Origin of the sequence: Pseudomonas hunanensis, from assembly GCF_013393325.1 — a bacterium.
GTDB lineage: Bacteria > Pseudomonadota > Gammaproteobacteria > Pseudomonadales > Pseudomonadaceae > Aquipseudomonas > Aquipseudomonas putida_P.
The window spans coordinates 1-228296 of the sequence record NZ_QJRC01000098.1; the positions used below are offsets into that span (position 1 = coordinate 1).

The 228296-nt window shown below is 62.8% G+C and carries 207 protein-coding genes, 6 tRNA genes and 1 pseudogene (1 of these 214 running past the window's edge); 108 read left to right on the forward strand and 106 right to left on the reverse strand.

Features of this window, described 5'->3' with window-relative positions; all coding sequences use genetic code 11:
• Window positions 1–17 precede the first annotated feature (17 nt).
• The 7 genes from DM807_RS21725 to DM807_RS21755 form a co-directional block, all read right to left on the reverse strand.
• Window positions 18–917, reverse strand: a complete 900-nt coding sequence (locus tag DM807_RS21725) for a SphA family protein (RefSeq protein WP_012272926.1) — start codon at window positions 915–917, stop codon at window positions 18–20.
• A 76-nt stretch (window positions 918–993) separates the two neighbouring features.
• The gene (locus tag DM807_RS21730; RefSeq protein WP_060514698.1) at window positions 994–2055 is read right to left on the reverse strand and encodes an NADH:ubiquinone reductase (Na(+)-transporting) subunit F; all 1062 of its coding nucleotides are present in this window, start codon (window positions 2053–2055) and stop codon (window positions 994–996) included.
• Window positions 2056–2066: 11 nt separating this feature from the next.
• Complete coding sequence (locus tag DM807_RS21735; protein ID WP_060492904.1) at window positions 2067–2426, reverse strand: phenol hydroxylase subunit P4; 360 nt, start codon at window positions 2424–2426, stop codon at window positions 2067–2069.
• Window positions 2427–2491: 65 nt separating this feature from the next.
• On the reverse strand, window positions 2492–4006 hold the full coding sequence (locus tag DM807_RS21740) for an aromatic/alkene/methane monooxygenase hydroxylase/oxygenase subunit alpha (RefSeq protein WP_012272929.1): 1515 nt from the start codon (window positions 4004–4006) through the stop codon (window positions 2492–2494).
• 32 nt (window positions 4007–4038) lie between these two features.
• On the reverse strand, window positions 4039–4308 hold the full coding sequence (locus tag DM807_RS21745; RefSeq protein ID WP_012272930.1) for an MmoB/DmpM family protein: 270 nt from the start codon (window positions 4306–4308) through the stop codon (window positions 4039–4041).
• The gene (locus DM807_RS21750; protein WP_069942373.1) at window positions 4305–5300 is read right to left on the reverse strand and encodes an aromatic/alkene monooxygenase hydroxylase subunit beta; all 996 of its coding nucleotides are present in this window, start codon (window positions 5298–5300) and stop codon (window positions 4305–4307) included. The genes DM807_RS21745 and DM807_RS21750 overlap by 4 nt, the downstream gene beginning before the upstream one ends.
• Before the next feature lie 55 nt (window positions 5301–5355).
• Window positions 5356–5613: a phenol hydroxylase subunit gene (locus tag DM807_RS21755; protein WP_012272932.1), complete on the reverse strand. Its 258-nt coding sequence runs from the start codon at window positions 5611–5613 to the stop codon at window positions 5356–5358.
• Between the two features lie 375 nt (window positions 5614–5988).
• Here DM807_RS21755 and DM807_RS21760 point away from each other — a divergent pair, with 375 nt between their 5' ends.
• The 6 genes from DM807_RS21760 to DM807_RS21785 all read left to right on the forward strand — a co-directional run bounded on the left by DM807_RS21760 (window position 5989) and on the right by DM807_RS21785 (window position 15884).
• A complete protein-coding gene (locus DM807_RS21760) occupies window positions 5989–7677 on the forward strand; it encodes a sigma-54-dependent Fis family transcriptional regulator (protein WP_012272933.1) in 1689 nt (562 codons plus the stop codon).
• A gap of 167 nt (window positions 7678–7844) precedes the next feature.
• The gene (gene catA, locus DM807_RS21765; protein WP_179027905.1) at window positions 7845–8750 is read left to right on the forward strand and encodes a catechol 1,2-dioxygenase; all 906 of its coding nucleotides are present in this window, start codon (window positions 7845–7847) and stop codon (window positions 8748–8750) included.
• A gap of 249 nt (window positions 8751–8999) precedes the next feature.
• Window positions 9000–11771 (forward strand): amino acid adenylation domain-containing protein, encoded by a 2772-nt coding sequence (locus DM807_RS21770; protein WP_179027906.1) that lies wholly within the window; start codon window positions 9000–9002, stop codon window positions 11769–11771.
• A gap of 97 nt (window positions 11772–11868) precedes the next feature.
• Window positions 11869–12399: a sigma-70 family RNA polymerase sigma factor gene (locus DM807_RS21775; RefSeq protein WP_179027907.1), complete on the forward strand. Its 531-nt coding sequence runs from the start codon at window positions 11869–11871 to the stop codon at window positions 12397–12399.
• Entirely contained in the window at window positions 12396–13349 is a 954-nt protein-coding gene (locus DM807_RS21780) for a FecR domain-containing protein (RefSeq protein ID WP_256213749.1), read from the forward strand. Before DM807_RS21775 ends, DM807_RS21780 begins: the two co-directional genes overlap by 4 nt.
• Before the next feature lie 84 nt (window positions 13350–13433).
• Window positions 13434–15884 (forward strand): TonB-dependent siderophore receptor, encoded by a 2451-nt coding sequence (locus DM807_RS21785; RefSeq protein ID WP_179027908.1) that lies wholly within the window; start codon window positions 13434–13436, stop codon window positions 15882–15884.
• A 35-nt stretch (window positions 15885–15919) separates the two neighbouring features.
• Here DM807_RS21785 and DM807_RS21790 read toward each other — a convergent pair whose 3' ends face one another.
• On the reverse strand, window positions 15920–16939 hold the full coding sequence (locus tag DM807_RS21790; protein ID WP_244965084.1) for an LLM class oxidoreductase: 1020 nt from the start codon (window positions 16937–16939) through the stop codon (window positions 15920–15922).
• A gap of 150 nt (window positions 16940–17089) precedes the next feature.
• On the opposite strand from DM807_RS21790, the gene DM807_RS21795 reads away from it, so the two are divergent.
• Window positions 17090–17980 carry a LysR substrate-binding domain-containing protein gene (locus tag DM807_RS21795; RefSeq protein WP_012272940.1) on the forward strand — a complete coding sequence of 297 codons (891 nt, stop codon included), beginning with the start codon at window positions 17090–17092 and terminating at the stop codon, window positions 17978–17980.
• A 22-nt stretch (window positions 17981–18002) separates the two neighbouring features.
• Here DM807_RS21795 and DM807_RS21800 read toward each other — a convergent pair whose 3' ends face one another.
• The 5 genes from DM807_RS21800 to DM807_RS21820 form a co-directional block, all read right to left on the reverse strand.
• Complete coding sequence (locus DM807_RS21800) at window positions 18003–19853, reverse strand: DUF3857 domain-containing transglutaminase family protein (protein WP_179027910.1); 1851 nt, start codon at window positions 19851–19853, stop codon at window positions 18003–18005.
• Between the two features lie 79 nt (window positions 19854–19932).
• Window positions 19933–20418, reverse strand: coding sequence for a cysteine hydrolase family protein (locus DM807_RS21805; protein WP_012272942.1), 486 nt, complete (start codon window positions 20416–20418; stop codon window positions 19933–19935).
• Window positions 20419–20476: 58 nt separating this feature from the next.
• On the reverse strand, window positions 20477–22963 hold the full coding sequence (locus DM807_RS21810; RefSeq protein ID WP_179027911.1) for a TonB-dependent siderophore receptor: 2487 nt from the start codon (window positions 22961–22963) through the stop codon (window positions 20477–20479).
• Between the two features lie 114 nt (window positions 22964–23077).
• The gene (locus tag DM807_RS21815) at window positions 23078–24025 is read right to left on the reverse strand and encodes a FecR domain-containing protein (RefSeq protein WP_060492910.1); all 948 of its coding nucleotides are present in this window, start codon (window positions 24023–24025) and stop codon (window positions 23078–23080) included.
• A 3-nt stretch (window positions 24026–24028) separates the two neighbouring features.
• Window positions 24029–24538 carry a sigma-70 family RNA polymerase sigma factor gene (locus DM807_RS21820; protein ID WP_012272945.1) on the reverse strand — a complete coding sequence of 170 codons (510 nt, stop codon included), beginning with the start codon at window positions 24536–24538 and terminating at the stop codon, window positions 24029–24031.
• 171 nt (window positions 24539–24709) lie between these two features.
• Here DM807_RS21820 and DM807_RS21825 point away from each other — a divergent pair, with 171 nt between their 5' ends.
• From DM807_RS21825 to DM807_RS21835, 3 genes are all read left to right on the forward strand, one after another.
• A complete protein-coding gene (locus DM807_RS21825) occupies window positions 24710–25228 on the forward strand; it encodes a sigma-70 family RNA polymerase sigma factor (protein ID WP_060492911.1) in 519 nt (172 codons plus the stop codon).
• Window positions 25225–26196, forward strand: coding sequence for a FecR family protein (locus DM807_RS21830; RefSeq protein ID WP_179027912.1), 972 nt, complete (start codon window positions 25225–25227; stop codon window positions 26194–26196). Before DM807_RS21825 ends, DM807_RS21830 begins: the two co-directional genes overlap by 4 nt.
• A gap of 98 nt (window positions 26197–26294) precedes the next feature.
• Window positions 26295–28685, forward strand: a complete 2391-nt coding sequence (locus DM807_RS21835) for a TonB-dependent siderophore receptor (RefSeq protein ID WP_179027913.1) — start codon at window positions 26295–26297, stop codon at window positions 28683–28685.
• Between the two features lie 72 nt (window positions 28686–28757).
• Here the strand turns inward: DM807_RS21835 and DM807_RS21840 are convergent, their stop codons facing one another.
• Window positions 28758–29816, reverse strand: coding sequence for a sigma-54 interaction domain-containing protein (locus DM807_RS21840; protein ID WP_012272949.1), 1059 nt, complete (start codon window positions 29814–29816; stop codon window positions 28758–28760).
• A 294-nt stretch (window positions 29817–30110) separates the two neighbouring features.
• Between DM807_RS21840 and DM807_RS21845 the strand changes: the two genes are divergently transcribed.
• The 6 genes from DM807_RS21845 to DM807_RS21870 all read left to right on the forward strand — a co-directional run bounded on the left by DM807_RS21845 (window position 30111) and on the right by DM807_RS21870 (window position 39109).
• On the forward strand, window positions 30111–31184 hold the full coding sequence (locus tag DM807_RS21845; protein ID WP_179027914.1) for an ABC transporter substrate-binding protein: 1074 nt from the start codon (window positions 30111–30113) through the stop codon (window positions 31182–31184).
• An 11-nt stretch (window positions 31185–31195) separates the two neighbouring features.
• Window positions 31196–32419 carry a lipase family protein gene (locus tag DM807_RS21850; protein ID WP_012272951.1) on the forward strand — a complete coding sequence of 408 codons (1224 nt, stop codon included), beginning with the start codon at window positions 31196–31198 and terminating at the stop codon, window positions 32417–32419.
• A 12-nt stretch (window positions 32420–32431) separates the two neighbouring features.
• A complete protein-coding gene (locus DM807_RS21855; protein ID WP_060492915.1) occupies window positions 32432–33631 on the forward strand; it encodes an LLM class flavin-dependent oxidoreductase in 1200 nt (399 codons plus the stop codon).
• A 4-nt stretch (window positions 33632–33635) separates the two neighbouring features.
• Window positions 33636–35189: an ABC transporter substrate-binding protein gene (locus tag DM807_RS21860; protein WP_179027915.1), complete on the forward strand. Its 1554-nt coding sequence runs from the start codon at window positions 33636–33638 to the stop codon at window positions 35187–35189.
• Between the two features lie 227 nt (window positions 35190–35416).
• On the forward strand, window positions 35417–37993 hold the full coding sequence (locus DM807_RS21865) for a TonB-dependent receptor (RefSeq protein ID WP_012272954.1): 2577 nt from the start codon (window positions 35417–35419) through the stop codon (window positions 37991–37993).
• 27 nt (window positions 37994–38020) lie between these two features.
• Complete coding sequence (locus DM807_RS21870) at window positions 38021–39109, forward strand: LLM class flavin-dependent oxidoreductase (protein WP_012272955.1); 1089 nt, start codon at window positions 38021–38023, stop codon at window positions 39107–39109.
• Between the two features lie 132 nt (window positions 39110–39241).
• On the opposite strand, the gene DM807_RS21875 is transcribed toward DM807_RS21870, so the two are convergent.
• The 7 genes from DM807_RS21875 to DM807_RS21905 form a co-directional block, all read right to left on the reverse strand.
• On the reverse strand, window positions 39242–41026 hold the full coding sequence (locus tag DM807_RS21875) for a dipeptide ABC transporter ATP-binding protein (protein ID WP_179027916.1): 1785 nt from the start codon (window positions 41024–41026) through the stop codon (window positions 39242–39244).
• Window positions 41023–41850, reverse strand: a complete 828-nt coding sequence (locus DM807_RS21880; protein ID WP_179027917.1) for an ABC transporter permease — start codon at window positions 41848–41850, stop codon at window positions 41023–41025. The genes DM807_RS21875 and DM807_RS21880 overlap by 4 nt, the downstream gene beginning before the upstream one ends.
• Window positions 41843–42919 (reverse strand): ABC transporter permease, encoded by a 1077-nt coding sequence (locus DM807_RS21885; protein ID WP_012272958.1) that lies wholly within the window; start codon window positions 42917–42919, stop codon window positions 41843–41845. Before DM807_RS21885 ends, DM807_RS21880 begins: the two co-directional genes overlap by 8 nt.
• Window positions 42912–44486 carry an ABC transporter substrate-binding protein gene (locus DM807_RS21890; protein ID WP_012272959.1) on the reverse strand — a complete coding sequence of 525 codons (1575 nt, stop codon included), beginning with the start codon at window positions 44484–44486 and terminating at the stop codon, window positions 42912–42914. Before DM807_RS21890 ends, DM807_RS21885 begins: the two co-directional genes overlap by 8 nt.
• Before the next feature lie 10 nt (window positions 44487–44496).
• Window positions 44497–45684, reverse strand: coding sequence for an LLM class flavin-dependent oxidoreductase (locus DM807_RS21895; RefSeq protein WP_179027918.1), 1188 nt, complete (start codon window positions 45682–45684; stop codon window positions 44497–44499).
• 73 nt (window positions 45685–45757) lie between these two features.
• Window positions 45758–46489 carry a class II aldolase/adducin family protein gene (locus DM807_RS21900; protein WP_060492921.1) on the reverse strand — a complete coding sequence of 244 codons (732 nt, stop codon included), beginning with the start codon at window positions 46487–46489 and terminating at the stop codon, window positions 45758–45760.
• Between the two features lie 18 nt (window positions 46490–46507).
• Window positions 46508–47569: an ABC transporter substrate-binding protein gene (locus DM807_RS21905; protein ID WP_069942360.1), complete on the reverse strand. Its 1062-nt coding sequence runs from the start codon at window positions 47567–47569 to the stop codon at window positions 46508–46510.
• Between the two features lie 290 nt (window positions 47570–47859).
• On the opposite strand from DM807_RS21905, the gene DM807_RS21910 reads away from it, so the two are divergent.
• The 11 genes from DM807_RS21910 to DM807_RS21960 all read left to right on the forward strand — a co-directional run bounded on the left by DM807_RS21910 (window position 47860) and on the right by DM807_RS21960 (window position 63915).
• Window positions 47860–49092, forward strand: coding sequence for an acyl-CoA dehydrogenase family protein (locus tag DM807_RS21910; protein WP_012272963.1), 1233 nt, complete (start codon window positions 47860–47862; stop codon window positions 49090–49092).
• Window positions 49093–49184: 92 nt separating this feature from the next.
• Window positions 49185–50960: an ABC transporter ATP-binding protein gene (locus DM807_RS21915; RefSeq protein ID WP_218648028.1), complete on the forward strand. Its 1776-nt coding sequence runs from the start codon at window positions 49185–49187 to the stop codon at window positions 50958–50960.
• Entirely contained in the window at window positions 50953–52800 is a 1848-nt protein-coding gene (locus DM807_RS21920; protein WP_012272965.1) for an ABC transporter ATP-binding protein, read from the forward strand. The genes DM807_RS21915 and DM807_RS21920 overlap by 8 nt, the downstream gene beginning before the upstream one ends.
• Before the next feature lie 300 nt (window positions 52801–53100).
• Window positions 53101–54249 carry an LLM class flavin-dependent oxidoreductase gene (locus DM807_RS21925; protein ID WP_179027919.1) on the forward strand — a complete coding sequence of 383 codons (1149 nt, stop codon included), beginning with the start codon at window positions 53101–53103 and terminating at the stop codon, window positions 54247–54249.
• A gap of 19 nt (window positions 54250–54268) precedes the next feature.
• Window positions 54269–55333, forward strand: a complete 1065-nt coding sequence (locus tag DM807_RS21930; RefSeq protein ID WP_179027920.1) for an ABC transporter substrate-binding protein — start codon at window positions 54269–54271, stop codon at window positions 55331–55333.
• Window positions 55330–56388, forward strand: a complete 1059-nt coding sequence (locus tag DM807_RS21935; protein WP_069942356.1) for an ABC transporter substrate-binding protein — start codon at window positions 55330–55332, stop codon at window positions 56386–56388. Before DM807_RS21930 ends, DM807_RS21935 begins: the two co-directional genes overlap by 4 nt.
• A gap of 205 nt (window positions 56389–56593) precedes the next feature.
• Complete coding sequence (locus DM807_RS21940; RefSeq protein ID WP_179027921.1) at window positions 56594–58837, forward strand: TonB-dependent receptor; 2244 nt, start codon at window positions 56594–56596, stop codon at window positions 58835–58837.
• Window positions 58838–58954: 117 nt separating this feature from the next.
• Entirely contained in the window at window positions 58955–61402 is a 2448-nt protein-coding gene (locus tag DM807_RS21945) for a TonB-dependent receptor plug domain-containing protein (RefSeq protein WP_012272970.1), read from the forward strand.
• 197 nt (window positions 61403–61599) lie between these two features.
• Window positions 61600–62352, forward strand: coding sequence for an ABC transporter permease (locus DM807_RS21950; RefSeq protein WP_060492925.1), 753 nt, complete (start codon window positions 61600–61602; stop codon window positions 62350–62352).
• Window positions 62353–62362: 10 nt separating this feature from the next.
• Window positions 62363–63118: an ABC transporter permease gene (locus DM807_RS21955; protein WP_012272972.1), complete on the forward strand. Its 756-nt coding sequence runs from the start codon at window positions 62363–62365 to the stop codon at window positions 63116–63118.
• Between the two features lie 11 nt (window positions 63119–63129).
• A complete protein-coding gene (locus DM807_RS21960; protein ID WP_012272973.1) occupies window positions 63130–63915 on the forward strand; it encodes an ABC transporter ATP-binding protein in 786 nt (261 codons plus the stop codon).
• Window positions 63916–63973: 58 nt separating this feature from the next.
• Here the strand turns inward: DM807_RS21960 and DM807_RS21965 are convergent, their stop codons facing one another.
• Window positions 63974–74800: a peroxidase family protein gene (locus tag DM807_RS21965; protein ID WP_179027922.1), complete on the reverse strand. Its 10827-nt coding sequence runs from the start codon at window positions 74798–74800 to the stop codon at window positions 63974–63976.
• A 545-nt stretch (window positions 74801–75345) separates the two neighbouring features.
• Between DM807_RS21965 and DM807_RS21970 the strand changes: the two genes are divergently transcribed.
• From DM807_RS21970 to DM807_RS21985, 4 genes are all read left to right on the forward strand, one after another.
• Window positions 75346–77082, forward strand: coding sequence for a type I secretion system permease/ATPase (locus DM807_RS21970; protein WP_060492927.1), 1737 nt, complete (start codon window positions 75346–75348; stop codon window positions 77080–77082).
• Between the two features lie 6 nt (window positions 77083–77088).
• Window positions 77089–78429, forward strand: coding sequence for an HlyD family type I secretion periplasmic adaptor subunit (locus DM807_RS21975; protein ID WP_060514859.1), 1341 nt, complete (start codon window positions 77089–77091; stop codon window positions 78427–78429).
• A gap of 1 nt (window position 78430) precedes the next feature.
• Window positions 78431–79759: a TolC family outer membrane protein gene (locus tag DM807_RS21980; protein ID WP_012272977.1), complete on the forward strand. Its 1329-nt coding sequence runs from the start codon at window positions 78431–78433 to the stop codon at window positions 79757–79759.
• A gap of 73 nt (window positions 79760–79832) precedes the next feature.
• The gene (locus tag DM807_RS21985) at window positions 79833–80696 is read left to right on the forward strand and encodes a sensor domain-containing diguanylate cyclase (RefSeq protein WP_179027923.1); all 864 of its coding nucleotides are present in this window, start codon (window positions 79833–79835) and stop codon (window positions 80694–80696) included.
• Between the two features lie 33 nt (window positions 80697–80729).
• On the opposite strand, the gene DM807_RS21990 is transcribed toward DM807_RS21985, so the two are convergent.
• From DM807_RS21990 to DM807_RS22000, 3 genes are all read right to left on the reverse strand, one after another.
• A complete protein-coding gene (locus DM807_RS21990; protein ID WP_179027924.1) occupies window positions 80730–83156 on the reverse strand; it encodes a TonB-dependent receptor in 2427 nt (808 codons plus the stop codon).
• Between the two features lie 107 nt (window positions 83157–83263).
• Window positions 83264–84247, reverse strand: a complete 984-nt coding sequence (locus DM807_RS21995) for a FecR domain-containing protein (protein ID WP_179027925.1) — start codon at window positions 84245–84247, stop codon at window positions 83264–83266.
• Window positions 84248–84760 (reverse strand): sigma-70 family RNA polymerase sigma factor, encoded by a 513-nt coding sequence (locus DM807_RS22000; RefSeq protein WP_012272981.1) that lies wholly within the window; start codon window positions 84758–84760, stop codon window positions 84248–84250. It abuts the gene before it with no gap.
• 90 nt (window positions 84761–84850) lie between these two features.
• Between DM807_RS22000 and DM807_RS22005 the strand changes: the two genes are divergently transcribed.
• Window positions 84851–85519 carry a class I SAM-dependent methyltransferase gene (locus tag DM807_RS22005; protein WP_060493911.1) on the forward strand — a complete coding sequence of 223 codons (669 nt, stop codon included), beginning with the start codon at window positions 84851–84853 and terminating at the stop codon, window positions 85517–85519.
• 136 nt (window positions 85520–85655) lie between these two features.
• Here DM807_RS22005 and quiC read toward each other — a convergent pair whose 3' ends face one another.
• Window positions 85656–87563, reverse strand: coding sequence for a 3-dehydroshikimate dehydratase QuiC (gene quiC, locus DM807_RS22010; RefSeq protein WP_179027926.1), 1908 nt, complete (start codon window positions 87561–87563; stop codon window positions 85656–85658).
• A gap of 288 nt (window positions 87564–87851) precedes the next feature.
• Here quiC and DM807_RS22015 point away from each other — a divergent pair, with 288 nt between their 5' ends.
• A complete protein-coding gene (locus DM807_RS22015) occupies window positions 87852–89225 on the forward strand; it encodes an MFS transporter (RefSeq protein ID WP_012272984.1) in 1374 nt (457 codons plus the stop codon).
• 35 nt (window positions 89226–89260) lie between these two features.
• Here the strand turns inward: DM807_RS22015 and DM807_RS22020 are convergent, their stop codons facing one another.
• From DM807_RS22020 to DM807_RS22040, 5 genes are all read right to left on the reverse strand, one after another.
• A complete protein-coding gene (locus DM807_RS22020; protein ID WP_179027927.1) occupies window positions 89261–90673 on the reverse strand; it encodes a DOPA decarboxylase in 1413 nt (470 codons plus the stop codon).
• 82 nt (window positions 90674–90755) lie between these two features.
• Window positions 90756–91700, reverse strand: coding sequence for a LysR family transcriptional regulator (locus tag DM807_RS22025; RefSeq protein WP_179027928.1), 945 nt, complete (start codon window positions 91698–91700; stop codon window positions 90756–90758).
• 137 nt (window positions 91701–91837) lie between these two features.
• A complete protein-coding gene (locus DM807_RS22030; protein ID WP_012272987.1) occupies window positions 91838–92551 on the reverse strand; it encodes a YebC/PmpR family DNA-binding transcriptional regulator in 714 nt (237 codons plus the stop codon).
• Between the two features lie 97 nt (window positions 92552–92648).
• Window positions 92649–94040 (reverse strand): FAD-dependent oxidoreductase, encoded by a 1392-nt coding sequence (locus tag DM807_RS22035; protein WP_012272988.1) that lies wholly within the window; start codon window positions 94038–94040, stop codon window positions 92649–92651.
• A gap of 14 nt (window positions 94041–94054) precedes the next feature.
• Window positions 94055–95371: an MFS transporter gene (locus tag DM807_RS22040; protein ID WP_060493914.1), complete on the reverse strand. Its 1317-nt coding sequence runs from the start codon at window positions 95369–95371 to the stop codon at window positions 94055–94057.
• Window positions 95372–95614: 243 nt separating this feature from the next.
• On the opposite strand from DM807_RS22040, the gene DM807_RS22045 reads away from it, so the two are divergent.
• Window positions 95615–96511 carry a LysR substrate-binding domain-containing protein gene (locus DM807_RS22045; protein ID WP_012272990.1) on the forward strand — a complete coding sequence of 299 codons (897 nt, stop codon included), beginning with the start codon at window positions 95615–95617 and terminating at the stop codon, window positions 96509–96511.
• 23 nt (window positions 96512–96534) lie between these two features.
• On the forward strand, window positions 96535–96906 hold the full coding sequence (locus DM807_RS22050) for a DUF2784 domain-containing protein (protein ID WP_012272991.1): 372 nt from the start codon (window positions 96535–96537) through the stop codon (window positions 96904–96906).
• Here DM807_RS22050 and tam read toward each other — a convergent pair.
• The 3 genes from tam to DM807_RS22065 form a co-directional block, all read right to left on the reverse strand.
• Window positions 96896–97672, reverse strand: coding sequence for a trans-aconitate 2-methyltransferase (gene tam / locus DM807_RS22055; protein WP_012272992.1), 777 nt, complete (start codon window positions 97670–97672; stop codon window positions 96896–96898). The two genes, DM807_RS22050 and tam, sit on opposite strands and share 11 nt — an antisense overlap.
• A 136-nt stretch (window positions 97673–97808) precedes the next feature.
• Window positions 97809–99200: an amino acid permease gene (locus tag DM807_RS22060; protein ID WP_012272993.1), complete on the reverse strand. Its 1392-nt coding sequence runs from the start codon at window positions 99198–99200 to the stop codon at window positions 97809–97811.
• Between the two features lie 80 nt (window positions 99201–99280).
• Entirely contained in the window at window positions 99281–100105 is an 825-nt protein-coding gene (locus DM807_RS22065) for a phytanoyl-CoA dioxygenase family protein (RefSeq protein WP_012272994.1), read from the reverse strand.
• A 135-nt stretch (window positions 100106–100240) separates the two neighbouring features.
• Between DM807_RS22065 and DM807_RS22070 the strand changes: the two genes are divergently transcribed.
• Window positions 100241–101167, forward strand: a complete 927-nt coding sequence (locus tag DM807_RS22070; RefSeq protein WP_012272995.1) for a LysR family transcriptional regulator — start codon at window positions 100241–100243, stop codon at window positions 101165–101167.
• A gap of 25 nt (window positions 101168–101192) precedes the next feature.
• On the opposite strand, the gene DM807_RS22075 is transcribed toward DM807_RS22070, so the two are convergent.
• Both DM807_RS22075 and DM807_RS22080 read right to left on the reverse strand, forming a co-directional pair.
• A complete protein-coding gene (locus DM807_RS22075) occupies window positions 101193–101651 on the reverse strand; it encodes a GNAT family N-acetyltransferase (protein ID WP_071984781.1) in 459 nt (152 codons plus the stop codon).
• A gap of 138 nt (window positions 101652–101789) precedes the next feature.
• The gene (locus DM807_RS22080; RefSeq protein WP_218648029.1) at window positions 101790–102245 is read right to left on the reverse strand and encodes a DUF3224 domain-containing protein; all 456 of its coding nucleotides are present in this window, start codon (window positions 102243–102245) and stop codon (window positions 101790–101792) included.
• 429 nt (window positions 102246–102674) lie between these two features.
• Here DM807_RS22080 and DM807_RS22085 point away from each other — a divergent pair, with 429 nt between their 5' ends.
• Window positions 102675–103505, forward strand: coding sequence for a hypothetical protein (locus tag DM807_RS22085; RefSeq protein ID WP_179027929.1), 831 nt, complete (start codon window positions 102675–102677; stop codon window positions 103503–103505).
• A 111-nt stretch (window positions 103506–103616) separates the two neighbouring features.
• On the opposite strand, the gene DM807_RS22090 is transcribed toward DM807_RS22085, so the two are convergent.
• Window positions 103617–104225, reverse strand: coding sequence for a hypothetical protein (locus tag DM807_RS22090; RefSeq protein WP_179027930.1), 609 nt, complete (start codon window positions 104223–104225; stop codon window positions 103617–103619).
• A 178-nt stretch (window positions 104226–104403) separates the two neighbouring features.
• Between DM807_RS22090 and DM807_RS22095 the strand changes: the two genes are divergently transcribed.
• The gene (locus DM807_RS22095; protein ID WP_060493919.1) at window positions 104404–104943 is read left to right on the forward strand and encodes a hypothetical protein; all 540 of its coding nucleotides are present in this window, start codon (window positions 104404–104406) and stop codon (window positions 104941–104943) included.
• Window positions 104944–105201: 258 nt separating this feature from the next.
• A pseudogene (locus DM807_RS22100) lies at window positions 105202–105429 on the forward strand (integrase); the annotation flags it as partial.
• 83 nt (window positions 105430–105512) lie between these two features.
• Here DM807_RS22100 and DM807_RS22105 read toward each other — a convergent pair.
• The 9 genes from DM807_RS22105 to thrS all read right to left on the reverse strand — a co-directional run bounded on the left by DM807_RS22105 (window position 105513) and on the right by thrS (window position 112988).
• Window positions 105513–105589, reverse strand: a tRNA-Pro gene (locus tag DM807_RS22105).
• A gap of 101 nt (window positions 105590–105690) precedes the next feature.
• Entirely contained in the window at window positions 105691–106047 is a 357-nt protein-coding gene (locus tag DM807_RS22110) for a MerR family transcriptional regulator (protein ID WP_003250681.1), read from the reverse strand.
• Window positions 106028–106330, reverse strand: coding sequence for an integration host factor subunit alpha (gene ihfA, locus DM807_RS22115; protein WP_003250679.1), 303 nt, complete (start codon window positions 106328–106330; stop codon window positions 106028–106030). Before ihfA ends, DM807_RS22110 begins: the two co-directional genes overlap by 20 nt.
• Window positions 106331–106334: 4 nt before the next feature.
• Window positions 106335–108716 (reverse strand): phenylalanine--tRNA ligase subunit beta, encoded by a 2382-nt coding sequence (gene pheT / locus DM807_RS22120; RefSeq protein ID WP_012273092.1) that lies wholly within the window; start codon window positions 108714–108716, stop codon window positions 106335–106337.
• A gap of 33 nt (window positions 108717–108749) precedes the next feature.
• Window positions 108750–109766 carry a phenylalanine--tRNA ligase subunit alpha gene (pheS, locus tag DM807_RS22125; RefSeq protein WP_003250674.1) on the reverse strand — a complete coding sequence of 339 codons (1017 nt, stop codon included), beginning with the start codon at window positions 109764–109766 and terminating at the stop codon, window positions 108750–108752.
• Window positions 109767–109875: 109 nt separating this feature from the next.
• Window positions 109876–110232, reverse strand: a complete 357-nt coding sequence (rplT, locus tag DM807_RS22130) for a 50S ribosomal protein L20 (RefSeq protein WP_003250671.1) — start codon at window positions 110230–110232, stop codon at window positions 109876–109878.
• 27 nt (window positions 110233–110259) lie between these two features.
• The gene (gene rpmI / locus DM807_RS22135; protein ID WP_003250667.1) at window positions 110260–110454 is read right to left on the reverse strand and encodes a 50S ribosomal protein L35; all 195 of its coding nucleotides are present in this window, start codon (window positions 110452–110454) and stop codon (window positions 110260–110262) included.
• Window positions 110455–110514: 60 nt separating this feature from the next.
• Window positions 110515–111066, reverse strand: coding sequence for a translation initiation factor IF-3 (gene infC, locus DM807_RS22140; protein ID WP_012052879.1), 552 nt, complete (start codon window positions 111064–111066; stop codon window positions 110515–110517).
• A complete protein-coding gene (gene thrS / locus DM807_RS22145) occupies window positions 111066–112988 on the reverse strand; it encodes a threonine--tRNA ligase (protein ID WP_012273093.1) in 1923 nt (640 codons plus the stop codon). Before thrS ends, infC begins: the two co-directional genes overlap by 1 nt.
• Before the next feature lie 337 nt (window positions 112989–113325).
• Between thrS and DM807_RS22150 the strand changes: the two genes are divergently transcribed.
• Window positions 113326–113631 carry a hypothetical protein gene (locus DM807_RS22150; RefSeq protein WP_012273094.1) on the forward strand — a complete coding sequence of 102 codons (306 nt, stop codon included), beginning with the start codon at window positions 113326–113328 and terminating at the stop codon, window positions 113629–113631.
• 163 nt (window positions 113632–113794) lie between these two features.
• Window positions 113795–114007 (forward strand): cold-shock protein, encoded by a 213-nt coding sequence (locus DM807_RS22155; protein WP_012273095.1) that lies wholly within the window; start codon window positions 113795–113797, stop codon window positions 114005–114007.
• 124 nt (window positions 114008–114131) lie between these two features.
• On the opposite strand, the gene DM807_RS22160 is transcribed toward DM807_RS22155, so the two are convergent.
• Complete coding sequence (locus DM807_RS22160; RefSeq protein WP_060493920.1) at window positions 114132–114452, reverse strand: I78 family peptidase inhibitor; 321 nt, start codon at window positions 114450–114452, stop codon at window positions 114132–114134.
• A gap of 273 nt (window positions 114453–114725) precedes the next feature.
• Between DM807_RS22160 and DM807_RS22165 the strand changes: the two genes are divergently transcribed.
• On the forward strand, window positions 114726–114938 hold the full coding sequence (locus DM807_RS22165; RefSeq protein ID WP_179027931.1) for a hypothetical protein: 213 nt from the start codon (window positions 114726–114728) through the stop codon (window positions 114936–114938).
• On the opposite strand, the gene DM807_RS22170 is transcribed toward DM807_RS22165, so the two are convergent.
• The 7 genes from DM807_RS22170 to DM807_RS22200 are packed head-to-tail and all read right to left on the reverse strand — an operon-like array spanning window position 114910 to window position 121839.
• Window positions 114910–115911 (reverse strand): nucleoside hydrolase, encoded by a 1002-nt coding sequence (locus DM807_RS22170; RefSeq protein WP_060515098.1) that lies wholly within the window; start codon window positions 115909–115911, stop codon window positions 114910–114912. The genes DM807_RS22165 and DM807_RS22170 overlap by 29 nt on opposite strands.
• A 57-nt stretch (window positions 115912–115968) precedes the next feature.
• Window positions 115969–116367: a D-ribose pyranase gene (gene rbsD, locus DM807_RS22175; RefSeq protein WP_012273099.1), complete on the reverse strand. Its 399-nt coding sequence runs from the start codon at window positions 116365–116367 to the stop codon at window positions 115969–115971.
• Window positions 116364–117272: a ribokinase gene (rbsK, locus tag DM807_RS22180; protein ID WP_012273100.1), complete on the reverse strand. Its 909-nt coding sequence runs from the start codon at window positions 117270–117272 to the stop codon at window positions 116364–116366. Before rbsK ends, rbsD begins: the two co-directional genes overlap by 4 nt.
• A 15-nt stretch (window positions 117273–117287) precedes the next feature.
• Window positions 117288–118310, reverse strand: a complete 1023-nt coding sequence (locus DM807_RS22185; protein WP_012273101.1) for a LacI family DNA-binding transcriptional regulator — start codon at window positions 118308–118310, stop codon at window positions 117288–117290.
• 4 nt (window positions 118311–118314) lie between these two features.
• The gene (locus DM807_RS22190; protein ID WP_012273102.1) at window positions 118315–119310 is read right to left on the reverse strand and encodes an ABC transporter permease; all 996 of its coding nucleotides are present in this window, start codon (window positions 119308–119310) and stop codon (window positions 118315–118317) included.
• A complete protein-coding gene (locus DM807_RS22195) occupies window positions 119307–120860 on the reverse strand; it encodes a sugar ABC transporter ATP-binding protein (protein ID WP_179027932.1) in 1554 nt (517 codons plus the stop codon). The genes DM807_RS22190 and DM807_RS22195 overlap by 4 nt, the downstream gene beginning before the upstream one ends.
• 19 nt (window positions 120861–120879) lie before the next feature.
• Window positions 120880–121839: a sugar ABC transporter substrate-binding protein gene (locus tag DM807_RS22200; protein ID WP_069942345.1), complete on the reverse strand. Its 960-nt coding sequence runs from the start codon at window positions 121837–121839 to the stop codon at window positions 120880–120882.
• A 308-nt stretch (window positions 121840–122147) separates the two neighbouring features.
• Here DM807_RS22200 and DM807_RS22205 point away from each other — a divergent pair, with 308 nt between their 5' ends.
• Window positions 122148–123236, forward strand: coding sequence for an asparaginase (locus tag DM807_RS22205; RefSeq protein ID WP_060492717.1), 1089 nt, complete (start codon window positions 122148–122150; stop codon window positions 123234–123236).
• A gap of 180 nt (window positions 123237–123416) precedes the next feature.
• Here the strand turns inward: DM807_RS22205 and hpaR (DM807_RS22210) are convergent, their stop codons facing one another.
• Together hpaR (DM807_RS22210) and hpaA are read right to left on the reverse strand one after the other, a co-directional pair.
• Window positions 123417–123839 carry a homoprotocatechuate degradation operon regulator HpaR gene (hpaR, locus tag DM807_RS22210; protein ID WP_179027933.1) on the reverse strand — a complete coding sequence of 141 codons (423 nt, stop codon included), beginning with the start codon at window positions 123837–123839 and terminating at the stop codon, window positions 123417–123419.
• 155 nt (window positions 123840–123994) lie between these two features.
• The gene (gene hpaA, locus DM807_RS22215) at window positions 123995–124900 is read right to left on the reverse strand and encodes a 4-hydroxyphenylacetate catabolism regulatory protein HpaA (RefSeq protein ID WP_041166751.1); all 906 of its coding nucleotides are present in this window, start codon (window positions 124898–124900) and stop codon (window positions 123995–123997) included.
• Window positions 124901–125071: 171 nt separating this feature from the next.
• Here hpaA and DM807_RS22220 point away from each other — a divergent pair, with 171 nt between their 5' ends.
• The 8 genes from DM807_RS22220 (at window position 125072) to hpaI (ending at window position 132437) form a co-directional block, all read left to right on the forward strand.
• Window positions 125072–125731: a fumarylacetoacetate hydrolase family protein gene (locus DM807_RS22220; RefSeq protein ID WP_012273108.1), complete on the forward strand. Its 660-nt coding sequence runs from the start codon at window positions 125072–125074 to the stop codon at window positions 125729–125731.
• A 10-nt stretch (window positions 125732–125741) separates the two neighbouring features.
• A complete protein-coding gene (locus tag DM807_RS22225; protein WP_060492719.1) occupies window positions 125742–126506 on the forward strand; it encodes a fumarylacetoacetate hydrolase family protein in 765 nt (254 codons plus the stop codon).
• A gap of 5 nt (window positions 126507–126511) precedes the next feature.
• On the forward strand, window positions 126512–127972 hold the full coding sequence (gene hpaE, locus DM807_RS22230) for a 5-carboxymethyl-2-hydroxymuconate semialdehyde dehydrogenase (RefSeq protein ID WP_041166752.1): 1461 nt from the start codon (window positions 126512–126514) through the stop codon (window positions 127970–127972).
• Between the two features lie 77 nt (window positions 127973–128049).
• On the forward strand, window positions 128050–128973 hold the full coding sequence (gene hpaD, locus DM807_RS22235; protein ID WP_012273111.1) for a 3,4-dihydroxyphenylacetate 2,3-dioxygenase: 924 nt from the start codon (window positions 128050–128052) through the stop codon (window positions 128971–128973).
• A 63-nt stretch (window positions 128974–129036) separates the two neighbouring features.
• Entirely contained in the window at window positions 129037–129441 is a 405-nt protein-coding gene (locus tag DM807_RS22240) for a 5-carboxymethyl-2-hydroxymuconate Delta-isomerase (RefSeq protein WP_012273112.1), read from the forward strand.
• 53 nt (window positions 129442–129494) lie between these two features.
• Window positions 129495–130802, forward strand: coding sequence for an MFS transporter (locus DM807_RS22245; RefSeq protein WP_012273113.1), 1308 nt, complete (start codon window positions 129495–129497; stop codon window positions 130800–130802).
• A 17-nt stretch (window positions 130803–130819) separates the two neighbouring features.
• A complete protein-coding gene (gene hpaH, locus DM807_RS22250) occupies window positions 130820–131623 on the forward strand; it encodes a 2-oxo-hept-4-ene-1,7-dioate hydratase (protein ID WP_012273114.1) in 804 nt (267 codons plus the stop codon).
• A 10-nt stretch (window positions 131624–131633) separates the two neighbouring features.
• On the forward strand, window positions 131634–132437 hold the full coding sequence (gene hpaI, locus DM807_RS22255; RefSeq protein ID WP_179027934.1) for a 4-hydroxy-2-oxoheptanedioate aldolase: 804 nt from the start codon (window positions 131634–131636) through the stop codon (window positions 132435–132437).
• 49 nt (window positions 132438–132486) lie between these two features.
• Here the strand turns inward: hpaI and DM807_RS22260 are convergent, their stop codons facing one another.
• Together DM807_RS22260 and DM807_RS22265 are read right to left on the reverse strand one after the other, a co-directional pair.
• A complete protein-coding gene (locus tag DM807_RS22260) occupies window positions 132487–133416 on the reverse strand; it encodes a p-hydroxyphenylacetate 3-hydroxylase reductase component (protein ID WP_012273116.1) in 930 nt (309 codons plus the stop codon).
• 78 nt (window positions 133417–133494) lie between these two features.
• Window positions 133495–134664, reverse strand: coding sequence for a p-hydroxyphenylacetate 3-hydroxylase oxygenase component (locus DM807_RS22265; protein ID WP_012273117.1), 1170 nt, complete (start codon window positions 134662–134664; stop codon window positions 133495–133497).
• A gap of 202 nt (window positions 134665–134866) precedes the next feature.
• On the opposite strand from DM807_RS22265, the gene DM807_RS22270 reads away from it, so the two are divergent.
• A complete protein-coding gene (locus DM807_RS22270) occupies window positions 134867–135466 on the forward strand; it encodes a TetR/AcrR family transcriptional regulator (protein ID WP_060492724.1) in 600 nt (199 codons plus the stop codon).
• Between the two features lie 11 nt (window positions 135467–135477).
• On the opposite strand, the gene hpaR (DM807_RS22275) is transcribed toward DM807_RS22270, so the two are convergent.
• Entirely contained in the window at window positions 135478–135900 is a 423-nt protein-coding gene (hpaR, locus tag DM807_RS22275) for a homoprotocatechuate degradation operon regulator HpaR (RefSeq protein WP_012273119.1), read from the reverse strand.
• A gap of 245 nt (window positions 135901–136145) precedes the next feature.
• On the opposite strand from hpaR (DM807_RS22275), the gene DM807_RS22280 reads away from it, so the two are divergent.
• Together DM807_RS22280 and DM807_RS22285 are read left to right on the forward strand one after the other, a co-directional pair.
• Window positions 136146–137444 (forward strand): NAD(P)/FAD-dependent oxidoreductase, encoded by a 1299-nt coding sequence (locus DM807_RS22280; RefSeq protein WP_179027935.1) that lies wholly within the window; start codon window positions 136146–136148, stop codon window positions 137442–137444.
• A gap of 30 nt (window positions 137445–137474) precedes the next feature.
• Window positions 137475–137840, forward strand: coding sequence for a cupin domain-containing protein (locus tag DM807_RS22285; RefSeq protein ID WP_179027936.1), 366 nt, complete (start codon window positions 137475–137477; stop codon window positions 137838–137840).
• On the opposite strand, the gene feaR is transcribed toward DM807_RS22285, so the two are convergent.
• The 3 genes from feaR to DM807_RS22300 form a co-directional block, all read right to left on the reverse strand.
• Window positions 137822–138766 (reverse strand): transcriptional regulator FeaR, encoded by a 945-nt coding sequence (gene feaR, locus DM807_RS22290; RefSeq protein WP_012273122.1) that lies wholly within the window; start codon window positions 138764–138766, stop codon window positions 137822–137824. The genes DM807_RS22285 and feaR overlap by 19 nt on opposite strands.
• A 113-nt stretch (window positions 138767–138879) precedes the next feature.
• On the reverse strand, window positions 138880–139452 hold the full coding sequence (locus DM807_RS22295; protein WP_012273123.1) for a DUF3156 family protein: 573 nt from the start codon (window positions 139450–139452) through the stop codon (window positions 138880–138882).
• A complete protein-coding gene (locus tag DM807_RS22300; protein WP_012273124.1) occupies window positions 139433–140929 on the reverse strand; it encodes an APC family permease in 1497 nt (498 codons plus the stop codon). The genes DM807_RS22295 and DM807_RS22300 overlap by 20 nt, the downstream gene beginning before the upstream one ends.
• A gap of 376 nt (window positions 140930–141305) precedes the next feature.
• Between DM807_RS22300 and DM807_RS22305 the strand changes: the two genes are divergently transcribed.
• The 6 genes from DM807_RS22305 (at window position 141306) to DM807_RS22330 (ending at window position 148784) form a co-directional block, all read left to right on the forward strand.
• Window positions 141306–142793: an aldehyde dehydrogenase family protein gene (locus tag DM807_RS22305; protein WP_012273125.1), complete on the forward strand. Its 1488-nt coding sequence runs from the start codon at window positions 141306–141308 to the stop codon at window positions 142791–142793.
• A gap of 178 nt (window positions 142794–142971) precedes the next feature.
• A complete protein-coding gene (locus tag DM807_RS22310) occupies window positions 142972–144282 on the forward strand; it encodes an alginate export family protein (protein WP_012273126.1) in 1311 nt (436 codons plus the stop codon).
• 215 nt (window positions 144283–144497) lie between these two features.
• A complete protein-coding gene (locus DM807_RS22315) occupies window positions 144498–145715 on the forward strand; it encodes a multidrug effflux MFS transporter (protein ID WP_060492729.1) in 1218 nt (405 codons plus the stop codon).
• 125 nt (window positions 145716–145840) lie between these two features.
• The gene (locus tag DM807_RS22320; protein WP_012273128.1) at window positions 145841–146980 is read left to right on the forward strand and encodes an ornithine cyclodeaminase family protein; all 1140 of its coding nucleotides are present in this window, start codon (window positions 145841–145843) and stop codon (window positions 146978–146980) included.
• A 32-nt stretch (window positions 146981–147012) separates the two neighbouring features.
• Window positions 147013–147435, forward strand: coding sequence for a RidA family protein (locus tag DM807_RS22325; RefSeq protein WP_012273129.1), 423 nt, complete (start codon window positions 147013–147015; stop codon window positions 147433–147435).
• Window positions 147436–147488: 53 nt separating this feature from the next.
• Window positions 147489–148784 carry an NAD(P)/FAD-dependent oxidoreductase gene (locus DM807_RS22330; RefSeq protein WP_060515107.1) on the forward strand — a complete coding sequence of 432 codons (1296 nt, stop codon included), beginning with the start codon at window positions 147489–147491 and terminating at the stop codon, window positions 148782–148784.
• Between the two features lie 104 nt (window positions 148785–148888).
• Here the strand turns inward: DM807_RS22330 and DM807_RS22335 are convergent, their stop codons facing one another.
• On the reverse strand, window positions 148889–150934 hold the full coding sequence (locus DM807_RS22335; protein ID WP_179027937.1) for a TonB-dependent receptor family protein: 2046 nt from the start codon (window positions 150932–150934) through the stop codon (window positions 148889–148891).
• A 216-nt stretch (window positions 150935–151150) separates the two neighbouring features.
• Here DM807_RS22335 and DM807_RS22340 point away from each other — a divergent pair, with 216 nt between their 5' ends.
• Both DM807_RS22340 and DM807_RS22345 read left to right on the forward strand, forming a co-directional pair.
• Window positions 151151–151393, forward strand: a complete 243-nt coding sequence (locus DM807_RS22340) for a DUF1654 domain-containing protein (protein WP_012273132.1) — start codon at window positions 151151–151153, stop codon at window positions 151391–151393.
• A gap of 6 nt (window positions 151394–151399) precedes the next feature.
• Entirely contained in the window at window positions 151400–152092 is a 693-nt protein-coding gene (locus tag DM807_RS22345) for an endonuclease (protein ID WP_179027938.1), read from the forward strand.
• A gap of 3 nt (window positions 152093–152095) precedes the next feature.
• On the opposite strand, the gene DM807_RS22350 is transcribed toward DM807_RS22345, so the two are convergent.
• The 4 genes from DM807_RS22350 to DM807_RS22365 form a co-directional block, all read right to left on the reverse strand.
• Complete coding sequence (locus tag DM807_RS22350; protein ID WP_012273134.1) at window positions 152096–152521, reverse strand: hypothetical protein; 426 nt, start codon at window positions 152519–152521, stop codon at window positions 152096–152098.
• Between the two features lie 97 nt (window positions 152522–152618).
• Entirely contained in the window at window positions 152619–153188 is a 570-nt protein-coding gene (locus tag DM807_RS22355) for an SPOR domain-containing protein (RefSeq protein ID WP_003250559.1), read from the reverse strand.
• A gap of 131 nt (window positions 153189–153319) precedes the next feature.
• Window positions 153320–153396: transfer RNA gene (locus tag DM807_RS22360), tRNA-Val, on the reverse strand.
• A gap of 167 nt (window positions 153397–153563) precedes the next feature.
• Window positions 153564–153640: transfer RNA gene (locus DM807_RS22365), tRNA-Val, on the reverse strand.
• Window positions 153641–153842: 202 nt separating this feature from the next.
• On the opposite strand from DM807_RS22365, the gene DM807_RS22370 reads away from it, so the two are divergent.
• Entirely contained in the window at window positions 153843–155126 is a 1284-nt protein-coding gene (locus tag DM807_RS22370) for an NAD(P)/FAD-dependent oxidoreductase (RefSeq protein ID WP_012273135.1), read from the forward strand.
• 116 nt (window positions 155127–155242) lie between these two features.
• Here the strand turns inward: DM807_RS22370 and DM807_RS22375 are convergent, their stop codons facing one another.
• Window positions 155243–155977: a peptidase C39 family protein gene (locus DM807_RS22375; RefSeq protein ID WP_060492733.1), complete on the reverse strand. Its 735-nt coding sequence runs from the start codon at window positions 155975–155977 to the stop codon at window positions 155243–155245.
• Window positions 155978–156143: 166 nt separating this feature from the next.
• Here DM807_RS22375 and DM807_RS22380 point away from each other — a divergent pair, with 166 nt between their 5' ends.
• Window positions 156144–156323, forward strand: a complete 180-nt coding sequence (locus DM807_RS22380) for a hypothetical protein (RefSeq protein WP_012273137.1) — start codon at window positions 156144–156146, stop codon at window positions 156321–156323.
• Window positions 156324–156392: 69 nt separating this feature from the next.
• Here DM807_RS22380 and DM807_RS22385 read toward each other — a convergent pair whose 3' ends face one another.
• Both DM807_RS22385 and DM807_RS22390 read right to left on the reverse strand, forming a co-directional pair.
• Window positions 156393–157145 (reverse strand): TerC family protein, encoded by a 753-nt coding sequence (locus DM807_RS22385; protein ID WP_060492734.1) that lies wholly within the window; start codon window positions 157143–157145, stop codon window positions 156393–156395.
• Between the two features lie 28 nt (window positions 157146–157173).
• Entirely contained in the window at window positions 157174–157413 is a 240-nt protein-coding gene (locus DM807_RS22390) for a hypothetical protein (RefSeq protein WP_012273139.1), read from the reverse strand.
• A gap of 130 nt (window positions 157414–157543) precedes the next feature.
• Here DM807_RS22390 and nhaR point away from each other — a divergent pair, with 130 nt between their 5' ends.
• The 3 genes from nhaR to DM807_RS22405 all read left to right on the forward strand — a co-directional run bounded on the left by nhaR (window position 157544) and on the right by DM807_RS22405 (window position 160456).
• Entirely contained in the window at window positions 157544–158437 is an 894-nt protein-coding gene (gene nhaR / locus DM807_RS22395; RefSeq protein ID WP_012273140.1) for a transcriptional activator NhaR, read from the forward strand.
• A gap of 71 nt (window positions 158438–158508) precedes the next feature.
• Entirely contained in the window at window positions 158509–159720 is a 1212-nt protein-coding gene (gene sstT / locus DM807_RS22400; protein ID WP_060492735.1) for a serine/threonine transporter SstT, read from the forward strand.
• A gap of 88 nt (window positions 159721–159808) precedes the next feature.
• Window positions 159809–160456 (forward strand): YceH family protein, encoded by a 648-nt coding sequence (locus DM807_RS22405; protein WP_012273142.1) that lies wholly within the window; start codon window positions 159809–159811, stop codon window positions 160454–160456.
• Window positions 160457–160460: 4 nt separating this feature from the next.
• Here the strand turns inward: DM807_RS22405 and DM807_RS22410 are convergent, their stop codons facing one another.
• The 8 genes from DM807_RS22410 to DM807_RS22445 form a co-directional block, all read right to left on the reverse strand.
• Window positions 160461–160649, reverse strand: a complete 189-nt coding sequence (locus DM807_RS22410) for a hypothetical protein (protein WP_041166543.1) — start codon at window positions 160647–160649, stop codon at window positions 160461–160463.
• 167 nt (window positions 160650–160816) lie between these two features.
• Window positions 160817–162379: an alkyl hydroperoxide reductase subunit F gene (gene ahpF, locus DM807_RS22415; RefSeq protein WP_012273144.1), complete on the reverse strand. Its 1563-nt coding sequence runs from the start codon at window positions 162377–162379 to the stop codon at window positions 160817–160819.
• A gap of 124 nt (window positions 162380–162503) precedes the next feature.
• Window positions 162504–163067 carry an alkyl hydroperoxide reductase subunit C gene (gene ahpC, locus DM807_RS22420; protein ID WP_003250537.1) on the reverse strand — a complete coding sequence of 188 codons (564 nt, stop codon included), beginning with the start codon at window positions 163065–163067 and terminating at the stop codon, window positions 162504–162506.
• 231 nt (window positions 163068–163298) lie between these two features.
• Window positions 163299–164654 carry a glutathione-disulfide reductase gene (gene gorA, locus DM807_RS22425; RefSeq protein ID WP_060492737.1) on the reverse strand — a complete coding sequence of 452 codons (1356 nt, stop codon included), beginning with the start codon at window positions 164652–164654 and terminating at the stop codon, window positions 163299–163301.
• Between the two features lie 99 nt (window positions 164655–164753).
• Entirely contained in the window at window positions 164754–165593 is an 840-nt protein-coding gene (galU, locus tag DM807_RS22430; protein WP_012273146.1) for a UTP--glucose-1-phosphate uridylyltransferase GalU, read from the reverse strand.
• Between the two features lie 229 nt (window positions 165594–165822).
• Window positions 165823–166737: a c-type cytochrome gene (locus DM807_RS22435; RefSeq protein WP_012273147.1), complete on the reverse strand. Its 915-nt coding sequence runs from the start codon at window positions 166735–166737 to the stop codon at window positions 165823–165825.
• Window positions 166734–167384, reverse strand: a complete 651-nt coding sequence (locus DM807_RS22440; RefSeq protein ID WP_179027939.1) for a c-type cytochrome — start codon at window positions 167382–167384, stop codon at window positions 166734–166736. The genes DM807_RS22435 and DM807_RS22440 overlap by 4 nt, the downstream gene beginning before the upstream one ends.
• Window positions 167385–167461: 77 nt before the next feature.
• Window positions 167462–167821 carry a hypothetical protein gene (locus tag DM807_RS22445; RefSeq protein ID WP_060492762.1) on the reverse strand — a complete coding sequence of 120 codons (360 nt, stop codon included), beginning with the start codon at window positions 167819–167821 and terminating at the stop codon, window positions 167462–167464.
• Between the two features lie 159 nt (window positions 167822–167980).
• On the opposite strand from DM807_RS22445, the gene DM807_RS22450 reads away from it, so the two are divergent.
• The 8 genes from DM807_RS22450 (at window position 167981) to csrA (ending at window position 173743) form a co-directional block, all read left to right on the forward strand.
• Window positions 167981–168283 (forward strand): DUF1883 domain-containing protein, encoded by a 303-nt coding sequence (locus DM807_RS22450; RefSeq protein ID WP_003250918.1) that lies wholly within the window; start codon window positions 167981–167983, stop codon window positions 168281–168283.
• Between the two features lie 7 nt (window positions 168284–168290).
• Entirely contained in the window at window positions 168291–168461 is a 171-nt protein-coding gene (locus DM807_RS22455; RefSeq protein ID WP_012051910.1) for a hypothetical protein, read from the forward strand.
• Window positions 168462–168512: 51 nt separating this feature from the next.
• Window positions 168513–169598, forward strand: coding sequence for an NAD(P)H-dependent flavin oxidoreductase (locus DM807_RS22460; protein WP_179027940.1), 1086 nt, complete (start codon window positions 168513–168515; stop codon window positions 169596–169598).
• Between the two features lie 82 nt (window positions 169599–169680).
• The gene (gene modA / locus DM807_RS22465) at window positions 169681–170439 is read left to right on the forward strand and encodes a molybdate ABC transporter substrate-binding protein (protein ID WP_012273151.1); all 759 of its coding nucleotides are present in this window, start codon (window positions 169681–169683) and stop codon (window positions 170437–170439) included.
• Complete coding sequence (gene modB, locus DM807_RS22470; protein ID WP_179027941.1) at window positions 170439–171119, forward strand: molybdate ABC transporter permease subunit; 681 nt, start codon at window positions 170439–170441, stop codon at window positions 171117–171119. Before modA ends, modB begins: the two co-directional genes overlap by 1 nt.
• A gap of 1 nt (window position 171120) precedes the next feature.
• Window positions 171121–172212 (forward strand): molybdenum ABC transporter ATP-binding protein, encoded by a 1092-nt coding sequence (gene modC, locus DM807_RS22475; protein WP_060515113.1) that lies wholly within the window; start codon window positions 171121–171123, stop codon window positions 172210–172212.
• Window positions 172213–172269: 57 nt separating this feature from the next.
• The gene (locus tag DM807_RS22480; RefSeq protein ID WP_012273154.1) at window positions 172270–173292 is read left to right on the forward strand and encodes a DNA topoisomerase IB; all 1023 of its coding nucleotides are present in this window, start codon (window positions 172270–172272) and stop codon (window positions 173290–173292) included.
• Window positions 173293–173545: 253 nt separating this feature from the next.
• Complete coding sequence (gene csrA / locus DM807_RS22485; protein WP_004375914.1) at window positions 173546–173743, forward strand: carbon storage regulator CsrA; 198 nt, start codon at window positions 173546–173548, stop codon at window positions 173741–173743.
• A gap of 45 nt (window positions 173744–173788) precedes the next feature.
• On the opposite strand, the gene DM807_RS22490 is transcribed toward csrA, so the two are convergent.
• The 4 genes from DM807_RS22490 to DM807_RS22505 all read right to left on the reverse strand — a co-directional run bounded on the left by DM807_RS22490 (window position 173789) and on the right by DM807_RS22505 (window position 177124).
• Window positions 173789–174142 carry a response regulator gene (locus DM807_RS22490; RefSeq protein ID WP_012273155.1) on the reverse strand — a complete coding sequence of 118 codons (354 nt, stop codon included), beginning with the start codon at window positions 174140–174142 and terminating at the stop codon, window positions 173789–173791.
• An 11-nt stretch (window positions 174143–174153) separates the two neighbouring features.
• Complete coding sequence (locus DM807_RS22495; protein ID WP_060492742.1) at window positions 174154–175599, reverse strand: ATPase domain-containing protein; 1446 nt, start codon at window positions 175597–175599, stop codon at window positions 174154–174156.
• A gap of 5 nt (window positions 175600–175604) precedes the next feature.
• Window positions 175605–176765 (reverse strand): two-component system sensor histidine kinase NtrB, encoded by a 1161-nt coding sequence (locus DM807_RS22500; protein WP_012273157.1) that lies wholly within the window; start codon window positions 176763–176765, stop codon window positions 175605–175607.
• Window positions 176766–176848: 83 nt separating this feature from the next.
• Entirely contained in the window at window positions 176849–177124 is a 276-nt protein-coding gene (locus DM807_RS22505) for a hypothetical protein (protein ID WP_012273158.1), read from the reverse strand.
• A 201-nt stretch (window positions 177125–177325) separates the two neighbouring features.
• On the opposite strand from DM807_RS22505, the gene DM807_RS22510 reads away from it, so the two are divergent.
• Both DM807_RS22510 and DM807_RS22515 read left to right on the forward strand, forming a co-directional pair.
• Window positions 177326–177410, forward strand: a tRNA-Leu gene (locus DM807_RS22510).
• A gap of 103 nt (window positions 177411–177513) precedes the next feature.
• Complete coding sequence (locus DM807_RS22515) at window positions 177514–177927, forward strand: DoxX family protein (protein ID WP_012273159.1); 414 nt, start codon at window positions 177514–177516, stop codon at window positions 177925–177927.
• Between the two features lies 1 nt (window position 177928).
• On the opposite strand, the gene DM807_RS22520 is transcribed toward DM807_RS22515, so the two are convergent.
• On the reverse strand, window positions 177929–178126 hold the full coding sequence (locus DM807_RS22520; RefSeq protein WP_012273160.1) for a hypothetical protein: 198 nt from the start codon (window positions 178124–178126) through the stop codon (window positions 177929–177931).
• A gap of 440 nt (window positions 178127–178566) precedes the next feature.
• Here DM807_RS22520 and adhP point away from each other — a divergent pair, with 440 nt between their 5' ends.
• The 3 genes from adhP (at window position 178567) to DM807_RS27805 (ending at window position 180385) form a co-directional block, all read left to right on the forward strand.
• Complete coding sequence (adhP, locus tag DM807_RS22525) at window positions 178567–179577, forward strand: alcohol dehydrogenase AdhP (protein ID WP_012273161.1); 1011 nt, start codon at window positions 178567–178569, stop codon at window positions 179575–179577.
• 91 nt (window positions 179578–179668) lie between these two features.
• On the forward strand, window positions 179669–179875 hold the full coding sequence (locus tag DM807_RS22530) for a DUF6434 domain-containing protein (RefSeq protein ID WP_012273162.1): 207 nt from the start codon (window positions 179669–179671) through the stop codon (window positions 179873–179875).
• A 273-nt stretch (window positions 179876–180148) separates the two neighbouring features.
• Entirely contained in the window at window positions 180149–180385 is a 237-nt protein-coding gene (locus DM807_RS27805) for a hypothetical protein (RefSeq protein ID WP_071984784.1), read from the forward strand.
• 243 nt (window positions 180386–180628) lie between these two features.
• On the opposite strand, the gene DM807_RS22535 is transcribed toward DM807_RS27805, so the two are convergent.
• Both DM807_RS22535 and sohB read right to left on the reverse strand, forming a co-directional pair.
• Window positions 180629–180702 (reverse strand) — tRNA-Cys (locus tag DM807_RS22535).
• 154 nt (window positions 180703–180856) lie between these two features.
• The gene (gene sohB, locus DM807_RS22540) at window positions 180857–181876 is read right to left on the reverse strand and encodes a protease SohB (RefSeq protein ID WP_012273163.1); all 1020 of its coding nucleotides are present in this window, start codon (window positions 181874–181876) and stop codon (window positions 180857–180859) included.
• A gap of 197 nt (window positions 181877–182073) precedes the next feature.
• Here sohB and DM807_RS22545 point away from each other — a divergent pair, with 197 nt between their 5' ends.
• The 4 genes from DM807_RS22545 to DM807_RS22560 all read left to right on the forward strand — a co-directional run bounded on the left by DM807_RS22545 (window position 182074) and on the right by DM807_RS22560 (window position 185214).
• Complete coding sequence (locus DM807_RS22545; RefSeq protein ID WP_012273164.1) at window positions 182074–182784, forward strand: histidine phosphatase family protein; 711 nt, start codon at window positions 182074–182076, stop codon at window positions 182782–182784.
• Window positions 182785–182840: 56 nt separating this feature from the next.
• Window positions 182841–183158 carry an SCP2 sterol-binding domain-containing protein gene (locus DM807_RS22550; protein ID WP_012273165.1) on the forward strand — a complete coding sequence of 106 codons (318 nt, stop codon included), beginning with the start codon at window positions 182841–182843 and terminating at the stop codon, window positions 183156–183158.
• Between the two features lie 185 nt (window positions 183159–183343).
• Entirely contained in the window at window positions 183344–184411 is a 1068-nt protein-coding gene (locus DM807_RS22555; RefSeq protein ID WP_012273166.1) for a phosphotransferase family protein, read from the forward strand.
• Window positions 184412–184446: 35 nt separating this feature from the next.
• The gene (locus tag DM807_RS22560; RefSeq protein WP_012273167.1) at window positions 184447–185214 is read left to right on the forward strand and encodes an SDR family oxidoreductase; all 768 of its coding nucleotides are present in this window, start codon (window positions 184447–184449) and stop codon (window positions 185212–185214) included.
• Here DM807_RS22560 and DM807_RS22565 read toward each other — a convergent pair whose 3' ends face one another.
• From DM807_RS22565 to DM807_RS22575, 3 genes are all read right to left on the reverse strand, one after another.
• A complete protein-coding gene (locus DM807_RS22565) occupies window positions 185215–186036 on the reverse strand; it encodes a class I SAM-dependent methyltransferase (RefSeq protein ID WP_060515779.1) in 822 nt (273 codons plus the stop codon).
• Window positions 186037–186147: 111 nt separating this feature from the next.
• Window positions 186148–186498: a hypothetical protein gene (locus tag DM807_RS22570; RefSeq protein ID WP_016498900.1), complete on the reverse strand. Its 351-nt coding sequence runs from the start codon at window positions 186496–186498 to the stop codon at window positions 186148–186150.
• A 72-nt stretch (window positions 186499–186570) separates the two neighbouring features.
• A complete protein-coding gene (locus tag DM807_RS22575) occupies window positions 186571–187731 on the reverse strand; it encodes a GGDEF domain-containing protein (RefSeq protein ID WP_012273170.1) in 1161 nt (386 codons plus the stop codon).
• Between the two features lie 221 nt (window positions 187732–187952).
• On the opposite strand from DM807_RS22575, the gene DM807_RS22580 reads away from it, so the two are divergent.
• The 4 genes from DM807_RS22580 to DM807_RS22595 all read left to right on the forward strand — a co-directional run bounded on the left by DM807_RS22580 (window position 187953) and on the right by DM807_RS22595 (window position 192131).
• On the forward strand, window positions 187953–188147 hold the full coding sequence (locus DM807_RS22580; RefSeq protein ID WP_041166544.1) for a hypothetical protein: 195 nt from the start codon (window positions 187953–187955) through the stop codon (window positions 188145–188147).
• 73 nt (window positions 188148–188220) lie between these two features.
• Complete coding sequence (locus DM807_RS22585) at window positions 188221–188613, forward strand: glycine zipper domain-containing protein (RefSeq protein ID WP_012273171.1); 393 nt, start codon at window positions 188221–188223, stop codon at window positions 188611–188613.
• Window positions 188614–188739: 126 nt separating this feature from the next.
• Complete coding sequence (locus DM807_RS22590; RefSeq protein WP_012273172.1) at window positions 188740–190569, forward strand: SLC13 family permease; 1830 nt, start codon at window positions 188740–188742, stop codon at window positions 190567–190569.
• A gap of 137 nt (window positions 190570–190706) precedes the next feature.
• Complete coding sequence (locus tag DM807_RS22595; RefSeq protein WP_041166545.1) at window positions 190707–192131, forward strand: GGDEF domain-containing protein; 1425 nt, start codon at window positions 190707–190709, stop codon at window positions 192129–192131.
• Window position 192132: 1 nt separating this feature from the next.
• Here DM807_RS22595 and DM807_RS22600 read toward each other — a convergent pair whose 3' ends face one another.
• A complete protein-coding gene (locus DM807_RS22600) occupies window positions 192133–192894 on the reverse strand; it encodes a sulfite exporter TauE/SafE family protein (protein ID WP_069942336.1) in 762 nt (253 codons plus the stop codon).
• Window positions 192895–192992: 98 nt separating this feature from the next.
• Here DM807_RS22600 and DM807_RS22605 point away from each other — a divergent pair, with 98 nt between their 5' ends.
• Window positions 192993–193898, forward strand: a complete 906-nt coding sequence (locus tag DM807_RS22605) for a LysR family transcriptional regulator (RefSeq protein ID WP_012273175.1) — start codon at window positions 192993–192995, stop codon at window positions 193896–193898.
• A gap of 130 nt (window positions 193899–194028) precedes the next feature.
• On the opposite strand, the gene DM807_RS22610 is transcribed toward DM807_RS22605, so the two are convergent.
• Both DM807_RS22610 and DM807_RS22615 read right to left on the reverse strand, forming a co-directional pair.
• Window positions 194029–194223 (reverse strand): hypothetical protein, encoded by a 195-nt coding sequence (locus DM807_RS22610; protein WP_012273176.1) that lies wholly within the window; start codon window positions 194221–194223, stop codon window positions 194029–194031.
• A 368-nt stretch (window positions 194224–194591) separates the two neighbouring features.
• Window positions 194592–194948, reverse strand: a complete 357-nt coding sequence (locus tag DM807_RS22615; RefSeq protein WP_012273177.1) for an SH3 domain-containing protein — start codon at window positions 194946–194948, stop codon at window positions 194592–194594.
• Window positions 194949–195153: 205 nt separating this feature from the next.
• Between DM807_RS22615 and DM807_RS22620 the strand changes: the two genes are divergently transcribed.
• Both DM807_RS22620 and DM807_RS22625 read left to right on the forward strand, forming a co-directional pair.
• Window positions 195154–196194: an alpha/beta fold hydrolase gene (locus DM807_RS22620; RefSeq protein WP_179027942.1), complete on the forward strand. Its 1041-nt coding sequence runs from the start codon at window positions 195154–195156 to the stop codon at window positions 196192–196194.
• Window positions 196195–196486: 292 nt separating this feature from the next.
• Window positions 196487–196672: a hypothetical protein gene (locus DM807_RS22625; RefSeq protein ID WP_179027943.1), complete on the forward strand. Its 186-nt coding sequence runs from the start codon at window positions 196487–196489 to the stop codon at window positions 196670–196672.
• Window positions 196673–196755: 83 nt separating this feature from the next.
• Here the strand turns inward: DM807_RS22625 and DM807_RS22630 are convergent, their stop codons facing one another.
• The 6 genes from DM807_RS22630 to nicC form a co-directional block, all read right to left on the reverse strand.
• Window positions 196756–198048, reverse strand: coding sequence for an OprD family porin (locus tag DM807_RS22630; protein ID WP_060492746.1), 1293 nt, complete (start codon window positions 198046–198048; stop codon window positions 196756–196758).
• A 139-nt stretch (window positions 198049–198187) separates the two neighbouring features.
• Window positions 198188–199501, reverse strand: a complete 1314-nt coding sequence (locus tag DM807_RS22635) for an MFS transporter (RefSeq protein ID WP_012273181.1) — start codon at window positions 199499–199501, stop codon at window positions 198188–198190.
• A gap of 208 nt (window positions 199502–199709) precedes the next feature.
• Window positions 199710–200351 (reverse strand): N-carbamoylsarcosine amidohydrolase, encoded by a 642-nt coding sequence (locus DM807_RS22640; RefSeq protein ID WP_012273182.1) that lies wholly within the window; start codon window positions 200349–200351, stop codon window positions 199710–199712.
• Window positions 200352–200365: 14 nt separating this feature from the next.
• Window positions 200366–201118, reverse strand: a complete 753-nt coding sequence (locus DM807_RS22645; RefSeq protein ID WP_012273183.1) for a maleate cis-trans isomerase family protein — start codon at window positions 201116–201118, stop codon at window positions 200366–200368.
• Between the two features lie 13 nt (window positions 201119–201131).
• Entirely contained in the window at window positions 201132–201938 is an 807-nt protein-coding gene (gene nicD / locus DM807_RS22650) for an N-formylmaleamate deformylase (protein WP_012273184.1), read from the reverse strand.
• Window positions 201935–203083, reverse strand: a complete 1149-nt coding sequence (gene nicC / locus DM807_RS22655) for a 6-hydroxynicotinate 3-monooxygenase (protein ID WP_069942331.1) — start codon at window positions 203081–203083, stop codon at window positions 201935–201937. The genes nicD and nicC overlap by 4 nt, the downstream gene beginning before the upstream one ends.
• A gap of 320 nt (window positions 203084–203403) precedes the next feature.
• Here nicC and DM807_RS22660 point away from each other — a divergent pair, with 320 nt between their 5' ends.
• From DM807_RS22660 to DM807_RS22675, 4 genes are all read left to right on the forward strand, one after another.
• Complete coding sequence (locus DM807_RS22660) at window positions 203404–204456, forward strand: 2,5-dihydroxypyridine 5,6-dioxygenase (protein ID WP_179027944.1); 1053 nt, start codon at window positions 203404–203406, stop codon at window positions 204454–204456.
• Window positions 204457–204525: 69 nt separating this feature from the next.
• Window positions 204526–205002 (forward strand): MarR family winged helix-turn-helix transcriptional regulator, encoded by a 477-nt coding sequence (locus tag DM807_RS22665; protein WP_012273187.1) that lies wholly within the window; start codon window positions 204526–204528, stop codon window positions 205000–205002.
• Between the two features lie 200 nt (window positions 205003–205202).
• Window positions 205203–205676: a (2Fe-2S)-binding protein gene (locus tag DM807_RS22670; protein WP_012273188.1), complete on the forward strand. Its 474-nt coding sequence runs from the start codon at window positions 205203–205205 to the stop codon at window positions 205674–205676.
• Complete coding sequence (locus tag DM807_RS22675; protein WP_179027945.1) at window positions 205673–209236, forward strand: molybdopterin cofactor-binding domain-containing protein; 3564 nt, start codon at window positions 205673–205675, stop codon at window positions 209234–209236. The genes DM807_RS22670 and DM807_RS22675 overlap by 4 nt, the downstream gene beginning before the upstream one ends.
• 3 nt (window positions 209237–209239) lie before the next feature.
• Here the strand turns inward: DM807_RS22675 and DM807_RS22680 are convergent, their stop codons facing one another.
• Window positions 209240–209878 carry a TetR/AcrR family transcriptional regulator gene (locus tag DM807_RS22680; protein ID WP_012273190.1) on the reverse strand — a complete coding sequence of 213 codons (639 nt, stop codon included), beginning with the start codon at window positions 209876–209878 and terminating at the stop codon, window positions 209240–209242.
• A gap of 105 nt (window positions 209879–209983) precedes the next feature.
• On the opposite strand from DM807_RS22680, the gene DM807_RS22685 reads away from it, so the two are divergent.
• Window positions 209984–210946, forward strand: coding sequence for an XdhC family protein (locus tag DM807_RS22685; protein WP_179027946.1), 963 nt, complete (start codon window positions 209984–209986; stop codon window positions 210944–210946).
• Between the two features lie 26 nt (window positions 210947–210972).
• Here the strand turns inward: DM807_RS22685 and salA are convergent, their stop codons facing one another.
• Both salA and DM807_RS22695 read right to left on the reverse strand, forming a co-directional pair.
• Window positions 210973–212256 (reverse strand): salicylate 1-monooxygenase, encoded by a 1284-nt coding sequence (gene salA, locus DM807_RS22690; RefSeq protein ID WP_179027947.1) that lies wholly within the window; start codon window positions 212254–212256, stop codon window positions 210973–210975.
• Between the two features lie 111 nt (window positions 212257–212367).
• Window positions 212368–213705, reverse strand: a complete 1338-nt coding sequence (locus tag DM807_RS22695; protein WP_179027948.1) for an MFS transporter — start codon at window positions 213703–213705, stop codon at window positions 212368–212370.
• A 234-nt stretch (window positions 213706–213939) separates the two neighbouring features.
• Between DM807_RS22695 and DM807_RS22700 the strand changes: the two genes are divergently transcribed.
• Window positions 213940–214845, forward strand: a complete 906-nt coding sequence (locus tag DM807_RS22700) for a LysR family transcriptional regulator (RefSeq protein ID WP_012273194.1) — start codon at window positions 213940–213942, stop codon at window positions 214843–214845.
• Window positions 214846–214901: 56 nt separating this feature from the next.
• Here the strand turns inward: DM807_RS22700 and DM807_RS22705 are convergent, their stop codons facing one another.
• The gene (locus DM807_RS22705) at window positions 214902–216056 is read right to left on the reverse strand and encodes an MFS transporter (protein ID WP_060492756.1); all 1155 of its coding nucleotides are present in this window, start codon (window positions 216054–216056) and stop codon (window positions 214902–214904) included.
• Between the two features lie 281 nt (window positions 216057–216337).
• On the opposite strand from DM807_RS22705, the gene DM807_RS22710 reads away from it, so the two are divergent.
• On the forward strand, window positions 216338–217555 hold the full coding sequence (locus tag DM807_RS22710; RefSeq protein ID WP_179027949.1) for an amidohydrolase family protein: 1218 nt from the start codon (window positions 216338–216340) through the stop codon (window positions 217553–217555).
• A 72-nt stretch (window positions 217556–217627) separates the two neighbouring features.
• On the opposite strand, the gene DM807_RS22715 is transcribed toward DM807_RS22710, so the two are convergent.
• Both DM807_RS22715 and DM807_RS22720 read right to left on the reverse strand, forming a co-directional pair.
• Window positions 217628–218506, reverse strand: coding sequence for a LysR substrate-binding domain-containing protein (locus tag DM807_RS22715; protein ID WP_012273197.1), 879 nt, complete (start codon window positions 218504–218506; stop codon window positions 217628–217630).
• Between the two features lie 111 nt (window positions 218507–218617).
• Window positions 218618–219067 (reverse strand): GNAT family N-acetyltransferase, encoded by a 450-nt coding sequence (locus DM807_RS22720; protein WP_179027950.1) that lies wholly within the window; start codon window positions 219065–219067, stop codon window positions 218618–218620.
• Window positions 219068–219295: 228 nt separating this feature from the next.
• On the opposite strand from DM807_RS22720, the gene DM807_RS22725 reads away from it, so the two are divergent.
• The gene (locus DM807_RS22725; protein WP_010954768.1) at window positions 219296–219991 is read left to right on the forward strand and encodes a 3-oxoacid CoA-transferase subunit A; all 696 of its coding nucleotides are present in this window, start codon (window positions 219296–219298) and stop codon (window positions 219989–219991) included.
• An 8-nt stretch (window positions 219992–219999) separates the two neighbouring features.
• Window positions 220000–220641 (forward strand): 3-oxoacid CoA-transferase subunit B, encoded by a 642-nt coding sequence (locus DM807_RS22730; RefSeq protein ID WP_012273199.1) that lies wholly within the window; start codon window positions 220000–220002, stop codon window positions 220639–220641.
• Between the two features lie 243 nt (window positions 220642–220884).
• Here DM807_RS22730 and DM807_RS22735 read toward each other — a convergent pair whose 3' ends face one another.
• Together DM807_RS22735 and DM807_RS22740 are read right to left on the reverse strand one after the other, a co-directional pair.
• A complete protein-coding gene (locus DM807_RS22735) occupies window positions 220885–221058 on the reverse strand; it encodes a hypothetical protein (RefSeq protein ID WP_012273200.1) in 174 nt (57 codons plus the stop codon).
• Between the two features lie 163 nt (window positions 221059–221221).
• Window positions 221222–221309: transfer RNA gene (locus tag DM807_RS22740), tRNA-Ser, on the reverse strand.
• Window positions 221310–221442: 133 nt separating this feature from the next.
• Between DM807_RS22740 and DM807_RS22745 the strand changes: the two genes are divergently transcribed.
• The 8 genes from DM807_RS22745 to DM807_RS22780 all read left to right on the forward strand — a co-directional run bounded on the left by DM807_RS22745 (window position 221443) and on the right by DM807_RS22780 (window position 227286).
• Entirely contained in the window at window positions 221443–222114 is a 672-nt protein-coding gene (locus DM807_RS22745; RefSeq protein ID WP_003251184.1) for a Bax inhibitor-1/YccA family protein, read from the forward strand.
• Window positions 222115–222293: 179 nt separating this feature from the next.
• Complete coding sequence (locus DM807_RS22750) at window positions 222294–223673, forward strand: nucleobase:cation symporter-2 family protein (RefSeq protein ID WP_179027951.1); 1380 nt, start codon at window positions 222294–222296, stop codon at window positions 223671–223673.
• Between the two features lie 177 nt (window positions 223674–223850).
• Window positions 223851–224243, forward strand: a complete 393-nt coding sequence (gene tusD, locus DM807_RS22755; protein WP_012273202.1) for a sulfurtransferase complex subunit TusD — start codon at window positions 223851–223853, stop codon at window positions 224241–224243.
• Between the two features lies 1 nt (window position 224244).
• Window positions 224245–224604, forward strand: a complete 360-nt coding sequence (gene tusC, locus DM807_RS22760) for a sulfurtransferase complex subunit TusC (RefSeq protein WP_012273203.1) — start codon at window positions 224245–224247, stop codon at window positions 224602–224604.
• The gene (gene tusB / locus DM807_RS22765) at window positions 224604–224900 is read left to right on the forward strand and encodes a sulfurtransferase complex subunit TusB (RefSeq protein WP_012273204.1); all 297 of its coding nucleotides are present in this window, start codon (window positions 224604–224606) and stop codon (window positions 224898–224900) included. The genes tusC and tusB overlap by 1 nt, the downstream gene beginning before the upstream one ends.
• Window positions 224897–225232, forward strand: a complete 336-nt coding sequence (locus DM807_RS22770; protein ID WP_012273205.1) for a TusE/DsrC/DsvC family sulfur relay protein — start codon at window positions 224897–224899, stop codon at window positions 225230–225232. The genes tusB and DM807_RS22770 overlap by 4 nt, the downstream gene beginning before the upstream one ends.
• On the forward strand, window positions 225229–226230 hold the full coding sequence (locus DM807_RS22775) for a glycosyl transferase family protein (RefSeq protein WP_012273206.1): 1002 nt from the start codon (window positions 225229–225231) through the stop codon (window positions 226228–226230). Before DM807_RS22770 ends, DM807_RS22775 begins: the two co-directional genes overlap by 4 nt.
• Window positions 226231–226326: 96 nt before the next feature.
• Window positions 226327–227286 carry a glutathione S-transferase family protein gene (locus DM807_RS22780; RefSeq protein WP_012273207.1) on the forward strand — a complete coding sequence of 320 codons (960 nt, stop codon included), beginning with the start codon at window positions 226327–226329 and terminating at the stop codon, window positions 227284–227286.
• 33 nt (window positions 227287–227319) lie between these two features.
• Here the strand turns inward: DM807_RS22780 and cysG are convergent, their stop codons facing one another.
• Window positions 227320–228296 carry the 3' portion of a siroheme synthase CysG gene (gene cysG, locus DM807_RS22785; protein WP_012273208.1) on the reverse strand. Its footprint extends 415 nt past the window's final position, so only the last 977 of its 1392 coding nucleotides appear in the window; the start codon falls outside the window, past its right edge — the gene reads right to left on this strand; its stop codon occupies window positions 227320–227322.

Genomic DNA, 228296 nt, shown 5'->3' on the forward strand with positions numbered 1-228296 from the left:
ACAGGGACCGCGCAGGCTTAGAAGGGCAAGGTCAACTTCAACCAGTAGGCATCGCCTTGGGCGCGGTTGCGCACTTCGGTTTCCTTCGACCACTTGGCCGTCACGAACCAGCCATCCTTGCCGCTGTACTTGATCGACGGCCCGATGGCAAAGCTGCGGCCTTTGTTGTCTTCGATGCGCTCGCCATCCAGGTTGTCGTCAGTCGTCTGCCGGTAGTAGTACCCCCCTACCCCCAGCACCCAACCATTCCCAAGCCCCCACCCCACGGCATAATCCACATGAAATTCCTGCCCCGAGCGGTAATCGGTGGCTGGGTTGCGCCGGTTGAAGTCGTACATCACCTTGGCATCCAGGTTGAGCCCCGCCGGGTCGACATAGCTCATCGCATACACCGGCTCGAACACCCAGTAGTTGCGCCCTGGGTTGGCCAGGTCGTTTTTGTCGTAGCGGCCGGTGGGGGCAATCATGTCGAAGGCCAGGATGCTGTGGAACTTGTCGCTGTGGTGAAAGCCCAGTGCCGGGCCGAAGATCACGTCACCCAGGCCACTGTTGTGCTGTGACTGGCCATTGAGCGAGACCTTGACGTCCACCAGCGGCACGATGGCATGCAGCGCCAGGCTACCGCCCAGCAGGGTGTAGTCACTCACCCAGATCAGCCGGGGGACGATGGCGTTGGCCCGCACGCGAAAGTCCACCGGCAGTTTGCGCCCGTCGTTGCCACGCAGGTTGTCTGCTTCATAGTGGTTGACGAAAAGCTGGCCATAGAAGCCCGGTGGCGGCATGGCGCCGGACATGTAGTTCTCGGCCCCCAGTGGATACGAGGTGCCACCCCCTTCGGTGGCATGGGTCAAGTTGGCGGCGCCGAACAACGAGGCACACACGGCAAGGCGAAGCAGGTTCGCTAGGGTCGGGTTCATCGGGTCAACCTTTGTTGTTGTTATCGGTCGGGTGCACGCCGGCCCCCCGCGTTCGGGGCGCCGGGCTTGAAGGTGTTCAGATACGTTTGAACAGGGCCGAACGCTGGCCTTCGGCAGCACCATCGGCAGCGCTGTAGAAGCGCTCCATGAAGATGTCGCGTTCGAACAGGCGGCCTTGCATCAGGCAGGTGATGGCCGCATCGATCATGGGTGGCGGGCCGCACAGGTAGGCCTTGTGACCGTTGAAGCGGCCATCGAAATGCTGCCTGGCCGCGTCGTGCACATAGCCGCGCACACCTTGCCACTGCTCGTCCTCAGCAGCCTGGCTAAGAGCAGGCACGTAGCTGAAGTTGGCATGGCGCTCGGCCAGCGCCTCGAACAGCTCGCGGTTGTACAGTTCAGCTCGAGTACGGGCGCCCTGGAACAGTGTGATGCGCCGGGTATCGCCACGCGCCAGCAAGTCAAGAATCATCGACTGCGGGCTGGAAAGCCCCGAGCCGCCAGCGATGAAAATCAGGTCACCCGGCTGTGAGCCGCGCACGAAGAACTGCCCGTAAGGGCCCGACAGCGCCAGCGCATCGCCCACCTTGAGCTGCTGGTGGATGTACCCGGTGGCCACGCCGCCTTCTACCAGACGCACGTGCAGTTCCACCTCGTCGGCCTGCTGGGGCGGGTTGGCCAGGGAAAACGCACGGGAGCCTTCGATACCTGGCAGCTGCAAGTTCACGTACTGCCCGGCCTGGAAGGCCATCGGCCGGTCGAGCTTGAGGTGCACGCCGCGAATGGTCGGCGACAGTTCCACCAGCTGGGTGACCACCGCACGGTAGTCCTGCACCGGCAGGCCGGCGAAGTCCGGGTCGACATCGATGTCGGCCTCGATCACCAGGTCACTCTGCGGGATGGCGCAGCAGGCCAGCACCTTGCCCTCGTCGCGTTCCATGTCCATCAGGGCGAAGGACGATGCAGCGCCGAGGTCGACTTCGCCTTCCAGCACCTGGCATTTGCAGGTGGCACAAGTGCCGTGGCCACAGGCAAACGGCAGCCAGACACCCTGGCGCAGGGCGGCTTCCAGGATGGTCTGGCCCTCCTCCACTTCGATCTGCTCACCGGTAGGTTCGATGGTGACTTGATAGCTCATGGCGGCATTCCTCAGTTGTGGCTGCCGCCCAGGCCTTCGAGGCCGGGGGTGTGCAGGTGCAGCAGGCTTTTGTGGGCAACACCGTTGGCGGCCAGGCCACGGGCCAGGTCAGGCGTGAACGGCTGCTCGTCAAGGCGCCAGCGGGCGGCGGCAAAATCGACCTGTGCAGCATCCGGGTGCAGGGCAATGGCCGGCTTGACCACCTGCTCGATGAAAGCGGCAAAGGGCAGCGCCGGGTCTACCGGCAAGGTGAACGGTGCGCAGAACAGCAGGTGGTTTTCCCAGCACAGGTACACCAGCTGGGCGCCGTGGAAATTGGCCTGGCAGTCCAGGGGTTGGGCGGTGTAGCGGCCGATGGCGGTCACGGGCATGGCGTTGGTCCTCTTGTTCTTGTGAAAACCAGGGCGCAACAAGCGCGCCCTGGCAGATCGGCACTTCAGACAACCTTGCGTTCGGCACCCTGCAGCGCCTGCCAGCGCTGCTGTTCGGGCGAGCCCTGGTACTCGAAGTTGTCCTGGCCGGGGGTGATGTTGTAGTAGTCGCGCACCACCGACTCGACATCGCCGCCCCCGCAGTTGCCCTGCAGGATCTGGTGCACCGGCAACCAGGCCTGCACGTACTTGTCCGGCTCGAAGGCGAAGATGTCGCAGCAGCCATCGGAGCAGAAGTGGTAGCGCTCGCCCTCGTGCACCAGGCTACGGTGGCTCAATTGCGTCGGCGCATCCGGCTCGGTGAAGGCCAGCGGGATCTGGCAGATCTGGCACAGCATCGGCAGCGTCGGGTTGTAGAAGCGCTCACCGCGCGCCTGCAATTCGCGCCAATGCTCGTAGCGCGGGCGGTAGTAGCGGTCGAAGGTGTCCGGGTACTTGGCCGACAGCCAGTCCAGTTCTTCGTCGGTAGGGATCCAGGTGTGGAAGTTGGTGGCCTGGCTGTACTGGTAGAAGATCGACCAGGCCTGGTGGCTGATGTGCTCTTTGCCGATGGTGGTCTGCTCGACGTATTTCGGCGGGCGAATGCCATAGCGTTCCAGGTCCTTGAACAGCGCGCCACCGGCCTCCTCGAAATACACCTCCCAGGCTTCGGCCCAGGACATCACTTTGTTTGGCAGCATGTAGTCCATCATCATGCCGACCAAGGTCAGCAGCCGGTAGCCGCGCCAGAACCACTTGTCGATCCAGCGTTGCACGATAGGCACGTTGTCCTCGTGCTGCTCCAGCAGGAACTTGATCACCTCCAGGCCCAGGGTCATGTGCCGGGCTTCATCGGACTGCGCCGAGAAACCGAAGGTGACCGTGGCCATGTCGCCGTTGAATGCCGCACCCGACATGAATGGCACGAACAGCAGGTTGGTCAGCACGTACTCGAACGAGAACGAAATGGCGGTAAGGAACTCGAACGGGCCCGCCGTGCGGGCATCCTCGAAGAACGACTTGGGCACCGACAGGAACCACACCCGGTCGTGCATGTGGGCAAAGTCATGCAGGCCGTTGAAGTGCTTGTTGTAGTGGCTCATGGCGTGCACCTGGGTCTGCACGTGGCGCAGCTCGTCGATGGCCTGCATCTGGCAGGCCACCCGTGCGCCGGCACCGCCAAAGTGCCGGCCAACCCGGGCAAAGCCCTGATAGGCCTGGTACTCCAGGGGTGTGACACCACTCAGGAACAACTTCAGGGCGTTGACATAACGGGCGTCGGAAATGTTCTGGTGGCCGTTGTTCTGGGCAAAGGCATCGAAGATGGCGTACAGCTTCTTTTCTTTTTCGGCCTGGTACTTCCAGTAGGCGTCCATGGTCAGGCGGAACGGGTCTTCCCACTTGTCCCAGTCGGTGATCTTGATGCCTTCGAACCGCTCGTAGGGGTAGATGTCTTCCTTGCTCTGGTAGCTCGGCTCCCAGCCCAGGTCACGGGTCAGACAGCGGTACTTGTCTTTCTGGTTGAGGCGCTTGGCGGCCATGGTGGTCTCCCTTGTTCTTGTCGTTGTGCGGATCAGTTCCAGTGCAGGGCGAAGCAGTCTTCGTCTTCCTCGACGTTGCCGCCGAGGGTGATCACGTCGATCAGCATTTCCTGCACGTCCCATTCACGGCCAAGCTTGTCTTCCACCGTGGCGCGGTGAATTTCCAGGCGCCCTTCGGCCTGCACGCGGATCATCGCCGGCTGGTGCTGCACCTGGGCATGGGGGTTGTCCTGGGTGATGGCCTCGACGATGTAGCGGGCGCTGTCGTTGTCCTGGAAGGCGATATAAACGAGGGAAGTCATGCGGCATCTCCACTGAGGCCGAGTTTTTTCAGGCGTGCGCCGAAGGCACTGTCACAGGCATCCAGCGCGTCGCGGCCGGGGCCGGCCTCGGCCAGTGGCAGCAGCGCTTGCACGGCGCGGCCGCGCCATTGGCTGACCCAGCCCTCGATCAACTGACGGTTGTGCGGGCTTTCGGCAACCACGGTCTTGACCAGGGCATCGACCCAGCGCTGGCTCTCGGCGAACCACAGGCGCATGAACTCGGTGAGCATGCCCAGCTGCCCTGCCCCGGCGGCCACCAATTGCGCGTCGAAGTGCTCGAACAACAGCGGGTACAGCAGGCCATCGCTGACCAGGTTCTGCGCCAGGCTCAGCTCGAACCAATCGCGCAGCACCAGGCTGTCCTCCACGTAACGGCGCAGCCCTTGCCAGGCTGGCTCGTCCAGCCAGCGCTGCTTGGCTTCGGCCAGCAGTGCCAGGCCGTCGTCCTCCAGCAACAGCCCCATGCGCGACAGATATTGGGCAATGGCCAGGCGGTCCATGGCGTGGAACATGTGCATCTGGGTGACGCTGGTGCCGAACGCGTCGGCGGCAATGCCACTGTTGTTCATGTTGGCGCCCAGTTCGGCATGGCGCAGCGGTAGCAACAGGCGCGCGATCAGGGCGCGGGTTTCGGCAGGCAGGCTGGCCAGCAGTTCGCGTTTTTCGCAGAAGGCAAAACTGTGCTCGGCGTTTTCCTGCATGCGGGCCCGGGCCTGCACGTAGGTGCCGTAGTAATACTGGCGCGGGTCGCTGACGGCGTACCAGTCGGCCATTTGCACGGCAGTGCGGCTGGGGTCGTTGAGCAGCTTGTCGGGCTGCCACAGCGGGCGGTAGTGGAAGTTGCTGGCGGCTTCGATGTCGAAGCTGGCTTCCTGATAACGGCTGGCCGGCTTGTCACCGAAACGGCGGCGGGTGTGGCTGAAGGTCTGGCGGATCGGCTCGACCGTGGCCGTCTTGATCTCGATACTCATGCAAGGCGTCCTGTACTTGTTGTTGTGGGGATGCAATGCGCCGGCAAGCGGCGCTTCACTCGTCCGCGTCGCGGCTTTCGCCATAGCGCCACTTCTGCATGTCGGCATCGACGGCAGCGGCCATCGCGGCATCCATGTGGCGCACTCGGTTGCTGGCGCAGAAGCTGGCGAAGGCAGTGCGCGGCAGGACCAGTTCGACGAACAGGTCCGGGTAACCGATGGCGAAGTCGAACTCGACAAAGGCCGCATCCGGTTCGCTGCGTACGCGGACGTAGCGCGGCATCTGTTCGAAAGAAGGGGTGGCTGAGGTCATGCGCTGGTGCTCCGGCTGGACGTGCCAAGGGCTAGAGCAACGGCTGTGCCAGGCACTTTCAAATCAAATAAAAATTCATTCAACTCATTGTTTTTTATGAGTTTTAATTTCTACTGACGCTAACCGGACGTGGCCCTGCCCGCGCACAGAAGCCTGCCCGTTTGATCATTTGCTCAATCGGGCCAAGGCGGATGGAGCAAATGGCCAATGCGGCCAGCGATTGACTTTTGCGCGGCTTTCAGGCGGTTTAGAAAAGAGAGCGACCCGGGCCTTGCCTGCAACACCGAGGTCGTTTCGGCGTGACCGATAAACCCGCCCAGCCTGAGCGGGTGCACGCCAAATCCCCATACAACTACAAGCAAGGGGCGCAAGCGAATGATTACCCAGTACAGGGCGCCTGAACCTGCACCGGCGCTGAAAGACCTGACCGAGCGGGTACGGTTCGAAGGCACCGAAGGCAAGATCTGGCTGGACGAACAACGCATGCTGCTGGTGCAAGCTGCGACCATGGCCAGCATGCGTCGCGAGCTGATCGAAATGCTCGGCGAAGAACGGGCCAAAGGCTTCTTCCTACGCCTGGGCTACCAGTCAGGCCTGAAGGACGCCGAGCTTGCCCGCAAGCTGCGGCCCAACGGCAACCCGGTGGAAATGTTCTTCATCGGCCCGCAACTGCACTCGCTCAAAGGCATGGTCAAGGTGCGCCCGCAGCAACTGGAAATCGACCTGGACAACGGCCACTTCTACGCCGACATCGAGTGGCAGGATTCCTTCGAGGTGGAAAACTGCCAGTCAGAAGGCCTGCATTCCGAGCAGCCGGTGTGCTGGATGCTGCTCGGCTACGCCATCAGCTACAGCTCGTTCTTCCTTGGCCGTCAGGTGCTGTACAAGGAAGTCAGCTGCCGTGGCTGCGGTGGTAGCGAGTGCCGCATCATCGGCAAGCCGGTGGAGCAATGGGACGATGCCGAGACCTTCCTGCGCTACTTCCAGAGCGACCCGGTAATCGACGAGCTGCAATCGCTGCAGGTGCAGGTAGCCAACCTGCGCCAGCGCCTGCAATACGAGTCAGGGCAGTTCTACGGCATTGGCCAGTCGGCGGTTTACCGGCGCTGCTGCGCGCTCACCGACAAGGTCGCCCCAGGCAAGGCCTCGGTATTGCTGCTGGGTGAAACCGGGGTGGGCAAGGAAGTGATCGCCCGCAGCCTGCACCTGCGCAGTGAGCGTGCCGGCGCGGCATTCGTCGCGCTGAACTGCGCGACCATCCCGCCAGACCTGATCGAAGCCGAGCTGTTCGGCGTCGAGAAAGGCGCCTACACCGGCGCCCAGCAGGCTCGCATGGGGCGCTTCGAGCGGGCCAACGGCGGCACGCTGTTCCTGGACGAGATCGTCGAGTTAACCCCGCGAGCCCAGGCCAGCCTGCTGCGCGTGCTGCAGGAGGGCGAACTGGAGCGGGTGGGCGACAGCCGTACGCGGCCGGTGGACGTGCGGGTGATCGCTGCCACCCACGAGAACCTCGAACAAGCGGTCAAGGACGGGCGTTTCCGTGCCGACCTGTTCTACCGGCTTAACGTGTTCCCCGTGCACATTCCGGCGCTGCGTGAGCGCCGCGAAGACATCCCGCTGCTGATCGAGCACTTTCTCGGCCGCCTGCACCAAAGCTACGGCAAGAAAACCCGTGGCCTGAGCGACCGAGCGCTGCAGGTGTGCTTGCAATACGACTGGCCAGGCAACATCCGCGAGCTGGAAAACCTGATGGAGCGCGGCGTGATCATCACCGACGAGAACCAGAGCATCGGCCTGGACGCGCTGTTCCCGCATGAGCCGCCGGCTATCGACAGCATCGGCCTGGGTAGCGATGGCCGGCTGGTAGCGGCCAGTGACCAGGCTGCGCCTGGCTGGGTGGCGCAGATTCTCGACAGCGGTACTGGCCTGGATGCCGTCGAAGACGCGCTGATGCAGGAAGCCATGCAGCGCTGCGGGCAGAATGTTTCTGAAGCCGCGCGCCTGCTCGGCGTAACCCGCCCTGCCCTTGCCTATCGGCTGAAGAAAGCCCCCGACAAGCCTTGAGCATTTGCGCAATGACACTGGCGCAGGTTGATCAAATGATCGAGCCTGCGCCCGCTTTCACCCCCGCCTGAACAACAAAACTGCCTGATTTCAGCGTGTTACCAACCTGGCATTGCATTTGCTCAAGCCTTTGCACCGCAATAACAACAACGACCGGTGAGGCAACCATGACTGTAGCGATATCCCATTCCCCCGACGTGCAGGCCTTTTTCGCCAAGGCAGCAGGCATAGGCAACGACCAGGGCAACACACGCCTGAAGCAGGTCGTGCTGCGCATCCTGCAGGACAGCGCCAGGCTGATCGAAGACCTGGCGATCAGCGACGACGAATTCTGGCTAGCGGTGGACTACCTCAATCGCCTAGGCGGGCGCAACGAAGCGGGCCTGCTGATGGCGGGGCTTGGCCTGGAGCACTTCCTCGACCTGCTCAGCGATGCCCGCGATCGCCAGGCCGGCTATGCCGGCGGTACACCGCGCACCATCGAAGGCCCGTTGTACGTGGCTGGCGCGCCGCTGTGCGAAGGCGAAGCTCGGCTGGACGATGGCCACGACCTGGGCCAGCCAATGCTGCTCGAAGGCCAGGTGCTGGACGTGCACGGCAAACCGCTGGCCGGGGCCATCGTCGATGTGTGGCACGCCAATACCCAGGGGCTGTACTCCTACTTCGACACCAGCCAGGCCGAGTACAACCTGCGCCGGCGTATCCGCACGGATGCCCAGGGCCGCTATCGCGCCCGCAGCATCGTACCCAGCGGCTATGGCTGCCCGGCCGACGGACCGACCCAAGCCTGCCTGGACCAGTTGGGCCGCCATGGCCAGCGGCCCGCGCATATCCACTTTTTCATCAGCGCACCGGGGTATCGGCACCTGACCACACAGATCAACCTGGCGGGGGACGAATATTTGTGGGATGACTTTGCCCATGCCACCCGTGACGGGCTGGTGGGTGAGGTTGAACAGCTTGCGGACGGAGTGGCGCGGGTGGTGTTCGATTTTTGCCTGCAGGCGGCGGCCAGCGCCGATGATGAACAGCGCAGCCAGCGGCCTCGGGCTTTGCAAACAAGTACCGATTGATTTAGCAGGGGCAGTCCACTCTGTGGGAGCGGGTTTACCCGCGAACACCGGCACAGCCGGTGCCAGGCACCGCGTTGGATTCTTCGCGGGTAAACCCGCTCCCACAGGGCACTAGGACTGGCTGCGAAATCAGTGTCGTGCCAACCCGGCTATCGCAAGGCAGCCTCCAATCATTGGCGCCATCGGCCACCCTGCACTAGCGTTGTGCTACCAGCCAGCCCCAACGTTCATGCGGAGCCTTCACCCATCATGCCGGACCTGCGCCCGAACCCGACGCTGCGCCTGGAGTACCGTGCCGAGCAGCCGATTCATCAGGCTTTTCTCAAGCAAGCCAGCCGCTGCCCGGATGCCACTGCCATCATTGCCCAGCACACCACCTGCAGCTACACCCAACTGGAGCAGATCAGTCAGGGCATTGCCGCATTTTTGGTAGACAACGCTGCCAGCGGCGCCGATCGTGTGGTCATCGTCGCCAGCCGAAGCGCTGCGCTGGTGTACGCCATGCTCGGCTGCCTGCGCGCCGGCCTGGCCTTCACCGTGGCCGACGCCGCCTACCCCGCCGTGCGCATCAAGCAAATCGTCAGCACCCTGAAGCCTGCCGTGGTCCTGCGCTGCGGCGAGGCAACCGTGGACGCCGGCCAGTTCATTGTCGCTGCGGTGCCAGAAGCCCCCACTGCAGCACAGCAAGCCTTCCCTCGCCAACCTGTCGCGCTGCCCGCTGTCAGCCCCGAGCAACCGGCCTACATCACCTTCACCTCGGGCAGCACCGGCGAGCCCAAGGGCATCGTCACCCACCACGCGCCGTTGGTGCACTTCATCGACTGGCATGTGCAACAGCATGGCTTCACCCAAGCTGACACCTTCTCGCTGCTTTCCGGCCTGGGTCATGACCCGGTGTACCGCGACGTGTTCACGCCACTGTCGATCGGCGCGACCCTCGCCTGCCCGGCCCAGTCGACCTTGACCGACCCCTCACGGCTGGCCAGCTGGATTCACCAGCACGGCGTGAGCGTGATCCACCTCACCCCACCACTGGGCAAACTGATCGAAACCGGCGCACACATGAATAGCCAGGTGCTCGGCCAACTGCACTACCTGTTCTGGGGCGGTGATGCGCTCAGCCCGGCGCAGTACCAGCAGGTGCGCGCCATCGCACCGAATGCCGTCAATGTGAACTTCTACGGCACCACCGAAACCCCGCAAGCCATGGCTTTCCATACCCTCGAACCGGAGGCGGTCGATGCCCGCGTACCCTTGGGCAAAGGCATTGCCGATGCGCAGTTGCTGGTGGTCAACCCGGCCAACCAGTTGGTCAGCGAAGGTGAAACCGGCGAAATCCTGATCCGCAGCCCGTACCTGTCGCTGGGCTACTGGAACGACCCGGCATTGACCGAGGCCAAGTTCATCGCCAACCCGTTCACCGGCAGTGCAAGCGACCGCTGTTATCGCACCGGTGACCTGGGCACCTACCTGGCCGATGGCAGCGCCAGTTTTCTGGGGCGCGGTGACAGCCAGGTGAAAATCCGCGGCCATCGCATCGAGCTGGCGGAAATCGAGAACGCCATCACCCGTCAACCACACATCGGGCAATGCGTGCTGGTGGCCAACCAGGATGGCGGGGCGACCCGCCTGGTTGCCTATTGCGTCGCACAGCAGGCTACCCGGGCTGACGAGCTGCGCCAGGCGCTCGCCGGCCAGTTGCCGGACTATATGGTGCCGGCGCTGTTCGTGTTCCTGGATGCCCTGCCGCTCACGCCCAACGGCAAGGTCGACAAACGCGCCCTGCCTGCCCCCTTCGACGACAGTGCCAACCAAGTGTTGTCCCCTCTGGCCGAAAAGCTCAGCACGGCCTGGGCACGCATTCTCCAGGTGCCGCGCCTGGACGCCAGGTTGAGCTTTGTCGAGCTGGGTGGCGACTCGATATCTTTCGTGCAGGCCTCGCGGGTGTTGGAAGCGCTGATCGGCCACCTGCCAGAGCGCTGGGAAACCCTGCCAGTGTGCCAACTGGCCGAGCTGAGTGCGCCGCCCAAGGGCGCGTGGCGGGTGATGGAAATGCCGGTGTTCGTGCGCATGCTCGCCATCATCCTGATTGTGGTTGGCCACCTGAGCGAATTCGACCACTGGCTGATCGTCGGTGAAACCTCGGTATTGTTCCTGGTTTCCGGCATCAGCCTGGCACGCTTTCAGCTCAAGGCCATCGAAGCACGTGGTGATGCACGCACGCTGCTCAGGTCGTTGGCAGCCATCGTGGTGCCGACGCTGTTGTACACAGCACTGATCCAGCTGGTGTTCGACCGGTTGCACTGGCAATCGCTGCTGCTGGTGTCCAACTGGTTCCCGGCCAGCGAGGTCAGCCTGTTCAACTACTGGTACATCGAAGTGCTGGTGCAGATGATCGTGATCATTGGCCTGCTGCTGTCGATCAGGCGCGTGCGCCGGGTCGTCGTGGCCGACCCGTTCCGCTGCCTGATCATCGCGGCCTGTGCGCTGGTGGCGCTGGATGTGCTCATCAACCAGTTCGTATTCGACGCCAGTGCCCTGCTCCACCGGGTACCGCAGCACTTCCTGGCGGTGATGGTGCTGGGCATGGCCGTGCACCACGCCGACACCACCGCACGTAAATGGGTGGCCAGCGCAGTAGCCGTGCTGGTGGTCGGCGAGCTGGACCTGATGGCGGTGGCCGGTGTTGGCTGGGAAGCGTTCACGCGCTATGTCGACATCGCCCTGCCGGCGATGCTGGCGCTGATCTGGTTTCGCTCGGTGCCGGTCCCGGCCCTGGTTGCCCGGGCAGGCGCCGTGATCGCCTCTTCAACCTTGTTTATCTACCTGACGCATTTCCAGTTCCAGTCCGTGGCGGACCATGTGTCCAGGCACCCGCTGTTCGAGGTGGCCCTGGCACTCGCTGGTGGGGTGCTGGTGGCCTATTGCTGGAATACCCTGATACGTCTGCTGTTTACCCGCAGAAACAAGCACAACCCGGCACGCGGAGCAGACCCTGCCGAGCGCGCCACCTCAGCCTGAGCTGACTTGCCGGCACAGGAGCAGTGATTGCAAAGCCTGAAACACTCCGCCTAAAATGCGAACCATTAACATTTGCAAGCATTTTCAGGCGGCATGGATGAGCACCCCGGACGCAGCGTTCACTTCTCAAGTCAGCCAGCTATACCGGGCCCAGAGCAAATGGCTGCATAACTGGCTTAAACCGCGAGTCAACTGCAGCCACCTGGCCGCAGACCTCGTTCAGGATGTGTTCGTGCGCGTCATGTCTGCCGCCGACGCTGCGGTAAAACTCGAAGCCGTGCGCGAACCCAAAGGTTACCTGGCAACCATCGCACGCCGTCTGATGATCGACCACCTGCGCCGCGTGCACCTGGAACGGGCCTGGCTGCAGGTGCTCGCCGAGCAACCCGAAGCACTGGATATCTCCCCCGAGCAACGCCTGGCCCTGCTGCAAACCCTGTTCGAACTCGACGCCATGCTGGCCTCGCTCGGGCCCAAGGTGCGCGAGGCATTTCTGCTTTCGCAGATCGATGGCATGCCCTACAAGCAAATCGCCGCGCAGCTGGGCATTTCCGAAGTCAGTGTGCGCCGTTACGTTGCCAAAGCGGCCGAGCACTGCATGATCTACAGCCTTGGCCTAGGCCTGTGAGCGTGCACCTGGATGCCGAGCAGCGGGCTTCGTTGCGCCAGGCTGCGCACTGGTTCAGCCAGCTCAACAGCGGTGACGTGCAGGCCAGTGACTATTCAGCCTGGCAGCTGTGGCTGAATGCGACACCCGTCAATAGCTGGGCCTGGCAGCAGGCCGAGCGGCTGCAAACGCGCATGGCAGCAAGCGAAAACCCCGCTTCGGCACGCGTGCTGGCGCTGGCGGCACACGGCCGGCACGCCAGCCGGCGGCGGGTGGTCAAGGCCGGCTTGGTGCTTCTGGGCGGCGGTGCTCTGAGCCTGGGTGGCTACCGGGAGGTGAAGCAGTCTGCGTGGCTGGCAGACGTGCGTACCGGCGTAGGCGAACAGCGTTCGCTACTGCTGAACAATGGCACTGCGGTGGTCCTCAACACTGCCTCGGCAACGGATGTAGGTGACCTGCGCGAAGCGCCGTGGCTGCGCCTGCGCCAAGGTGAGTTGATGGTAACGGTGCCGGCACGCCAGACCTGTAAAGTCGTTACCCGTAACGGCACCATCGAGGCCGGCGAAAGCCGCTTTGCCGTGCGGCTGTTCGAAGACAGCAGCAGCCTTGAGGTGTTCGCCCAGCAGGCACAGGTGAAGCTGGCTTCGGGCCAAACCCTTCAGCTAGCGAGCGGCCAGCGTTGCCAGTTCAACGAACAGGGCTTCTCCTCGGTGGAAGCTGTCGCGCTGGCAGCTGATGCCTGGGGCCAGGGTTTGCTGATTGCCAACGATCAGCGCCTGGACACGTTCATCGCCAACCTTTCACGCTACCGCCCGGGCTGGCTGCGCTGCGCGCAGTCGGTGGCAGGCCTACGCATCAGCGGCACCTACAAGCTGAGTGATACCGACCAGATTCTGCGGGCACTGGCCACGTCCCTGCCGGTGCAGGTGCAAGCGCGCACACGCTACTGGGTAACGGTCACGGCGGTGTAAATAAACTCGCCCTACCTGATCACTTTGCTGCGGCTTATCCGACTCATAGGTAACCCGACACTTACCTACATGAGAAACGCAAACATGACCCGCCGCTTCAACCCCAGGCCTTTCACTGCGCCAGGCCTGCGCACCTGCCTGATGCTGGCTGCCCTGCTCGGTGGGCCCGGCGCCGCCTGTGCCAGCCAAGCCCATGATTACCACCTGCCGCAGGGTGACTTAGGCGAAACACTGACTCAGTTCGCTGCGCAGTCCGGCATCGTGCTGTCGTTCGACACGCACGTGACGCGCGGTAAACGTTCGCCGGCACTCGACGGGCGCTATGGCGTAGAGCAGGCCTTGCGAATGCTGCTGGGCGGTACCGGGTTGCAAGCCATACAGGAAAGTGACGGGCGCTATTCGCTGCTGTTGAACACCGGCGAGGGCGATGTGGTGGAGTTGGCACCCAGCCGCGTCGATGCCCTGGGGCTGGGTAACGTCACCGAGGGTACCGGTGCGTACACCACCGGTGGTTCTACCACTGCAACCAAGCTGCCACTGACCCTGCGTGAGACACCGCAGTCGGTCAGCGTGATCACTCGCCAGGTCATGGACGACCACGGCTCGCAAGACATCGGCGACGTGCTGCGCAACACGCCCGGGGTGTCAGTCCAGGCTTATGACAGCGAACGCATGGAGTACTCCGCACGCGGCTTTGCCATCACCAATTACCAGTACGATGGCATCAACACCATCTATGACGGGGTCTACGACGAGGGCGTAACCCATGTCGACATGGCCGCCTATGACCGTATCGAAGTCATCAAGGGCGCGACCGGCCTGATGACCGGCTCTGGCGACCCATCTGCCACGGTCAACCTGGTGCGCAAGAAGCCCACTCACGACTTCAAGGCGTCGATCACCGCCAGCGCCGGCTCCTGGGACAACTACCGCACCGAAGGTGACATTTCCGGTTCGCTCAACGACAGCGGTAGCGTGCGCGGCCGCCTGGTAGGTGCCTACCAGGACCGCAAGTCGTACCTGGACCACTACAAGCAGAAAAAGGACGTCTACTACGGCATTGTCGAAGCCGACCTGACACCCGACACGCTGCTGACATTCGGCATCGACAACCAGGCCACTACCCCGCGCGGGTCGTCCTGGACCGGCAACCCGACGTACTTCTCCGACGGCAGCCGCACCGGCTTTTCGCGCGCACACAACCCGGCAGCCGACTGGAGCCGTCGCGACTTCCAGTCCACCACCTACTTCAGCTCGCTGGAGCAGGCCCTGGTCAATGACTGGAAGGTCAAATTCAGCCTCAACCACATGATCAGCGATCACGACACACGCCTGGCTTCTGCCAGCGGCGGCAACCCGGACCCGGTCACCGGCGAAGGGATGTTCCTGTATTGGGGGCGCTGGGAAGGCCACCGCGTGCAAAACACCGCAGACTTGAATGTATCCGGGCCGTTCACCCTGTTCGGCCGCGAGCATGACCTGGTGGCAGGCTTCATGACCTCGCATTCGCGGCAGACCGGTGATACCTACGACGGCAGCGCATTCGAGAGGGTGCCCGGTTCCATCTTCGACTGGAACGGCAAACTGCCCGAGCAGCACTTCCCGAAAAACGGCGACTACACCACCACGCAAAGCCAGAACGGCGCCTATGTGGCCACCCGCCTGCGGCCGACCGACAAGCTTTCGGTCATCCTTGGCACCCGCGTCAGCACCTTCAAGTACAACGATGATGAAGACTATTACCCAACGTCTTCGCTGAGCGACACCCACGCGAGCTACAAGGAACACGGTGTGGTCACCCCCTACGCGGGCGTGGTCTACGACCTGGACGACACCTACTCGGCCTATGCCAGCTACACCTCCATTTACCAGCCGCAAGTGTACAAGGACATCAACGGCGCGACCTTGGCACCGGTGGAAGGCGATGGTTACGAAGCAGGTTTCAAGGCCGCCTGGTTCGATGGCCGGCTGAACGGCACCCTGGCGTTCTTCCGCATCGAGCAAGACAACGTCGCCTCCAACGTCGGCACCAACCCGGTAACCAATGAAGGCATCTACAAAGCTATCGACGGTGCAACCACCAAAGGTGTCGAACTGGAACTGGCCGGCGAACTGGCGCCCGGCTGGAACATCACCGCCGGCTATACCTATGCCCGTACCCGCGATGCCGACGACCAGCGGATATTCGGCTTCCCGTTGGCAACCACCAAGCCTGAACACGTAGTGCGGCTGTTCAATACCTACCGCCTGCCTGGTGTACTCGATCCGGTGACCGTAGGCGGCGGGCTGAGGTGGCAAAGCGGTTTCTATGGCAACATCTACAGCCCGGTCGCCAATGACTACACCCGCATCAAGCAAGGCGGCTACACCCTGGTCGACTTGATGGCCCGCTACCAGTACAACGAGCACCTGAGTTTTACGGTCAACGCCAACAACGTGTTCGACAAGGTCTACCTGACCGGGCTGGGCAACTTCGATACGACCTACTATGGCGAACCACGCAACCTGATGGTCACCACCCGCTGGGATTTCTGACCGGTCTGCGACTCAGCGCCCAGCCCGCCGGGCATCTACCAGTCCTGACACATTGGCTGCGGCCCCGGCAGGCTGGGGAATAGCGGTAGCACCTCTTGCGCCAGCTCCTGGAGGATGTCTGCCACAGGCCGTTGCGCCTTGTGAATGCCCAGCGCGGCATGGTTGACCCCTGCCGCCTGCCACTCGCCTAGCAAGTCGATCAGCCCCTGACGCCCGGTTTTCAACACGTAGCCGCCCTGCACGGGTGTGCGTGGAAAATGCGGGTCATCGACCAGGTCAATCCACTCGTTGGTCATGTGCGGGCGGAAGCCGCCGCCAGGGATTGCGGCACGCCAGGCGCGGACCTTCTCGGCCAGGCGCGTGCGCCCCATGGCATCGTGGGTGGCGTCCGGGTAGCTCAGCCAGCCGTCGGCATATTCGCCCAGCCACTCCAGGCTTTGTTGCGAACGGCCGGTAACCACCAACGGAATACGCCCACTCAGCGGCCTGGGCAACAGCTGGGCATCGCGCACCAACCCCAGAGGCGAGTCGATCGACGTGTGCCCCGCCAGCAATCGGCGCACATAGTCCACCGCCAGGGCAAAACGCTCGCCGCGCGCTTCATGGGCCAGGCCATAAGCGGGGAACTCAACGGCGCGGTCACCCGAGGCAATACCCAGCACCAGCCGCCCGCCCGACAGGCAGTCCAGTGTCGCCGCTGCTTTTGCCAGGTCGATGGGGTGACGCAAGGTGAAAATGGCACTACCGGTGGCCAGTGCTACGCGTTGGGTCTGAGCGGCCAGGAAGGCCAGGTAGGCGAATGGGTCGAACACCTGCCCAGCATCACCGAACGATGGGTCGAACAATGGCACGTCGCGCACCCACACGGCAGCGAAGCCCAGCCGGTCAATGGCCCGCACCTGTTCAGCCTGGCCCAGCAATACACGCATGTCGCCCTGGTAGGCGCGCAATGGCAGGAACACGCCCAGCGTCAGCCGCTGGGGGGCGAACATACGGCAGTAACCGGGGTGGTTGGCAAACGCGTTGGCATCGGCGCCGCGAGTAACAGCCGACAACGTCGGATCGTAAACGGACATTCTATCAATCCCTCAGAAAAACTAATGTTTGGCAGTTGATCCGAGCGTTATCCTATTCATCACTGGTTGGAATAAGAAACGATATGTTCTGCCATATAACTTTAGATTTTCTAAACACAGGAGCAGCCCATGGGCGCCGTCTTGCCCTTGCTTGCCTTGCGCGCGTTCACCGAAACAGCACGTCTTGGCACCTTGAAAGCCGCCGCCGAGCATATGGGGGTGACGCCGGGCGCGATTAGCCAGCAGATACGCCTGCTCGAGGAGCGCCTGGGCGTCACGCTGCTGGTACGCACCCGACAGGGCGTGCAACTGACCGACGCCGGCACCACGCTGTATCCGGGCTTGTCACGCGGCTTCGGGCAGATCGAAAGCGCCTTGGCCGAACTGCAAACCGTGGCCCGCACGCCCACCCTGACCGTCAGCACCGTGCCTGCCTTCGCCGCGACCTGGCTGGTACCGCGCCTGGGCGATTTCAATGCCCGCCACCCGGACATCGAGGTGCGGGTAGAGGCGTCAGCGAAGCTGGTGGACTTGCAACGCGACCGCGTCGATGTGGCGCTGCGTCATGGCCTGGGGCATTACCCTGGGCTGCAGAGCATCGCCCTGATGGCACCTGTGCTGTTGCCGGTGGCAAGCCCTGCGCTGCTGGCCAGCGGGCCAGCGATCGAAGCCCCCGCGGACTGCCTGTATTATCCGTTGCTGCAAGATGGCGAACGTGCCGACTGGCCCTTGTGGCTGCAGGCGCATGGTTGCACCGTGGATGGCCGCTGCAGCCGCGGCCCGAGCTTCGATGAAGACCTGCTGCTGTTGCGTGCGGCGCTGGCTGGGCAAGGTATTGCGCTGGTGCAGGACCACCACGCGCAAGAAGACCTGCGCAGCGGCAGGCTGGTGGTAGCGGTGGACAGGCCATGGCCGGCGCGGTTCGCCTACTATGCCGTGGCCCACCAGCAAGCACTGAAACGCCCGCAGGTGCGGGCGTTCATAGACTGGGTCACAGACCAGGCACTGGGCAAATGGTGAGGGCGAATTGCACCTCTTCCATTTACCCCGCCTGCACGATGATCTGGCTCTGCAGGTCGCGAATCATCGCCTCCAGGGCCGGTTTCATGGCCGTGAAGTCTTCTGGCGTGCAAACCACATCCGGTCGGCTGAACTTGAAATGCCGCTCCACCACCACCGCATTGCCATCCTGGGTGTAACGCGCGCTGTAGTCGACATTGCCATCGTGCACCTTCACAGGCTTGGGGATCGCCAGCACGTTGACCTGGGCCGGGAACTCGAAGCGCGACGTTTCCACCGTGTCGTTGGAAATGCACACAAAGCTCTGGCTGCGGTCCTTTTCCAGGGTGAAGCTGTACACATTCTGCGAGATACCGCCCGCCAGGCTGGTCAGGGTCGCCACGCCCACCGGCCCTGGCAGGTTGACCAGGTTTTCCGTGCGCCCGTCGACAGTGCTGACAAAATCGCCATTGCCCACGGGCGGCGCGACCTTGAACGAACCACTGCCGCGCTGGCCGTAGGCAGCCAGCACTTTTTCCACCAGCATGTCGCGGTCTGCCGGTTTCATCAGTTGCAAGCCAAAGCGGCTCATCTCGCTGGCCCAGCCCTTCACCGTGGAAACGTTGGTGAAGTCGGCGGCACCATCGGCCTTGACCTTGAACAGCAAATCACTGGAAACCTGGTTCAGCTGCATGGCCGGGGTTTTGCCGAACTCGCCGGTGGCCGTCAGCAGCACGCGCTTGTTCAGCACGGTCAACGGCAGGTAACCCGCCGCGATCGACGGGTCGGTCGAGTCCAGGTACAAGTCCAGGCTCGGCACATAGGTGATCACATGGTTCAGTACACCCAAGGTCGGCACTTTGGGGAACACATAGGCGTTGCCCTGGTTCACCAGCGCCGGTGTGCTCCTGATACCTGCCGCGCTCAGCAGCGCCTCCAGCAGCGCAACATGGTCCTTGCAGTCGCCGTAGCGGTTGTCCAGCACGGTTTGCGCGGCATGCGGCACCACCCCGCCAGCACCGACATACACCGCCACATAGCGGATATTCTGGCGCACCCAATCACTGAGGGTCAGGGCCTTTTCCCGGGCTGTGGGCACACCGGCGGTCAGGCGCTTCGCCAGCTCGCTGATCTGAGGGGTGACCTCGACCGTGGCCCTGGTCTGATAGGCCTGGGCGAAGTCCTTGAACCCTAAGAACGTCGACACTGCCAGGTAGTGGCCGTAATCCAGGTACGACACCGCCCCCGTCTCGATCCGCGCCCGCGCCCCCGGTACATAGTCCCAGCGATACACTGTACGGCCATCACTCGTGGCAGGCGGCGACGCCTTGAAACCACGGGCATCGGCCTGCAGCGGCATGCCCTGGGGCATCTCGTAGGTCAGCGAAAACTGCCCGACCGGGTAGAACTGCGGCACGGTGATGTCTTCGAACTGCCCAGGGAACAATGGCGTAGAGCGGTTACGTTGATAACGCAGCACCAGCCGGTCACCCACCGCAACCTCGGGGAAGATGACCACCTTGTTGACCGAGTCCTGGAACATCGGTGCCTGGGCAGACGCCTGCTCTTGCTGCTCCTTGATGTGCGCGGCATCCACCTGCACTTTGCGCCCGTCGGGCTTTTGCGTATAGGCCTCGACCACTTCCAGCGTTTCCAGTGACCGGTTGTAGCTCAACGGGTGCTGGGCATTGGTCTTGATGGCGCGGTCTTCGTTGATCAGCATGACGCTGTCGACATCCAGACGGAAGCTGCCGTCTTTCTGTACCACGAACGTCTGCGCGATCTTCTCCAGGGTGACGGAACGGTCGGTGCCGTCGGTGAAGGCGTGGGCATGGCTACACCAGGCCAGGGTTACAGGCAGCAGAACAGCTGCCAGACGGAGCATTTTCAGCATGGAGATCCTTCTCGATCAGCGGTTTACAATCGACAATGATACGCATTGTCACCGCATGATGGCAAAGTGACTGCATGCACTACCCTTGCATGGCCAGTTCGGCCAGTACTTCGGATGAGGTGGTGACCTGCCGAAAATGGTGCTTCCACAGGTCGATACCGAGCTTGCCCGAGCGGTCCAGCGAAGACCCTACCGTCATGTCTGTCACCAGCGTTGGCATCAACCCTGCGTCGAACAGGGCGAAGCCTGCGGCCAGCACACAGGTTTCGGTCTGCAACCCACACACCAGCACCCGTTCCACACCCAATTGCCGAATGTACTCAATCGCCTCGGCACGTTGCCCGTAGCCATGCTTGACGAATACCTGGTCGGCCTCGACCAGGCTTTCGTCCTCGGCGGCCGGGTGCCAGCCGAGCTGGCGCTCGAACGGCGTGACCTGTTCATCATGCAACTCGACCGAGGCAATGGTGGGGATGTTGGCCGACAAACGCCGCAGGCCATCGACCAGCCACTCGGGTGGGCTGAAGGTGGATTGGACATCGACGATGAGCAAAACCTGGCGCATAGCGTACTCCGGCCATAGGCAAATGGCGCGGAGTATAACGCGTGGCGCCGGGGCTTGATCACCAGTCGTAGGTCATCTCTACCGACGCTACCCGCTCCTGCCCGTAGTAGCAGCCAAATGCGTAGTTGCAGTCCGATACGTACTCGCGGTCGAAGATGTTCTGCACATTCACGCTGGCCTGCAGGCCACGCAGGCTTGGGTCGAGTTTGCCCAGGTCGTAGCTGACGGTAGCGTCATACACGGCATAAGCCGGCACATCGAAGGTATTGGCCGAGTTGCCCGGCTTGCGGCCGGTGTAACGGGCACCGGCGCCAAAGGTCAGGCCATTGAGCATGGCCTGGGTGAAGTGATAGTCCACCCACAGCGAGGCAGACACCGGGGCCTGCGACTCGTTGCGGTTGCCCTGGTCGCCATAGGTACTCTTGGTATAGAACGAGTCGATGTAGGTGGCAGCGGCCAGGACATCAACGTTCTCGATGCTGGATTTGAGCTCCAGCTCCACCCCACGCGAACGCACCTCGCCATTTTGCGACTCGTACTGCGGGTACTCGGTATCGCCGGTCAGCACGTTTTTCTGCTTCACCTGAAACACCGAGGCCGTGAACAAGGTGCCCTCGAACGGCTGATACTTCAGCCCCACTTCGTATTGCTCGCCCTCAGTGGGCTCGAACGCCTTGCCGCCACGCTCTGGGGCCGCCGTGCCCAAGGTTGGCAAGAACGACTGGGAATAGCTGACATAGGGTGCCAGGCCAAACTCGGTGACATAGGTGAGGCCGATGCGCCCGGTGAACTTGCTGTCACGCTGGGAAGCAATGCTGTGCGCCAACAAGTCTTTGTTGTCGATTTCGGCCCAGTCCTGGCGCCCGCCTACGGTCAGGATCCAGTTGTCCAGCTTGATCTGGTCCTGCAGGTAAACCCCGGTCTGGCGCACGGTATTGTCCCAACGGGTATCCAGTACCGGGGTGATGCTGCTGGTGTCGAAGTTGTTCTTGCCATAGAGATCGACGGGCAGCACGTTGTAGGCGTTATAGCCATCGTACTTGCGCGTGAAGTGACGGTAGTCCACGCCTGCCAGCGCGGTGTGCTGCAAGGCCCCTGTATTGAACTTGTATTCCAGGTTGTTATCGACGGTGTACGAAATATTGTGCTGGCGCCAGTCGAGCTTCACCCGGTTGGCGCGGGTGTAGTCCACCCCATCGCCCTCTGTCACGAAACTGCGCAGGTAAAAGCCTTTGTAGCGGTCACGGACATCGGTGTAGCGCGCGGTAGAGCGAAATGCCAGCTCGTCACTGAAACGGTGGTTGAAGTCGTAGCCGAAAATGTACTGGTTGCGTTTGTAATCGTTGTAATGCGAGTCGCCCGAGAAGAAGTCCCGGTCGATATGCTGGCCTGTCGGGCCACGCTTGAGCGAACCGATCATCGGCAGCGTCTGGTAGTCGGGCAAGCCATCGTCACGCTGAACCTGAGCGAGCAACGTCAGCGAGGTGTCTTCATTCGGCGCCCAGGTTAGGCTGGGTGCCAGTAGCAAGCGCTCGCTGTGGGCATGGGCGACCATTTCGTTGCCTTTGTCGGCAACGCCGACCAGGCGATAGGTGAAGACCTTCTGCTCGTCCAGCGGGCCGCTGGTATCGAAGGCACCGTTGACCCGGTTGTAGCTACCGGCGCCCAGCTTTACCTGGCTACGTTGCTCGCGGGTCGGGCGCTTGGAGACCATGTTGATCAGCCCGCCCGGCTGGTTTTGCCCGTACAGCACCGACGATGGGCCTTTGAGCACCTCGATACGCTCCAGCGTGTAGGGGTCGATCTGGGGGGCACCGCCCAGGCTGCCGGCGTACGGCAAGTAGGCGCCGTCCAGATACAACGGGGTCGGGGCAAAGCCACGGCTGGTGATTTCGTCGGCAATGCTGTTGCGGTCGGTGAAGCCGCCGGTGGCCAGGCCCGGGGTATAGCGCAGCGCCTGGGTCAGGTTGCGCGCCCCTTGCGCCTGCACCTGGTCGGCGGTGATCACGTTGATGGCCTGGGGGATTTCCAGAATCGGCGTGTCGGTCTTGGTGCCGGTCGCGCTGCGGCTGGCGACGTAGCCGCTTACCGGCCCATAGGCGGACTCAACGGCCGTGCCGGTAACGCTGGTGGTATCGAGCTGCAAGGTGGAATCATCACCCACCATGGGCAGCAGCGAGTAGCTGCCACTGCCCTGCTTCAGCACCTGCAATCGGCTGCCGGCCAGCAACTGGCGCAGGCCCGCATCGGCGCTGTAACGGCCGTGCAGCCCAGGCGAATGCAGCGCCTGCACCGATGACGGCTCGAACGACAGCGTCACAGCGGCGGCCGAGGCAAATTGCGTGAGTGCCGTGCCAAGCGTGCCAGCGGGTATGTCGAAGCGCATTTCAGCCTGGGTCTGGGCAACGGCAGGTTGAGCGATCATCGCCGTTGCCAGCGGGGTCGCCAACGCCACGCTGAACAGCGCGCGATGCACGGCCCGCGCCAGGCTGGCTTTGGTCGGGTTGATCGGGAGAGTACGGTTGCATTCGTTGACAGCGAGCATGCGGTTTCCTTTCGCCCTGCGGCAGTTTTTTCAGTGCGCTTGGTGCGCGTCTACCTACAAGTCGAACGAGAACGAAAATCGATAACCCCTCTGACAAAAAAACAAGGACAGGTTTCAGGCCGCCTCGACACGCGTCCAGTAGCGGCTGAAGCGACGAATACGCACAGGTAACGTGGTGGTGAGGTTTTCCAGGACACTGTCGATGTCGCTCAAATGAAACGCCCCGGACAACCGCAAATCACTGACGGCCGCATCACAGCCCAGGTACCCAGGGCGATACCGCTGCAGCTCGCTGACAACATCGGCAAGGCGCCAGTCATCCACGACCAACATTTCACGGGCCCAGGCGTCTGCCATGGCCGCAGCCGGTGTCAGGGCACCGATCTCTTCCAGGCGAAATGCCAATTGCTGGCCTGCGCCTACCCGCACCACCGCCGCGCCACGTGCGCTGCGAACTTCCACGGCATGTTCCAGCACGCAAACCCGGCTGGTCTCGCTGTCGCAGCGCACCGTAAAGCGTGTTCCTAGCGCGCGGACACTGCCCTGCCTGGTGTGCACGATGAACGGGCGAGACAATGCATCCGGCACGGTTTGCACCAGGATTTCACCCTTGAGCAATTCAAGTGCGCGAATGTCGGCGGTATAGCGAACGTTGACAGCCGTGTCGGTGTTCAACTGCAGTTGGCTGCCGTCGTCCAGTTGCAATGAACGGCGCTTGCCAACGCCAGTGCTCAAGTCAGCCATCAAGCTGGCAACGCCACCTTCGCGCAATGCCAGCCCACCTGCCGCGCCCGCCATCAGCAGCACCGACAGTACTTTGAGCACCTCACGCCGTTTGGCCCTGGCACTGTTCAACATGGGCCGCGCGATACCCGGCGCAACCTGCTGCAGCGTGCCCTGCAAACGCCCCAGGCGCTCCCAGGCCTGCTGGTGCCGCGGGTCACTCAGCAGCCAGCGCCGATGTGCCGCTCGCGTGGCCTCGTCAGCCTCGCAGCGCAGCTCGACGTACCAGCGTGCGGCAGCCTCCAGCGTGTTGCGATCCAAGGGGTCTGCACCTGTCACCGGTCACGCCTCAGCCAGCAGCAGGCAATGAGTCAGCGCCCGCACTGCATGCTTTTTGACGGTGGTAAGCGACACATTCAGGCGCCTTGCGATTTCCACATAGCTCAAGCCATCGAGCTGGGCCATCAGGAAGATTTCGCGAGTGCGTGTGCCCAGGCCGTCGAGCAGGCGATCGATCTCCATCAAGGTCTCGATGATCAGCAGGCGCGCCTCGGGCGAAACCTCTACCAGCTCGGGCCGTGTCGCCAGGGTTTCCAGGTAAGCCTGCTCCAGTGCCCGTCGCCGGAACATGTCAATCATCAGGCTGCGGGCCACGCTGCTCAAATAGGCCCGTGGCTGTCGCAGCTCAGCGGCCTTGCGCAGGGTCAGCACCCGGATGAAAGTGTCCTGGGCCAGGTCGGCGGCATGCTCCACACAACCGAGCTTGCCGCGCAGCCACCCGCACAGCCAGGAATGATGGTCCTCGTAAAGTGTGTGCACGGCTTTTTGCAGGGAAGGGTCAGCGCAGGGCATGGGTTGAACCGATCAGAACGTCTTTAATAATGACTCTCATTTAACCCGAGTCTTGCAGGGCTTAGCAATCGTATCTCGCCATCAGATAGTGTTGCCGTGTTCATCAGCCCTGGCCTACCATTGCGAAAAATTCTCATATGAGACCTTGTCGCATAGCGTAAGGATGCCCCGATGTCGCGTCTCGACCCCGCTTACAGCCAGCAGATTCACACCTATTACACCAACCACCACGGCTGGATACGCGGCTGGCTGCACAAGCGCCTGGGCAATGCCAGTGATGCCGCCGACCTGGCCCATGACGTGTTCGTGCGCCTGCTGAGCAAGCCGCAGCAATTCCAGACCGAGCAGCACGCGCGCGCCTACCTGAGCACCGTCACCCGCCATCTGTGCATCGATTTCTGGCGCCGTCAGCACCTGCAGCAGGCTTGGCTGGAGGCCTTGGCCGCCCTGCCCGAACCCTTGGCACCCAGCGAGGAAGAGCGTGCACTGGTGTTCGAGGCACTCGAGCAGGTGCAGCGAATGCTCGCGCGATTGCCGGACAAGGTCTGCCAGGCCTTTCTGCTGGCCCACGTACAGGGCCTGGGCTACCGGGAAATCGCCAGGCAGCTGCAGGTTTCCGAACGCAGCGTGACCAAGTACATGGCCCAGGCGATGTACCAGTGCCTGCTGCTGGAACTGGACCTGCCATGAACGCCAGCGAGCGCCCGGACCACGCCACCTTGCAGGCAGCCGCCAACTGGTATGCGCAGTTGCTTGCCGCCCCGCAAGACCTGCAATTGCAGTTGCGCTGGCAGAAATGGCTCGGGACTGCACACGCCAACCAGGTGGCATGGGACCATGTGCAACGCATCAGTCAGCGTTTCTCACCGCTGAAACTACAGGCCGACGCCTCACTGCAGGCACTGGGCAGCGTGCGCCGCACCGACCTCGACCGCCGTCGCGCGGTTGGACTGCTCGGTTTGCTGTGCGGCGGCAGCCTGCTGGCCTTGGCCGGCTGGCGCCTACCTGCCGCCAGGCGACAGCTGCAGGCACTCAGCGCCGACCAGCGCACCGGCACCGGCGAAGTGCGCAGCCTGCGCCTGCCGGACGGCGGCCAACTGTGGCTGAACAGTGCCACCGCATTGAACATCGACTACCGCGCCAACCTGCGCCGCCTGGAGCTGCTGGCCGGTGAAGCACTGGTAGAAACCGCCCATGACAGCCGGCCATTCGTGATCGACACCCGTCACGGCCGCCTGCAAGCGTTGGGCACCCGCTTCAGCGTCTGGCAACGCGACCAGGCCGCACGCCTGAGCGTGTTCGACGGTGCCGTGCGCCTTCACCCCGCAGATGGCGCAGGCAGCCTGGTGGTTGCGGCAGGATGGCAAGCGGATTTCGACCGCCATGGCGCACAACCGCCCCGTGCGGTGGACGAGTCGCGCCAGGCCTGGCGCGATGGCCGTCTGTTGGCCAACGACATCAGCCTTAGCGAGTTCAGCGAACAACTGCGTGCCTACCTGCCCGGTCATCTCGGTGTTGCTCCACAAGTGCAGGCGCTGCGGGTGATGGGCAACTTCCCAGCCAATGACCCGGAACGCACCCTGGCCATGCTCGAAAGCGCCCTGCCGATCAAGGTGCGCAAGACCTTGCCTTGGTGGTACAGCATCGAGCCACGCTGAACCCACCGTTTTTTTGCGCAGGGGTGTTCCGGTTTTACCCGGCTCGTTCGGATTAGCAGATGAACACCCAGCTTCATCTGCCCCCACAAGGAACACCCATGCCCCTGCTCCCGTTTACCTTGCGCCCTCTGCTGCTGGCTCTGCCGTTGCTGATCGCCACCCCGGTGATGGCCGACGACAGCCCGCGCCGCTACGACCTGCCATCCGGCCCGCTGGCCCAGCAGCTCAACCGCCTGGCCAGTGCGGCCGGTATCTACATTGTCGGCGATGGCGTGCTCAGCCAAGGCAAGGCCAGCGCCCCGCTGCAAGGCGAATTCACCCCCGAACAGGCCCTGGAACGCATGTTGCTGGGCAGTGGCCTGATCGCCGTGCCCAGCGGCGAACGCCAGTATCGGCTGCAACCTGCGGCACAAGGTGCGGGCCTGCAACTGGCACCCACCAGCGTCGATGCCTATCGCGACAGCGCCTACGGTGCCGTGAACGGCTACCTGGCCACCCGCGCCAGCAGCGCCAGCAAGACCGACAGCGCGCTGCTGGAAACCCCCGCCTCGGTGTCGGTGGTGACCCGTGACCGGATCAAGGCCCAAGGTGCACAGACCGTTACCGAAGCCTTGAGCTACACCGCTGGCGTGCACGCCAACGTCGCTGGCAACAACCCCACCGACAACACCTTGATGGTGCGTGGTTTCCAGCAGATCAACAGCGATGCCTACACCGACGGCCTGCGCAACAACAACATTGGCTATTACGCGCCGGAGCCGTTTGGCCTGGAGCGCATCGAGGTACTCAAAGGGCCGGCGTCGGTTATCTACGGCCAGGGCGAGCCTGGCGGCATGATCAACCTGGTCTCGAAAAAACCATTGTTTGCAGCCCACCGTGAAGTCGGTCTGTCGCTCGGCAATCACGACCGCCAGCAACTGAGCCTGGATGTCGGCGACCTGCTCGACAGCCAGGGCACCCTGGCCTACCGCCTGGTGATGCTCGGCCGTGATGCCGACAACGAGATCGACGGTATCAAGGACGACCGCCAGTACGTCGCGCCCAGCCTGACCTGGGCACCGAATGAAGACACCAGCCTGACCCTGCTGGCGTCGTACCAGAAAAACACCAACCTGTTCACCTCGAACATGGCCTACTCCCTGTTCGACGGCTCCAACCCCAACGGCCGCGTACCCCGCCACCGCTCGCTGAACGAGCCGGGCTTCGACCGCGAGCAGTCAGAGATGAACAACCTGGGCTATGAGCTGAGCCATCGCATCAACGACACCTTCAGCTTCCGCCAGAACTTACGCTACAGCCACATGCACGGCTATCAGGATCAACTGTTTCGCAACAGCGGTGTGATCAATGGCAACACCCTGGCCCGCTATTACGAGCTGCGCGATTACAACAGCGACAACTACACCCTGGACAACCAACTGCTGGCCAATTTCAACACCGGCCCATTGCGCCAGGACCTGTTGCTGGGTGCCGACTACCTGCGCGGCCACCGCAGCCAGGACGTGCAGCACGGCGACGCGCCATCGATCAACATCTACAACCCGGTGCGCGGTGTAACGATCGACACTTCCCGCTACACCTCACTGCTGTCCACCGCCCGCGACGACCGTCAGGTCGGGCTGTACCTGCAGGATCAATTGCACCTCGACAACTGGGTCGCCACCCTTGGCGTGCGTCACGACTGGGCGCGCCAGGACAGCACCAATCGCATCAATGGCAGCCACCAGGTGATCACCGACGAGGCCACCACTGCCCGCGCGTCGTTCGGCTACAGCTTCGACATGGGCCTGTTCCCCTACGTGAGCTACAGCGAGTCGTTCAAACTGGCCAGTGGCAACAGTTTCGACGGTTCCCCGTTCGAACCGGAAACAGCCAAGCAATACGAAGTGGGCATCAAGTACCAACCGCCAGGCAGCGAAAACTACATCACCGTGGCAGCCTTCGACCTGCGCCGGCAGAACGTGGCCACGACCGATGTCGAGCACCCGGGCTTCAGCGTGCAGCAGGGTGAAGTGACCTCGCGCGGGGTGGAGCTGGAAGGCGTAGCCAAACCGCTGCCGGGGCTGAACCTGATCACCGCGTATACCTACAACGATGTCGAGGTAACCAAGGACAACCCGAACGCGCTGGGCGTCAGCAACAAGGGAAATGCACCGGTGCGGGTCCCACGTCATCTGGCCTCGCTGTGGGTCGACTACACCCTGCAGGGCGGGCCATTGGCCGGGCTTAGCGGCGGCCTTGGCGTGCGCTACACCGGCGCCACCTCTGGCGATGCGCAGAACACTTTCGAAGTGCCTGGCTACACCTTGGTCGATGCCATGCTGTCTTACGACTTCGGCAAGGCCAACAACGGCCTGCAGGGCTTGTCGGCGCAGCTCAATGTGAAAAACCTGACCGACAAGTACTACGTGGCCGGCTGCTTCGCCACCGTAGCCTGCCTGTTGGGAACGGGGCGCACCGTAACCGCCGACCTGACCTATCGCTGGTAGCTGGGTACGCCGCCGAACTTGCGGGAGCGGGCTTGCCCGCGATAAGTGCGCGGCAGCCCCAACACAGGCACCTCATGCCTTCGACAGTTCGCCAATCTTTTCCAGCCGCGCCCGCACAATGTTACGGCTGATGTTCAGCAAGCGCCCCGTCTGCAACTGGTTGCCGTGACAGTATCGATACGCCGCCCTGAACACTGTCTCCTCGATATGCTCATACAGGTTCGGCACATTCTGCTCGAACAACGCCAGCAACGCACTTTCCAGGTCAGGTGGTGCCGCGCTGGCTGTCGGCAAGTAGGCATGTGCAACCGGCGCCGCTACCTGTGGCCGCATATCGACCAGGTGCAGGTCCGCCGGTGCCACCACCTGATACCGGCACACCAGCAACGCATGGTGAATGGCGTTTTCCAGCTCGCGGATGTTGCCCGGCCAGCTATGCGCCAGCAATTTGCGTTCGGCATCCGGGCTCAACGAGGCACGCTCGTAACCCAGGCGTCGGCAATGCTCCTCGATGAAGAATTCCGCGAGCGGCAGGATGTCCCCCGGTCGCTCTCGCAGCGGCGGCAAGCGAATCGTGGCGACATGCAGGCGGTAGAACAGGTCTTCACGAAAATGCCCCGCCACCACTGCATCAGCCAGGTTCACGTTGGTCGCTGCCACCAGCCGCACGTTGATCGGGATCGGCGTGCGTGAGCCCAGGCGCACCACTTCACGCTCCTGCAGCACCCGCAACAACTTCACCTGCATGTTCAGCGGCAAGTCGCCAATTTCATCGAGGAACAGCGTGCCGCCGTTGGCTGCTTCGAACCAGCCGGCCTTGTTGCTGGTGGCGCCGGTGAACGCGCCTTTTTCGTGGCCGAACAGCTCGCTTTCCACCAGGGTTTCGGCAAAGGCACCGCAGTTAACCGCCACGAATGGCTCACGCCCGCGGCGGCTTAGGTGGTGGATGTGACGGGCGACCAGCTCTTTGCCGGTGCCGGTTTCGCCGATGATCAGGGTGTTGGCCTCGCTGGGCGCCAGGCGCTCGATGCGGCTGAGCAGCTCCTGGGAGCGCGGGTCCTTGAACACGAGCACGGTGGCACGTACCGACTTGGTCAGCTCGCGGGCATTGGGGTGGGTGATCAGCGACATAGGGGCATTCCTGGCAGTTGACGCGCAGGCCAATAGTGCATGAAACAAATTAGATCAAAAAATTATTAATTAATATTTATATATTCGAATTGGAAATATTCGATTTTTCAGCAGCCCATTGCTGCCACAGCAGCAACCCGCCAGCACTCGCCTGCCCGCCGGCCAGCAGGCCCGGCCCGCCGCACGCAGCCTAACCCTGGCTGAAAGCCCCACCACGCATGGTCTGCAGCCAATTTTCGAAGGGCTGGCATGCATTTCGCTCCTGGCCTGTAGAACCTTTGCCTGGAGCTGCACATGAACAATCCCTGGCGTCATGCCCTTGCTCTGTTGGGCGGCCTGTTCCTCAGCCTGGCTGCGCTGGCAGCCGAGCCACCGGCGGCGGTGCGCATTGCCATCGTCGCCTTCACCCAGGGCGGGGCGCCGGTGTTCGGCGGCATCCCCGGCCGGGTGATCGAGGAAGGCTGGCTGGAACAGCAACTGGCCGCCCGCGGCGTGAAACTGCAATGGACCGCCCTGCCCCATGCCGGCGCCGGGCCACAGATCAACGAAGGCTTCAGCAACGACAGCCTGGACTTTGCCGTGCGTGGCGACCTGCCTTCGGTCATCGCCGGGGCTGGCCAGGTGCCGGGCAAGCTGGTGGTGCCGGGCGGTAGCGGCAACAACATCTACCTGGTGGTGCCGAGCAATTCCACTGTGCGCAGCATCCAGGACCTCAAGGGCAAACGCCTGGCCCTGCACCGTGGTCGCCCGTGGGAGTTCGCCTTCAGCAACTTCCTCGAAAGCCAAGGCCTGAAACTGAGTGATTTCAAGATCGCCAACCTCAACCCGCAAGTGGGCGCCGCTGCGGTTTCCGCCGGCAAGGTCGATGCCGCCGTGTTGCTCAACGAAGCCTATGCCCTGGAAGACAAAGGCGTGGCGCGCATTCTCTGGTCGACCAAGCAAGGCGCCAATGATTGGCGGCTGGTCTCGGACCTGTGGGGCACCGACCGCTTCGTGCAGCAGCACGCCGACCTGACGCAACTGGTGGCCACCGCCTGGGTGCGCGCGGCCTGGTGGATTTCCCAGGAACAGAACCGCGACGCCTACTACGCGCTGTCATCGCGCGCGGGGGTCAGTGAAAGCGTGCTACGCCGTGACGACCAGGACGACCCCGTGGCCTGGCAAGCGCGCTGGGCGCCAAAAAGCGATGCGCAGCTTAAAACCCATTACGACGCCCTGGGCCAGTACGCACTGGCCAACCGGCTGATTCGCACGCCCTACGACATTACCAGCGACCTGGCCACGGGCTTTACCCGCCAGGCCTTGATCGACTTGCAAATGACCCATTACTGGCCGTCCCTCGACGCCCAGATCAGCCAACAACCTTGAGAGCCTTTCCCATGAAACTGCCTGCTTCGCTCGTCTTCGGCCTCAGCGCCCTGGCCCTGTCCATCGGCGCCATGGCCGCCGAAACCTACGCGCCAAAACCTGACCCGCAACAGGGCGATGGCCGCGTGTCGGCCTTCTACACCTGGACCAAGGCCATCCCCGCCACGCCCGGCAAACTGCTGCGCAGCGAACCGCTCGAGCAGGCGCTGAGCCTGCCCAATGCGGCCAGCGCACAACGCATCCTGTACACCTCGCTGGACGGTATCGACGGCAAGACGCCAATCGTGGTTTCTGGTGCGCTGTTCATCCCCAAAGGCAAGGCACCCGCGGGCGGTTGGCCGGTCGCCAGCTGGGGCCATGGCACCGTCGGCGTGGCGGATATCTGCGCGCCGTCCTGGGCCGGGCGCAGCTACCGCGACGTGCAATACCTCAACCGCTGGCTGGATGAAGGCTATGCCATCGTCGCCACCGACTACCAGGGCCTGGGTGTACCGGGCGGCCACCCACTGCTGAACAACCGCATGGCCGCTTACGGCATTCTCGATGCGGCCAAGGCCGTGGTCGCCGGCGTACCGGGGCTGGCCGACAAGGTGTTGATCATTGGCCAGTCGCAAGGGGGGGCCGGGGCCTTTGCCGCCGGGGCCTATGCGGCAACCTATGCGCCCAAGCTGGGCGTCAAGGGCAGTATCGGCACAGGGGTGATCTACACCGTGGGTTCGAAAAATGTCGGCGAACAGGACCAGAACAAGGTCGACCCGGCCCTGGCCTACGGCTTCTACACGCTGCTTGCCGCGCAGCAGTATGACCCGAGCATCGACCCGCGCGACTTCTACACCGACAAGGCCCTGCCACTGTTCGAGCAGGCGCGCACCAGTTGCCTGTCAGCACTGGTCAGCGACGTGGTCGGCACCGGCCTGACCCCGGCCAATGCCAAGAAGGACTACCAGGGCGACAAGCTCAAGCCCTGGCTGGCGCAGGTGTCGTACCCGACCTTGAAGCTGGCCCAGCCGATCTTCATCGGCACCGGCGCCGAGGACAAGACCCCCGCCGCCGCCACCCAGGTAGCGCTGATGCAGGACGCCTGCAAGGCAGGCTCGGTGGTGCAGGGCCACCTGTACAAAGGCCTGGGCCACAGTGAAACGGTAAATGCCTCGTTGAAGGACTCCATCCCCTTCGCCCGCCAGGTCATCAGCGGCCAACCGGTCACCCCTAATTGCAGCCCAAGCGTCCAGTAAGGAGGCCAGCCCATGAGCATCGAATTCTTCACCCGCCTGCCCCTGCATGGCGAAACCCAGTTCCTTCCCGGCGACCCGCGCAACCGCGGCGACTGGCATGCGGGCGGGCCCAGCACCGGTGCGGTGTCGGGGTTTGCCGTGGGTGATCACTTCACCTACATCGACTACCTCGGCCAAATCGCCCGCGCCGCTGAAATAAACGGTTTTGGCGGCGCGCTGATGGTCAATGCCCCCACCGGCGAAGAGCCGTGGACGGTGTGCTCGCTGCTGGCCCGTGAAACCCGCACGCTGAAATTCGTCACCGCCTTCCAGCCCTATCACTACACCCCATGGGTGGCCGTGCAGCAGGCCGCGACCTACCAACGCGCCACTGGCAATCGCCTGGTTTGGAACATCATCAATGGCGGTTCGGATGCCATCCAGCGCCAGGTCGGTGACTTCGAAGACCATGACCAGCGCTACGCCCGCGCCACCGAGTTCATGGACGTGGTGCGCGGCTATTGGCACAACGAGCAGTTCCACTACCAAGGCACCTACTACCGCGCCGAGGGCGGTGGCCTGCGCGGCCCGCTGAAAAAAGCCGAGCTGCCGCTGATCTGCACGGCAGGTTCGTCGGTGGCAGCGCGCGAATTCGCGGCCAAGCACGCCGACTTCTACCTGATGCGCGCCGAGCACCCGGACGAGATTGCCGCGCTGATCGCCGATATCCGCGCCCGCGCGCTGAAGTGGGGCCGCACCGATATTCGCTTTGGCCTGTCCATCGACGTGATCGCTCGCGATACCGAAGAGGCGGCACTGGCCGAGGCCAAGCGCTTCTTCGACGAAGGCGTGGCCAAGGGCACGGTCAAGGCTCGCGCTGCCCATGCGGGCCTGCGCACGGCACGCAAACTGAGCTATGAGCACGACTACAACGACAAGGACGAGCAACAGGCCTTCGACGACTTCTTCATCCACCCCAATGTGTGGACCGGCTTCGGCTACATCGGCATCCCGCCCGGCTGCGCGCTGGTAGGCAGCTACGCCAACGTAGTGGCGCGCATCCGCGAGTACCACGGCATAGGCATCGATCTTTTCTTCCTGGCCGGCTACCCGCACCTGGAAGAAGCCTACCGCATCGGCGAGCACATCCTGCCGCACTTTCGTGACCAGCGCGCAGCCCTTGCCCGCCCTGTAGCCGAACCCGTGCAACTGCACGCCAGCAACGGAGCCTGACGCCATGGCCAGGGACGGTTACCCACTGAGCCGGCGCAGTTTCCTTGGCCACGCCGGCGTGCTGGCCGGCGGGTTGCTGGCCGGCTGCGGCCCCGCCGACGGCCCAACCTATGCCGTGGCCGACCAGCCACGCCATGGCGGGCGCCTGCGCCTGGGCATCATCGACGGCAACCAGAGCGGCAACCTCGACGCCCACAAGCCCATCGGCAGCGGCATCGTGCGTGGCTTTGCCCTGTACAGCAAGCTGTGGGAATGGGACGAGCAGATGCAGCCGCGCCTGGCCCTGGCCGAGTTCGCCGAGCCCAATGCCGATGCCAGCAGCTGGACCTTGCGCCTGAAGCCGGGGCTGGAGTTCCACCACGGCAAGACCATCGACGCCGACGACCTGATCTTCTCCATCCGCCGCCTCACCGACCCGCAGCTGGCCTCGCCCTACGCGGCGCTGCTGCACTGGGTGGACCGCGACAACCTGGTCAAGCTGGACGACCGTACCGTGCGCCTGGGCTTTCGCGAAGGGCGCAGCTACCTGCCGCTGCCGGAGACCTGGGTCAACTTCGGCGGCATCGTGCCGGTGGACTACCACCCAGTCACCAACCCGGTCGGCGCCGGGCCTTACAAACTGAAAAGCTTCACCCCAGGTCAGCGCTCACTGTTCACCCGCTTCGACAACTACTACAAACCCGGCAAGCCTTATGCCGATGAACTGGAGATCATCGACTTCAAGGACCAAACCGGCCGCCTGGCGGCATTGCGGGCCGGGCAGATCGACATGGCCAACGTCATGTCCACCGAACACCTGCAGGTGCTGCAAGCCGACCCACGGCTGCGCCTGCTGAAGTCGGTGAGCGGCAACTGGCTGTCGTTCGACATGAACACCGCCAAGGCGCCGTTCGACGACCCGCGCGTGCGCGAGGCATTCCGCCTGCTGGCCGACCGTGACGAGCTGGTGCGCCGTGCGCTCAATGGCCAAGGCCGGGTGGCCAACGACCTGTATGCACCGTTCGACCCCACCTTCGACCACAGCATCGGCCCACGCCCTCATGACCCGCAGCGCGCAGCCCAGTTGCTGCGCGAAGCCGGCCATGAACAGTTGCAGGTGGAGTTGGTGACCACGCCAGGGCCGGGGCTGGCTTCGGCCCTGGTGCTGGCCGAGCAGGCCCGGCGTATCGGTGTGACCCTCAATGTGCGCCAGGTCGACCTGGCCACCTTCCAAGGGCCGCAGCGCGATGACTGGACCTTGAGTACCGGTGGCAGCATCGGTGCGCCGTTCCTGGCCAGCGCGATTCACACCGATGCGCCATTCGCCGTGGCCAACAAGACCCACTTCAACGACCCCGAATTCAGTCAGGCCTTTCTCGCCGCCATGGCCCAGCCAGACCTGGAGAAGCGCAAGAACCTGGTGCACCAGGCGCAACGCATTCAATACGAACGCGGCGGCATGTTGATCTGGGGCTTTGCCGACCTGCTCGACAGTGTCAGCACCCGCGTGGGTGGCGCGCAGGCAGAGCAGTCGCTGTTCAGTACCTGGCGGTTCGAGAGCCTGTGGCTGAAAACCTGACCCTGTTACTACGCGGTCTGCCTTTTGTAAGAGCGGCCTTGTGTCGCGATAGGGCCGCAAGGCGGCCCCAGGATTTCAGCGTCGATACATAGATTGCCGGGGCCGCTTTGCGGCCCTATCGCGACACAAGGCCGCTCCTACAGGGACCGCGTGTACCCAATACCAACCGCAGGCGCGGCTGCGCCCTCGTTTCTCCCACATTCCTACTCTTGAACGAGGCCCAGCCAATGCCCCGCGTTACCTTGCTGCACCCAAAATTCCAGCCTAGCGCCCTGGCGCTGGCCATCCTGGCCACCAGCACACCCATGGCCTTCGCCGAAGACACCCAACTGCAAACCGTCACCGTGCAGGCCGAACAAACCGACGACGACGCCCTGCCCACCCGTCCGCCCGCTTCGATCTATGGCGGCCTGGAAGCCAAGGTGCTGGACACCCCGCGCTCAGTCACCCAGATCAACGCCGAACAACTGGCCAACGACCCGATCCGCAGCTCCGACGACCTGGTCAAATACGCCCCCGGCATCACCCGCGGCGGTGGCCAGAACGCCGGTATCGCCCCGCAGATGCGCGGGCAGAACACCGAGGTGTTCCAGGACGGCCAGCGCGCCTACGGTGTACGTCACCCGGCCAATTTCAACGCCTACGAAGGCGCCGACATCGTCGCCGGCCCATCGTCGGTCACCTACGGCTCGGTCAGCGGCAGTGGCGGCTACGTCAATTACCTGAGCAAGAAGCCCGATTTCAACCGCTTTCGTACCAAGCTCAGCGGTGAGATCGGCAGCTGGATCCCCGATGGCGAGTCCCGCGATGCCACCAAGTTCAGCATCGACAACACCGGCCCGCTGAGCGACAACCTGGCCTACCGGGTAAGCATTACCCGCCAGCGTCAGGAAGACTTCTACGACAACGTCGAGAACAACTTCGACGCTTTCTACGGCGCCCTCGCCTGGCGCAATGACAACCTGCGGGTGGACTGGAACGCCGCCTACGACGACTACTACGACTACAACATCACCCACGGCTGGAACCGCGCCAGCCAGGGCCTGGTCGACCACGGCAAGTACTACGCCGGCCGCGCCACGCCGATCATTCAGAATGGCAATACCTTGTGGTCGCCGGTGCTGTCCTCTGGCGCCGCCGATGCCCAAGTCCTCGGTTGGGTACAACGCCAGCGCAATGCCCAGGGCCAGTACGCGGTGGTCAACGGCAGTTTCCAGGGCGCCTCGCCCAACACCCAGGCCAACCCCGGCAGCCTGCGTGGTTGGGTCTACGACCCCTCGCTTGCAGGTAACGGCCTGACTTCGCTGTCATCGCAGACCGGCCAGCGCGCGCAAGACGAAAACCGCTCGCGGCGCTTCACCACGCAACTGCGCGTCGAAGGCGACCTGACCTCGTCGATCACCCTGGCCAACAGCACCTTCTACCAACACTCCACCGACACCACCGACGCCGTGGGCGCGTTCCAGGTGCAGGGCAAGGACGACATCTTCGACAACCGCTTCGAGTTCCGCGCGCGCGGCCAGTGGCAGTTGGGCGACCTGACCCTGATCGACGACAGCAACACCGGGCTGATCTATCGGCGCGAGCGCAACGAGTCAATCGCCGCCAACAACAGCTTCGGCAGTACCATCAACGCGTATGACCTGACCCTCGACCCGACCTTGAAGAACCCCGGCGACCTGCTCGGCCTGAGCGGCCGCAACCCAGCTGGCGGCAACGCTGCCTGGATCGGCCAACCCGGTGTGCCGCAATTCTCCAGCTATTACGGCTGGCTCAACCTGCCCGCCATGTACCCGGCAGGGCACGGCCTGTATGCCGAATCGGTAGCGCCGTACACCGCAGACAGCACCTGGACCACCAAGACCCTGTTCAGCCAGCACAACCTGCGCCTGGGCGAGCGTGTAGGCCTGAACGTCGGCGCCAGCCGCAGCTGGATAGACGCACGCATCGAAAACCCATTCGTGCTGCCCGGCGGCAACCCGCGCAAGGACGCGAACAACTACCGGTTGTTTTCGGTGCAGGTCAGCCCCTACTTCAAACCCACGGACAACAGCACACTGTATTACACCTTCGATCGCTCGCTGGCGGTGAACACCGGCTTCTTCACCAACGGCCTGGGCTGGGGCAGTGGCAGCGGGGCCAACCAGCTCAACCCGCTGGCCTTCGAGAGCCTGAGCGTGTTGCATGAGGTGGGCTTGAAGGTGGAGGCAGTGCCCGACCAGCTGTTCCTGACCCTGGCGGCCTACCGGCAAGCCCGCGACCAGTCGCCGGACAGCAACAACAACATTGCCCGGCTGATCGTCAAAGGCTGGGAAGCAACCCTGCGCTACCAGGACCAGCACCTGCGCGGCGGCCTCAACCTCAGCCGCATCAGTGCCTACAACGAGTTCACCAGCCAAGCGGGGTTTGCCTCGGCGGGGTTCATCCCCGACAACGGCACCGTATTCGGCGACAACAACAGCCTCAACCAGCGCCCGTCCGGCAAGTTCGATGCCGTGCAGATCCCCGAATACAACGCCGGCGGCTATGTCGACTACCGCTTCGATTCGGGGTTTGGCGTCGAGCTTTCCGGCTGGTGGACCAGCAGTTGGTACCTGAACCTGAGCAAGACGGTGAAAGTGCCGGACGAATACAACCTCGACCTTGCCGTGTACTACCGCCAGCCCCAGTGGGGCGTAACGGTGCGCATGCTCAACGTCACCGACGAGCTGAATTTCGTCAGTGGCCTGGCAGGTTCCACCAACACTTTCCTGCAACCGATGCCGGGCCGCACGCTGCTGGCCCAGGTCGATTACCAGTTCTGATCACCCTCAACCTGAAAGGCCTCAGCCATGTCCATTGAATTCGTCGGCATGATCTTCCCCCGCCAGTGGTCCGAGACCCGTGGCGTGCGCACAGCGGACTTCGACCTGCCGTTCATTCGTCACCACGCCCGCGCCCATGAGCATGCCGGGTTCGACCGGGTGCTGATCGCCAGCGGCCCAGGCAGCGCCGACAGCCTGCAGATTGCCGCCTATGCGGCCGCGCACACCGAACGCCTGGGTTTCATGATCGCCCACCGCCCGGCCCTGACAGCGCCAACGGTGGCCGCACGGGCATTCGCCACCCTCGACCATACCACCGGCGGCGGGCGCATCCGCCTGCACGCAATTACCGGTATTACCGCCGAGCCGCAAGAAGGTGACACCCTGCTGGACAAGACCGAGCGCTACCGGCGTGCCGACGAGTACCTCGAGATTGTCCGCCGCACCTGGACCGCCGAGGAACCGTTCGACTTCGAGGGCCGCTACTTCAACATCAAAGGTGCTTTTTCACCGGTCAAACCGTTGCAGCAGCCGCATATCCCGATTTCCTTCGGTGGCTCGTCCGATATCGCCTACCAGATCGCCGTCAAGCATGCGGATTTGTATGCCCTGTGGGGTGAGCCGCTGAGCGGTGTTGCCGAGCAGATCGGCAAACTCAAGGCGGCCGCGGCCGCCGCAGGCGTAGCCGCACCCAGGGTTAGTCTGTCGGTGCGGCTGATTTTGGCTGCCACCGAAGAACAGGCCTGGCAGCGCGCCGAACAGATCCTCGCGCAGATCAAAGCCAACCCGCAGTTTGCGGCAGACAGCCCGTGGCAGAAGCGCATCAAAGGCACCGGTTCCGAGCGCCTGCTCGCTGCCGCCGCCCGCGCCGACCGGCATGATCGGGCGTTGTGGATGCCGACGGCGACCGCAGTGGGTGCCTATGGCGATACCACTGCGCTGGTGGGCACGCCGGAAACGGTGGCCCAGGCGTTGCTCGATTATGTCGACCTAGGGGTGACCACTTTTCTCAACCGCGGTTATGACCCGCTGTATGACACGGTGGATTACGGGCGCTGGGTGATTCCGGCGGTGCGCGAGGAAGTGCGGCGGCGGCAGGCGCGGTTTGTGGGGTGAGGATGGGGTGTATGGGTTGGGGTTGCGTGTTGGCTTCTGGGTTCATGGCTTGGGGTATGCAGCACCTGTGAGATCGAGCGCCGCCCGCGCGGCGCTCGATCTCACAGGCACCAAACACCCCAAGCCATGAACCTAGAAGCCAACACGCAACCGAGGCGAATGCTCCACCAGCGTCCGGGTATACGCATCAACCGGCCTCCCAAGCACCTGCTCGGCACTCCCCTGCTCCACCACCCGCCCCTGTCGCAACACCAGCACCCGGTCGGCAATCGCCCGCACCACCCCAAGGTCATGTGTGACGAACAACAAGGTCAGCCCCTCCCCCTGCAAACGCTGTAGCAAGGCCAGAATCGACGCCTGCACCGACACATCCAGCGCCGAGGTAATCTCGTCACAAACCAGCAGCCTTGGCTCGCAGATCAACGCTCGGGCAATCGCCACACGTTGCCGTTCACCACCAGACAAGCTATGCGGGTACAAATCCGCCACCCGAGCCGGCAACGACACCCGTTCCAACACCGCCTCGACCCGACGCCGCGCCTCACCACCACGCACACCGAAAAAGTGCGCCAACGGCGCGCTGAGCGTTTGCCCGACCGTCTGCCTTGGGTTCAAGGCCCGATAAGGATTCTGGAACACATACTGAATCTGGTGACGCAAACGGGCATCACGCTCGCGTGCGGCAAACGCCAAAGGCTCGCCGGCGTAACGCATTTGCCCCTGAACGTTCTCGCCCAGCCCGGCAATGGCCCTGGCCAGGCTGGTCTTGCCCGAACCCGATTCGCCCACCAGCGCCAGGCACTCCCCTTGCCCCACACGCAATGAAACATCGAACAGCACCTGGCGATCGTAAGCGACATCCAGCTCCCGAACCTCTAGCAACACGGCTTCGTTCGGCACCGATTCAACCTCGACAGCCGCCCCCGCAAGGGGCAGCGGTTCTTGGTGCGGCACCAGGCAGGCGACCTGATGCTTGCCGTCGAGCGTCAGCAACGACGGTTCGATCACCGAACACTCGGCACGATGCCGGTCGCAGCGCGGCGCAAACGCACAGCCATGCGGGCGCTGCCCGGGTGCCGGCGCATGCCCGGCAATCGCCTGCAGCGGCTGACGCCGGGCAACGTCGGGGATAGCCGCGAGCAAGGCACGGGTGTAAGGGTGCGCAGGGTTGCAGAACAGCGCCTCGCGCCCGGCCACCTCCACCAGCCTCCCGGCGTACATCACCATGACCCGGTCCACCAGCTCACGCACCACGGCCAGGTCGTGGGTGACGTAAAGCGCCGCCACACCGTGTTCACGGCACAGGCGCTTGAGGGTCTGCAACACATGGGCCTGGGTGGTGACGTCCAGTGCGGTAGTAGGCTCGTCGAGCACGATCAACCGGGGCCGCAGGACGAACGCCAGCGCCAGCATCACCCGCTGTTGCTGCCCGCCAGACAGTTGGTGCGGGAAGCGCCGCAGGAAGGCGTCGTCATCGGGCAGGCCCACCTCCACCAGGGTTTCTCCGATGCGCTGACGCACAGCGTCGCGCGACAGCTTGGGCTGGTGCGCCAGCAGCGTTTCACGCAGCAAGGCCCCCAGGCGCAACGCCGGGTTCAGCGCCGTGGCTGGGTCCTGGGCCACGTAGCCGACCAGCCCGCCACGGGCCAGGCGCAAGGCTTCGCCTTCGAGTGCCAGCACCGACTGCCCTGCCACCACCACCTGCCCGCCAACAATGCGCGCGCCCTGCCGGGCATGCTGCAACAATGCCGTGGCCAAGGTGGTCTTGCCTGAGCCGGACTCGCCGACCAGGCCGACAATCTCCCCTGCCGCCAGGCTGAAGGAAACCTCGGCCAACACCTCGACCTGCCCAGCCAGTTCCACCCGCAGCTCGCTGACTTGCAACACGTCGCTGTCGACCTTCAAAGGCGCATTCATGACTGTTTCTCCCCGACCCGTGCGCTGACCCGGCCAATGCCCTCGGCGAGGATATTGGTGCCATAGGCAAACACGCCGATCAGTAACGCCGGAGCCAGCACGGCCCACGGCTGCACCAGCAAGCCGGCCTGGTTTTCATTGATCATCAGCCCCCAGTCGGCAGCAGGCGGTGCCACCCCGTAGCCCAGAAAACTCAAGCCCGACAGCATGCCCACCGCCCAGGTCAGCATGTTGCCGAAGTGCACCAGCAGGGGCGTAAGAATATTCGGCAGGATTTCCAGAAAGAGGATGCGCCAACGCGGGTAACCCATCATCTGCGCAGCCTCGACAAACTCCTGCCCGGCTACCGCCACCGCGCTGCCGCGCGCCAGGCGGATGACGCCTGGGGTGAAGGCAATGGCTACGGTCAACACGATCAGCCACGGCGCCCTGCCGAGCATGGACACGATCAGCAGCACCAGGATCAGGTCGGGAAACGCCAGCGACACATCCGCCGCCCAACTGATCGCCTGGTCCAGGCGCCGGCGCGAGAACCCGGCCAGCAAGCCCAGGCTGCCACCGACCAGCAATGCCAAGGTGGCTGCGGCAACCGACATCCACAGTACCGATAACCCGCCACTGAGCAGCCTCGATAACAGGTCATGGCCAAGAAAATCATGCCCCAGCGGCGCTCCGGCGGCCGGCGGGCCGTACACCGGCCCCACCATCGCCGTGGGAGCATGCGGCGCCAGCCAGGGGCCGAACGCGGCCAACAGCGCCACCAACAAGGTGATCACGGCGCCACGCCGTACCTGCGGGTCGGCCAGCCAACGGGATTCAGTCATGGGTCGCCTCCTGGGCAGGGGTGCTGCGCGCGCGTCGCCACCACGGGCGGATACCGCGGCGGATACGGCGGATCATCCGCACCCGGCGCGCGGTACGCAGCTTGGGGGTAAGCAATACGGTCAACAGATCGGCCAGCAGGTTGATCAGCACCACCGCCAGGGTGATGACCAGCACCACGCCCTGGATCATCGGCAGGTCGCGCATCTGGATCGCTGCGTTCAACGCCGTACCTATACCTGGGTAACTGAAGATCACCTCTGCCAGCAGGGCGCCGCCGACCAGCGTGCGCAGGGTCAGCGCCACGCCCTGGATCGCCGGGGTCAGGGCATTGGGCAACGTGTGCCGCCAGACGATGCGCCGCTCGGGGATGCCGCGCAGACGGGCGGCGATCACGTACTCGGACTCCAGCGCCTCGATCATCGAGGCACGCACCATGCGCGTCAGGTACGGCAGTGCCGACAAGCTCAGGGCCACTACCGGCAGCACCAACGATTGCCATTGCCGCCACAACGGCAACTGCGGGTCAAGGATCGACACCGCCGGCAGCCAGCCCATGCCCGGCATGGAAAACACCAGCACCAGGCCGATGGCCAGCAAAAAGCCCGGCGTGGCCTTGAGCAGAATCAACGCCGACAACCCCCAGCGGTCCAGCCGGCTATCGCGGCGCAGGGCCAGGCTCACGCCCAGCAGCAGCGCCATCGGCACCACCAGCGCCAGCACCCCGGCCAACAAGGCCAGGGTATGGCCCAACCGGCCAAACAGCAGCTGCGCCACGGGTACCTGGGAGTCCAGCGAAATGCCCAGATCGCCGCCCAATGCGGCGCCCAGCCAGCGCAGGTACTGCACCAGGATCGGCTGGTCGAGGCCCAGTTGGCGTTGCAGGGTGAGGATACTGTCCAGCGGCGCATCCGGGCCAAGAATCACCCGCGCCGGGTCCGAGGGCAGCGCCTGGGTGGCGACGAACACCACCAGGGTGATCACCCACGCGGTGAGCAGGCCATAGCCCAGTCGGCCGATGAACCAGGCCAGCCATGCCGGTGTGCGGGGCGTGTGTCGTGTATCAGGCATTGGGGTTCAACCAGAGCTCGTCAAAACGCCAGGAGGCGAAGGTGGTCTGTTCCGGGGTGAGCCCGCCCACCTTGGCCGACGCGGCATCGAGCACGTCGGAAAAGCCCCAGACCAGCAACCCACCACGTTCGTGCTGGATGGTTTGGGCTTCATGCACCAAGGCCTTGCGCAATGCCAAGTCAGGCTGGGCAAGGGCTTGCTGGAACAGGTCGGTAAAGCGCGGGTCGTGGAAATTGCTGCGGTTGTAGATGGCCTGCGGTGCATCGTTGTGCAACGCCGAGGCGAGAAAGCCGCGCGCCGGAGTCGAGCCCGGCGACAGCTGCCATTGCTCACGCTGCGGGCCATTGAAGACGGACCCATCCACCTGATTGACCTTCACCTGCACCCCGGCTTTCAAAGCCTGCTGAGCGAACACCAGCGCGGCGTTGACACCGGCCCCCGGCGTGGTTGTCAGTTCGACACGCAAATCGCTCTGCCCGGCCTGACGCAGCAGCGAACGGGCCTGGTCCAGGTCGTAGGGGCGCTGGGCGATGGCATGGTTGAAGGTGGGGTCATGGGGCGAATACAGGTCATTGGCCACCCGCCCAAAACCATTCAGGCCACGCGCCACCAACTCCTGGCGGTCGGCCAGCAGGCGGAACGCCTGGCGCACCCGCACATCCTGAAACGGCGCCTTGGCCATGTTCAGGTTGAAGCCGGTGAACGAGGTGGTCGGCGAGGCATACAGCCGCAGCCGTGGGTCGGCCTTGAGCAACGCACTGTGCTCGGCCTGTACACCACTGGCCACGTCGATCTGCCCGGCACGCAGCGCTGCGGCCCGCGAGACCTGGTCCTTGAATTCGATGATTTCCAGCTCATCCGCATAGGGACGGTTGGGCTTGTAGTAGTTTTCGAAGCGGGTGTAGAGCGAGCGTTGGCCGGGGATGAAGCTTTTCAGCCGGTACGGGCCGGCACCGACCGGGTTGGTCACCGGGTGGTAGTCAGTGGGCACGATGCCGCCGAAGCTGATCAAGGTTTCGTCCAGGGGGTAGAAGCTTTGCCCCTGCTTGAAGCGAATTTCGAGGGTGCGCGCGTCCAGCTTGCGCAAGGCCTGCCGATCGATGGCGCCGACCAGCCCGGCAAATGGCGAGGCCAGTTGCGGGTCGGTCAGGCGCAGGATCGAGAACAGCATGTCATCGGCGGTGATACTTTTGCCGTGGTGAAATTCCAGCCCAGGCTTCAGCCGGATGGTCCAGGCACTGGCATCGGCGTTCGGCTCGGCGAACTCGGCCAGTGCCAGGCGCGTGCTGACATCGGCATTCCATTCCCAGCACTTGGCGTACAACGCCCAGCCGCGGATGATGCCGCCACCCACCGGTTTGTGCGCATCGAGGTTACCGGCCTGGTCACCGTCGATAATGCCCACCCGCAGTCGCCCGCCACGCACCGGCGTGCCCGTCGGCACCGCGCTGGCGGTTGCTGGCGCGCCGCTGTCGCAGCCGCTGAGCAACCCGCCGCCAAGCAGCAGGCTGCCGCCAACGGCCAGGCTGTTGCCGAGAAACACCCGGCGCGAAAACAGCTCGCTCATCACCCTCTCCTTACGCCGTTTGTGCCACGGGCGGCTTGCCGGCCGCAGCCAGGCGCGGCACCTCGAAGCCATGGTCCAGGTCCAGCAGCGGGAACAGCAGGTCAGCCACCCGGTGCGCTTCATCGATCAGCGGGAAACCCGAGAGGATGAATGCCGACGTGCCCTGGGCCTCGTACTCACGAATGCGCTCGGCGACCTGCTCGGCGCTGCCAACCAGGTAGGTGCCGGCAGCCGGGCCGAGGATGTTGAAGCCAAACAGGCTGGGGCCTAGCCAGACATTGGGGTAGATCTCCAGTTCGCGGGCCGTGGGCAGGCGCCCGGCGCGGATGCTGTCGAGGTTGCGCTGAATGCGCGGGTCGTCGCTGACGTAGCTGTCGAAGGTTTGCCCCGGCGGCAGCTGGCGCTCGATGGCAGCACGCGCGGTGGCCAGCGAGGTGCGCTGCAACAGGCGCTCGGCGTGGGCCCAGGCTTCTTCTTCGGTCTCGCGCACGATCACCTGCAGGCGGGTGCCGTAGGTCAGCTCACGGCCGATCTTCGCCGCCTCGGCCGCCACCCGGCGAAACTTGTCGCCGAGCTTTTGCGGGGTGTCGGCGAAGCTCAGGTAGACATCGAGCAGTTGCACCGAATGGGCCACGCCCGGCACCGACGTACCAGCGCCCCACAGCGGGATGCCAGGCGTTTGCTTCGGTGGGTGCCAGCCGCCCAGCGGGTGATGGGCGGCAGCTGGCGAACGGGGTGAAAGCTTGACGTAACGGCCGTCGTAACCCGCGGTGTCTCCGGCGTAGAAACGTTGGAAGGCGCGCCAATACTCCAGACTGAAGTCGTAGCGCTCATCGTGCGGATAATGCACGCCCAAGGTGGCCAGGCCAGCGTCGTTGCCGTTGACCACGTTGAACAGCAGACGGCCGTTGGAAAACTGGTCGAAGGTGAGTGCCCATTTGGCCAACACTGCTGGCGACAGCTCGCCGGGGTGCTGGGCGACCAGGAAGCGCAGGCGATGGGTGGCGTCGATCAGCGCTGCCGACACAGCCAGGCTTTCGTTGGGGCTGGAGCCGAGCAGCGAGCCATAGTAGCCCAGGCGGTCAGCGGCGATGGCCAACTGCTTGAGGTGCTCGAAATCGGTGTGCCAGCGGCCTTCGGGCTCCCAGGGATAGGGGCCGTCGGGGGTGGTGAGGTACCAGAGGATCTTTACTGCCATGGGGTGAGTCCTTGTTTCAGGTAAGAGCGGCCTTGTGTCGCGACAGGGGCGCGCAGCGCCCCCAGCGATCTGCTCAGCTACGTCGATCGATGCCAGGCACCAAGCCCAGCTCGGTAGCGCGCTCATACAACCCGCTCATCTTCCACTGCTGGGTCAGCACCCCCGGCCCATAAGGCCGCGACCCACCCAAGGCGTCCGCCAACAGCTGAATCTGCGCGCCCTCCTCCAGCAACAGGATGAACTCCGCCGTGGCCCGCAACCCCTGCTTGCCCCACACCGTGGCGCCGCCGTTGGCTTCCAGGATCGCCAGGTTGAACGGGTTCTCGACGATCTTGTCGAGAATGAAGTCCACCTCGGCCTGGCGCCGGTCGATGTACACCGGCAGCTCGCGGGCCAGTTGGTAGCGCTGCACCGGCACATAGTGGAACGGCAAGGTACGGTGGGTCTGGGCCCAGGCGCCGAGGTACGGGCTGTGCACGTGTGACACGGTGGTGATGTCGGCGTGGGTCTGGAACAGCTTGGTGTAACGGCCCAGGCCACCTTTGCCCTTGCCGACGATGACGTTGCCGGAAAAGTCGGTCACCGTGGCCTGCAGTGGCTTGTGGTGGTTCCACGGGCCGCCGTAGTTGACCGCTACCAGCAGTTCTTCACCGGGCACCCGCTCGATAAAGCCGACCGTGCCATTGGCTGTGATGGTGTTGGTTTCGCGAAAGACGCTGAAGGCCGCTTGCGCTTCGGCCACCACCTGGTCGATGAAGGTTTGCAGTTCGGCAGTGATGGGGCGTTCGTTGATCAGTACGGTCATGTTCAATCTCCGGTCAGGTCAGGCGCGGCGCTGGGCCAGCAGTTCATGGGCAGCTTGCAGGGGCCGCGGGTCGACCCAGTCGGCGATGGCGAAGTCGGCTTCGAGGAAGCCGTGCAGGTAGAGGAAATCTTTTTGTGTGCCAAGGAAGGCCAGGCGCTGCTCGGACAGGTCTGGCGCCAGGGTGGTGTGGAAATCGCCACGGTAGGCGTCAGCCACGCCTTGGCTGCCAGCGCGGGTTTCTTCTTCGAGGATGCGATTGAGCGCGGCACGGTTGCCGGCTGCCCATTCGGCAGCACGCAAGGTCTGAGCAAGGAAGCGCACCACCAGGTCAAAATGGTTGTCGAGCAGGCGCTGGTGCACGGTGATCGGGCGCGGTGTGCCGTTGTTGATGCGGTGGCGTGAGTCGGGCAGCAGGTCGAGGTCGACGCCGACCACCAGGCCCAACCGGCGTGCCGCATCAGCCGCTGCCGCGCCCTTCACGTACACCGCATCGACGTCACCGCGCGCCAGGTACTCCAGCCCCGACCACAGCCGTTGCAGGCCCAACTGCGGGGTGGCGGCGTCGGCCTGGTCAAGCAGAGCCACTTCCACCAACTGCACGTCATCCAGGTGCAGGCCAGCCGAAGCCAGGGCGCCTTTGTAGCCGTGCAGGCTCATGGCCCGAGCGATGCTGCCGGGGCGGCTGTCGCCCCAGGCCGGCAGGGCCAGGCGTTTGCCGCGCAGGTCGGCGGCGCTGCGAATACCGGAGTCTGGGCGGACCAGAATGGTTTGCCATTCCTCGATCCAGGTCAGGCCGATCAGCCGGCTGGGCGAGCCTGCAGCGCGCGCCGCCAACGCCGGTACGTTGCCGCCTTCGCGCAGCAGCCCAGGCAGCTGGTGATCGTAATGGTGATGGCCCAGCTGGCGGGCCTCCTGCAAGGTCGAGACCGGCAGGCCGTCGGGGGCGAACTCTTGTTCCAGCCAGCCGAGCTTGTAGGCGATGCCAGAGGCGGTAGGCACGGGGCAGCGGGTGAACCAGATGCGCTCCAGGGCGGACGGGTCGTCCGCCAGGCGTTTTGCGGTGGGGGTTGCGAGGGTCATGGGGAGGCTCCTTGGGCGTCGTGCAAGCACCATTGCAGTGTGCGTGCCAACCGCTAGAAGCCTTGATTTACGCGGGGCTGGCTGTTGTGACAGGGCGCATGGTGCTGGATTGGGAGCAAGATTGCGGGTGGGGTGCTGCCAGATCAGCAAGGCGGCTGCTGCTGGGGCAGCAAAAAGTTGTAGAGACCGCGCAGGATGGGGCTTGAAGAGGGGGTGGCAAAGATATTGCTCAAGGGCTTGGGACCGCGCCAAGGCGCACTGGCCCCTTCAGACCTACCCGAGACCTCTTCATGAGCGCCATAGAACCCTCCCCCGCCCGCCGCCTCACCAGCGAAGCTCAAGCCATCGAAGCCGCCCGCCAGGTTGCTGCACAAATCGCCGAGCTGGCCGCCGACCCGCGCAACAACGGCCAGCTCCCCCACCGCCAAGCCGAGCTGTTATCCAGCAGCGGCCTGACCGCCATCGCCGTGCCGGCCGAATTCGGCGGCCTGGGTGCCTCGGTGCAGACCGTGGTCGAAACCGTGCGCCTGGTTTCCACCGCCGACGGCGGCGTCGGCCAACTGCTGCAGATTCACAACGTGATGCTGCGTGGCATCTTCACCGGCTACCCGGATGAAGTACGCGACCGGCTGATTGCCGACGTGCTGGCTGGCAAGCGCTTCGGCAATGCCCTGGCCGAAATCGGCGGCAAGAACAAGTTCGCCCTCAAGACCCGCGTCGAGCGCCGCGCCGACGGCCAGTGGGTACTCAACGGCAGCAAGTTCTACTCCACCGGCTCCTACCTGGCCGAGTGGATCTCGCTGACTGCCGCCAGCGAAGACGGCGGCGTCGGTGTGCTGCTGCACCGCGACACCCCCGGCTTGACCCTGGTCGATGACTGGCAGGCCTTCGGGCAGCAAAACTCGGTGAGCGGCACGGTGAAGTTCGACGATATCGTGCTCGACGAACGCTACCTGACCCGCCGCAGCGGGCCGATGAAACGCACCGGTCTGACCTTCCCGCAGATCCTCCACGCGGCCATCGACACCGGCATCGCCGCAGGCGCATTGCAGGCGGCGGTCGAGTACCTGCGCGAACATGCCCGCGCCTGGGTGGAAAGCGGCGTCGAGCGCGCCAGTGACGAGCCGCATGTGATTCGCCAGGTCGGCGAGTATGCCGTGGCGCTACGCGGCGCCGAGTCGGTGCTGCGCGAAGCGGCGCGGGTGTTCGACGAACACGAGCGCGATCCGCAGAACAAGGCGTTGCAGGATGAGCTGATCTTGTCGGTGGCTACCGCCCGTGCGCATTCCGATGCGGCGTCGCTGAAAATTTCCAGCGACCTGTTCTCGCTGCTGGGGGCCAGCGCTTCGCTCAGCAAGTGGAACCTCGACCGCTTCTGGCGCAATGCCCGGGTGCACACCACCCACGACCCGATCCGCTGGCGCCTGCACAACGTCGGCAACTACTACCTGAACGGGGCGGATCCCGGGGAGTACACGGCTGTGCTCAATGCCAAGGAGAACCAGGGCGCTACACGCCGCTGAAATGGGGTTTGGGCGGGGGGCGCTTTGCGCCCCTATCGCGACACAAGGCCGCTCCTACAAGGGGCGGCGTCGCATTCTGATCGAGCATTTACATGAACCACCCTCTTCTTCGGGCCTTGGCCATCTATCGCGAAATGCCTTGGCGCTTCGCCCTGGTCACAGCCTTGTACATTGCCGGCAACCTCGGCTTGGCCTGGCAACAGTGGCTGATCGGCCACGCGGTCGACGATGTCAGCAGCGGCCGCGCCGTACAGCGCCTGGCCGATGGCAGCCTGGACGCCAGCATAGCCTGGCACTGGCTGTGGCTGCTGCTGGCCATTGCCCTGGGGCGCGGCCTGTTGCAATACGCCGCCGCCGTGTTGTCACTGGTACTCAGCCAGGCCCTGCTCACGCGCCTGCGTGAGCGCATCCTCAGCCAGGTGCAGTACCTGCACCTGGGCTACCACTGGCGCCACGGCATGGGTGAACTGGTTACCCGCACCACCCGCGATGCCGACAAGGTGCGCGACGCGCTGATCACCTTCTGGCGGCAGATCATCGAAACGCCGCTGGTGGTGATCGCTGCCGTTGGCCTGTTGAGCTGGTACGACCCGCTGTTGGGCCTGGTGCCCTTGTTGCTGACCGGTGCCGGGCTGTGGCTGTTCGTGGTACAGACCGACCGCCTGGTCACCCTCGACCGTGCCGTGGGCGCCGCCTACGACCAGGTCAGCCAGGACCTGGCCGAAGGCATTGGTGGGGTGCGGGTAATCAAGGCCTTCGGCCTGGAAAAGCAGCGCATCGCCCGTTTTGCCAGCCAGGTCGAGGTGTTCACCGGCCATGCTCGCACCGCCCTCGCCTACGCCAGCTCGCGCATTCCGCTGCCGCAGGCGGTGGTGGCGCTGGGGCATGTGTGGATCCTGGTCTATGGTGCCCAGCGCGTGGCAGCCGGCACGCTGGGCATCGGCGAGCTGGTCACCTCGCTGCTGGTGGCGACCACGCTGGTGTTCCGTATCGAAGGCATTGGCCGGGTGATGCAGACGTTTGCCGATGCCCGCGCCAGCGCCGAACGCATCTGGCAGTTGCTGGACGAGCGCCCGGCCATCATTGGCGGCCATGCCGCCCTGCCCGCCGGGCCGTTGGGGCTGAAGCTCAACCAGGTACACGTCAATGCTGCAGAAGCGGGCCGGCACATCCTGCACGACTGCTCGCTGACCCTGCGACCCGGCGAAGTGGTGGCGCTGGTCGGCGCCACCGGCACCGGCAAAAGCCTGCTGGCCAGCCTGCTGCCACGCCTGGCCGATGTGCAAAGCGGTAGCGTGCAGGTCGGTAGTGACAGTACCGGTTGGCATGACCTGCGCGACCTCGACCTGGCCGACCTGCGCCACCGCGTGCAGGTACTGCCGCAGGAGAGCTTTCTGTTCTCTGACAGCCTGGCCGCCAACTTGCGCATGGCCGCACCGCAGGCCAGCGACGCGCAGTTGCGTGAAGCCTTGCGCCTGGCCGCCGCCGAGGATGTGCTGGAGCGCCTGCCACACGGCCTGGACACCCCGCTGGGCGACCGTGGCGTGACCCTGTCCGGCGGCCAGCGCCAACGCCTGTGCCTGGCCCGCGCGCTGCTTGGGGCACCCGATATCCTCTGCCTGGACGACGCCACCAGCGCCTTGGATGCACTGGGCGAACGCCAGGTACTGCACAACATCCGCCGCCTGCACAGCACAAGTGGCCAAGGCCCGACCTTGCTGCTGATCACCAGCCGCCTGTCCACCCTGCTGCTGGCCGACCGCGTGCTGATGCTGGAAAACGGCCGCATCGGTGCCTCCGGTAGCCATGCCGAACTGAGCACGCACAACGCCCATTACCGCGACCTGCTGGGGATCGACCATGACTGATGTGCAGCACACCCCTGCCAGCGATATCGACACCGAGCAACGCCTGGCCCGGCAGGCGCTGGACCGTGGCATGTTCCACCGCCTGCTGCCGCTGCTACGGCCTGTTCGCGGGCAGATCCTGGCAGTGATCGGCATCGAACTGCTGCTGGTGTTCACCGTGTTCCTGCGCCCGTGGTTCGTGCGCGAACTGCTGGACAATGGCCTGGTGCCCAGCGCCGACCACTGGCTGCTGGATGAGCGCCTGGTGCTGTGGCTGGGCCTGGGGCTGGCGGCGAGCTGGCTGGGGCGTTTTCTGCTGGCCGGGGTGTCGCAGTTCGTTGCCGGACGCGCTGCCATCGGCGTGCTGAACGCGCTGCGGGTGAAGGTGTTTGCCCATGTGCAGGCGCTGTCGGTGAGCTATTTCGACCAGACCCGCGCCGGGCGCATCATTTCCCGCGCCGACCGTGACGTGGATGCGCTGGAGCCGCTGCTGGTGCAAGGCCCGCCGGAGCTGCTGGGTGCCTTGCTGCGCTGCGGCCTGGCGGCGGTGATGCTGTGGCGCATCGAGCCCAGTTTCTTCTACAGCCTGGCCGCCACAGTGCCGCTGCTGGCCGTGGCCACCTGGCGTTTCAAGCGCGTGTCGCAACGCAACTGGGCCAAGGTGGCCGAACAACGCAGCCGCTTCACCGCGCACCTGGTAGAAAGCGTCAGCGGGGTGCGGCTGATCCAGCAGTGCGGGCAAGAGCAGCGCAACCAGGCGCGTTACCGGCGCCTGCTGGAGGACTTCAACCAAGCGCTGATTCGCGGCAGCCTGCGCGCCGGCTGGTTCGCCCCGTTCACCGCATTGCTGAGCACCACCGGCATGGCGGTACTGCTGCTGGTCGGCGCCCATGGCCTGGCCGAGGGCAAGGTGAGTGTGGGCCAGGTGGCCGAAAGCCTGTTCTACGTGTTCCTGTTCCTTGGGCCATTGCAGGAGCTGTCGGACCTGTTCGAGCGCTATGCCACCGGCAGTGCCTCGGCCCAGCGCATCTTCCTGCTGCTCGACACCCGCCCGCAGGTGCTCGACCCTCCGGTACCGCAGGCGCTGGCCCGTGCGCGCGGCCAGGTGGACTTCGACAGCGTCGGTTTTGCTTACGCACCCAACAGTCCCCGGCCTGTGATCGATGGGCTCGACCTGCATATCCGCGCCGGTGAGGTGCTGGCCATCGTCGGCCCCTCCGGGCATGGCAAGAGCACGCTGGTGCAGCTGCTGACGCGCTTCTACGAAGTGCAGCAAGGCGCCATCAGGCTCGATGGCATCGACCTGCGCGCACTGGCCCAGCACGATCTGCGGCGCAACGTGGGCGTGGTGTTGCAGGACAACGTGCTGTTCAGTGGCAGCATCCTCGACAACCTGCGCCTGGCCGCGCCCGACGCCGACGACGCGCAGTTGGTGGCCGCCGCCCGCGAGCTGGGTGCCGACGAAGTGCTGGAACGCCTGCCGCAGCGCTACCACACCGAAGTCGGCCCACTGGGCGCGCACCTGAGCCATGGCCAGCGGCAGTTGGTGTGCCTGGTGCGGGCGTACTTGGCCGACCCGGCGGTGCTGGTGCTCGACGAAGCCACCTCGGCGGTGGACGTGCACACCGAGCGGCGTATCCAGCGCGCCCTGCGCCGACTGTGCCAAGGGCGTACCGCAATCATCATCGCCCATCGCCTGGCGACCATCCGCGATGCCGACCGGATTGCCGTGGTGAAGCATGGGCGGGTGGTGGAGCAAGGGGCGCATGCCGATCTGATCGGGCGTAGCGGTGCTTATGCAGCGCTGTACGAAGCCTATCTGCGCAGCGCCGGGGAGGTTGCAACCGAAGCTGCGCATTAACGCTATCCCTGTAGGAGCGGCCTTGTGTCGCGATGGGCCGCAAAGCGGCCCCGGCAATCTTCGCGGCAAAGCTGGAGATCTGGGGCCGCTGCGCGCCCCATCGCGACACAAGGCCGCTCCTACAGGTTGATTTGCACTCGTGCTGCTACCCCAGCATCCATTGCTGGCGCACTGCTGCCACAGCAACACCCCTCTCCCCGCTAGCGCCTCAACCCCCCGCCCCACAGGCCATGCGCCACGCATGGCACAGCCGTTGCACCACCCTCTCCATCCGTACACTCTCCCCCTTCAGGAGCCCCCATGACCACCGAATTCTTCTGGCGCCTGCCCTTGGGCACCGACGGCCCGCAGTTGTCCACCGACCGCCACAACCGCGGCAACCCCCGGCACCGCGCCGGCAACATCGCCCCCGGTCGCCTGCCCGATGGCCAGGCCGACGGCTTTACCTACATCGACTACATCGCCCAGGTGGCCAAGGCCGCCGAGCTGGCCGGCTTCGAGGGTGCGCTGCTGCCCACCGGCCCGGAGCCGTGGATTGCCGCCGCCGCGCTGGCCCGCGAAACCCGCCGTATCCGCTTTTTGATCGCCTTTCAGGCCACCTGGACCCTGCCCGCCTATGCCGCCCAGCAGGCGGCCATTCTGCAAAACCTCAGCGGAGGGCGGCTGGACTGGAACATCATCACCGGTGGCAACCCGGCCAGCCAACGCGCCAATGGCGACTTCCTCGAACACGACCTGCGCTACAAGCGCACGGGCGAATTTCTCGACGTGATCCAAGGCCTGTGGACGCAAGACTCGTTCTCCTACGATGGCGACATCTACCGCCTGGAAAACGGCAGCCTGCCGCCAGGCCTGCAACACGAACGCAAACCAGGCGTGTACTTCTCCGGCTTTTCCGATGCCGCGTTGAACGTGGCCGCGCGCCATGCCGACGTGTACCTGAACTGGGCTGAACCGATCGACAAGCTCAAGCCGCATATCGATCGGGTACGCGAGCTGGCCGACAAACAGGGTCGCACGGTGCGCTTCGGCCTGCGCGTCGACCTGTTCGCCCGCGAAACCGAAGAGCAGGCCTGGCGCGAGCTGCGCCAGCAGTTCGAGCGCCTGGAAGGCAAGGCCAGCAGCACGGCGAAAAACTTCATCACCGGCTCCGACTCGGTCGGCGGCGCGCGCCAGGCCGCGTATCACCAGGGCTTGCAGGGCTTCGACGAACTAATCCTGGCACGCAACCTGTGGGCCGGCTTCGCCAAGGCCAAGCCTGGCCCAACCGTGGGCCTGGTGGGCAGCCACCAGAACATCGCCGAGCGCCTGGCCGAATACCGCGATGCCGGTTTCAGCACCTTCATCCTCGCCGCCAACCCGCACCTGGAAGAAGCCCTGCGCATCGGCCAGGAAGTGCTGCCGCTGGTGCAACAGGCCACCCCTACCCTTTTGCAGGCCAGCGCCTGACCCCGACCGGAGCCCGAACATGAGCCAACCCCTCGATACCTTGTGGTACACCCGTTGTCCGGTGCCCACGGGCCTTGGCATTGCCGTGCAGCAAGGCTGGCTGCAGGAGGACCTGGCCAGCCTTGGCACCCAGGTGCAGTCGCTGCGCGAAGCCGAGCAGCAGGCCGTGCGTGAATCGCACTTTGACCACAGCCTGCTGAACTCGGTACGTCATGGCGGCAGCATCCCGGCCATCTGGGCCCGCGCCCAGGGCCGCGATACCCGCGTGATCGGCCTGTCGTGGGCCGATGAGGCGCAGTTGATCCTGACCCGACCAGACAGCGGCATCCACACCGTCAAAGACCTCAAGGGCAGGCGCTTCGGCCTGCCCGACTGGGCTGCGGCGCAAATCGACTTCACCCGTGCCCAGGTCCTGCGCGGCCTGGAAAACGCCTTGAAACTCGAAGGGCTGCAAGTGGGCGATGTAGCGTTGGTCAACTACCGCTACGACGGCACCTTCAGCGACCGACCAGTGCGCAACGTGGCCGGCACTCCGGTATCCAGCACCCAGAGCGAAGGCCGTAACCTGGAACTGGCCGGCCTGCTGCGCGGCGAGGTGGACGCGATCTTCCTCAAAGGTGCCAGCGCCGTGCAACTGGCCCACGCCTTTGCCCTGCGCACGGTGATCGACACCGGCAGCCACCCCGACCCGCTGATCCGCAGCAACAATGGCACACCGCGCACCCTGGCGGTGGACAGCCACCTGCTGGCGCAGCACCCGCAGGTGGTGCACACGCTTCTTGGCTCGGTGCTGCGCGCCGAGCGCTGGGCCCATCAGCACCCGGATGAAACCCGCCGCTACCTGGCGCGGGAAACCAACAGCAGCGAGTACTGGGTGCAAGTGGCCTACGGCACTGACGCCCACCTGCGCCTGAGCACCCGCCTGGACGATCAGGCCATTACCGCCTTGCAGGACTTTGTCGAGTTCCTCGAACGCTGGCGCTTCATCCCGGCGCGCTTCGAGGTGCGCGACTGGATCGCCCAGCAACCACTGGACCAGCTGCTGGCCCCCACCTCCATGGAAAGGAAACCCGTTACCCCATGACCAAGCCCCTGGAAACCCTCTGGTACACCCACAGCCCGGTGCCCACCGGCCTCGGCATTGCCGTGCAGTCGGGGCGCCTGGCTGAGGCCTTTGCGCCGTTCGGCACCAACATCCAGTCGCTGCGCGAATCCAGCGAACGCGAGGTGCGCGAGGCCCATTACGACCACCACCTGCAGAACTCGGTGCGCCACGGCGGCAACATCCCGGCGATCTGGGCCTATGCCAGCGGCGTCGATACCCGCGTGCTGGGGCTGTCGTGGAGTGATGAGGTGCAGCTGATCCTCACCACCGAAGAAAGCGGCGTACGCAGCATCCGCGACCTGAAAAACCGTCGCTTCGGCATACCCAAGTGGGCCAACGTGCAGATCGATTTCACCCGTGCCCAGGCCCTGCGCGGGCTGGAAAACGCCCTGAAGCTCGAAGGCCTGGCCGTGGCCGATGTCGAATTGGTCGACTACCCCTACGGTGGCACCTACAGCGACGACGCCAAGCAGCACCTGTATGGCGCCGAAGTGAGCCTTGACACCAGCCGCTTCAGCCGCCGCAACAACGAGCTGATCGGCCTGCTACGGGGCGATATCGACGCCATCTTCCTCAAGGGCGCGCATGCCGTGCACCTGGCCCATGAGTTTGGGCTGCGCGTGGTGGTGGATACCGGCAGCCACCCCGACCCGCTGATCCGCAGCAACAACGGCACCCCGCGTACACTGACCGTGGACCGGCACTTGCTGGAGAACCACTTCGATGCCAGCCGCACGCTGGTCGACACGGTGCTGCGCACCGAGCAATGGGCCTGGGCCAACCCGGAGGAGACCCGGCGCTTTCTGGCGCGTGAGCTGAACACCAGCGAGTACTGGGTGGCGGCGGCCTATGGCGACGATGCGCATCGGCGCTTGCGCACAACGCTGGACAGCCGCTCGATCGGGGCGTTGCAGGACTTTACCGAGTTTCTGTTCAGGTGGGGGTTCATACCCCGGCGCTTCGATGTGCGGGAGTGGATTGATTTTCGCGTGCTGGAGAGTGTGATCGGTTCGACGTCGCGGTTGGCAGTTTGAGATTTTGGGGCCGCTAAGCGGCCCCGACAATCTGAGCCCCACCACTGCTGCCCCAGCAGCACTCGCCCAGCACCCCACTGCTGCCCAATCTGCAACACAGCCCAATAATTCAAAACAAAATCTTTATTTTTCAATAACTTAACAACATGGCACAGTCCCTGCTCTAGCTCTCCCCAACAACGCTTTACATACGGGGAGATTCACCATGCACCAACGTCATCCACTGGCCCGCCAGATCAGCCTCGCGCTGCTGTTGGCCGGCACCGGCAGCCAAGCTATCGCCGCCGACGAAAACAATAAAAACGAACCAGCCCTGGAAACTGTCACCGTCACCGCCCAGCATCGCGAACAGACCTTGCAGGAAGTCCCGGTCGCCGTATCGGCCATCAAAGGCACCAGCATCACTGCCGACGGTGTGCGCTCGATGGGCGACATCACCACCTTCGTGCCCAACGCCTCGGCCAAGAACCCCGACGGCGACGGCCGCCCGCGCTGGTACATCCGTGGCCTGGGCACCGGCGACACCGGTGCGGCAACGGTCTACCCAGTGGGCATCTACGCCGATGACGTGTACCTCAACGCCCCCATCGCCGGTGGCGGGCCGTTGTTCGACCTGGAACGCATCGAGATCCTGCGTGGGCCGCAAGGCACCCTGTATGGCAAGAACACCACTGCCGGTGCAGTGAACGTGATCTCGAAAAAGCCGACGTTCGACACCGATGGCTATGGCACGGTCGGCTTTGGCAGCAAGAGCGAGCGCATCGTCACCGGTGCCATTGGTGGTGCGCTGGTGGATGAAAAACTGGCCGGGCGAGTAGCGCTGTATTCCGAAGAACGCGACGGTTTCCAGAACAACGACTTCGACGGCAACACTTATGGCGACGTGAACAAAAAGGCCATCCGCCTGCAGTTCCTGGCCCAGCTCAACCCCGACCTGGACGCCCTGCTCAAGCTGCACAGCCGCCAGTTCAAAGGCGACGGCAGCAATGGTTCGCTGCCGGTGGGCCGCTACTACAACGTCGGTTACGAACGCCCGCAGGGTCGCGACATTTCGCTGAACGTCAACGAAGACTACCGCCTGGACCACGACGGCGCCTCGCTGACCTTCAACTGGTACCTGGGCGACTACACGCTGACCTCGATCAGCGCCTACGACTACATCCGCAACCGCTCCACCAGCGATGCCGACTACACCCCCTACGAGGTCAACGGCGCGGCCATCACCGACAACAGCTACCGCCAGTGGTCGCAGGAGCTGCGCCTGGCCTCGCCGGAAGACCGCCCACTGCACTGGTTGGTGGGCGCCCACTACTTCCATGAAGACCTGGACAGTTCTGCCCAGCGCATCGTCACCCCCGGCCCCACGCCCAACGGTACCGGCTCGAACCAGGTGGGCACTACCGCGTTCCGCGACCTGGGCTACGATCACCGCACCGACAGCTACGCGCTGTTCGGCAACTTGACCTATGACTTCACCGATGACTTCAGCGTGACCGGCGGCCTGCGCTGGACCCAGGAGAAAAAGGACATCGACCTGGACCTGGTGCAGTTGACCCGCGCCACGGCCAACGGCCCGCTGATTCCACTGGGCGGCGTAGGCACCAACGGCAACCGTCAGGAAGACAAGACCTGGGAAGCCTGGACCTACGACCTGACCCCCGAGTACCGCATCAACGACAACCTGCGGGTGTTCTTCCGCTACGCCCACGGCTTCCGTTCGGGTGGCTTCAACACCGGGCTGTCGACCAGCCTGGCGCAATTGACCACGGTCGACCCGGAAGAACTGGATGCCTACGAACTGGGGCTGAAGTCGGAGTGGTTCGACCGTCGCCTGACCGTCAACGCCAACCTCTTCTACTACGACTACTCCGACATCCAGGTGAACCTGCTGACAGTGAACAGCGGCGTACTCACCACCGCATTGACCAACGGCGCCAAAGGCAAGGTCAAGGGCGCGGAGCTGGAGGTCGAGGGCCAGCCGACCGAGCGCCTGCACCTGCGCGCGGCGGTTTCGTTCCTGGACACCGAGTACACCGATTTCAAGAACACCAACCCCACCACCGGCGCGGTAACCGGCGACTACAGCGGCAACAGCTTCGTGCGCTCGCCACGCAACGTGGTGTCGCTGGGTGCCGACTACACCATCCCGCTGGAGGTCGGCGGCAAGCTGGTGGCCGGTGGCGACGTGAGTTTCCGCGACAAAGAGTATTTCCTGGCCGACCGCCAGAGCAGCGCCGACGAAACCCTCAGCCAGCCCCACTACACCCTGGCCAACGCGCGGCTGAGCTGGTTCAGCCATGACGACAAGCTGAGCGTGACGGGCTTCGTCAACAACCTCACCGACCGCCGCTACCAGGTGCATGGCCGGCCCAACGGCACTGCCGGGCAGTACGTGATCACCTACGGCGACCCACGCACCGTCGGGCTCAGCGTTACCAGCCGCTTCTGATTGAAAACCATTGGGCTGCTGCCACAAGGAGCCCGCGCTCCCTCTGTAGGAGCGGCCTCGCGTCGCGATGGGCTGCGCAGCAGCCCCAAGGCATCACGCCGTATAGAAGGATTACCCATGCCCCACCACACCCCCCTGGCCAGCGCCATCGCCCTGGCCATCGCCGGCCTCGCCATGCCCGCATTCGCCGCCGAACCCAACGACCGCCTCGACACCGTGGTCGTGGTCGGCACCCATCGCAGCGACGTCACCGCCCTGCAAAGCGCCGCGCCAGTCGATGTGCTGAGCGGTGAAAAACTTCAGGAAACCGGCGCCAGCGACCTGTCCGCAGCGCTTACCGCGCTGTCACCCTCGTTCAGTTTCCCGCAGTCGCCCCAAGGCGCCTTTGCTGGTTCCATTGCCCAAGGCGCCTCGCTGCGCGGCCTGGCCTCGGACCAGGTACTGGTACTGGTCAACGGCAAGCGCCGCCATACCAGCGCCAACGTCACCCGCCAGGGCCTGGTCAACGCCCGTGGTGCGGCAGCAGTGGACCTCAGCCTGATCCCGCTGTCGGCCATCGAACGGGTGGAAATCCTGCGCGACGGCGCCGCTGCGCAATACGGTTCGGACGCCATCGCCGGGGTGATCAACATCGTGCTCAAGGAGCGCGACGAAGGCGGCAACGCCGGCTACCGCTTCGGTGGCTACAAGAAAGGCGACGGTCTGCAGCGCAAACTCAGCGGCTGGAAGGGCTTTGCCCTGCCCAACGACGGTTTCCTGACCCTGGCATTCGACGCGGGCAGCCAGGACCCGGCCAGCGACACCCGCGACGACAACCGCCTGTTCTACCCAGGCTCCACCAGCATCGACACCCCGCGCGAGCAGAACAACCGCTACCGCAACTGGCGCTGGGGCTCGGGCAATGTCTCGGACCAGTACAACTTTACCGCCAACGCTGAAATGGGTTTGAGCGAAGGCTTGAGTGCCTATGGCTTCGCCACCTATGCGCACAAGAACACCGACGCCGAGAACTTCTTCGACCCGCCGACCACGTTGCGCAACAACTACGGCAGCGTAGCCCTGGCGCGCTACCCGGACGGCCGCCTGCCAGTCACCCGCTACGGCCTGGAAGACTTTGCCGTCACCGGCGGCCTGCGTTTTGAAAACGAAACCCTGGGCAACTTCGACCTGGCGCTGAACTACGGCGACAACCGCGTCGACTCCACCGACCACGACGCCATCAACCCCAGCTGGGGCACCGCCAGCCCGTCGACCATCTACACCGGCCGCCGCGAAGCCGACCAGACCAACCTGACCCTGGACTGGACCCGCGACTTCGCCAACGCCTGGCTGTTCAAGCCGCTGACCGTGTCCGCCGGGCTGGCCTGGCGCCAGGAAAACTACGACCTCAGCGAGGGCGACGCCGCCGGCTGGTCCAATGGGCCATTGTTCAACACGATCGACCCTGTCACCGGCCGGCGTATCCCCGGCTACTACTCGGGCATCACCCAGGTCGATGCGGTGTCGCTGGACCGCCGGGTGATCGGCGCCTACTTCGATGTCGAAGCCCAGGTCACCGAGAAATTCCAGGCCGGTGTGGCGGTGCGCAGCGAGCACTATTCGGACTTTGGCGACACCACCAACGGCAAGTTGTCGCTGCGCTACGACTTCACCCCGCAGATTGCCGCGCGGGCCAGCGCCAGCACCGGCTACCGCGCGCCTTCACTGGTGCAAAGCGGGCTGTCGTCGTTCAGCGTGCAGGTGGTGGAACAACCGCCGGGCAGCGGCAACTGGGTCGAGGTGCAGCAACGCACCCTGCGCGCCGACAGCCCCGAGGCCGCCTTGCTTGGCGGCAAGGCGCTGAAGCCGGAAGAGTCGACCAACTTCTCCGTGGGCCTGGTCTGGCGGCCACTGCCAAACGCGTCGGTCACACTCGATGCCTACCGCATCGACATCGACAACCGCATTACCTTGTCCGACCAGTTGCCGGCTTCGGTGGTCGGCCCGATCTTCGCCGGTACGCCCTACGCAAACATCCAGAGCGCGGCGTTCTACAGCAACATCGCCGACACCCGCACCGATGGCTTCGAGCTGGCCGGCCACTACCAACTGGACCTGACCGGCTGGGGCCGGTTGGACTTAAACGGCGGCTACGCGCGCAACAATACCCGCATCACCGGCCTGGACGACGTGGGCGGCATCCCCGGCAACCAGATCATCGGCCGCAACACCCAGGGCCTGATCGAGGACGGTACGCCCAAGGACAAGCTGACCCTCAGCGCCAACTGGCTGTATGACGGTTGGAGCGTCACCGTGGCCCAGCGCCGCTATGGCGAGTGGAAAAACCGCAACGCTGCCAACCCGACGCTGGACCAGACCTTCAGCCCGCAGTGGGTGACCGACCTTGACGTGTCATACCGTTTCGACCTGGGCCTGACCTTGTCGGCGGGTGCGATCAACCTGTTCGACAGCCACCCGGACAAGCTCAAGGGCGCACAGCTGTATGGCGTACCGAAATACTCCATCACCAGCCCGGAGGGGGCGCAGGGGGCGTTCTACTACACCAGTGTGAGTTACGATTTCTGATCTGATACCGCGCTGGCTTCTTCGCCGGCAAGCCCGCGAAGAAGCCAGCACCGATACTGCTGAATGACTGCTGCTCAAGCAGCATATCGCTGCTGCTCAAGCACCACACTCGACCTTCAGCCTCGCAATCCGGGGCTTTCTCCGCCTGGCACAGCTCTTGCGATACCCCGGTATCCTCTGTTTATCCAAGGCCAGCCATGCGCGTGCTCTCGTCCCTTTCCTGGTTCATCTCACCCCTGGCCCTGCTCACCCTCTGGGCGGCGGTGGCCAACGCCGGGCTGTTTCCGGCCAACCTGCTGATCCCGCCACTGGAGGTATGGCACAGCCTCACCGACCTGCTGGCCACCGGCGAGCTTCAGGAACACCTGGCCGGCAGCCTGTCGCGGCTGGCCCTGGGCTTTACCGGTGGTGCCCTGGCAGGCCTTGCCTTTGGCGCGGCGCTGGCCCTGTCGAAAACCGTGGAGGCCTACTGCGCCCCACTGTTCCATACCTTGCGCCAGGTGCCCAGCATCGCGCTGATCCCGATGTTCGTGCTGCTGTTCGGCGTCGACGAAACCTTCAAGGTGGTCATCGTCGCCAAGACTGCGTTCTTCCCTGTGGCACTGGCCACCTGCGAAGGCATCCGCGCGATCCCGCGCAGTCATTTCGAAGTGGCAGCGGTGTACCGCTTGCGCTGGCCCACGCTGGTAGGTCGGATTGCCCTGCCCGCTGCTGTGCCGGCCATCGTCACCGGTATTCGCGTGGCCCTGACCCGCGCCTGGGTGGTGCTGGTGGCCTGCGAACTGCTGGCGGCCGACAGCGGCCTGGGGCAGATGATCGAGATGGGCCGGCAGATGCTACGCATCGATGTGGTGATGGTCGGCGTGGTACTGACCGGGCTGATCGGCTTTGCCCTGGATTTCACCTTGCGCCGTGTGGAACGGCGCCTTTCTGCCTGGCAAAACCGCTGAGGAGGATGAGATGAAACTGCAGAACATACGTGGCCTGGTGTTACCGCTGTTGCTGCTCGGTGCATGGGAATATGCCTCGCGCCAGGGGGCGGCTGGTGCCTATGCCTTCGTGCCACTGGCCCAAGTGGGCACGGCACTGACCGAGCTGCTGGGCAGCGGTGAATTGCTGGTCAACCTGTGGGCGAGCCTGCTGCGCACCTGCAGCGGCCTGGCCATCGGCATTGTCGGCGGTGTCGGCCTGGGGGCACTGATGGCCCTGTCCGCACCGGCCAACCGCCTGATCGCGCCGCTGTTCCATGCCCTGCGCCAGGTACCGATGCTGGGCTGGATCCCGCTGATTGCCTTGTGGCTCGGTAATGGAGAAGGCGCCAAGCTGTTGATCGTCAGCCTGGCGGCGTTGTACCCCATGGTGCTGAACACCTTCGAAAGCCTGCGCCAGGTCACTGCCCAGCACCGTGAAGCCGCGCAGGTACTGATGCTCAGCCGTTGGCAGCAACTGTGGTTGATCCTGCTGCCGGCGGCTCTGCCTGGCATTGCCGCCGGGGTGCTGCAGGCCTTGGCCTTCGCCTGGGTAACTTCGGTGGGCAGCGAACTGTTCCTGTCCGCTGGCGCCGGCCTTGGCAGCCTGATGATGAATGCCGAAGCCACCGCACGCATGGAGATCATCGTGGTCTGCGTGCTGTGCATCGGCCTGAGTGGCTACCTGATGTCCTGGCTGTGCACCCTGCTCACCCGCCGCCTGCTGCGCTGGCGCACCAACCATTGAAAGGCCCAACCATGAACGCCATCGCCCACGCTTTACCCACCACCGCCAGCACTGGCGCGCTGACCATTCGCGGCCTGAACAAGGCGTACCCGCTCAAAGGCAAGCCGGTACCGGTGCTCGAAGGCATCGACCTGGCCATTCGCCCTGGCGAATTCGTCAGCATCCTCGGCGCCAGTGGCTGTGGCAAATCCACCCTGCTGCGGCTGATTGTCGGGCTCGATCAGGACTACCAGGGGCAGATCCTGCTGGACCAGCAACCCGTGCGCGGGCCAGGCCTGGAGCGCGGCATCGTGTTCCAGGACCACCGCCTGTTCCCTTGGATGACCCTGCAGCAAAACATTGCCCTGGCCTTGAAAAACCATGCGCTACCGGCGCTGGAGAAGAACCGCCTGGTGGCCGAGCACATCGACCTGGTGGGCCTGAGTGGTTACGAGCAGGCCTACCCGCACCAGTTGTCCGGCGGCATGGCCCAACGCGCGGCGATTGCCCGTGCCTTGGTGAACAAGCCCAAGGTGCTGTTGCTGGACGAACCGCTTGGCGCCCTGGATGCACTGACCCGAGTGCGCTTGCAACAGGAGTTGCAGCGCATTTGGGTACAGGAGCGCTGCACGGTGATCATGGTGACCCACGACATCGAAGAAGCGTTGTACCTGGGCGACCGGGTGATCGTCATGGATGCACACCCAGGGCGCATTCGCGAGGACCTGCGTATCGACCTGCCGCACCCGCGCCAGCGCGATAGCCAGGTGTTGCAGGGGTACAAGCAGCGGTTGCTGGGAGAACTGGTGGGGCAATGAGCCGGGGGCCGCTGTGCGGCCCCCGGCATTTGACACCAACAGCTTTGCCTTCAGGCCCTCAACCCGCCAGGATGAAGTCCGCAGCAGTCACCGTGGTCGCATCCGCCACCCCCACCAGGCGGATGGAGTCGGCAGCGCCGATGCTGACCAGCGTATCGGCACCCACATCGGCGATGGTAACGCTGGCGGCAAAGGTAGCCGCGGTGATGTTGAGGGCGGTGATGTCCAGCCGATCCTGGCCACCCGCCGCAATGGCATCGAAGTTGATGATCAGGTCGTTGCCGAAGCCGGCCGCGAACTGGAACACGTCGTTGCCGTCGGTTGCCATCATGGTGTCGTTGCCGGCACCACCCACCACCGTATCGTTACCGCCCGCACCGTTGAGGAAGTCGTTACCGGCCCCCCCGATCAAGGTGTCGGTGCCGACATCACCGAACAGCGTGTCGTTGCCATCGCCGCCCTGCAACGAGTCGTTGCCATTGCCACCGTCCAGGCTGTCATCGCCAGCACCACCCAGCAACGTGTCGTTGCCCGCATCCCCCAGCAGCGTGTCATTGCCATCGCCACCATCGAGGCTGTCATCACCACCACCACCGTTCAGGCGGTCGGCACCCAGGCCGCCGAACAGCTGATCGTTGCCGGCGTCGCCGTTGAGGGTGTCGTTGCCAGCGTTGCCGTTGAGGATGTCGTTGCCACCGTCGCCGGCGAGCGTGTCATTGCCCGCCGCGCCGTTGATGATGTTGGCCAGGCCGTTACCAGTGCCGCTGAAGTTACCCACCCCGGTGTAGGTGAGGTTCTCGACGTTGGCGGCCATGGTGTAGCTGGCCAACGTGGTACGCACCAGGTCAGTCCCTGCCCCAGTGGCTTCGACCACGACGTCGCCGGCATCATCCACCACATAGGTGTCGTTGCCCACGCCACCCACCAGGCGGTCGGCACCCGCACCGCCGTTGAGCAGGTCGTTGCCGGCGCCACCGGTGATGGTGTTTGCCAGCGCGTTCCCGGTACCGGTGAAGGCACTGCTGCCGGTGTAGGTCAGGTTTTCGACGTTGGCGCCCAAGGTGTAGCTGGCCAGGCTGGTCTGAACCAGGTCGGTACCACCGTTCAGTGCTTCGGTTACCGTGTCACCGACGTTATCGACCACGAAGGTATCGTTACCGGCACCGCCGTTCATCACATCCGCACCCAGCCCGCCGTTGAGGATGTCGTTGCCATCTTCACCGTTGAGCAGGTCGGCGTCGTCCCCCCCGTTGAGGGTGTCATTGCCGACACCCCCGAACAGCTGGTCGGCACCGGCCAGGCCATTGAGGATGTCATTGCCGCCCAGGCCCGAAATCACGTCGTTGCCCGCACCACCGGTCAGGGTGTTGGCAGCGTTGGTACCCGTCAGCACCACGCCTGGCGGCACGGTCACTGCTGCGGTGGCCGCCGAGGTCAGCGACTCCAGGGTGCCAAAGCCATCGGTGTAACGCACGATCACCCGCAACTGCTGGTTTCCCTGGGCGAAGCCCGGCGTAAAGGTGGCCGCAGTGGCGCCGGCAATGTTGGCGAAGGTGCCGCCCGTGCCTTGCTGCCACTGGAAGCTGAAGGCACCTAAACCATCGAGGTCGGCGATACCGCCCGTGAGCGCGGTAAGTGTCTGGCCCTGGTCTGGCGTGGTGTCGCTGATCAGCACGGCACCGGTCGGTGCATCGTTGACGTTGGCCACCGGGTCGAGGATGTCGGAGGCGACACTTTCGTGCACGCCGAAGTCATCCACGTAGCTGACCACCACCCGCATGTTCTGCCCCACTTGCGCCTGGGTCAGGACAAAGGTGCTGCTGATGGCACCGGCAATGTTGACCCAGCCCACACCCCGGTTGGCCTGCCACTGGAAGGTGAACTGTGGGTTGCTCAGGCCATCGGCATCGACGATGGTCGCCGGGTTGGCGGTGAGCGTCTGGTTCTGCACCAGCAGCCCGGTCACGGCTGGCCCGGCGCTTGGCGCGCTGTTGGGCGACGAATCGACGATTTCCAGTGTGCCCTTGGCGTCCTGGTACCCCGCACGTACACGGATGCTCAGGCCCGCCACATCGTCCGTGACCCGGTAGGTCGTGCCAATGGCCCGCGAAACTTCGCCAGCGGCAACAAAGGTGATGTCTTCATACACCCCCGAGCCTGGCAGGTTCTCGACTTGCCAGTAATACGCCACAGGGCCGTTGACTGCGCCGTTCAGGTTGGCCGCGCTCACGTTGTCGGCATCATGCACCGCCAGCGGTGTTACCCGCAGCAGTTGGCCAGTGACCGGTGTGTCGTCACGCACCCCGGTAGCATCGTCAAGAATCACCAGGTGCCCCGTCGGGCCGGCGTTCACGGCGGTACCCACGCCGGAGGCCTGCGAGCGGTCAGAGAACTGCAGCCGCTCGATACCGGTCAGGTGGTCGACACCATCGCGCCCGGCCACCAGGTCGGTGACGATCACCGCGTTGCCATCGACCACCACGCTGTAATCGGTGGCAACCCCCGAAAACACCGCCGTGTCATAGTTGTCGGTGCCGTTGAGGATCTCCCGTACGATCACTAGCTGGCCGGGATTGTAGGTGCCATTGAGCATGAACGGCACCATCGGTTCCATGCTGTCGAAGCTGGCGATTTCAGGGCCCGTGCCATCGTGATTGGCGCGTACGCTGATGCGTACGTTCAGCCATTTGTCGCCGTCGAGGATGTCATCGCCGCCACGGCCTTCGATCAGGTCGCTGCCGCTGCCACCGAGGATGATGTTGCCGCCATCGTAGAATGTCGCACCCGCCGCCAGCAGGCTGGACAGGCCGTTGATCAGGCTGATGTTGGTCAGCACGCTGCCCGTGGCGCCATTGGTCGGCAAGCTGGCGGCATCTTCGTTGTCACCGCGCAGGAAGTCGCCATGGGCCGAACCCGACAGGCCCTCCATGATGTCGAAGCGCACCAGCGCCGAAGCGCCCGAACCCGGTACTGGCGGCACATCGAAGAAGCGGTCGCTGTAGTCGATGGTCACGCCCTGGGCCAGGCCCTTGAAGGTGGCCCAGTCGTAGCCCGAGCCGCCGATATAGCGGTCGCCGAAGCCCAAACTGCCGACCATGATGTCATCGCCGCCTTCACCGTTGAACTTGTCGTTCTCGTTACCGCCGATGAACACGTCGTTGCCGATGATCGGGTCGTTGCCCAACGGGTCGAAGTTATCGCCAGGCGCACCGTCCGAGGTGCCCTTCTCGATCCAGTCGTCGCCTTCGTTACCCATGTCCTGCTCGTTGGCCTTGCTGCCCAGGATAAAGTCGTTGCCCTGGCCGCCGATGGCTTCGGAGGCGTCTTCACCGGTGACGATGAAGTCGTTGCCGAAACCGCCGATGATCAGGTTGACGCCATTGCCGCCGTGCAGCACATCGTTGCCGTCGCCGCCCTGGATGTTGTCGTCACCGCCCATGTCGCTGATGATGTCGTCGCCGGCACCACCGCGCAGCTGGTCGTTGCCGTCACCGCCCTCGATGCGGTCGTTGCCGGCATCGCCCCAGACCGTGTCGTCACCCTCGCTGGACACCAGGATGTCGTCACCGTTGGTGCCGCCCAGCACGATGTGCTCGGCACCGGCATAGCGGATGTAGTTGCTGTCCGGGCCAGCCGTCAGCGGGCTGTCGCGGAACACCACCTGTTCGCCGTTTTCGCCCAGCGGGTCGGCATGACCAAGGCCGTCGTTGTATTGCTTGCTCTGGTCCAGCTCCAGGTACAAGCCTGGGTCGGAGAACACCAGGCCCGGCAGGTGGGTGGCCGAGGTGTTGGCCATGATCAGCTTGGCGAACGAGTTGCTTTCCAGCTCGGCGTTCATCGACAGGCCAGAGGTGCGCTCCAGGTAGTAGAAGCGGTCACCGTCCTGCAGTTTCTCCATCTGGTTTTCGAACACGAAGTTGAAGGTGCTGCCGAGCATGCCACCGAACGGGGTCTTCTCTTCGGCCAGGCCGCCGATCCACAGGTCGATGGCATCGACACCGGTGATGGTGACGGCCTTCAGGTCGTCGGCAGTACCCAGCACACCGTCCTTGCCGGGCAGCGTCACATTGGCCCAGGCGCCACTGCTGTTGAGGAAGTCCAGGCGGTCGGCCGGCGCACCCTCGCCGCCGAACACCAGGGCCATGGCCGCAGCGCGTTTTTCCAGCAATGTGGTGGCCCCGGTGATGCTGCTGTGGGTGCCATAGGCCGCGATGAAGTTGATCAGCGACTCAGGGTGCTTCAGGTGCTGCACCAGGTCGACCCAGCTGGTGTACGGCTTGAGCTGGGTATCACCGGTTTGCCCGTAGACATCACGGCGCACGGCGTTCAGCGAAGGGATGCCAACGTCGCGACCACGGGCGATGTTGATCGCTGGCAGGTCCAACGGCAGGCCGAGCAGGTTGTTGCGCAGCGCTTCGGTGACGAACTCGTCGATCTCGTTACCGCCCTGGCGGGTGACGCCACGCACGATGGCGCTGGTGGCGTCCTCGGGGGTAACGCCACTGGCGGCATACGCCAGCGGGTTGAGGAACGCGGCGATCAGGCCCAGTTGCTGGTCGGGGTTGGCGCTGGCCGGGTCCTTGATGACGTTGAAGTCGATGTCGAAGCGGTCGACAGTCTCGGTCAGCATGGAGTGGCCGAAACGGTACACGGTGTGGGCGAACTCGGCCACGATCGACGCGTCGAGGTCGACGTCGTACACCTGGGTCGGGGCAAAGAACAGGTCGACCCGTGGCTGCACGGTACGGGCGAACTCCTCGAACACCAGATGCTGGTATTGCATCTCGGTACCGAACTTGGCCGCCTGGAACAACCGCTCGCCGTTCCATACCAGTGCGTCGATCTCGGCCGGGGTGACCGGCAATGCGGTGACCGGGTTGAGCAGCCATTCGTTGAGGAACGCCAGATCGTGCGAGTCGAGCACGGTGTCCATGGTCTGCGCCACCAGCCGGTTGTGCTCGGCGTGGAAGATCGCATGCACGGCAGTCAGGCCGATGTTCTCGTTGACCCGACCGTCGCCGGCGATGTAGTGCGCATCCAGCAGTTCGTTGTCGTAGGCCAGGTTGGCACCGGTCTGCGGGTTGACCGGCACGGCGTTGCCAACGGCGTTGTCGGCGTCCGGCGCCAATACCCCACCACTGAACACCGGCACAGCATTGTGGGCAATGTCGGCGAGGAACTGGTGCCCGGTACGCACGGCGTTGGTGAGGCTGATCGGCGCCAACGGGTTGCCTTCGACCTGCTGGTCATCGGCCGTGCCGGCAATGCCGTCGACGCCCTTCATCACCACCATCGGGTAGCCGTTCGGCCCCTTGATGAAGTTGCCGTAGGCGTCGGTGGCCAGCAGCGGCACGTTGTCGACGTCGGCATCGGTCAGGTTGATGCCGAGCAGGTCGCGGGCCTGGGCCTTGACCACCTTCCAGGTCGCCATGCCGCCGATTTCGGTATCGTCGGCGGTGCCGAACTTGCCATCGGCGCCCAGGTCGCGGTTGGTGATCAGCCGGCCAGTGGCAACGGGGCCGTCGTCGGTCATCACATAGGCACGCAGGAACACCTGGTGCGAAGGGTGCGAGCTGTAGGTCTGGTTCTGGTCAACGAACGGCGTAGTGGTGTTGGTGTGCTCGTGGATATCGTCGGCGTTGCCGAGGATGCCATCCGGCCCTGGCAGGTTGGTGGCACGGGTCACCACCATGAAGTTGGTGAAACCACCCTCCACGTACAGCGGGTCATCCGGTTGCAGCGGGATGTAGATGGTACCCGAGCCGCCCTTGGTGACCAGGTCCAGGCCATGGTCGAAGAACTGCCCGAAGAACGTCATCCAGGCGTTGAACGGCGCGGACAGGCCGGCATCGGCAGCGGTGTTCTCGAACAGGTACACATCGTGGTCGTCCGTGGTGCCGAACTGGCCATCCATACCTGGGCTGGCGACGATGCGTACGCCATCCTTGAGCACGTCGTCGTTGCCAGGCGCGCCGAAGTTGAGCACGCCATCGGCACCTGGGTCATAGGCGGTGGCATAAGCTGCCGGGTTATTGGAGGTCTGGTCGACAATCAGGTTGCTGATGGTGCGCGGCTGCGAGTCGAACACCGGGCCGCTGGTCTGCTGGTACGACGAGCCGGGAATGGCCGGCGAGCCAGGGCCGAAGAAGCCGGCCGGGGCGCCTTCCGCGGGGTTGAACACCGGGTCGGTCAAGCGCGGGAAGACATTGTCGGCGGCACCGAACTGGGTGTTGTTGTGGCCATTGAGGTTCATCAGGTTGTTGTTCGAGCCATCGACCGCCCGCAGGCCCAGGGGCGCGCGGATGTTGGGGATCAACGAGAGGATGTCCTGCCCGGCGGCATCGGCCTCGGCGATCTTGATCTGGGCCAGGATGAAGTTGAGGTCGGAGCGCACCATGTGCAACCCCTCCCCCCCTGCCGTGGCGTCCACCACCGGGGTGGCCGGCGTCGGCACCACGGGCGCACCGGGCTGCACAACGGCCGTTGGCGCAGAGAACAGCACTTCGGTGGTGCCATGGGCGTCCTGGTAGATCGCCTTGACCCGCAGGCTCAGCCCGGCCAGGTCTGGCGATACCTTGAACGAGGTGCCATCGGCGCTCTGGAATGCCAAGTCGCCGGCCGGCAGCAGGATGATGTCCTGGAACACACCGCTACCGGGATCCGCCTCGAACTGCCAGTAGTACGACACCGAGCGGTCGGCCAGCGTACCCAGCGGGTTGCCTGCGCTGATGTTGTCGGCGTCACGCACACCGGCCACGCTCACCGTAAGCAGATCACCTACCGTAATGGCGGCACCGTTGCCATCGGTGATGGTCGGGCTGCCCGTGGGTTGTGCGTTCACGCCTGTCACCAGCACGCGCTGGCTGTCGGCGAACTGCAGGCGTTCGATATGCAGCAGTGTATCGACGCCATCGCGGCCCGCCACGGTGTCGGTCACCGTCCACACATCATCGGCAACATCGGCCGTGCCTTTGGTGTTCTGGCTCACTACATATTCGCTTTGCACCCCCGAGAAAATGGCAGTGTCAAAGGCCGCGCCGCCCGTCGAGGTGCCAGGCAAAATTTCACGCACAGCCTTCAGCTGGCCTGGGTTGTAGGTGCGATCGAGCATGAACGGGATCATGTCGACCATGCTGTCGAAGCTGGCGATTTCGGGGCCGGTGTGGTTGACGTCACCCGGTGCGTACACGGCAATGCGCACGTTCAGCCATTTGTCACCGTCGATCAGGTCATCGCCGCCTCGGCCTTCAATCAGGTCGCTGCCATTGCCACCGAGCATGATGTTACCGGTGGCAAAGCCCGTGGTAGGCAAGCCCGCATCGGCCAGGAACTGCTGCAGGCCACGAATCAGCGCCACATTGGTCAGGGCGCTACCGGTGGCGCCACCATGGTTGAGGATGGTCACGGCATCGACATCATCGCCCTTGAGCACGTCGGCGTAGTTGGAACCGGACACCCCTTCGACCTCGGCAAAGCGGTCGAGGATACTGGCCGGCGAAGCACCGACCGGGTTGAACACGCCGGCGTTCTGGTTCGGTGCATTGCCATGGGGCTGGGCCAATGCGGCCAGGCTCAGGTCCACGGTGACACCGACCTTGTCGTTCTTGTTGGTAATCCAGTCGAAGCCGGACATGCCGTCCATCTTGTCCTGGGCATCGCTGCCGACGAAGATATCGTCGCCGCCCTCACCGATCATTTCGTCGAAGCCACCGCCACCGACGAAAATGTCGTTGCCGACCACTTCGTCACCCAGCAGCGGTGCAAAGTTGTCGCCGGGCGCACCGTCCTGGGTGCCCTTCTCGATCCAGTCGTCACCCTCGTTGCCGGTCGGTGGCAGGTTGGTCTTGGCGCCGAGGATGAAGTCGTCGCCCTGGCCGCCGAAGGTGGTGGAAATGTCTTCGGTGGTGATGATGAAATCCTGGCCGTCACCGCCCAGGATCAGGTTGCCGGCTGCCAGCATGCTGCCGGCGACGATCACGTCGTTACCGGCGTTGCCCTCAAGACGGTTGTCGCCGAACGAGTCGGTGATGATGTCGTCGCCGGCACCGCCCAACACCGCATCGTTGCCCGCACCGCCTTCAAGCACGTCGTCACCGGCATCGCCATAGACGGTATCGTCGCCGTCGCCAGAGATGATGATGTCGTTGCCGGAGGTGCCACCCAGTACCACGTGATCTTCGCCGGTGTAATGCAGATAGTTGCTGTCTGGCCCGACGGTGTCGGGGTTGTCGCGAATCACCAGCGGTACGATTTCCACGCCGTTGATCTCGATGCCGCCAGTCGGGTCGGCCTTGCCGTCGGCGCCCAGCCCGGTGAACTGGTTGGCCTGGTTGACTTCGAGGGTGAAGGTCGGCGTGAGGAACACGGTATTGGACAGGTGAGTCACGTCGGAGTTGAGCATGATCAGCTTGGCAAAGGAGTTGTTTTCCAGTTCCGTCCCGAAGTTCATGCCCGCCGTGCGCGACAGGTAGTAGAAGCGGTCGCCGTTCTGCAGCGCTTCCAGCTGGGTCTCGAAGACGAAGTTGAAGCTGGAACCCAGCATGCCGCCAAAGGGCATTTTTTTCTCGGCCAGGCCGCCGACCCAGAAGTCGATGGCATCGACCCCGCTGACCGTCACCCCGGCAATATCGTCAGCCGTGCCGGCGATGCCGTCTTTGCCGGCCAGCGTCACGTTGGCCCAGGCACCGGTGCTGTTGAGGAAGTCCAGGCGGTCGGCCGGCGCACCCGCGCCGCCAAGCACCAGCGCCACCGCGGCAGCCCGCTTGGCCGCTTCGGTGGTGGCCCCGGTGATGCTGCTGTGGGTACCGTAGGCGGCGATGAAGTTGATCAGCGAGGCCGGGTGCTTGAGGTGGTCGGCAAAGTCGGCCCAACTGATGTAGGCCTTGAGCTGGCTGTCACCGGTAGCGCCATAGAACTCGCGGCGCGCCTCGTTCAGGCTGGGGATGCCGGTGTCGCGGCCACGGGCGATGTTCAGCGCCGGCAGGTCGAGCGGCAAGCCGAGCAGGTTGTTGCGCAGGGCTTCGGTGACGAACTCGTCGATTTCGTTGCCCAGCTGGCGGGTAACGCCACGAATGATCGCGCCTGCCGCTTCGTCGGCGGTGGCACCGCTGCCGGCGAATGCCAATGGGTTGAGGAACGCGGCGATCAGGCCCAGTTGCTGGTCAGGGTTGGCTGGGTCGCCGGAGACTGGGTTGAACGATGGGTCGAAGCGGTCGACAGTTTCGGTGAGCATCGAGTGGCCGAAGCGGTACACCACATGCGCGAATTCGGCGAGGATGGCCGGGTTGATCGAGGTGTCGTAGCCATTGGGGGCGAGGAACTCGTCGATCTGCGGCTGGATGGTGCGAGCGAACTCTTCGAACACCAGGTGCTGATACTGCATTTCGGTGCCGAACTTGGCGGCCTGGAACAGCCGCTCGCCGTCCCACACCAGGGCGGCGATGCCGGCGGGCGTGGTGGGGATGGCGGTGACGTCATCGATCAGCCATTCGTTGAGGAACGCCAGGTCGCCTGCGGCCAACAGGGTGTCCTTGGTCTGCTGCACCAGGCGGTTGTGCTCGGAGTGGAACACGTGGTGCACGGCGGTCAGGCCGATGTTTTCGTTGACCCGGCCGTCGCCTGCGATGTAGTGGGCGTCGAGCAGTTCGTTGTCGTAGGTCAGGTTGTTGCCGCCTGGGCCCACTGGCTGCACGTTGCCGACGGCGCTGTCGGCGTCGGCTTGCAGTACCCCGCCAACCTTCACCGGCTCGGCATTGTGGGCGATATCGTCGAGGAAGCCATGCCCGGTACTCACGGCATTGGCCAAGCTGATGGGCGCGGCGCGGTTGCCTTCGACCAGCGTCGTGACGTCGTCGGCGGTACCGGCGATGCCATCGGCGCCGTTGTTCACGCGCATGACCACCTGCGGCATGCCGTTGGGCCCACGCAGGAAGTTGCCGTAGGCATCGGTGGCCAGCAGCGGCACGCTGTGCACATCGGCGTCGGTGAGGTTGATGCCCAGCAGGTCGCGCGCCTGGGCCTTGACCACCGCCCAGGTGGCCATGCCGCCATTTTCGCTGTTGCCGTCGTCGGCAGTGCCGAATTTGCCGTCCGCGCCAAGGTCGCGGTTGGTGATCAGCCGGCCGGTTGCCACCGGGTCACCTGCGGCGTCGAGCATGTACTCACGCAGGAACACCTGGTGCGAGGGGTGCGAGCTGTAGGTCTGGCTTTGGTCGACGAAAGGCGAGGTGGTGTTGGGCTGGCCATCATCGGCGGTGCCCACCACGCCATCGGCGCCGGCGGTGCGTACGGCGCGTGACAACACCATGAAGTTGGTCGGGCTGCTGGCGTTGTACAGCGGGTCGTCCAGGCGCAGCGGGATGAACACGATGTCGGTACTGCTCTTGGTGACCAGGTCCAGGCCATGGTCGAAAAACTGGCCGAAGAAGGTCATCCAGGCATTGAAACCGGCAGTCAGGCCCACGTCCGGCGACACGTTGGGGATGAAGAACACCGGTTTGTCGTCGGCGGTGCCGAACACCCCGTCGATGCCGGGGCTCATTACCGGGGCGGCGCCCCCGTTGGCCTCGACTGCAGCCGGGTTGTTCGCCGTCTGGTCGACGATCAGGTTGCTGATGGTACGGGGCTGCGAATCGACGACATTGCCGGTGCCTACATAGTTGGCACGGTAGGAGGCATCGAGCAGACGCAGGAATGAGTTGTCGGCGGCACCGAACTCGCTTTGTCCGGCCACCAGGTTGTTGTAGCTGCCGTCGACGGTGCGCAGGCCAAATGGCACCTGGCTGTTGGGCAGCAGGTCGATCAGGCTGGCGCCATCTGCGTGGGCTTCGGCGATGAAGATTTGTTTGAGAATGAATTCCAGGTCCGACTTGCTGAAATTGGCCATTGCAATTGCCCTCGATCTTTCGGGAGAAATCACAGGGCAACAGGGTCCATCCCGCGCCCAGTCAGTGTTGACGTGCGCAGTATCTGGTCATGGGTTCTGGGGACAGGTGGGCGGTGCAGTACGGGCGCCACTGGCCTCATCGCCGGCAAGCCGGCCCCCGCTGACACAGCGGAGGCCTTGTTAATTGTGCGAAACAGCGGTGTAACGCACATGTATCGGCCCCAGCTCGCACAGGGCCCGAATACATCAGACTAAAGTCGTAGGCGAAAAGCTTGTCAATATCCCGTCAAAAATATCGCTCACCGATGATAATGCGATGCAACTAACTGTTTTCACGGCACTTATGAAAAGTTCAAAGTATTTATAGAGCAAAAAGATATTACCGAATGTTTCGTTGCAACCTACGCTCCAGCATGTGGGAGCAACGCAGCGATTTGGACTATTCGCCCTGAGAGCGACCCGTCTGCGCGCCGACCAAGAAGCCACAACTACCGTTGTACGGGGGCCGCAAGGGCTTCCCGCTTAGCGATAAAGGGAGGCCCCCGATGCCTAAGCCACCGCGCACCCGCTCCGAGCTGGCCGACGTGTTGTTTCGCTTGCGTCGCAGCTTTTACGCCCTGGCCGCCTTCAGCGGCGTGATCAACGTCATGATGTTGACGCCAGCCATTTACATGCTGCAGGTGTACGACCGCGCCCTGGTGAGCCGCAATGTCACGACCTTGGCCATGCTTACCCTGCTGGTGGTAGGGCTGTTCCTGCTGATGTCGGCGCTGGAGATGGTCCGCACCCGGGTGCTGATCCGGGTCGGTAACTGCCTGGACATGAACCTCAACCGGCGCCTTTTCAGCGCCGCCTTCGAGCGCAACCTGAACCGCGCCGGCGGGAACCCGGCCCAGGCACTGCAGGACTTGGCGCAGGTGCGCCAATTTCTTACTGGCAACGGCCTGTTCGCCTTCTTCGACGCGCCCTGGACGCCGATCTACCTACTGGTCTGTTACCTGATCCACCCGTGGCTTGGGCTGGTGACGACAATCGGCTCGCTGATTCTGGTCGGCCTGGCCTACCTCACGGAAAAAGCCACGCAAAAGCCCTTGGCCGAAGCCAACCAGGCGGCCATGTCGTCGGCCAGCTACGCCAACAACAACTTGCGCAACGCTGAAGTGATCGAGGCCATGGGCATGCTGCCGGCAATCGGCAAGCGCTGGTACCAGGGCCACTTGCGCATCCTGCAGATGCAGACCCTGGCCTCCGACCGCGCGGCACTGATCAGCAGCACCGGGCGCTTCGTGCGTATCACCTTGCAGTCACTGATTCTTGGCACCGGCGCACTGCTGGCGATCGAGGGCAAGATCACCCCCGGCATGATGATCGCCTGCTCGATCCTGACCGGCCGCGCATTGGGCCCGGTGGAGCAGGTGATCGCGTCCTGGAAGCAACTGCTGGGCTGCCGCCTGGCCTGGGGCCGGCTCAACGACCTGCTGCAGGACTACCCGCAACGGCCACCGAGCATGTCCCTGCAGCGCCCGATGGGCATGCTGGCCGTGGAAAATGTGATCGCTGGCGCCCCCGGCAGCAGCACCAGCATTGTGCGCGGGGTGAGCTTCAGCCTGGCCCCGGGCGACAGCCTGGGCATCATTGGCCCCTCGGCCTCGGGCAAATCCACCCTTGCCCGCCTGCTGGTGGGGGTGTGGCCGACCCAGGCCGGCAAGGTGCGCCTGGACGGTGCCGACATCTTCAACTGGAACAAGGCCGAACTGGGCCCGTGGCTGGGCTACCTGCCACAGGACGTGGAGCTGTTCGAAGGCACCATCGCCGAAAACATCGCACGCTTTGCCGAGGTGGACAGCGACGCGGTGATCCGTGCTGCCCGCAGCAGTGGCGTGCATGACATGATCCTGCGTTTCCCGCAGGGCTACGACACCCGCCTGGCCGCCGACGGCAGCCCGCTGTCCGGTGGCCAGAAGCAACGCATCGCCCTGGCCCGCGCATTGTACGGCGAGCCTAACCTGGTAGTGCTGGACGAGCCAAACGCCAACCTTGATGACGTCGGCGAAAAGGCCCTGGTCGATGCCCTGGCCGAACTCAAGACGCGCGGGGCCACGGTGGTCCTCATCTCCCACCGGCCTAACGTGCTGTGCGCGGTGGACCAGATACTGATGCTGCGCGACGGTGGAGTGCACATGCTCGGCAGCCGCGACGAAGTATTCGCAGCCTTGCGCAAGGCTGCGGTGATTCCGGCGACCGCGGCCGCCCCGCTGGCTTCGGTAAAAGTACGGGAGTAACCGATCATGCAGATCATTCAGCACGCCGAATTGATCCCCGCCGAAGCCAACAACCTGATCGACCTGGATGCAGGCCGTCCGGCACGCTGGGGCGTATGGATGGTCATTGCCGGCTTTGGCGGCTTTCTGCTGTGGTCTTGCCTGGCGCCACTGGATGCCGGGGTGGTCGCCACCGGCACGGTCAAGGTCACCAGCAACCGCAAGGCGGTACAACACCTGAGCGGCGGCACGGTCGAGGCGATCCTGGTGCGCGAAGGCGATGTGGTGAAAAAAGGCCAGGAAGTGGTGCGCCTCGATGCCCTGCGCGCGGTGGCCGAACAAGGCGCGCTCAGCGCCCAGTACATCGTCAGCAAAACCGTGGAAAACCGCCTGGAAGCCGAACGCGACGGCCGCGACAGCGTCACGTTCGACCCCGCCCTGCTCGAACACTATGGCAGTGACCCACGCTTGCTGGCAGCCATGGACCTGCAGCAGCGGCTGCTCGACACCCGCCGCGCCGGGCTCGCCGGTGAACTGAGCATCCTCGAAGAAAACCTCACGGCCTCGGCGGTGCAACTCAAGGGCCTGCAGCAGGTATACGGCGCCCGCGCCTCGCAGATCGGCTTCCTCAACCAGGAACTGCAAGGCACCCGCGTACTCGCCGCCGAAGGCTATGTGCCGCGCAACCGCCTGCTGGAGCTGGAGCGCAGCAATGCCGACCTGGCCGCAGGCCAGGCCGAAAACCTCAACAACATTGCCCGGGCGCGTAGCCAGGCCACCGAAATCAAGCTGCGCATGCTGCAACGCCAGCACGACTACCTGAAGGAAGTGGAATCGCAACTGACCGACACCGCCAAGGAAAACACCACCCTGGCCGACCGGTTGCGCGCGCTGGACTATGAAGTGACCCACACGGTGATCCGCTCGCCCATCGACGGCATGGTCCAGGGCCTGAGCATCGCCACGGTCGGCGGCATTATCCAGCCAGGTGCCAAGATCATGGAAGTGGTGCCGCTCGACCAGCCGCTGCAGGTCGATGCGATGATCCCGGTACAGGCCATCGACAAGATGGTGCCAGGCCTGGCCGTAGACATCGCCTTCCCGGCCTTCAACCATGCTCAGACGCCGAACATTCCGGGGCGGGTGAAGACCATTTCCGCCGACCGCCTGCTCGACGAAGAAAGCAAGCAGCCGTTCTACCTGGCCCAGGTGGAAGTGACGCCAACCGGCATGGGGCTGCTGGGCAGCAACCATATTCGCCCCGGCATGCCCGCCACCGTCACCATCAAGACCGGCGAACGCAACCTGCTCAGCTACCTGCTCAAACCCATGCTCGAACGCGTAGACGCCGCGTTCAAGGAGCAATGACATGAAACGCCCATGCCTGCTGTTGTGCCTGTTGGGGGTGGCCGTTCAGGCCAGTGCCATGGACCTGAAGGAAGCCTGGGACCTGTTGCAATACCAGGGCCCGATCTACCGCGCCGCGGTGCATGAGAAACAAGCCGGCGGCGAGAACCGCGCCATCGGTGAGGCGGGCCTGCTGCCGCAGATCAACGCAGCGGCCTACTTCAACAGGGTCAATGGCAGCCAGCGCCAGAATGGCCAGGACAACGACCTGGACTACGACTCCAAAGGCGCCAACGTGCGCCTGCGCCAGCCTCTGTTCAACAAGCAGAAGATGGCCGAGTACCGCCAGGGTCAGCAACGGGCCGACTATAGCGTGGCGGTGTTCGATGCCAAGAGCCAGGACGCCGCCGTGCGCCTGGCCGACGCCTACTTCGATGTGCTGCTGGCCAGCGAAACCATCACCCTGGCCAAGGCCAAGTTGAACGCCTTCGAAGAGCAACTGGCCTCGGCAAAGCGGCGCAAGGAGCTGGGGGCCGGCACCATCACCGATGTCGACGAATCGGTGGCCCGCCGTGACCTCGCCGAAGCCGACCTGATCGAGGCCCAGGACAACCTGATCAACGCCCGGCGCAAGCTGGAGGAATACATTGGCGAAACCCCGCAGTCGCTGACCACTTTGCAGCCAGGCTTCGCCACGCCGCCGCTGATGCCGGGCAACCTGCAGGACTGGCTGGTGAAAGCCCAGGCCGACAGCCCGCTGATTCATGCGCGCCGGCACAACTACGAGCTGGCCGAAGAAGAAGTCAACCGCGCCCGCGCCGGGCACTACCCCACCCTGGATTTCGTGGCGGGCTATACCGCTGGCAGCAGCCAGTCGATATCCGAGTTGAACCAGCGCAACCACTACAGCTCGATCGGGCTGGAGCTGAACATTCCGCTGTACAGCGGCGGCAGTACGAGCGCCCTGACCCGTCAGGCCAGCGCCAACAGTTCCAAAGCCCTGGACGAACTCGACGCAACGCGCCAGGAGGTGATTTCCGACACCACCCGCGAGTACCGTGGCGTGCAGAGTGGCGCCTTGCGCGTTCATGCGCTGGAAAAGGCCGTGGCCTCCAACGAACGCTCGCTGACTTCGACCCGCAAGGGCTTCAAGGAAGGCGGCACCAGCACCAATTCGGACGTGCTCAACGCCGAGGAACTGCTGTATGACGCCCGCCATGATCTGTTCGAGGCCAAGTTGAACTACCTGATGTCACGGTTGCGCCTGGCCTCCTCGGTGGGCAGCCTCGGGGATGACGATATCGAACAGGTCAACAGCTACCTGGGGCCGGAACTCATGGTGAGCAACTGACGCTGACTTCCCATAGCTGCGACGCATTTCTTCGCGCTATGATCGGTCACCCTTGCCGCGGACGTCCTGAACCATGCCCGTAGACCTGCAAGCCTTGTACCCCAGGCTGATCCACCTGATGCTGGATACGGTGTTCGTGGTCGACAGGGACAACCAGATCGTCTTCGTCAGCGATGCCTGCGAAGTGTTGCTGGGCTACAAAGCCTGCGAACTGGTTGGCACACCGATCACCGACTACATGCACCCTGACGACCTTGCAGCCACGCGCGCCTCTATTGTGCGGGTGATGAACGGCCAGGCGCACTACGACTTCCGCAACCGCTATGTACGCAAGGACGGCGGCGTCGTGCACATCCTGTGGGCAGCCAGCTGGTCCGAAGAGGCTCAAGCGCGTATCGGTGTGGCGCGGGATGTGACCGCCTTGCGCCAGGCCGAAGATGAACTGCGCTTCCTCGCCCATCACGACCCGCTGACCCGGCTGGCCAACCGGGCCATGTTCAATGAACGCCTGGACACCGCCCTTGCCACGGCACGGCGACACGATCACACGCTGGCGTTGCTGTTTCTGGACATCAACGACTTCAAGGAAATCAACGATGTGCACAGGCATGCCGTGGGTGACCGGGTGCTGTGCACGCTTGCACGGCGGCTGGAAGGTTGCGTAAGTGCAACCGATACGGTGGCGCGCATGGGCGGTGACGAGTTCACCGTGCTGTTGACCGACTGCCCATCGCCAGAGGCCATCGCCGAGCAGGTAGCCCGTATTCTCGCAGCCATGGCCGAGCCACTCGGCATGGAGTTGTCCGGCATCGACGCGCCCTCCTGCAGCATCGGCGTGGCGTGCTTCCCTGAAGATGGCCACGATGCCGACATGCTGCTGCGCCATGCCGACGGGGATATGTACCGGGTCAAGCGAAAAAACACAGCGACCGGGTAACGATACCCCCTGCGCTTTGGCACCGGGCCTGCATCAGAAGTCTACCGTGGCCGACAACTGCAACGCCCTCGGGTAACCCGGCGATATCGCGCCGTACGAAGCTACGCCCGACCAATACTCGCGGTCGAACACGTTCTGCACCGTTGCCCGGAATGTTGTAGGGCGGCCATCGATCCGGGTGGCATAGCGCGCCCCGACGTCGAACCGTGTCCAGGCATCGAGTGCCTGGGTATTGGCCTGGTCGATGTACTGGCTGTCGGTATAGATAGCACCACCGGTCAGCGTCACGCCCTCAGCCCAAGGTGTATCCCACTCCGCCCACAGGTTGGCCTGCACGTCCGGCACGCCGACCGCTTCGTTACCCTTGTTGGCGGGGGTTGCCGTATCCGTCAGCTTGCCGTCCAGCACCGTCACGCCGCCCAGCAACCGGGTGCCCGGTGCAACCTCACCGAACATGCTCAGCTCGATACCGCGGTTACGTTGCTGGGCCTCGACCGAGAAGCGGCGGTCGGCGCCAAGCTCACCGCTAGGTTTTTCTATCTGGAACACCGAAACTGTGGTCATGAACGTGTTGTGTTCGTACTTCACACCCAGCTCATGCTGCTTGGTCTTGTAGGGTGCAAAGGCATCACCGCCATTGGTTGCCGTGTCCGGTGCGATATCGCCTTTGCTCAAGCCTTCGACATAGTTGTAGTACAGCGCGACGTTTTCCCACGGCTTGACCACCACGCCTACGACGGGGGTAATTGCACTGTCGTTGTAGCGCGTGGTGAACACCCCCGCTGTGTAGTTGCGTGACTCGATTTCCTGCCGGCGCACCCCCAGCGTCAATTGCACGCGGTCGTCGAGTACCGACAAGGTGTCTGTCAGGGCAACGCCGGTCAGCTCGGACTCAGACACCCGGCTCACCTTCGGCGCAGCGATGTATTGCTTGGGCACATCCACCGGGTGATAGATGTTCGAAACGATCTCCTTGCCGAAGTTGATGCCGCGTGACAGCTCATCCTGGTAGCGGGTAGCCATGGCCGTTACCGTATGATTGACCGCTCCGGTTTCAAACAGCGCACGCAGCCCCACATCGGCGGTGGAACGATCGACGTTGAACTTGTAGTAACCGGGGGTGTTGCTGGTGTCGCCCGCCGCATTGAGAATTTTCGGTACTTGGTCGGACATCCGCGCCACATCTGCCCTGCCGCCACCGGCATGTGCAAACACCGTCAGTGAGTCACTGATGTCATATTCTCCACCCAGCAACGCTGATTGTTCGCGGGTATTCGACCAGCCCCAGTCCTGCGGCAGGTTGGTTCGACCACTGGCGGCAGAGGGCACACCGAAGCCAGGCGCTACGGTGAAGGGCCGCGAGGCGGCATCCCAACGCTCTTTCTGGCTGATGAAGTCTAGGTTCAGGCGCAAGCGCTCACCTTGATAGTCCAGGGCGATGGCGCCAATGTCCAAGGCACGCTGCTGGTCATCGATAGCCGTGTCGCCCTGGGCGAGGCTGCCGTTGAAACGCACGCCCCATTGCCGCTGGTCCCCGAAACGGCGGCTGATGTCGAGGTGGCCACCCACCTGGGTGTCAGAGCTGTAGCTGGCGGTGACACGCGTCAAATCCTCGGCGAGCGCGCGTTTGGGCACGATGTTGATCACGCCGCCAACGCCGCTGTTCGGGGAAATACCGTACATCAAAGCCCCCGGCCCCTTGAGCACTTCTACCCGCTCGGCATATTCGGTGAACACGCGGTAATTGGGTGCAACCCCGTACACACCATCGAACGCCAGTTCGCCCAGGTTGCCTTCACCCACCGGGAACCCGCGAATGAAGAACGAATCGACGATGCCACCCGCTTGCCCGGTAGAACGCACAGAAGGGTCACGCTCCAGGGCATCGGCCACGGTAACCGTCTGCAGGTCGGCGAGGGTTTTTGCGGTGTAGCTGGTAACGCTGAAAGGCGTATCCATCACGTCCTTGTTGCCAAGCATGCCTAGCCGCCCACCCCGCGCAACCTGCCCCCCGGCGTAGGCTTCAGGCAAGGTTTCGTGGCGTATGCCATTGGCTTCGATGGTGGTAGCGGCCAGCGTGAGGCTATCACCACTGCTTGGCTGGCGGATCAATTGATAGCTGCCGTTACTCAGCTCCACCAGCTCAAGGCCGCTGCCGGCAAGCAACTGGGCGATACCATCCCGCGCCGAATAGGCGCCGCTAAGCCCGGGGCTGTGCAGGCCATCGGTCAATGCCGGTTCAAACGAAAGCGCAACGCCGCAAGCCAGCGCGAAACTGGACAAGACCCGCCCTAGCGGGCCCGGGGCAATCTGGTAAGTGCGGATGGCCACCGCGTCCAGGGGCTGCGCGACGGCTGGCAGCAACTGGCCAACCCCTGCCACCAGAACTGCGCCAAAAAGGGAGCCGCGCACAGCAACAGCTAAAGCACGCTTACGGAATGGACGACTTGCAACAGGCATGAAAGGCGGGTCCTTCTGGCTGGGAATGGAAGTGTTCATTCCTGTTGCCAGCCGAGATTGAAAAAAGTATCACCCGGGTAGCCGTTTTTTTTGCTGTACCTTGCATTTCAGGGCTGCGCGGGAGAAAGCAGGGTCCAGTAGCCATTCATGTGCGCGGAGACCTGCAAGGCATAGGTCGACTCCAGCATGCTCAGGCTGCGCCTGGTATCGCTGACCGGAAAGGCCCCCGAAATGCGCAGGCCGGCAATGCGGGGGTCGCAGCGAATGAAGCCCCGTTGGTAGCGCGCCAGCTCGGCCACAAATTCGTCCAGCCGCATGCTGTCTGCCAGCAGCATGCCTTGGGTCCAGGCCGTTGCAGTGAGGTCGACCGGCATGGGCCGGCCGACCCTGTGCGCATTGAAATCGACCCGCTCGCCGGCCTGGACAACGGCGCCTGCATTGGCGCCTCCACCGGCGGGTTCGATGCGAACGGCCCCTTCGACAACGGCCAGCCAGGTGCGCCCATCCCGCTCTCGCACACTGAAGCGAGTACCCAAGGCTTGCATGCGCCCTTCCCGTGTTCCCACCCGTAGGGGCCGCGCCGGGACCACGATGTCGGGCGCAGTCTGCACCAGGATTTCACCGCGGCGCAGTTGAATGAAACGCTCGTTGCCATCGAAGCGGATGTCGATTGCAGAGTCGGTATTGAGGTAGACCTGCGTACCATCGGCCAGGGTGAGCTGGCGGCATTCGCCTACGCTCGAGCGATAGTCGGCGGCCCAACCTTGTTGGTCGGCCAGCCTCCAGCTGGCCCAACCTGCCGGAAGCACGGCCAGCAGCAACGCCACCCGGCTGATCATCGCCCGACGGCCGGGGTCGGCCGGGCGGTCGAGTGCCGACATCGACAGCGCCGGCGGTAGACCTTCCAGCTTGCCCATCAGCCGTTCGGCACGCTGCCAGGCCTGCGCACGCGCCGGGCTGCTGCTGCGCCAGGCCAACCAGTCGGCCCGTTGCGCCTCGGTGACATCACCGGCACTCAGGGTCATCAACCACTCGGCCGCTTCTTCAAGCACTTCGGTATCCGCCGGGCCGGCACGCTGGACATCGACCATCTAGTCGACCAGCCTCAAGCACTGGAGAAACGCCTGTTTCATGTAACGCTTGATGGTGATGAGCGATACCCCCAGCTGTTCGGCAATGGCTGCGTACTTCATGCCGCCCAGCTGGGATAGCAGAAACGCGCGCCTGACCAACGGCGGCAAGGTGTCGAGCATGGCATCTATCTCGTGCAGGGTTTCCAGAATCAGCAAGCGGGCCTCGGGCGAAGGCACCTCGGGTTCCGGCAAGTGTTCAAGGGCCTTGAGGTAGGCACGCTCCAGCGATTTGCGCTGGCACCAGTTGGCAAGGATGCCGCCTGCGACACAGCTCAAGTAGGCGCGTGGCTCGTCAAACACCACGGTCTTCGAGGCCAGAATGCGCGCGAAGGTATCCTGCACCAGGTCGGCTGCATCCACCGCGTTGCCCAGGCGCCTGCGCAATCTGGCATGCAGCCAGCCTTGGTGGCCGTTGTAGAGTGCTTCTACATTGCGCAGGTGATTGTCGGAGCCAGGTAGCACGTCGCTCATGGGGGCGATTCTGTTTGCGCAAGTGAGAATTGTTTTCAATATTAAGGTAGCGTTTCAACACAACGCAAGTTCAACTACCGGGACACCACCATGTCTGACCCTGAAAGCACCCTGCTCGACAGTTGGCAGCACAACGCCCAGGCCTGGATCGATGCCGTGCGCAGCGGCGCCATCGAGAGCCGCCGGCAAGTCACTGACCAGGCCATTCTGCTGGCCATCCTCGGCCGTCAGCCCGAACGGGTACTTGACCTGGGCTGTGGCGAGGGCTGGCTGCTGCGCGCGCTGGACGACCGTGGAATCGAGGCTGTGGGCGTCGATGGTGACAGGGCTCTGGTGGATGCCGCACGTGCTGTGGGCGCCGCCGAGGTGCACCTGGCCAGCTACGCACAATTGGCCGAGGGCCAGGTTTACGTGGGCAAGGGCTATGACCTCGTTTGTGCCAACTTTGCGCTGCTGCACCAGGACATCATCCCGCTGCTGGCGGCAATGAATGACCTGCTTGTGCCGGGCGGCGCACTGGTGATCCAGACGTTGCACCCATGGAGCGTGGCCGGTGGGGATTATCAGGATGGCTGGCGGGAAGAATCATTTGCCGGTTTTGCGGGGGATTGGCAACCGATGCCGTGGTACTTCCGTACCCTGGCCAGCTGGCTGAATGCGCTGGACATGGCAGGGTTGAGGCTAGTCAGCCTGCAGGAGCCACAGCACCCGCAGAGTGCGGTTCCGCAGTCGTTGTTGCTGGTGGCTGAGCGCCGCTGATGCATACACGGTCGGTGTAGGAGCGGCCTTGTGTCGCGATGGGCCGCTAAGCGGCCCCAGGTTCTGTGTCGCGGCATCAATTTTTGGGGCCGCTTTGCGGCCCATCGCGACACAAGGCCGCTCCTACACGTTGGGGTCAGAGGACCGGCTTGCGCGCCGCGCCGCTACGGGCCTTGGCCATGGCCGCCAGGCGCACCGCGACGTTGGCCGCGCCGTAACCGGCATAGCCCCCCTTGCGCTGGATGATTTCGAAGAAGAAGCGCTCTTCGAACGGTTCGGTGTACACGTGGAACAGCTCGCCGCCCTGGGCGTCGCGGTCATACAGCACGTTGTAGTACGCCAGCTCGCTGAGGAACTCGTCGTCGAAATCGAAGCGCGCCGCGAGGTCGTCGTAGTAGTTGAGCGGGATTTCCAGCAGCGGAACCCCGGCCAGCTTGGCCCGTGCCACCTCACGGAAGATGTCATCACAATCGAAGGCGATGTGGTGTACACCCGACCCCCGGTAGCTGGACAGCGCATGGGCAATAGCCGTGTTGCGGTTTTCCGAGATGTTCAGCGGCAGGCGCAGGGTGCCGCACTGGCTGCGCAGGGCGCGGCTCTTGACCAGGCCATACGGGTCGGGCAGCACCACTTCATCGTCGGCGGCAAAGTCGAACAGGCTCTTGTAGAACAGCACCCAGCTGTCCAGCGACTCGGCCGGCAGGGCCAGCGCCATATGGTCGATGCGGCGCAGGCCGCCAGTGGCAGTGGCGCTCTTGTCCAGGCTGAAATCGGTGTCGTACAAGGTGTGGCCAGCAGTGCCCTGCTCCACCAGGTACAGCAGGCTGCCGTCCGGTGCACGTACCGCGGGTACTTCGCACTCGTTGGGGCCGACCAGGCCACGGAACGGCTGGCCACGGAAGGCGGTGGCGCGTTTCAAGGCGGCTTGCGGATCCTTGACCCGCAACGCGGTGGCGCACAGCGACGGGCCGTGGGCCTCGAAGAAGTTGTGGCCGAAGGAATAGGGTTCGGCGTTCAGGACAATGTTGATATCGCCCTGGCGCAACAGTTGAACGTCCTTGCTGCGGTGCTTGCCGGCTTCGGCAAAGCCCAGGCGCTTTAGCCAGCTGCTCAGGCGCGCGCCGACGGCTTCGTCGACCGCGAACTCGAGGAACTCCACCCCATCATAGGCACTGGCCGCCGGCGGGGTGAACAGCACGCCAGGTTCGATCGGCGTGTGTTCCTGCTCCAAGCGCAAGCGGGTCTGTTCTTCGAGGTACAGCAGTGAACGCAAACCGTCGGCGGCATTCTGCCGGGTCGGCGCGGCGCGGAAGCCGTCGTTGAAAATTTCCAGCGACAGCGGCCCACGGTACCCCGTGGCAAGGATCGGCGCGAGGAAGCCGGCCATATCCATTTCGCCCTGCCCTGGGAAGCAGCGGAAATGGCGGCTCCACTCCAGCACATCCATGGCCAGGATCGGCGCGTCGGCCATTTGCACGAAGAAGATCTTGTCGCCTGGGATGTCGCGGATCGCGCTTGGGTCGCCCTTCAGCGACAAGGTGTGGAAGCTGTCAAGGATCACCCCGAGGGCCGGGTGGTCAGCCTGGCGCACCAGGTTCCAAACTTGCTGATAGGTGTTGACGTGGCGGCCCCACGCCAGGGCTTCGTAACCAATGCGCAGGCCGCGCTTGCCGGCATGCTCGGCCAACAGGCGCAAGTCGTCGACCAGCAGTTGCTCATCACCCAGGGCATCGGCCTGGACGTTGCTGCACACCAGCACCAAGTCGGTACCCAGCTCCTGCATCAGGTCGAACTTGCGCTCGGCGCGGTCGAGGTTTTTCTGCAGGCGGTCGCGGCGGCAACCTTCAAAATCACGAAACGGCTGGAACAAGGTGATGGCAATGCCCAGGTCGGCACACATCTGACGCACCTGGCGCGGGCTGCCAGCGTAATAGAGCAAGTCGTTTTCGAAGATCTCGACGCCGTCAAAACCGGCGGCGGCGATGGCTTCGAGCTTTTCCGGCAGGGTGCCGCTCAAGGACACGGTAGCGATCGAACGCTGCATGGCGGGAGTTCCTTGTTGTTAGAAAATTACGGTGCCGGTCAGGTAGAAACCACGGGCACAGTTTATGGCACGATCGATTATTCGCAGGTAAAGTCCTCGCTTCAATTCATTTGTACGGAATGGTTAGTTTTGCGTTCGATTATCGCACAAAACCCGTTTTGGCGAATTGCTAGACCGCTGGCCCGTGGTCAACATGAACCACAGACGCAGGCACACCGACCGTTGCCTCCTGCCTTGGCATAACCTCTGGCGGAACCTGCGCAAACAACAATAACAACGGAGACAACGATGGCTCACTCCAGCTCGCAAGCAAAGAAAGCGACCGCCAGTGGATGGATAGGCTCGGCACTCGAGTACTACGACTTTTTCATCTATGCCCAGGCCGCTGCGCTGATTTTCCCGCAGATCTTCTTCCCCAATACCGACCCGAAAATGGCCATCATCGCCTCGTTGGCCACGTACGGCGTGGGCTACCTGGCGCGCCCGGTCGGCGCCTTCGTGTTGGGCCACTGGGGTGATACCCGCGGCCGCAAGAACGTCCTGCTGCTGTGCATGTTCCTGATGGGCCTGTCGACCATGGCCGTAGGCCTGCTGCCTACCTACCACGACATCGGTTACCTCGCACCGGCCTTGCTGGTGGTACTGCGCCTGATCCAGGGCTTTGCCGTGGCCGGGGAAATCTCCGGGGCCAGTTCCATGATCATGGAGCACGCGCCATTCGGCCGAAGAGGTTATTACGCCAGCTTCACCCTGCAGGGCGTGCAAGCGGGCCAAGTACTGGCGGCGGCGGTGTTCCTGCCACTGGCTTACTTCATGCCTAGCGAAGCCTTCACCGAATGGGGCTGGCGCATTCCGTTCCTGATGAGCGCCATCGTGCTGATTGCCGGCTTCATCATCCGTAAGGAAGTGCACGAAACCCCGGCGTTCGTGAAAGAAGAGAAACAGGACAAGGTTGCCAAGTCGCCAATCAGCGAAGCTTTCCGCCACAGCTGGAAGCACATGGTGCTGGTGATGTTCATGGCGCTGATGAACGTGATCCCGGTCGTGGCCACCATCTTCGGTGCCGCCTACGCGGTGCAGCCGGCGTATGGCATCGGTTTCGACAAGAGCGTGTACCTGTGGATCCCGGTAGTGGGCAACATCGTCGCGGTGCTGGTGATCCCGTTCGTGGGTAACTTGTCGGACAAGATCGGCCGTCGCCCGACCATGATCGCCGGCTGCCTGGGCTCTGGTCTGCTGGCCTTCGTCTACCTGTATGCAATCAGCATCCAGAACGTGCCAATGGCGTTCGCCGCCTCGATCGTGATGTGGGGCATGGTGTATCAGGGTTACAACGCGGTGTTCCCAAGCTTCTACCCAGAACTGTTCCACACCCGCTACCGCGTTTCGGCCATGGCCATCGCGCAGAACATCGGCACCATGCTGACTGCCATGCTGCCGGCGCTGTTCGCACTGGTTGCCCCGCCTGGCTCGGACAATATCCCGCTGGTAGTCGGTAGCCTGGCGTTCTTCATCACCTGCGTGTGCGCCTTGGCGGCCTACATTGCCCCGGAAACCCACCGCCTGGCGATGGAAGACCTGGGTAACCCAGCGGCCAAGCCGATGGAGAAGGAAGCGTATGAAGCTAGCCGTAAAGGCAGCTTTCAGGCAGTGAGCCACTGATAGACCGCCGGGGCCGCATTGCGGCCCCGGCATTGTCAGCCTTCAACCACTTCCTGCAAGCGCGTCCAGAGCCGCTCGACATCCCCCCGCTCAGTCGGCAACGCACCAACCGACACCCGCACCATCCACCGCCCATCCAGCGTCGCCGGCGTCACATACGCATCCCCAGACGCATTCAACCGCTCGGCCCAACCCTTGGTATGCGCATCCAGCGCTTCCCCTTCCAGCCCCGCCGGCCGATGGCGAATGCACAAGGTCTGCAATTGCACCGGCGCCAGCACTTCCCACTCTGCTGTAGCCCCCACTTGCCCTGCCAACCACTGGGCATTGTCCAGGTCACGCCGCAGCCGCGCCTGCAACGCGTCAACGCCCTCGCTGCGCAGCATGAACCACAGCTTCAATGCGCGGAACCGACGGCCCAACGGGATCCCCCAGTCACGCAGGTTCTTCACCTCGCCGTCCACCGCCGACTGCAGGTAGCTGGGGTTGGTGCTCATGACCCGGATCAGGTGCTGCGGGTCACGGACGTAATAGATCGAGCAATCGAAGGCCACACCCAGCCACTTGTGGGCATTGACCACCACCGAGTCGGCCAACTCGATGCCGTCCCACATCCAGCGGCACTCGGGCAGAATCATCGCCGAACCTGCCATGGCCGAGTCTACATGCAGCCACAGGCCATGGGCCTGGGCAATTTCGCCGATCGGGCGCAACGGGTCGAGGGCAGTGGTCGTCGTGGTGCCGGTGGTGGCAACTACGGCGCATGGCTGGTTACCGGCGGCCAGGTCTTGCTCGATCGCCGCCTGCAACGCCTCGGGGCGCAGCGCGTAACGCTCGTCAGTGGGGATAAGCCGGATGTTGTCGCGGCCAAAACCGGCCAGCAGCGCGGCCTTGTCCACCGAGCTGTGGGCATGGGCGCTGACATACACGATCAAAGGCTTGGCTTCAGCCTGCAGGCCACCGCGTACCAAGGCGTAATCGGTGGCGCGTTCACGGGCGCTGATAAGCGCTACCAGCGTGCTGGTCGAAGCGGTGTCCTGGATGACCCCGCTCCATTGTCCAGACAAGCCAAGCAGTTGGCGCAGCCAGTCGAGGGTGGTTTCTTCCAGTTCGCTCAGGGCCGGGCTGGATTGCCATGACAGGCCCAGCACACCCAGGCCGGTGCTGAGGAAGTCCCCCAGTACCGAGGACAGGGTGCCGTTGGAGGGAAAGTAACCGTAGAAATCCGGGTGCTGCCAATGAGACAGGCCAGGCATCACCAGCTGGTTGACGTCGTCGAGGATGGCCTCGAAGGGTTCGCCTTGCTGGGGCGCGGCTGCGGGCAAAGCGGCCTTGAGGTAGCCAGGTTCGACCTGGGCCATGACCGGGCGTTCGCCGACGGTTTGGCGATAGTCGGCGATCAGGTCGATCAGTTGGTGGCCGTATTGGCGGAATTGTTCGGGGGTCACGTGGGGGCTCCTTTGGGTGATCCACTGCCACCCAGTCTAGGCACCCGTGCCCAACCGAATAACCCCACGTTGTGCATACCTGCTATGGCGAACCCGCATGCCCGCCTTGCACGCCGAACTGCGACTGGCGCCACAGCTCGAACACGCGGTTGCGGAACCAGCGGTGCTCGGCCGAAGCCTGCAGCCTTTGGTGCCACACCACCCAGTAGCGCTGGCTGTGGTCGATGAAACCAAGCGGCCGCCAGGCCAGGTCATGCAAACGGCATAACTGCCGGGCGATGTGCTCGGGAACCGTGGCCACGGCCTGGCTGTTGGCAATGACTTTCACGGTGGCGGAAAAGAACGGCACTTCCAGGCTGACCCGTCGCTGCAACCCCTGTGCACGCAGGTAGCGGTCGATGAAGCTGTCCTTGTCGCCACCGCCGGAAATGCGCACATGCTTGTGCGCCAGGTAGTCGGCCTGGCTGAGTGCAGCATGCGCTGCCAGCGGGTGGTCGTGGCGCATCAGGCACACGGCGCGGTCTTCACCCAGCAAGCGCCCATGCAGGTTGGGTGGCGACTCGTCGAACAAGGTGGTAGCCAGGTCGATTTCGCCACTGGCCAGCAAGGCATACTGGCCAGCCTGCCAAGTGCGGTACTCCAGCGATACGCCTGGTGCTTCACGCTCCAGCGCCGCCACCAGCAACGGCAGCATGTGTTCGGCTACATAGTCAGAGGCCGCCAGGCAGAAGCGCCGCTCGCAGCGTGCCGGGTCGAACACTGCGGGCTGGCGCAGAGCGTGAAGTTCTTCGAGGACCTGGCGCAGCGGTTCAACCAGCGCTTCGGCGTGTTCGCTGAGTACGTAGCCGCGGCCTTGGCGCACCAGTAACGGGTCGTCGAAGGCTTCGCGCAGGTGGGCTAGCTGCCGGCTCAGGGCCGACTGGCTGACACCCAGGCGGTCGGCAGCGTGGCTGAGGTTTTTCAGCTGCAGCAGGTGGTCGAGGGTACGCAGGTGGGCGAGGCTTAGGGAGGCGAAGGTGGGGTTCATCGAGGGTTCGGCTCCAGACCGCAGGCGAGGGCTTTGCCCTCGTTTCGCGACACAAGGCCGCCCCCACAGGGGAATGCATAACCTGTGTGGGAGCGGCCTTGTGTCGCGATGGGCCGTAAAGCGGCCCGTTACGCAGATCAGTCAGTCAGACCAACGTACACGTTCTGCACGTCATCGTTCTCGTCGATCGCCTCGAGGAACGCTTCAACCTCAGCCAGCGCTTCAGCACTCAGGCTGGCTGCGCTTACCGGGTTTTTCGGGGTGTAGCCGATTTTTGCCGAGGTGACGGTGAAGCCCTGTTCCGGCAGCGCCTTCTGCACTGCGTCCAGGTCGGTGGTGTCGGTGATGAACAGGGTCGAGCCCTCTTCTTCACCTTCCTCGAAGTCCTGGGCACCGGCTTCGATGGCGGCCATTTCCGGATCAGCGTCAGCGCTTGCAGGGGTGGCTTCGATCAGGCCTACATGGTTGAAGTCCCACGCTACCGAACCGCTGGCGCCCAGTTGGCCCTTGCGGAACAGCACACGGATTTGCGCGACGGTACGGTTGATGTTGTCGGTCAGGCACTCGACGATCAGCGGTACCTGATGCGGTGCGAAGCCTTCATAGCTCACCGCATGGTACTGCACGGCATCGCCGTCCAGGCCAGCACCCTTGCGAATTGCCCGGTCCAGGGTCTCGCGGGTCATCGAAGCCTTCTTGGCTTGCACGATGGCCAGGCGCAGGCGCGGGTTCATGTCGGGATCGGCACCCGACTTGGCAGCGATCTGGATTTCCTTGGACAGCTTGCCCATGATCTTGCCTTTGGCATTGGCTGCTGTTTCTCTATGTTTGGCTTTCCACTGTGCGCCCATGTCGACTCTCTTGTTTCAGCGACCGGTTCAGGAAGCGACCGGCCAAAAGTGGGTGCATTTTATACGCCCTCAGGCATGGGATCGACAAGAAATCTCATCAGCCTTTATCGGCCTTGCCCGCCGCCGCCGCAAACCGCGCCAACCGCACATCCAACCGGCGCGGGCGCAAACCGCGATCTTCGGCGTGCTCCTTGCGGCGAATGGCATTGCGCACCAGCAGTGAGCCCAGGTAGCGGATCGGCTCGGGCGGGAACAGGCCCAGCGGCCCTTTGACCAGTGGCGAACGGGTCCACGGGTTGTCCAGCCCCAGCGCCAGCGACGAAAGAATCTGCCCGCCCATATGGCACGGGCCAACGCCGCTGCCGGAGTAACCAAAGCCGTAGAACACGTTGCCCTGCCCGTCCAAGCGACCAAAGAACGGCAAACCGGTCACCGAGCGGTCCGACGGCCCGTTCCAGCTGGCCGCCAGTGGCACCTCGGCCAAGGCCGGGAAAAACCCGCCAAGGCTTTCGCGCAGCAAGGGGCGGTACGGCGACGGCTGGTCGAACACCGGCAACATGCGCCCGCCGTAGGCGAACGTGTTGCCGCCCTTGCCGAGCATCAGCCGGCCATCGGCGGTGTTGTGGTAGTAGTGCACGAAAATACGCGAGTCGAGCACGCTGATACCGCTGTCCAGGCCGATCTGGCTCAACAGCTCGGGGCACGGTTCGGTAATCACCATGTCGCTGGAGACAATCGCCACGCTGCGCTCGAACTGCGGGAAGGCCCGCGCCATCCAGGCATTGAGGCCCAACACCACGCGGTCGGCGCGCAGCGTGCCATGGGCCGTGCGCACCTGCACCGGGGCGCCATGCTCCAGGCCAGTCATGGCGGTACCCTCAAAGATACGCACGCCACGCTGCAAGGCCACCCGGCGCAAGCCACGCACCAGCTTGCCCGGCTGCACGGTGGCGGCGGCCGGCGAGAACCAGCCTTCCAGATGCCGCGCAGAACCTGCCAGGCGCTGCACCTGCTCCAGCGGCAGGCGGCGGAACGAGTTGATACCCTTTTGTTCCAGCGCGGCGATGACGGCATCGGTGGCACCCACCTGGGCTGCATTGGTGGCCGTGTACAGCGTGCCGTCCAGGCGGTAGTCGCAGTCGATGCCATTGGCTGCGCAGAACGCACCAATGTCGCCGATGCTGCGCTCCGACTCACGCACCAGGCGTACCGCCTCGGCCACCCCGAACAAGCGTTCGAGGGTGAAGTACTTGGCCGACCAGGACAAGGCGCAACCACCATTGCGGCCACTGGCACCGGCGCCGCAGATGTCGGCCTCGATCAACACGATATCCAGGGCCGGCACCGCCTCCTTGAGCATCAGTGCCGTCCATAGCCCGGTGTAGCCGCCGCCCACGATGCACACATCGCAACGGGCATCGCCTTGCAGTGGCGGGCACACCGCCTCCTGCGTCGATTCCAGGGCCTGTTGCAGCCAGAAGGGTCTCATTCGCTCGCTTTCCTTTAGGTACGCAGTGGCTTGATTGCCATGCTGGTGTTCGGTGCCACGTCATTGCTTTGCGCGCTGGTGGCTGGGCGGCTGTTCCAATGCGGCAGCAACACCAGCGCGGAGAACAGTGCACAGCCGGCGAACACGATGAACACCGTGACGCCGTCGAAGTAACCCGGCAGCAGCCCGCCCAACACCGCCCCCACCGAACCGCAGCCATTGACGAAGCCGGCCGCGGTGGCGCCGGCCTTGGCGGTGCCGAAGTCGATGGCCGCCGCGCCGCTGATCATCGAGTCCGGCCCGTACAGGGTCAGGCCCATGACAAACAGCAAAGCCACCACCAGGATCACACTGCCGGTGTGCATGGCCGCCATGAACGCCGCCAGGGTCACGGTCAGCAGCACCAGGCTGATCACGCAGGCCGGCATGCGCCGGGCGCCGAACAGTTTGTCGGAGGCCAGGCCGATCATGATCGGGCCAAGCAGCCCGGCCAGCTCGAAGGCGGTCGGGATGATTGCCGCGCCCACCTTGCCCACCGAGGGCATCTGCTCGAAGACGATCACCGGGCCCCACAGCAGGATGGCGTAGCGCGCAGGCTTGAGCAGGAAGTACGCCAGGCCCAGGGTCAACACCGTGCGGTTGCGCATGATCTCCCTCAGTGGCGCCCACACACTGCACAGGTTGTCGGCGGGGGCCATGCTCTGCGGCTCGGGCTCCACCGCCGGCAGGCCGACGTCTTCAGGTTTGTTGCGCTGCAAGAAGAAGAACAGCACCGCCACCAGCGCCACCACGGCTGCGCTGGAGAAGAACGCCGCATGCCAGGTGCCGACCAGGGTATAGGCCCACCAGCCGGCGAATGGCGAGGCCACCAGGCCGCCGAAGGCATAGCAGGAACTCCACAGCCCCAGCACCCGTCCGCGCTGCGAGGCCGGGAAGAAGCTGCCGATGTTCTTGCATAACCCTGCCCAACCGGTGGACTGCGCCAGGCCCTGCACCAGCATGCAGGTGGCGAAGATCGGGAAGGTGGCGTAACTGCCCATCACCACCGCCGCCGCCGCAGAAATCAGCAACCCACCGAGTACCACCACGCGTGGGCCGAAGCGGTCAGCAAGCATGCCCCAGGTGAACTGGCCTACGGCATAGGCGGCCAGGTAGATGGCGTCGAGGTTGGCCATGGCGGCCTTGTCGAGCATGAAGCTTGGGTCTTCGGCGATGCCCAGCTTGGCCACCGAGAAGGCTTTGCGGGTGAAGTAGAAGGCGGCGTAGGCCAGCCAGGTGATAGCGAAAATCTGGATGCGCCAGCGTTTGAACGCGGCTAGGGATTGATTCATGTGAGTCTGACCTCTTGCTCAAGTGTGCCGGCAGAATGTGAAGAAACGCCTGTCTTGTTCTTGTGTTACGCACAGCGATGACAAAGCTGTCATCGGGTCAGATGGCACCGTGTGGGCACCATGGCCCTGGCGGCATTCGTGGTGCCAGCGTCGGGCTGACATGCATGGAAACAGTTGCGCTAAGATAAATAAAATCGATTTATCGTATTACACACATAAGCCCAGCTTGTTACTGAGGTCGTCATGTCGGTTTCCCACGCACAACTCAAGGCTTTCCACGCGGTGGCAGTACACGGCAGCTTTACCCGTGCAGCGGAAAAGCTGTTTCTTACCCAGCCTGCGGTGTCGGACCAGGTGCGCAAACTGGAGGAGCGCTTCGGCGTTTTGCTGTTCCACCGCAACAAGCGCTCGGTACAGCTCACCGACCTGGGCGAGCGCCTGCTGGGCATCAGCCAGCGCCTGTTCGCCTGCGAGGCCGAAGCCCATGACCTGCTGCAGGACTCGCGCGCGCTGCACACCGGCAGCCTGGTGCTGGCGGTGGATGCGCCGGTGCACGTGCTGCCGCAGATCGCCCGGTTCTGCCAGCGTTACCCAGGTATTCAGGTGAAAATCGAGACCGGCAATACTGACGAATCGCTGGCCCGGTTGTTCAGCTACCAGGCCGACCTGGCCTTGCTGGGCCGGGATGTCGACGATGAGCGCCTGCATTGCCTACCGCTGCGCCGCGACCCGATGGTGGCGTTTGTTTCGCACAACCACCCATGGGCCAGCCGTGGGTCGATCAGCCTGGCTGACCTCGATGACATGCCACTTGTGCTGCGTGAGCCTGGTTCAGTGACGCGCCAGACACTGGAGGAAGAGATGCAACGGGCGGGGCTGCGGATTCGTCCGGCGATCCAGGTGGAGGGCCGGGAAGCGGCGCGTGAGGCGGTGGTGGTGGGGATTGGCGTGGGGGTGGTGTCGGCGGCGGAATTTGGCGCTGATGCGCGAGTGTGTGCGTTGCCAATTGTGGATTGTCAGCGGCATTTGACCGAGACGTTGGTGTGCTTGAGCGAGCAGCGCACACGACGCGTGGTGGCGACCTTCTTGCAGATGGTTGAAGAAGAGGCCAGTGCAGGCAACCCGACTATGCTGGGATAACCTCAGCCCACAAACCCACGCCCATGCTCTACCGCCTGGCCGCCGACACCCTGGTGCTGCTACACCTGGCCTTCATCCTGCTGGTGCTGTTCGGCGGTTTGCTGGTGCTCAGGTGGCGCCCTGCCCTGCTCATCCACCTGCCGGCCCTGGCCTGGGGCCTGGCGGTGGAATGCCTGCACCTGGGCTGCCCGCTCACCAGCTGGGAAAACCGCATGCGCAGTGCCGCCGGTGACGCAGGCTACCAAGGGGGTTTCGTCGAGCACTACATCTGGCCGCTGATCTACCCCACCGGGCTGACCCCGCACGTGCAGCTGCTGTTGGGCAGCATCGTGCTGCTGCTCAACCTGTGCATCTACAGCTACGTGGCCTGGCGCTGGCGCCACCCTAGCGGGTAGCGATCACGAACAACCGCGGGAACGGCAACAGCACCTTGCCATCGGTGGCCGGCGGGTAGTCGCGCTGCAGGGCTTGCAGGTACATCTGCAGGAAGTCGACCTGCTCCTGCTCATCAAGCCTGGCCAGGTAAGGCCGCAATGCCGATCCCTTGAACCATTCCACCACCGCCTCGGCGCCGCCGGCCAACGGATGGTGATAGGTGGTACGCCACACGTCCACCCGCGCGCACAGCGGGCTCAGCAGGTCGTAGTAGAACGCCGCGCTGTGCCGTGGCGGCAGTTGGAAATCAGCGAACTTGGCCGCCCAGGGGCCTTGGCTGGCGATTTCGCGCAACTGCCGGTGGGCCGGTTCGTCGAGATTATCTGGCGTCTGCACGGCCAGGCTGGCGCCTTCGCTCAATTGGCGCACCAGGTGCGGATACAGCGAGGCGTGGTCGGGCAGCCATTGCAGCGAGGCATTGGCCAGGATCAGGTCCTGCGGCTCGGGGGCCGTCCAGCCGGCAATGTCGGCGATGACCGTGCGTACCCGCGGGATGCACAGCCGCTTGCGCTCGCGAGCCTTGTCGATCATGTCTGGGTCGCTGTCCAGCGCTGTCACCTGAGCGTCGGGGTAACGCTGCAGCAGCACTTCGGTGGAGTTGCCAGGGCCGCAGCCCAGGTCGGTGGCGTGGCGCACCGGGCGTGACGGGATGGCGGCAAGCAGGTCGCGTACGGCGCGGGTGCGTTCGTCTTCGAACAGGGAATACTGGGTGGCGGACCAGGCCATGTGAAGCTCCTTGGGGCGGACAATGTGTTCAGCATATGCCATCTGTCGCCTGTGGCCACCCTCTAACGGTCCACACACTGCACCATCGCTCGCGGCATCTCGGCATTCCATTGCCGGGACGCAAGCGGTTCAACACCTAAGCGCTGGCAGACACCGGGCGTGGTGTACGCACGCCCCAAAGCCAATAGCCCAGGGATAGCAGGATCAACCAGCCTACCCCGACGTACATGGCCGTGCGGCTGGCTGGGAACCAACCAAGAACGCCAAAAATGAAGACCATGAAAGCAATCGCGCAAGCGGGCCCTACTGGCCACAGTGGCACTCGATAATCCAGTGCAGCAACCTCCTCCTTGCTCATGCCACGCCGCATGGCCACTTGCGACAGCAGAATCATCAACCAGACCCAGACAATGGAGAAGGTGACGACTGCGGCAAGCACCAGGAACAAGCCTTCTGGCACCAAGTAGTTCAATACCACGCCCAGTAGCAGTGCGACACCCATGACAGCAACCGTCATCCACGGCACGCCGAAACGCGACAGTGAGGCGAAGCCGGCAGGCGCCTGGCCGTTTTGCGCCATGCCGTACATCATGCGCCCGGCACTGAAAATGTCGCTATTGATCGCTGAAACAGCAGCGGAAATGACCACGATGTTCAACACGGTGGCCGCGGAACTGATGCCCAGGCCACTGAAGATCTGTACGAACGGGCTGCCGTGGCTGCCAATACCGGTCCAAGGGTAAATGGACATAAGTACCAACAGGGTGAGGATATAGAACAAGAGGATGCGCAACGGCACTGAATTGATCGCCTTTGGCAGCACGCGCTTTGGGTCCCTTGCTTCGCCTGCCGTGATGCCGATCATTTCGACCCCGCCAAAGGCGAACATGACGACAGTGAAGGAAGCAATCATCCCACCGATGCCATTGGGGAAGAACCCGCCGTGGCTCCACAGGTTCGAGATACCGGCAACCGTGCCCGCATCGTCATTCAACTGGATGCCCAGCAGCAGTACAGCCCCGCCTGCCACAATCATGGCAACGATAGCGGTCACCTTCAGCAACGACAGCCAAAACTCCATTTCGCCGAACACTTTCACGCTACACAGGTTCAGCGCCCCGATAAAGAAGACGATCCCGAGCACCCAGATCCAGGCGGGTGTTTCAGGGAACCACAGCCCCATGTAGACACCAAACGCGGTCACATCCGCCAGGCACACCACCAACATCGAGAACGCGTAGCTCCAACCCGTCAGAAAACCAAAGTAACGACCTAGATACTGGCTGGCATAGTGTCCGAACGAGCCAGATACCGGGTTATGAACCGCCATTTCGCCGAGGGCGCGCATCATCATGTAAATGGCTGCACCGCCTATGAGGTAGGCAAGTAAAACAGAAGGGCCTGCCAGTTTTATTGCCGATGCCGAACCGTAGAAAAGCCCGGTGCCAATAGCGGAGCCTAACGCCATGAAACGAATATGTCGGGTAGACAGACCCCGCTTCAGCTGGTGTGAAGATTGAGCGTTCATAGATACCTTCTTGATTTTATTATCAGGTCCGCACAACGCACAGGTTGGGCGGTTTTATCAGGCACGCAGTATTTCAATCATCAAGCCCGTGGCCACAGCACCGGGAACAGTTCATGGTTCATCTTGGCGCCGCTGGCCAGTTGCGTTTCCAGCCCGGGAAACTGTGGCGACGTTTTCCACTGGCGCGGTGCATGAGTAATGTCGTCACCCAGGAAACGCACCGAGAAGGCACGACGCCGACGATTGCCCCCGACACCTCCAGAGGCATGCAAGGTCAGCATGTGGAAGAACACGGCATCGCCTGGGGAGAGTTCCCAGCCGAGAATGTTCCAGGCACTGCGATCGGCCTCGATGTCCGGCAAGTCAGCCAGGCTGCCTTCCGGGAACCATTGCGCCTGGCTGTCGAGAAAGCTGCGCGGCATCAGCCACGGCCCCAGGTGCGAGCCCCCCACGAATTCGAGGGTGGACTCCCTCGCAACAGGGTCGATTGGCATCCACATGCTGCAGTTCTGGCGCCCATCGATGTTGTAATAGGGCTGGTCCTGATGCCAGGGCGTCCGCTGGCGCGTATTAGGCTCCTTGACCAGCAGGTGATCGTGATAAAGCCGGGCTGTCTCGCTGTTCATGAGTTGGGCTGCAACACCCCCTACCCGGCTCTCGAAGATGAACTGACGATAGGCGGTGATATCGCCCCAATTACAGAAGTCTTCAAAGAACCAACCGGGGTCATCAGGACGACTCGCCACCTTGGCGCGCTCGCTTGGGGTTTTCAAGTTCTGTTCAATGCCGGATTCGAGCAGTGCAACTTCTTCCGGCGTAAACAAGTTACGCACGCAAACAGCACCGTCACGCTGAAAAGCCTCGATGGTTTCATCGCTCAGTTGGAATTCTGCGTATTGATTCATAAAGCACCCTTTAGTCTTTTTATTGGGGCAGGCGCACGCAAGTTTTCAAGAGAAATAAGCAAGGTGCACAGCGAGTATTGCTTTTTGGCACCAATAGGAAAAGAATATATTTCCTAATTTTGAGTATAGGAAAAAATGATAGGGTTCTCTTTCAGGCAGCTCGAGTACTTCGTGGCCGTGGCCGAACATGGCAGCATCAGCGCTGCAGCGAGAGCCCGGCACGTTTCACAGCCCTCGGTGTCGGTTGCCATTGCTCAGCTTGAAGAGGCGCTGAATGAGCGGCTGTTCCGGCGCCAGGTCAGCCGTGGGCTGGAGCTGACCTCAGCGGGCACGCGCTTGCTCGCCCAGGCACGCGATATCATTGGCATGGCCATCGCCATGAATCAAAAAGCGGATACGGTGCAAGGCTCACTTCGCGGCAACTTGTCGCTTATCTGCTTTCAAGACTTGGGCCCTTATTACGCGCCCAGGCTGCTGTCGAGCTTTCGCAAGCAGTATCCCGAAGTCGAGGTAACACTGTTCGAGACCGACCTGGCAGGCGTGCACCGCCATCTGAGCGCCGGTAAAGCCGAGCTTGCGCTTACCTATGACATAGGCCTCGATCCCTCGCTGCCGCGTCAGGTGTTGGCCGAATTGAAACCCTACGCGCTCATCGCCACTGACCATCGGCTCGCCCACCTGGCCGCGATACCGCTGCATGAACTGGCGCAAGAGTGTTTGATTCTTGAGGATATCGCGCAAACCCGCGAGTATTTCCTTTCACTGTTTTGGGCGCATAACCTGCAACCGCGTACACAGCAATATACCCAGACCTTCGAGATGCAACGTGGCCTGGTCGCCCATGGCTATGGGGTTGCGCTTTCATGCACCCGGCCTGCTGGGGATCACTGTTATGACGGCACACCGCTGTTGTGCCGGCCATTGCTGGAAGCCGTATCACCGCAAAAAGTGGTGCTGGCTCAATCAGGCATGATGCACCCCTCGCCGGTAGCGGAGGCGTTCAAAAGTTGGGTCGCTCGGGAAATAGCAGTCGGGGCCCCTGCGGGACCGAGTTCACCCTAAAGTTAGTTAAGCTATTGGGGCCGACTTAAACGCGTGATCCTAGATTCAGGTCCATCGCCTGGGACATCAACATAGAACCTTCTCGCAAAGGCTCTGGTAAGCCGCTGTCACAAAATCCGCTTTTTCTGTACAAGCTCATCGCCGGGGAGTCTGCGATCGTCACACCTAACCTGACAGTTTGCGCCCCGCGACTTTCAGCCCAAGCAATAGCTTCTGCTAGCAGAGACCGGCCGACTCCGACCCCTCGCACGGCAGGTTCCACCCACATCTGAAAAATCTCGACGACTCCTGACGCCGCTTCTGAAGCTTTACACCACACCAAACCACAAGGCTCAGCGTGCTGAAAAGCCAAAAACGCCTGTGCGTATTTCGAAGCTGCGACCGCCGAGATACGGGCCGCCCAATCGTCATCACTTCTGGTCACTTCAGAAGCGTAGGTACTTGCGAAGGCAGCGGGTGAGTCTTGCAGAGCCCTCAAGCGCATATCCCGATATAACGGCCAATCACGTGCAGCTATAGGGCGAACGAACACATTGCTAATTCCCACGTCTCTGCTCCTTTACCGGTCACGGCAAGCCGTGAAGCCAAAACTGCTTCATCGCAGAACGACTGCAAATGGAAATCAGCTTTGATCGGGTAGCATGTACTCAAACTTGTATGAGTGATGCCCGTCGGTGATCGTGATCACCATGCTACCTGTTAGCCCAGAAAGCGCGTCAGTGCCTGAGTCAGGTACGACGGTGATGGACTGAACGGGCGCCCCACGGTTCATGGTCGAACTGTGTTGAAGTACGAAACTACCGCTGCGACCGTGCAAGGTTCCCTGTACAGTTTCCATGGCAACGTAACCGGCAGAACCTGGAACGCTGCTGCGAAAGGACAACATCTCACCTTGACTGGTGGCGTCCAGGTCACCCTTGAACTGCTTGTCCAAAGACAACCGACCGAGGCCAGAATCCTCAGCGGCACGGCTCAAGGGTTGCGGATTCAGCGTGATGTCGAATGACCCTACGGCGGTCTGTTGCATTGCAAATTCCTTTTTGACCCGGCTCCGTGCCGGTGCCTTGTAATACTCCATCCAAGCTCCAATTGCCATCATTCAGCCCTGTGTACGGCTGGATCTCATTATCCAAGCAACCATCAATTACCGTGGACAGGTCCAACGATGCGTGACCGAAACGACACTCGCCCAGCTGGGCGAGCGGGATGCGCTGCTCGGTGAAGTTCTCGAGGCATTCCAAATTGGGGTATTCGGATTTCTGTGTGTAATCGGAGCCTATCCCTAAAGTAGTATTTCGAGTGGGAAGGCGCAGCAAGGCAAATCCACCCTATTGCGCAGGTGCTACGGAAACATTTGATTGGCATTTCGGGGTGGCGGCGGGGTTAGATGAATTCGCCCCTGAACAAAACGCTGAAGCCCAAAGCTGAAACGGCAAAAGTGTTATAAACCAATTTGCGGCGCTGCATCAGGCTCTTGTCAACCTGAGCTCACTCTCAAGGATGTGCTATGAACTACAACGAATTCACCAGTTACCTCGCAGACCGAATTGTGGCGATTCGCACCCGCGAGCTCGTACCTGGTACTCAAAGGCGGCGCGGGCGGTACTACGATGCAGCCTATGCCTCGGTGTTGGAGTGCCGGGCATTTTTCGACCGACTTTCTCTTGATGAAGGCCCTCATAACGACTACAACCCCACAAGCAAGGCCTCGGTCGAGGCCTATCGTGTGGCGTTGTACGCAGAATTGGCCGAAGAACTGGGTAATCGGGTGGCGGATGCTTGCGTGCAGGGCGACGTATCTTTCCTGGATTCTGTGCTCAGGTACCCGGTGCCTTACGGGGAGGGGGTGTCAGACCAGAGGTTTGCCCGAGTGGCTGCGGAGTATTTTTCCAATATTGTTTTTGAGCGCACCTGTGTCGGGTGTCGTGCAAAGTACAAGGTAGCGCTGAAGGCCCAGACCTACCGGATGGTTTCAAATCATCACCCGGAAACCTGCGCTGCCGTGCGAGTAGCTCCCGTACAAGCAGCTAAGCCAGAGGTCAAGGTGGCGGAAAAGAAGGGAACAGACCCTATCAAACGCTTGTTCGTCGATCTGAATCGACCTGTGATACCCGAAGAGATGCTCAAGCCAACACAAAAGCCCGCTTATAATTCCCCTGCGTATCGGGCCAATGCCAAAGCTGCCTTGCGCTTGTACGCAGAGTTTCTCAAGTTCTATGAGAACAACCCGTTCACGGAGAGTGATCCAGAGGAAAACCAGCGCCAAATGGAGCGCATGTATAACGTCGCTGTGCGCACGATATTCAACTTCGATCCAAACGCAAACAAGCAACAATGATCACGACATGAAAATAGTCACCGCGTCGGTGCGCAGTAATCGCGAGTTCGGCCAACCAGGCCGGTGGCAGTTCTTTTTGCCTGGGCATCTGATGGGCAGGCGTGGCAGAAACTACTGAACAGCAGGTGCCTGCCGCTTCCAATCCTTGGCCGCAGCGGCTACGTAACCCATCATCGATAGGGGCACTTTGAATACCGGATAGGCAAGCGTCTGCATCCTGATCATAGTGTCCAGCATCAGCGTGCCGCTGCCCTGCTCGCCAGCAGTGCCAGTCCAGGCCTGGTAAGTGGGGTGAGACGTCAGGCTGGTACTGATGAAAGTCCTGCCCAGCGCCAGTACCAACAGCACCACGGCTACAGTGGCACATGCCTTGAACAAAGGGCTCCTGAAGCGCCAACCACTCTTCAACTGCACACCCAGCAACGCGCTCTTGGCGATATGCACCAGCGCCCCTAGCAACGACAAGGTCAGGGCGAACACCGGGGCAATCATGGCCTCGTAAGCCTCTTTTCCGTCGTCTGCCTGCGAACCTCCATCACGGTAGCCGTCGAGTTGATGGGTGTAATTGCGCAGGCCATCGTGTGTACGCCCGGCAAGCGCTCGATGGTAGAAACGCTGCTCGAACTGTTCGCGGGTAATTTCCGCCATCGGCAAATTGCCAATGTTGTCAGGGTACTCAAGCCCCTCGCGCCACAGCGCAAACCCCAGAAAGGAGCACATCCGTACTCCTACGCTGTAACCCCTCTCCCCTCTATCCACTGCCACGATATGGCGACCAAGTATGCTAAGCCCTGCCTACATGGGCGTGGTGGTCAAGCATTGAAAAAGGCCCCTCAGCAAGCAAAAATGGTAATAAGCCATCGCATTGATGCAGCCGCAAATAACAGGGGAAAATGGAATGACGTTGAAAGTTGCCATCGCGCTCAGCTGCCTCCTTGGCGTCTCGAGCACTGCTTTCGCCCGGCTGGATTTTCAGTATCAGGAGCTACCGCAGGATAGATCTAGCAGGGAATATGGCGCTCAAATTAAAGCCCTTGAGAAAGTGATGGAGGGTTACAAGTGGGCCGCTGACAATGGGGCTGGCTTCATTATTACTTCAATCCCGAACCCCATACCGAATGTCACCAGTGATCGAGCCGTCAACGGCTTGTACTTCGGAATGCAGCGATTTATTTATGACAAAGAGCAAGTTCGAGCTGCTCCATATGAGCTTTACGCGCGACAAAGCGGGCGCGTCGGGTACGTGGAGCTCTGGGACGATGAAAGCGCCGGGTCAATGCACGTGAAAATCATTGACGACAATACTCTTGAAGTTTTCAACGACGCAAAGGAGAGCGACGAAAAGGATCGCCTTATATACAAAAAAGTAGCGCGCTTTGAAAAGAACCCTCGAGAAGACAGGCTCGAAAGCGCAGAAGAGTCCGGCGTATTCCGCTAACGTCCCACTTTATTCGAGGCTACGCCTGTAGCCCCATCATTTCGAGCTCGGCGCAAACTATGTGCTGGCAGAACCTTCCTTTCATTTAAACATCTCCTCCTCCTTCAAAGTCAGCCGCTTTAGCGGCAAGGACGAAGTCATACTGAAGAAAAGTATCCGCTAGAGGTTCAGAGCGCTACCAGCGACACCTTCATCGCTATGAGCAAAGGCATCACGACCTTGCGGCGTTCATGGTCGAAGCCGGAAAGAAATACCCGGTTCGCTTCCATCAAGGTTCACGACCTGAAGCATACATTCGGACGTAGACTGAAAGCAGCAGCTGTGAGTTTGGAAGACCGGAAGTCGCTACTTGGCCACAAGAGCGGAAGCGTGACCCGTCATTACTCCGGAGCGGAGATTGGTCAGAAGATTGATGCAGCAAACAAGGTATTGGCCACCGACTCGCGCGGGCCGGCGCTGACAATTCTGAAGAGCAGAATCGGATGAGGAAAAAGGCGAAGTCACTTGAAAAGTTACTATGCCCAAAAATGAAAAAGCCACCCGTGGGTGGCTAAGTCATTGGGATTATTTGGTCGGGACGGAGTGATTCGAACACTCGACCCCTTGCACCCCATGCAAGTGCGCTACCGGGCTGCGCTACGCCCCGACTCTATTCTCGATACTGCTGAGAACGATGAAGAATCTACCCTAACCTCCTGATAAATGAAAGCTTTTTCTCAAAGAATTTTCACTTACCAGCAAACAAGCTCATTTCTTCAACACTACCAACACATCCTCCAACTCAACAATCATCTGACGAATCAGTTGCTTGTATTGGCTGGATTCATCCTTAGCCTCATCACTGGAGAGCCTCAACCGGGCCCCGCCAATGGTGAACCCTTGGTCATAAAGCAGCGCACGAATCTGGCGGATCATCAGCACATCCTGGCGCTGGTAATACCGCCGGTTGCCCCGCCGCTTCACAGGGTTAAGCTGGTCGAACTCCTGCTCCCAATACCGCAGCACGTGCGGCTTAACCGCACAAAGCTCACTCACTTCACCAATGGTGAAGTAGCGCTTGCCCGGTATGGGGGGCAGTTCGTCGTTATGGCTTGGTTCCAGCATAGGCCTCAACCCGGGCCTTCAACTTCTGCCCTGGACGAAAGGTGACGACGCGCCGTGCAGTGATCGGGATCTCTTCCCCTGTCTTGGGGTTGCGGCCCGGCCGCTGGCGTTTGTCGCGAAGGTCGAAGTTGCCGAAACCGGACAGCTTCACCTGCTCGTTCTCTTCAAGTGCGTGCCGAATTTCTTCGAAAAACAGCTCGACCAATTCCTTGGCCTCACGCTTGTTAAGCCCCAGCTCCTCGTACAGCCTTTCGGCCATCTCAGCTTTCGTCAGAGCACCCATGCCGTTATTTCCTTAACGTGGTGTTCAACCTTTGTTCGAGCGAGGTGAGGATGTTTTGCAGGGTAGTGTTCACCTCATCGTCGTTAAGAGTGCGCGATGGATGCTGCCAGGTCAAGCCGACGGCAAGGCTTTTTCTATCAGGATCAATGCCTTTACCTTGGTAGACATCAAACAGCCTGAGGTCTGTGAGCCATTCGCCTGCATTGTCACGAATTAATTCAAGCACCGCGCTAGAAGCTACATCACGCCCTGCGATCAAGGCCAGGTCGCGACGGGTTTCCGGGAACTTGGACAGCTCGCTGAACTTCGGCAGGCGGCCTTCGACCACGTCGCCCAGCACCAGCTCGAACAGGAATACCGGGCGGTCCAGGTCCAGGGCCTTGGCCAGCTCTGGGTGGATGGCGCCGAGGTAGCCGACCAGTTTGCCGTCACGCTCGATGGCGGCGGTCTGGCCTGGGTGCAGGGCTGGGTGCTTGCCGGCGCTGAAGGTGAAGTCGCTCAGGGCGCCGGAGTAGCCCAGCAGGGCTTCCACGTCGGCTTTGACGTCGAAGAAGTCGACGCCGTCGCGGCCGTTGGCCCAGCCTTCTGGCAGGCGGCTGCCAGTGATTACGCCGGCAATCATCGGCTGCTGCTGCAGGTCACCGAGCTGGCCGACAAAGCGCAGGCCGCTTTCGAACAAGCGCACGCGGTCTTGCTGGCGGTTCAGGTTGTGCTGCAGCGCCTTGACCAGGCCCGGCCACAGGGACGCGCGCATGGCGGCCATGTCGCTGGAGATGGGGTTGGCCAACAGCAGCGGCTCTACGCCCGGGCTGAACAGTTCGAACAGTTTCGGGTCGATGAAGCTGTAGGTGATGGCTTCCTGGTAGCCGCGGGCAACCAGCAGACGACGCAGGGTCGGCAGGTCACCGCGAGTCTCTGGCTTGCCCTGGGGGGCCAGGCGGGCTTGCGGGTAGCGAACCGGCAGGTTGTTGTAGCCGTACAGGCGGGCCAGTTCTTCGATCAGGTCGACTTCCAGGCTGATGTCGAAGCGATGGCTCGGGACGTTGACGGTCCACTGCCCTTCCCCGTTGCGAGTGGTGGTCAGTTCCAGGGCGTTGAGCAGTTGCTCGACCTGGGCTGGGTCCATTTCCATGCCGAGCATCTGGGTGATGCGTTCGGCGCGCAGGGTGACAGGGGCCACTTGCGGCAGGTGCTGTTCGCTGACGGCTTCGACGATCGGGCCGGCTTCGCCACCAACGATGTCCAGCAGCAGCTGAGTGGCGCGCTCCATGGCTTCGCGGGCCAGCTGCGAGTCGACGCCGCGTTCATAGCGGTGTGAGGCATCGGTGTGCAGGCCGTAGGAGCGGGCTTTACCGGCGACGGAAATCGGCTCGAAGAACGCGCTTTCCAGGAACAGGTCGCGGGTTTTTTCGGTATTCACACCGCTGTGCTCGCCACCCATGACGCCGGCGATGGCCAGGGCGCGGGTGTGGTCGGCGATCACCAGGGTATCGGCACGCAGGGCCACTTCCTGGCCGTCGAGCAGGACGAGCTTTTCGCCCTCTTCAGCCATGCGCACGCGAATGCCGCCGTTGATTTCCGCCAGGTCGAAGGCGTGCATCGGCTGGCCAAGTTCAAGCATCACGTAGTTGGTGATGTCGACGGCGGCGTCGATGCTGCGCACGTCGCTGCGGCGCAGGCGCTCGACCATCCACAGTGGGGTTGGCTTGCTGAGGTCGACGTTACGGATAACGCGGCCCAGGTAGCGTGGGCAGGCAGCCGGGGCACTGACTTCGACCGGGCGCACTTCGTCGTGGGCCGCCGCTACGGCTGGCACGACCGGACGAGTGACCGGGGTGTCGTACAGGGCGCTGACGTCGCGGGCCAGGCCTGCGATGGACAGGCAGTCGCCACGGTTGGGGGTCAGGCCGATTTCGATGCTGGCATCGTCCAGGCTCAGGTACTTGCGAATGTCTTCGCCAACCGGGGCGTCAGCCGCCAATTCCAGCAGGCCATCGTTCTCTTCGCTGATTTCCAGCTCGGCAGCCGAGCACAGCATGCCGAAAGACTCGACGCCGCGCAGCTTGGCCTTTTTGATCTTGAAGTCGCCAGACAGCTCGGCGCCGATCATGGCGAACGGGATCTTGATGCCTGGGCGGGCGTTAGGCGCGCCGCACACGACCTGGAAAGTTTCCTGGCCGTTGGTCACCTGACACACGCGCAGCTTGTCGGCGTCCGGGTGTTGTTCGGTGGCGAGGATTTCGCCCACGACGATGCCGCTGAACTGGCCGGCAGCGGGGGTAACGCTGTCGACTTCGAGGCCGGCCATGGACAGGCGGGCGACCAGTTCGTCACGGGAGACTTGCGGGTTTACCCAACCGCGCAGCCACTGTTCACTGAATTTCATGCTGTTCTCCTGAAAGTTGCGTCGGGCATTGACCTAGCGGAATTGCGCGAGGAAGCGCAGGTCGTTGTCGAAGAACAGACGCAAATCGTTGACGCCATAGCGCAGCATGGCCAGGCGCTCGGCGCCCATGCCGAAGGCGAAGCCCTGGAACTCTTCAGGGTCGATGCCGGACATGCGCAGCACGTTCGGGTGCACCATGCCGCAGCCCATCACTTCGAGCCAGCCGGTTTGCTTGCACACGCGGCAACCATTGCCGGAACACATCACGCACTGGATGTCGACTTCAGCGGACGGCTCGGTGAAGGGGAAGAACGATGGGCGGAAACGTACCGCCAGTTCTTTTTCGAAGAACACGCGCAGGAATTCTTCGATGGTGCCCTTGAGGTCGGCGAAGTTGATGTCGCGATCGATCAGCAGGCCTTCGACCTGGTGGAACATCGGCGAGTGGGTGATATCCGAGTCGCAGCGGTATACGCGGCCAGGGCAAACAATGCGGATTGGCGGCTGAGTGGACTCCATGGTCCGCACCTGCACCGGCGAGGTGTGGGTACGCAGCAGCATGTTGGCATTGAAGTAGAAGGTGTCGTGCATCGCCCGGGCCGGGTGGTGGCCAGGGATGTTGAGCGCTTCGAAGTTATGGTAGTCGTCTTCGACCTCTGGGCCTTCGGCGATGCCGTAGCCGATGTGGGTGAAGAACTGCTCGATGCGCTCGAGTGTACGGGTGATCGGGTGCAGGCCACCGGTGGCCTGGCCGCGACCTGGCAGGGTAACGTCAATGCACTCGGCAGCCAGGCGAGCGCTGAGCTCGGCTTCTTCAAAGGCGGCCTTGCGGGCATTGAGCACAACGGTAACGCGCTCTTTGGCGTCGTTGATCAGCGCGCCAACTTTCGGCCGCTCTTCGGCTGGCAGGTTGCCCAGGGTCTTCATCACCTGGGTCAGCTCGCCCTTCTTGCCGAGATAATTAACCCGGATCTGTTCCAGGGCGTTGATGTCTTCAGCGCGTTCCACGGCCTCTAGGGCTTGGGAGACCAGCGCATCCAGGTTTTCCATGTACAGACTCCAGATACGAAAATAGGGGAAGAGCTTTGAAGGCTCTTCCCCTATCGATGACGTTCAATGCCCGACAGCGCTAGCGCCGCCGGGTGATTGTCGCGGGTACTTAAGCCAGAACGGCTTTAGCTTTCTCGACAATCGCAGCAAACGCCGCTTTTTCGTTCACTGCCAGATCAGCCAGAACCTTACGGTCGATTTCGATCGAAGCCTTTTTCAGGCCAGCAATCAGACGGCTGTAGGACAGACCGTTGGTGCGGGCACCGGCGTTGATACGAGCGATCCACAGTGCGCGGAACTGACGCTTCTTCTGGCGACGGTCGCGGTAGGCGTATTGGCCTGCCTTGATGACCGCTTGCTTGGCTACACGGAATACGCGCGAACGTGCACCGTAGTAACCTTTAGCCAGTTTCAGAATTTTTTTGTGACGCTTACGAGCGATAACGCCGCGCTTAACACGAGCCATGAGTAACTTCCTCTATCTTAACCAGAATTAACGAACGCGCAGCATGCGCTCGACTTTTGCTACGTCGGACGGGTGCAGCAAGCTGGCACCGCGCAGTTGACGCTTACGCTTGGTCGACATTTTGGTCAGGATGTGGCTCTTGAAAGCGTGCTTGTGCTTGAAGCCCGAAGCTGTCTTCAGGAAGCGCTTCGCAGCACCGCTTTTGGTTTTCATTTTTGGCATGTTGGAACTCCGCATTCGATAAAATTACACATAATCATCAGGCCTGCCGTGCCCGGGAGATTACTTCTTTTTCTTGGGGGCGATGACCATCATAAGCTGGCGTCCTTCCATCTTAGGATGCTGCTCAACGGTGCCGTATTCGGCGAGGTCGGCTTCGACCCGCTTCAACAGCTCCATGCCCAGCTCCTGGTGGGCCATCTCACGACCACGGAATCTCAGAGAGATCTTGGCCTTGTCCCCATCGGTAAGGAAACGTACCAGGTTGCGTAGTTTTACCTGGTAATCCCCATCCTCCGTCCCTGGACGAAACTTGATTTCTTTGATCTGGATCTGCTTCTGGTTTTTCTTGGCTTCGTTAGCCTGCTTCTTCTTCTCGAAGAGGTGCTTGCCGTAGTCCATGACCTTGCAGACCGGTGGTACCGCGTCTGCAGAAATTTCTACCAGATCCAGCTTCGCTTCATCAGCGATACGCAGCGCTTCATCAATCGAGACGATGCCAACCTGCTCGCCGTCTGCGCCAATTAACCGAACCTCGCGGGCCGAGATATTCTCGTTGATCGGGGCCTTCGGTACAGCACGCTTATCGTTTCTCATTTCACGCTTAATAGTCATTACTCCGATTCTTGGCGACCACGCCGGGAAACCGCTTGTGTCAGCAACTCAGCGAATTGGGCGACGGGCATGGAGCCCAGGTCTGCGCCTTCGCGAGTACGCACAGCGACGGTTTGCGTTTCGACTTCGCGGTCCCCTATAACCAAAAGGTACGGGACCTTGAGCAAAGTATGCTCGCGGATTTTAAAGCCGATCTTCTCATTTCTCAAGTCCGACTTGGCACGGAAACCGCTACCGTTCAGAGATTTCTCTACCTCGAGGGCGAAATCGGCCTGCTTGTCGGTGATATTCATGATCACCGCCTGGGTCGGGGCCAGCCACGCCGGGAACACGCCAGCGTAGTGTTCGATCAGCATGCCGATGAAGCGTTCGAACGAACCGAGAATGGCGCGGTGCAGCATGACCGGGCGAACACGGCTGTTATCTTCGGCGATATAGCTGGCATCCAGGCGTTCTGGCAGGTTCGGGTCGTACTGCAGGGTACCGCACTGCCAGTTACGGCCGAGGCAGTCGCGCAGGGTGAACTCGATTTTCGGGCCGTAGAAGGCGCCCTCGCCTGGCTGGTATTCCCACTCAAGGCCCGATTCGTTCAGGGCGTCGGCCAGCGCCGTTTCGGCACGGTCCCACAACTCTTCAGAACCTACACGCTTGGCCGGACGGGTGGACAGCTTCATGGCGATGTCGCTGAAGCCGAAGTCCTTGTACACGTCCAGGGTCAGCTTGATGAAGTCGGCAGCTTCTTTCTTCACCTGCTCTTCGGTGCAGAAGATGTGCGCGTCGTCCTGTACGAAGCCACGCACGCGCATGATGCCGTGCAGGGCGCCAGACGGCTCGTTACGGTGGCAGGCACCGAACTCGGCCAGGCGCAGCGGCAGGTCACGGTAGCTTTTCAGGCCCTGGTTGAACACCTGCACGTGGCACGGGCAGTTCATCGGTTTTACCGCGTAGTCACGGCTTTCCGACGACGTGGTGAACATGTTCTCGGCGTAGTTGGACCAGTGGCCGGAGCGCTCCCAGAGGATACGGTCGACAACTTGCGGGGTCTTGATTTCCTGGTAGCCGTTTTCACGCTGCACGCCACGCATGTACTGCTCGAGTACCTGGTAGACGGTCCAGCCGTTGGCGTGCCAGAACACCATGCCTGGGGCCTCTTCCTGCAGGTGGAACAGGTCGAGCTGCTTGCCGATCTTGCGGTGGTCGCGCTTTTCGGCTTCTTCGATGCGCTGGATGTAAGCGGCCAACTGCTTCTTGTCAGCCCAGGCGGTGCCATACACACGCTGCAGCTGCTCGTTCTTGGCATCGCCGCGCCAGTACGCGCCGGACAGCTTGGTCAGCTTGAATGCCTTGAGGAAGCGAGTGTTCGGCACGTGCGGGCCACGGCACATGTCGACGTATTCTTCGTGGTAGTACAGGCCCATGGCCTGCTCATCCGGCATGTCTTCGACCAGGCGCAGCTTGTAGTCTTCGCCACGGGCCTTGAACACATCGATCACTTCGGCACGCGGGGTCATCTTCTTGACCACGTCGTAGTCTTTCTCGATCAGCTCCATCATGCGCTTTTCGATAGCGGCCATGTCTTCAGGGGTGAAGGGGCGCTCGTAGGCGATGTCGTAATAGAAGCCTTCGTCGATCACCGGGCCGATCACCATCTTGGCGGTCGGGTACAGCTGCTTCACGGCGTGGCCAACCAAGTGGGCGCACGAGTGACGGATGATCTCCAGTCCCTCTTCATCTTTAGGGGTAATGATTTGCAGGGTGGCGTCGTTGCTGATCAGGTCGCAAGCATCGACCAGTTTGCCGTCGACCTTGCCGGCCACGGTGGCCTTGGCAAGGCCCGCGCCGATGGAAGCGGCTACGTCGGCTACGGATACGGCGTGATCAAACGAACGTTGACTGCCATCGGGAAGAGTAATAACGGGCATGGCGCCTCCTCTCCTAGTGGTGACCCCTACCAAAGGTCACGTGGGTTGGGATGAGCCAGTACAAGATCCGACCTGCCTTTCTTTAAGGAAAGCCTGCCTCACAGTGGCAGAAGCCTTTCGACTTGTCAGGGACGAACCAGAGTGACTGGAAAGAAAAAAGATAGCTGTAGCCGGCAACAACGCGACCACAAGCCGAGCATGCTAGCACGCGGGTTGCACCCCAGGCAGAAATATTTGGAAATTGCACCGCAGCGGTGAACTATCAGGAAAAAATGCCTATCAGACCTTGGGAAGCAACCTACTCTTGATGAGACCTTAACCCAAGGAGTAACTGGTTATGCGAGTTCCGTCTCTTCTGGCCCTGGCGGCCGCTGGCGCCCTGCTGCTGCCCGTGGCTGCGAACGCCGGCAACTTCCCACCTGGGAAGGAGGCCGGCTACATGACCCAGTGCACGCAGGTGGCCAGCGGCCAGGGTGTTGACGCTGCCACTGCGAAAAAGCACTGCGACTGTGGCGCGCAAGCCATCAAAAAGAATTTTACCGATGCCGAGATTGCCGACCTGGACAGCCAGGATGGCGTGGACGCCAAGCTGATGCAGAAGGCCCAGACGGTCGTTCAGCAGGCTTGTAAACCGAAAAGCTGAAACCTTAAAGCCAAGGTTGGCGAGCGATTCTTTGCCTTGAATCAACATCCGATGAAGGTAAAAGGCGCTACATCCGCAGAATTAGACTATGATGTCATCTGTGCCAGACAGCTCAGGCGTCTATGGCACTTCGAAAAATTTCAAGTTTCTGGAGATTCATCCCATGTCCAATCGCCAAACCGGCACCGTCAAATGGTTCAATGATGAGAAAGGCTTCGGCTTCATCACCCCACAAGGCGGCGGCGACGACCTGTTCGTTCACTTCAAGGCCATCGAATCCGACGGCTTCAAGAGCCTGAAAGAAGGCCAAACTGTTTCCTTCGTCGCCGAGCGCGGTCAGAAGGGCATGCAGGCTGCACAGGTTCGTCCGGAGTAATTCGGAAGCTGTAAAAAAACCCGCCCTTATGGCGGGTTTTTTTATGGGCGTTTGCATGGGCTGAGTGAAATGGCCTATGCGGGCACGCCATGTTTCGGGGGCCTGATGGCCCCTCAGCCCTGCATCAACCGCAGTTGACGCGGGTCACGTTGCCCTGCTCGTCCACATTCAGGTTCAAGCGCTCGGAGCGGTACTCCAGGGTAACCACGTCGTGCGGTTTGAGAATACGCGCCATTTGCGAGCCGCTGGCCTTGCGCGCCTGCTCCAACAATTCGGCGCTGGCCGGCTTGCCAATGGCAAAGTCAGCGCCGCTGGCTTCGCAACGGCCGTCGTTGCCTGCTGGCGTGGCCGGCGCAGCACCACCACCAGCGTTGTCACCAGTGCTGCAACCAGCCAGGACAGCAGCCACCGCCAGGGTTGCCAGGTAAGCACGGGTACGGAACATGAAGCCTCCTAAATCGGTCTGGGAACTGCCTGATCCGACAGCTCCACTCATCATTTGTTGCAAAACCGGCCAAGTCTGCCTGAACTGCAGCAGCGAGGCGAAAAGCAATCGTGACCGGATTTTGCACAACCCACTGCGTTTGCCATATGCTTAGCTCGCACGATCACTGGCGCAAAGCCATGATTTGCTGCAAGAAGTGGAGCGCATCCCGCCTCCATCGAACACCAGGGTCAGGTGTTCCCCTTCGTTCCGGGCCCCAAGCGAGAGCTTTTCATGAGCACCCACAGCATCGATGCCGATATCAAGGTCAAATGGGCCGAGGGCCAGAGCGCGTACAGCCCCGGCACACCGGAGGAGCTGCTGTTGATTGGCATCGACCTGCTGGTGCGCGATCGCGGCGCTGAAGCCGCGCGCAGCTTCATCGAGCAAGTGCTTGAGCGTTACGCGCCGCACCCGGTTATTCCAATCGTGCCAACCGGGCGCTGAGCAGATCGAACAGCCCCTGGGCATCGCCCTGCTCCACCCACAGCACATTCGCCGGCTGCTTGAGCACGCCGTACCAGTCGGCAATCGTCTGGCCAAACGTTGGGCCTTCGCGGCTGTCGACGCTCATGTGAATGCGCCGGCCACTGAAAAGCTCGGGCTTTAACAGGTAGGCGATGACGCTGGCGTCGTGCACCGGGCCGCCGGGCATGCCGTACAGGTCCATGTCGTGGGTGATGTAGGCATTGAGGATATCTACCACGCGTTTGCTGGCCTGGTTATTCACGGCGGCCAGTTGCTTCAGGCGGGCGTCGCTGGTCAGCAGCTTGTGGGTGACATCCAGCGGCAAGTAGGTCAGTTGCACGCCGCTGGCCAACACCACTTCGGCGGCGTGTGGGTCGGCGTAAAGGTTGAACTCCGCCGCCGGGGTGATGTTGCCGCCGTTGAAATGGGCACCGCCCATGACGACCACCTCTTTGATGCCCTTGACGATGTCTGGGCGCTGAATCAACGCCAGGGCCAGGTTGGTCTGCGGGCCGAGCATGGCCACGGTGATGCTGTGGGGTGTGGCCGCGCCGAGGGTGTCGATCAGGTACTGCACGGCATTGCCCTGGGCCTGGGGCTTTTTCGGCTCGTGCACCGGTACGCCAGTGAGGCCTTCTTCGCCGTGTACGTCGGCAGCATAGATAGGTGTGCGCACCAACGGGCGACCGGCACCGGCGTAGACGGGGATATCTTCGCGCCCCGCCCATTCGCGAGCCAGGCGCGCGTTGCGCGAGGTTTTTTCCAGACGCACGTTGCCAGCCACTGTAGTGATGGCGCGGATGTTGAGTTCGTCGGGTGAGGCCATGGCCAGAAACAGCGCGACCACATCATCGGCGCCAGGGTCAGTGTCGATGATCAGGTCGATAGGGGCGGCCTGAAGGGTGGAAGCAGTGGCCATGAAGGCGATTCCTTGTAGCAGGGGTTTGAGCATGGGTGGCACTCCTGTTGCCTGGGTGGCGGTTTCCGGGGCCGCTTTGCCCCCCCGCCCTTAGAAGGTGACGCCGGATATGAGGGCGATGTTGCTGTAGGGCTGGCATTCACCTGTGCGCACCACTGCACGGGCACTGCGCGAAAGCACTTTGAAATTCTCATGGCTCAGCCATTCGCGCTTGCCCAGCTTGCCCTTCAGTCGCTCGATTTCGACCAGCGCTGGTGGCACGACTTTCTGCATTTCTTCAGCCAGCACGTGCCGCTCTACCTGCAATTCGCTCAGCACTGCCCGCAACACGCTGGCGAAATCCGGCAACCCTGGGGTAACGGCCAGGTCGATCATCTCCACGCCCGGCGGCACCGGTAGCCCGGCATCACCGATCACTAGAATGTCACCATGCCCCATGCCGGCAATAACCCGCGACAGGGCAACGTTCAGCAATGGGGTTTTCTTCATGGTGTCAGCTCCGCCAGGTAAGGAATCGACGGCTGGGCACCGGCACGGGTGACCGACAATGCGGCGGCACGCTGGCCAAACACAATAGCCTCGCCCTCCTCCAGCCCCCGCACCAGCCCGGCCGCAAAGCCACCGACAAAGGTATCGCCGGCAGCGGTGGTATCCAACGGTTGCACCACCGACGCCGGATAGTGCTGGTGGCCTTGAGCAGTAATCCGCAAGGCCCCTTGCGCACCCAGGGTGATGATCACTTTCCCCGCCCCCAGTTGCAGCAGCCGCTCGCCAGCGCGCCGGGCGCTTTCCTGGTCGGTCACCGCCATGCCGGTCAACGCTTCGGCCTCGCTTTCGTTAGGGGTGAGGTAATCGATATGCGCAAACCAGTCCGCCGGCAAGGGACCGGTAGCAGGTGCTGGGTTCAGGATTACCTGCTTACCCAGCTCATGCCCTCTGGCCAGGGTCCAGGCCACGGTTTCGGCCGGCACTTCCAGTTGGCAAATGATCACTTCAGCCGCCTGCAACAGCGCATCGAAACGCTGCACCGACCGTGGCGTAAGCAGGCCGTTGGCGCCGGGAATGATAACGATACAGTTCTGGCTGGCGGCATCCACGGTGATCAGTGCGACACCACTGGAAACCCCTGGGCACGTGCTTACGCCCTGGCAGTCGATACCCTCGACGTACAATGCCCGGTGCAGTTGCCGACCATAATCGTCGTCCCCCACATTGCCGATCATCGCCACGCTACCGCCCAACCGTGCCACTGCCACGGCCTGATTAGCGCCCTTGCCGCCCGGCACGGTGAAAAAGCTTTCGCCGGGGAGTGTTTCGCCGGCCCTGGGCAGGCGCTGCGCGCGGGCCACCAGGTCCATATTGAGGCTGCCGACCACCACAACCTTGGCATTCATGACATTTCCTTAGCGTTAGCGGTAATCATTGAACAGGTCCGGGCGTGGCCCGGTGGACTCACGCAAGACGATGCGCGGGGCAATGATGCGTTGCTCTGCCGCGCCTTGCCGGGGTGTACCGATACGCGTCAGCAACAGTGAAGCGGCACTTTCGCCCAGCTCGCGAATCGACTGGCCCACCGTGGTCAACGGCGGGTAGACGTAGCGGCTGAGCTCGATGTCGTCGAAGCCGATCACCGACAGTTCGCCGGGTACGCTGATATTGCGTTCGGCTGCAGCGCGCAGCACGCCGAAACCAATCATGTCATTGCCGGCAAAAATTGCCGTGGGCCGCTTGCCCTCCAGCACCTGCGTTGCCGCCGCATGGCCACCTGGGCTGGTGAAGTCGCAGTGCAGCACACGGTTGCCCAGCAGGGGCGCACCGGCTTCGATCATGGCGCGGCGAAAGCCGCACAGGCGCAGCTGAGTAACCCCGGTTTCGGCAGGGCCGCCGATGTAGGCGATGTCGCGATGGCCAAGCTCCAGCAGGTGCTGGGTGGCCAGGTACGCGCCATGCTCGTGGTCGATACGCACCAGGTCGGCATCGACGCCCTCCAGCTCACGGTCGACGATGACCATGGGCGTGCGTACACAGGCCAGGCTTTGCAGCAGGTCGCTGTCCTGGCCCACCGAGGCTACCACCAGGCCGTCGATGCGTTTTTCCAGCAGCACGCGCAGGTAACTGCGCTGCTTCTGCGGGTTGTCGTCGGAGTTGCACAGGATCACACAATAGCCGTTGCGTTCGCAGGCGTCTTCGATACCCCGCGCCAGCTCGGCGAAGTACGGGTTGACGCTGTTGGGCACCAGCAGGCCGATGGTGGCCGTGCTACGCGCCTTGAGTGAGCGGGCCACCGCACTGGGCACATAATCCAGTTCGATAATGGCGGCTTCCACTTTCAACCGCACCTGTTCGCTGACGGGTCGGGTCTTGTTCAGTACATGGGACACGGTGGTGTAAGAAATACCCGCCAGCGCCGCGACATCTTTGATGGTTGCCATGTTGTCAGTTCCGCCGGGCTGCACGCCGGCTACGGTAAGTGTCGAGCACCACGGCGATGACGATCACCGCCCCGGTGATGATGCGTTTGGTTGGTTCGCTGGCGCCGATCTGCGCCAGCCCGGCGGCCAGTACGGAAATGATCAGTACGCCAAAGAAGGTGCTGATAACCGAGCCACGCCCGCCCATCAGGCTGGTGCCGCCGATCACTACAGCGGCAATCACCTGCAGTTCCAGGCCGGAGCCAGCATTGGGGTCGGCGGCTTCCAGCCGCGAGATCTGGAACAGCGCGGCCAGGCCGGCGAGCAGGCCCATCAAGGCGAACACCAACACTTTGTAGGGCCGCGGGTCGATACCGGCGAGGCGTACGGCTTCTTCGTTGGTGCCAATGCCAATCAGGTAGCGGCCGAATACCGTACGGGTCAGCACCAGCTGGGCCAACACGATTACCAGCAAGGCAATGATGAACGCTGGCGAAATACCAAAGGCGACCGGGTTGGAGAACCAGGCATAGGCATCGCCAATATAGGCGGTGCGCGAGTCGGTGAACTGGTAGGCCAGACCACGGGCCATTTCCAGCACGCCGAGCGAAACAATGAATGACGGGATGCGCCAGGCCACGGTTACGCACCCGGTAATGCTACCGGCCAGCGCGGCCACGGCCATGCCCAGCATCGCCGAGGGCAGCACGCCCCAGCCCCAGCCGAGAATCGCCACGCTCACCGCGGAGGCAGCCAGCGCCAGCACCGAGCCCACCGACAGGTCGATACCGCCGATGATCAGCACGAAGGTCATGCCCACCGCCAGTACCATCAGGTCCGGGATCTGGTTGGCCAAGGTGCTGAAGGTGCTGTAAGACCAAAAGTGGCTGCTGAGGAATGAGAACAACACGATCATCGCCAGCAAGGCGCCAGCCAAGCCCAAGTAAGTGGCCAAGCCAAAGTACGTGCCACTGCGGCGCACGGGAGCGGCGCCTTGGCTGTCTAGCGGGGTGGTTTTCATGCATTCTTCCTGGGTGCTGCATCGTGCAGCAGTGCGTCACGTTTCTGATATCCGGCAAAGGCGGCGGCCAACAGCTGATCCTGAGTCCAATGCTCACGCTCGAAGGTGTCGATCAGGCGGCCGGCGGACAGCACAGCGATGCGGTCGCAAATCAGCATCAGCTCGCGCAGGTCGCTGGACACCACCACCAGGGCCTTGCCCTGGCGCGCCAGTTCGGCCAGCAGGCCATAGATGTCGAACTTGGCGCCCACATCGATGCCACGGGTAGGTTCGTCGAACAGCAGCACCTGGCAATCGCGCTCCAGCCAGCGGCCGATCACCACCTTCTGCTGGTTGCCGCCAGACAGCTCGCCCACTACCTGCTGCGCGCCGGCACTGCGAATGCGCATGGCCTGGATCTGGCGTTCGGCCAGGGCTTGCTCTGCCTGGCCATCGAGCACGCCGGCCCGCGATACCGCGCCCAGGTTACCCAGGGCGATGTTGGCGCTGATCGACTGCGTCAGCAGCAGGCCCTCGCCTTTGCGGTCTTCGGTAATCAGCGCGATACCCGCCCGCACGGCGGCCTTGGGCGAGTCGATGGTTACCGCTTGAAGTGGCTGGCCGAGCGCGATGCTGCCACTGTCGGCACGGTCGGCACCGTAGATCAGCCTCAGCAGCTCGGTGCGGCCGGCGCCGATCAGGCCGGACATGCCAAAGATTTCCCCTGCCCTGACCTCGAACGACACCTCGCGCACCTTGTCAGCACGGCTTAGCTTGTCGACCTTAAGCAAGGGGGCACCGATCTGCCGGCGGCCCAGGTCGATATGCTCGCCCAGTTCGCGGCCGACCATCAGGTTGACCAGCTCGGCACTGGTGTAGCGCTGTATCGGCTCATCACACACCAGTTTGCCATCGCGCAGCACAGCGATGCGCTGGGCCACGCGCTGCAACTCTTCCAGGCGGTGCGAGATATAGACGATGGCCACGCCACGCTGGCGCAAGCGCTCGATCTGGGTGAACAGCAACTCCACCTCGCGCGCAGTGAGCATGGCAGTGGGCTCGTCGAAGATCAGCACATGGCAGTCACCGATCAGGTTGCGGGCGATTTCGACCATCTGCTGATGCCCGATACCCAACTCGCCCACCGGGGTATCCGGGTCGATGGCATCGAGCCCGACCTGGGCCATGGCGGCCGTGGCCAATTGGCGCAGGCGCTTGTGGCTGATCCAGCCAAAGCGGCTGGGCAGGTTGTCGAGGAACAGGTTTTCCGCCACGGTCAGTGTCGGCAGCAGGTTCAACTCCTGCATGACCATGCGTACACCGAGGCGCTCGGCCTCGCTGCGGCTGGCGGGCGCGTAGGCCTGGCCGCGATAGGTCATGAGCCCGGTGGTGGGCACCTCCAGGCCACTGATGAGCTTGGACAGGGTACTTTTGCCCGCACCGTTTTCGCCGGTCAGGGCCAGCACTTCGCCGGCGCGCAGGCTGAGGCTGACGTCGCCTAGCACGGGCTGGGCGTAAGTCTTGCCCAACCCACGGGCGGCGAGTACCACTTCGTTGGCCAATGCAGGCATGGCCGTTCTCCTGGCAGCGTCAGGGCTTCTTGGTGATGAGTTTGACCGGGGTCTGGATGACGTTGTCGTCATCCACATCAGGCTTCTCGCCCTTGACCATTTTCAACGCCGCCTGGATGCCGTACACCGCCTGCTGGCTGGCGGCCTGGTCGAGGGTGGCGAGTACGCGACCATCACCAAGCATCGGTTTGATGGCGTTGATGTTGTCGTAGCCCACCACTTGCACCTGGCCGGTCTTACCGGCAGCACGCACGGCCGATACCGCACCCAGGGCCATGCTGTCGTTGCCAGCCAGCAGGGCTTTCAGTTCGGGGTATTCGTTGAGCATGGACGCCGCGACAGCGTTGCCTTTGTCGATTTCCCAGTTGCCACTTTGCACCGAGACGATCTTCATCTGTGCGGCCTCCATGGCGTCCTTGAAGCCGGCGGTGCGTTGCTGGGCGTTGGTGGTGGTCGGCACGCCTTCGATGATGCCCACCTGGTCGCCGGCCTTGAGCTTCTGGCTGGCCAGGTAGTCGCCGACCAGGCGCGCGCCCTTGCGGTTGTCGGGGCCAACGAAGGGTACGCTGATGCCTTTGCTCTTGAGCAGATCAGGGTCCAGACGGTTGTCGATGTTGATCACTACAACGCCCTGGTCCATGGCCTTCTTCACCGCCGACACCAGTGCCTTGGAATCGGCCGGGGCAATCACCAGCGCCTTGGCGCCGGAATTGACCATTTGCTCGACGATGCGGATCTGTTCGCCGGTGTCGGTTTCGTTCTTGATGCCATTGGCGACCAGGTCGAATTCATTGGCGTGGGCTTTCTGGTAGTCCTTGGCGCCGTCTTCCATGGTGCGGAAGAATTCATTGGCCAGCGACTTCATGACCAGGGCGACCTTGGGTTTGTCTTCGGCGTGGGCGGCCGACAATGGCAGGGCGAGAGAAAGCGAGGAAACGACAGCGAGGGCCAGCAGACGACCGGGGAACGGCAGTTTCATGGACGATGACTCCGAATCTTGTGTTTTTTATCGGATAGCAAACGTTTGCGGTACCTAACTATGGAAACAGGACCGGGGTTTGTCAAATCCGTTTGGCTGTCGGAGGCCAGAGCACTGCTTCGGCTGATTATCCAGATTTCTCCGAAAAACCGAACACCTTTTCCTATGTTTTTCGGGATTCCGAATGCAATACGCCCCCTGGCAACGCGCAAGGCCGCACCTACGCTCATTTACACAAGCTGGTATGAAACATGCCTTGTCCAGGTGCGACAAAAAAATCATCTCACTAGGAAGAGAGAACAATAACGATGAATGCCGCACTGAAAACCTTCGCCCCCAGCGCACTCGCGCTGCTGCTGATCCTGCCAGCCACCGCCTCTGCCAAAGAAGCCGAAACCCAGCAGAAGCTGGCCAACGTGGTCATCCTCGCCACCGGCGGCACCATTGCCGGCGCCGGTGCCAGCGCCGCCAACAGCGCTACCTACCAGGCTGCCAAGCTGGGCGTCGACAAGCTCATCGCCGGCGTGCCGGAGCTTGCAGACATCGCCAACGTGCGCGGTGAGCAAGTGATGCAGATCGCGTCTGAAAGCATCAGCAACGACGACCTGCTAAAGCTGGGCAAACGCGTCGCCGAGCTGGCCGAAAGCAAGGACGTCGACGGAATCGTCATCACCCACGGCACCGACACCCTGGAAGAAACCGCCTATTTCCTCAATCTGGTGGAAAAGACCGACAAGCCAATCGTGGTGGTCGGTTCGATGCGTCCAGGTACCGCCATGTCCGCTGACGGCATGCTCAACCTGTATAACGCCGTGGCCGTGGCCAGCGACAAGCAGTCGCGTGGCAAGGGCGTGCTGGTGACCATGAACGATGAGATCCAGTCCGGGCGTGACGTGAGCAAGTCGGTCAACATTAAAACCGAAGCGTTCAAGAGCGCCTGGGGCCCCATGGGCATGGTAGTGGAAGGCAAGTCCTACTGGTTCCGCCTGCCGGCCAAGCGCCATACGGTCAATTCCGAGTTCGATATCAAGCAGATCAGCAGCCTGCCCCAGGTGGACATTGCCTATGGCTATGGCAACGTCACCGACACTGCCTACAAGGCACTGGCGCAAAACGGTGCCAAGGCGCTGATTCATGCCGGCACCGGCAACGGTTCGGTATCGTCGCGGGTGGTGCCGGCGCTGCAAGAGCTGCGCAAGAACGGCGTGCAGATCATCCGTTCGTCTCACGTCAACCAGGGTGGCTTCGTGCTGCGCAACGCCGAACAGCCGGACGACAAGAACGACTGGGTGGTGGCCCACGACCTGAACCCGCAAAAGGCGCGAATTCTGGCGATGGTAGCGATGACCAAGACCCAGGACAGCAAGGAACTGCAGCGAATCTTCTGGGAGTATTGAGTGCTCCTCTCAGGGCCGGTGCGCCGGCCCTGAGGCTCTTGCCGCCCTTCCCTCTGCGGTGCCTGGCACCGCCTCTGAGCCACGCATGACCAGCCCCGGCGGCGGCGCTCTTCGCGGGCATGCCCGCTCCCACAGCGACGACTGTCATCCTGTACAACCGGTGCCATCCACTACAGGATCTCAGGGCGCAATGCGCTTCAGGTCATTCAACAAGCCCATCAGTTGCTGCAACTTCTCTTCACCAAACTGCGCCTGAATCTTCTGGTAGTTGGCCTCCATCCCTTCCTTCATCGAGGCAAAGCACGCCTCCCCGCCTTCGGTCAGGCTGACGAACACCCGCCGCTGGTCCTGCGCTGCCTTCTGCCGCCGCACCAGCCCATCGCGCTCCAGCCGCCCCAGCACCCCGGTCATGCTCGGCTTGAGGATGCAGGCCAGTTCTGCCAGCTGGTAATTCTCCAGCTCGCCATGCTGCTTGAGGATGCGGATGACCCGCCATTGCTGCTCGGTCAGGTCATGCGCGTTCAACAGCGGCCTGAAAAATGCCATTGCGGCTTCTCGGGCCTGCAAAAGGCTTAGGGTGAGCGAAGGTTGGGTCTTGGTCATGGTCGAGCCTGTGGTTTTTCTCAGTTCACAAATTTAAGGGCATGCACGATGGAAAGTGCAATCTGTTCCACGGAAAACCCATTCAAGCCCAGCGCGCGGGCTGCGACCATCCGGTACAAACAACAACACATACCGGGTGCGCCGCCATGGCCCTGTCACTGCAAGTGTGCCTGCCGCTGGCGATACTCCCCAGGCGTGAGTTTGGCGTAGCGGTTGAAGAAGCGGCTGAAATAGGCCGGGTCCTTGAAGCCCAGCTGGTAACAGATTTCGTTGGCCGTGCTACCGGAAAACAACAGCAAGCGCTTGGCCTCCTGCATCAGCCGCTCCAGTACCAGGCGCTTGGATGGCAAGTCGGCGATACGCCGGCACACATCGTTCAGCCGCGCCTCGGTCACGCCAACCTGCTGCGCGTAGCGGGCCAGCGGCCAGTGCTCGAGGTAATGCGCTTCGATCAGTGCATTGAAACGGTGGAAGATCTTCAAGTCCTCATGCCGCGCCGGGGTCGATTCCAGCGAGTTGGGGCACAGCCGCAGCAGGCTGACCATGATCAAGCGGGTCAGCGACTGCAGCGCCGCCTCGCGCCCCGGTTGCTGCGTGGCGAACTCGTCGCTCAGCGCTTCCAGCCAGCCTTGCAGGCGGTGGGCCTCGGCCTTGTATTCGGCCGGCAGGTTGCCCAGCGCCACGCAGGCCGGCTGCACCTGCATGCCCGCCGGCAGCAGGCTGGCATCGGCTTCGATCAATTGCCAGACCAGTTGCTGGCGCACAGTCAGCACATGCCCGTCGCTGTCGGCTTCGGTAACGAACGCGTGTGCCACCGTGGGCGGCGTGAGGAAGAACATCGGCCCGGCCTCGATGTACTGCTGGTCGTCCAGATACACCCGCACCGTGCCCGATTTCACGTAATGCACCTGGAAGAACCGGTCATGCCGGTGCACTGGCATGTTGCGCCCGAAAAAGCCCGCCAGGTTGCCCAGCCGGTCGTAATGCACCTCGCTGTCGCTGTAGCGCTGGTCATAGACCTGGCCGATGTTGATGTTCGGTATCGGATGCCGGTCGCTCATGGCTGCTTGCTCGCAAATCGCTTGACCCTGTTGACGATGGCCCATGGTGCACCGCCTTGTCGGCACGCGCCACTGGCCACCTCTTGACCATCGTTAACATATTAACTATAACATTAACACATTAACAAAATTCGCAGGACGGCCATCGCCCTGCACTGCCAGGAGAAGAGCATGAGCCATGCCCTGCATGACGTTGCCAACGGCACCCTGTTCGGCGTCGCGCTGAACTACCGGGGTTTGCTGCAGCAGCACCAAGCGGCGTTCGTCGAAGCACCGTACAAGCAACTGCCAGTCAAGCCAGTGCTGTTCGTCAAAACCCCGAACACGCGCAACCAGCATGAAGGCCAAGTGCTGTTCCCGGCCAACGTACAGCGCCTGCAACCTGGCCCGGCGCTGGGTGTGGTGATTGGCAAGGACGCCAGCCGCGTCAGTGTGGAGGACGCCCTGGAGCATGTGGCGGGCTACACCATCGTCAACGAAACCAGCCTGCCCGAAGACAGCTACTACCGCCCGGCCGTCAAGGCCAAGTGCCGTGATGGCTTCTGCCCGATCGGCCCAGCGCTGGTGCCGGCCAGCCAGGTAGCCAACCCCGATGCCCTAGGCCTGCGCCTGTATGTGAATGGCGAACTGCGCCAGCACAACAACACCGCCAACTGCGTGCGCACGGTGGCCCAGCTGATTGCCGAAATCAGCGAGTTCATGACCCTGCACGCTGGCGACATCCTGATCACCGGCACCCCCGAGGGCCGCGTCGATGTACAGCCAGGCGACCGCGTCGATATCGAGATCGACGGCCTGGGCAAGCTGACCAACCACATCGTCGCCGAGTGAGGAATTACCTGTGAAACACGCCCGTATCCAGTTCGACGGCCAGGCCCATGATGTCACGGTCGAAGGCGACCACCTGCGCCTTGCCGATGGCCGCCTGGTCCATCAAGACCAGGTCACCTGGCTGCCGCCCGCCACTGGCAGCATGTTCGCCCTGGGCCTGAACTACGCCGATCACGCCAAGGAACTGGCCTTCGCGCCGCCCACCGAACCTCTGGCCTTCATCAAGTCGCCCGGCACCTACACCGGCCACGGCCAGGTCACCTGGCGCCCGGACAACGTCGAGTACATGCACTACGAGTGCGAGTTGGTCGCGGTCATTGGCAAAGCGGCGAAAAACGTCAAGCGTGAGGACGCCCTGGCCTACGTTGCCGGCTACACCGTGTGCAACGACTACGCCATCCGCGACTACCTGGAAAACTACTACCGCCCCAACCTGCGGGTGAAAAACCGCGACGCCACCACCCCGGTCGGCCCGTGGATCGTCGATGCGGCCGATGTGCCAGACGTCAGCAACCTGAAGCTGCGCACCTGGATCAACGGTGAGCTGAAGCAGGAAGGCACCACGGCGGACATGATCTTCGACATCCCGCACCTTATCGAATACTTCTCCAGCTTCATGACCCTGCAGCCAGGCGACATGATCGCCACCGGCACGCCAGAAGGCCTGGCCGACGTGGTGCCGGGCGATGAAGTGGTAGTGGAAGTGGAAGGCGTCGGCCGCCTGGTCAACCGCATCGTCAGCGAAGCTGACTTCTTCAAGAGCAACAAGGCATGAGCAGCATGATCAAGCACTGGATCAACGGCCGTGAGGTCGAGAGCAAAGACACCTTCGTCAACTACAACCCGGCCACCGGCGATGCCATTTGTGAAGTCGCCAGCGGTGGCGCCGAAGAAGTGGCGCAAGCCGTGGCCGCGGCCAAGGAAGCCTTCCCCAAGTGGGCCAACACCCCGGCCAAGGAACGTGCCCGCCTGATGCGCAAGCTGGGTGAGCTGATCGACCAGAACGTGCCGAAACTGGCCGAGCTGGAAACCCTCGACACCGGCCTGCCGATCCACCAGACCAAGAACGTGCTGATCCCGCGTGCCTCGCACAACTTCGATTTTTTCGCCGAAGTGTGCACACGCATGGATGGCCACACCTACCCGGTCGACGACCAGATGCTCAACTACACCCTGTACCAGCCGGTGGGTGTATGCGGCCTGGTCAGCCCCTGGAACGTGCCGTTCATGACCGCCACCTGGAAGACCGCGCCGTGCCTGGCGCTGGGCAACACCGCCGTGCTGAAGATGAGCGAACTGTCGCCACTGACCGCCAACGAACTGGGCCGCCTGGCTGTCGAAGCCGGCATCCCCAACGGCGTGCTCAACGTGATCCAGGGCTATGGCGCCACCGCTGGCGACGCCCTGGTACGTCACCCGGATGTACGCGCTATTTCCTTCACCGGCGGCACCGCCACCGGCAAGAAGATCATGCAGACCGCTGGCCTGAAAAAGTACTCGATGGAACTGGGCGGAAAATCGCCGGTGCTGATCTTCGAAGATGCCGACCTTGAGCGTGCGCTGGACGCCGCGTTGTTCACCATCTTCTCGCTGAACGGCGAACGCTGCACCGCCGGCAGCCGCATTTTCATCCAGGAAAGCGTGTACCCGCAGTTCGTCGCCGAGTTCGCGGCGCGCGCCAAGCGCCTGATCGTCGGTGACCCGACCGACCCGAAAACCCAGGTCGGTTCGATGATCACCCAGCAGCACTACGACAAGGTCACCGGCTACATCCGCATCGGCATGGAAGAAGGCGCACGCCTGGTCGCCGGTGGCCTGGAACGCCCGGCCAACCTGCCGGCGCATTTGGCCAAAGGGCAGTTCATCCAGCCCACCGTGTTCGCCGATGTGAACAACAAGATGCGCATTGCCCAGGAAGAAATCTTCGGCCCGGTGGTGTGCCTGATCCCGTTCAAGGACGAAGCAGAAGCGCTGCAACTGGCCAACGACACCGAGTACGGCCTGGCGTCGTACATCTGGACCCAGGACATCGGCAAGGCCCACCGCCTGGCCCGTGGCATCGAGGCCGGCATGGTGTTCATCAACAGCCAGAACGTACGCGACCTGCGCCAGCCATTCGGTGGCGTGAAAGGTTCCGGTACCGGGCGTGAAGGCGGGCAGTACAGCTTCGAGGTCTTTGCAGAGATCAAGAACGTGTGTATTTCCATGGGTAGCCACCACATTCCGCGCTGGGGCGTGTGAGCAAACCGTAGATGGCCGCTCCCACAAGTACCGCGTCAGCCGCCGAAAACAACAACATTCTGTAACCGGAGCTTTCCATGGGCAAACTCGCTCTCACTGCCAAGATTACCCATGTACCGTCCATGTACATGTCCGAACTGCCAGGCCCGCGCCAGGGCTTTCGCCAGGCAGCCATCGACGGGCATCACGAAATCAGCCGCCGCTGCCGCGAGCTGGGCGTGGACACCATCGTCGTGTTCGATACCCACTGGCTGGTCAACGCCAACTACCACGTGTTGTGCGGGCCGCATTTCGAGGGTGTGTACACCAGCAACGAACTGCCGCACTTCATCAGCAACATGCCTTACGCCTTCCCCGGTAACCCCGAGCTGGGCAAGCTGCTGGCAGAGGAATGCAACCGTTTCAATGTCGAGACCATGGCCCACCACGCCACCACCCTCGCCCCGGAGTACGGCACCCTGGTGCCGATGCGCTACATGAACCAGGACCAGCACTTCAAGGTGGTTTCGGTCTCGGCACTGTGCACCTCGCACTACCTGGCCGACAGCGCCCGCCTGGGCTGGGCCATGCGCAAGGCAGTAGAAGACCACTACGACGGCACCGTGGCATTCCTGGCCAGCGGTTCGCTGTCGCACCGCTTCGCGCAGAACGGCCAGGCGCCGGACTTCGCCACCAAGGTGTGGAGCCCGTTCCTGGAAACCCTTGATCATCGCGTGGTGCAAATGTGGCAAGACGGCGAGTGGGAAGCCTTCTGCGGCATGCTCCCTGAATACGCCGCCAAAGGCCACGGTGAAGGGTTCATGCACGACACGGCGATGCTGCTCGGTGCGCTGGGCTGGTCCGACTACGACGGCAAGGCCGAGGTGGTCACGCCCTACTTCGGCTCTTCCGGCACCGGCCAGATCAACGCGATCTTCCCGGTTACCCCACAGGATGGCAGCGCCATCCCTGTAGCCCAGGCCGCCAACCCGGCAGCCGTGGTGTCCACCAGCCGCCTGTAATTCACCTGCTTGCGCCTGGCCGTCCCGGCGGATGGCGGGCGCGGCTCGCCGAGGATACCCTTCATGCCACACCTGGTTCTGCTCTACACCCCCGACCTGGAAACCGATGCCGACATCCCCGGCCTATGCCGCGCCTTGGCCGACACCATGCTCGAACAGCGCGATGGTGAAGGCAAAGCTGTGTTCCCCACCGGCGGCACCCGCGTGCTGGCCTACCCCGCCGCCCATAGTGCAGTGGCAGATGGCAAGGGCGAATACGGTTTCCTGTACGCCAACCTGCGCATGGCCACCGGCCGCAGCACCGAGGTGCACAAGGCGGTGGGCGACAGCCTGCTGGCGGTGTTGAAAGCCCGCCTGGACCCACTGCTGCAACAGCGCCCAATCGGCATCACCGTACAGATCGACCACAGCACCGCCCAAGTCTACGACGCCAAGCACAGCACCTTGCACCCATTGTTCAACCGCTAGCGCGCCGGCTCGAAAGCCCCTTCCCCGCCTCATTGAAGAACAAGTACAAAAACATGAGCACACTCGAACACGCCTCGCCACGCGAGGCACACACTGAAAGGGTCGACAGTACCCACCGGGCAGTCACCTGGCGGCTGATGCCGCTGCTGCTGGTGTGCTACCTGTTCGCCCACCTGGACCGCATCAACATCGGCTTCGCCAAGATGCAGATGAGCCAGGACCTGCATTTGTCCGACACCGTCTACGGCCTGGGCGCCGGGCTGTTCTTCATCGCCTATGCGCTGTTTGGCGTACCCAGCAACCTCATGCTCGACCGGGTCGGCCCACGCCGCTGGATCGCCTGCCTGATGGTGGTGTGGGGGTTGTTGTCGACCAGCATGCTGCTGATCGAAAGCAGCAGCGCGTTCTACCTGCTGCGCTTCGCCCTGGGCGCGGCGGAGGCCGGGTTCTTCCCAGGTATCCTGGTCTACCTCAACCGCTGGTACCCGGCCGGGCGGCGCGCCCAGGTGACGGCGCTGTTCGCCATTGCCGTGCCATTGGCCGGAGTCGTCGGCGGGCCGGTGTCCGGGGCCATCCTGGCCTTCATGCACGACACCGCAGGGCTGCGTGGCTGGCAGTGGATGTTCCTGCTCGAAGGCGCACCTGTGGTGCTGCTGGGCCTGGTGGTGCTGGCCGTGCTGCCGGAGCATTTCGAAAAGGTGAGCTGGCTGGACGATCAGCAGAAAGCCACGCTGCGCGCGCAATTCGGTGAGGAAGAACAGCGCAAGCCGGTGACCTCGTTCAGCGCCATTTTCGCCAGCCGTGCACTGTGGCTGCTGGTGGCGGTGTATTGCGCGGTGATGCTGGCGGTCAACACCCTGGCGTTCTGGATGCCCAGCCTGATCCACAGTGCCGGGGTGGCCAGCGACGCCAGTGTCGGCCTGCTCAGCGCTGTGCCGTACGTGGCCGGCTGCGTGTTCATGCTGGCCTGCGGCCGCTCCAGCGACCGCCTGCGCGAACGCCGCTGGCACCTGTGCGTCCCCCTGCTGATGGCCGCCACCGGCATCGCCATCGCAGCCCTTGCCCCCGAGCAGGCGTGGCCGGTAATGGCCGGCCTGGTGCTGGCCGGCATGGGCGCCAGCGCTGCGCTGCCGATGTTCTGGCAACTGCCGCCGGCCTTCCTCAACGCCCGCACCCAGGCCGCCGGCATTGCTCTGATCAGCTCGCTGGGCAGCATCGCCTCGTTCTTCACGCCCTACTTCATCGGCTGGGTGCGCGACACCACCCACAGCGCCAGCCTGGCCCTGTATGTGCTCGCCATCTTCATCGCCCTGGGTGGCCTGCTGGTGCTGCGCACCCGAGCTGCCATCGTCAACCCTTGAATCAAGAGACTGTCCCCATGCTAGACAACGCTTTCATCCAGCAAGCCGCCGAACGCCTCGACCAGGCCGAACGCTCCCGCGAGCAAGTGCGCCAGTTCTCGCTGGAGCAGCCCGCAATCAGCGTCGAAGACGCCTATGCCATCCAGCGCGCCTGGGTGGCGAAAAAGATCGCCGCCGGGCGCAAGCTGGTGGGCCACAAGATCGGCCTGACCTCGCGTGCCATGCAGGTGTCGTCGAACATCACCGAGCCCGACTATGGCGCATTGCTCGACGACATGCTGTTCGATGAAGGCAGCGACATCCCCTTCGAACGCTTCATCGTGCCGCGCGTTGAAGTGGAGTTGGCGTTCATCCTCGGCAAGCCGCTGAAAGGCCCCAACGTCACTGTTTTCGATGTGCTGGAAGCCACCGAATGGGTGATCCCGGCGCTGGAAATCATCGATGCGCGCATCCAGCAGGTGGACCCGCAAACCCAGGCCACCCGCAAGGTGTTCGACACCATTTCCGACAACGCCGCCAATGCCGGCGTGGTGATGGGCGGACGGGCCGTGCGCCCCACCGAGATCGACCTGCGCAAAGTGCCGGCAGTGCTCTACCGCAACGGCGTGATCGAGGAGTCCGGTGTCAGCGCCGCGGTGCTCAACCACCCGGCCAAAGGCGTTGCCTGGCTGGCCAACAAGCTGGCCCCGTACGACGTCACCTTGCAGCCCGGCCAGATCATCCTCGGTGGTTCGTTCACCCGCCCGGTGGCCGCACGCCCAGGCGATACCTTCCACGTCGACTACGACATGCTCGGCGCCATCGCCTGCCGCTTCGTTTGAGGACCAGCCCATGGACATGCCCATCAACCACTTCAAGCAACGCCTGTGCAGCGGCGAGCCGCAGGTCGGCCTGTGGCTCGGCCTGGCCGATGCCTACTGCGCAGAGCTGGCCGCCAATGCCGGTTTCGACTGGCTGCTGATCGACGGCGAACACGCCCCCAACGACCTGCGCGGCATGCTCGCGCAGTTGCAGGCGGTGGCCTCCTACCCCAGCCAGGCGGTAATCCGCCCGGTAATCGGTGATACCGCGCTGATCAAGCAGGTGCTGGACATCGGCGCTCAGACCTTGCTGGTGCCGATGGTGGAAAGCGCTGAACAGGCGCAGCAACTGGTCAAGGCCATGCATTACCCGCCCAACGGCATTCGTGGCGTGGGCAGCGCACTGGCACGGGCATCGCGCTGGAACACCATCCCCGGCTACCTGGACCACGCCGATGAACAGATGTGCCTGCTGGTGCAGATCGAAAACAAGGAAGGCCTGGCCAACCTGGACGAGATCGTTGCGGTGGAAGGTGTGGATGGCGTGTTCATCGGGCCTGCGGACTTGAGCGCAGCCATGGGCCATCGGGGCAACCCTGGGCATCCAGAGGTGCAGGCAGCGATCGAGGATGCCATCGTACGCATCGGCAAGGCGGGCAAGGCTGCAGGTATTCTCAGCGCGGATGAGAAACTGGCGCGACGTTATATCGAGCTGGGTGCGGCATTTGTGGCCGTCGGTGTGGATACCACGGTGCTGATGCGCGGGCTGCGCGAGCTGGCAGGGAAGTTCAAAGATACGCCGATGGTTGGCAGTGCCGGGGGGAGTGTCTACTGAGGTATCTGTGTGGATGGCACCGGCCTCTCCGGTGCCATCCACAGCGAGATCAGATGTTGATAAGTGCCTTGAGCACTGTCTTGAAAGTCTCCAGCTGCTCTTCACTGAACTGCCCGAACACCTTGTCCTGCTGTTCCCGGGCAATGGTCCACAATGCCTCGGTCTCGTCCACGCCCTTCACCGACAACCGCACACGTCCGTCATCATCGGCAATCAACCCTTTGCGCTTGAGGTTGGCCACCGCTTCCTCGATCTCCCGCGCCGGCATCGCCACTTCCCGTTGCAGGTCGTTCAGGCTCAGCCCCGCATCGTTCTCCAGCACCATCAGCATGCGCGCCTCGCTGGTACGCAGGCCGGTGCACAACTGGCGTGGCTGGTAGTCGGCCTGGTAGGCGCGCAATGCCTGGGTCATCAGGTAATACAGGTTGTGTTGCAGGCGGCCCTGGAAGTGGCTGCTGGGTGCCTGCCCTTCTGCACGCTGGGTCATGCGGGTATGTGGCAGCACCATGGAATAGGCGCCCTGGTGGTACAGCAGCGGCGAGCGGCCGAAATCATCGAACGCCACCACCCTGCCTATCAGGATCCAGTGATCGCCACCGTCCAGTTGCTGGTACTTTTCACACTCGAAGCGTGCCGCGCAATCGACGAACAATGGCACGCCGCCAACGCCCGTCTCGTAGTCGATACCGGCAAAGCGGTCCTCTTTGGGCCGGGCGAAGTTGTTGGACAGGTCGATCTGGTCCGCAGCCAGAACGTTCACGGCAAAATGCGAGGCCTCTTCGAACACTTCATGGCTGGTCGAACGTTTGTCGATGCTCCACAGGATCAGCGCCGGGTCCAGCGACACCGAGTTGAAACTGTTGGCGGTGACGCCCACCTTGCGGCCACTGGGGCCGGCTGCGGTCACCACGGTAACGCCGGTGGCGAAGTTGCCCAGTGCGCGGCGGAAGGCACGCGCGTCGAAGGTTTCATTGGACATGCAAGACTCCCGGGCAGGCCTGGCAGCCCGCCCTGATTGTTGTTGTGCTTGTGAGGGATGGTTGAAACGGAAAGCGACTCAGACCATGGTCGGGTCGGGCTCCAGGCCCATCAACTCGCGGCCGAGGATCTGCGCGCAAACGTCGTAGTCGGTGTAGGCATGGGCGCCGGTCATGTGCGAATCGCGGAACAGGCGTTGCAGTTCGTTGCTCTCGAACCAGGCGCCACCACCGGCCGCTTCCATCAGGCGGTCCACGGCCTGGATGCACAGTTTCACTGCATAGCCCTGGTTGGTGCGCCAGAATGCCAGCGTGCCACGCGAGGGGTATTCATGGCGGGCGCTGTGCTCGGCAATTTCGTCCCAGCTTTTTTCCAGCAGTGCCCGGGCGGCGGCCACCTGATGGGTCGATTCGGCCAGGCGCATCAGCGCCGGGGTAGCAGCGCCCACGGCAGCACCGGTGTAGGCACGCACGCGGTTGCGGGTTTTCTCGCGGAACACCTCCAGCATGCGCTCGGCAACGCCGAGGCTCACGGTGGAAAAACCGCTGGCGAAGTACGGGCGGTATGGGGCGAAGAAGATCTTGCTGTCCGGGTACAGGCCAAAGCCCGCCGACTTGCCCTCCATCATGTCCTTGGCTTTCTGGATACGGTGCTCAGGCACGAACGCGTCACGCACGATCAAGGTCTTGCTGCCACTGCCGCGCATGCCCACGGCATACCAGTCATCACGGATTTCATAATCGCTGCGCGGCAGGATGGCGAAGCAGTAATCCTGAGTGCCTTCGGCATTGTTGCGGCGAAAACCTACGATCGCCCACTCGGCGTGGTCGCAACCAGAACTCCAGCCCATCTCGCCGCTGAACGACACGCCACCCTCGACCTCTTCGGTACGGCCAAATGGCGCGATACTGCTGCTGGCAGTGGCATCCGGGTCGCTGCCCCACACCTCCTGCTGCAGCTTGGGCGAGAACATCGCCATCTGATGGCTGTGGGTGCACAGCAAGCTCATGGCCCAGGCGGTGCTGGCGCAGGCGCCCGCCAGCTGGGCGATGCACTCGGCGAATTGCGGCAGGGTGATTTCCATGCCGCCGTAGTGTTTGGGCAAGAAAGCGCGGTGCATGCCGATGCTTTTCAGCAGGGTGATGTTCTCTGCCGGCACGCTGCGGTCCTGTTCTGCACGCATGGCATTGGCGGCGATGGTCGGCAGGATGGATCTCAGGTCTTCCAGCAGGGGGTTTGGCTTTTTCATGAACGGTCTCTTTCTTATTGGATTCGAAGACGCGTTCAGTATGTGAGCCGCGATTGGGCGGCGGAATGCACGTTACGAGGGGAACATTGCACTTTTCATGGCGTGCAGAAATTGCCCAGCCACAAGCATTGACCCGTGCATTTGCGATCACCACAATCCCACCCATATGACGCGCGCGGCCTGCCGCGCCCCTGACGGAGCGATGCTGTTGAAAGACCTTTCCCCTTCTGCGGTGCGTGTGTGCGATGCCGCCGTCGGCCACTTCGCCGAGTATGGCTACGATGCCTCTTCGCTGAACGAAATCGCCCAGCTGGCCGGCATGCGCAAGGCTTCACTGTATGCACACTTCGCCAACAAGGATGCTTTGTTCGTGGAGGTGTTCCAGCGTGCGCTGGTGCAGGAAACGACGTTTGTCGAACAGGGTTTTGCGCAGGAAGATCGCGACGGCCTGGCGCCCGGGCACTGGCTGGCCTTGCACCTGGCCGAGCGTTATCGCGGCTCCGCTGCGCTGCGCTTCGTGTTGCGCACGGCCTTCCTGCCCCCGGCGGGCATCAAGCCGGTTGTCACTTGCGGCTTCGAAAAGTACCTTGACGGCATACGCGAAGGGTTCTGCAAGGCCCTGCAAGCTCGGAACAACTGGGCTGATGAGCAGCAAAGCCGCCTTGCGCTGTACGCCGATGCCTACCTGGGCATCATCGACAGCCTGTATGTAGAGCTGATGTACGCAGGCCCCGCCGCCTATGAGCGGCGCGCGACAGCCTTGCTGAAAGTGCTCGAAGACTCGCTGTCACTCAACCGCTGACGGCTGGTGCGTCAGGGTTTGATCCGCTTCATTTCATCCAGCAACTGCATCAGTTGCTGCAGCTTGTCCTCGCCAAACTGGGCGAGGATCTTGTCGTAGTTGCGCGCCATTTCCTCACTCATCGCCACAAATGCCTGCTGCCCCGCGTCGGTCAGGTTGATGAACACCCGGCGCTGGTCTTCTGCCGACTTGCGCCGCGCCACGATCCCATCGCGCTCCAGGCGCTTGAGCACACCACTCATGCTGGGTTTGAGAATGCACGCCAGCTCAGCCAACTGATGGCTTTCCAGCTCGCCTTGCTGGCGCAAGATACGGATTACCCGCCATTGCTGCTCGGTCAGGTCATGGGCATTCAACGCTGGGCGGAAAAACGCCATGGTGGCTTCGCGCGCCTGCAACAGGGTCAGGGTCAGGGAGGGTCTTGGTGTGGTCATGCGGGCTCGTGGGGCTGGGAATAGCAAACCGGCGAGTATGCCAGTGCACAATCATTAATACATTAATAGAATGTTTTCTACCCATTGCCAAGAAGCAGCGCCAGCCGCCGATTGCGTGTGGCAGGCTGGTTACACTTGCTGGCAGGCAAGCGCAAGACAGCTGATGATCGGCAGGCGCTCAATGGCCTCATGTGCCAGCGCCCGGCAAACGGCCCTATCACAATTCCAATTCAGCAGGCTGCGTCATGATCACCCTCGAGAGCCCCACGTATTACTCGGCGACCAAGAAGTACAACCTGAATTTCCCCACCCTGGAAAATGACATCGAAGCCGATGTCGTGGTGATCGGCGGTGGCTTCTCCGGTATCAACACCGCGCTGGAGCTGGCAGAACAGGGTGTGGCCAATGTGGTCGTGCTCGAAGCCCGCTACCTGGGCTACGGCGGTACCGGGCGCAACGGTGGGCAGATCATGGCAGGTATCGGCCACGACCTGGAAAACATCCGCAGCAGCGTGGGTGACCAGGGCGTGAAGGAAATGTTCGAGATCAGCGAGCTGGGCGCAGGCATCATCAAGGAACGCATCGCCCGCTACGCCATCGACGCCGACTTTTGCCACGGCTATGGCTACATGGGCTTCAACCACCGCCAGGAACAAACCCTGCGCAAGTGGGAAAAGGCATTCAAGGCAATCAACACCCGCGACGATATCCGCTTTCTCGGCGGCAGTGAGGTGCACCAGATCATCGGCAGCACCGCCTACAGCAGCGCCCTGCTGCATATGGGCGGTGGCCATGTGCATTCACTGAACCTGCTGCTGGGCGAAGCACAGGCGCTGGTCAGCCATGGCGCGCGCATCTTCGAACACAGCCCGGCCCTGGAAGTGACCTACGGCGAACGCATCAAGGTACGCACCGGCCGCGGTTCGGTACGCGCCAGCAAGCTGCTGTGGGCGTGCGACAGCTTCCTCAACAAGCTGGAGCCGGAGCTGCACGCACGCACCATCAACACCTATGCCTTCCAGATGATGACCGAGCCGTTGCCGGATGAACTGATCGAGCGCATCAGCCCGATACGCGGTGCCTACAGCGATATCCGCCCGGTGATCGACTACTACCGGGTCACGCGTGAGAACCGCCTGCTGTTCGGGGCCGCCACCCCCTTCGTCGAGCACGTTCCGCTGGACCTGAAGGCCTGGAACCGCGCGCTGATGCTGAAGATTTTTCCCTACCTGAAAAACGTGCGCATCGACCTGGCCTGGGGCGGACCAATGGCCACCAGTGCCAACCTGTTTCCGCAAATCGGCACCCTCGGCAACCGGCCCAATGCCTTCTACGTGCAGGGTTACTCCGGCTTTGGCGTCACCCCCAGCCACATCATCTGCAAGATCCTCGCCGAGGGCATGCTCGAAGGCTCCAGGCGCTATGACCTGGTCAGTTCGGTCAAGCATGCGCGCATCCTCGGCAAGGACTACCTGCGCCCGCTGCTGCTCACCGCCGGCAAGACCGTGCACCAGCTGTCTGGCTACTTCAACGGCCGCCGCTGAACCTGTTCGACTCAACCCTGGAGAACTGCCATGACCCTTACCGCCGCCAAGCAAGGCGTACAATTATCCGAACTCGATGCCTGGGGCAGCGTTGCCGATTTGGGCTCGGAAATACTCGAAGGCGACGTGAAAGCCTTTGGCAAGATGACCTACGGCGCGCCTGAAGACGCGGTCAGCAGTGCTTATTTCGGCACTACGCGCGGCAAGTTCCGCATGGTCTACCCGTTCGACGAACAGGCCGTGATCGTGACCGGCGAAATCCAGCTGACCGATGAATCCACCGGCCAGGTCACCCGCTACAAGCCCGGTGATGCCTGGTTCGTGACCAAGGGCACCCCGGTGCTTTGGGAAGTGTTGAGCGATTCATTCGTCAAGCATTACCTGGCGGTGGCCTGAGCCCGGTAGTCCTTGGGCGAGCGTTCGAACTGTTTCTTGAACGAACGGCTGAAATGCGCCGAGTCGGTAAACCCCCACTTGTAGGCGATCGAGGTGATCGACTCGCCCTTGAAGAACGGGTTGGCCAGATCATCGGCGCTGCGCATCAGGCGCGCCCGCTGAATGTAGCGGCACACGCTGTCCCCCTCCTCCTCGAACAGCCGATACAGGTGGCGCACCGAGATGTTAAGGCGCCCGGCAAGGTTGGCTGGGGTCAGCCCAGGCTGTGACAGCGACTCGTCGATCACCTGTTGCACATAGCCGCGCAGGTTGGCACCGCTCAATGCCCCAAGGTTGCCCGGCGCCTCGCCATTACGCTCGAAGCCCGGCTCCAGCAAGGCGATGAAGGCGGTCTGCAGCGCATCACCCTGGGCACCATCACCGCTGACGTTGCCGTCCTTGCACAGCTGGTCCATCAACACATGCAGCATGCGCCCGCAGGCGTTGCTCGACGATATCTTGCCGAACATCGGGCCGCTGCCCTGCACGTACTTGCGCACCTGCTCGCGCGACAGCGCCAGCGAGACATGCTCGATCAGGCCGCTAGGGGTGATTTCACAACGCCCGACCGAATCCATCAGCAGCAGCTCACCCGGCGCCAGGCTAACCTGCAGGCCACCCTGAGATACAGTGGAGTGACCCGCACGCTGGCTGACCAGAAAGCAATGCTGGTCATCGTCGAGCGTGGGGTTTTCGCCCAGCCGACGGATGTTGCCGGCATTGGTGCGCAGGTTGGCCAGCGGCAAGCCAGCGCGGGAAAAGGTGGAGACCTCGCCGATGAACAGCGAGTGATTGGACGCAAGCTCCGTCTCGAAACGGCCACAGATCTGTTGCATGGCCGTGGTCCAGCGTTCCAGCCCCTGACGGTTGGATTGTTGAGTATGCATGGCTGCCCTCGACGCAGGATTTGTTGTTATGCGCACATTGTTAACATGTTATCAATGCACGCACAACTGTCATCATTTGTCGTTAGACACAGCAAGGCATGTGCCAAGCTGCGTCAGAGGCTGGGGAGCAAACGGCTGAACTGAGCCAGGCTGGCCATCAGGTGCGCCCGCTGTTGCGGGCTGATAGGGATGTAGCGACGAAACGCCGGCATACGGTTGACCACTTCGCTGCCGCCCATGTGCTCCAGCGTCAGCAGCCATTGACCGTCGCGACAGGCCAGGCTCAGGCGCTTGAAATCCAGCGGCATCAGCGCCGCCACCAGCGCGGTCTGCTGCAGCAAGCGGTCGCGCAACTGAGCGAAGCGCGCCCGATCACCCTTGCGGTACACGCAGGCAAGGCCGGTACGGCGCAGCGCACCGGTATGGCGCAGCTCCAGGCTGACCTCGCCTTGTTGCGGGGCAGGCAACTGCAGCTGGAACTCACAGGTGACGATGTGCATCAGCAGGTGGGCCTCGACGCGTTCGTGCACCTTGGCCTGCCAGCCCTGAGCCGGGTCGTGGAGCACCCCCGCAACTGCAAGGTCCTGCTGCCCCAGGTTGCGCGCCAGGCACATCAGCGTCGCCCCTGGGCGGTAACCTGAAGGCGCCCGAGGCGCCAGCAGGTGCTCACGCAAACTTCTGATCATGCTGCAGGTGCTCCACGGCGTGGCCAGGTTCGGCGGCGAATTCTTTCTCAAGCACATCCTCGACCCGCGCCGGCTTGAACGGGTTGACCTTCTGCACGCACAGCGTCCAGAACAACGCGTAGGCCGCCGTAGCACCGAGCATGATGGCGAACGGCACGTAGACATCGGCGGGGTTCATGCCTGGCGGCGTGATGAACGCCATGCCGATCAGGATGCCGCTGCTCGAGAGGATCTGCGGCAGCGGGAACAGCGGCGAGCGGTAGGCACGCGGCAGGTCCGGGCGACGGATGCGCAAAATCACCACCGATAGCGTCACCAGCAGGTAGGCGGTGCTCCAGGCGCACACGGCGGCCAGCACCAGGTGCAGGATGTTGTCCGGGTTGCCACCCAGGTACCAGGCATGCAGGCAAGGGATCAACGCCACCACCAGAATGCACAGCAGCGGCGTCTTGAAGCGCGGGTGCAGGTAGGTGAACACCTTGGGCAACGCGCCGTCGACCGCCATGCCATAGAGAATGCGCGGTACGCCGGCCATCAGTGTGTTGATGGTCGCCGCACCGGCGAACAGGAATCCGATACCAAGCCACACCGGGCCGATGTCGCCCATCACCTGCTCGGCGAAGCGCGGGATGGCCATGGGCGTGTCCAGCAGGTGCACGCCACTGGCGGCATCCAGCACCACGTTTTCCACCTGGCGCTTCATCGCCGCACCGTAGATGAACATGCAACTGGCAACGCCGAACAGGCCCAGCGCCATGGCCCGTGGCAGCACCCAGGCCGAGCGTCGCAGCTCGGGCGCCAGCGGCGTGACGAACTCGCAGCCGACGAACATGAACATGGCCATGCCGACCAACGACAGGATGGTCATCAGGTCGGTGCCCACCAGCGACACGCCGAACGGGCCGTCCAGCTCCACCGCAGGTGCTGCGATCAGGCCCAGCACGCCGAACACCATCAAGGTGGTCCACATGCCGAAGGTCAGCACCACTTCGGCGCGGCTGAACGCGCTGACGCCAAAGGCATTGAGCACCGCGAACGCCACCACGAAACACACCCCCAGCAACCACGAACCACCGGCTGACTCTGCCAGGGTGTTGAGGTGCTCGAAGTTCACCAGCGCCATCACCCCCGACAGGATGGTTTCGGCGGTACCGGCGAACACATGCACGATCAGGTAGGCCGACAGTGTGCCGGTGATGGCGAAGAAGCGGCCCATGCCGCAGTTGATGTAGTCGTACACCGAGCCCGTGGTCGGCAGGATCGACGCGGCCTCGGCAAAGGTGGTGGATTGCGCCAGCATCATCAGTGCGGCAATGACCATGGCCACAGCGAAGGCGCTGCCGCCGATGCCAAAGCCCATGGTTGCGGTGAGGATCACCGGGCTGGCCATGATCAGCCCGACGGTGCTGGCCAGTGCGGTGGGGAAACCGACCGTGCCGCGGTTGAGGTGCTCGGTGAGCTTGTTATTGAGTGACATCGTTATGCCCCGGCTTGTTTTTGTGGCGTTGAACGAGTGATTACTGTGCGCTGCAGGTGGCATGCCGTCTTGCCGATGGCTGCCGCCGGGCTTGTTGCTGCCTGCCAGCAATCAGCTCCAGAGCCTGGCGATGCCCCTGTAGGAGCGGCCTTGTGTCGCGATCGGGCCGCAAAGCGGCCCCGGCGATATTGGCTGTGATGCAAAAAACGGGGGCTGCTGCGCAGCCCGATCGCGACACAAGGCCGCTCCTACAAGGGATCGCGCAAGGCTGACTCATCGCTTGGCAGCCACAGTCATGCCCCTGTCACGCAGGCACAAGAACCGCTCTGCCCCGCTCACTAAGCTGCAAGCTTTGGCCACCTGCCCCGGAGTTTGCATGAGCGACATCACCCTCCTACCTGCCGTCACGGCCTTCCTGGCCCGCGAGCATGGCGTGTTCATCCACGGCCAGCACCTCGCCAGCCAGTCGTCGTCGACAATCGCCGTGGTCAACCCAGCCAACGGCCAGACCATCGCCCACATCGCCGACGCCAACCAGGCCGATGTCGACCATGCCGTCAGCTCCTCGCGCCAAGGCTTTGCCACCTGGTCGCACACCAGCCCCGCCGCCCGCGCGGCGGTGCTGTTCAAGCTGGCCGACCTGCTGGAAGCCCACCGCGAAGAGCTGGCGCAGCTGGAAACTGTGCAGTCCGGCAAACTGATTGGTATCTCCCGCGCCTTCGAAGTAGAGCAGGCCGCGCACTTCCTGCGCTACTACGCCGGCTGGGCCACCAAGATCACCGGCCAGACCATCACCCCGTCGCTGCCCTCGTTCGCCGGTGAGCGCTACAGTGCCTTCACCCTGCGCGAGCCGATCGGCGTGGTGGTGGGCATCGTGCCGTGGAACTTCGCCACCATGATCGCCATCTGGAAGCTGGCCTCGGCCCTGACCACCGGCTGCAGCATCATCCTCAAGCCGAGTGAATTTACCCCACTGACGCTGCTGCGCATCGCCGAACTGGCCACACAAGCCGGCCTGCCGGCCGGGGCGCTGAACGTGCTGACCGGTGGCGGCCTGGTGGGCAAGGCACTGATCGAGCACGCCGGTACCGACAAAGTTTCATTCACCGGCTCGGTCCCAACCGGCATCGCCGTCGGCCAGGCTGCCATGGGTGCCAAGCTGACCCGGGCGACACTGGAACTGGGTGGCAAGAATGCGGTGGCCTTCCTGCCCGACGTGGCAACCGACAAGGCCGTGGACGGCATCATCGAAGCCGGCTTCCTGCACTCGGGGCAAATCTGCGCGGCTGGCGAACGCTTCTACGTGCACCGTTCGCGCATCGACCCGTTGCTGGACGCGCTGTCCCAGCGCCTGGGCCAACTGAAGATCGGCTCGCCGCTGGACGAATCCACTCAGTTCGGCCCGGTGGCCAACAAGCCACACCAGCAGAAGCTGGCGGAACTGTTCGCCACTGCGCGCGCCGAAGGTAGCCAAATCATCCATGGCGGCAAGCTGGGCGACGGCCCCGGTTGCTTTGTCGAACCGACGGTAATCCTCGCCAGGTCGGCCAACGACACCCTGCTCAACCAGGAAACCTTTGGCCCGGTGGCGACCTTCCTGCCGTATGACGACGAAGACGAGCTGCTGCAGTTGATGAACGCCTCGCCCTACGGCCTCAGTGCCAGCCTGTGGACCAACGACCTGGGCAAGGCCATGCGCATGATCCCGCAAATCCAGGCCGGCACCCTGTGGGTGAACATGCACACACTACTCGACCCGGCTGTGCCGTTTGGTGGCATCAAGGCATCCGGCGTTGGCCGCGAGTTCGGCTCGGCGTTCATCGATGACTTCACCGAACTCAAGTCGGTGATGATTCGCTACTGACCACACCCCTTGGCCAAGGCGTGCAAACGCCTTGGCAGCCACGAACAAGACCCCGCCCTACCGCACACGCCCTAATAGGCCATCGCCGCCAACCGCGATGGCCCCTCGCCAGACCGAGGGTGCCCGCGAACAACAAGGGCCGCCTTGCAGGCGGCCGAGAAAAACGAGGGATGTGCAAATGGTCAAACCACAGACGCTGTCCAGCCTGGCACTGGCAACCTTGCTGGCCAGCCAGGCCGCGCCGGCCGTTGAGCTGTACGCCGACGAGGACAGCCACCTGAACGCCGACATGCTGGCGGTATGGGGCATGTTCAATAGCCGCAAGAACTACGACGGCACCACGGGCGGCTCGACCTGGCGCGAAGGCTTCATCAAGTATGGCCTCAGCGGTGACCAGGGCCTGGCCGGCAACGGCACGCTGTATGGCAGCCTGAACTGGGTAAGCTCGGCCACCTGGGGCGACGGCGATGCGGCCGGCAATACCGATGGTTCGGAACGCACCACCAAGATCGAGGACGCCTTCCTGGGTTGGCGCTCAGGCGATCTGTTCCCGGTACTGGGCAAGGATGGCGTGGACCTTTCCGCAGGCCGCCAGACCATTCGCCTGGGCAGTGGTTTCCTGATCAACGACGACGGCCCGAACCTCGGTAATGGCGTGGCCGACGGCGCCCTCGATCGGGGTGGCGCCTACTATCTGGCCGCCCGCCATGCCTTCGACCGCACCGCCATGCTGCGCCTGGGCGGCAGCGATGGCCTGCATGGCAGCCTGCTGTGGCTGAAATCCGACAACCGCGCCCAGGCCGAAACCGAACTGGCCGCTGGCACGCTGGACTACACCCACGCCCTGGGCACTTTGGGGCTGACCTGGATTCACGGCATCGACGTCGCCGACCAGTGGGCCAGCGAGTTCCAGAAAGCCCGCGAAGGCATGGACGTGTACAGCGTGCGCGGCGAAGGCAGCGCCGGCATCGACAATGCCAGCTTTGCCTTTGAATACGCTTGGCAGGACAAGACCGACGGCCCCGAGCAAGCCTGGTACCTGCAGGCCGGCTACACCTTCGCCGACCTGCCCTGGGCACCGTCGATCACCTACCGCTACACCCGCTACTCAGCCGGCTGGGACTCGCTGTTCAGCGGTTTGTCCTCCGGTTATGGCACCTGGTTCCAGGGCGAAGTCGCCGCCAACTACGCCGGCCCGTTCAACAGCAATACCGGCATCCACCATGTGGGCGTGAAGGCGACGCCGTTGGAAAACCTCACGGTTGGCGCGCTGTACTTCGATTTCGACACCGTACGCACCCGCGATAGCCTCAACCTCGATGCCAGGGAGCTGGACCTGTATGTGGAATGGGCAGTCAACGACCACCTGATCATCAGCCCGCTGGTGGGCCTGTACCAGCCACGCAAGGATGAAAGCAACGGTGGCAATCAGGTCGGCGGCAACGGCACCAACGTGTACAGCCAGCTGACCGTGGCCGTGCCGTTCTAAAGCAACCACTAAAGGCTTTCGGAATACCCGTGGGGCGGGCATGCCCGCGAAGAAGGCGACTCGGTGTATGGCACCGGCTTTGCCGGTGTTCGCGGGCATGCCCGCTCCCACAGGGATGGGTGACTGACCTCCAGAAGCGTTTGACCTTCTCTGATTGGGCAAATAAGATTCGCCAACCTACCGATCGGTAGGCAAAAAAACAGACAGAGAAGACCATGCACGCAGATCCCTCTCCCCCAATACGTTTCAGCTTCGCCCTGGGCCTCGGCCTGATTGGCGCACTCGGCCCTTCCGCCGTCGACATGTACCTGTCGAGCCTGCCGGAAATCGCCAGCCACTATCAGGCCAGTTTCACGCGTGTGCAGCTGACGCTGACCTTCTTCCTGCTGGCCATGGGCGCCGGCCAGCTGATCTTCGGCCCCATCGTCGACGCCTATGGCCGGCGCAAACCGCTGCTGGCCGGCCTGCTGCTGTTCATCCTCTGCTCACTCGGCGCAGCCGCGGCCCCCAGCCTCGACACCCTGATCATGCTGCGCTTCTTCCAGGGGCTGGGCAGCGCGCTGACCCTGGTCGTGATCATGAGCATGGTGCGTGATGTGAGCCAGGGCGTTGCCGCGACCAAACTGTTCGCCCTGCTGATGACCATCGAAGGTGTGGCACCGATCCTGGCACCGGCCCTGGGCGGCGTGATCGACGCGCATTTCGGCTGGCGCGCGGTGATGTTGGTACTCGCCGGCATGGGGCTGGCGGTGCTGCTCAACAGCCTGCTGAACCTGCCGGAAACCCTGCCCCCGGGCAAACGCGAACCGCTGCGCCTGGGCCACGCCTGCCGTACCTACCTGGCCATTCTGGCCGACCGCCGCTTCCTGCGCCCGACCCTGGCAGTGGCCGCGGTGTTCTTCTTCCTGTTCGCCTACATCGGCGGTGCCACCCTGGTGTACCAGGCCCACTACGGCCTGAGCGCCCAGGCCTTCGGCCTGCTGTTCGGCGCTACCGGGGTATCGATCCTGTTTGGCGCCATGGCCGCCAGCCGCCTGATCAGCCGCCTGGGCTTGAATACCCTGACCCGCCTGGGCGTGCTATGCATGGCTGGCGGCGCCTGCATCAGCCTGCTCGGTGCGCTGACCGGCCTGGGGCTGCCGGGTGTGGCTGGCGGCATGGTGGTGGCGCTGTTCGGCCTGGGCATAGCCGAATCGACGCTGATGTCGCTGGTCATGGCCTCGCAAGACAAGGCGCTGGGCTCCACCGCAGCGCTGCTGGGCGCTATTCAGCTGTCTGCATCTGCCGGCGCAGCCCCGTTGGCCGCCGTGGTGCTCGACCACGGCCCGACCGCCTGGGCCGCGCTGCTGGCCCTGTGCACCTTGGTGGTGTGCCTGCTGACCGCTCTCAGCCTGCGCGATACCCCCGCCAGCTTCTCGCTCGCTGGCCATTGAAGCCCTGGCACTGACGGTCAACTCGGCTGGCAGGCAGGCACAAGACGACCTACCAGTCGTTAGCGAAACTGGCTGCCTCGATACCAACAATAAATCCGATGGCAGCCAGCCCTGCGAGACCCGCTATGACCCTCGATACCAGAATTGACTTCATCTACCTGTCCGAGCAGGACATGATCCGCGCCGGCGTCACCGACATGCCCGCCTGTGTCGACACCATGGAAGAGATGTTCGGCTTGCTGTACCAGGGCGACTACCGCATGGCCGGCCCGAACAGCGACTCGCACGGTGCGATGATCACCTTCCCCGAGCACTCGCCCTTCCCCAATATGCCCAAGCCCACCGCCGACCGGCGCATGATGGCGATGCCAGCCTACCTCGGCGGCAACTTCCAGACCGCCGGCGCCAAGTGGTACGGCTCGAACATCGCCAACCGCGAGAAAGGCCTGCCCCGCTCGATCCTGATGTTCACCCTCAACGATGCCGACACTGGCGCGCCACTGGCGCACATGTCGGCCAACCTGCTGTCGGCCTACCGTACCGGCGCCATCCCAGGCGTAGGTGCCCGCCACCTGGCGCGCAAGGACGCCAAGGTCATCGGCCTGGCCGGCCCGGGGGTGATGGGCAAAACCACGGTCGCCGCGTTCATGGCTGTCTGCCCACTGATCGACACCATCAAGATCAAGGGCCGCGGCCAGAAAAACCTGGATGCCTTCGTCGCCTGGGTCAAAGCCAGCTTCCCGCAAATCGTCAACGTGCAGGTGGTTGAAACCCTGGAAGAGGTGGTACGCGGCTCCGACCTGGTCACCTACTGCAGCTCGGGCGAAGTGGGCGACCCCAGCCAGTACCCCCTGGTGCGTCGCGAATGGGTCAAGCCTGGCGCATTCCTGGCGATGCCAGCCCCGTGCAGCATCGATGCCGGCATGGAGCAGGACGACGTCCGCAAGGTGGTCGACAACACCGGCCTTTACGAGGCCTGGTTCGAAGAACTGCCCAAGCCTGCGCATAACCACGTGCCGCTGGTAGGCGTGCGTTTCATGGACATGATTCACGAAGGCAAGCTGGCCGCCGAGCAGGTGGAAGACATCGGCAAGATCATCAGCGGCGACGCACCAGGGCGTCTGCATGACGACGAAATCATCCTGATGTCGGTAGGCGGCATGCCTGTCGAGGATGTGGCCTGGGGCACCGTGGTGTACCGCAAGGCGCTGGAGCAAGGCATCGGCGTGAAGCTCAACCTTTGGGAAACCCCCGTTCTCAGCTGATTCACCCATTACCGGACAACGAGGCAAAACCCATGACACAGATCACCAAACTGAAAACCGGCTCCAAATTCGAAGACATGGCCAGCTACTCCCGCCTGGTGGCGGTGGACAACTGGATTCACGTTTCCAACACCGCCGGGCGCAACCCGCAGACCCAGCTGATCCCGGAGGACGTGATCGAACAGACCCACCAGGTGTTCGCCAATATCGAAACCGCCTTGGCCGCGGTCGATGCCAGCCTGGCCGACGTCATCAATTCGCGGGTATTCATTCAGGACCCGGCCGATGTGCCGCAGGTCATGGACGTGATCGGCCAGAAGTTCCGCGGCATCGACCCGGCCACCACGGTCACCTGCCCGCCGTTGGGCTCCACCGTGTACAAGGTTGAGCTGGAAGTCACTGCCTACCGCGGTGCGGGGCAAGCGCAAGTGACCCTGATCCGCCTTGGCCAGTAAAACCGCTGGCTGCCGCTGAGCACTCCTCTGCCCGAACCACAATGAGTAAAGCCATGTCTCCCACGATCGCCCCCGTGCAAACCAGCACCCGCCACCCCGCCGCCACGACTGTGGTAATCATCGGTGGCGGCATCATCGGCCTGACTGCCGCACTGACGCTCGCCGAGCGCAACATACCGGTGGTGGTGCTGGAAAAGGGGCGCATCGCTGGCGAGCAGTCGTCGCGCAACCTGGGCTGGGTGCGCAAGACCAACCGTCACGCCCACGACATCCCCCTGGCACTGGCGGCCGACCGGCTGTGGGCCGAGATGCCAGCGCGCGTAGGCAGCGACGTTGGCTATCGCCAGGCGGGCATCATGTTCATCGGCCGCAACGACACGCAGATGGGCATGCATGAAGGCTGGCTTAAAAGTGTCGAGGCGCTGGGCCTGGATTCGCGCCTGCTGAGCGCGCGTGAAATCGCCCAGAAAGTGCCGGGTGGTCGGGCGGATTGGGCAGGCGGCATCTTCACACCCTCCGATGCCCGCGCAGAACCGACGCTGGCCGCCAGCGCCATCGCCGGTGCGGCCATTGCCAAAGGCGCGGTGGTGGTGGAGAACTGCGCGGTGCGTACGCTGGTCACCGCAACCGGCCGTATCAGCGGGGTGGTCACCGAGCAAGGCGAAATCCGCTGCGACCAGGTATTGCTGGCCGGTGGCCTATGGTCGCGCAAGTTCCTCGGCAACCTGGGCATCAACCTGCCGACCTTGCCGCTGACCTGTTCCGTGCTGCGCACCGAGCCAATGGACGGGCCTACCGATATCGCCGTCGGCGCACCGGACTTTTCGTTTCGCAAGCACAAGGACGGCGGTTACATCATCACCCAGCGCGGCGCACTGGATGCTTTCCTCACCCTCGACCACCTGCTGCTGGGCAAGCGTTACCTGCCCCAGCTGCGTGCGCAGCGGGACTTTTTGCGCATCAGCTTTGGCAAATACTTCTTCAAGGACCTGGCCCTGGCCCGGCGTTGGAAAGCCACGGATGTGACCCCTTTCGAGCGCGTAAGGGTACAAGACCCACACGCCAACCCAGCACTCAACGACGAGGCCATGCGCAACCTCAAAGCGGCCTGGCCGGTATTCGAACAGGCACGCATCGCCAGCGCCTGGGCTGGCACGATTGACGTCACCCCCGACTCCAACCCGGTAATCGGCCCGGTGGCCAGCATCCCAGGCCTGACCCTGGCCACCGGTTTTTCCGGGCATGGCTTCGGCACCTCGCCCGCTGCCGGCCAGTTGGCGGCGGACCTGGTATCCCAGGCCACACCACTGATTGACCCGAGCCCATACCGCTTCGAGCGCTTTGCCTGATCTAACAGGCCAGGGGCCATTGCTGTCAGCGAGCCGACTGCCTCAAGGGTTGGTCGGCATCGCAAACGCCGCCCCGTTGAGCGATGCCTGAGATGCCCGCAAAGCTACCTGAACTGATACGCCAACCCCGCCCCCGCATACCACGATCGCCCAGGCGCTGCCTCGTAATAACGCCCGTTGCTGTCGCCAACGATCACCGACCCCACATACTGCCGGTCGAACAGGTTGTCCAAACGCACCAGTTGATGGAACGTCCAGGGCCCAACGTGCTGTTCGAAACGCGTCCGCCAGTTGAATACGGCATACGCAGGTGCCGGTTTGGCGTTGTTGCTGTCGTCCACATACACCTTGCTGCGGTATTGCCCTTCTACCCCCATGCTGACCGACGGAACGGGTTTCCACACCAGCTCGCCATACAGGTTGTCGAGCGGCACACCCGGCAGCCGGTTGCCACGTTCGATGGCCGAACTGACATCTTCGGCATAGCGCGCATCGGTGCGGGTGTACACCACCGTGGTCTGCCATTGCTCGCCCAGGTCACTCTGCAGGCTCGCCTCGAAACCGCGTCTTGTCGTGCGCCCTGCATTGCGATAACTGGTGCGGCCAGCCGTAGCGTTGGCAACGACGATTTCGTCATCGGTTTGAATTTCATACACCGCCGCATTCAAGCGCGTGCGTTCGCCCAGGCGATACTTCACACCCACTTCATACTGCATGCTGGTGGCAGGTTTGAGCCCGAAGTTGAAACGTTCGACCTCGCCCGGCGCATAGGCCATTTCGGCCTGCGTGGGGGTTTCGAAACCTTTACCAACGCTTGCGTAGCCGCGCAGGTCGGGGGTGAACGCATACATCACCGACAGCGACGGGGTGGCCTGCTGGTACGTCTTCGAACCACTCGAATCACCGTTGGCCAGGTAATGGTCATCGACGCGCATTTTCATGGTGCTGTAGCGCAGCCCCAGTTCGCTGGTCCAGTTGCCGATTTCCCAGTGCGCCTGCAGGTAGGGGTCCAGGCTGGTGGCCGTGTCCTGCTCGTCGCGGCGCAGTTCGCCCTTGACGCCCAACTGGTCGCCGTTGAAGTTCTGGTAGCCGCGGCGGTCATCCGTGCTCTGGTCGTAATCGGCGCCGACGGTGAACGTGAGGTTACCGGGCACCTCGACAACCGGCTGGATCCAGCGCAGGGTGCCGCCGTGGAATTCGCGGTCGAAGTCAACGACTCCGCCACCACGCTGCACGTTTGAAGGTGCTTTTTCTGATATGGACAGGTACTGCACAACACTGCGTCGCCCCGCGTACAGGTTGAACTGCAATGTGGCATCACCGAAATAGCGCTCGTAGTTCATGCCCAGCTGTTGATGATCGATGCTTTTACGCGTGTTGTATTTCTCTGCCTCGACCGCGGTAGAACGAGGGTCGTGCTTGTAGGCATCCCACTTCTGCCCCAGCGGGTCCTGCGTGTCGTTCTGCTCCAGGCTGCTGTAGATCAGCGCCATGCGCGAGTCGTCGTCGGGCTTGAAATTGACCTTGGCGAACGTCTGGTCGCGGCGTGCGGCACTGTGGTCGCGGTAACCATCGGTGTCCATGCGCGAGGCATCCAGCACGAAACCGGCGTTGTCGTTACCGCCCTCGGCGGACAGGTGATTCTTGTTGAAGCCGTCACTGCCGAAACTGGTTTCAGCGCCAACGCGGGCCGGGCCCTGCCCGTCGCGGGTGAACATCTGGATCACGCCACCGGCGTTGCTGCCATACAACGTCGCAGCCGGGCCACGCAGCACCTCGATGCGCTCGGCCACGTCCAGGTTCAGCGTGGCTGCCTGCCCTTGCCCGTCGGGGGTACTGGCAGGAATACCATCGCTCAGCAACTTGATACCGCGCACACCGAACGCTGAACGGGCACCGTAGCCCCGTGAGGAAATCTGCAGGTCCTGGGCATAGTTCTGCCGGTTCTGCACCACCAGGCCGGGCACCTTGCTCAGCACTTCCGACAGGTTGACGCCAAGCTGGCCATCAGTGCCGTGGGACAGGTCAACGGTATCGACCGAAAACGGCAGGTCAAAGCTACTGGTGGGCGCGTAGGCGCCGGTAACCACCAGCGGATCCATGACGACAACATCGGGCGAATGGGCCCTGGCAACGCTATTGGCGCTCATGCCACCTGCAAACAGCAGGGCCAGGCTTGTAGATGAGGGAACACGAAAAAGAAATCGATACATGCGCAGCTTCCGGAAATTGCCGGTATTACACCAGACCAGCAGCGCCAGCGCGAACGCCATGACGGGCTAACGCTGGATTTCCTCTGGCAAGCTGTTGCGATTTTACTTACAGTGAAATACTGTATGCACATACAGCAAAATAAGGAATTCCCTGTGTCCAGCACCGCCTCTGCCACCCCGAGCAGCTATGAACAGCTGGGTGTACGCATCCAGAAGATCATCAACAGCCCCACCGCCCAGCGCAGCCGTGCGGCGCTGATCTTCCGCCTGGAACAGGAAAGCCCGGATGACTGGGAGACGCTGCTCGAGGAAATCGCCGAGAACGACAACGTCACCCTCGCTCACCGGGACGATGGCGGCGTGCAGATTTTCTGGACCGTGCCGAAGGAAGACTGACCACGCATGAGAGTTTCGCTTTTCGCTGCAACCTGCCTGCTGCTGACCGCCCCCTTTGTTCAAGCCGACGCCCCGCGTACCTTCCAGGAGGCCAAGAAGGTCGCCTGGAAGCTGTATGCGCCGCAATCGACCGAGTTTTATTGCGGTTGCAAATACAAGGGCAACAAGGTCGACCTGGCGTCCTGTGGCTATGCCCCGCGCAAGAATGCCCTGCGCGCCTCGCGCATCGAATGGGAGCACATCGTACCGGCATGGCAGATCGGCCATCAGCGCCAGTGCTGGCAGGCCGGCGGGCGCAAGCAGTGCGCGCAGCATGACGACGTGTACAAGCGCGCCGAAGCTGACCTGCACAACCTGGTGCCCAGCATCGGCGAGGTCAACGGCGACCGCAGCAATTTCAGTTTCGGCTGGCTGCCCGAACAACGCGGGCAGTACGGCCGTTGCCTGACCCAGGTCGACTTCAAGGCCAAGAAGGTGATGCCGCGCCCTTCGATCCGCGGCATGATCGCGCGCACCTACTTCTACATGAGCCAGCAGTACAACCTGCGGTTGTCCAGCCAGGACCGCCAGCTGTTCGAGGCCTGGAACAAGACCTACCCGCCGCAAGCCTGGGAGCAGCAACGCAACCAGCGAGTGGCCTGCGTGATGGGGCGGGGCAACGCGTTTGTCGGGCCGGTCAACCTCAAGGCCTGTGGCTGAGCCTCACACCAGCGCCTGCAAGTAGGCGCTGGCTTCCCGATAGCGGGCCAGCCGCGCCAGGTCAGCGGGGCTTGGGCAGGGAATGCGTGAGAGGTCACTGTTGTCGGCCAGGTCGGCCAACTTGACGGTGCGCGCCAGCGGGTCATCGCCCAGGCGCACCACGAAGTCCTGGTAGGCCTCGCCCTCGCGGCGGCTTAGCGCCAGCAACGCGGCAAGGATTTTCAGCGCGAAGCCCTCGCGCGCCAGGTCGGACAGGGTCAGCGGGGTATCTTCGATCACATCGTGAAGCACCGCGACAATCCGTTGCTCGGGCGTGGCAACCCGCATCATCACGCGTAACGGGTGGAGGATATAAGCCGCCCCACCCTTGTCGTACTGCCCTTCATGCGCCCTGGCGGCCACGGCAATGGCCCGCTCCAGTGTAGACATGAGGCCCTCCCCGTCTGGCATCTCCCAACCCAAGCATAGCCAAACTTGTGTGAACAATGTCTAGTACAGGCCAGGCCGCCAACACTTCGGCATAGGCTTAGCGTGCTGCGCCGTGCTGAATGACCACCGAATCGGTACCCAGCTTGGCCATCACCTCGTCCCGGCGCGCCTGGGCCTCTTCGCGGGTCGGGAACGGCCCCATCAGCACCACCGGCTTGCCGTCGCGGTACTCCACCGAAGATGGGATGCCCTTCTCGATCAGCCGTGCGGTCATGTCGCTCAGCGCGCCCATGTTGGCGCCCTGCACCACTTCCACATCCCAACCCTGGGGCGCCGGCTGGTCGGCGAGCGCTTCGGCACGTCGCTGCAGGTCGGCACCGCCGCAAAGCTCGCGGATACGCAGGTTGTTGCCGGTGTCGTCGACGATGATGTCGTACTGGCCATCGCGCTTGATCGCCACATAGCTGCGATAGGCTTCGTATTGCCCGGCATCGTCCTTGCCGCGGACCTGGCCGCAAATGGTGCCCTGGGTGTCGATCCGTACGTTGCCGAACTTGGCAGTCTTGGGGTTGTGCAAGTGTTCGGCCACCTGCTTGTGCACGCCTTCGACCTCGTTCTCACAGCCCGCCAGGGCGAGCACTGCCATTACCACAGCCAGTTTGCGCACGCGTGTACCTCCAGATTCGAAGGGGCGGATTCTAGCATGGCGGGCCATACCCGAACCGCGACCAAACGTTACACGCTGCTTCGTGCGCAAATGAAAAAAGGGCGATCATTGCTGATCGCCCTTTTTCGATTTGGTAGGCACAATTGGACTCGAACCAACGACCCCCACCATGTCAAGGTGGTGCTCTAACCAACTGAGCTATGTGCCTGTCGTGTGGTGCGCATATTAGTGATCGAATGCGTACCTGTAAAGCTTTTTTTTGATAAAAATCAAAAACTTTCGGGGTTCGTGCACGAGGAGTCTATTTGCGACTCGGGCCGGTCGCGAGCCCAATGAAAAAAGGGGTGACCCTTGCGGATCACCCCTTCTTCGATTTGGTAGGCACAATTGGACTCGAACCAACGACCCCCACCATGTCAAGGTGGTGCTCTAACCAACTGAGCTATGTGCCTGTCGTGTGGTGCGCATTCTACGCATTCCAAAAACCCTGTCAACACTTTTTTTCGCGCTAAGCTACTGAATCTTAAACTCTTTATATAAGGACGGCCGACAAGCGCCCCGTAAAGGATTTTCACCAGACGACTAGCGGGTGTTTATTATTATTGATAGCATCGGTACATTCGTTAAAAATATAAAACACGAGGTTCCTGCAGCATGGCTAACACCCCCTACCCCCAGTCCTACTACGCCGCCTCGGCCAACCCGGTGCCGCCACGTCCGGCGCTGCAGGGTGAGGTGGAAACCGATGTATGCATCATCGGCGCCGGCTACACCGGCCTGTCCAGCGCCCTGTTCCTGCTCGAGAACGGCTTCAAGGTGAGCATCGTCGAAGCGGCCAAGGTCGGCTTCGGCGCGTCGGGCCGCAACGGCGGCCAGATCGTCAACAGCTATAGCCGCGACATCGACGTCATCGAACGCACCGTTGGCCCCAAGCAGGCGCAACTGCTGGGCCATATGGCCTTCGAAGGCGGCCGCATCATTCGTGAGCGCGTGGCCAAATACAACATCCAGTGCGACCTGAAAGACGGTGGCGTGTTCGCCGCCATCACCAGCAAGCAGATGGGCCACCTGGAGTCGCAAAAGCGCCTATGGGAACGTTTTGGCCACAATCAGCTGGAGCTGATGGACCAGAAGCGCATCCGCGAAGTGGTTGCCTGTGACAGTTACGTCGGCGGCATGCTCGACATGAGCGGCGGCCACATCCACCCATTGAACCTGGCCTTGGGCGAAGCGGCTGCAGTCGAGTCGCTGGGTGGCATCATCTATGAACAAACCCCGGCGGTACGCATCGAACGTGGTGCCAACCCGGTCGTTCACACCCCGCAGGGCAAAGTCCGCGCCAAGTTCATCATCGTTGCCGGCAACGCCTACCTGGGCAACCTGGTGCCAGAGCTGGCCGCCAAGTCCATGCCATGCGGCACCCAGGTGATCACCACCGAGCCGCTGGGCGAAGAACTGGCACGCACCCTGCTGCCGCAGGACTACTGCGTCGAGGACTGCAACTACCTGCTGGACTACTACCGCCTGACCAGCGACAAGCGCCTGATCTTCGGCGGTGGCGTGGTGTACGGCGCGCGTGACCCGGCCAACATCGAGGCGATCATCCGTCCGAAGATGCTCAAGGCCTTCCCGCAGCTGAAGAACGTGAAGATCGATTACGCCTGGACCGGCAACTTCCTGCTGACCCTGTCGCGCCTGCCACAGGTTGGCCGTATCGGCGACAACATCTATTACTCGCAGGGTTGCTCGGGCCACGGCGTGACCTACACCCACCTGGCGGGCAAGGTACTGGCCGAAGCCCTGCGCGGCCAGGCGGAGCGTTTCGACGCCTTCGCCGGCCTGCCGCACTACCCGTTCCCGGGTGGCCAGATGCTGCGCGTGCCGTTCAGCGCCATCGGTGCCTGGTACTACAGCCTGCGCGATCGTCTGGGCTTCTGATGTAAACAGGCCTGACCCTATCGCCGGCAAGCCTGCCCCCACAGGAACCGCACCATTTTCGAATGTGCAATTTCTGTGGGGCAGGCTTGTCGGCGATAGGGCCGGTTCAGGCCATATCATTTGTTCAGGCTATTCACCGCCTGTTTCGCTGCAACTTCCTGCCCCGCCTTGGCCAGCTCATCGGCAGCCATCAACCAGCGCTGGCGATCCACCTGGGCCGGCAATTGTCGCGGTGGCTGCACCAGCACCGCCCAGCTCCCCTGCTTCGCCCACGCCGAGGCAAACTCATCGAATGCCATCACCTGCCGCCGGTGCATGCCCGAGCGCAACAACACCCGCTGCTTGTAACGGTCATAACCGATCAGCACCGCATAACGCGGCTCACCCCACCAGGCCGAACCTTCCTCGTAACGCAGCAGCACTGGGTTGCCCGCCGCCACTTGGGTCAACAGCGCGTCCAGTTGTTTGTCCAGCGGGTACACCACCATGCCGTAGTCCCGCGCCACGCGGGGGATACCGGTATCCAGCGCTTCGGCGCCCTGGGGCAGGTTCAACGGTTTGTCCAGAAGCCCCGGTGTGATCGGAGCCCCCTGTTGCGACAGCACGGCCGCCAGTGCCATAGCCCCGCTGTGGTTGGCGTTGCCACGGTAGAACGGCACGCTGCTGATCTCCACTCGCTGAGGCAAGCCCTTGAGGTTGGCAGGCGGTGCGCTGGCACAACCGGCCAGGGTGGCAGCCATCAGACAGGCGGCCAGCAGCCGTCGGTAGGCGGTTTTGACGGAATGTTGCTCCATGGACACTCGCTTGTTCCAACGCCAGGCAGGCAGCGCCCGGCTCTGGCCACCGATCATAGGTCCGACAGCGGCGCGGGTATAGTCCGACAACGGCTTAGAGCGAATCGGCCCCAGAGATAGACCTTTGTTCGATGGAACGTCACAGGCGAAGGGCTAGACTAAAGCAGTGTCTGGAAGGCAAGCGCTGGCCAATCGAAGGCTTGCCGTAGAGATGGAGGCACAGATGAGCCTGACCATGGCAATTCTCATGCTGGTAGGCATGTGGCTAAGCGTTGCAGCCGCCATGCTGTGGGGTGTACTGCGCATTGTGCGGCGTCATGCACAACATCACCACCTGCCACCGCAGCCCCTGGCCAAGCCACAGCCAATAAGGCGGGCGCGGCGGCATGCCGGGGTGCACTGACCTCAAAATTTACTAAAGCCCATTCGCGGGCTTGCCGGCGAATGGGGCGCAATGCGCCCCGCTTTTATATCAACCTTCAGCTGCCTCACGCTTCAAACGCGCCCGACGCGCCAGGATGTTGAGGATCTCGATAGCCGTCGAGAACGCCATGGCGGCATACACATAACCCTTCGGTACATGAGCGCCAAACCCTTCGGCGATCAGCGTCATACCGATCATGATCAGGAAGCCCAGGGCCAGCATCACGACGGTCGGGTTGTCGTTGATGAAGTTGGCCAGCGGGTCGGCGGCCACCATCATTACGATCACCGCAGTGATCACGGCAATGATCATGATCGGCAGGTGCTCGGTCATACCCACGGCGGTGATGATGCTGTCGACCGAGAAAACGATGTCCAGCAGCAGGATCTGGAAGATTGCCGCAGCAAAGCCCAGGGTAACGGTCGAGCCAACCTTGGCTTCTTCCTTGGCACCGTGCGGGTCGACGCTTTCGTGAATCTCCTTGGTCGCCTTCCACAGCAGGAACAGGCCACCGGCAATCAGGATCACATCCTTCCACGAGAAGGCGTTGCCGAACACTTCGAACACCGGGTCGGTCAACTGGACGATCCAGGCCACCGTGCTGAGCAAGGCCAGGCGCATGACCAAGGCCATGCTGATACCGATACGCCGTGCCTTGGAGCGGTACTCCACCGGCAGCTTGTTGGTCAGGATCGAGATGAAGATCAGGTTGTCGATACCCAGTACAACTTCCATGGCCACCAGCGTAGCCAGGGCAACCCAGGCGGTAGGGCTAGCGGCGAGTTCCAGCAAATATTCCATTGTTCAGATCCTGCAGCGGCGGTTGGGGTCAAATGTCCTGGGTTTGTTCTTTTTTCTCGGCATCCTTGGGCTTCTGCCCTTCGCTGCCGATGGCATCGCTCAACGCCTGCTGGGCAGCCTTGTTGGTATCGTCGATGGCCTGCTTGGCCGACTGCGCGGCCTGGTCGAGCATCTGCTGGGCAGATTTCTCGGCCTGGTCGCAACCTGCCAGGGTGAACAGGGCCAAGGCCAGCACCAACGGGGTGCCGATGGATTTGAGTTGCAGCATGGTGTCCTCGCTTGAAAATTCCGGCGGCGCATGGCGCCTGATGCCGTGCATTCTAGAGACGCCGATAGTTCAGTAAAATTCGTATTTTCATGACGTATACTTCGGTTTTTACGAATCGGGACGACCAACGGTGCTCAATTATCGCCAGCTGCATTACTTCTGGGCCGTGGCCAAGACTGGCAGCATCACCCGTGCCAGCCAACAGCTGAACCTCACACCGCAAACCATCAGCGGGCAGATCACCCTGTTCGAGCAAACCTACGGCCTGGAACTGTTCCAGCGCGCCGGACGCCAGCTTGAGCTGACCGAAACCGGCCGCCAGGCGCTGGTGTACGCCGAGCAGATGTTCCAGATCGGCGGCGAGCTGGAAGCCCTGCTGCGGGCCGGCCCCCAAGAGCAGATCCTGTTCCGCGTTGGGGTAGCCGACGTGGTCCCCAAATCCATCGTCTACCGCTTGCTGGCACCGACCATGGAACTGGACGAGGTGCTGCGCATCAACTGCCGCGAAGACAAACTTGAACGGCTGCTGGCAGACCTGGCCATCCAGCGCCTGGACCTTGTGATTTCCGACAGCCCCATGCCCAGCCACCTGGACATCAAAGGTTACAGCCAGAAGCTCGGCGAATGCGGGCTGAGCTTTTTCGCCACCCCTGCACTGGCGCAACGGCTGGACGGCCCTTTTCCGGCCTGCTTGCAGGATGCGCCGCTGCTTGTTCCAGGCCAGGAAACCGTGGTGCGCAGCCGCCTGCTGCGGTGGCTGGGCGAACAGCAGGTGCAGCCTCGGATCGTGGGGGAGTTCGATGACAGTGCCTTGATGCAGGCGTTCGGGCAGTCGGGTAGCGGCATTTTCGTTGCCCCCAGCGTTATCGCCGAGGAGGTGTGCCGCCAGTATGGCGTGCAGTTGATCGGCCAGACCGAAGCCGTACACGAGTCGTTCTATGCCATTTCGGTGGAGCGCAAGGTCAAGCACCCAGGGATCGTGGCGATTACCGAGGGGGCGCGGCGGGAGTTGTTTCATTGGTGAGGCGCTCGGAGCAGCCCTACAAGCCGCTATGGTAAAGTCCGCCCTTTCCAGATTCCGAGATACCGCTGCACATGACCCCCCTCCTCCGTTTCCTCAACCGCACCAGCCTGGTCACGCAGATCGTCATCGGTTTGCTCGCCGGCATCGCCCTTGCCCTGCTGGCACCTGCCATCGCCCGCGACCTGGCTTTCCTCGGCAAGGTATTCGTCAGCGCCCTGAAAGCGGTTGCGCCCGTGCTGGTGTTCATCCTGGTCATGGCTTCGATCGCCAACCATCGTCACGGCCAGGAAACCCACATTCGCCCGATCCTCTGGTTGTACCTGCTGGGCACCTTTGCCGCAGCGGTGGTGGCCGTGGTCGCCAGCATGCTGTTCCCGTCGCACCTGGTGCTGAGCACGGGCGAGGCCACGCTGAGCGCACCAGGCGGCATTACCGAGGTGATGCAGAACCTGGTGCTGAGCGCGGTCGACAACCCGGTCAATGCCCTGCTCAACGCCAACTTCATCGGCATACTCACCTGGGCCATCGGCCTGGGCGTGGCCCTGCGTCATGCCGGCGAAACCACCCGTACCGTAGTAGACGACCTGTCCAATGGCGTGACCTTGATCGTGCGCATGGTCATCCGTTTCGCCCCGCTGGGCATCTTTGGGCTGGTCAGCTCCACGCTGGCCCAGTCAGGCCTGAACGCGCTGCTCGGCTACCTGCACCTGCTGGCGGTACTGATCGGCTGCATGCTGTTCGTGGCGCTGGTGATGAACCCACTCATCGTGTTCTGGAAGATCCGCCGCAACCCTTACCCACTGACGCTGCTGTGCCTGCGCGAAAGCGGCATTACCGCATTCTTCACCCGCAGCTCGGCCGCCAACATTCCGGTCAACCTGGCATTGTCGGAACGCCTTGGCCTGCATGAAGACACCTATTCGGTGTCGATCCCGCTGGGCGCGACCATCAACATGGCCGGTGCGGCGATCACCATTACCGTACTGACGCTGGCCGCCGTGCATACCTTGGGCATCCCGGTGGACCTGCCAACTGCCGTGCTGCTCAGCGTGGTGGCGGCGGTGTGCGCCTGCGGTGCCTCGGGCGTGGCTGGGGGCTCGCTGCTACTGATTCCACTGGCATGCAGCCTGTTTGGCATCCCCAGCGAAATTGCCATGCAGGTGGTGGCGGTAGGCTTCATTATCGGCGTGCTGCAGGATTCGGCCGAAACGGCGCTGAATTCTTCGACCGATGTGCTGTTCACTGCGGCGGCCTGCCTGGCCGAAGAGCGGCGCAACCCTTGAGATTGCCTGGGCCGCTGTGCGGCCCCAATTGCCTTACACGTTGGCATTACCTACCCTAGTGGCCTTTCCTCAGCAACGAGACAGGGCCATGTCAGAACACGAAACCGCAGGTGAAGGCCGCTTCAACAGCATCGAGATCCGCGTTCTCGGCTCGCTGATCGAAAAGCAGGCCACCAGCCCGGAAAGCTACCCGCTGACCCTCAATGCCCTGGTCCTGGCCTGCAACCAGAAGACCAGCCGCGAACCTGTGATGAACCTCACCCAAGGCCAGGTTGGCCAAGCCCTGCGTGCGCTTGAAGGGCAGGACCTGACCCGCTTGCAGATGGGCAGCCGTGCCGACCGCTGGGAACAGCGGGTAGACAAGGCACTGGAGCTGGTGCCCGCACAGCTGGTACTGATGGGCCTGATGTTCCTGCGCGGCCCGCAAACGCTCAACGAACTGCTGACCCGCAGCAACCGCCTGCACGACTTCGACGACACCGAGCAGATTCAGCATCAGCTGGAGCGCCTGATCTCGCGGGACCTGGCCTTGCACCTGCCGCGTCAGGCCGGCCAGCGTGAGGACCGCTACACCCACGCCTTGGGCGACCCGGCGGAAATCGAGGCGATCCTCGCTGCACGCCAGCAGGAAGGTGGCGCACGCAGCAGTGGCGCCAGTGTGTCGGAAGAACGCATCGAAGCCCTCGAAGCACGCATTGCAGCGCTGGAAGCACGGCTGGCCGAGCTGGAAGGCTGAGCCTTCACGGCTCGGGGTCGGGGAAGTTGCGGCAGCTCTTGCGCTCGGCCAGCTCCCGGTCACTGGGGCGCTGGTCGACGAACACGGTGCGCCCGTCGGCGTAGATTTCCAGGTAGCCCCAGTGCAGGTCCTGCTCTTTCTGCCCGGGCTTGGGGGGGACTAGCCACCAGGGTTCGCGGCTGATCAGGGTCATGTTCAAGCTCCTGAGGGTGTCTGCACTAATCATAGACACCCTCAGTTTCTGCTTTGCTTGTGCCGGCCCTTTCGCGGCTAAAGCCGCTCCCACAGGGACCGCACAGCATTCAAAATCTGTGCAGTACCTGTGGGAGCGGCTTTAGCCGCGAATGGGCCGGTACAGGCTTACGCCGGCGCCGAAGTGCGAATCAGGTGGTCGAAGGCCGCCAGCGAAGCCTTGGCCCCCTCACCCACCGCAATCACGATCTGCTTGTACGGCACGGTCGTCACGTCACCCGCTGCAAACACACCCGGGATACTGGTCTGGCCCTTGGCGTCGACGATGATCTCGCCACGCGGCGACAGCTCGACGGTGCCTTTGAGCCAGTCGGTGTTGGGCAACAGTCCGATCTGCACGAAGATACCTTCCAGCGCCACGTCATGCTGTTCATCGGTGGTGCGGTCCTTGTAGCGCAAGCCAGTCACTTTCTCGCCATTGCCCAGCACCTCGGTGGTGAGCGCGCTGGTAATGACTTTCACGTTCGGCAAACTGTGCAACTTGCGCTGCAAAACCGCGTCGGCACGCAGTTGGCTGTCGAACTCGATCAGCGTCACCTGGGCGACGATACCGGCCAGGTCGATGGCCGCCTCCACGCCCGAGTTGCCGCCGCCGATCACCGCTACGCGCTTGCCCTTGAACAGGGGGCCATCACAGTGCGGGCAGTAGGCCACGCCACGGCCACGGTATTCCTGCTCACCTGGCACGTTCATTTCGCGCCAGCGGGCGCCGGTGGCCAAGATCACGGTCTTGGCTTTAAGCGAGGCGCCGCCTGCCAGGCGTACTTCGTGCAAGCCACCCTCGCTGGCCGGAATCAACGCTTCGCCGCGCTGCAGGTTCATGATGTCGACGTCGTACTGCTTGACGTGCTCTTCCAGCGCCGTGGCCAGCTTAGGCCCTTCGGTTTCCTGCACCGAGATGAAGTTCTCGATGGCCAGGGTGTCGAGCACCTGGCCGCCGAAGCGCTCGGCTGCAACGCCAGTGCGGATGCCTTTACGCGCAGCATAGATGGCAGCAGCGGCGCCAGCGGGGCCACCGCCGACCACCAGCACGTCGAAGGCGTCCTTGGCGTTGATCTTCTCGGCCTGGCGGGCGCCGGCGCTGGTGTCGATCTTGCCAAGGATTTCTTCCAGGCCCATGCGGCCCTGGCCAAACACTTCACCGTTCAGGTAGATGCTCGGCACCGCCATGATCTTGCGCGCTTCCACTTCTTCCTGGAACAGCGCACCGTCGATGGCCACATGGCGCACGTTGGGGTTGAGCACCGCCATCAGGTTCAACGCCTGGACCACGTCCGGGCAGTTCTGGCACGACAGCGAGAAGTAGGTTTCGAAGGTGAATTCGCCTTCCAGGGCCTGGATCTGCTCGATCACTTCAGCACTGGCCTTGGATGGGTGGCCGCCGACTTGCAGCAGCGCCAGCACCAGCGAGGTGAACTCGTGGCCCATGGGGATGCCGGCGAAGCGCAGGCTGATGCTGTCACCCGGGCGGTTCAGCGAGAACGACGGGCGACGGGCATCGGTACCGTCCGCGCTGAATGTAATGAGGTTCGACAGGCCGGCAATTTCCACCAGCAAGTCATGCAATTCGCGGGACTTCGCGCCGTCGTCGAGGGAGGCAACGATCTCGATCGGCTGGGTGACCCGCTCCAGGTAGGTTTTCAGTTGCGATTTAAGCGTGGCGTCCAACATACGGGCGATTCCTTTTTCAAAACTCGGATACAAAAACGCCCAGGCGAGGTCGCCCGGGCGTTTGACGGGGCGGTAACAACTTCAGCTTTGGCGGCTGACTACCGCCCGCGACTGGCTCACAGTCTTAGATCTTGCCGACCAGGTCCAGGGACGGCGCCAGGGTGGCTTCGCCTTCTTTCCACTTGGCCGGGCACACTTCGCCTGGGTGAGCGGCAACGTACTGGGCAGCCTTCACTTTACGCAGCAGTTCGGCAGCATCGCGGCCTACACCACCGTCGTTCAGTTCGACGATTTTGATCTGGCCTTCCGGGTTGATCACGAAGGTACCGCGATCGGCCAGGCCGGCTTCTTCGATCAGCACGTCGAAGTTGCGCGAGATGACGTGAGTCGGGTCACCGATCAGCGGGTATTCGATCTTGCCGATGGTGTCCGAAGTGTCGTGCCAGGCTTTGTGGGTGAAGTGGGTGTCGGTGGACACGCCGTAGATTTCCACGCCCAGCTTCTGGAACTCTGCGTAGTTGTCGGCAAGGTCACCCAGCTCGGTCGGGCAAACGAAGGTGAAGTCGGCCGGGTAGAAGAACACGACAGACCACTTGCCTTTCAGGTCGGCTTCGCTGACCTGAACGAACTCGCCTTTGTGGTAGGCGGTGGCGTTGAACGGTTTGACCTGGCTGTTGATGATTGGCATGAGAGACGCTCCTTCATGGGGTTGGAATCAGTTGATGGATAGAATCCTAACTAATCATCCCGCTGAAGGCTCATTGGCAAAGCTCATGCTTGCGATTGGTTTTGGCTATAACCGGGGTTAATTAATAGAAGGGAATGGGCTGAGCAAAGGATTGCGGACCGGCGCGCCGTGACACGGATCGGCACACCCCTGCAGGAGCAGCCTTGTGCTGCTCCTGCAGGCTACGCGTTATCAGCGGGTGACCGTACGCATGGTCACGAACTCTTCGGCCGCCGTCGGGTGCACGCCGATGGTTTCGTCGAACTGCTGCTTGGTCGCACCGGCTTTCAGCGCAATACCCAGGCCCTGGATGATTTCACCGGCATCAGGGCCAACCATGTGACACCCCAGCACCTTGTCGGTCTCGGCATCGACCACCAGCTTCATCAGGGTCTTTTCCTGAATGTCGGTCAGGGTCAGCTTCATGGCGCGGAAGCGGCTTTCGAACACCTGCACCTTGTGCCCGGCCGCCAGCGCCTGCTCCTCGGTCAAGCCTACGGTGCCGATCGGCGGCTGGCTGAACACCGCAGTAGGGATGTTCTGGTAGTCCACCGGGCGGTATTGCTCTGGTTTGAACAGGCGCCGCGCCACGGCCATGCCTTCGGCCAGGGCCACTGGCGTCAACTGCACACGCCCGATGACGTCGCCAATGGCAAGGATTGACGGCGCGGTGGTCTGGAACTGCTCATCAACCCGAATGTAGCCGCGCGCATCCAGTTCGACGCCGGTGTTTTCCAGGCCCAGGTTGTCCAGCATCGGGCGCCGGCCAGTGGCATAGAATACGCAATCGGCAACCAGCTCTCGGCCATCCTTGAGGGTGGCCTTGAGGCTGCCATCTTCAAGTTTGTCGATACGCTGAATGTCGGCATTGAACTGCAGGTCGAGGCCGCGCTTTTCCAACTCTTCCTTCAAGTGGGTGCGCACCGAGCCATCGAAGCCGCGCAGGAACAAGTCACCACGGTACAGCAGCGTGGTGTTAGCCCCCAGGCCCTGGAAGATGCCAGCGAACTCGACGGCGATGTAGCCACCGCCCACCACCAGCACCCGGCGAGGCAGGTCTTTGAGGTAGAAGGCTTCATTGGAGGTGATGGCCAGTTCCTTGCCGGGGATATCCGGCACCTGTGGCCAGCCACCGGTAGCGATGAGGATGTGTTCGGCGCTGTAGCGCTGACCGTCCACTTCCACTTCATTGGCACCGGTCAGGCGTGCGTGGCCCTGCAGCAGGGTCACCCCGCTGTTGACCAGCAGGTTGCGGTAGATGCCATTGAGGCGTTCGATTTCCCGGTTCTTGTTGGCAATCAGGGTGCCCCAGTCGAAATGCCCTTCTTCCAAGGTCCAGCCGAAACCTGCGGCCTGCTCCAGTTCGTCGGCAACGTGCGCGCCATACACCAGCAGCTTTTTCGGAACACAGCCGACATTGACACAGGTACCGCCCAGGTAGCGGCTTTCAGCCACTGCCACTTTTGCGCCGAAGCCCGCGGCAAAGCGCGCCGCGCGCACGCCGCCGGACCCGGCGCCAATCACGAACAGATCAAAATCGTAGGCCATGTATTCAGTCTCCTAGGCAGGCGCCCAGCATAACGCCGTTGGCCGCCACAAACAAAAAAGCCACCCTGAAGGGTGGCTTTCCAATACCAACAGGGCTTATCAGTAAGCCTTGCCAGCCTTGTAGAAGTTCTCGAAGCAGAAGTTGGTCGCCTCGATGTAGCCTTCGGCACCACCGCAGTCGAAACGCTTGCCCTTGAACTTGTAGGCGATCACGTTACCTTCGGCCGCTTGCTTCATCAGCGCGTCGGTGATCTGGATCTCGCCACCCTTGCCCGGTTCGGTCTGCTCAATCTTCTCGAAAATGTCCGGGGTCAGGATGTAACGGCCGATGATGGCCAGGTTCGAAGGGGCATCTTCAGGCTTCGGTTTCTCGACCATGGAGTCGACACGGAAGATGCCGTCCTTGATCTCTTCACCGGCGATGACGCCGTACTTGTTGGTTTCCTGCGGATCGACTTCCTGGATGGCAACGATCGAGCAACGGTACTTCTTGTAAAGCGCAACCATCTGCGCCAGCACGCCGTCACCTTCAAGGTTGACGCACAGGTCATCCGCCAGCACCACGGCGAACGGCTCGTCACCGATCAACGGGCGGCCGGTGAGGATAGCGTGGCCCAGGCCTTTCATTTCGGTCTGGCGGGTGTAGGAGAACGAGCACTCGTCGAGCAGACGACGGATGCCAACCAGGTATTTTTCCTTGTCGGTGCCCTTGATCTGGTTTTCCAGCTCGTAGCTGATGTCGAAGTGGTCTTCCAGGGCGCGCTTGCCGCGACCGGTCACGATGGAGATCTCGTTCAGACCAGCATCCAATGCTTCTTCAACGCCATACTGGATCAGTGGCTTGTTGACCACCGGCAGCATTTCCTTGGGCATGGCTTTGGTAGCAGGCAGGAAGCGAGTGCCGTAGCCGGCTGCCGGGAACAAGCATTTCTTGATCATAAACGTCCTTACAAAAGGCTAGGCCTGTGGAATTCGGCGCAGTCTAATCAGGCGGCAGTCACCTTACAATGCCCCCCGATAGCGACCGATGCCATCATAGAGATATCCCAGTGTAGATAGTTCCGGGGGATCGTGAATATTACGGTCATTCATGACAGGCGGATGACAGCAAAATAATGGTGCCTATACCGCCTCTTCACGGGTTCACCCGCGAAGAGGCAGTGCCCCATCAACTTCCAGTGCCCTGCCCCACCAGCACCCCATCAACCTTCTGCCCATACAGGTTCACGCCATCATTGGCATGAAACTTCACCCGCGTTTTCTCGATGGAACCCTCTACCAGGCGAGGGTCCTGTGGCCGTTCATGGCGGTTGATCCACGCCGCCACGTCCCAGGCTTGCTGGTCGCTGAGGCTGCCGGGCTTGCCCAGCGGCATGTTGTACTTGATGAACGACGCCGCCGTGTTGATGCGGTGCATGCCGGCGCCCCAGTTGTAGGAGTCCTTGCCCCACAGCGGCGGCATCACATACTCGCCCGCAACCTGCTGCCCTTCACCGTTGTCACCATGGCAAATGGCGCACTGCTCACGGTAAACCTGCTGGCCACGCTTGAAGTCATAACCACCCTGTGGCTGCGCCACCTCGGGGTATCCGCGCCCGGCGAGTTCCACGCCGGTCGGCGCCTTGGTCGACAGCCAGTAGGCGTACACCGCCAGCGCCGTCATTTGCGGGCTGTCGGCGGCCGGCGGCTTGCCGTTCATGCTGAACTGGAAGCAGCCCTGGATACGCTCGGCGTAGGTATTCACCTTGTCGTTCTTCTTGCGGTAAGCCGGGTACATCGGGTACGCGCCCCACATCGGTGCTGAATGCGCCAGCCGCCCTTGGTCGAGGTGGCAGTTGCTGCAGTTCATGCCATTGCCCACGGCCTCGGGCATCAGCCGGCGGGTGTCGACGAACAACGCATGGCCTTCGCGCACCATCTTGCCAAAGGCATTGTCGGGCAAATCGCTTTCATCGGGGGGTACGAACTGCGGCGCAGCCTGCACGCCGGGCACTTTCAACTGCGACTGGTCTTCCATGGCAATCGGCGCGGCCTGGGCACTGCCCACGGCCAGCAGCAACATGGCTGGAATCAACGGCTTCATGGCGTGACCTCCTGGCTGGCGGGGCGGGCGAAGAACTCGGCAACAGCCTTGATCTCGTCATCGGTCATGGCCTTGGCCACACCGACCATCAGTTGGTTGGGGTCATTGCTGCGGCTGCCGTCACGCCAGGCATTGAGCTGCGCTATCAGGTAACTGGCGGGCTGGCCGGCCAAGGGCGGGAAGTGTTCACCGACCCCGCCGCCACCCGGCCCATGGCATTGCACGCAGCCGGGAATCTGGCGGCTCCAGTCGCCGTACAGGGCCATGCGGGTGGTAGGGTCATCGGCAATTTGCTGGCGGCGCAGGTCGCCAGTGGGGGCTGCCGGCAGGCCGGCCAGGTAGCTGCTGACTGCCTCGATTTCATCTTCGCTCAGGGCTTTGGCCAGCGGCTCCATCACCGGCTGCTTGCGGCTGCCGTTGCGCCAGTCATGCAACTGTTTGCTGAGGTAACCGGCTGGAAGCCCAGCCAAGCGTGGGAAGCCGGCAGCGGCAATGCCCTTGCCGTCCGGGCCATGGCAACCGAGGCAGGCCATGGCGGCGGGGTTGGCCCCGCCCTGGGAGAAGACCTTCTGGCCATCGACGGCATGCGCCTTGGGCAAGGCCAGGATCAGCAGGCTGCCGATCACGACGCGTCTCAACGGTGTCATCACGAAGCTCCTTTTCTTTTGTTATATGTTTAGGCTCAAAACATATAAGTAAAGCAAGGAACAGCCGTTGCCTCAGATCAACTTCCGGAGATGCATTGGGTTGCAGCAGTGCGCACATCACCCAGGCGCAGCGGGAAATTGTTCAGCCGCTCATGCAGTTTGATGCTGCTACCGCTGCCGCGCTTGTCGATATCCACCAGCGCCGCCGGGCCTGCCCCCGAGGTGAGCTTCTGCGGCACGATCAGCCGCAGGCCGTCACCACGCTGCTCTTCAGTCAGCGGGCCACGCGTATCGGCCAGCTTCTGCTTGACGCAATCGGCATAGGCGCGCGGGCTCTTGCCAGAGATCACATCCAGCGTTTCACGCGATTGCTCCAGCTCGGTAACGCTCACGCAGCCACCGAGCGTCACCGTCAACGCCGCCACCATCCACTTCATTTGCAGCACCTCTGCCATCAAGAATTCGCTTCGACCACTGCCAGGCGGTTTTGCTCCCTGCTTTGGCAGAATTATCTGCGCCTGGCGAACAGCGCGGCAGTGTAACGGTACATCGTGGTATCTTTTGCCTTTGCAGATCCAAACCTTGCGGAGCATCACATGAAATTCGTACACCAGCGCGAGCACCTCAACGAGGACGACATCGTCGTCATCGAGTGCTCTCAGCGCTGCAATATCCGCCTGATGAACGACGCCAACTTCCGCAGCTTCAAGAACGGCGGCCGTCATACTTACCACGGCGGCCATTTCGAGAAGTTCCCGGCGAAGATCACCGTGCCCAGCACCGGCTTCTGGAACATCACCATCGATACCGTGACCACACGCCCGATCTCGGTCACTCGCAAGCCAACCCTGACCCACAAGATCAAGATCATCCGTCGTTCGTCGTCGAAACTCAGATAAGGCCACCATGACCCAGACCATCAAGTACGTCATCAAATACAAGCTCGACGGCCAGCGTCGTTGGGACTTCGCGCTGATGCCCGATGCCTCGCAGGAACAAGCCCTTGAGGCCCTGCGCAAGATCCACGGTGAAGACGCCGAGAAAATCAGCGACATCCAGGTCAGCAAAGCCCTGTAAAAACCGCCACAAGCCCCCGCCGCGCCGCTCGCCCCACGCAAGGAGAATCGCATGAGCCACTGGCCCGACCGCCGTATCCTCGACCTGCTGGGCATCGAGTTGCCCATTCTGCAGGCGCCCATGGCGGGGGCGACCGGCTCACCCATGGCCATTGCCGTGGGCCTGGCAGGTGGGCTGGGCGCCCTGCCCTGCGCCATGCTCAGCGGCGAGCAAGTGCGTGCCGAAATCGCCGCGTTCCGCGCTGGCTGCCCGGGGCGCCCGCTTAACCTGAACTTCTTTTGCCACCAGCCGCCAGCGCCCGATGCCGAGCACGATGCGCGCTGGAAGCAGGCCCTTGAACCTTATTACAACGAAGTGGGTGCCGATTTCGCGGCGCCCACGCCGGTGTCCAACCGTGCGCCTTTCGACGAGCAAAGCTGCCAGCTGGTCGAAGCCTTGCGCCCGGAGGTGGTGAGCTTCCACTTCGGCCTACCCCAGGCCGAACTGCTGCAGCGGGTAAAAGCCAGCGGTGCCAAGGTGCTCTCCAGTGCCACTACGGTGGAAGAGGCCATCTGGCTGGAACACAACGGTTGCGACGCGATCATCGCCATGGGGTATGAAGCCGGTGGCCATCGCGGCATGTTCCTGAGTGACGACATCACCAGCCAGATCGGTACGTTCGCCCTGGTACCCCAGATTGCCGATGCGGTCGGCGTCCCGGTGATTGCCGCGGGTGGCATCGGCGACCACCGTGGGCTGGTGGCGGCGCTGGCCCTGGGTGCCTCGGCAGTGCAGATCGGCACGGCTTACCTGTTTTGCCCCGAGGCCAAGGTTTCGCCAGCGCATCGCCGGGCGCTGGACAGCGCGTCTGCCAGCGACACGGCGCTGACCAACCTGTTCACCGGCCGCCCCGCGCGGGGTATCAACAACCGCATCATGCGCGAGCTGGGGCCGATGAGCGCGCTGGCGCCACGCTTCCCGCTGGCGGGTGGGGCATTGATGCCTTTGCGGGCGATCACCGATCCGCTGGGCAATAGTGACTTCAGCAATCTGTGGTCGGGGCAGGCGTTGCGGCTGGGACGGCACATGCCGGCAGGTGAGCTGACCCAGGAAGTTGCCGAAAAGGCACTGGCCGTGGTTGGGCACCAGGCTATTTGAATGGCAGGTCTGGCCTCTTCCCGGCAAATGGCTTATCGCTATATAGTTCAGCACATAACGATAACCCCAAGGAGCTGTCTTCATGCGTATCCGCCCGTCCCACCTGGCCTTCACTGCCCTGGCCAGCCTGTTCGCCTTCAACACTGCCTGGGCCGACGAAGTCCAGGTCGCGGTCGCAGCCAACTTCACAGCCCCCATCCAGGCCATCGCCAAAGACTTCGAGAAAGACACCGGCCACAAACTGGTCGCTGCCTACGGTGCCACCGGGCAGTTCTACGCCCAGATCAAGAACGGCGCACCCTTCGAAGTGTTCCTCGCCGCCGACGACAGCACCCCGAAGAAGCTTGAAGAAGAGAAGGAAATCGTCCCCGGCTCGCGCTTTACCTACGCCATCGGCACCTTGGCCCTGTGGTCTGCGAAGGAAGGCTACGTGGATGCCAAGGGTGAAGTGTTGAAAAAGAACGCATACAAACACCTGTCCATCGCCAACCCGAAAGCGGCACCTTACGGCCTGGCCGCCACTCAGGTACTGGACAAGCTGAAGCTCACCGAAGCCACCAAAGGCAAGATTGTCGAAGGCCAGAACATCACCCAGGCCTTCCAGTTTGTTTCCACCGGCAACGCCGAGCTGGGCTTCGTCGCCCTGTCGCAGATCTACAAGGACGGCAAGGTGACCAATGGCTCGGCCTGGATCGTGCCGTCCAACCTGCACGACCCGATCCGCCAGGACGCCGTCATCCTCAACAAAGGCAAGGACAATGCGGCCGCCAAAGCACTGGTCGAATATCTCAAAGGCCCGAAAGCCGCAGCGGTGATCAAGTCCTACGGTTATGAACTCTGATGCCACTGGATGCCAGTGACTTAGGTGCCATCTGGCTGACCGTGAAACTGGCCAGCCTGACCACCCTGATCCTGCTGGTTATCGGCACTCCCATCGCCTGGTGGCTGGCGCGCACGCGCTCATGGCTGCGCGGGCCGGTGGGGGCGGTGGTGGCATTGCCCCTGGTGCTGCCACCAACGGTGATCGGTTTCTACCTGCTGATCGCCCTCGGCCCACACGGCTGGCTCGGCCAGGCTACCCAGGCGCTGGGCCTGGGTACCGTGGTGTTCAGCTTCACGGGCCTGGTGATCGGCTCGACGGTGTATTCCATGCCGTTCGTGGTGCAGCCGCTGCAAAATGCCTTTGGCGCGATCGGCCAGCGGCCGCTGGAAGTCGCCGCCACACTGCGCGCCAGCCCATGGGACACCTTCTTTCATGTGGTACTGCCGCTGGCCCGCCCCGGCTTCGTCACTGCCAGCATCCTCGGCTTCGCCCATACCGTGGGCGAGTTTGGCGTGGTGCTGATGATCGGTGGCAACATCCCCGACAAGACCCGCGTGGTCTCGGTGCAAATCTTCGATCACGTCGAAGCCATGGAGTATTCGCAAGCCCACTGGCTGGCCGGTGCCATGCTGGTGTTCTCTTTCCTGGTGCTGCTCCTGCTGTACGCCGGACGCCGCGGCAAAGCTGGCTGGAGCTGAAATGACCGCATCGATTGTGGCGCGCCTGAAACTGGCGCGCGACGACTTTACCCTGGACGTCGACCTGCACCTGCCTGGGCGCGGTATCAGCGCGCTGTTTGGCCACTCCGGCTCTGGCAAGACCAGCTGCCTGCGCTGTCTGGCGGGGTTGGAACGCGCTGCTAGCGCGTACATCGAAGTCAACGGCGAGGTCTGGGAAGACAGCACCCGTGGCTACTTCCAGCCCCCCCACTTGCGCCCGGTGGGCTATGTGTTCCAGGAGGCCAGCCTGTTTGCGCACCTGTCGGTGCGCGGCAACCTGGAGTTCGGCTGGCGCCGGGTAGCCGCCGCTGAGCGCAAGGTCAGCCTCGACCAGGCGTGCCAGCTGCTAGGTATCGGGCACTTGTTGGAACGCCGCCCGGCAACCCTGTCGGGCGGCGAGGCGCAGCGCGTGGGTATTGCTCGCGCCCTGCTCAGCAGCCCAAGGCTGCTGTTGATGGACGAGCCGCTGGCGGCCCTCGACGGGCCGCGCAAGCGCGAGATCCTGCCGTACCTGGAGCGCCTGCACGACGAACTGGACATCCCCCTGGTGTATGTCAGCCATGCCCAGGATGAAGTAGCGCGACTGGCCGACCACCTGGTGTTGCTGGAGCAAGGCCAGGCAGTCGCCAGCGGCCCGATTGGCCAAACCCTGGCGCGCCTCGACCTCTCGCTGGCCCAGGGCGAGGATGCCGGCGTGGTGTTCGAAGGCATGGTCGTGGGGCATGACCCGCACTACGACCTGCTCGACTTGCGCCTGCCCGGCAGCAGCGGGCCGCTGCTGCGCATTGCTCACCCGGCGCAGGTGATGGGCAGCACGCTGCGGGTCAAGGTACAGGCCCGGGACGTCAGCCTGGCGCTGGCGGCCGACAGCACATCGAGCATCCTCAACCGCCTGCCAGTATGTGTGCGCGAGAGCCGCCCGGCGGCCAACCCGGCGCATGTACTGGTCAGCCTGGATGCCGGTGGCAATGCCTTGCTTGCACGTATCACCCGCTTCTCGGCAGACCAGCTCGGCTTGCACACAGGCCAGGTACTGTTCGCCCAGATCAAGTCGGTGGCCCTTTTGGGCTGAGCATCCTTCGCACGGCTGTTGTCCACTGATCAGTGACTTGATCGAGGCCAGCCCCTGATGCTCGACTGCCCCCTGCCACGCACCCTGCACTACGTTGACGACAGCCAGCCAGGCATGACCCGGCGACGCTGGCGCGACCGTTTCATCTACCTGGATGCCGACGGCCAGCGGGTGCGCGACAGCGACACCTTGGCGCGCATCGCCGCGCTGGTGATTCCCCCGGCCTACACCGATGTATGGATCTGCGCCGACCCGCAGGGCCACCTGCAGGCCACCGGTCGCGATGCCCGTGGCCGCAAGCAGTACCGCTATCACGCGCAGTGGCGCGAACTGCGTGACCAACACAAGTATGGGCGCATGCTGGCCTTTGCCCAGGCACTACCAAAGCTGCGCGCGCAACTGGAAGCCCACCTGGCGCGGCCAGGGCTGGACCGGGAAAAGGTCATGGCATTGGTGGTGAGCCTGCTGGACCACACCCTGATCCGCATTGGTAACCAGCGTTACCTGCGCGACAACCAGTCTTATGGCCTGACGACCCTGCGTAACCGCCATGTGCAGGTCAAAGGCAGCACCATTCGCTTTCAATTTCGCGGCAAGCGTGGCGTCGAACACAACGTCACCCTCAACGACCGACGCCTGGCCAGCCTGCTCAAACGCTGCATGGAGCTGCCTGGCCAGACACTGTTTCAATACCTGGACGAAGACGGCCAGCGCCACAGCGTAGGCTCCAGCGAGGTCAACCAATTCCTGCAGCAGTTGACCGGCGCAGACTTCACCGCCAAGGACTACCGCACCTGGGCCGGCAGCAGCCTGGCGTTGGACCTGCTCAAACCCCTGGCCTGGGAACCGGAGAGTGAAGCCAAACGCCAGGTCGCCGCGATAGTCCGCCAGGTCGCCACGCGCCTGGGCAATACGCCGGCAGTGTGCAGACGCTGCTACATCCATCCGGCAGTGCTGGAGCACTATGCCCAGGGACGTCTGGCCCAATTGCCCAAGAGCCGCGTGCGCAAAGGCCTGGACCCCGAGGAAGTGGCCTTGCTGCTGTTTCTTCAGGTACTCGAGGAACAGGACGGCGATTAAGAGTGTCTATTCAGCCCATGATGCGAAGAAATTTCCCATTAGCCGCCAAGCCCCCTATTCTTGCCATCGAGCACCTTGGCCGACAAACCGTTGACGGTTTGCATCGGCACCTGCAACTGAAGACACGCAACAGAATTTGTCTGTCGGGGAATTACTATCCGCCGAAAGCGTCTTTAATGAGAAGGAAGAGGGACAAGCTCCCGCCGTTGCGGCAACTAGCCCTGCGGACTTTTACATCACCAAGGAGAACTACATGCTGATACTCACCCGTAAGGTTGGCGAAAGCATCGTCATCAACGATGACATCAAAGTCACCATTCTGGGCGTCAAAGGGATGCAGGTGAGGATCGGTATCGATGCACCTAAAGATGTCCAGGTCCATCGCGAAGAAATCTTCAAGCGCATCCAGGCCGGCAGCCCAGCCCCGGAGAAGCACGACGACTCGCACTGAGCCCAAACTCTTCGAGGGGTGCATGGAAGCGCTCGACCGCCAGCCTCAGGTGCCCAGCAACTGACGCACTTTGGCGATCATCTCATCCATGTCGAATGGTTTGTCGAATATGGCGGCGAACAGGGCCGGGCATCCTTGGCTGGCCTGCGCGCCGCTCATGAGAATGACCGGCAACTCGCTTAACGCCGGGTCCTCGCGCATCGCACGCACCAGCTCCTCACCATTGAGCAGCGGCATCATGTAATCGGTGATGACCAGTTGCACGCGCTTTTCCTTCAGCGCCTCCAGCGCCTTGCAGCCATTACTGGCCTTTTCCACCAGGTAACCTTCGTCCTCCAGGGCAAAGCCGAGGATATCGGCGATCAGGTACTCGTCATCGACGATCAGGATCGTGTTCATCGGCCCGTCCGTCACCCACTCCCCTGCGGCGTCGGCGTTCCCGAGAGCACACCACAGGCGCCTTCGAACGCCTTGCGCAAGGTAATGCCCTGCGGCCCGATCAGCAGTTCGTGCAAGGCAGGGTCATGGTGGCTGTCACGCACCTTGAGGATCGACAGCATGCGCCGCAGTTGCGAGTCCAGCTCGACAAAGCGCAACAGCATCAGGTTGTCGACGATGCTCGACAGATCCGGCGCGGGGGCGCTGATTTCCGAGCCGAAGATGTCGCGCATTTCCCAGGTGAGCATCACGCTGACATCGCGCGCGCGCAGCTCACCGGCCAGCGCGCGGAAAAACGCATTGAGCCGCGTCGGGTCGATGGCCAGGCGGCTGAATGCGCCAAGGCTGTCGATCAGCACCCTCTTGCTGCCCTGCGCTGCAACACGCTCGAGCAGCCGCGCGCCGACCTGGTCCAGCAAGCCCTCGGTGGTTGGCTGCCAGCACAGCTGCAAGCTACCGCCCTGCTCCATCGCGGCAAAATCGTAACCCAGCGACGCTGCCTTGCTACGCAGGCGTTCAGGCGTTTCGTAGAAACCAAAATGCAACCCTGGCGCCTGCGGGGTGCTGGCCCCTAGAAAGGCCAGGCCCAATGACGTCTTGCCAATACCCGAAGGCCCGATCAACAGGCTAACCGAGCCCGTGGCCAGGCCGCCGCCGAGCATTTCATCGAAGGTTGGCACACCGCTGCTGATGCGCGCCAATGTGCCGCTGCCCAGCTGGCTGGGGTGGCTGAACAACGCTTCCAGGCGTGGGTAGACGTGCATGCCTGCTTCATCGATAAGGCATTCGTGACGCCCCGAAAGTGCCGCACTGCCGCGCGTCTTGCGCAGCTGCACATGGCGCACGGCGCGGCTGCCCACCAGCTGCTCACCCAGCTCGATCACGCCATCGACCATGGTGTGCTCCGGGCTGCCCTCGTCCAGCCGGGCACTGGTCAGCAGCAGTACCGTGCAGCCGGCGAAGGCCGCATGGCCCTGCAATTCAGAGACGAACTTTTTGGTGTCCAGCGCCGTTTCCGCACGCACCCGGGCATTGAGCACGCCGTCGACGATCAGCAGGCTGGCCTGTTGCCGAGCGATTTCCTGGCGCAGCAGCCGCACCACGGCGTCCAGCCCATCCTGCTCAAGGGTGTCGAAAGCGCTGACGAATTGGATCTGGTCGCCGACCAACGCCGGGTCGAAGAAGTCCAGGGTGGACAGGTACTGAAACAAGCGCTCATGCGACTCACTCAACAAGGTGGCCACCAGCACCCGACCACCGCCACGCACATGGCCGCAGGCAAGCTGGTTGGCGAGGATGGTCTTGCCCGCTCCTGGCGGCCCCTGGATGATGTAGGACGCACCGGCCACCAGGCCGCCCTTGAGCAACGCGTCGAGCCCATCGATCCCCGTTACCAGCCGCCTAAGTGCCTGTGCCATGTTGTCTACCTGTCGAGTGGGCTATCCGTCTGCTCCTGATACATTGGCAAGTACAGTTGCATGCAAGTTCCCCGGCCAGGCTCGCTGTCGACACAAATGGCGCCGCCACTCTGCCGGGCGAAGCCATACACCTGGCTAAGCCCCAGGCCCGTGCCCTTGCCAAACGGCTTGGTGGTGAAAAATGGCTCGAAGATACGTGGCAATACCTCGGCGGGTATGCCTTCACCGCTGTCTTCCACCTTGAAACGCACAAAGTTGCCATGCAACGCTTCAACCTCGCCGGCCAGCTCGACCACATCGACCGTCAGGCCGATCCGGCCCTGACCGGCGATGGCATCACGGGCATTGAACAACAAGTTGAGCAAGACCATTTGCAGTTGCCCGGCATCCACCTCGATCAACGGCAGGTCCGGTTGCAGCAGCACGTTCAGCTCGATCGAGCTGGGTAGTGCATGCTCAAGCAAACCACGGGTAGCGGTCACCAGGTCTGCCGGGGCAACACTGGCCACATCAAGCTTGCGGTGGCGGGCAAAGCTGAGCAGTTGCTGGGTCAGCTCAGTGCCGCGTTGGCCGGCATCGAGGATGTGCTGCAGCATGCGCTGGGCGCGTAGCGGGTCCTGAGTGGCCAGCGCCAGACGGGCCGAGCTGATGATGATGGTGAGCATGTTGTTGAAGTCGTGCGCCAGGCCACCGGTCAACTGGCCGAGGGCTTCAAGCTTCTGCGCCTGGAACAGCTGGGCGCGCACCGCGTCCAGCTGCAACGCCGACTCTCGGCGATCGGTTATGTCGCGGGTCACCTTGGCCAGGCCGACGATCTGGCCATTGTCATCGCGGATCACATCCAGCGCAGCCAACGCCCAGAACTGCGTACCGTCCTTGCGCACCCGCCAGCCTTCGTCCTGCGCCACGCCCTGCTCCAGCGCCTGGCGCAGCAGGCGCTCGGGGCGGCCATCAGCACAATCCTGCGGGGTGAAAAACAACGAGAAATGCTTGCCGATCACTTCATCGGCACGGTAGCCCTTGATTCGTTGCGCGCCGGCATTCCACGACACCACATGGCCGGAGGGGTCGAGCATGTAGATGGCGTAGTCCACCACCGACTGAACCAACTGTTCATAGCGGTGGGCAGGCATGACGGGGTGGTCGAGGCAATCAGCTGAAACCATGCAAACTCCACTGGCACAGCAGGGGGACAGAATGAGCGTAGCCCAGCGCACCCATCAACGAGCAGCCGTGCGACGACAGGCGGTCAGCGTTCCGTTTCGACCAGCACCGGGCTGATGCGCCGCGGCATGGCCACTCTCAACAGCCACAGGCCGACCAGCATGATCAAGCCACCGCAGGCCAGAGCCAGAAGACGCTGCTGCTGAGTATGTTCCGCATCGAAGCCCAGCATTAACAAATAACCGCCCAGGCTGAGCAGGCTGATGTAAAGAAACGCACCCAGCACGACCACCAGGGCGAACAAGAGTCGCCAGAATAACCGTGGACGCACGATACGCTCGCCAGCTTGGCGCTGAGTCATCGCTGAACACTCTTGGATCCAATAAAGAGGCAACAGTGGCGTAATGACAGCAAGGTGTCAATTGCCCATTCGATCGCCCCTTCTTTCTGATGATCTTAGGTGCTGCAGTTGACTCAACTATAACGATGGGTTATAAAGCGCGCTTGATTGCGAAGCCCTTCTGCCTGGAAGCGAGCTGGTCGTTGCGACCCCTTCAAGCGTGCGAGTGTGGTGGAATTGGTATACACAGCAGACTTAAAATCTGTCGGCGTGAGCCTTGCGGGTTCGAGTCCCGCCACTCGCACCAAATTTCGTTGAAAAGGCGCCCTTGCGGCGCCTTTTTGCTGCCTGCCAGCAATGTGTTACGCAGCTGCTAGAGTGGAGCTAGTACCCTCTACTGGAACGCCGCCATGCGCTACTCCCTGTTCGATGGTCAACGTGACATCATCATCCTCATCGCCCGCATACTGCTGATGATCCTGTTCGTCTTGTCAGGCTGGGCCAAGCTGACCGGCTTCGATGGCACGGTCGGCTACATGACCTCGCTGGGCGCCCCTGCCCCGATGCTGGCGGCAGCGATTGCCGTCATCATGGAGTTCGTCGTCGCCATCCTGCTGATCCTCGGCTTCTACACGCGGCCGCTGGCGTTTCTGTTCGCGCTGTTCGTGCTGGGCACGGCGCTGCTCGGCCACCCGTTCTGGAACATGGTCGACCCCGAACGCAGCGCCAACATGACTCAGTTTCTGAAGAACATGGCCATCATGGGCGGCTTGCTGCTGCTGGCGGTCAGCGGCCCAGGGCGCTTCTCGGTGGACGGTCGCTGAATCAGTCGTCGTCGCAATCGTCGAACCAAGCTGGGTGATCGCGCTCTTCGTCATCGAGGTCATCCAGCGTTTCCTCGTCTTCCTCCACCTCATCCTCGGCGCCCTGGGCATCTGCCTCGTGCTCCACATCGTCGTAGAGAAATTCGTGGTCGAGCAGGTGATCGTGCTCGGGTTCGTGCAGGTCGTCTTCGTCGTGCATGCTGGCTCCAAGGGTTATGGCACGCCTATATAGGCTGATCAGGATGTCGGGTCAATGCGTTGTCGCTTAATCCTGGGTTAACCGGCCAGGCGCAGCCTGCAGGCTCTCCCTTCAAACGTCTTTGCCCGCCTGTCATGGCGGGCTTTTTATGGTGAAGAAAACTTCGGCCCAGAGGATGACAGCCTCATGACCTGACCTTCACGAAATGTCGACATCCGCATGGGCACACTGATCCTGCTCCGTACGTTCTTGCAGCCCGCCGCATCATTGCCGCGGGCTTTTCTTTTTTTTGACGAAGGGCTTGCGCCCCCTCCCCGCTACTGCAGTTTGCTCAAGGCAACTGCCCATCCCATGACCTGAAGCAGTTTTGCCCGGCCAGGCAAGGTCTATGCTGTTCCAGCGATAACCCAAGCTCACATCGGATAGACACGGAGGCTCTTATGAAAGCTGCTGTTGTTGCACCAGGCCGTCGCGTGGACGTGGTAGAGAAAACCCTGCGCCCCCTCCAGCACGGCGAAGCGCTGCTGAAGATGCAATGCTGCGGTGTGTGCCACACCGACCTGCACGTGAAAAATGGCGACTTCGGTGACAAGACCGGTGTAGTACTGGGCCACGAAGGCATTGGCGTAGTCCAGGAAGTTGGCCCCGGCGTCACCTCGCTCAAGCCAGGCGACCGCGCCAGCGTTGCCTGGTTCTATCAAGGTTGCGGGCATTGCGAGTACTGCAATAGCGGCAACGAAACCCTGTGCCGCGAAGTGAAGAACTCCGGCTATACCGTGGACGGCGGCATGGCCGAGGCGTGCATCGTCCAAGCCGACTATTCGGTCAAAGTACCCGACGGCCTCGACTCCGCTGCCGCCAGCAGCATTACCTGCGCCGGCGTCACAACCTACAAGGCGGTGAAAATCTCCAACATCCGCCCCGGGCAATGGATCGCCATCTACGGCCTCGGCGGCCTGGGCAACCTGGCCCTGCAATATGCCAAGAACGTATTCAACGCCAAAGTGATCGCCATCGACGTCAACGAAGAGCAACTGCGCTTCGCCAGCGAGATGGGCGCGGACCTGGTCGTCAACCCACTCAACGAAGACGCCGCGAAGGTTATCCAGGCCAAGACCGGTGGCGCCCACGCTGCCGTGGTTACCGCCGTGGCCAAAGGCGCCTTCAACTCGGCCGTCGATGCCTTGCGCGCTGGCGGGCGACTGGTTGCCGTCGGGCTGCCGTCGGAATCCATGGACCTGAACATTCCCCGCCTGGTGCTGGATGGGATCGAAGTGGTGGGCTCGCTGGTAGGTACACGCCAGGACCTGCAGGAGGCGTTCCAGTTTGCCGCTGAAGGCAAAGTGGTACCCAAGGTGACCCTGCGGCCGATCGAAGATATCAACCAGATCTTTGACGAGATGCTGGAGGGCAAGATCAAAGGCCGCATGGTGATCCAGTTCGAAGGCTGATAGCCTGAAGGCAGATCATTTCGAACAGACACAAGGCCCGTAGGTGATCATCTACGGGCTTTTTGCCTTCTCAGTAGTCAAGGAACAGACCATGAGTTTCGATTGGCATGCCGGGCCGATTACTCGCGCCACGCCGCTGGACAAGCATTACCGAAATACGCAGAAGGTACGTCAGTTTCTGCTCACCGAGTGCGGGGCGGCATTCAAGTTCGACCGTGCCTTCATGGCCTGGATAAAGAGTGGCACGCCGTTAACCATGGGTGACGTGGCGGACGAATGGCTGCGAATGCATCGGTGAGCGCCAGCTTCGGGCTTCAGCAGGCAGCGGTGCGCTGCCCCACTATCGGAATCGGCAGCCGCTTCTTTCAGTATCTTGTCCAACGATTCAACCATGCTGGAATAATCCATTCCCTGACTCCGTCGTTGGTGAGTTACGATCAACGATAGCTTGCAAACGTTTCAGAAATGCTGGCGGAAATGCCTCGGTACAAAAGCAAGCTCATCTCTGGTGCTGACCAATAATCGTGGCACGAGGTTCAAAGAAAACCGCTTAGCTTTTCAAGGGATGCACATGACGATTCGCAGCCTCGCCAAAAATCTCCCACCTGACCCAGGCAATCCAGGCTGGGTGCTTGGATGGGGCGTGCTACGCGACCGGCATCCATGGCATTTTGTCGACGTGTTTGCCGATCAGCACACTGCCGAGGTTGAAGCAGAGCGACACGGTGCTGGCTACGTGGTCGAGTATGGGTCACACCGGCTTGGGTCGAATGAATTCATCTGCGGGGCAAGCCTACCTGAGGGCTAGCCGGTCAACCTGTTACAGGTCAGGGCCAAACTCCATCTAAAGAAAAACCTGCCGAAGCAGGCTTATCGAAGATTCATCGCTTGCTCAACTGCCGGGCCTGGCCCAAGCCTCTTTGAACCCACTCAAAGAAACCTCTCCATCGGTTTGACCTATGCGCATTCGCGCTTTGCCGCCCGACAACAGCGCTTTTTCGAAGCACAAAGAAAAACCCCGCAGACGTTAATCTGCGGGGCTTTCGAATGGTGGAGGCCGAGGTCGGAATCGAACCGGCGTAGACGGATTTGCAATCCGGAGCATAACCACTTTGCTACTCGGCCTCAAAGGTCGGATCTAGCTGCTTGCGCCTTGCTATCTCCTTGAAACGCTGAACCTTTTTCAAGGTTTGCTGCGTTTCGATGGGCGCCATTATGTCTTCATTCCTTTAACCTTGCAACCCCCTGAACGAAAAAAAATTTCAACGGGTTCAAGGTGTTAGCGCAGGCGGCCGAGTTTACTCCACAAGCCCACCAGCGTGTTCTCCACGGTGCCGCTGGCGGCCATGCCAATTCGCTCCTGCAAGCTCTTGCGCTCGGCATAATGCAGGTGGAACAGGTTGGCGTTGCGCGCACGCTCGCTCAGGTACTCGTCGCTGGTCTGCAATTCGTCTACCAGCTTGCGGTTGAGTGCCGCCACGCCCAGCCAGACTTCGCCGGTGGCCACTTCGTCGATGTGCAACTGCGGTCGATAGCGGGCGACGAAGTCCTTGAACAGCTGGTGAGTGATATCCAGGTCTTCCTGGAACTTCTCCCGGCCCTTCTCGGTGTTTTCACCAAACACGGTCAAGGTGCGCTTGTACTCGCCAGCGGTCAGCACCTCAAAGTCGATGTCGTGCTTCTTCAGCAGGCGGTTGACGTTGGGCAGTTGCGCCACCACGCCGATCGAACCGAGCACGGCGAATGGCGCGCTGACGATCTTCTCGCCGATGCAGGCCATCATGTAACCGCCGCTGGCGGCCACCTTGTCGATGCACACGGTCAGCGGTATGCCCGCCTGACGAATACGCGCCAGCTGCGATGCAGCCAGGCCGTAGCTATGCACCAGGCCGCCGCCGCTTTCCAGGCGTAGCACCACTTCGTCCCGCGGGGTGGCGAGGGTCAACAGCGCGGTGATTTCGTTGCGCAGGCTTTCAGTGGCCGAGGCCTTGATGTCGCCATCGAAGTCCAACACGAAAACCCGGCCCTTGTCCTCGGCCTTGCCCTTCTTCTGCTGTTTTTCCGCCTTGGCCTGTTGCTTGCGCAGGGCCTTGAGCTGGGCCTTGTCGAGCAGCCCGGACTCCAGCCGCTCGCGCAAATCCTTGTAGAACTCGTTCAGGCGGGTGACCTGCAATTGCCCACCTGGTTTGCGCCGCCCTTTGCCACGCAGCCCGGCGATGGCCGACAGCACCACGAGGATGGCGATGACCAGGGTGGCGGTTTTAGCGAGAAAGCTTGCGTATTCGGCAAGAAACTCCACGTTGACTCCTTGAATGCCTGCGCCAATGCGGCGCGTAACTGTTGCAAGCATACCGTTGCGTCTGTAGTGCTGCCAGCCGGTGTAAACGCTGGCAACATCTTTCAAACAACCTTTTCAAACGCTTGTATGTTTTTTCGTTGACAGCCTGAGTGCCGCATCCTAACCTCGCAGCAACCTCCAACAGGCCGGAACCTTTCGTGGGCAACCTCTACCTGATCCGACATGGCCAAGCCTCCTTCGGTGCCGATGACTACGACGTCCTCTCGCCCGTGGGCGTGCGCCAAAGCCAGGCCCTGGGTGAACACCTGGCCCAGTTGGGTATACGGCTGGATCGCTGCGTAGCAGGCGACCTGCGCCGCCAACAGGATACCGCCCGCCTGGCGCTGCAGGCACTGCACGCCAATGGTTGCCCAGTGCCGGCTGTTGAGACCGACGCCGCATTCAATGAGTTCGATGCCGACGGCGTGATCCGTGCCCTGTTGCCCGCACTGTTGCCGGACGAGCCTAATGCCTTGCAGGTGCTGCGCAATGCCGCGCAGCACCGCAGCGAGTTCCAGCGCCTGTTCGCGCTGATGGTCCAGCGCTGGCACGATGGCGAACATGTCGACGATGGCCTGGAAACCTGGCAGGCGTTCACCGCCCGCGTTCAAGGTGGCCTGCAACGCGTACTGGATGCCGCCGGCAGCGGCGACAATATCGCCATCTTCACCTCGGGCGGTACCATTGCCGCCCTGCTCCACCTGGTTACCCGTATCACCCCCAGTCAGGCGTTCACGCTGAACTGGCAGATCATCAACACGTCGCTCAGCCAGTTGAAGTTTCGCGGCCGCGACGTGGCACTGGCTTCCTTCAACAGCCAGGCCCATGTGCAGCTGTTGAAGGCGCCGGAGCTTGTCACTTACCGATAAGCCCGGCTTGTTGTGTCCCTGCGGGGACGTGTAAATCACTCTATAAGGAATGCGCCATGACCTCCGTAGCTGATGCCGTTAAGAAGATGCAAGAGAAGTTCAACCCAGCCGCTGCCGCCGGCCTGGACCTGGTGTTCGGCTTCGACATCACCGACGAAGGCAAGAAATACGCGCTGATCGTCAAAGACGGCACCTGCGACCTGCAGGAAGGCGAAAACCCGGATGCCAACTGCACCCTGGTGATGGACAGCGAAACCCTGAAAGGTATCGTCAGCGGCGAAACCGACGGCATGCAGGCCTTCATGGGCGGCAAGCTGCGCGTTGAAGGCGACATGATGTTGTCGATGAAGCTCAGCGAGCTGTTCCCGTCCTGAAGGCTGGGCAAACCGGATGATCGAAAAACCGAAGCCTGACCGGCTTCGGTTTTTTTTTGCCCTGCATTCGATGCAGTGATCCACCAGCAACACCCTCATCTATATGGCAACTGGCATGCTTGTTCCAGCCTCGGCAGGCCATTAGATTAGCCAATAGTCCTTGCGATCGAAAATAAGGAAAACGCATGACGCTCACCGACCAGTCCACCCAGGTACGCCCCGGCGAAGAACTCGACGCGGCCGTCATCGCCCCTTATCTGAAGGCCAACATCCCTGGCCTGGACGGCTTGCCGAGCATCAGCCAGTTCCCTGGCGGCGCCTCCAACCTTACCTACCTTGTCAGCTACCCAGGCCGCGACTTCGTGCTGCGACGACCACCGTTCGGCCAGAAAGCCAAGTCGGCGCACGACATGGGGCGCGAGTTCCGTATCCTCAACCAACTGAACAGCGGCTTCCCCTACTGCCCCAAGGCCTATGTGCACTGCACCGACAGCAGCCTGATCGGCGGCGAGTTCTATGTGATGGAGCGGGTCAAGGGCATCATCCTGCGCTCGGACATCCCGGCCGAACTGAACCTCGACCCCAGCCGTACCGAAGCCCTGTGCAAAAGCTTCATCGACCGCCTGGTCGAGCTGCACCAGGTGGACTACAACGCCTGCGGCCTGGCAGACCTCGGTAAACCGGAAGGCTATGTGCAGCGTCAGATCGAGGGCTGGACCAGCCGCTATGAAAAGGCCCTGACCCCGGATGCGCCGCGCTGGGAAAAGGTCACCGCCTGGCTACAGGAAAAAATGCCCGCCGATCACCCGCGCCCCGGCATCGTGCACAACGACTACCGTTTCGACAACGTGATCCTCGACGCCGACAACCCCATGCGCATCATCGGCGTGCTGGACTGGGAAATGGCCACCCTGGGCGACCCGCTGATGGACCTGGGCAACAGCCTGGCCTATTGGATCGAAGCCGACGACCCAGCGCCTGTGCAGCTGATGCGTCGCCAGCCAAGCAACGCGCCGGGCATGCTCAGCCGCCGCCAGTTCGTCGACTACTACGCCGAGCGCGCCGGTATCCGCCTGGACAACTTCGATTACTACTATTGCTATGGCCTGTTCCGCCTGGCGGGCATCGTCCAGCAAATCTACTACCGCTTTTACCACGGCCAGACCCAGGACAAACGTTTCGCCCAGTTCATCCACATGAACCGCTTGCTGGAGCAAATGTCCCTGCAGGTCATCGCCAAGTCCAGCCTCTGAGCACCGCCACGACGACGGATAACAAGGAAAACAGCATGTCCAAGACCCACCTGTTCGACCTCGACGGCAAGATTGCTTTTGTTTCCGGCGCCAGCCGAGGCATCGGCGAGGCCATCGCCCACTTGCTGGCGCAGCAAGGGGCCCACGTGATCGTTTCCAGTCGCAAGCTCGACGGTTGCCAACAGGTGGCCGACGCCATCATCGCCGCCGGCGGCAAGGCCACGGCAGTGGCCTGCCACATTGGTGAACTGGAGCAGATCCAGCAGGTGTTCGCCGGCATTCGCGAACAGTTCGGGCGCCTGGACGTGCTGGTCAACAACGCCGCCACCAACCCGCAGTTCTGTAACGTGCTGGACACCGACCCAGGAGCGTTCCAGAAGACCGTGGACGTGAACATCCGTGGTTACTTCTTCATGTCGGTGGAGGCCGGCAAGCTGATGCGCGAGAACGGCGGCGGCAGCATCATCAACGTGGCGTCGATCAACGGGGTTTCGCCTGGGCTTTTCCAGGGTATCTATTCGGTGACCAAGGCGGCAGTCATCAACATGACCAAGGTGTTCGCCAAAGAATGCGCGCCGTTCGGCATTCGCTGCAACGCCCTGCTGCCTGGCCTGACCGATACCAAGTTCGCTTCGGCACTGGTGAAGAACGACGCCATCCTCAATGCCGCCTTGCAGCAGATCCCGCTCAAGCGCGTGGCCGACCCCAAGGAAATGGCCGGCGCAGTGCTGTACTTGGCCAGCGATGCCTCCAGCTACACCACCGGTACCGCGCTCAATGTCGACGGTGGCTTCCTGTCCTGATCAAGCCTTTACCGCCACCAGGGTGTAGCTCAGGGGCAGGCGTGCGGGCTGCTCGCGCAGGCGATACTCACCGTCGTCGCCCTTGACCATCTGCCCTGGCAGCGCCTCCCAGGGGATGCTCTGGTGCTCGACCAACGCAGTCAGCTGCAGGCCGTGGGCCAGCAAGGCAGTGATCACCTCACCCAAGCCGTGGTTCCATTCGTGGGTTTCGGTGTGGGCCAGGCGTTGCTCGGTTTCGACGTAGGTCTGGTCGTTGTGCCACACCGTCGGCGCTTCGTGCTCGAAGTACGAGTATTCCAGCTGCAGTCGGTCCTGGTGGTCTTCGTTGACAGCCATCAACATTGGGTGCCCATCGCGCAAGAACAGCCGCCCGCCCGGTTTGAGCAGGGCTGCGACGGTGCGTGCCCATGGCTCGATGCGGGGCAGCCAGCAGAGCGCGCCAATGCCGGTATAGACCAGGTCGAAAGTACCTGCCGGCAGTACCTGGTCGGCGGCATAGACGTCGGATTCGACATAGTCGATGGGCACCGCGCAACGCCCGGCCAATGCCCGCGCCTCGGCCAGCGAAGCCGCGGAGTAATCCAGGCCGCAAACCTTGGCACCAAGGCGCGCCAGCGAGAGCGTGTCGGTGCCGATGTGGCACTGCAAGTGGACAGCGTCGAGCCCCTCGATATCGCCGAGCAATGGCAGGTCGAAGCGCACGGTTTCAGACAGGTGCCCAGGTTGCTGGACCAGGCGTTCGACTTCGTAGTCCTTCGACGCGGCGTGCAGCGGGGCACGTTCGTCCCAGCTGACGCGGTTGAGTTGCAGTGAACGGTCCATGGTGTCTTCCTTGAGTGGTAGCGGCTCATGCTAGCCGTCACCTGCACCTCCAGGACACCACTGCCTTGCTAAAAATTGTAAAAGCCGTTCTCGCAGAATCGGTTCAAGCCGTTACAAACAGGTCGCCGCAGCCGCCCGCCGCTGCAATGCCACCCCGTCGTTCTTCTGCGCGTAGTAATCCACCCTCGCCCCACCCGCCTGCGGGTAAACGTCCACGAACGCCTCGGCCTCACGGGTATACACAGTGAACCCACCCTGCTTGCGCGGCTCCAGGTAGCCACTGGCGTCGTCACCGAACACCTTCTCTTCCTGCCAGCTGAACTGGATGCACTGGGCAACCAACTCTGGCGCCTTGTGCGAGTCGAGCTGCGCCGTCGGCTTGCCGCCGCGTGCCGTCTCCATGGTCGCAGAAGCACAACCGACCAGCATCAGCGCCGCGGCCATCGGCAGAATCGCACGCATGTTCCATCCTCAAGGTAAAAAAGAAGGCGACTCTAGCACTGCCGGGTAGCGCGCGTGAACGGTTGCGTACAGTCAACTCGCCTCGACCAATGCCGCCATGTGCACCGTGTTGCGCCCGGCGGCCTTGGCCTGGTACAGCGCCGCATCGGCCTGGGCCAGCAAGCTGGCAGTACTGTCCCCTGGGCACGGCACGCCGCACCACAGGCCTACGCTGAAACGCAGTTCGATCTGGTCACCGGCAAAACGCGCCGGGCTGCGCGCAATGGCCTCGCGCAGCCCTTGCAGGGCGGCCATTGCACCGGTGCGGTCGGTGCCGGGCAACAGCAACAGAAACTCTTCGCCGCCGTAACGGCCAAGGCTGTCACCCTGGCGCAGGCGCTGCTGCAACTGGCGCACGCAGTGGCATAACACCTCATCGCCAGCCAGATGCCCATACAGGTCATTGATGCGTTTGAAATGGTCAATGTCGATCATCGCCACCGCCAGACTGCCCTGCTGATCGCGTGCACGGTCCAGTTCGACGCCGAAGCGTTCGAGGATCGCCCGGCGATTGTAGGTACCGGTCAGCACATCACGCAGAGCGAGGTGCTGCAGGCGCGATTCGCTACGCTCCTTGGCCAGGAGCACCAAGCCGATCGAGTACATCATCACCGTGGCGGTGCCGATGGCCACAGAAATGCTCTGTTTGAGGTTGCTGGTGTCATAGCGCATTTCCACCGCCGTGCCATTGGCCACCGCCACCACACGCATACCCAAGCCCACCAGGCTGATCAACGCGCCAATCTCCAGCAACAGATGGGCCCTGCCCGGCCGCTCGGCATAACGCCACGCCCAATACAAGATCATCGCGCACTGCAGCATCAGCACCAGGGTCGCCAGCAGCATGCGCGGTTCCAGCGTATCGAGCAGCAGCATCAGCCCCACCAGCATGCAGGCCGGTATGACGAAGATGACACGCCAGGGCACTACCTGCTCACGCACCCGGAACAAGCTGGCCGTGTAGAACGCCAGGGCCAGCGACAGCAGGCTGTTGCCCACGCCATAGCTGAGCCACAAAGGGGCTTGGGCATAGACGGTGTAGCAGACATAAGCCAAGGCATGCACCAGCAGCCCGCAGCCAGTCAGCATCAGGTTGTCGCGGCGGTTGCTGCGCCCGACCAGCAGCAAGCAGAAGGCCAGGATGGTTGCCACCAGGGCAACGGCGGCGAACAACGTGGGGGTGTGGGCGATCATCGTGATTCACCGTGTGGCAGGTTGCCGTCTTGACTGCGGCTTACCCCACAGTTTAGAGGGGCATTGGCCGCTCGGCCATGACCGAACGGGACAGAACAGCAACCCGCAAGCACGCCGCTCATCGCTGTCAGCACAATTTTTTAACCGCCCGGGAAACCAAATGGAGCGATCCCAGTCTCAGGAGGTGTCCCGTAAACCTATGCGGATCAAGGACCTATATCGTGAGCACCCGTCTTGCAAGCCTTTCGCTGGTTGCCGTTGTCCTGCTGACCGCAGGTTGCCACAGCCATCGCTACCACGACGATGACGATGGCTGGCGTGACCGCGACCGTGACCATCGCCACCACCATCGGCATGACCGCGACGATGACGATGATGACAATCGGCAATACCGCGGTGACCGCTACTACCGCTGAAGCGTCTTTTCAGCCCTGACCCGCCGCCCGTTGCGCGGCAACTTATCCTGATGATTCCTTTGAGGTTCGTATCATGCGTCTGACTCTGCCTTCCCTTGCCCTCGGCCTGCTGCTGTGCCAGGGCGCTTTCGCCGGTGACGGTACTGCCGCCATTGGCGGCGGCCTGGGTGGTGTCCTGGGCAACGTTGTTGGTCAACAGCTTGGCGGCAAGACTGGCGCGGCCATTGGCGCCGGCGTTGGCGGCGCGGCCGGCAGTGCTGTCGGTGCACGCAAGGGCAACCGCACCGAAGCTGCCATTGGCGGTGGCCTGGGTTCGGCTGGCGGCTCGCTGCTGGGCGGTGCAGTAGGCGGCAAGACCGGTTCGACCGTAGGTGCCGGCCTGGGCGGCGCCGCCGGTGGTGCCCTTGGCAACCATCTGGGCGACGAAAACCGCGGCAGCAAGAAGCACCACCGCCACCGTCACTGATTACGTGAATGAAGGGCCGCATAGCGGCCCTTTTGGTTGCAGCACATCAACACCTCCTTCACGACACGCTGGCACACTGGCTGCTACTGTCTATCGTGCCTCCGTGTGAAGGAACACCCCCTCCCCATGAACCAAGAGCTACTCTGGGTCCTCGGCCTGCTGGCCATCGTCATTTTCCTCTTCGTCATCAACCGCCCACGCATGGACGTGGTCGCGCTGCTGGTGATTCTTGCCCTGCCGCTGCTTGGCATCCTCACCGTGGAACAGGCCTTGGCCGGTTTCAGCGACCCCAACGTGGTGCTGATCGCTGCCCTGTTCGTGATCGGTGAAGGCCTGGTGCGCACCGGCATTGCCTACCGCATCGGCGAATGGATGAGCGAGCGGGCCGGTAACAGCGAAGCGCGCCTGTTGGTGCTGCTGATGGTGGCCGTGGCCGGGCTCGGGTCGATGATGAGTTCTACCGGTGTGGTAGCCATTTTCATCCCGGTGGTGCTGAGCATCGCCGCGCGCCTGCAGATTTCGCCCAGCCGCCTGATGATGCCACTGGCCTTTGCCGGCCTCATAAGCGGCATGCTCAGCCTGGTCGCCACACCGCCTAACGTGGTGGTACACAGCGAGCTGGTACGCAATGGCCAAGCAGGCTTCAGCTTCTTCAGCTTTACCCCGTTCGGCCTGGTGGTACTGGTGCTGGGCATTGGCTACATGCTGCTGACCCGGCACTGGCTCAACGGCGAGGTACGCAAGGACGGCCGGGTGGAAAGCCGCCGCACCCTGCTGGACCTGGTGCTGGACTACAAGCTCAACGGCCGTGAACGGCGCCTGCGCATCCGCCCCCATTCCCCCCTGATAGGGCACACCCTTGGCGAACTGGAGCTGCGCACCCGGCACGGCGCCAACGTGATTGGTATCGAACGCCAGCACAAGTTCACCACGCGGGTGATCGCTGCCGACTCCAGTACCGTGCTGCATCAGGGCGACGTGCTGCTGCTCGACCTGTTCGCCAACCGCGACGACCTGCGCAGCCTATGCCAGGCCATGCAACTGGAGCCGCTGCACTTCAAGGCTGCCTACTTCATCGACCAGTCCCAAGAGCTTGGCATGGCCGAGGTCTCGCTACCGCCGGGCTCGCAGCTGATCGGCAAGAGCATCCTCGAACTGGCGTTTCGCACCCGCTATGACCTCAACGTGGTCGGCCTGCGCCGCGAGCAGGCGGCCATCGAAGAGCAACTGGTGGAGGAAAAGCTGCGCCTGGGCGACACCTTGCTGGTGGTCGGCCCGTGGAAGGCTGTACGCCAGTTGCAAAGCAAGCCCAAAGACTTCCTGGTACTGAGCCTGCCCGCCGAAATCGACCTGGTCGCCCCCGCCCGCACCCGTGCGCCGCAGGCGTTGCTGAGCCTGGCGGTGATGGTCGGGCTGATGGTCAGCGGCGCGGTGCCCAATGTCATCGCCGCGCTGATCGGCTGCCTGTTGATGGGCGCGGGCCGTTGCATCGACATGAACAGCGCCTACCGGGCTATCCACTGGCAAAGCCTGGTGCTGATCGTCGGCATGCTGCCCTTTGCCCAGGCGCTACAGAAAACCGGCGGTATCGACCTGGCAGTGGGCGGGCTTGTCAGCGTACTGGGCGGTGCCGGCCCCAGCGCCATTCTTGCCTGCCTGTTCGCCGTCACGGCGGTGATCGGGTTGTTTATTTCCAACACCGCCACCGCAGTGCTGATGGCACCGGTGGCCGTCAGCACTGCAGCGCAGCTGGGCATGTCGCCCTACCCATTCGCGATGACCGTGGCATTGGCCGCGTCGGCGGCATTCATGACGCCTATTTCATCGCCGGTCAACACGCTGGTGCTGGGTCCGGGGCAATACCGCTTCGCCGACTTCGTCAAAATCGGCGTGCCGTTCACCATACTGGTAATGCTGGTAACCATCGTGATGGTGCCGTGGTTCTTCGGGCTTTGAGGATAGCGGCAGGGGGTGGCGGCAATTTGCCATTATCTCGACCGATCGCGGCAGATTGACATCAACTACCCTGACGAAACACACTGCGGGTTATTGCCCCAGGTGCTTCAAGGCGTTGTCCTGGATTTCGTTTCCGCTTGCCGGTCGAGTTCATGGTTTTTCCAGCCCAATCGCGCTTGATGCCTTATGTCTTTCTGCTTTGCCTGACCTTTGCCCTTACCCTGGGCGGCATCCTGGCACGCCCGATCGAATCGCTGTCGCTGTTCTGGCCGGTGAATGCGGTACTGGCCGGCGTACTGCTGCGCTACCCCCGCCAAGCCACGTTTACCGGCTTCAGCCTGGTGTGGCTGGCCATGGTCGGCGCCGACTTGCTGTGCGGCAGTGCCTGGGTGCCGGCCCTGTGGTTCAACTTGTGCAATCTTGGCGTGGTGGTCACCCTCTGGCAGTTGCTTTCTCGCTTGCCACGGCTGCATCGGCGCATGCGCACCCCACACGGCGTGCTCAGCGTGTTCGCCGCCTGCGCCGCCGCCGCCATGGTGGCAGCCAGCATGGCAGCGGTAATGGCTGCCCCCTGGTTCGAACAGTCGTTGCGTGCCACCTGGCTCGCCTGGTTCAGCGAACAATTCTCGACCAGCGTGCTGGTGCTGCCGGTAATGCTTACAGCGCCCTCGCTGCGTGCCCTGGTGCGTGGCGGTGCACAGCCCATCCGTCTGGCACCGTTGCTGGTGCTGTTGGCCTCGCTGGCGTTCAGCATCGCGTTTGGCGGGCCTGGGGCCATCGCCTTCCCGATTGCCGCGTTGCTGTGGTGTGCCTGGACCTATTCACCGTTCCTGGTTTCACTACTGACGCTCACGGCCGGGAGCACACTGATCGTAGCGGTGGCACAAAACCTCATGCACTTCAGCGTGCCGCAGAGCGAACCGGGGGTCACCACGCTGATGTCGGCTCGCCTTGGCATCGCCATGCTGGTGCTAGGGCCGCTGGTGGTGGCCTGCGTCAGCCAGGCCAACCGCAGCCTCATGGCCCGCCTGGCGCGCCAGGCCACCATCGATCACCTCACCGGCGTGCTCACCCGCAGCGCTTTCACCCGTCGTGCCAACGCGCTGCTCGACAGCCGCCAGCAGCACGCCCAGGCGCTCCCGCTGACCCTGATGATGCTGGACATCGACCATTTCAAGTCGGTCAACGATGCTCATGGCCATGCGGTCGGTGACCAGGTGCTGCGCCAGTTCGCCGGCACCCTGCAGGATCAGTTGCACAACGACGAACTGTTCGCGCGCCTGGGCGGTGAGGAATTCGCGGTCATCATCCCCGGCCTTGCGCCAGAGCGGGCCAAGTTCACCGCCGAACGCCTGCGCCGCGCCGTGCAGGACCTGCATGTAATGCAGGCCGACCAACGCTTGCAGATTACCGTGAGTATCGGCCTGGCTGGCTGCGATGCCGACATGCCAGCCCCTAGCCTGGACGAACTGCTGGCGAGTGCCGATCAGGCGCTGTACCGGGCCAAGGCCCACGGCCGCAACCGCGTCGAACAGGCCGAAGCACAGCGCCAGGTGGTCTGAACTAGCCGGCCAGCAAGTCCCACGACAGCTTGGCGATCAGCACACACAACAGCAGCAGGAACAGCCCGCGGACAAAGCCGGCACCCTTGCGTACGGCCAGCCAGGTACCGGTCAGCGCACCAAGGATGTTGCACACCGCCATCGGCAAGGCGATGGCATACAGCACGTTGCCCGTCGGTACGAAGAACACCAGCGCCGCCAGGTTGGTGGCAATGTTCACCACCTTGGCCGACGCCGAAGCGTGCAGGAAGTCCAGGGCAAAGAAGCGGATGAACAGGAAGATCAGGAAGCTACCGGTACCCGGGCCGAACAGGCCATCGTAAAAGCCGATCGCACCGCCGATCAGCACCGCCAGGCACTGCTCCTTGCGGCCGATCCGCGCAGGCCTGTGCAGGGTGCCGAAGTCCTTCTTGCAGAAGGTGTAGATGGCCATCAGCACGATCAGCACCAGCACAGCCGGGCGCATCACGCTGGATGGCACCAGCGACACCGTGGCAGCTCCGACGAACGACATGACAAAGGCGCTGAGTGCCGCCGGCACGATCAACCCCCAGTCCAGCGTCACCTTGCGGATGAACGAACGCGCCGCGAAGGCCGTGCCACATACCGACGCCAGCTTGTTGCTGCCGAGCAATGCCGCCGGTTGCGCGGTGGGCAGCACGTTGAACAACGCAGGGATCTGGATCAGCCCACCGCCACCCACGGCGGCATCGATCAGCCCAGCGGCGAAGGCGAACACGCAAAGCACAGCAATATCCATCATGACGCGGTTCCAGGCAGTGAAGACGCCTGCAAGGCTAATCAAAGTGGTGCCGTTGTGTTGAAATGCCATATTGCAATAACTGCAACAAGGAGCAGGCAATGGCATTGGACATGTTGCGAGAAATCCAAGCGTTCGTCAGCGTGGCGCACAAACGCAGCTTCGTAGCCGCCGCCCGTGCACTGGGGCGCTCACCCAGTGCAGTTACGCGCGCGGTGCAAACCCTGGAAGACAATGCTGGCAGCAAGCTGCTCAACCGCAACGCCAACGCCGTGACCCTGACCGAAGCCGGCGAGCGCCTGTTGCCACACGCCGAACGCTTGCTGGATGTGCAACGCGATGCTGCCGATGAACTGGCCGCGCTAAGCGGCAGCGCCCAGGGCTGGATCCGCTTTGCCGTGCCACAACTGCTGGGGGAACATGTGCTGCCGCAGGTGCTTGCCGAGTTTTCCCGCTGTCACCCTCAAGTGACCCTGGACGTACAGTGCAGCGACGAAGCCCTCGACCCGCTGCAGGGCAAATTCGATTTCGTGGTGCGCGGTGCCTTCCCGCAATCGAGCGAACTGATCGGTTATCCGCTGTGGCCCTACCAGCGCCATTTGTATGCCAGCCCGGCGTACCTGGCCCTGGCCGGCACACCGCAGCATCCAGAGGACCTGGAGGGGCATACGCTGATCCTGCATACCGCGCCACGTATCCTCAAGGCCTGGCACTTCTGTCGCGACGGCCAGATCACCAGCCTGCGCCCCAGGCCCAGGCTGCGCCTGGGCTCGGGTCATGCGGTGTACCACAGCACCCTGGCCGGCGCCGGTATCGCTCGCCTGGCCGCCTGGGTCGGTGAGGCGCAGGTCAACGTCGGGCGCCTGGTGCGGGTGTGCCCGCATTACCGCCTGACGTCGAGCAGCGGCCAGGACCCACAGATGCATGCCGTGTACCCTGCTGGCGAGCTGCCGGCGCGGGTGCGTGACTTGCTGGCAGCCCTGCGCCGTGCAGGCATGGGCTGTTGAAACAGAGCCAAAAACGGCTGTTCAATTTCTGCTCAATTTAACAGAGCCCGCCGTGGGCCTGGCCTGCAGCACTTTATCCACAGACCTACCCACGTTTTTTGTGGACAGATTTCCCCGCACAAAGAAAGACTTATCGCTCAAGCAGCAATGCCGAATTGGCCAGCTTGACCAGCTCGATCCATTCCTGCGTGCTAACTACTCCGGCCTGCTCCAACGCCTCGGCATAGCGCAGAGCCTGGTCATAGCCCTGCTCATCAAGCGCGCCCTCGGCGAGAAAACGGCTACGCCACTCCAGCATGGCTGAAGTGCCTTTCTTGCATTCCATTAATGTATCGACTCCAAGGCAAAAAGACCGCCGAATGAGCGGCGGCGGGAGACTACACGAGCCTTTTGCACTTGAGAATGACTTGCACCTACCGCTGGTCCAGCCGTGCAACAAGAGGGGGAGTGGCCATTTGCCTAAAGATTGGGCCCGCCGTAAGAAGTAGACGGGCCGCGCAGGAGGAAAGCAGTTGAACTCAGCTTGGCGGAATGGTGCCAAGAATACCAATCAGAATGGTCAGTAGCAGAAAACCACCCAGGAACAGCGCCAGCTTGCCCATTGGAACCTCTACAGTTGTGATGCGGGGATGGGCATATTGTCGGGCCTGGGCTGATACGGTTACAGATTCAGGTTTGTGGAAAAAAAGCAGATCAGATGGAAACCCTCTGAAGCTTTTCTGCAGGCAGCCAGCCCAACTCGCCATTACCCTGGCGTCGGCACCAGACCCAGCCATTGAGCGGACGCACCATCTGCACCCGCTGCCCTGGGTCGACATCCAGCTCGTGCGCTGAATAATGGTCCAGCGCCCTACCCTGGCACACGCTGAGCCGCTCGATCAGCTGCGCCGGCACCCAGCCTGGCGCTTGGCCTGCGCAGGTGCACAGGTACCAGTCCTGCCAGCCTGGCTCGCCTTCGTAGCGCGGGCCGATGTCCAGCAAGGTGCCCTTGGCAAAGCGAATAGGCTGGGGGTACTCGCTGCGGTGGGGTTCGATGACTACGTAATGCATGGGCCTCTCCTTGGCCGGAAAACCATCGATCGTAGCAGAGGCGGAACATCCCGCCGCTGCACGGTACTTGTATCGTTATGTGTACAAATTGAGACCTGATACACAAGAACGTTTCCTGCAGGCTACTCGGACATATCGGCGATACAGGCGTCATCTTTACTGGCCCCATCACCTCGCACCGCTGGCTTTGCCAAGGAGACGCCCGATGCCCGCCCATCACTCGACCACCACCCCGCCACGCCGTTCCCGCCATACCCTGCTTGCCTGCGCCCTGTTGCCGCTTGGGCTGATGGCCGTGAACCTCGCCACCGCTGCACCCGCGCAGCCCGAGGCAGCAGTGGTGGCAGACAACTTCGGCCCGCTGAAACACATAAACGCTGGCGTGCTCGACGTGTCCTACGTGGAGCAAGGTCCAGCCGATGGCCCGGTAGTGATCCTGCTGCATGGCTGGCCCTATGACATTCACAGCTTTGAGCAAGTTGCACCTGACCTGGCGGCAAAAGGGTACCGAGTGTTGGTGCCCTACGTGCGCGGCTACGGCCAGACCCGCTTCCTGTCTGCGCAAACGCCACGCAATGCCCAGCCCACGGCGCTGGCCAGCGATGTCATTGCGTTCATGGATGCGCTGCATGTCCGGCGCGCTGTACTCGCCGGCTTCGACTGGGGTGCACGCACCGCCGATATCGTCGCGGCGCTGTGGCCCGAGCGGGTCAAAGCACTGGTGTCAGTCAGTGGCTACCTGATCAGCAGCCAGGAGGCCGCCAAAGCCCCGCTGCCACCCAGCGCCGAGCTGCAGTGGTGGTACCAGTACTACTTCGCGACCCCACGCGGCCAGGCTGGCTATGAACAGAATCGGCATGCGTTCGCCAAACTGATCTGGCAAACCGCCTCGCCCAGCTGGGCCTTCGACGATGCCACCTTCGAGCGCAGCGCCAAGGCCCTGGACAACCCCGACCACGTGGCGATTACCGTGCACAACTATCGTTGGCGGCTGGGGCTGGCCCAGGGCGAAACACGCTATGACCCCCTGGAAGCCAAGCTGGCCAGCTTCCCCAGCATCACGGTACCGACCATTACCTTGGAAGGCGACGCCAACGGCGCCCCGCACCCACCGGCCGAAGCGTATGCGCAGCGCTTTACCGGCAAGTACGAATATCGGCTGATCAGCGGTGGCATCGGCCACAACCTGCCGCAGGAAGCACCACAGGCGTTTGCCAAGGCGGTGGTCGATGCGGACCACATGTAGCCTGCGGACGGCAATTGCTACGTAAGGTTTCAAAGGCACGACAGACTCTGGGCTTGGCCAGGTTGAACGATCTATCCGTCGAAAGGCGATTGAGCCCAGCAAACACTGCACGTTGAGCGTGATTATGAAGACATGAGTTGAAACGCAGGCTGTAGGATCTTTTACCTGGCAGTGTAGGAAGTAATGTAGCAGCGGAATTTGCCTGTATGAAACATCAGTTTCTTCAGCAAATTCGAGCTGCTACGGTCCATTTTTCCTACAACAGCACGGACGCCTACAGCATGAGAAAAGCATGGACCCGTTCAACGCCTCGGCCCTGAAGCTACAGAAAAACTTGCTTAACCTGCGTGGTGAGCGCGATCGCCTGAGAAGTGAGGGCAAGGACAAGGAAGCAGACCTGCTCGCTGGGCCGATCGAGCGGCTGGAGGCTGCGGTTGCACAGTTACCGGCTTCATTGAAGCCCGTAACCTTGCAGTGATCGTCACCGCTCCTGCAAAGCAGGCCGCAGACGCGCAGCGCGGCCTTGTGTCGCGAAAGGCCGCGCTGCACTGGCAATCGACTTCAGAACAGCTTGACCGTGTAACTGAGGATCAAGCGGTTCTCATCGATATCGGTGCGGTAATTGGAGCGCGCCATCACATTGCGCACGCGTATCCCCAGCCCAGCCAGCGGCCCGCTTTGCACCACATAGGCCAGGTCCAGATCGCGCTCGCGGTCACGCCCCTCGAAGCCCAGCCCGGTGTCCACGTCCCGCCCCTTCACATAGCGCAGGGTCGACGTCAGGCCCGGCATGCCTAAAGCGACAAAATTGTAGTCATGCCTCACCTGCCACGAGCGTTCACCCGGCGCCGAGAACTCATAGGTCGGCAGCGTATTGCCCATCGGGTTGGTGTTGGCACCCACCTGGATGAAACCATCATCGCCGCCGATCTGCTGGTAACCCAGGTAAAAGGTATGCCCACCGGTCTTGGCCGAGAACAGGCTGAACAACGCATGGTTGTCATAATCGCCGGCAATCTTGCGCCCGTCCTCGCGGGCATCGAAATAGCCGGCATTGACCCCAAGCGTCCAGTCCCCCAGCGGCTCGGCGTGCTTGAAGCTGTAGAAGCGCTGCTGGTAGATATCCTCCAACTGCGCCTGCCACACCCCCACGCTGGTGCGGTTGTCGTTGAAGGCATAGTCGGCGCCCACGTAGTTGAAGCGGTCGCTGGTAAAGCGCGCCAGCCGCGCCGGGTTGATCGGGTCGTTGACCAGTGCGTACATCTTCTGGCTGTTGGACGAGTCGCGCAGGCTGGTGGAGCGGAACTGGCCAGCATTCAGGGTCAACCCCGCTATCTCGCGCGATTCCAGCATCGCGCCCTGATAGGTCGGCGGCAGCAGGCGCAAGTCGCTGAACAACAGCACAGGCAGGTTGGGCATCAACTCGCCCACCTTCAGCTCGGTTTGCGACACCTTGAACTTGATCGCCGCCCCCAAACGGCTGTATTCGTCCGCCGACTTGCCGCTGTCCAGGCTGGGCAGCAAACCGGACTTGGCATGCGCCGGGCTGCTGTCGAGCTTGAAGCCAAGCAGGCCAGTAACATCCACACCGACGCCAACGGTGCCCTGGGTGTAACCGGAGCTGGCATTGAGGATAAAGCCCTGTGCCCATTCCTGAGTACGCGACTGGGTGCTCGCGCCCTTGATATCGGCATAATCGCGGCTGAAAAAGTAATTGCGCGCTTGCAGTGTGGCGCGGGCACCTTCGATGAAACCGGCCTCTTCTGCCGAAGCCTCGGCACACAACGCTGCGGCAATACAACCGCCGGCAAGACGCGCAGACGAAGAAAAACGCGGTGCAGTGAAACCTTGCATGGGGCTACTCCTGGATTCGGGCAACAGCAACCCGGCGCGGTGGCCTGATAAGGCCACCGACGTGCGGGTTGCATCGAGAGAGGGCGGGCAGGCGGGCACCCGGCCCGCCTGCCCTGCCGTTGCGTGAAGCGCTGGGCCGCTAGCGGTTGACCAGCTTCGCCGGCAAGGCGATGACCAGGAAGCAGCTGAGGATCAGGCAGCCGGCAAACACCCACAGGGCAGCGTGCGAGGTACCGGTGAGGTCGGTGACCACGCCCATCAGTGAGTTGCTCACCAGGCCGGCGATGTTGGCCACCGAGCAGGCCAGGGCAAAGCCAGTGGCGGCAGCAGTGCCTTTGAGGAAGGTCGCCGGCAGGCTGAAGAACACCGGCACCGCGCCAATGATCGCTGCCGAGGCAATGGCGAACAACACCACGGTCATCACCAGGTTGTGGCTGAACATGGTGCTGCTGGCCATGGCGATTGCACCGATGATGAACGGCACGATGATGTGCCAGCGGCGTTCGCGATGGCGGTCGGAGCTGGCCCCGATCATCAGCATGCCGGCCAGTGCAGCCAGGCTCGGAATGGCTGTGAGCAGGCCGATATGGAAAGTGTCGCTGACGCCCGCATCACGGATGAAGGTCGGCATCCAGAAGCCCATGGCATAGGCACTGAGCAGGATCGAAAAGTCGATACCCCCGAGCATCCACACCTTCAGGTTGAAGAAGCCATCGCGGAAGCTGTGCTTGCTGTCCTTGCCCTCGGCATCATCAGCCGCCAGGTCCGCCGCCAATTGTGCCTTGTCGTCAACCGACAGCCACTTGGCCTGCTGGAAATGGTTAGGCAATGCCCAGAACGTGAGGATGCCAAGCAAAACGCTGGGGATCGCCTCCAGCAGGAACAGCCACTGCCAGCCGTGCAAACCGTGAACCTGGTCGAAATGCCCCATGATCCAGCCAGAAATCGGCCCGCCGATCACGCTCGACAAGGGCAGCCCGATCATGAACAGGGCAATGATGCGCCCGCGCCGGTAGGTGGGGTACCACATGGTCAGGTAGAACAGCACGCCGGGCAGGAAGCCGGCCTCGGCCGCACCCAGCAGGAAACGCAGGATATAGAACTGGGTGGTGCTGGTGACGAACATGGTGCAGGCCGACAGCAGGCCCCAGGTGATCATGATGCGGGCGATCCACAGCTTGGCGCCAACGCGCTGCAGGATCAGGTTGCTCGGCACCTCGAAGATGATGTAGCCGACGAAGAACAGCCCGGCACCCAGGCCATAGGCCGCTGTGCTGAACTGCAAGTCTTCGAGCATCTGCAGCTTGGCGAAGCCGACGTTGATGCGGTCCAGATAAGCTGCGAGGTAGCAGAAGCACAGGAAGGGGATGAGCCTCCAGGTGATCTTGCTATACAGCGCTTTCGTGCCATGGTCGATGTCACTGTGGACCGTGGTTGCATTCGCAATTGGCATTTCCTGTCTCCTGGCGGGCGACTTTGTGGTTGTTTTAAGGCCAGCAGTTTTCGACGCGCCGGGCACCCCGCGCACTATACGCGGCGTGCCTGGGCAACGCCTGAATACCCCGAGTGCTCCTGCGGGGCGACCGCCCGGACAGCAGGCGGTCATGGACGGGCTTCCCGCACCGTTCCTTGATTGTTATTGGCTCAGGGCTGCCCGGCGTTCAGCCGGCCAGTTGCCTGAGTTGCTGCATGGCATCCTGCCGGGTGACGACATCGCCGTACTTGCTGTCGATGTCGAACAGGTTGGCTTCGTGCGGGTCGTTGTGGCGGTCGCCGACACACTCGCGCACCACGATGGTTCGAAACCCGTGCTGCATGGCATCCACCGCACTGGCGCGGATACAGCCACTGGTCGAGCAGCCCGCCAGCACCACGGTATCCACCCCTTGCGCATGCAGCAGCGGGGCCAGGCTGGTGGCAAAGAAGGCACTGGCGTACTGCTTGCTCAGCACCACCTCCCCTGCCTGTGGCGCGACGGCCTGGCAGAAGGCGGCCAACGGGTTGCCTTCGACCATGTCCTTCATCACCGGTGCCTTGCGCACCCACACGCCGCCGTCAGCGAAATGCGGCGGCTGGTAGCGAATGTTGGTGTGCACCACCAAAGTGCCGCAGTCGCGGGCCAGCGCCAGCAGGCCGGCGGCCTGCTCGACCGCCGCAACCACGCCCGGCGCGTACAGCGGTGCGCCAGGGGTGGTATAGCCCTGCATGAAGTCGATCATCAACAGGGCCGGCTTGCGGCCAAAACCAATGCGTTGGCCCCACACCCCTTGGTAGTTGTCACGGGCGCTTTGTGCGTCGCTCATGTCCGTCTCCGATTTCAGTAGGCACCCGACAGCAGGGCACCGGCACCCGGCACGACCGGTTCCAGGTCGAGCGCCTTGAGCATGGCGTAAGTGGTGGCGATGGCGGCAGTGACCACCGGCTTGCCGGTTTGCGCCTCGACCTTGGCCACCGCCGGCAGCGATTGCATCTGCACGCAGGCCGACAACACCACCACATCGACGCCCTCAAGGTCCATGCCGGCGACGATGCCCGGCAGGTTGGCCGGGTCGTGGCGGGCCACGGCGAGGTTGTCGGGGATTTCCAGCGCGCGCCAGTCCTGCACCTCGAAGCCTTCCTCGCGGATGTAGTTCACCACCAGCTCGGTCAGCGGCTTCATGTACGGTGCGACGATGGCGATGCGCTTGGCCTTCATCACATGCAAGGCTTCGACCAACGCCCCGGCACTGGTGATGACCGGTGCCAGTGCGTCGTTATCGGCAGTGGCCTGCTGCAGGCGCTTTTCCGATTGGCGGTGATAGCCCAGGCCCATGGCCATGATCGCCACCAGGCAGGCGTAGCCCAGCACATCGACCTTGGCGTCGGACAGCTCGACGGCGCAGCGGTCGGACTCGGCGTCCATGGCGGCCAGCTCCTCCTTCTTCACCTGCTTCATGCGCATGCGGCTGGAATGGAAGGTGAAGCGTTCGGGGCGGATCGCCTGGCGCGCGTGGAGCATCGCCGGGATTTCGGTTTCCATGGTGGTGTTCGAGCTCGGCACGATCTGGCCGATGCGGTATAGCTTGGTCATGTCTCGTGCTCCGTCAGACAAGGGGTTGGTCGAGGAAATCGCCAAAGGCGGCAAAAAAACCTTCAAGGTCATCCCAAGGGATCATGTGGCCAGCGTTGTCTACCGTTACCACCTGGGTATCCGGCTTGAGCTCGCGGATTTCGGCAATGTCGCGTGGCTCGATCACCCCGCCGCGCCCGGCCACCATCAGCAGCGCCGGCTGGCGCACGGTGGGCAGGTCCTGGTGGATGTCCACCTCATGGAAATCGTCGAAGGCGCGCACGATCGCCGGCTCGTAGCAGGTGTGCAGCCATTCGGCACGCAGCGCCAGTTGCTCGTCGCTCCAGGTAGCGCAGAAGGCACGCATGTCATCGCCGCTCATGCCAACCGTGGCCTGGCGGATCGAATCGACATACCACGGCAGCTTGCTCGGGTAGGCGCGGCGGCCCGGCCCGGACACCGGTGGGTCGACCAGTACCAGCCGCTGCAGCCCCGGTGCGCCTCGGGCTGCCGCGCGAATGGCGAAGCGCGCGCCCATCGAGTGCCCGACCAGGTGGTAGCTGTCCAGGCCCAGCGCTGCGGCAAAGGCCGGGATGTCGGCGGCACAAGCGTCAGTGCCGTAATCCAGTTCCGGGCCGCTTGAAGACAAGCCGCGCCCACGCACATCCAGCACATAGGTGTCGAAGTGCTGCCCAAGGCGCTCGGCGACGAAGCCCCAGGTGATCGCCGGGCTGGTAATGCCCGGCACCAGGATCAGCGCATGGCCCTTGCCGCCATAGCGCAGGTAATGCTGGCGGATGCCATTGGCGCTGACGTTGCCGCCGGCGACGAAGGTGCTCATGCCGCCTCCCCGCTTTTCAGCTGCTGCCCGTACAGGTCGTAGCCATAGACCCAAGCCGGGTCTTCCTGGGTGTAGAGCCAGGTGTTGGCGTTCGAAACCGACTGCACCTGCGATGCCCGTTCCTTGCGGTTGGCCTCGTACAACGCGAACGCGGTGCGGTGGTCGGACAGCCCCGTCTCCTGCAGGCAGCGGGTCAACATGGCCGCGTCCTCGATGGCCATGCACGCGCCCTGGGCCATGTGCGGCTTCATCGGGTGGCAGGCGTCGCCCAGCAGCACCAGGCGCCCACGGCTCCATAAAGGCAACGGGTTGCGGTTGCGCAGCGGCCACTTGGTGATCGATTCGGTGGCGTCGATCAGTTTCTGTACGGTGGGGTGGTAGCCTTCGAAGGCGGCGCGCATTTCTTCCTGGCTGCTGTCGACGAACGCGCCCTGGAAGTCCCAGGCTTCGTGCGGCACACCAGTGACGAAGTAGTACTCGTCGCGCTTGCCGGTGGTGTAGTAGACCATCATGTGGCGGTCCTCGGACCACCATTTGACGCAAGGCTCGAACACATCGGCATGCTGCGCCAGGTTCACCCCGCGGATCAGCGCGCGGTGCGCCACCCAGCCGCTGTAGTTCGGCGCTTCGGCACCCAGCAGCTCTTCACGGATCTTCGAGTGGATGCCGTCGGCACCGATGACGATGTCGGCCACGGTGTGGGTGCCGTCGGCGAAGTCCAGGCGGACCTGGTCGCCTTCGTCGACGATCTTTTCCAGGCGCTTGCCAAAGTGCACGGTGCCCGGCTTGATCGCCTCGATCTGCAACGCGTGCAAGTCGCCACGGTGGATGGTGATGTAGGCGGCGCCGTACTCGCGGCGAGCAAACTCGCCCAACGGGATGCGCGACAGGTAATCGCCGCTGTGGCCATCGCGGCTGAACCAGAAGTCCGGGTGCGAGCCCATCAGTTCCAGTTTCTGCTCCAGCCCCATGCGGCGGAAGATCTTCATCACGTTAGGGCCGATATGAATGCCCGCCCCCAGGCGGGTGAACTCTGGCGCCTGCTCGAACACCTCGACATCGAACCCGGCCTGCTGCAGCAACGTGGCGGCGGCTGCCCCACCCAGACCTGCACCGACGATTGCGATTTTCTGCCTACCCCGCATGGGTATCTCTCCTCTTGTTCTGATGTGTGGCCAGCGGTTCGACCGCCTGACGATTTAGAGCGTATACGCTGTAAATGATTTTTGGAAAGAGGTTCTTGAAAATATTTTTCAAACACCTGACCGAAACGATAAATGGCAGATTGTTACCGCAAACGTTGAGCCAATGTGTGAATAGGTAACGTTTTAGAGAGCACTTGCGCTTGCCGGCGGGATGCGCTTTCATCTGCAAAAGTAGGGTGTACACACTATTACTTTGCACCGAGATGAAGCGCCAGGCACCGCCCCGGTGCATCCCCGTCAACGCCACCAGGAGAACCCCGATGCCGGTGAGCAATGCACAACTGACCCAGATGTTCGAGCACGTACTGAAGCTGTCCCGCGTGGACGAGACGCAAAGCGTGGCCATACTCAAGAGCCACTACTCCGACCCGCGCACGGTCAACGCCGCAATGGAGGCCGCGCAGCGCCTGAAGGCCAAGGTGTATGCGGTAGAGCTGCCGGCGTTCAACCACCCGACCGCCATGGGCAACGACATGACCGCCTACTGCGGCGACACCGCGCTCACCGGCAACCTGGCGGCGCAGCGGGCGCTGGAGGCAGCTGACCTGGTGGTCGACACCATGATGCTGCTGCACTCGCCTGAGCAGGAGCAGATCCTCAAGACCGGCACGCGCATCCTGCTGGCCGTGGAGCCGCCAGAAGTGCTGGCGCGCATGCTGCCGAGCGAAGACGACAAACGTCGGGTACTGGCCGCCGAAACCCTGCTGAAACAGGCGCGCAGCCTGCATGTACGGTCCAAGGCCGGCAGCGATTTCCACGCCCCGCTTGGCCAGTACCCGGCCGTGACCGAGTACGGTTATGCCGACGAGCCGGGGCGCTGGGACCACTGGCCCAGCGGCTTTTTGTTCACCTGGCCGAACGAGGACAGCGCCGAGGGCACGCTGGTGCTGGACGTGGGCGACATCATCCTGCCGTTCAAGAACTACTGCCGCGAGCGCATTACCCTGGAGATCGAAAAAGGCTTCATCACCGGCATCCATGGCGGTTTCGAGGCCGAGTACCTGCGCGACTACATGAAGTACTTCAATGACCCCGAGGTGTACGGCATCTCGCACATCGGCTGGGGCCTGCAGCCGCGCGCGCAGTGGACAGCCATGGGCCTGCACGACCGCAACGACGGCATGTGCATGGATGCCCGTGCGTTCTACGGCAACTTCCTGTTCTCCACCGGCCCCAACACCGAGGTCGGCGGCAAACGCAAGACCCCGTGCCACCTGGACATCCCACTGCGCAACTGCGACATCTACCTGGATGACAAGGCCGTGGTGTTGGCGGGCGATGTAGTCGCACCAGAGGAGTCGCGCGCGCGATAGGGGTTATACTGGCCGGGCGCTCCGCTATTGGCGGCCGGCCAGCACCTTTCCACCAGCCCAAGCCATCCTATGCCGAACAAAACCACACCCAGCAGCGCCCCGCTCGACACCACCCCCTACGACGTCACTGAACAGGTCGGCCACCTGCTGCGCAAGGCCTATCAGCGGCACACGGCGATTTTCCAGCAGCAGGCCTGCGACCCGCAGCTTACCTCGATTCAGTTCGTCACCCTGTGCGCCCTGCGCGACCACGGCCCCAGCTCCCAGGCCGAGTTGATCAAAGCCACCGCTGTGGACCAGGCCACCATCCGCGGCATCGTCGAGCGCCTCAAGGCACGCGAACTGGTGCAGCTTTCGCCCGACCCGGGCGACCGGCGCAAGGTCATCGTCGAACTCACCGCCAGCGGTGCGGCATTGCTCGATGCAATGATCCCCTGCGCCCGGCAGATCAGCGAACTGAGCATGGGCAGCCTCAATGCCGGTGAGCGCGTGGCCATTTTGTACCTGCTGCGCAAGATGATCGACAGCGACGACAGCGCGGGCTGACCGGTTGTGCAAGCGGCCTTTCGCGACACAAGGCCGCTTGCACAGGCCTCCCTGCACCCCGAAACAAGGCTGCACCCTCCCTCTGAATTCATCCCTGGCCTGCTTCTTGCTCACTCATTTCATGTAGTGAGTACTTACCGAAACTCACGCACCATTTGAGTCCTTTGGTAGCGCAAGCAACCTCCAGAGATGAGCCAACAATGCAAACAACCATCTCCCTGCGGATCAACGGCCAGCCGGTCGACGTCAGCGCCATGCCCGACACCCCGCTGCTGCTGATCCTGCGCAACGACCTGTGCCTGAATGGCCCCAAGTACGGCTGCGGCCTGGGCGAATGCGGGGCGTGCACGGTGATCATCGACGGCGTGGCCGCACGCTCGTGCGTCATCCCCCTGGCCGGCGCTGCAGGCCGCGACATCACCACCCTCGAAGGGCTGGGCAACAAGGCTGCGCCACACCCCGTGCAACAGGCGTTCATCGACGAACAGGCGGCCCAGTGTGGCTACTGCATGAACGGCATGATCATGACCGCCAAGGCCCTGCTCGACCGCATTCCCGACCCCACCGACGAACAGATTCGCAACGAGCTGTCCGGCAACCTGTGCCGCTGCGGTACCCACGTCGAAATCCTGCGCGCCGTGCGCCGCGCCGCCGAGACCCGGAGAAAAGCATGAACCACTCTCAACAGGTGCCCAGCCGCGACCAGTTGCTGGCCAAGACCGGCGTACTGCTGATCGTCGACCACATCACCCCGCCCTCGGGCCCCGTGGCCAAGGGCGTGACACCTGTGGTCAAGGAGCGCGAGCTGGCGTTGTTCATCGCCGTCAGCGACGACGGCATGGTCTACGCCTTCAACGGCCACGTCGACCTGGGCACCGGCATCCGCACCTCGCTGGCGCAGATCGTCGCCGAAGAGCTTGACCTGCGTATGGACCAGGTGCACATGGTGCTGGGCGACACCGAGCGGGCACCGAACCAGGGCGCGACCATCGCCAGCGCCACCCTGCAGATTTCCGCCGTGCCCCTGCGCAAGGCCGCCGCGACGGCGCGGCGCCATCTGCTGCAACAGGCCGCGCAACGGTTTGGCTGCGCGCCCGAAGCGCTGCGCATTGAAGACGGCGTAGTTATCGGCAGCAACGGCGGCACGCTGAGCTTTGCCGAACTGGTGCAGGGTGAAAATCATCAATTGTTTATTGCCGACGATGCCCCGCTCAAAGCCATCGAGGACTACCGCCTGGTCGGGCGCAGCGCGGCACGGGTAGATATCCCCGGCAAGGCCACCGGCGAGCTGACCTATGTGCACGACATGCGGCTGCCCGGCATGCTTCACGGCCGGGTGATCCGCCCGCCCTACGCCGGCCACGACAGCGGCGACTTCGTCGGCAACAGCCTGCTGGCGGTGGATGAGTCCTCCATCGCCCACATACCTGGCGTGGTGGCCGTGGTGGTCATCCGCGATTTCGTCGGCGTGGTGGCCGAGCGCGAAGAGCAAGCGATCCGTGCAGCCCATGAGCTGAAAATCAGCTGGAAGCCATTCACAGGCAAGCTGCCTGACCTAAGCGATATCGCCCAGGCCATCCGCGATAACCCACGCGTGCAGCGCACGGTGCTGGACCAGGGCGATGTGGACGGTGGCCTCGCCAACGCCAGCCAGCGCCTGAGCCGCAGCTACCTGTGGCCCTACCAGTTGCATGCCTCGATCGGCCCGTCGTGCGCGCTGGCCGACTTCACCGAGGGGCCGATCCGCGTGTGGTCCGGCACGCAAAACCCGCACCTGCTGCGCGCCGACCTGGCCTGGTTGCTGGCGTGCGACGAAGCGCGCATCGAGATCATCCGCATGGAGGCCGCCGGCTGCTATGGCCGCAATTGCGCCGATGACGTGTGTGCCGATGCGGTGCTGCTGTCGCGTGCGGTGCAGCGCCCAGTGCGAGTGCAGCTGACCCGTGAACAGGAACACGTTTGGGAGCCCAAGGGCACCGCGCAACTGATGGAGATCGACGGCGGCCTTAACGCCGACGGCAGCGTGGCCGCCTACGACTTCCAGACCAGCTACCCGTCCAATGGCGCACCTACCCTGGCCCTGTTGCTGACCGGCGCCGTGGAGCCGGTGCCGGCACTGTTCGAAATGGGCGACCGCACCTCGATCCCGCCTTATGACTACGAACACATGCGCGTCACCATCAACGACATGACGCCACTGGTGCGCGCTTCGTGGATGCGCGGAGTGTCGGCCATGCCCAACAGCTTCGCCCACGAATCGTACATCGACGAGTTGGCCTTCGCCGCAGCCGTCGACCCGGTCGAATACCGCCTCAAGCACTTGTCCGATCCGCGCGCCATCGACCTGGTCAAGGCCACCGCCGAACGTGCTCAATGGCAGCCACATACCCAGCCCAGGCAGGCGCAGGCCGACGGTGACGTACTGCGCGGCAGAGGTTTTGCCTATGCCCGCTACATCCACAGCAAGTTCCCCGGCTTCGGCGCAGCCTGGGCGGCATGGGTGGCGGATGTCGCGGTAGACCGGCGCACCGGTGAAGTCGCCGTCACCCGTGTAGTGATCGGTCACGATGCCGGGATGATGGTCAACCCCGAGGGCGTGCGTCACCAGATCCACGGCAACGTCATCCAGTCCACCAGCCGGGTGCTCAAGGAGCAGGTCAGCTTCGAGGAGTCGACGGTGGCAAGCAAGGAATGGGGTGGCTACCCGATCCTGACCTTCCCCGAGTTGCCAGCTATCGACGTGATGATGCTACCCCGCCAGCACGAGCCGCCAATGGGCAGTGGCGAGTCGGCCTCGGTACCCAGCGCGGCGGCCATCGCCAATGCCATTTTCGACGCCACCGGCATTCGTTTTCGCGAACTGCCGATCACGGCCGAACGGGTGCGTGCCGCCCTCGGCGGTGAAGGCCAGGGGCCTGATGCGCCCGCGCCAGCGCAGCCGACGACCAAACGCTCCAAATGGTGGTTCGGCTCGCTCGCCGGGGTGTTCGGTGCCGCCTTGGGCATGCTTGCCACCGCCCTGCCCTGGCGTGCCGAAATCGCCCCGGTAACCCCGCCTGGCGCCGGCAGCTGGAGCGCCGCGATGCTCGAACGCGGGCGCCAGGTGGCAGCGGCCGGCGACTGCGCCGTGTGCCATACGGTCAGCGGCGGCAAGGTGAATACCGGTGGGCTGGCAATGGACACGCCCTTCGGTACGCTGTACAGCACCAACATCACCCCCGACCCGGAAACCGGCATCGGCCGCTGGTCATTCGCCGCCTTCGAGCGGGCCATGCGCGAGGGTATCAGCCGCGATGGCCGGCACCTGTACCCGGCCTTTCCCTACACCTCGTTTCGCAACATCAACGACGCCGACATGCAAGCGCTGTACGCCTACCTGATGTCGCAAACGCCGGTACGCCAGGCAGCGCCGGCCAACCAGATGCGCTTCCCGTTCAACCAGCGGCCACTGATGGCCGGCTGGAACGCGCTGTTTCTGCAACGCGGTGAATACCAGCCCGACCCGCAACGCAGCGAACAGTGGAACCGTGGTGCCTACCTGGTCGACGGCTTGGGGCACTGCACGGCCTGCCACTCGCCGCGCAACCTGATGGGTGCCGAAAAAGCCGGCAGCAGCTACCTCGCCGGCGGCATGGTCGATGGCTGGGAAGCCCCGGCCCTGAACGCCCTGGGCAAGTCAGCGACGCCGTGGAGCGAAGATGAACTGTTCAGCTACCTGAGCACCGGCTTTTCGGAAAAGCACGGCGTGGCGGCCGGCCCCATGGGGCCGGTGGTCAGCGAACTGGCCACCCTGCCCAAAAGCGATGTGCGGGCCATTGCCCATTACCTCAGCTCACTCGATGGTGAGCCACAGGCACAGGTGGCCAAGGCCGCGCCTCAGGCGGACACGCAAGTGTCGTTGAGCAACGGCGAGCGGGTTTTCAAAGGCGCATGCATGGCCTGCCACAGCGATGGGTTGGGGCCAAAACTGTTTGGTGTCAGCCCGTCGATGGCGGTCAACAGCAACGTCCACAGCGACCTGCCGGACAACCTGCTGCGCGTGGTGCTGCACGGCATTGCGACCCCGGCAACCCCCGACCTGGGCTACATGCCCGGCTTCAAGGACAGCCTGTCGGACCGTCAGGTAGCCGACCTGGCGGCCTACCTGCGCCAGCGTTTTGCCGCCGACAAGCCCGCCTGGCAAGGGCTGGCGGCCAAGGCCGCGCAAATACGCGCCAACCCCGGCAGCCACTGAGGTTCAGCGGCGCAGGCCACGCAAGGCAAGGTCGCTGATAAAGGCAAGCCAGTCGGCCTTGGCCTGCTTGTCGGCCAGGTCCACGGCCAGGAACGAGCTGAGAGTATGGCGGTTGGAGTTATAGAAGTAGCACAGCGAGGCAATCATCAGGTAGGCGTGGGTGATGTCGATGTCGTCCCGGAACAGGCCCTTGGCCTGGCCGGCCTCGATGATCGGCCGCAGCACGCCGACCGCCTCGCCGGACAGCGCCCTGAGGTTTTGCGACTTGCGCGCGTGCTGGCCCTGGTGAAGGTTTTCGGTGGCAAGGATGGTGACGAACTCGGGGTGGCGCACGTAGTAGTCCCAAATGAACGCCACCAGCTCGCGCAGGGCTTGTTCCGGGTCGGCGAGGTCCAGGCGCAGCTTGGCTTCGGCCTGGTTGAAGCTGGCGTAGATGTGCTCCAGCACGCTGATGAACAGCTTTTCCTTGCTGCCGAAGTAGTAATAGATCATCCGGTCGTTGGACTTGGCCAGCGTGGAGATCTGCTCGATGCGCCCACCGGTGAAGCCTTCCTTGCTGAAGACCTTCACGGCAGCCTTGAGAATGTTGTCCCGGGTGCGGTCGGCCTGCTGGGCGCGAACACCGGTTTTGCGAGTTTGCATGTCGGTCCCTGTGGGGCTGGCCAGATACCCAACACTGCCACAGACGTTGGGCCATTGCGCGGCTTTTTCGGCTGGGCTGACACGATACGAGCGAGGTAGCGGAACATGCAGCATCTCGACCTGCAGGTGATCGACAAAGCCCTGCAATGGGCCCGTGCCGGCGATACGGTGTGGCTGTGCACGGTGCTGTCCACCTATGGCTCGGCCCCCCGCTCGCCCGGCGCGATGCTGGCCTGCCGCAGCGCGCATGAGTGGGTCGGTTCTTTGTCCGGCGGCTGCGTGGAAGAGGAGTTCCTCGCCAGCCTGGCGCACGGTGCATTCACCCAGCCGGCACAGGTAATGCGCTATGGCGACGGGCACGAGCAGAGCCGGCGCTTGCGCCTGCCCTGCGGCGGCGTGCTGGTGGTGCTGGTAGAGCGGCGGCAGGCGGATGGCGCGTGGCTGGAGCATCTGCAGGCCCTTCGCGGGGCGCTGCTGGGCCAGCAACGGGTGACGCGCAAGGTCTGTCTGCCGGCGGGTAGTGTCAGCCTACATGGTGACAATAGCGTTGCCGTGCGCATGGACGACGACGCCGTGCACATCGGTATCGGCCCCGCTTTGCGGCTGGTGCTGGCCGGGCTGTCGCCGGTCGCCGAGGCCTGTGCCGATATCGCTCGCACGCTGGGCTGCGAGGTCATTGCCTGCGACCCGCGCGAGGAGATGGCGAGTGTCGAGATAGAAGGCGTACAGATGCACCGGGTACTGCCTTCGCTGTTCATCGCGGCGGGTGGTTGCCATGCCGCTACGGCCGTGGTGGCGTTGACTCACGATCCGAAAATCGATGACCTGGCCTTGATGGAGGCGGTGCATACGCCGGCGTTCTACATCGGCGCCATGGGCTCGGCAGCCACATCAGCCCGCCGCGCCGAGCGGTTGCAGCGGATTGGCGGCTTGACGAACGAACAGATCGAACGGCTGCACATGCCTATCGGGCTGGACCTGGGCAGCAAGTCGCCAGCGGAGATTGCGCTGGCGGTGATGGCGGATGTGCTGCGGGTATACCGGGGCAAGGCGCGAAATGCGTTGTAACGCCTGGCACCACGGCCCCCTGCCATTCAGGCAGCCTGCACCTGCAACCCCAACAATTGACGGGCGCGTTTCAGGTCATCCTGCAGATCATGGTTCCACAACCAATCGAACCGCTCGCCCAGCACCTTGCCGAGCAACTGCGAATCGTCCAGCACGGCAGGGTCACGGAACTCATACAGCTCACCCGCTTCCCATGAGGTGCGCTGCACCCGGCAAGCACGCGGTCGCCGTACCGCGTCATACGCCTCGAGCACTGTCTGCACAGGGCTGCCGAGCACATTCGGGTCGGCCAGCAACCGTGCCAGCAACCAGGCATCCTCCAACCCCTGGCCGGCCCCCGCGCCCTGATGCGGCAGCATGGCGTGAGCAGCATCACCAATCAGCCCCACTCGACCATGGGTATACCCCGGCAGTTCAGCAAGATCATGCAGTGCCCACAGGGAAGGTGTGGCGATGCACTCCAGCAGTACCTGCACCGCATCACCCCAGCCCTCGAACGCTTTGAGCATTTCGGCCTGGCTTGCCTGACGCACCCAAGGCGCATCGCTTGGCCAGGCTGGATTCGGCTGGCTGCGGTCCGACACGAACGCCACCACATTGATCAACCGCCCCTGTTTGACCGGGAAGGTCAGGATATGGCCGTCGAGCCCCAGGTACATCTGCGGCACATCGACCAGATGCTCACCCACGCCGCGCGCCCAACAGGCTTCACGTAACTGCGCGCTGTCGATCAGCCCACGGTAGGCGCATGTGCCACTGAAACGCGGCGCCACCCGCGCAACACCCAGGCCGTCGAGCACGTGGTCACGGATGGATGACTTGATGCCGTCGGCACCAATCAACACGTCGCAGTGATGCTCCGTGCCATCGGTAAAGCACACCCGCACACGCTCCCCCACCTGCTCGACCTGCTGCGCACGCTTGCCGAACTGGGCGATGCCCGGCGGTAACTGGCTGGCCAGCGCATCGAGAAAATCAGCCCGGTGTACCGACGACTGCCCAACCCCTTCTGCCACACTGCTGCCCAGGTATTGCGCGTCACGCCCATCACGCCATTCGAACCACACATCTTGCCAAGGTGCCGGCGTGCTGTCGGCGATCCTGGCATAGGGCTCGGCAATGCCCAATCCGGCAATGGCACGCACCGCATTGGCACCAAAAGAGACGCCTGCGCCTACTTCACCAAAGGCCGCAGCCGATTCGAACAGTTGGACGTTCAAGTGCGCATGGCGGCAAAGATCGAGCGCAAGTGCGACACCTGCGATACCACCGCCAACAATGGAAACTTCAAGTGCAGTAGCCTGTTGCATTGCAAGGTACCTCGGGGCTGATTGTTATTGGAGTGAGCCGATCATTACTGCTGGCAGACCATTGATAAATATCGCCAAACCCATAAACGCCATCACCTACCTGAATATTCCTCAGCCGGTAACTCGCTGAACGTCCCGGCTTCGCGTTGCCACAACCTGACGCCGGATAAACAGCAGAATGGCGACGGCGCCAATGGCGCCCGGTATGGCAAACGCCAGGAAACTGCTTTGATAAGGCAGGTTCGCGCTGTGCAGCACCCCGCCCAGTACCGGCCCGACGATTGCCCCCAGCCGCCCTATACCCATTGCCCACCCAAGTCCGGTGGAACGGATGTGTGGCGGGTAGTACTGCACCGCGCAGGCATTGGCCAAAATCTGCGTGCCAATGGTAGAAGCGCCAGCCACGGCGATGAGCAGGTACAGCACCGCCACGGGCGCCTTTAGCGCAAGCAGGCTGAGCGACAGCGCACCGCAGGCGAAGAAGCACAGCAACACGTTGGCGATACCCACACGGTCACCCAGCCAGCCACCCGCAATCGCCCCAACGATCGCACCCGAGTTGAGCACCAGTAAAAATGCCAGGCTTGAGTTCAGCCCATAGCCCGCACTGCTCATCAACTTTGGCAGCCACGAACTCAATGCATAAACCATCAACAGGCAACAGAAGAATGCCGCCCACAACGTCAGCGTGTTTACCACCCGCCCTTCACTGAAAATCTCCCGAATCGACACTTTCCCAGCCCGCGTAGCGACCAAGCTGAGTTGGTCATCGTGCTCCGGCAAATAGTCTGATGTGGCCTGGGCCAGCAAAACCTTGGCGCGTTCGGCCTGACCGCTGCGCAACAGAAAGTCCATGGACTCGGGCAATTGATGGATCAGCAACGGCAGCAGCAACAGCGGTATCACAGCCACATAGAACACCGCCTGCCAGCCCCACTGGGGAATGAACAGCATGCCCAGCCCAGCCGACAGCATGCCGCCCAGCGAATAGCCACTGAACATGATCGCCACCAAGGTGCTGCGCATCTTGCCGGGTGCGTACTCGTTCATCAGCGCAACCACATTGGGCATGACACCGCCGATCCCCAGCCCGGCAACAAAGCGGCACAGCGCGAAGGTTTCGGGTGAAGTGGCCAGCCCATTCAAGGCCGTGACGCCACTGAACAGCAAGACACAGGTCATGATGGTTTTGCGCCGCCCGATCCGGTCCGACAGCGAACCGAAGAACAGCGCCCCCGCCATCATCCCGACCAGCGCGCAACTGCCCAGTGCCCCCGCCTGTACCGCGCTCAGGCCCCATTCGGCCATCAGCGATGGCAGTACCACGCCATAGATGACCAAGTCATAGCCGTCGAAGATGATGATCAGCGCGCACCAGAACAGTAAACGCGCGTGAAAGGCATTGAACCGGGCCCGTTCCAGCAGGGCCGCTGCATTGATATTTCGCATGGCATCGCTCTTGTAGTTGTTATGGATGGGGCATGCCCCCAAATTGGCTAGCGCGATCCATCATGACCAAGGCGCGACACGGCTGATATGCAGCCACTCGAATAGTGGCTATTTCGGGTATGAATACTGTTTATGCATACCCATTGAGTCTCGTTTCCGGTAGCGTTGCATTCGGACGCAGATAAACCCTGAAAACAATACCCATCGCGTCTCGACCAATACCTGAGAGGTATCATGGATTTACGCGATCTAGACCTGAACCTGCTTCTGGTTTTCAACCAGCTACTGATCGACCGCAAAGTTTCGACCGCCGCCGAAAACCTGAGCCTGACCCAACCGGCGATGAGCAATGCCCTGAAGCGCCTGCGCACTGTGCTGCAGGACGAGTTGTTCGTGCGCACCTACCAGGGCATGGAGCCCACTCCTTACGCCCTGCAGTTGGCGGAGCCGATTACCACAGCCATCCAAACGCTACGCGACGCATTCAGCCGGCAGGACACTTTCGACCCGGCCACCAGCAATCGCCGCTTCACCATGGCTATGACCGACATTGGCGAGATCTACTTCATGCCCAAGCTGATGGACGCGTTTGCCGCACTGGCGCCCGGCTGCACCATCAGCACATTGCGCAACTCGGCTGACACCCTGGCCGAAGGGCTGCAGAACGGCACTATTGAGCTGGCGGTTGGCCTGTTACCGCATCTGCAGGCGGGGTTCTTTCAACGGCGGCTGTTTCACCATCGCTATGTGTGCCTGTGCCGTAAAGGGCACCCCGCTACGCAGCAGCCCCTGACCGTGGAGAGCTTCATGAGCTTCGAGCATGTGAATGTAGTGGCGGCCAATACCGGGCATGGCGAGGTCGACACGTATTACGCGCGGGCTGGGGTGGTGCGCAACATTCGCCTGGAAGTGCCGCACTTCGTGGCGGTGGGGCACATCCTGCAGCACAGTGATTTGTTGGCAACGGTGCCAGAGCGGTTTGCCGCCAGTTGCGAGGCACCGTTCGGGTTGAGCGTTATGCCACCCCCGGTGGCATTGCCGAACATCGAAATCAACCTGTTCTGGCATGGGCGGTACAACAAGGACCCGGCCAACCGCTGGCTTCGACAATTGATGTTCGACTTGTTCTCGGATGCATGATCTTGCGCCAATCGTCATGCACCTTGGGGCTGCGGCGCAGCCTCAACCGCGAACGCTCAGTAAACAGCCTTTCTACGCACACCTCTAACCCCGGCCCCCAGGCAGGTAACCGCAAAAGCAATCACCAACGCCCCCGTCCCCAGCAAGAAGATCAGTTGTTGATTGGACCCTTCCACCAACAAGGCAATCAGCGCAGGCGTCACGGCCGCCGCGCCCATCAAGGTAATGCTGACCAGCGGCGTAAGCTTGCCGGTCGGGTCGTTGGTGGTAATCAGCGCCATGTAGTACGACAACGACAGCACCCAGCCAAAGTTGATCAGTAACAGCGCCACGAACAACTGCATCGGTGTGCGGGTATGGCCGGTGAGCATGGCAATGGAAATGAACACTGCCACCAAGCCTACGGCAATCATCAACTGCCGGTTTACCCGCGCGCCCAGCAAACTCGGCAGCCCTGCCCCAGGCAGGCCACCAATGGCAGACAGGCCGAATGCCCAGCCAATGTCGACACCTTCGATACCCTGGTCTCGCGCGAGCTGGTCGATGAAGCCCCACACGCAATAGATGGCGATCTGCATGAACAGCATGCCCACCAGTGCAGTGCGTCCCGTACGCGCCGAACCACCCTGGGCGGGCGAACCTTCGTCATTTGCCAACGAAACTGCCGGGCGACGCGGCAGCACCAGGCTGGCGCCGCAGATCAACAGGTACCACAGGCCAAACGCGCACAAGGCGGTTACCGTTCCACTCTGCGCAGCAAGCAATGGCAGCGCTGCGGAAAACAGCGAGTACTCCGGCGTTTGCAGTAACAGCATCAGGCCGAACGAACGGTCCTGATTGGGCAGGCGGCCCAACGTGGACACCGCATAGGCATACACCAGCCCCGCGCAGGTGCCGGCCGCCAGGCGCACGCCCAGCAACATCGCGTTGCTGCTGGTAAAAGCCGTGGCGATGCTAAGCGCCACGCACAGCCCACCTACGAACAGACACAAGCCGCGCCCGCCGTGGCGCTTCATCAACAGTGGGCACAGCAAGGTGCCCAGGGTCATGCCAATCATCTCGACCGACACCACCCAACCTTGCTGGTCGAGTGACAGGCTGAGCTGTTCGGTGACCAACCCCATGAAGATGGGTTGCACACCACAAACAATGAAGGAGGTACAGGCAATGAAAATCAGCGCGGCACGCAGCAGCTTGGAATCATGGGTCATGGGGACTCCGACACGGCATTTGTTTTTATTGTGTGTGGCGACCGGCCCTGAAAGGCGCCGTAGCTGGCGGCGGGCGGGTCCCGTGGGCAATCCTGGGCCGAGAGCGAAGGCTTGGAAAGTTAATTATCGAAATCGACTTCAGTGGGCTTTTTAATGCAGGCTGACGCGCCCTGCCTGCATCCAGAAATGCACTGCATAGGATCCTGATAATTAATTGGAGACATACCCGCATCCGCCCTACCGTGGTACGTCACCCAAGCCTCAGTAAAAAAGGCCCGCTCATGAACGACCGTGAGTTCATCAATGCCATCGACGCCGATGGCCTGCCCCTGCACATCGCCGTAAGCAACGGCCGCATCAGCCACATCGGCCCGCAACGCGCCAGCACAGCCGCCCGCGAGACCATCGACCTTGAAGGCCTGCTGGCGCTCCCCGGCTTCGTCGACGGCCACATCCACTTGGACAAAAGCTTCGTCGGCGACCGCTGGCGCCCACACCAACCCGTCGCCAGCCTGCGTGAGCGCCTGGCCGTGGAAAAACGCGAACTTGCCAGCGCCCCACCGATCCTCGAGCGCGCCGACGCGCTGATGCGCCAGGCCGCCTCTTACGGCACCGTGGCCATGCGCTGCCATGTGGACGTGGACGCCACCACCGGCCTGACCAACTTGCGCGCCATGCTCGAAGCCCGGGACACCTGGAAAGACCTGATAGACATCGAACTTGTGGCCTTCCCCCAGGCCGGTGTGGTGACCTGCCCCGGCACTGCCGACGTGATGGAAGCGGCTATACGCGAAGGTTTGCAGGTCGTCGGCGGTATCGACCCAACCACCCTGGATGGCGACGCCGAAGCGCAGCTGGACATCGTGTTCGGCATTGCCGACCGGCACGGCGTGAAGGTCGATATCCACCTGCATGAACCCGGCGACATCTGCATCGCCCAGCTTGAACGCATCACCGCGCGCACCACCGCCTTGGGCATGCAAGGCTTGGTGGCAGTCAGCCACGCCTATGGCCTGGGCGATGTATCCGACGCGGTGGTCGACCGCACGGCCGAGCTGCTGGCCGGCGCCGGCGTATCGATCATGACCAACGCACCCGGCGAACACGCCTTCCCGCCTGTGCTACGCCTGCGTGCAGGCGGTGTGCGGGTGTTCACCGGTAACGACAATATCCAGGATGCCTGGTGGCCGTATGGCAATGGCGACATGCTGCAACGGGCGATGCTGATCAGCTATCGCTCGGGCTTCAACACCGACGAAGAATTGCGGGTTGCGTTGGAAATGGCCACTGAGGCCAGCGCCGGAGTGATGGGCAAACAAGACTACGGTTTGAAGGTCGGCAACGAGGCCAGTTTCGTGCTGTTCAAGGCGCCGAATGCGGCGGCGGCGGTGGCGGCAGCCCTCCATGAACGCGTGATCGTGCGCCACGGCGCATTCTGGGGCGGGCCCGCGCAATTGCGGTTGAAGGCTACGCAGTTTGCCAACGAGCTGCGCCGTTGAGGTCAGCGCTGGCTTGCCGGTGATGGGCTGCCTGGCAGCCCTCATCGCCCCAGCTGGTTTCCAGCCCCGTGCTTACTCTGCCTCAGCCCGCAAAATCCCAATCAGAATCTCAGCCAGCTCCATCACCATCGGGTCCGCCGTAGGCCGATGGAAAATTGCCGCCTCAAACACTTTGATCGGCTTGAACCCCTCTTGCGCCCCCAAAACTCGATGCCTGGCCGTCACCACGCGCGAAGGCAACAGACTCACCCCCAGGCCATTGGCCACCGCCTCCTGAATCCCTGCCAGGCTCGAACTGGTAAAGGCAATCCGCCAACTGCGCCCCATCGCCTCGACCGCACCGATCATGTCATCCCGGTACAGCCCCCGCGGCGGAAAGGTCACCAGCGGAATCGGATCCTGGGCAAAACACGGGTACTGCGCACTGTCGATCCACTCGATGCACTCCGGCTGGCAGGCATTGGCCTCCCGGCTATGCCGCCGCTGCTTGATCAGCACCAGGTCCAGTTCGCCACGGTCGTAGGTGCTCATCAAATCCCGGCTCAGGCCACCGGTGATCTCCAGCTTCACTGTCGGGTTACGCCGATTGAACGCTGCCAACGCCTGCATCGTCTTGCCCGCGACAAAATCGTCCGGCAGGCCGATACGCACGGTAACCGTCACCCCGCCTGACATGGCTTCGGTCAACTGGCTGCTCACTGCCAGCAGGTGCCGTGCGAAACCCAGCAATGTTTCCCCGGCATCGGTCGGGTGCACCTCGCGGTTGCTGCGGTCGAGCAACTGGTGGCCGACCATTTCCTCCAACCGGCGCACCTTCTGGCTGACCGTGGATTGGGTGGAGTGCAGGCGTGCGGCGGCGGCAGTGAAACTGCCGCAGTCGGCCACCATGACCACGGTGCGGAGCATGTCCAGGTCGTAGATGGCTCGGTTGGGGTTGGTGGATTCTGGCATTGGGCGGGTTCAGCTTTCTGAATGGGGCTGGGTACATGATGCCTGAACCTGGGGTGCATGACGCATTGCCTGCGTGCGGGGCATGCTTTGTACGCGCGCATGAACGGGGTATCAGGGAATGAGGGTTTTCTCGAAGTAAACCCGCTTGAAACCGTCCTCTGTACGTTTCCCCACCGCTACGTAGCCGAGCTTGGGGTAAATCGACAAGTTCTCGGTCATCATCTCGTTGGTGTAGAGATGGACGGTGCTTATCCCCCATTGCCGGGCGGCATTTTCGCAGAAGCCGATCAGCGCCTTTCCTACACCACGCCCGGCTGCACGGGGCAGGACCGCCACGTTTTCCAGCAGCAAATGCCCTTCTTCGGCATAGAAGACAATGAAGCCTTGAAAGGTCGCCTGGTCATCCGTCGCTACGTAGACCACCCCTTGCGCGATCTGCCTGGCGAAATTTGCGGTCATCGGGGCTGGCTTGCGTCCGATGAGTGGCACATAGCGAGCATAGGCCTGCTCGGCGCACTTTCTGATCTCGGGCTCATCGGTTGCTACGGCCAGCCGGATCATGGGCTCTCCTTTGGTTGATGGGGTTCTGATGCCCACTGCAGCTGCTCGCACATCGCACAATAGTTCGATAATCGCACAAATTCAGCCAAACCCCCTCTACTGTTGCCCTATCTTGCGGCACGCTATACCGAAAGTCAGCAAACACTTTCAAGCGCTGACAGGCCCCATCGCTTCACGCGCTCCGGCCAGCCCGACAACCACAACTCCAGGAACAACCAGGAGCTCGCCTTGATCAATAAAACGTACGAGTCCATCGCCAGCGCGGTGGAAGGAATCACCGACGGTTCGACCATCATGGTCGGTGGCTTCGGCACTGCCGGCATGCCGTCCGAGCTGATCGATGGCCTGATCGCAACCGGTGCCCGCGACCTGACCATCATCAGCAACAACGCCGGCAACGGCGAGATCGGCCTGGCCGCCTTGCTCATGGCAGGCAGCGTGCGCAAGGTGGTCTGCTCGTTTCCGCGCCAATCCGACTCCTACGTGTTCGACGAACTGTACCGGGCCGGCAAGATCGAATTGGAAGTGGTGCCGCAAGGCAACCTGGCCGAGCGTATCCGCGCAGCCGGTTCGGGCATCGGTGCGTTCTTCTCGCCGACCGGCTACGGCACCCTGCTGGCCGAAGGCAAGGAAACCCGTGAAATCGACGGCCGCATGTACGTGCTGGAAATGCCATTGCACGCCGACTTCGCACTGATCAAGGCGCACAAGGGTGACCGTTGGGGCAACCTGACCTACCGCAAAGCCGCGCGCAACTTCGGGCCGATCATGGCCATGGCCGCCAAGACTGCCATCGCCCAGGTCGACCAGGTTGTCGAACTCGGTGAACTGGACCCAGAACACATCATCACTCCGGGTATCTTCGTCCAGCGCGTGGTCGCCGTCACCGGCGCTGCCGCTTCTTCGATTGCCAAAGCTGTCTGAGGCCTGCCATGACCATCACCAAAAAGCTCTCCCGCACCGAGATGGCCCAACGCGTGGCCGCAGACATTCAAGAAGGCGCGTACGTAAACCTGGGCATTGGCGCACCGACCCTGGTGGCCAACTACCTGGGCGACAAGGAAGTCTTCCTGCACAGCGAGAACGGCCTGCTGGGCATGGGCCCAAGCCCAGCGCCGGGCGAGGAAGACGATGACCTGATCAACGCCGGCAAGCAGCACGTCACCCTGCTGACCGGCGGTGCATTCTTCCACCATGCCGACTCGTTCTCGATGATGCGTGGCGGCCACCTGGACATCGCCGTACTGGGCGCCTTCCAGGTGTCGGTCAAGGGCGACCTGGCCAACTGGCACACCGGTGCCGAAGGTTCGATCCCCGCCGTGGGCGGTGCGATGGACCTGGCCACCGGCGCCCGCCAGGTGTTCGTGATGATGGACCACCTGACCAAGACCGGCGAAAGCAAGCTGGTGCCCGCGTGCACCTACCCGCTGACCGGTATTGGTTGCGTCAGCCGCATTTACACCGACCTGGCCGTGCTGGAAGTAACGCCTGAAGGCCTGAAAGTGGTCGAGATTTGCGCGGACATCGACTTTGACGAGCTGCAGAAGCTGAGTGGTGTGCCGCTGATCAAGTGATGTTTTGATCGACGCAGACCTGTGTAGGAGCGGCCTTGTGTCGCGAAAGGGCTGCGAAGCAGCCCCGGCAATTGTTGATGTAACGCTGAAATCCGGGGGGCTGCCTTGCAGCCCCCAAGACACCAGCAACACCCACTATCCCACCACCCCAGCCCGCAATCGCAGCAGGCTAGGCCTTGGGCTGCGCATTGGCCAAGGCGGTGATGGATGATGCCGAGCTGCGCATGTGCGCTGCGCTCAAAATTAGGCGTTGTTGCGCGGGGCACGTTGAAAACGGGTAACTGCGATTTGAACAACACCGGCCACTAGGCAAAGCACACCTATTTTCCAACCCCCTTCCAGGCCGAAGTGCTCCGCTATCTTCCCGGCGATGATCACGCTTACGAAAATGGCGGCGGGCAGGATCAGCTTGTTCATTTCGGCCTCCAGGTGCGAACGGCATAGATCGTGAGGGGCACAGCCTACGCAGCGCCGGCGTGCGAGAGATCTCTGGGCGCAAAGTCGAACCGCCCCACTCCACAGGCCCGTTCTTACAGGCCCCAAAAACGCAAAAAGCCCTGAATAATCAGGGCTTTGAATATGGCGGAAGCGTAGAGATTCGAACTCTAGGATAGTTGCCCATCGACGGTTTTCAAGACCGTTGCCTTAAACCACTCGGCCACGCTTCCAGCTCGTTTTGCGGCCGCCATCATACCGTAATGAAACACGCTGTCAAACTCTCAGTGTCGCGGGTTGCAGGAGCTCTGATAGACTCCTAGCATCTGAACGTTCGAAACCACAGGTTTACCAAGGAGTGTCGCCATGCGCGAACAGGATTACGCCGTACACCACGGCCAGCAGGTCGAGCAGCAGGAGATCAGCAAGGTCCTGCGCAACACGTACAGCCTGCTGGCGCTTACCCTCGCCTTCAGCGGTGTCATGGCTTTCGTTGCCCAGCAGATGCGTGTCGGCTACCCGAACGTGTTCGTGGTGCTGATCGGCTTCTACGGGCTGTTCTTCCTTACCAATAAACTGCGTGATTCCGCCTGGGGCCTGGTGTCCACCTTCGCCCTCACCGGCTTCATGGGCTTCATTCTCGGCCCAATCCTCAACCGTTACCTGGGCATGGCCGGTGGCGCTGAAGTGGTCAGCTCGGCATTCGCCATGACTGCGCTGGTATTTGGTGGCCTGTCGGCCTATGTGCTGATTACCCGCAAGGACATGAGCTTCCTCAGCGGCTTCATCACTGCTGGCTTCTTTGTTCTGCTGGGCGCTGTCGTGGCCAGCTTCTTCTTCCAGATCAGCGGCCTGCAGCTGGCGATCAGCGCTGGTTTCGTGCTGTTCTCGTCGGTGTGCATCCTGTTCCAGACCAGCGCGATCATTCATGGTGGCGAGCGCAACTACATCATGGCGACCATCAGCTTGTATGTTTCGATCTACAACCTGTTCGTCAGCCTGCTGCAGCTGTTTGGCATCATGGGTCGTGATGACTGATTGACTGGTGTAAGAGAAAGCCCGCCTCGGCGGGCTTTTTTGCACCCAGTGAATTGACTTAAAAGTCAGCTTATTGGATGCATACCCGCCGATCATGCCGCTATCGTGCTTTTCTCTACCGTAATCTTCCGTCACCCCGTAGAATGCGCTCCTTTTTTCTTCCGGGGCAGCTTTCAGCAATGAGCTCACACGAACACAGCCCAGGCGCAGCGGCGCCTGCCAATGAACTGGTGCTTGGCCTTGAGGACAAGCCACGGCTGTTGATCGGCCTGCTGGCAGCCCTGCAGCACCTGCTGGCGATCATTGTGCCGATCGTTACCCCTGGCCTGCTGATCTGCCAGGCGCTGGGCGTTTCGGCGCGTGATACCAACCTGATCGTTTCCATGTCGCTGGTGATCTCCGGTATTGCCACCTTCGTCCAGTGCAAACGCTTCGGCCCATTTGGCGCCGGGCTGCTGATCGTTCAGGGCACCAGCTTCAATTTCGTAGGCCCGCTGATTGCCGGCGGCGCGCTGATGGTCAAGCAAGGCACGCCCGTTGAAGGGGTGATGGCGGCCATTTTTGGTGTGGTGATTGCGGGCTCGTTCGTCGAGATGGGGGTGTCGCGCATTCTGCCCTTCGTCAAACGCCTGATCACCCCGCTGGTGACGGGCATCGTCGTGCTGATGATCGGCCTGACCTTGATCAAGGTAGGCCTGATAAGCATGGGTGGCGGCTTTGGTGCCATGGCCAACGGCACCTTCGCCAATGGCGAAAACCTGCTGCTGTCGGGCGTGGTGCTGGCGATTATCGTGATCCTTAACCGCATTCCCGTGGTGTGGATTCGCAGTTGTGCCATCGTCATCGCCCTGGCGGTCGGCTACGCGCTGGCCGGCTACATGGGCCGCCTGGACTTCACCGGCATGCACGAGGCCGCGCTGTTCCAGGTGCCGACGCCGCTGCACTTCGGCCTGGGCTTTTCCTGGGCGCTGTTCATTCCGATGCTGGTGATTTACCTGGTCACTTCGCTGGAAGCCATTGGTGACGTGACCGCCACCAGCAAGGTGTCGCGCCAGCCGGTCGAAGGGCCGGTATGGATGCAGCGGATCAAGGGCGGTGTACTGGTCAACGGCGCCAACTCGCTGCTGGCCGGCTTGTTCAACACCTTCCCTAGTTCGATCTTTGCCCAGAACAACGGGGTAATTCAGCTGACCGGGATTGCCAGCCGCCATATCGGTATGTGGATTGCCGTGATGCTGGTGCTGCTGGGGCTGTTCCCCAGCGTTGCCGGGGTGATCCAGGCGGTGCCAGAGCCGGTGCTGGGTGGCGCGGCCATGGTGATGTTCGGGGCAGTTGCGGCTTCGGGCATCAACATTCTGGCCAGCACCCGGCTGGATCGTCGCGCGCTGCTGATCATTGCCGTGTCGTTGGCACTGGGCCTGGGTGTGGCGCAGGTGCCGGAGTTCCTGGCGCACATGCCGGCGGCGATTCGCAATGTGCTGGAGTCGGGTGTGGCCACCGGGGGGATCTGTGCCCTGGTGCTGAACTGGTTCTTGCCGGAAAGCAAGGAACAGGCGTAAGTCTGGTGTCTACCTGTTAGGGCCATGGGGGGCTGCCATGCAGCCCATCGCGACACAAGGCCGCTCCTGCAAGGGATCGCACAGGCCTGGGGAATCAATAGAAGCCCGAGCCGCTTGCACAAGCGGGCGCGGGCTTTTTTGCTTTATCATGGCAGCATTCCTTTGCATGAGTTATCCATGAAATTCGCTATCGCGGTGTTCTCCCCGGCCCATGCGCCCTCCTCGCGGCGTGCCTTGCGCTATGCCGAGGCAGTGCTGGCCGGCGGGCATGAGATTGCCCGGCTGTTCTTCTATCAGGACGGGGTGCACAGTGCCTCGGCCAACGTGGTCGCCCCCCAGGACGAACTGGACGTGGCTGGCCAGTGGCGTACCTTTATCGAGACCCACCAGTTGGACGCCGTGGTGTGCATCGCCGCTGCCCTGCGCCGTGGCGTGCTCGATGAAGCCGAAGCCAACCGTTACCAGCGCCCGGCCGTGAACCTGCCCAAACCTTGGGAACTGTCGGGGCTTGGCCAACTGCATGAAGCGGCGCAGGTTGCTGACCGCCTTGTCTGCTTCGGAGGCGATTGAAATGGCTAAATCCATGTTGATCATCAGCCGCCAGGCCCCGTGGAACGGCCCATCGGCCCGTGAGGCACTGGACATCGCCCTGGCCGGCGGGGCATTCGACCTGCCGCTGGGCATGCTGTTTCTGGACGACGGCGTGTTCCAGCTCGCTCCCGGCCAGCAACCCACCGAGGTGCAACAGAAGAACCTGGCCGCTAACCTGCAAGCGCTGCCGATGTTCGGTGTAGAGGAACTGTTCGCTTGCAGCCACAGCCTCACCCGCCGCGGCCTGGCAGCCGATACCCTGGCACTGCCGGTGCAAGTGCTCGATGACGCGGCCTTGTCCGCGCTGATCGCCCGTTTCGACCAGGTGATAACACTTTGATGACGACCCTGCATGTAATTGCCCACTCCCCGTTTGGCGACGAGCGCCTGGCCAGCTGCCTGCGCCTGCTCGGAGCCGACGACGCGCTGCTACTGTGCGGCGATGCGGTGTATGCCCTGCGCTGCGGCAGCGAGCCGCACCGCCAGCTGCAAGGTGCCGGCCTAGCCACACGCCTGTTCGCCCTGAACGAAGACCTGCAAGCCCGCGCCATCGACAACGAACTGGCCAAAGCCGTGGACTACGCCGGGTTCGTCGAACTGTCGCTTCACTACGACAAGGTCAATAGCTGGCTATGAGTACGCTCACCGTTGGCGATCAAGCGATCGCCCTGGACAAGGACGGCTTCCTGGTCGACCTGCAAGACTGGTCCCACGCTGCTGCCGAGGCCTTGGCCGAACGCGAAGGCATCCTGCTGACGGCGGACCACTGGGAGATCCTCGAACTGTTGCGCCAGTTCTACCAGGAATTCCAGCTGTCCCCGGCCACGCGCCCGCTGATCAAGTACACGGCGCTGAAACTGGGCCCGGACAAGGGCAACAGCCCGCACCTGAACCGCCTGTTCAACGGCACCCCCGCCAAACTCGCCGCCAAGCTGGCGGGCCTGCCCAAGCCGACCAACTGCATATGACCGACCCTCGTCCGCTCACCCTGGAAACTCCCGCCGAACACCCGTTCGCCGAATTCGTGCGCATTCTCGGCAAAGGCAAGCGCGGTGCGCGCGGCCTGACCCGCGAAGAAGCCCGTGCTGCCATGACCCTGCTGCTGGAAGGCAAGGTCGAAGACACTCAGCTGGGCGCCTTCCTCATGCTGCTGCGGCACAAGGAAGAAAGCGCCGAAGAACTGGCCGGCTTCACCGAGGCCCTGCGCTCCCACCTGCAGGCACCGCGCATCGCCGTGGACCTGGACTGGCCCACTTACGCCGGCAAGAAGCGCCACCTGCCCTGGTACCTGTTGGCTGCCAAGTGCCTGGCCAACAATGGCGTGCGCATCCTGATGCACGGCGGTGGCGCGCACACCGCCGGGCGCATGTACAGCGAACAGTTGCTCGAACGGTTGCAGATCCCGCTGTGCCGCGATTGGGATGCAGTCGGCAACGCACTGGACCAGCATCAGTTGGCGTTCTTCCCGCTGCACGATTGGGCGCCGCAATTGCAGCGCATGATCGACCTGCGCAACACCTTGGGCCTGCGCTCACCGATCCACTCGCTGGCCCGGGTGCTCAACCCGCTGGGTGCGCGCTGTGGCCTGCAAAGCATCTTCCATCCCGGCTATCAGGCCGTGCACCGCGAGGCTAGCCGGCTGCTGGGCGATCATGCCGTGGTGATCAAGGGCGACGGTGGCGAGATCGAGGTCAACCCTGATGTCATCAGCCACCTCTACGGCACCACGGCGGGCGAAGCGTGGGACGAAGAGTGGCCAGCGCTGAGCGAGCGCCGACATGTCAAACCGCCCAGCCTGCAGGCCGAACAGTTGCTGGCGTTCTGGCGTGGCGAGGTTGAAGACAGCTATGGCGAGAAGGCCGTCATCGCCACCATGGCCCTGGCATTGCGGGGCTTAGGGCGGGACCGCGAACAAGCGTTTGCGACAGCTCAAGGCTATTGGAACACGCGAAACCGATCGATTTAACCGATCGTATCACCCCGATCTTTGCGCTATTTGTTCGAACGATTTGGCCTAGACTGGGCTCCAACGACAAATCACTTTGTACCGAGGAGCTCACTCATGGGCCTTTTGATCGACGGCCGCTGGCATGACCAGTGGTATGAAAACGGCAAGGACGGTACGTTCAAACGCGAAAACGCCCAACGCCGCAATCAACTCCCCGCCCCCGAAGCCGGCCGTTACCACCTGTACGTCTCGCTGGCCTGCCCATGGGCTCATCGCACCCTGATCTTGCGCGCCCTCAAAGGCCTTGAGCCATTGATCGATGTGTCGGTGGTCAGTTGGCTGATGCAAGACCATGGCTGGACCTTCGACCAGCAGCAAGGCTCCAGCGGCGACCACCTTGGCGCCCTGCAGTATCTGCACCAGCGCTATACCCAGGATGACCCGCATTACACCGGCCGGGTGACCGTGCCTGTCCTGTGGGACAAGAAAGAGCAGCGCATCGTCAACAACGAATCGTCGGAGATCATCCGTATCTTCAACAGCGCGTTCAACGAGCTGACTGGCAACACCCTGGATTTGTACCCCGAACCACTGCGACCGGTCATCGAGGCGCTGAACGAGCGCATTTATCCGGCGGTGAACAACGGCGTTTACCGGGCAGGCTTTGCCACCACGCAAGACGCCTACGAAGCGGCGTTTGATGATGTGTTCAACGAACTGGATTACCTGGAAGACTTGCTAAGCCGCAATCGCTACCTGGCGGGTGAGTACCTGACTGAGGCCGATGTACGCCTGTTCACCACGCTTGTGCGCTTCGACGCTGTGTACCACGGGCACTTCAAGTGCAACCTGCGGCGCCTGAGCGACTACCACAACCTGTCGAACTGGCTGCGCGAGCTGTACCAGTGGCCAGGGGTAGCGGCCACTGTGGATATGGAGCATATACAGAAGCACTACTACATGAGCCACAAGACCATCAACCCGAACGGGATAGTGCCTAAAGGGCCTTTGCAAGACTTTGGCGCGCCGCATGATCGGGAGCGGTTGGCAGGCAAGGGGATTTGGCAGGCTTGAGAAAGCCGGGGCTGCTTTGCAGCCCCACCATTGTCAGCTGTTCTGCGAACCTTCGAACCAGGCCAGCTTTTCACGCAACTGCACCACTTCCCCGACAATCACCAGGGTTGGCGCATGCACTTCATGCTGGGCCACCAGGCCCGGCAGGTCTGCCAGGGTACCGGTGAACACCCGCTGGTTTCGCGTCGTCCCCTGCTGAACCAAAGCAGCCGGTGTGCTGGCCGCTCGCCCATGGCGAATCAACTCGGCGCAAATGGTCGGCAAACCCACCAACCCCATGTAGAACACCAAGGTCTGCGCTGGCGCCACCAGGTCATTCCACGGCAAGTTGCTGGTGCCATCCTTCAGGTGCCCGGTGACGAAACGCACCGACTGGGCATAGTCGCGGTGAGTCAGCGGAATGCCGCCATAAGCGGAACAGCCACTGGCCGCCGTGATGCCCGGCACCACCTGGAACGGGATGCCATGCTCGGCCAGTTCCTCGATCTCTTCGCCTCCCCGGCCGAAGATGAACGGGTCGCCACCCTTCAGGCGCAGCACCCGCTTGCCCTGCTGGGCCAGATCGACCAGCAGGCGGTTGATCTGATCCTGCGGCACGGCATGCTCAGCGCGGCGCTTGCCCACGTAGATGCGCTCGGCATCCCGCCGGCACATCTCGATAATAGCTGGCGCCACCAGGCGGTCGTACAGCACCACATCGGCCTGCTGCATCAGGCGCAAGGCTCGGAAAGTCAGCAAGTCCGGATCGCCCGGGCCAGCACCTACCAAGTACACCTCACCGCCCTGCTGCACCGGCGCGCCTTCTACCATCGCCTGCAACAGGCGCTCGGCTTCAGCGCCCTGCCCGGCCAGCTGGCGCTCGGCGATCGGCCCCTGGAACACGGTTTCCCAGAAGCCGCGGCGCTGGTTGACGTCTGGGTACAAGGATTTGACCTTGTGCCGGAAACGCGCCGCCAGCCCGGCCAGCTCGCCGTAGGCCGAAGGGATCCACGCCTCCAGCTTGGCGCGAA

Bases quoted from the DNA above. Each gene is read 5' to 3' on its own strand.
- DM807_RS22560 (WP_012273167.1), top strand. From the start codon at position 184,447: ATGTCCAAGACCCACCTGTTCGACCTCGACGGCAAGATTGCTTTTGTT.
- DM807_RS21850 (WP_012272951.1), top strand. From the start codon at position 31,196: ATGAAACTGCCTGCTTCGCTCGTCTTCGGCCTCAGCGCCCTGGCCCTG.
- DM807_RS22300 (WP_012273124.1), bottom strand. From the start codon at position 140,929: ATGTCACTCAATAACAAGCTCACCGAGCACCTCAACCGCGGCACGGTC.
- hpaR (WP_179027933.1), bottom strand. From the start codon at position 123,839: ATGACCAAGACCCAACCTTCGCTCACCCTAAGCCTTTTGCAGGCCCGA.
- DM807_RS22075 (WP_071984781.1), bottom strand. From the start codon at position 101,651: ATGCGCTTGAGGGCTCTGCAAGACTCACCCGCTGCCTTCGCAAGTACC.
- DM807_RS21895 (WP_179027918.1), bottom strand. From the start codon at position 45,684: ATGGCAGTAAAGATCCTCTGGTACCTCACCACCCCCGACGGCCCCTAT.
- pheS (WP_003250674.1), bottom strand. From the start codon at position 109,766: ATGGAAAACCTGGATGCGCTGGTCTCCCAAGCCCTAGAGGCCGTGGAA.
- DM807_RS22050 (WP_012272991.1), top strand. From the start codon at position 96,535: ATGCTCTACCGCCTGGCCGCCGACACCCTGGTGCTGCTACACCTGGCC.
- tusB (WP_012273204.1), top strand. From the start codon at position 224,604: ATGACGACCCTGCATGTAATTGCCCACTCCCCGTTTGGCGACGAGCGC.
- DM807_RS22350 (WP_012273134.1), bottom strand. From the start codon at position 152,521: ATGTCTACACTGGAGCGGGCCATTGCCGTGGCCGCCAGGGCGCATGAA.
- DM807_RS21980 (WP_012272977.1), top strand. From the start codon at position 78,431: ATGAAACGCCCATGCCTGCTGTTGTGCCTGTTGGGGGTGGCCGTTCAG.
- DM807_RS21965 (WP_179027922.1), bottom strand. From the start codon at position 74,800: ATGGCCAATTTCAGCAAGTCGGACCTGGAATTCATTCTCAAACAAATC.
- DM807_RS21885 (WP_012272958.1), bottom strand. From the start codon at position 42,919: ATGCCTGATACACGACACACGCCCCGCACACCGGCATGGCTGGCCTGG.
- ihfA (WP_003250679.1), bottom strand. From the start codon at position 106,330: ATGGGTGCTCTGACGAAAGCTGAGATGGCCGAAAGGCTGTACGAGGAG.
- tam (WP_012272992.1), bottom strand. From the start codon at position 97,672: ATGGCCTGGTCCGCCACCCAGTATTCCCTGTTCGAAGACGAACGCACC.
- csrA (WP_004375914.1), top strand. From the start codon at position 173,546: ATGCTGATACTCACCCGTAAGGTTGGCGAAAGCATCGTCATCAACGAT.
- DM807_RS22190 (WP_012273102.1), bottom strand. From the start codon at position 119,310: ATGAAAACCACCCCGCTAGACAGCCAAGGCGCCGCTCCCGTGCGCCGC.
- DM807_RS22030 (WP_012272987.1), bottom strand. From the start codon at position 92,551: ATGGGCGCACAGTGGAAAGCCAAACATAGAGAAACAGCAGCCAATGCC.
- hpaR (WP_012273119.1), bottom strand. From the start codon at position 135,900: ATGACCACACCAAGACCCTCCCTGACCCTGACCCTGTTGCAGGCGCGC.
- DM807_RS22675 (WP_179027945.1), top strand. From the start codon at position 205,673: ATGAACCACTCTCAACAGGTGCCCAGCCGCGACCAGTTGCTGGCCAAG.
- DM807_RS22515 (WP_012273159.1), top strand. From the start codon at position 177,514: ATGCGCTACTCCCTGTTCGATGGTCAACGTGACATCATCATCCTCATC.
- DM807_RS21935 (WP_069942356.1), top strand. From the start codon at position 55,330: ATGACCAAGCCCCTGGAAACCCTCTGGTACACCCACAGCCCGGTGCCC.
- hpaD (WP_012273111.1), top strand. From the start codon at position 128,050: ATGGGCAAACTCGCTCTCACTGCCAAGATTACCCATGTACCGTCCATG.
- DM807_RS22090 (WP_179027930.1), bottom strand. From the start codon at position 104,225: ATGTGCTCCTTTCTGGGGTTTGCGCTGTGGCGCGAGGGGCTTGAGTAC.
- DM807_RS22645 (WP_012273183.1), bottom strand. From the start codon at position 201,118: ATGACCAAGCTATACCGCATCGGCCAGATCGTGCCGAGCTCGAACACC.
- tusC (WP_012273203.1), top strand. From the start codon at position 224,245: ATGGCTAAATCCATGTTGATCATCAGCCGCCAGGCCCCGTGGAACGGC.
- rpmI (WP_003250667.1), bottom strand. From the start codon at position 110,454: ATGCCAAAAATGAAAACCAAAAGCGGTGCTGCGAAGCGCTTCCTGAAG.
- DM807_RS22200 (WP_069942345.1), bottom strand. From the start codon at position 121,839: ATGAAACTGCCGTTCCCCGGTCGTCTGCTGGCCCTCGCTGTCGTTTCC.
- DM807_RS21960 (WP_012272973.1), top strand. From the start codon at position 63,130: ATGAACGCCATCGCCCACGCTTTACCCACCACCGCCAGCACTGGCGCG.
- tusD (WP_012273202.1), top strand. From the start codon at position 223,851: ATGAAATTCGCTATCGCGGTGTTCTCCCCGGCCCATGCGCCCTCCTCG.
- DM807_RS22695 (WP_179027948.1), bottom strand. From the start codon at position 213,705: ATGCGAAATATCAATGCAGCGGCCCTGCTGGAACGGGCCCGGTTCAAT.
- DM807_RS22110 (WP_003250681.1), bottom strand. From the start codon at position 106,047: ATGCTGGAACCAAGCCATAACGACGAACTGCCCCCCATACCGGGCAAG.
- DM807_RS21730 (WP_060514698.1), bottom strand. From the start codon at position 2,055: ATGAGCTATCAAGTCACCATCGAACCTACCGGTGAGCAGATCGAAGTG.
- DM807_RS22315 (WP_060492729.1), top strand. From the start codon at position 144,498: ATGCACGCAGATCCCTCTCCCCCAATACGTTTCAGCTTCGCCCTGGGC.
- catA (WP_179027905.1), top strand. From the start codon at position 7,845: ATGACTGTAGCGATATCCCATTCCCCCGACGTGCAGGCCTTTTTCGCC.
- DM807_RS22155 (WP_012273095.1), top strand. From the start codon at position 113,795: ATGTCCAATCGCCAAACCGGCACCGTCAAATGGTTCAATGATGAGAAA.
- galU (WP_012273146.1), bottom strand. From the start codon at position 165,593: ATGATCAAGAAATGCTTGTTCCCGGCAGCCGGCTACGGCACTCGCTTC.
- DM807_RS21770 (WP_179027906.1), top strand. From the start codon at position 9,000: ATGCCGGACCTGCGCCCGAACCCGACGCTGCGCCTGGAGTACCGTGCC.
- DM807_RS21915 (WP_218648028.1), top strand. From the start codon at position 49,185: ATGAACCACCCTCTTCTTCGGGCCTTGGCCATCTATCGCGAAATGCCT.
- DM807_RS21760 (WP_012272933.1), top strand. From the start codon at position 5,989: ATGATTACCCAGTACAGGGCGCCTGAACCTGCACCGGCGCTGAAAGAC.
- DM807_RS22495 (WP_060492742.1), bottom strand. From the start codon at position 175,599: ATGGCACAGGCACTTAGGCGGCTGGTAACGGGGATCGATGGGCTCGAC.
- DM807_RS21745 (WP_012272930.1), bottom strand. From the start codon at position 4,308: ATGACTTCCCTCGTTTATATCGCCTTCCAGGACAACGACAGCGCCCGC.
- DM807_RS22160 (WP_060493920.1), bottom strand. From the start codon at position 114,452: ATGTTCCGTACCCGTGCTTACCTGGCAACCCTGGCGGTGGCTGCTGTC.
- DM807_RS21750 (WP_069942373.1), bottom strand. From the start codon at position 5,300: ATGAGTATCGAGATCAAGACGGCCACGGTCGAGCCGATCCGCCAGACC.
- ahpC (WP_003250537.1), bottom strand. From the start codon at position 163,067: ATGCCAATCATCAACAGCCAGGTCAAACCGTTCAACGCCACCGCCTAC.
- hpaI (WP_179027934.1), top strand. From the start codon at position 131,634: ATGGACATGCCCATCAACCACTTCAAGCAACGCCTGTGCAGCGGCGAG.
- DM807_RS21735 (WP_060492904.1), bottom strand. From the start codon at position 2,426: ATGCCCGTGACCGCCATCGGCCGCTACACCGCCCAACCCCTGGACTGC.
- DM807_RS21890 (WP_012272959.1), bottom strand. From the start codon at position 44,486: ATGAGCGAGCTGTTTTCGCGCCGGGTGTTTCTCGGCAACAGCCTGGCC.
- infC (WP_012052879.1), bottom strand. From the start codon at position 111,066: ATGACTATTAAGCGTGAAATGAGAAACGATAAGCGTGCTGTACCGAAG.
- DM807_RS21930 (WP_179027920.1), top strand. From the start codon at position 54,269: ATGAGCCAACCCCTCGATACCTTGTGGTACACCCGTTGTCCGGTGCCC.
- DM807_RS22720 (WP_179027950.1), bottom strand. From the start codon at position 219,067: ATGATCCGGCTGGCCGTAGCAACCGATGAGCCCGAGATCAGAAAGTGC.
- DM807_RS22095 (WP_060493919.1), top strand. From the start codon at position 104,404: ATGACGTTGAAAGTTGCCATCGCGCTCAGCTGCCTCCTTGGCGTCTCG.
- DM807_RS21795 (WP_012272940.1), top strand. From the start codon at position 17,090: ATGGGCGCCGTCTTGCCCTTGCTTGCCTTGCGCGCGTTCACCGAAACA.
- DM807_RS22670 (WP_012273188.1), top strand. From the start codon at position 205,203: ATGCAAACAACCATCTCCCTGCGGATCAACGGCCAGCCGGTCGACGTC.
- DM807_RS22775 (WP_012273206.1), top strand. From the start codon at position 225,229: ATGACCGACCCTCGTCCGCTCACCCTGGAAACTCCCGCCGAACACCCG.
- DM807_RS21990 (WP_179027924.1), bottom strand. From the start codon at position 83,156: ATGCCTGTTGCAAGTCGTCCATTCCGTAAGCGTGCTTTAGCTGTTGCT.
- DM807_RS22220 (WP_012273108.1), top strand. From the start codon at position 125,072: ATGAGCCATGCCCTGCATGACGTTGCCAACGGCACCCTGTTCGGCGTC.
- DM807_RS22680 (WP_012273190.1), bottom strand. From the start codon at position 209,878: ATGCAAACTCGCAAAACCGGTGTTCGCGCCCAGCAGGCCGACCGCACC.
- thrS (WP_012273093.1), bottom strand. From the start codon at position 112,988: ATGCCCGTTATTACTCTTCCCGATGGCAGTCAACGTTCGTTTGATCAC.
- DM807_RS22060 (WP_012272993.1), bottom strand. From the start codon at position 99,200: ATGAACGCTCAATCTTCACACCAGCTGAAGCGGGGTCTGTCTACCCGA.
- DM807_RS22080 (WP_218648029.1), bottom strand. From the start codon at position 102,245: ATGGAGTATTACAAGGCACCGGCACGGAGCCGGGTCAAAAAGGAATTT.
- DM807_RS22320 (WP_012273128.1), top strand. From the start codon at position 145,841: ATGACCCTCGATACCAGAATTGACTTCATCTACCTGTCCGAGCAGGAC.
- DM807_RS22575 (WP_012273170.1), bottom strand. From the start codon at position 187,731: ATGATCGCCCACACCCCCACGTTGTTCGCCGCCGTTGCCCTGGTGGCA.
- nicC (WP_069942331.1), bottom strand. From the start codon at position 203,083: ATGCGGGGTAGGCAGAAAATCGCAATCGTCGGTGCAGGTCTGGGTGGG.
- DM807_RS21905 (WP_069942360.1), bottom strand. From the start codon at position 47,569: ATGACCCTCGCAACCCCCACCGCAAAACGCCTGGCGGACGACCCGTCC.
- DM807_RS22335 (WP_179027937.1), bottom strand. From the start codon at position 150,934: ATGAGCGCCAATAGCGTTGCCAGGGCCCATTCGCCCGATGTTGTCGTC.
- DM807_RS21940 (WP_179027921.1), top strand. From the start codon at position 56,594: ATGCACCAACGTCATCCACTGGCCCGCCAGATCAGCCTCGCGCTGCTG.
- DM807_RS21785 (WP_179027908.1), top strand. From the start codon at position 13,434: ATGACCCGCCGCTTCAACCCCAGGCCTTTCACTGCGCCAGGCCTGCGC.
- DM807_RS22045 (WP_012272990.1), top strand. From the start codon at position 95,615: ATGTCGGTTTCCCACGCACAACTCAAGGCTTTCCACGCGGTGGCAGTA.
- DM807_RS22555 (WP_012273166.1), top strand. From the start codon at position 183,344: ATGACGCTCACCGACCAGTCCACCCAGGTACGCCCCGGCGAAGAACTC.
- DM807_RS21825 (WP_060492911.1), top strand. From the start codon at position 24,710: ATGTCGCGTCTCGACCCCGCTTACAGCCAGCAGATTCACACCTATTAC.
- DM807_RS22245 (WP_012273113.1), top strand. From the start codon at position 129,495: ATGAGCACACTCGAACACGCCTCGCCACGCGAGGCACACACTGAAAGG.
- DM807_RS22635 (WP_012273181.1), bottom strand. From the start codon at position 199,501: ATGCCAATTGCGAATGCAACCACGGTCCACAGTGACATCGACCATGGC.
- DM807_RS22165 (WP_179027931.1), top strand. From the start codon at position 114,726: ATGAGCACCCACAGCATCGATGCCGATATCAAGGTCAAATGGGCCGAG.
- DM807_RS27805 (WP_071984784.1), top strand. From the start codon at position 180,149: ATGACGATTCGCAGCCTCGCCAAAAATCTCCCACCTGACCCAGGCAAT.
- nicD (WP_012273184.1), bottom strand. From the start codon at position 201,938: ATGAGCACCTTCGTCGCCGGCGGCAACGTCAGCGCCAATGGCATCCGC.
- DM807_RS22085 (WP_179027929.1), top strand. From the start codon at position 102,675: ATGAACTACAACGAATTCACCAGTTACCTCGCAGACCGAATTGTGGCG.
- modB (WP_179027941.1), top strand. From the start codon at position 170,439: ATGCCACTGGATGCCAGTGACTTAGGTGCCATCTGGCTGACCGTGAAA.
- DM807_RS22325 (WP_012273129.1), top strand. From the start codon at position 147,013: ATGACACAGATCACCAAACTGAAAACCGGCTCCAAATTCGAAGACATG.
- hpaH (WP_012273114.1), top strand. From the start codon at position 130,820: ATGCTAGACAACGCTTTCATCCAGCAAGCCGCCGAACGCCTCGACCAG.
- DM807_RS22285 (WP_179027936.1), top strand. From the start codon at position 137,475: ATGACCCTTACCGCCGCCAAGCAAGGCGTACAATTATCCGAACTCGAT.
- DM807_RS22375 (WP_060492733.1), bottom strand. From the start codon at position 155,977: ATGATCGGTGGCCAGAGCCGGGCGCTGCCTGCCTGGCGTTGGAACAAG.
- DM807_RS22405 (WP_012273142.1), top strand. From the start codon at position 159,809: ATGTCAGAACACGAAACCGCAGGTGAAGGCCGCTTCAACAGCATCGAG.
- DM807_RS22265 (WP_012273117.1), bottom strand. From the start codon at position 134,664: ATGAAAAAGCCAAACCCCCTGCTGGAAGACCTGAGATCCATCCTGCCG.
- DM807_RS22025 (WP_179027928.1), bottom strand. From the start codon at position 91,700: ATGAACCCCACCTTCGCCTCCCTAAGCCTCGCCCACCTGCGTACCCTC.
- DM807_RS22000 (WP_012272981.1), bottom strand. From the start codon at position 84,760: ATGAGCGACGTGCTACCTGGCTCCGACAATCACCTGCGCAATGTAGAA.
- DM807_RS22345 (WP_179027938.1), top strand. From the start codon at position 151,400: ATGAGAGTTTCGCTTTTCGCTGCAACCTGCCTGCTGCTGACCGCCCCC.
- DM807_RS21875 (WP_179027916.1), bottom strand. From the start codon at position 41,026: ATGAATGCGCCTTTGAAGGTCGACAGCGACGTGTTGCAAGTCAGCGAG.
- DM807_RS22710 (WP_179027949.1), top strand. From the start codon at position 216,338: ATGAACGACCGTGAGTTCATCAATGCCATCGACGCCGATGGCCTGCCC.
- DM807_RS22445 (WP_060492762.1), bottom strand. From the start codon at position 167,821: ATGAAGTGGATGGTGGCGGCGTTGACGGTGACGCTCGGTGGCTGCGTG.
- DM807_RS21775 (WP_179027907.1), top strand. From the start codon at position 11,869: ATGAGCACCCCGGACGCAGCGTTCACTTCTCAAGTCAGCCAGCTATAC.
- adhP (WP_012273161.1), top strand. From the start codon at position 178,567: ATGAAAGCTGCTGTTGTTGCACCAGGCCGTCGCGTGGACGTGGTAGAG.
- DM807_RS22610 (WP_012273176.1), bottom strand. From the start codon at position 194,223: ATGGAATGCAAGAAAGGCACTTCAGCCATGCTGGAGTGGCGTAGCCGT.
- DM807_RS22065 (WP_012272994.1), bottom strand. From the start codon at position 100,105: ATGAATCAATACGCAGAATTCCAACTGAGCGATGAAACCATCGAGGCT.
- DM807_RS22005 (WP_060493911.1), top strand. From the start codon at position 84,851: ATGTCTGACCCTGAAAGCACCCTGCTCGACAGTTGGCAGCACAACGCC.
- DM807_RS21870 (WP_012272955.1), top strand. From the start codon at position 38,021: ATGTCCATTGAATTCGTCGGCATGATCTTCCCCCGCCAGTGGTCCGAG.
- rbsK (WP_012273100.1), bottom strand. From the start codon at position 117,272: ATGAATGCCAAGGTTGTGGTGGTCGGCAGCCTCAATATGGACCTGGTG.
- DM807_RS22450 (WP_003250918.1), top strand. From the start codon at position 167,981: ATGAAATTCGTACACCAGCGCGAGCACCTCAACGAGGACGACATCGTC.
- DM807_RS22640 (WP_012273182.1), bottom strand. From the start codon at position 200,351: ATGAGCGACGCACAAAGCGCCCGTGACAACTACCAAGGGGTGTGGGGC.
- DM807_RS22480 (WP_012273154.1), top strand. From the start codon at position 172,270: ATGCTCGACTGCCCCCTGCCACGCACCCTGCACTACGTTGACGACAGC.
- DM807_RS22625 (WP_179027943.1), top strand. From the start codon at position 196,487: ATGGACCCGTTCAACGCCTCGGCCCTGAAGCTACAGAAAAACTTGCTT.
- DM807_RS22730 (WP_012273199.1), top strand. From the start codon at position 220,000: ATGACCATCACCAAAAAGCTCTCCCGCACCGAGATGGCCCAACGCGTG.
- DM807_RS21840 (WP_012272949.1), bottom strand. From the start codon at position 29,816: ATGTCGCTGATCACCCACCCCAATGCCCGCGAGCTGACCAAGTCGGTA.
- hpaA (WP_041166751.1), bottom strand. From the start codon at position 124,900: ATGAGCGACCGGCATCCGATACCGAACATCAACATCGGCCAGGTCTAT.
- DM807_RS21945 (WP_012272970.1), top strand. From the start codon at position 58,955: ATGCCCCACCACACCCCCCTGGCCAGCGCCATCGCCCTGGCCATCGCC.
- DM807_RS22035 (WP_012272988.1), bottom strand. From the start codon at position 94,040: ATGAGACCCTTCTGGCTGCAACAGGCCCTGGAATCGACGCAGGAGGCG.
- DM807_RS21925 (WP_179027919.1), top strand. From the start codon at position 53,101: ATGACCACCGAATTCTTCTGGCGCCTGCCCTTGGGCACCGACGGCCCG.
- DM807_RS22570 (WP_016498900.1), bottom strand. From the start codon at position 186,498: ATGCGTGCGATTCTGCCGATGGCCGCGGCGCTGATGCTGGTCGGTTGT.
- DM807_RS22435 (WP_012273147.1), bottom strand. From the start codon at position 166,737: ATGAAGCCGTTGATTCCAGCCATGTTGCTGCTGGCCGTGGGCAGTGCC.
- DM807_RS22620 (WP_179027942.1), top strand. From the start codon at position 195,154: ATGCCCGCCCATCACTCGACCACCACCCCGCCACGCCGTTCCCGCCAT.
- DM807_RS22715 (WP_012273197.1), bottom strand. From the start codon at position 218,506: ATGCCAGAATCCACCAACCCCAACCGAGCCATCTACGACCTGGACATG.
- DM807_RS22565 (WP_060515779.1), bottom strand. From the start codon at position 186,036: ATGGACCGTTCACTGCAACTCAACCGCGTCAGCTGGGACGAACGTGCC.
- DM807_RS22260 (WP_012273116.1), bottom strand. From the start codon at position 133,416: ATGTCCAATGAAACCTTCGACGCGCGTGCCTTCCGCCGCGCACTGGGC.
- DM807_RS22745 (WP_003251184.1), top strand. From the start codon at position 221,443: ATGCGCGAACAGGATTACGCCGTACACCACGGCCAGCAGGTCGAGCAG.
- DM807_RS22150 (WP_012273094.1), top strand. From the start codon at position 113,326: ATGCGAGTTCCGTCTCTTCTGGCCCTGGCGGCCGCTGGCGCCCTGCTG.
- DM807_RS21755 (WP_012272932.1), bottom strand. From the start codon at position 5,613: ATGACCTCAGCCACCCCTTCTTTCGAACAGATGCCGCGCTACGTCCGC.
- DM807_RS22770 (WP_012273205.1), top strand. From the start codon at position 224,897: ATGAGTACGCTCACCGTTGGCGATCAAGCGATCGCCCTGGACAAGGAC.
- DM807_RS22700 (WP_012273194.1), top strand. From the start codon at position 213,940: ATGGATTTACGCGATCTAGACCTGAACCTGCTTCTGGTTTTCAACCAG.
- ahpF (WP_012273144.1), bottom strand. From the start codon at position 162,379: ATGTTGGACGCCACGCTTAAATCGCAACTGAAAACCTACCTGGAGCGG.
- sstT (WP_060492735.1), top strand. From the start codon at position 158,509: ATGACCCCCCTCCTCCGTTTCCTCAACCGCACCAGCCTGGTCACGCAG.
- DM807_RS21740 (WP_012272929.1), bottom strand. From the start codon at position 4,006: ATGGCCGCCAAGCGCCTCAACCAGAAAGACAAGTACCGCTGTCTGACC.
- feaR (WP_012273122.1), bottom strand. From the start codon at position 138,766: ATGCATACTCAACAATCCAACCGTCAGGGGCTGGAACGCTGGACCACG.
- DM807_RS21855 (WP_060492915.1), top strand. From the start codon at position 32,432: ATGAGCATCGAATTCTTCACCCGCCTGCCCCTGCATGGCGAAACCCAG.
- DM807_RS21970 (WP_060492927.1), top strand. From the start codon at position 75,346: ATGCCTAAGCCACCGCGCACCCGCTCCGAGCTGGCCGACGTGTTGTTT.
- DM807_RS22270 (WP_060492724.1), top strand. From the start codon at position 134,867: ATGCTGTTGAAAGACCTTTCCCCTTCTGCGGTGCGTGTGTGCGATGCC.
- DM807_RS21835 (WP_179027913.1), top strand. From the start codon at position 26,295: ATGCCCCTGCTCCCGTTTACCTTGCGCCCTCTGCTGCTGGCTCTGCCG.
- DM807_RS22780 (WP_012273207.1), top strand. From the start codon at position 226,327: ATGGGCCTTTTGATCGACGGCCGCTGGCATGACCAGTGGTATGAAAAC.
- DM807_RS22685 (WP_179027946.1), top strand. From the start codon at position 209,984: ATGCAGCATCTCGACCTGCAGGTGATCGACAAAGCCCTGCAATGGGCC.
- DM807_RS21805 (WP_012272942.1), bottom strand. From the start codon at position 20,418: ATGCGCCAGGTTTTGCTCATCGTCGATGTCCAATCCACCTTCAGCCCA.
- DM807_RS21820 (WP_012272945.1), bottom strand. From the start codon at position 24,538: ATGCCCTGCGCTGACCCTTCCCTGCAAAAAGCCGTGCACACACTTTAC.
- DM807_RS22390 (WP_012273139.1), bottom strand. From the start codon at position 157,413: ATGCTGCAACTCAAATCCATCGGCACCCCGTTGGTGCTGGCCTTGGCC.
- DM807_RS21725 (WP_012272926.1), bottom strand. From the start codon at position 917: ATGAACCCGACCCTAGCGAACCTGCTTCGCCTTGCCGTGTGTGCCTCG.
- DM807_RS21860 (WP_179027915.1), top strand. From the start codon at position 33,636: ATGGCCAGGGACGGTTACCCACTGAGCCGGCGCAGTTTCCTTGGCCAC.
- DM807_RS22500 (WP_012273157.1), bottom strand. From the start codon at position 176,765: ATGGTTTCAGCTGATTGCCTCGACCACCCCGTCATGCCTGCCCACCGC.
- DM807_RS21810 (WP_179027911.1), bottom strand. From the start codon at position 22,963: ATGCTCGCTGTCAACGAATGCAACCGTACTCTCCCGATCAACCCGACC.
- DM807_RS21830 (WP_179027912.1), top strand. From the start codon at position 25,225: ATGAACGCCAGCGAGCGCCCGGACCACGCCACCTTGCAGGCAGCCGCC.
- DM807_RS21955 (WP_012272972.1), top strand. From the start codon at position 62,363: ATGAAACTGCAGAACATACGTGGCCTGGTGTTACCGCTGTTGCTGCTC.
- DM807_RS22440 (WP_179027939.1), bottom strand. From the start codon at position 167,384: ATGACACCGTTGAGACGCGTCGTGATCGGCAGCCTGCTGATCCTGGCC.
- DM807_RS21995 (WP_179027925.1), bottom strand. From the start codon at position 84,247: ATGGTCGATGTCCAGCGTGCCGGCCCGGCGGATACCGAAGTGCTTGAA.
- DM807_RS21880 (WP_179027917.1), bottom strand. From the start codon at position 41,850: ATGACTGAATCCCGTTGGCTGGCCGACCCGCAGGTACGGCGTGGCGCC.
- DM807_RS22205 (WP_060492717.1), top strand. From the start codon at position 122,148: ATGAATGCCGCACTGAAAACCTTCGCCCCCAGCGCACTCGCGCTGCTG.
- rbsD (WP_012273099.1), bottom strand. From the start codon at position 116,367: ATGAAGAAAACCCCATTGCTGAACGTTGCCCTGTCGCGGGTTATTGCC.
- DM807_RS22310 (WP_012273126.1), top strand. From the start codon at position 142,972: ATGGTCAAACCACAGACGCTGTCCAGCCTGGCACTGGCAACCTTGCTG.
- DM807_RS22665 (WP_012273187.1), top strand. From the start codon at position 204,526: ATGCCGAACAAAACCACACCCAGCAGCGCCCCGCTCGACACCACCCCC.
- DM807_RS22070 (WP_012272995.1), top strand. From the start codon at position 100,241: ATGATAGGGTTCTCTTTCAGGCAGCTCGAGTACTTCGTGGCCGTGGCC.
- salA (WP_179027947.1), bottom strand. From the start codon at position 212,256: ATGCAACAGGCTACTGCACTTGAAGTTTCCATTGTTGGCGGTGGTATC.
- DM807_RS22385 (WP_060492734.1), bottom strand. From the start codon at position 157,145: ATGGAATATTTGCTGGAACTCGCCGCTAGCCCTACCGCCTGGGTTGCC.
- DM807_RS21800 (WP_179027910.1), bottom strand. From the start codon at position 19,853: ATGCTGAAAATGCTCCGTCTGGCAGCTGTTCTGCTGCCTGTAACCCTG.
- DM807_RS21845 (WP_179027914.1), top strand. From the start codon at position 30,111: ATGAACAATCCCTGGCGTCATGCCCTTGCTCTGTTGGGCGGCCTGTTC.
- DM807_RS22660 (WP_179027944.1), top strand. From the start codon at position 203,404: ATGCCGGTGAGCAATGCACAACTGACCCAGATGTTCGAGCACGTACTG.
- DM807_RS22590 (WP_012273172.1), top strand. From the start codon at position 188,740: ATGAACCAAGAGCTACTCTGGGTCCTCGGCCTGCTGGCCATCGTCATT.
- hpaE (WP_041166752.1), top strand. From the start codon at position 126,512: ATGATCAAGCACTGGATCAACGGCCGTGAGGTCGAGAGCAAAGACACC.
- DM807_RS22615 (WP_012273177.1), bottom strand. From the start codon at position 194,948: ATGCATTACGTAGTCATCGAACCCCACCGCAGCGAGTACCCCCAGCCT.
- DM807_RS22305 (WP_012273125.1), top strand. From the start codon at position 141,306: ATGAGCGACATCACCCTCCTACCTGCCGTCACGGCCTTCCTGGCCCGC.
- DM807_RS21910 (WP_012272963.1), top strand. From the start codon at position 47,860: ATGAGCGCCATAGAACCCTCCCCCGCCCGCCGCCTCACCAGCGAAGCT.
- DM807_RS22460 (WP_179027940.1), top strand. From the start codon at position 168,513: ATGAGCCACTGGCCCGACCGCCGTATCCTCGACCTGCTGGGCATCGAG.
- DM807_RS22195 (WP_179027932.1), bottom strand. From the start codon at position 120,860: ATGCCTGCATTGGCCAACGAAGTGGTACTCGCCGCCCGTGGGTTGGGC.
- DM807_RS22455 (WP_012051910.1), top strand. From the start codon at position 168,291: ATGACCCAGACCATCAAGTACGTCATCAAATACAAGCTCGACGGCCAG.
- DM807_RS21985 (WP_179027923.1), top strand. From the start codon at position 79,833: ATGCCCGTAGACCTGCAAGCCTTGTACCCCAGGCTGATCCACCTGATG.
- DM807_RS21900 (WP_060492921.1), bottom strand. From the start codon at position 46,489: ATGACCGTACTGATCAACGAACGCCCCATCACTGCCGAACTGCAAACC.
- DM807_RS22170 (WP_060515098.1), bottom strand. From the start codon at position 115,911: ATGCTCAAACCCCTGCTACAAGGAATCGCCTTCATGGCCACTGCTTCC.
- DM807_RS21920 (WP_012272965.1), top strand. From the start codon at position 50,953: ATGACTGATGTGCAGCACACCCCTGCCAGCGATATCGACACCGAGCAA.
- DM807_RS22630 (WP_060492746.1), bottom strand. From the start codon at position 198,048: ATGCAAGGTTTCACTGCACCGCGTTTTTCTTCGTCTGCGCGTCTTGCC.
- DM807_RS22600 (WP_069942336.1), bottom strand. From the start codon at position 192,894: ATGATGGATATTGCTGTGCTTTGCGTGTTCGCCTTCGCCGCTGGGCTG.
- DM807_RS22295 (WP_012273123.1), bottom strand. From the start codon at position 139,452: ATGATCAGAAGTTTGCGTGAGCACCTGCTGGCGCCTCGGGCGCCTTCA.
- DM807_RS22280 (WP_179027935.1), top strand. From the start codon at position 136,146: ATGATCACCCTCGAGAGCCCCACGTATTACTCGGCGACCAAGAAGTAC.
- DM807_RS22550 (WP_012273165.1), top strand. From the start codon at position 182,841: ATGACCTCCGTAGCTGATGCCGTTAAGAAGATGCAAGAGAAGTTCAAC.
- DM807_RS22750 (WP_179027951.1), top strand. From the start codon at position 222,294: ATGAGCTCACACGAACACAGCCCAGGCGCAGCGGCGCCTGCCAATGAA.
- DM807_RS22380 (WP_012273137.1), top strand. From the start codon at position 156,144: ATGAGCCTGACCATGGCAATTCTCATGCTGGTAGGCATGTGGCTAAGC.
- DM807_RS22410 (WP_041166543.1), bottom strand. From the start codon at position 160,649: ATGACCCTGATCAGCCGCGAACCCTGGTGGCTAGTCCCCCCCAAGCCC.
- DM807_RS22735 (WP_012273200.1), bottom strand. From the start codon at position 221,058: ATGAACAAGCTGATCCTGCCCGCCGCCATTTTCGTAAGCGTGATCATC.
- DM807_RS22330 (WP_060515107.1), top strand. From the start codon at position 147,489: ATGTCTCCCACGATCGCCCCCGTGCAAACCAGCACCCGCCACCCCGCC.
- DM807_RS22605 (WP_012273175.1), top strand. From the start codon at position 192,993: ATGGCATTGGACATGTTGCGAGAAATCCAAGCGTTCGTCAGCGTGGCG.
- DM807_RS22490 (WP_012273155.1), bottom strand. From the start codon at position 174,142: ATGAACACGATCCTGATCGTCGATGACGAGTACCTGATCGCCGATATC.
- quiC (WP_179027926.1), bottom strand. From the start codon at position 87,563: ATGCAGCGTTCGATCGCTACCGTGTCCTTGAGCGGCACCCTGCCGGAA.
- DM807_RS22240 (WP_012273112.1), top strand. From the start codon at position 129,037: ATGCCACACCTGGTTCTGCTCTACACCCCCGACCTGGAAACCGATGCC.
- DM807_RS22705 (WP_060492756.1), bottom strand. From the start codon at position 216,056: ATGACCCATGATTCCAAGCTGCTGCGTGCCGCGCTGATTTTCATTGCC.
- modA (WP_012273151.1), top strand. From the start codon at position 169,681: ATGCGTATCCGCCCGTCCCACCTGGCCTTCACTGCCCTGGCCAGCCTG.
- DM807_RS22015 (WP_012272984.1), top strand. From the start codon at position 87,852: ATGGCTCACTCCAGCTCGCAAGCAAAGAAAGCGACCGCCAGTGGATGG.
- DM807_RS22505 (WP_012273158.1), bottom strand. From the start codon at position 177,124: ATGACTCAGCGCCAAGCTGGCGAGCGTATCGTGCGTCCACGGTTATTC.
- DM807_RS21865 (WP_012272954.1), top strand. From the start codon at position 35,417: ATGCCCCGCGTTACCTTGCTGCACCCAAAATTCCAGCCTAGCGCCCTG.
- gorA (WP_060492737.1), bottom strand. From the start codon at position 164,654: ATGGCCTACGATTTTGATCTGTTCGTGATTGGCGCCGGGTCCGGCGGC.
- DM807_RS22530 (WP_012273162.1), top strand. From the start codon at position 179,669: ATGAGTTTCGATTGGCATGCCGGGCCGATTACTCGCGCCACGCCGCTG.
- DM807_RS22370 (WP_012273135.1), top strand. From the start codon at position 153,843: ATGGCTAACACCCCCTACCCCCAGTCCTACTACGCCGCCTCGGCCAAC.
- DM807_RS22185 (WP_012273101.1), bottom strand. From the start codon at position 118,310: ATGGCAACCATCAAAGATGTCGCGGCGCTGGCGGGTATTTCTTACACC.
- DM807_RS21950 (WP_060492925.1), top strand. From the start codon at position 61,600: ATGCGCGTGCTCTCGTCCCTTTCCTGGTTCATCTCACCCCTGGCCCTG.
- DM807_RS21975 (WP_060514859.1), top strand. From the start codon at position 77,089: ATGCAGATCATTCAGCACGCCGAATTGATCCCCGCCGAAGCCAACAAC.
- DM807_RS22520 (WP_012273160.1), bottom strand. From the start codon at position 178,126: ATGCACGACGAAGACGACCTGCACGAACCCGAGCACGATCACCTGCTC.
- pheT (WP_012273092.1), bottom strand. From the start codon at position 108,716: ATGAAATTCAGTGAACAGTGGCTGCGCGGTTGGGTAAACCCGCAAGTC.
- DM807_RS22585 (WP_012273171.1), top strand. From the start codon at position 188,221: ATGCGTCTGACTCTGCCTTCCCTTGCCCTCGGCCTGCTGCTGTGCCAG.
- DM807_RS22040 (WP_060493914.1), bottom strand. From the start codon at position 95,371: ATGAATCAATCCCTAGCCGCGTTCAAACGCTGGCGCATCCAGATTTTC.
- modC (WP_060515113.1), top strand. From the start codon at position 171,121: ATGACCGCATCGATTGTGGCGCGCCTGAAACTGGCGCGCGACGACTTT.
- rplT (WP_003250671.1), bottom strand. From the start codon at position 110,232: ATGGCTCGTGTTAAGCGCGGCGTTATCGCTCGTAAGCGTCACAAAAAA.